Annotated in this window: 210 protein-coding genes and 6 pseudogenes (1 of these 216 running past the window's edge); 91 read left to right on the top strand and 125 right to left on the bottom strand. The window is 65.2% G+C overall.

All coding sequences use genetic code 11. The annotated features are described in order from the left end of the window. The 14 genes from EUB48_RS01095 to EUB48_RS01020 all read right to left on the bottom strand — a co-directional run. Positions 1–254, bottom strand: the start of a protein-coding gene (locus EUB48_RS01095; protein WP_142817139.1) for a benzoate/H(+) symporter BenE family transporter. 934 nt of this gene lie to the left of the window's left edge; only the first 254 of its 1188 coding nucleotides appear in the window; it begins with the start codon at positions 252–254; its stop codon lies beyond the left edge, outside the window. Between the two features lie 236 nt (positions 255–490). Continuing rightward, entirely contained in the window at positions 491–2359 is a 1869-nt protein-coding gene (locus tag EUB48_RS01090; RefSeq protein WP_142817138.1) for a potassium transporter Kup, read from the bottom strand. Between the two features lie 164 nt (positions 2360–2523). Continuing rightward, entirely contained in the window at positions 2524–3816 is a 1293-nt protein-coding gene (gshA, locus tag EUB48_RS01085) for a glutamate--cysteine ligase (protein ID WP_142817137.1), read from the bottom strand. A gap of 114 nt (positions 3817–3930) precedes the next feature. Beyond that, positions 3931–5220, bottom strand: a complete 1290-nt coding sequence (locus EUB48_RS01080) for an MFS transporter (protein ID WP_244618291.1) — start codon at positions 5218–5220, stop codon at positions 3931–3933. Between the two features lie 77 nt (positions 5221–5297). Then, entirely contained in the window at positions 5298–6638 is a 1341-nt protein-coding gene (locus tag EUB48_RS01075) for a glutamate-5-semialdehyde dehydrogenase (RefSeq protein WP_142817136.1), read from the bottom strand. Further along, entirely contained in the window at positions 6635–7732 is a 1098-nt protein-coding gene (gene holA, locus EUB48_RS01070; protein WP_142817135.1) for a DNA polymerase III subunit delta, read from the bottom strand. The genes EUB48_RS01075 and holA overlap by 4 nt, the downstream gene beginning before the upstream one ends. Before the next feature lie 12 nt (positions 7733–7744). Continuing rightward, positions 7745–10054 carry an ornithine--oxo-acid transaminase gene (gene rocD / locus EUB48_RS21800; protein WP_168226680.1) on the bottom strand — a complete coding sequence of 770 codons (2310 nt, stop codon included), beginning with the start codon at positions 10052–10054 and terminating at the stop codon, positions 7745–7747. A 124-nt stretch (positions 10055–10178) separates the two neighbouring features. Then, positions 10179–10655 carry an Lrp/AsnC family transcriptional regulator gene (locus EUB48_RS01050; RefSeq protein ID WP_142817134.1) on the bottom strand — a complete coding sequence of 159 codons (477 nt, stop codon included), beginning with the start codon at positions 10653–10655 and terminating at the stop codon, positions 10179–10181. 74 nt (positions 10656–10729) lie between these two features. Then, positions 10730–11221, bottom strand: coding sequence for an LPS-assembly lipoprotein LptE (locus EUB48_RS01045; RefSeq protein WP_142817133.1), 492 nt, complete (start codon positions 11219–11221; stop codon positions 10730–10732). A 2-nt stretch (positions 11222–11223) separates the two neighbouring features. Continuing rightward, a complete protein-coding gene (gene leuS / locus EUB48_RS01040) occupies positions 11224–13893 on the bottom strand; it encodes a leucine--tRNA ligase (protein ID WP_142817132.1) in 2670 nt (889 codons plus the stop codon). A gap of 98 nt (positions 13894–13991) precedes the next feature. Beyond that, positions 13992–14420: an ExbD/TolR family protein gene (locus EUB48_RS01035; RefSeq protein WP_142817131.1), complete on the bottom strand. Its 429-nt coding sequence runs from the start codon at positions 14418–14420 to the stop codon at positions 13992–13994. A 21-nt stretch (positions 14421–14441) separates the two neighbouring features. Continuing rightward, positions 14442–15104, bottom strand: coding sequence for a MotA/TolQ/ExbB proton channel family protein (locus EUB48_RS01030; RefSeq protein WP_142817130.1), 663 nt, complete (start codon positions 15102–15104; stop codon positions 14442–14444). A gap of 2 nt (positions 15105–15106) precedes the next feature. Continuing rightward, positions 15107–15952: a 4-hydroxy-tetrahydrodipicolinate reductase gene (gene dapB, locus EUB48_RS01025; RefSeq protein WP_142817129.1), complete on the bottom strand. Its 846-nt coding sequence runs from the start codon at positions 15950–15952 to the stop codon at positions 15107–15109. 21 nt (positions 15953–15973) lie between these two features. Further along, positions 15974–16522: an outer membrane protein assembly factor BamE gene (locus EUB48_RS01020; RefSeq protein WP_142817128.1), complete on the bottom strand. Its 549-nt coding sequence runs from the start codon at positions 16520–16522 to the stop codon at positions 15974–15976. Between the two features lie 84 nt (positions 16523–16606). On the opposite strand from EUB48_RS01020, the gene fur reads away from it, so the two are divergent. Then, complete coding sequence (fur, locus tag EUB48_RS01015) at positions 16607–17053, top strand: ferric iron uptake transcriptional regulator (protein WP_142817127.1); 447 nt, start codon at positions 16607–16609, stop codon at positions 17051–17053. A gap of 20 nt (positions 17054–17073) precedes the next feature. On the opposite strand, the gene hprK is transcribed toward fur, so the two are convergent. The 3 genes from hprK to hpf form a co-directional block, all read right to left on the bottom strand. Beyond that, positions 17074–18024: an HPr(Ser) kinase/phosphatase gene (gene hprK / locus EUB48_RS01010; RefSeq protein WP_077561835.1), complete on the bottom strand. Its 951-nt coding sequence runs from the start codon at positions 18022–18024 to the stop codon at positions 17074–17076. Between the two features lie 101 nt (positions 18025–18125). After that, positions 18126–18593 carry a PTS sugar transporter subunit IIA gene (locus tag EUB48_RS01005; protein WP_077561834.1) on the bottom strand — a complete coding sequence of 156 codons (468 nt, stop codon included), beginning with the start codon at positions 18591–18593 and terminating at the stop codon, positions 18126–18128. Between the two features lie 174 nt (positions 18594–18767). Then, a complete protein-coding gene (gene hpf / locus EUB48_RS01000) occupies positions 18768–19103 on the bottom strand; it encodes a ribosome hibernation-promoting factor, HPF/YfiA family (protein ID WP_142817126.1) in 336 nt (111 codons plus the stop codon). A 215-nt stretch (positions 19104–19318) separates the two neighbouring features. Between hpf and EUB48_RS00995 the strand changes: the two genes are divergently transcribed. Beyond that, entirely contained in the window at positions 19319–20536 is a 1218-nt protein-coding gene (locus tag EUB48_RS00995; RefSeq protein ID WP_142817125.1) for a patatin-like phospholipase family protein, read from the top strand. Positions 20537–20577: 41 nt separating this feature from the next. Continuing rightward, entirely contained in the window at positions 20578–21564 is a 987-nt protein-coding gene (gene corA, locus EUB48_RS00990) for a magnesium/cobalt transporter CorA (protein WP_142817124.1), read from the top strand. 162 nt (positions 21565–21726) lie between these two features. On the opposite strand, the gene EUB48_RS00985 is transcribed toward corA, so the two are convergent. The 5 genes from EUB48_RS00985 to EUB48_RS00965 all read right to left on the bottom strand — a co-directional run bounded on the left by EUB48_RS00985 (position 21727) and on the right by EUB48_RS00965 (position 27235). Beyond that, positions 21727–22479 (bottom strand): 5'-methylthioadenosine/adenosylhomocysteine nucleosidase, encoded by a 753-nt coding sequence (locus tag EUB48_RS00985; RefSeq protein WP_142817123.1) that lies wholly within the window; start codon positions 22477–22479, stop codon positions 21727–21729. A 64-nt stretch (positions 22480–22543) separates the two neighbouring features. Continuing rightward, positions 22544–24220: a long-chain-fatty-acid--CoA ligase gene (locus EUB48_RS00980; protein ID WP_142817122.1), complete on the bottom strand. Its 1677-nt coding sequence runs from the start codon at positions 24218–24220 to the stop codon at positions 22544–22546. A 99-nt stretch (positions 24221–24319) separates the two neighbouring features. After that, positions 24320–25747, bottom strand: coding sequence for an NAD(P)(+) transhydrogenase (Re/Si-specific) subunit beta (locus EUB48_RS00975; protein WP_142817121.1), 1428 nt, complete (start codon positions 25745–25747; stop codon positions 24320–24322). Next, on the bottom strand, positions 25744–26085 hold the full coding sequence (locus tag EUB48_RS00970) for an NAD(P) transhydrogenase subunit alpha part 2 (protein ID WP_142817120.1): 342 nt from the start codon (positions 26083–26085) through the stop codon (positions 25744–25746). The genes EUB48_RS00975 and EUB48_RS00970 overlap by 4 nt, the downstream gene beginning before the upstream one ends. A 22-nt stretch (positions 26086–26107) precedes the next feature. Continuing rightward, entirely contained in the window at positions 26108–27235 is a 1128-nt protein-coding gene (locus tag EUB48_RS00965) for a Re/Si-specific NAD(P)(+) transhydrogenase subunit alpha (protein WP_142817119.1), read from the bottom strand. Between the two features lie 164 nt (positions 27236–27399). Between EUB48_RS00965 and EUB48_RS00960 the strand changes: the two genes are divergently transcribed. The 3 genes from EUB48_RS00960 to mnmA all read left to right on the top strand — a co-directional run bounded on the left by EUB48_RS00960 (position 27400) and on the right by mnmA (position 30475). Next, complete coding sequence (locus EUB48_RS00960; RefSeq protein WP_168226679.1) at positions 27400–27876, top strand: DUF2844 domain-containing protein; 477 nt, start codon at positions 27400–27402, stop codon at positions 27874–27876. Continuing rightward, on the top strand, positions 27873–29237 hold the full coding sequence (locus EUB48_RS00955) for a DUF3443 family protein (RefSeq protein ID WP_142817117.1): 1365 nt from the start codon (positions 27873–27875) through the stop codon (positions 29235–29237). Before EUB48_RS00960 ends, EUB48_RS00955 begins: the two co-directional genes overlap by 4 nt. Positions 29238–29323: 86 nt before the next feature. Continuing rightward, entirely contained in the window at positions 29324–30475 is a 1152-nt protein-coding gene (mnmA, locus tag EUB48_RS00950) for a tRNA 2-thiouridine(34) synthase MnmA (RefSeq protein WP_142821038.1), read from the top strand. Positions 30476–30565: 90 nt separating this feature from the next. Here the strand turns inward: mnmA and EUB48_RS00945 are convergent, their stop codons facing one another. Both EUB48_RS00945 and ssb read right to left on the bottom strand, forming a co-directional pair. Next, positions 30566–31957 carry a MipA/OmpV family protein gene (locus EUB48_RS00945; protein ID WP_142817116.1) on the bottom strand — a complete coding sequence of 464 codons (1392 nt, stop codon included), beginning with the start codon at positions 31955–31957 and terminating at the stop codon, positions 30566–30568. After that, on the bottom strand, positions 31938–32429 hold the full coding sequence (ssb, locus tag EUB48_RS00940) for a single-stranded DNA-binding protein (protein WP_142817115.1): 492 nt from the start codon (positions 32427–32429) through the stop codon (positions 31938–31940). Before ssb ends, EUB48_RS00945 begins: the two co-directional genes overlap by 20 nt. 296 nt (positions 32430–32725) lie before the next feature. Here ssb and EUB48_RS00935 point away from each other — a divergent pair, with 296 nt between their 5' ends. The 3 genes from EUB48_RS00935 (at position 32726) to EUB48_RS00925 (ending at position 38061) form a co-directional block, all read left to right on the top strand. Further along, the gene (locus EUB48_RS00935; protein ID WP_244618290.1) at positions 32726–33952 is read left to right on the top strand and encodes an MFS transporter; all 1227 of its coding nucleotides are present in this window, start codon (positions 32726–32728) and stop codon (positions 33950–33952) included. A 111-nt stretch (positions 33953–34063) separates the two neighbouring features. Further along, complete coding sequence (gene uvrA / locus EUB48_RS00930) at positions 34064–37093, top strand: excinuclease ABC subunit UvrA (RefSeq protein ID WP_244618460.1); 3030 nt, start codon at positions 34064–34066, stop codon at positions 37091–37093. Continuing rightward, positions 37090–38061, top strand: a complete 972-nt coding sequence (locus EUB48_RS00925; RefSeq protein ID WP_142817113.1) for an EamA family transporter — start codon at positions 37090–37092, stop codon at positions 38059–38061. The genes uvrA and EUB48_RS00925 overlap by 4 nt, the downstream gene beginning before the upstream one ends. Positions 38062–38071: 10 nt before the next feature. On the opposite strand, the gene pyrF is transcribed toward EUB48_RS00925, so the two are convergent. Beyond that, positions 38072–38896, bottom strand: a complete 825-nt coding sequence (gene pyrF, locus EUB48_RS00920) for an orotidine-5'-phosphate decarboxylase (RefSeq protein WP_142817112.1) — start codon at positions 38894–38896, stop codon at positions 38072–38074. Between the two features lie 37 nt (positions 38897–38933). Between pyrF and EUB48_RS00915 the strand changes: the two genes are divergently transcribed. After that, positions 38934–39821, top strand: a complete 888-nt coding sequence (locus EUB48_RS00915) for a DMT family transporter (RefSeq protein WP_142817111.1) — start codon at positions 38934–38936, stop codon at positions 39819–39821. Between the two features lie 22 nt (positions 39822–39843). On the opposite strand, the gene EUB48_RS00910 is transcribed toward EUB48_RS00915, so the two are convergent. Continuing rightward, positions 39844–41145: a D-amino acid dehydrogenase gene (locus EUB48_RS00910; protein ID WP_142817110.1), complete on the bottom strand. Its 1302-nt coding sequence runs from the start codon at positions 41143–41145 to the stop codon at positions 39844–39846. Between the two features lie 129 nt (positions 41146–41274). On the opposite strand from EUB48_RS00910, the gene EUB48_RS00905 reads away from it, so the two are divergent. Further along, positions 41275–41742, top strand: a complete 468-nt coding sequence (locus EUB48_RS00905; protein ID WP_142817109.1) for a winged helix-turn-helix transcriptional regulator — start codon at positions 41275–41277, stop codon at positions 41740–41742. A gap of 17 nt (positions 41743–41759) precedes the next feature. Here the strand turns inward: EUB48_RS00905 and EUB48_RS00900 are convergent, their stop codons facing one another. From EUB48_RS00900 to tsaB, 4 genes are all read right to left on the bottom strand, one after another. Beyond that, positions 41760–42179, bottom strand: coding sequence for a DUF1810 domain-containing protein (locus EUB48_RS00900; RefSeq protein WP_142817108.1), 420 nt, complete (start codon positions 42177–42179; stop codon positions 41760–41762). A 216-nt stretch (positions 42180–42395) separates the two neighbouring features. After that, positions 42396–43256, bottom strand: a complete 861-nt coding sequence (locus EUB48_RS00895; RefSeq protein WP_244618459.1) for a uracil-DNA glycosylase — start codon at positions 43254–43256, stop codon at positions 42396–42398. Positions 43257–43258: 2 nt separating this feature from the next. Further along, positions 43259–43726, bottom strand: a complete 468-nt coding sequence (gene rimI / locus EUB48_RS00890; protein ID WP_077561813.1) for a ribosomal protein S18-alanine N-acetyltransferase — start codon at positions 43724–43726, stop codon at positions 43259–43261. A 22-nt stretch (positions 43727–43748) separates the two neighbouring features. Next, a complete protein-coding gene (tsaB, locus tag EUB48_RS00885; protein WP_142817107.1) occupies positions 43749–44477 on the bottom strand; it encodes a tRNA (adenosine(37)-N6)-threonylcarbamoyltransferase complex dimerization subunit type 1 TsaB in 729 nt (242 codons plus the stop codon). Between the two features lie 80 nt (positions 44478–44557). On the opposite strand from tsaB, the gene dacB reads away from it, so the two are divergent. After that, positions 44558–45982 (top strand): D-alanyl-D-alanine carboxypeptidase/D-alanyl-D-alanine endopeptidase, encoded by a 1425-nt coding sequence (gene dacB / locus EUB48_RS00880; protein ID WP_142817106.1) that lies wholly within the window; start codon positions 44558–44560, stop codon positions 45980–45982. Positions 45983–46011: 29 nt separating this feature from the next. Here the strand turns inward: dacB and EUB48_RS00875 are convergent, their stop codons facing one another. The 4 genes from EUB48_RS00875 to purE all read right to left on the bottom strand — a co-directional run bounded on the left by EUB48_RS00875 (position 46012) and on the right by purE (position 49966). Continuing rightward, entirely contained in the window at positions 46012–46995 is a 984-nt protein-coding gene (locus tag EUB48_RS00875; protein WP_142817105.1) for an SGNH/GDSL hydrolase family protein, read from the bottom strand. 76 nt (positions 46996–47071) lie between these two features. Then, positions 47072–48097, bottom strand: a complete 1026-nt coding sequence (locus tag EUB48_RS00870) for an L-threonylcarbamoyladenylate synthase (protein ID WP_142817104.1) — start codon at positions 48095–48097, stop codon at positions 47072–47074. Positions 48098–48122: 25 nt separating this feature from the next. Then, positions 48123–49469 carry a 5-(carboxyamino)imidazole ribonucleotide synthase gene (locus tag EUB48_RS00865; protein ID WP_142817103.1) on the bottom strand — a complete coding sequence of 449 codons (1347 nt, stop codon included), beginning with the start codon at positions 49467–49469 and terminating at the stop codon, positions 48123–48125. Next, positions 49466–49966 carry a 5-(carboxyamino)imidazole ribonucleotide mutase gene (gene purE / locus EUB48_RS00860; RefSeq protein ID WP_142817102.1) on the bottom strand — a complete coding sequence of 167 codons (501 nt, stop codon included), beginning with the start codon at positions 49964–49966 and terminating at the stop codon, positions 49466–49468. The genes EUB48_RS00865 and purE overlap by 4 nt, the downstream gene beginning before the upstream one ends. A 36-nt stretch (positions 49967–50002) precedes the next feature. Here purE and EUB48_RS00855 point away from each other — a divergent pair, with 36 nt between their 5' ends. Beyond that, positions 50003–50923 carry a tetratricopeptide repeat protein gene (locus tag EUB48_RS00855; RefSeq protein ID WP_142817101.1) on the top strand — a complete coding sequence of 307 codons (921 nt, stop codon included), beginning with the start codon at positions 50003–50005 and terminating at the stop codon, positions 50921–50923. Between the two features lie 117 nt (positions 50924–51040). Here EUB48_RS00855 and EUB48_RS00850 read toward each other — a convergent pair whose 3' ends face one another. From EUB48_RS00850 to def, 9 genes are all read right to left on the bottom strand, one after another. After that, positions 51041–51958, bottom strand: a complete 918-nt coding sequence (locus tag EUB48_RS00850; RefSeq protein ID WP_142817100.1) for a phosphoribosylaminoimidazolesuccinocarboxamide synthase — start codon at positions 51956–51958, stop codon at positions 51041–51043. Between the two features lie 130 nt (positions 51959–52088). Beyond that, complete coding sequence (gene fba, locus EUB48_RS00845) at positions 52089–53153, bottom strand: class II fructose-bisphosphate aldolase (protein ID WP_142817099.1); 1065 nt, start codon at positions 53151–53153, stop codon at positions 52089–52091. Between the two features lie 134 nt (positions 53154–53287). Then, the gene (gene pyk / locus EUB48_RS00840) at positions 53288–54721 is read right to left on the bottom strand and encodes a pyruvate kinase (protein WP_142817098.1); all 1434 of its coding nucleotides are present in this window, start codon (positions 54719–54721) and stop codon (positions 53288–53290) included. Between the two features lie 135 nt (positions 54722–54856). Further along, positions 54857–56065 (bottom strand): phosphoglycerate kinase, encoded by a 1209-nt coding sequence (locus EUB48_RS00835; protein ID WP_142817097.1) that lies wholly within the window; start codon positions 56063–56065, stop codon positions 54857–54859. An 85-nt stretch (positions 56066–56150) separates the two neighbouring features. Further along, positions 56151–56486 (bottom strand): AzlD domain-containing protein, encoded by a 336-nt coding sequence (locus tag EUB48_RS00830; RefSeq protein WP_142817096.1) that lies wholly within the window; start codon positions 56484–56486, stop codon positions 56151–56153. Positions 56487–56571: 85 nt separating this feature from the next. Beyond that, the gene (locus EUB48_RS00825; protein ID WP_420821423.1) at positions 56572–57318 is read right to left on the bottom strand and encodes an AzlC family ABC transporter permease; all 747 of its coding nucleotides are present in this window, start codon (positions 57316–57318) and stop codon (positions 56572–56574) included. Continuing rightward, positions 57318–58289 carry a methionyl-tRNA formyltransferase gene (gene fmt, locus EUB48_RS00820; RefSeq protein WP_142817095.1) on the bottom strand — a complete coding sequence of 324 codons (972 nt, stop codon included), beginning with the start codon at positions 58287–58289 and terminating at the stop codon, positions 57318–57320. Before fmt ends, EUB48_RS00825 begins: the two co-directional genes overlap by 1 nt. A gap of 49 nt (positions 58290–58338) precedes the next feature. Beyond that, on the bottom strand, positions 58339–58821 hold the full coding sequence (locus EUB48_RS00815) for an outer membrane protein assembly factor BamE (protein ID WP_142817094.1): 483 nt from the start codon (positions 58819–58821) through the stop codon (positions 58339–58341). Between the two features lie 34 nt (positions 58822–58855). Next, positions 58856–59368: a peptide deformylase gene (gene def / locus EUB48_RS00810; protein WP_142817093.1), complete on the bottom strand. Its 513-nt coding sequence runs from the start codon at positions 59366–59368 to the stop codon at positions 58856–58858. A gap of 202 nt (positions 59369–59570) precedes the next feature. On the opposite strand from def, the gene EUB48_RS00805 reads away from it, so the two are divergent. Genes EUB48_RS00805 through EUB48_RS00795 form a run of 3 tightly spaced genes read left to right on the top strand, consistent with a single transcriptional unit; the run spans position 59571 to position 62586 of the window. Continuing rightward, the gene (locus EUB48_RS00805; RefSeq protein WP_420821465.1) at positions 59571–60803 is read left to right on the top strand and encodes a LysM peptidoglycan-binding domain-containing protein; all 1233 of its coding nucleotides are present in this window, start codon (positions 59571–59573) and stop codon (positions 60801–60803) included. Positions 60804–60860: 57 nt separating this feature from the next. Then, on the top strand, positions 60861–62063 hold the full coding sequence (gene dprA, locus EUB48_RS00800) for a DNA-processing protein DprA (RefSeq protein WP_142817091.1): 1203 nt from the start codon (positions 60861–60863) through the stop codon (positions 62061–62063). Positions 62064–62106: 43 nt separating this feature from the next. Beyond that, positions 62107–62586, top strand: a complete 480-nt coding sequence (locus tag EUB48_RS00795) for a Smg family protein (RefSeq protein WP_142817090.1) — start codon at positions 62107–62109, stop codon at positions 62584–62586. Between the two features lie 13 nt (positions 62587–62599). On the opposite strand, the gene EUB48_RS00790 is transcribed toward EUB48_RS00795, so the two are convergent. From EUB48_RS00790 to yajC, 4 genes are all read right to left on the bottom strand, one after another. Beyond that, a complete protein-coding gene (locus EUB48_RS00790; protein ID WP_142817089.1) occupies positions 62600–64960 on the bottom strand; it encodes a DUF1631 domain-containing protein in 2361 nt (786 codons plus the stop codon). 6 nt (positions 64961–64966) lie between these two features. Further along, positions 64967–65923 (bottom strand): protein translocase subunit SecF, encoded by a 957-nt coding sequence (gene secF, locus EUB48_RS00785; RefSeq protein ID WP_142817088.1) that lies wholly within the window; start codon positions 65921–65923, stop codon positions 64967–64969. A gap of 11 nt (positions 65924–65934) precedes the next feature. After that, a complete protein-coding gene (secD, locus tag EUB48_RS00780) occupies positions 65935–67818 on the bottom strand; it encodes a protein translocase subunit SecD (RefSeq protein WP_142817087.1) in 1884 nt (627 codons plus the stop codon). A gap of 63 nt (positions 67819–67881) precedes the next feature. Beyond that, positions 67882–68208 carry a preprotein translocase subunit YajC gene (gene yajC / locus EUB48_RS00775; protein WP_142817086.1) on the bottom strand — a complete coding sequence of 109 codons (327 nt, stop codon included), beginning with the start codon at positions 68206–68208 and terminating at the stop codon, positions 67882–67884. 127 nt (positions 68209–68335) lie between these two features. Here yajC and nthA point away from each other — a divergent pair, with 127 nt between their 5' ends. The 3 genes from nthA to EUB48_RS00760 are packed head-to-tail and all read left to right on the top strand — an operon-like array spanning position 68336 to position 70052. Next, entirely contained in the window at positions 68336–68974 is a 639-nt protein-coding gene (nthA, locus tag EUB48_RS00770; protein WP_210411679.1) for a nitrile hydratase subunit alpha, read from the top strand. After that, positions 68971–69645, top strand: coding sequence for a nitrile hydratase subunit beta (nthB, locus tag EUB48_RS00765; protein ID WP_142817084.1), 675 nt, complete (start codon positions 68971–68973; stop codon positions 69643–69645). Before nthA ends, nthB begins: the two co-directional genes overlap by 4 nt. Further along, positions 69642–70052, top strand: coding sequence for a nitrile hydratase accessory protein (locus tag EUB48_RS00760; RefSeq protein ID WP_244618288.1), 411 nt, complete (start codon positions 69642–69644; stop codon positions 70050–70052). The genes nthB and EUB48_RS00760 overlap by 4 nt, the downstream gene beginning before the upstream one ends. Positions 70053–70160: 108 nt before the next feature. Here the strand turns inward: EUB48_RS00760 and EUB48_RS00755 are convergent. Continuing rightward, positions 70161–73738, bottom strand: a pseudogene (locus EUB48_RS00755) (indolepyruvate ferredoxin oxidoreductase family protein). A 182-nt stretch (positions 73739–73920) separates the two neighbouring features. Between EUB48_RS00755 and EUB48_RS00750 the strand changes: the two are divergent. The 6 genes from EUB48_RS00750 to EUB48_RS00725 all read left to right on the top strand — a co-directional run bounded on the left by EUB48_RS00750 (position 73921) and on the right by EUB48_RS00725 (position 79932). Continuing rightward, complete coding sequence (locus EUB48_RS00750) at positions 73921–74418, top strand: Lrp/AsnC family transcriptional regulator (protein ID WP_142817083.1); 498 nt, start codon at positions 73921–73923, stop codon at positions 74416–74418. Between the two features lie 253 nt (positions 74419–74671). Then, positions 74672–75202 (top strand): Csu type fimbrial protein, encoded by a 531-nt coding sequence (locus EUB48_RS00745; protein ID WP_142817082.1) that lies wholly within the window; start codon positions 74672–74674, stop codon positions 75200–75202. A gap of 105 nt (positions 75203–75307) precedes the next feature. Next, entirely contained in the window at positions 75308–75823 is a 516-nt protein-coding gene (locus EUB48_RS00740) for a Csu type fimbrial protein (protein ID WP_142817081.1), read from the top strand. Positions 75824–75849: 26 nt separating this feature from the next. Continuing rightward, the gene (locus EUB48_RS00735) at positions 75850–76590 is read left to right on the top strand and encodes a fimbrial biogenesis chaperone (RefSeq protein WP_142817080.1); all 741 of its coding nucleotides are present in this window, start codon (positions 75850–75852) and stop codon (positions 76588–76590) included. A 7-nt stretch (positions 76591–76597) separates the two neighbouring features. Further along, positions 76598–78940 carry a fimbria/pilus outer membrane usher protein gene (locus EUB48_RS00730; protein ID WP_244618287.1) on the top strand — a complete coding sequence of 781 codons (2343 nt, stop codon included), beginning with the start codon at positions 76598–76600 and terminating at the stop codon, positions 78938–78940. Next, entirely contained in the window at positions 78937–79932 is a 996-nt protein-coding gene (locus tag EUB48_RS00725; protein WP_142817078.1) for a Csu type fimbrial protein, read from the top strand. The genes EUB48_RS00730 and EUB48_RS00725 overlap by 4 nt, the downstream gene beginning before the upstream one ends. 206 nt (positions 79933–80138) lie before the next feature. Here EUB48_RS00725 and EUB48_RS00720 read toward each other — a convergent pair whose 3' ends face one another. The 3 genes from EUB48_RS00720 to mltA all read right to left on the bottom strand — a co-directional run bounded on the left by EUB48_RS00720 (position 80139) and on the right by mltA (position 82051). Then, positions 80139–80525, bottom strand: a complete 387-nt coding sequence (locus EUB48_RS00720) for a type II toxin-antitoxin system VapC family toxin (protein ID WP_210411678.1) — start codon at positions 80523–80525, stop codon at positions 80139–80141. Continuing rightward, positions 80525–80737 (bottom strand): AbrB/MazE/SpoVT family DNA-binding domain-containing protein, encoded by a 213-nt coding sequence (locus tag EUB48_RS00715; RefSeq protein WP_142817077.1) that lies wholly within the window; start codon positions 80735–80737, stop codon positions 80525–80527. The genes EUB48_RS00720 and EUB48_RS00715 overlap by 1 nt, the downstream gene beginning before the upstream one ends. Positions 80738–80809: 72 nt before the next feature. Then, positions 80810–82051: a murein transglycosylase A gene (gene mltA / locus EUB48_RS00710; RefSeq protein ID WP_142817076.1), complete on the bottom strand. Its 1242-nt coding sequence runs from the start codon at positions 82049–82051 to the stop codon at positions 80810–80812. On the opposite strand from mltA, the gene EUB48_RS21245 reads away from it, so the two are divergent. Continuing rightward, on the top strand, positions 81984–82145 hold the full coding sequence (locus EUB48_RS21245; RefSeq protein ID WP_168226678.1) for a hypothetical protein: 162 nt from the start codon (positions 81984–81986) through the stop codon (positions 82143–82145). The genes mltA and EUB48_RS21245 overlap by 68 nt on opposite strands. A 25-nt stretch (positions 82146–82170) precedes the next feature. Here EUB48_RS21245 and EUB48_RS00705 read toward each other — a convergent pair whose 3' ends face one another. The 4 genes from EUB48_RS00705 to EUB48_RS00690 all read right to left on the bottom strand — a co-directional run bounded on the left by EUB48_RS00705 (position 82171) and on the right by EUB48_RS00690 (position 89866). Continuing rightward, positions 82171–82797 (bottom strand): response regulator transcription factor, encoded by a 627-nt coding sequence (locus EUB48_RS00705; RefSeq protein WP_142817075.1) that lies wholly within the window; start codon positions 82795–82797, stop codon positions 82171–82173. A 102-nt stretch (positions 82798–82899) separates the two neighbouring features. After that, positions 82900–84948 carry a two-component system sensor histidine kinase NtrB gene (locus tag EUB48_RS00700; protein WP_142817074.1) on the bottom strand — a complete coding sequence of 683 codons (2049 nt, stop codon included), beginning with the start codon at positions 84946–84948 and terminating at the stop codon, positions 82900–82902. Continuing rightward, positions 84945–85766, bottom strand: coding sequence for a carbon-nitrogen hydrolase family protein (locus tag EUB48_RS00695; RefSeq protein ID WP_142817073.1), 822 nt, complete (start codon positions 85764–85766; stop codon positions 84945–84947). The genes EUB48_RS00700 and EUB48_RS00695 overlap by 4 nt, the downstream gene beginning before the upstream one ends. Then, positions 85763–89866: a YhdP family protein gene (locus EUB48_RS00690; RefSeq protein ID WP_142817072.1), complete on the bottom strand. Its 4104-nt coding sequence runs from the start codon at positions 89864–89866 to the stop codon at positions 85763–85765. The genes EUB48_RS00695 and EUB48_RS00690 overlap by 4 nt, the downstream gene beginning before the upstream one ends. A gap of 109 nt (positions 89867–89975) precedes the next feature. Here EUB48_RS00690 and glnE point away from each other — a divergent pair, with 109 nt between their 5' ends. Further along, a complete protein-coding gene (gene glnE / locus EUB48_RS00685; RefSeq protein ID WP_244618286.1) occupies positions 89976–92651 on the top strand; it encodes a bifunctional [glutamate--ammonia ligase]-adenylyl-L-tyrosine phosphorylase/[glutamate--ammonia-ligase] adenylyltransferase in 2676 nt (891 codons plus the stop codon). Between the two features lie 282 nt (positions 92652–92933). Here glnE and EUB48_RS00680 read toward each other — a convergent pair whose 3' ends face one another. Beyond that, entirely contained in the window at positions 92934–93548 is a 615-nt protein-coding gene (locus tag EUB48_RS00680; protein ID WP_142817070.1) for a glutathione S-transferase C-terminal domain-containing protein, read from the bottom strand. A gap of 143 nt (positions 93549–93691) precedes the next feature. On the opposite strand from EUB48_RS00680, the gene purB reads away from it, so the two are divergent. Together purB and EUB48_RS00670 are read left to right on the top strand one after the other, a co-directional pair. Next, complete coding sequence (gene purB, locus EUB48_RS00675; protein ID WP_142817069.1) at positions 93692–95071, top strand: adenylosuccinate lyase; 1380 nt, start codon at positions 93692–93694, stop codon at positions 95069–95071. Positions 95072–95078: 7 nt separating this feature from the next. After that, positions 95079–95639, top strand: coding sequence for a YaeQ family protein (locus tag EUB48_RS00670; RefSeq protein ID WP_142817068.1), 561 nt, complete (start codon positions 95079–95081; stop codon positions 95637–95639). 7 nt (positions 95640–95646) lie between these two features. Here EUB48_RS00670 and EUB48_RS00665 read toward each other — a convergent pair whose 3' ends face one another. Together EUB48_RS00665 and EUB48_RS00660 are read right to left on the bottom strand one after the other, a co-directional pair. Further along, positions 95647–95949, bottom strand: coding sequence for a hypothetical protein (locus tag EUB48_RS00665; RefSeq protein ID WP_077561774.1), 303 nt, complete (start codon positions 95947–95949; stop codon positions 95647–95649). A gap of 20 nt (positions 95950–95969) precedes the next feature. After that, positions 95970–96419 (bottom strand): DUF3717 domain-containing protein, encoded by a 450-nt coding sequence (locus EUB48_RS00660; protein ID WP_142817067.1) that lies wholly within the window; start codon positions 96417–96419, stop codon positions 95970–95972. Between the two features lie 347 nt (positions 96420–96766). Between EUB48_RS00660 and EUB48_RS00655 the strand changes: the two genes are divergently transcribed. Both EUB48_RS00655 and EUB48_RS00650 read left to right on the top strand, forming a co-directional pair. Then, the gene (locus EUB48_RS00655) at positions 96767–97444 is read left to right on the top strand and encodes a TerC family protein (RefSeq protein ID WP_142817066.1); all 678 of its coding nucleotides are present in this window, start codon (positions 96767–96769) and stop codon (positions 97442–97444) included. Between the two features lie 116 nt (positions 97445–97560). Further along, a complete protein-coding gene (locus EUB48_RS00650) occupies positions 97561–97914 on the top strand; it encodes a phage holin family protein (protein WP_077561771.1) in 354 nt (117 codons plus the stop codon). Here the strand turns inward: EUB48_RS00650 and EUB48_RS00645 are convergent. Continuing rightward, positions 97882–99402: a M48 family metalloprotease gene (locus EUB48_RS00645; protein ID WP_142817065.1), complete on the bottom strand. Its 1521-nt coding sequence runs from the start codon at positions 99400–99402 to the stop codon at positions 97882–97884. The two genes, EUB48_RS00650 and EUB48_RS00645, sit on opposite strands and share 33 nt — an antisense overlap. Before the next feature lie 66 nt (positions 99403–99468). Here EUB48_RS00645 and moaC point away from each other — a divergent pair, with 66 nt between their 5' ends. From moaC to EUB48_RS00620, 5 genes are all read left to right on the top strand, one after another. Beyond that, complete coding sequence (gene moaC, locus EUB48_RS00640; RefSeq protein WP_142817064.1) at positions 99469–99981, top strand: cyclic pyranopterin monophosphate synthase MoaC; 513 nt, start codon at positions 99469–99471, stop codon at positions 99979–99981. A 146-nt stretch (positions 99982–100127) separates the two neighbouring features. Continuing rightward, positions 100128–101111, top strand: a complete 984-nt coding sequence (locus tag EUB48_RS00635; RefSeq protein WP_142817063.1) for a site-specific integrase — start codon at positions 100128–100130, stop codon at positions 101109–101111. An 88-nt stretch (positions 101112–101199) separates the two neighbouring features. Then, on the top strand, positions 101200–101505 hold the full coding sequence (locus EUB48_RS00630; protein ID WP_142817062.1) for a hypothetical protein: 306 nt from the start codon (positions 101200–101202) through the stop codon (positions 101503–101505). 1403 nt (positions 101506–102908) lie between these two features. Then, positions 102909–103583 carry an HNH endonuclease gene (locus tag EUB48_RS00625; protein WP_142817061.1) on the top strand — a complete coding sequence of 225 codons (675 nt, stop codon included), beginning with the start codon at positions 102909–102911 and terminating at the stop codon, positions 103581–103583. A gap of 259 nt (positions 103584–103842) precedes the next feature. Continuing rightward, on the top strand, positions 103843–104901 hold the full coding sequence (locus EUB48_RS00620; protein ID WP_142817060.1) for a hypothetical protein: 1059 nt from the start codon (positions 103843–103845) through the stop codon (positions 104899–104901). Positions 104902–104931: 30 nt separating this feature from the next. Here EUB48_RS00620 and EUB48_RS00615 read toward each other — a convergent pair whose 3' ends face one another. The 4 genes from EUB48_RS00615 to EUB48_RS00600 form a co-directional block, all read right to left on the bottom strand. Continuing rightward, positions 104932–105150, bottom strand: a complete 219-nt coding sequence (locus EUB48_RS00615; protein ID WP_142817059.1) for a hypothetical protein — start codon at positions 105148–105150, stop codon at positions 104932–104934. Positions 105151–105362: 212 nt separating this feature from the next. After that, complete coding sequence (locus EUB48_RS00610; protein ID WP_142817058.1) at positions 105363–105893, bottom strand: GIY-YIG nuclease family protein; 531 nt, start codon at positions 105891–105893, stop codon at positions 105363–105365. Further along, positions 105894–106292, bottom strand: a complete 399-nt coding sequence (locus EUB48_RS00605; protein WP_142817057.1) for a hypothetical protein — start codon at positions 106290–106292, stop codon at positions 105894–105896. Positions 106293–106891: 599 nt separating this feature from the next. Next, positions 106892–108340, bottom strand: coding sequence for a hypothetical protein (locus EUB48_RS00600; RefSeq protein ID WP_142817056.1), 1449 nt, complete (start codon positions 108338–108340; stop codon positions 106892–106894). A 338-nt stretch (positions 108341–108678) separates the two neighbouring features. Here EUB48_RS00600 and hsdR point away from each other — a divergent pair, with 338 nt between their 5' ends. The 11 genes from hsdR to EUB48_RS00545 all read left to right on the top strand — a co-directional run bounded on the left by hsdR (position 108679) and on the right by EUB48_RS00545 (position 125770). Continuing rightward, positions 108679–112218 carry a type I restriction-modification system endonuclease gene (gene hsdR, locus EUB48_RS00595; RefSeq protein ID WP_168226677.1) on the top strand — a complete coding sequence of 1180 codons (3540 nt, stop codon included), beginning with the start codon at positions 108679–108681 and terminating at the stop codon, positions 112216–112218. Positions 112219–112245: 27 nt separating this feature from the next. After that, positions 112246–112866 (top strand): hypothetical protein, encoded by a 621-nt coding sequence (locus EUB48_RS00590; protein WP_142817054.1) that lies wholly within the window; start codon positions 112246–112248, stop codon positions 112864–112866. A gap of 32 nt (positions 112867–112898) precedes the next feature. After that, positions 112899–114350 (top strand): class I SAM-dependent DNA methyltransferase, encoded by a 1452-nt coding sequence (locus EUB48_RS00585; protein WP_142817053.1) that lies wholly within the window; start codon positions 112899–112901, stop codon positions 114348–114350. Continuing rightward, positions 114347–115723 carry a restriction endonuclease subunit S gene (locus EUB48_RS00580; protein ID WP_142817052.1) on the top strand — a complete coding sequence of 459 codons (1377 nt, stop codon included), beginning with the start codon at positions 114347–114349 and terminating at the stop codon, positions 115721–115723. Before EUB48_RS00585 ends, EUB48_RS00580 begins: the two co-directional genes overlap by 4 nt. 30 nt (positions 115724–115753) lie before the next feature. Then, positions 115754–117745, top strand: a complete 1992-nt coding sequence (gene zorA, locus EUB48_RS00575) for an anti-phage ZorAB system protein ZorA (RefSeq protein ID WP_142817051.1) — start codon at positions 115754–115756, stop codon at positions 117743–117745. Positions 117746–117779: 34 nt separating this feature from the next. Further along, positions 117780–118523: a flagellar motor protein MotB gene (locus EUB48_RS00570; protein WP_244618285.1), complete on the top strand. Its 744-nt coding sequence runs from the start codon at positions 117780–117782 to the stop codon at positions 118521–118523. A gap of 5 nt (positions 118524–118528) precedes the next feature. Beyond that, the gene (locus EUB48_RS00565; RefSeq protein ID WP_168226676.1) at positions 118529–120220 is read left to right on the top strand and encodes an EH signature domain-containing protein; all 1692 of its coding nucleotides are present in this window, start codon (positions 118529–118531) and stop codon (positions 120218–120220) included. Positions 120221–120223: 3 nt separating this feature from the next. After that, positions 120224–123508 (top strand): DEAD/DEAH box helicase, encoded by a 3285-nt coding sequence (locus EUB48_RS00560; RefSeq protein ID WP_142817048.1) that lies wholly within the window; start codon positions 120224–120226, stop codon positions 123506–123508. A gap of 110 nt (positions 123509–123618) precedes the next feature. Continuing rightward, positions 123619–124932 carry a DUF2130 domain-containing protein gene (locus EUB48_RS00555; RefSeq protein WP_142817047.1) on the top strand — a complete coding sequence of 438 codons (1314 nt, stop codon included), beginning with the start codon at positions 123619–123621 and terminating at the stop codon, positions 124930–124932. 19 nt (positions 124933–124951) lie between these two features. Continuing rightward, positions 124952–125335, top strand: a complete 384-nt coding sequence (locus tag EUB48_RS00550) for an ASCH domain-containing protein (protein WP_142817046.1) — start codon at positions 124952–124954, stop codon at positions 125333–125335. Positions 125336–125569: 234 nt separating this feature from the next. Beyond that, positions 125570–125770 (top strand): cyclic pyranopterin monophosphate synthase MoaC, encoded by a 201-nt coding sequence (locus EUB48_RS00545; protein WP_420821464.1) that lies wholly within the window; start codon positions 125570–125572, stop codon positions 125768–125770. A gap of 1 nt (position 125771) precedes the next feature. On the opposite strand, the gene EUB48_RS00540 is transcribed toward EUB48_RS00545, so the two are convergent. Further along, positions 125772–127298: a PglL family O-oligosaccharyltransferase gene (locus tag EUB48_RS00540; RefSeq protein WP_142817045.1), complete on the bottom strand. Its 1527-nt coding sequence runs from the start codon at positions 127296–127298 to the stop codon at positions 125772–125774. Positions 127299–127362: 64 nt separating this feature from the next. On the opposite strand from EUB48_RS00540, the gene EUB48_RS00535 reads away from it, so the two are divergent. From EUB48_RS00535 to galE, 3 genes are read left to right on the top strand one after another with little or no spacing between them, the layout of a single operon-like run. After that, entirely contained in the window at positions 127363–127602 is a 240-nt protein-coding gene (locus EUB48_RS00535; protein ID WP_142817044.1) for a CopG family transcriptional regulator, read from the top strand. Then, entirely contained in the window at positions 127599–128024 is a 426-nt protein-coding gene (locus tag EUB48_RS00530) for a putative toxin-antitoxin system toxin component, PIN family (protein ID WP_210411677.1), read from the top strand. The genes EUB48_RS00535 and EUB48_RS00530 overlap by 4 nt, the downstream gene beginning before the upstream one ends. Positions 128025–128057: 33 nt before the next feature. Further along, positions 128058–129077: a UDP-glucose 4-epimerase GalE gene (gene galE / locus EUB48_RS00525; protein WP_142817042.1), complete on the top strand. Its 1020-nt coding sequence runs from the start codon at positions 128058–128060 to the stop codon at positions 129075–129077. 44 nt (positions 129078–129121) lie between these two features. Here galE and EUB48_RS00520 read toward each other — a convergent pair whose 3' ends face one another. Continuing rightward, entirely contained in the window at positions 129122–129415 is a 294-nt protein-coding gene (locus EUB48_RS00520; protein ID WP_142817041.1) for an addiction module antidote protein, read from the bottom strand. Position 129416: 1 nt separating this feature from the next. Beyond that, positions 129417–129713: a type II toxin-antitoxin system RelE/ParE family toxin gene (locus EUB48_RS00515; protein WP_142817040.1), complete on the bottom strand. Its 297-nt coding sequence runs from the start codon at positions 129711–129713 to the stop codon at positions 129417–129419. 79 nt (positions 129714–129792) lie between these two features. Here EUB48_RS00515 and EUB48_RS00510 point away from each other — a divergent pair. Further along, positions 129793–130362 (top strand): annotated as a pseudogene (locus EUB48_RS00510) (NAD-dependent epimerase/dehydratase family protein); the annotation flags it as partial. Positions 130363–130464: 102 nt separating this feature from the next. Here the strand turns inward: EUB48_RS00510 and EUB48_RS00505 are convergent. The 12 genes from EUB48_RS00505 to sucC all read right to left on the bottom strand — a co-directional run bounded on the left by EUB48_RS00505 (position 130465) and on the right by sucC (position 141479). Beyond that, positions 130465–130884 carry a type II toxin-antitoxin system VapC family toxin gene (locus tag EUB48_RS00505; protein WP_210411729.1) on the bottom strand — a complete coding sequence of 140 codons (420 nt, stop codon included), beginning with the start codon at positions 130882–130884 and terminating at the stop codon, positions 130465–130467. After that, positions 130881–131135, bottom strand: coding sequence for a type II toxin-antitoxin system Phd/YefM family antitoxin (locus EUB48_RS00500; protein WP_142817037.1), 255 nt, complete (start codon positions 131133–131135; stop codon positions 130881–130883). Before EUB48_RS00500 ends, EUB48_RS00505 begins: the two co-directional genes overlap by 4 nt. 232 nt (positions 131136–131367) lie before the next feature. Continuing rightward, the gene (locus EUB48_RS00495; RefSeq protein ID WP_142817036.1) at positions 131368–131676 is read right to left on the bottom strand and encodes a hypothetical protein; all 309 of its coding nucleotides are present in this window, start codon (positions 131674–131676) and stop codon (positions 131368–131370) included. Positions 131677–131746: 70 nt separating this feature from the next. Continuing rightward, entirely contained in the window at positions 131747–132511 is a 765-nt protein-coding gene (gene tfpZ / locus EUB48_RS00490) for a TfpX/TfpZ family type IV pilin accessory protein (protein WP_142817035.1), read from the bottom strand. 310 nt (positions 132512–132821) lie between these two features. Beyond that, the gene (locus tag EUB48_RS00485) at positions 132822–133343 is read right to left on the bottom strand and encodes a pilin (RefSeq protein WP_142817034.1); all 522 of its coding nucleotides are present in this window, start codon (positions 133341–133343) and stop codon (positions 132822–132824) included. A gap of 153 nt (positions 133344–133496) precedes the next feature. Beyond that, on the bottom strand, positions 133497–135917 hold the full coding sequence (locus tag EUB48_RS00480) for a GspE/PulE family protein (RefSeq protein WP_142817033.1): 2421 nt from the start codon (positions 135915–135917) through the stop codon (positions 133497–133499). After that, positions 135914–136705, bottom strand: a complete 792-nt coding sequence (locus EUB48_RS00475; protein WP_142817032.1) for a 3',5'-cyclic-nucleotide phosphodiesterase — start codon at positions 136703–136705, stop codon at positions 135914–135916. Before EUB48_RS00475 ends, EUB48_RS00480 begins: the two co-directional genes overlap by 4 nt. Before the next feature lie 204 nt (positions 136706–136909). After that, positions 136910–137575: an FHA domain-containing protein gene (locus EUB48_RS00470; protein ID WP_142817031.1), complete on the bottom strand. Its 666-nt coding sequence runs from the start codon at positions 137573–137575 to the stop codon at positions 136910–136912. Between the two features lie 49 nt (positions 137576–137624). After that, positions 137625–138410, bottom strand: coding sequence for a Stp1/IreP family PP2C-type Ser/Thr phosphatase (locus tag EUB48_RS00465; RefSeq protein ID WP_142817030.1), 786 nt, complete (start codon positions 138408–138410; stop codon positions 137625–137627). Positions 138411–138579: 169 nt separating this feature from the next. Then, positions 138580–139269, bottom strand: coding sequence for a TerC family protein (locus EUB48_RS00460; protein ID WP_142817029.1), 690 nt, complete (start codon positions 139267–139269; stop codon positions 138580–138582). A gap of 135 nt (positions 139270–139404) precedes the next feature. After that, positions 139405–140298 (bottom strand): succinate--CoA ligase subunit alpha, encoded by an 894-nt coding sequence (gene sucD / locus EUB48_RS00455; RefSeq protein ID WP_142817028.1) that lies wholly within the window; start codon positions 140296–140298, stop codon positions 139405–139407. Positions 140299–140309: 11 nt separating this feature from the next. Continuing rightward, entirely contained in the window at positions 140310–141479 is a 1170-nt protein-coding gene (gene sucC, locus EUB48_RS00450; RefSeq protein WP_142817027.1) for an ADP-forming succinate--CoA ligase subunit beta, read from the bottom strand. Between the two features lie 160 nt (positions 141480–141639). Here sucC and argC point away from each other — a divergent pair, with 160 nt between their 5' ends. Next, positions 141640–142584, top strand: coding sequence for an N-acetyl-gamma-glutamyl-phosphate reductase (gene argC / locus EUB48_RS00445; protein WP_142817026.1), 945 nt, complete (start codon positions 141640–141642; stop codon positions 142582–142584). 127 nt (positions 142585–142711) lie between these two features. Here the strand turns inward: argC and recX are convergent, their stop codons facing one another. Further along, positions 142712–143161 (bottom strand): recombination regulator RecX, encoded by a 450-nt coding sequence (gene recX / locus EUB48_RS00440; protein WP_142817025.1) that lies wholly within the window; start codon positions 143159–143161, stop codon positions 142712–142714. Positions 143162–143226: 65 nt separating this feature from the next. Further along, a complete protein-coding gene (gene recA, locus EUB48_RS00435) occupies positions 143227–144294 on the bottom strand; it encodes a recombinase RecA (RefSeq protein WP_142817024.1) in 1068 nt (355 codons plus the stop codon). Between the two features lie 164 nt (positions 144295–144458). Between recA and EUB48_RS00430 the strand changes: the two genes are divergently transcribed. The 3 genes from EUB48_RS00430 to EUB48_RS00420 all read left to right on the top strand — a co-directional run bounded on the left by EUB48_RS00430 (position 144459) and on the right by EUB48_RS00420 (position 147199). Then, positions 144459–144962 (top strand): MarR family winged helix-turn-helix transcriptional regulator, encoded by a 504-nt coding sequence (locus EUB48_RS00430; protein WP_142817023.1) that lies wholly within the window; start codon positions 144459–144461, stop codon positions 144960–144962. A 52-nt stretch (positions 144963–145014) separates the two neighbouring features. Next, a complete protein-coding gene (locus tag EUB48_RS00425; RefSeq protein ID WP_142817022.1) occupies positions 145015–145686 on the top strand; it encodes a response regulator in 672 nt (223 codons plus the stop codon). 85 nt (positions 145687–145771) lie between these two features. Further along, the gene (locus EUB48_RS00420) at positions 145772–147199 is read left to right on the top strand and encodes a sensor histidine kinase (RefSeq protein WP_142817021.1); all 1428 of its coding nucleotides are present in this window, start codon (positions 145772–145774) and stop codon (positions 147197–147199) included. An 86-nt stretch (positions 147200–147285) separates the two neighbouring features. Here the strand turns inward: EUB48_RS00420 and EUB48_RS00415 are convergent, their stop codons facing one another. From EUB48_RS00415 to EUB48_RS00400, 4 genes are all read right to left on the bottom strand, one after another. Further along, positions 147286–147945, bottom strand: coding sequence for a glutathione S-transferase family protein (locus EUB48_RS00415; RefSeq protein ID WP_142817020.1), 660 nt, complete (start codon positions 147943–147945; stop codon positions 147286–147288). Positions 147946–148008: 63 nt separating this feature from the next. Beyond that, the gene (locus EUB48_RS00410) at positions 148009–148230 is read right to left on the bottom strand and encodes a hypothetical protein (RefSeq protein WP_142817019.1); all 222 of its coding nucleotides are present in this window, start codon (positions 148228–148230) and stop codon (positions 148009–148011) included. A 25-nt stretch (positions 148231–148255) separates the two neighbouring features. Beyond that, positions 148256–149044, bottom strand: coding sequence for a biotin--[acetyl-CoA-carboxylase] ligase (locus tag EUB48_RS00405; RefSeq protein WP_142817018.1), 789 nt, complete (start codon positions 149042–149044; stop codon positions 148256–148258). Between the two features lie 4 nt (positions 149045–149048). Beyond that, positions 149049–149528 (bottom strand): SET domain-containing protein, encoded by a 480-nt coding sequence (locus EUB48_RS00400; RefSeq protein WP_142817017.1) that lies wholly within the window; start codon positions 149526–149528, stop codon positions 149049–149051. A 100-nt stretch (positions 149529–149628) separates the two neighbouring features. Here EUB48_RS00400 and EUB48_RS00395 point away from each other — a divergent pair, with 100 nt between their 5' ends. Continuing rightward, entirely contained in the window at positions 149629–152673 is a 3045-nt protein-coding gene (locus EUB48_RS00395; protein WP_142817016.1) for a DNA topoisomerase III, read from the top strand. 47 nt (positions 152674–152720) lie between these two features. Next, complete coding sequence (locus EUB48_RS00390) at positions 152721–153308, top strand: YbhB/YbcL family Raf kinase inhibitor-like protein (RefSeq protein WP_142817015.1); 588 nt, start codon at positions 152721–152723, stop codon at positions 153306–153308. Between the two features lie 7 nt (positions 153309–153315). Here EUB48_RS00390 and EUB48_RS00385 read toward each other — a convergent pair whose 3' ends face one another. Then, on the bottom strand, positions 153316–156906 hold the full coding sequence (locus EUB48_RS00385; protein ID WP_142817014.1) for an indolepyruvate ferredoxin oxidoreductase family protein: 3591 nt from the start codon (positions 156904–156906) through the stop codon (positions 153316–153318). Positions 156907–156998: 92 nt separating this feature from the next. On the opposite strand from EUB48_RS00385, the gene EUB48_RS00380 reads away from it, so the two are divergent. Beyond that, positions 156999–157520, top strand: a complete 522-nt coding sequence (locus EUB48_RS00380) for an Lrp/AsnC family transcriptional regulator (protein WP_142817013.1) — start codon at positions 156999–157001, stop codon at positions 157518–157520. Positions 157521–157555: 35 nt separating this feature from the next. Here the strand turns inward: EUB48_RS00380 and EUB48_RS00375 are convergent, their stop codons facing one another. The 6 genes from EUB48_RS00375 to EUB48_RS21550 all read right to left on the bottom strand — a co-directional run bounded on the left by EUB48_RS00375 (position 157556) and on the right by EUB48_RS21550 (position 164357). Further along, positions 157556–158824, bottom strand: a complete 1269-nt coding sequence (locus EUB48_RS00375; protein WP_142817012.1) for a putative Na+/H+ antiporter — start codon at positions 158822–158824, stop codon at positions 157556–157558. A gap of 22 nt (positions 158825–158846) precedes the next feature. Continuing rightward, a complete protein-coding gene (gap, locus tag EUB48_RS00370) occupies positions 158847–159845 on the bottom strand; it encodes a type I glyceraldehyde-3-phosphate dehydrogenase (RefSeq protein WP_142817011.1) in 999 nt (332 codons plus the stop codon). A gap of 49 nt (positions 159846–159894) precedes the next feature. After that, positions 159895–161979 (bottom strand): transketolase, encoded by a 2085-nt coding sequence (gene tkt / locus EUB48_RS00365; protein WP_142817010.1) that lies wholly within the window; start codon positions 161977–161979, stop codon positions 159895–159897. A gap of 215 nt (positions 161980–162194) precedes the next feature. Continuing rightward, on the bottom strand, positions 162195–162854 hold the full coding sequence (locus tag EUB48_RS00360) for a DUF4145 domain-containing protein (RefSeq protein WP_142817009.1): 660 nt from the start codon (positions 162852–162854) through the stop codon (positions 162195–162197). A 91-nt stretch (positions 162855–162945) separates the two neighbouring features. After that, a complete protein-coding gene (locus EUB48_RS00355; RefSeq protein WP_142817008.1) occupies positions 162946–163713 on the bottom strand; it encodes a hypothetical protein in 768 nt (255 codons plus the stop codon). A gap of 443 nt (positions 163714–164156) precedes the next feature. After that, a complete protein-coding gene (locus EUB48_RS21550; RefSeq protein WP_274595961.1) occupies positions 164157–164357 on the bottom strand; it encodes a helix-turn-helix transcriptional regulator in 201 nt (66 codons plus the stop codon). Positions 164358–164772: 415 nt separating this feature from the next. On the opposite strand from EUB48_RS21550, the gene EUB48_RS00345 reads away from it, so the two are divergent. After that, entirely contained in the window at positions 164773–164988 is a 216-nt protein-coding gene (locus EUB48_RS00345; protein ID WP_142817006.1) for a hypothetical protein, read from the top strand. After that, a pseudogene (locus EUB48_RS22090) lies at positions 164978–165316 on the top strand (DUF2238 domain-containing protein); the annotation flags it as partial. The gene EUB48_RS00345 and the pseudogene EUB48_RS22090, both read left to right, overlap by 11 nt. Positions 165317–165345: 29 nt before the next feature. Here the strand turns inward: EUB48_RS22090 and EUB48_RS00335 are convergent. The 5 genes from EUB48_RS00335 to hpaR form a co-directional block, all read right to left on the bottom strand. Continuing rightward, a complete protein-coding gene (locus EUB48_RS00335) occupies positions 165346–166803 on the bottom strand; it encodes a potassium/proton antiporter (protein WP_142817005.1) in 1458 nt (485 codons plus the stop codon). A gap of 188 nt (positions 166804–166991) precedes the next feature. Continuing rightward, positions 166992–167723 (bottom strand): gamma-glutamylcyclotransferase, encoded by a 732-nt coding sequence (locus EUB48_RS00330; RefSeq protein WP_142817004.1) that lies wholly within the window; start codon positions 167721–167723, stop codon positions 166992–166994. Between the two features lie 27 nt (positions 167724–167750). Then, on the bottom strand, positions 167751–168374 hold the full coding sequence (locus tag EUB48_RS00325; RefSeq protein ID WP_142817003.1) for a LysE family translocator: 624 nt from the start codon (positions 168372–168374) through the stop codon (positions 167751–167753). 96 nt (positions 168375–168470) lie between these two features. After that, positions 168471–169208 (bottom strand): GTP cyclohydrolase I, encoded by a 738-nt coding sequence (gene folE / locus EUB48_RS00320; protein WP_142817002.1) that lies wholly within the window; start codon positions 169206–169208, stop codon positions 168471–168473. 83 nt (positions 169209–169291) lie between these two features. Beyond that, entirely contained in the window at positions 169292–169747 is a 456-nt protein-coding gene (hpaR, locus tag EUB48_RS00315; RefSeq protein ID WP_142817001.1) for a homoprotocatechuate degradation operon regulator HpaR, read from the bottom strand. A 105-nt stretch (positions 169748–169852) separates the two neighbouring features. Between hpaR and EUB48_RS00310 the strand changes: the two genes are divergently transcribed. From EUB48_RS00310 to EUB48_RS00290, 5 genes are all read left to right on the top strand, one after another. Next, complete coding sequence (locus EUB48_RS00310; RefSeq protein WP_210411675.1) at positions 169853–170632, top strand: class II aldolase/adducin family protein; 780 nt, start codon at positions 169853–169855, stop codon at positions 170630–170632. Between the two features lie 15 nt (positions 170633–170647). Next, entirely contained in the window at positions 170648–171688 is a 1041-nt protein-coding gene (locus EUB48_RS00305; RefSeq protein ID WP_142817000.1) for a branched-chain amino acid ABC transporter permease, read from the top strand. Next, on the top strand, positions 171685–173445 hold the full coding sequence (locus tag EUB48_RS00300; RefSeq protein WP_142816999.1) for a branched-chain amino acid ABC transporter ATP-binding protein/permease: 1761 nt from the start codon (positions 171685–171687) through the stop codon (positions 173443–173445). Before EUB48_RS00305 ends, EUB48_RS00300 begins: the two co-directional genes overlap by 4 nt. Before the next feature lie 8 nt (positions 173446–173453). Continuing rightward, entirely contained in the window at positions 173454–174215 is a 762-nt protein-coding gene (locus EUB48_RS00295; RefSeq protein WP_244618284.1) for an ABC transporter ATP-binding protein, read from the top strand. 119 nt (positions 174216–174334) lie between these two features. After that, on the top strand, positions 174335–175483 hold the full coding sequence (locus tag EUB48_RS00290) for an ABC transporter substrate-binding protein (protein WP_142816997.1): 1149 nt from the start codon (positions 174335–174337) through the stop codon (positions 175481–175483). Between the two features lie 12 nt (positions 175484–175495). Here the strand turns inward: EUB48_RS00290 and EUB48_RS00285 are convergent, their stop codons facing one another. After that, a complete protein-coding gene (locus EUB48_RS00285) occupies positions 175496–176386 on the bottom strand; it encodes a LysR family transcriptional regulator (RefSeq protein ID WP_142816996.1) in 891 nt (296 codons plus the stop codon). A 174-nt stretch (positions 176387–176560) separates the two neighbouring features. Here EUB48_RS00285 and EUB48_RS00280 point away from each other — a divergent pair, with 174 nt between their 5' ends. The 7 genes from EUB48_RS00280 to EUB48_RS00250 all read left to right on the top strand — a co-directional run bounded on the left by EUB48_RS00280 (position 176561) and on the right by EUB48_RS00250 (position 183499). Continuing rightward, positions 176561–177649, top strand: a complete 1089-nt coding sequence (locus tag EUB48_RS00280) for an aromatic ring-hydroxylating oxygenase subunit alpha (protein ID WP_142816995.1) — start codon at positions 176561–176563, stop codon at positions 177647–177649. Between the two features lie 37 nt (positions 177650–177686). Then, on the top strand, positions 177687–178652 hold the full coding sequence (locus tag EUB48_RS00275) for a PDR/VanB family oxidoreductase (protein WP_210411674.1): 966 nt from the start codon (positions 177687–177689) through the stop codon (positions 178650–178652). A gap of 79 nt (positions 178653–178731) precedes the next feature. Further along, positions 178732–179442 carry a nucleotidyltransferase family protein gene (locus tag EUB48_RS00270; RefSeq protein WP_142821031.1) on the top strand — a complete coding sequence of 237 codons (711 nt, stop codon included), beginning with the start codon at positions 178732–178734 and terminating at the stop codon, positions 179440–179442. A 7-nt stretch (positions 179443–179449) separates the two neighbouring features. Beyond that, positions 179450–180835, top strand: coding sequence for an aminopeptidase P N-terminal domain-containing protein (locus EUB48_RS00265; RefSeq protein ID WP_142816993.1), 1386 nt, complete (start codon positions 179450–179452; stop codon positions 180833–180835). Positions 180836–180973: 138 nt separating this feature from the next. Continuing rightward, positions 180974–181546 carry a ferritin-like domain-containing protein gene (locus EUB48_RS00260; protein ID WP_142816992.1) on the top strand — a complete coding sequence of 191 codons (573 nt, stop codon included), beginning with the start codon at positions 180974–180976 and terminating at the stop codon, positions 181544–181546. Continuing rightward, a complete protein-coding gene (locus tag EUB48_RS00255) occupies positions 181543–181941 on the top strand; it encodes a c-type cytochrome (RefSeq protein WP_210411673.1) in 399 nt (132 codons plus the stop codon). The genes EUB48_RS00260 and EUB48_RS00255 overlap by 4 nt, the downstream gene beginning before the upstream one ends. 241 nt (positions 181942–182182) lie before the next feature. Beyond that, the gene (locus EUB48_RS00250) at positions 182183–183499 is read left to right on the top strand and encodes a c-type cytochrome (RefSeq protein WP_142816991.1); all 1317 of its coding nucleotides are present in this window, start codon (positions 182183–182185) and stop codon (positions 183497–183499) included. 38 nt (positions 183500–183537) lie between these two features. Here EUB48_RS00250 and EUB48_RS00245 read toward each other — a convergent pair whose 3' ends face one another. Further along, positions 183538–183795 carry a hypothetical protein gene (locus EUB48_RS00245; protein ID WP_142816990.1) on the bottom strand — a complete coding sequence of 86 codons (258 nt, stop codon included), beginning with the start codon at positions 183793–183795 and terminating at the stop codon, positions 183538–183540. A 153-nt stretch (positions 183796–183948) separates the two neighbouring features. Then, a complete protein-coding gene (locus EUB48_RS21240) occupies positions 183949–184119 on the bottom strand; it encodes a hypothetical protein (protein WP_168226675.1) in 171 nt (56 codons plus the stop codon). Positions 184120–184285: 166 nt separating this feature from the next. Between EUB48_RS21240 and EUB48_RS00235 the strand changes: the two genes are divergently transcribed. Both EUB48_RS00235 and EUB48_RS00230 read left to right on the top strand, forming a co-directional pair. Then, a complete protein-coding gene (locus tag EUB48_RS00235) occupies positions 184286–184462 on the top strand; it encodes a rubredoxin (RefSeq protein ID WP_142816989.1) in 177 nt (58 codons plus the stop codon). An 8-nt stretch (positions 184463–184470) separates the two neighbouring features. After that, complete coding sequence (locus tag EUB48_RS00230) at positions 184471–185640, top strand: FAD-dependent oxidoreductase (protein ID WP_142816988.1); 1170 nt, start codon at positions 184471–184473, stop codon at positions 185638–185640. Here EUB48_RS00230 and EUB48_RS00225 read toward each other — a convergent pair. From EUB48_RS00225 to EUB48_RS00205, 5 genes and pseudogenes are all read right to left on the bottom strand, one after another. Beyond that, positions 185637–186604: pseudogene (locus EUB48_RS00225) on the bottom strand (sugar kinase). The gene EUB48_RS00230 and the pseudogene EUB48_RS00225 sit on opposite strands and share 4 nt — an antisense overlap. Next, positions 186594–187379 carry an amino acid ABC transporter ATP-binding protein gene (locus tag EUB48_RS00220; RefSeq protein WP_077561724.1) on the bottom strand — a complete coding sequence of 262 codons (786 nt, stop codon included), beginning with the start codon at positions 187377–187379 and terminating at the stop codon, positions 186594–186596. The pseudogene EUB48_RS00225 and the gene EUB48_RS00220 overlap by 11 nt, the downstream one beginning before the upstream one ends. Positions 187380–187395: 16 nt before the next feature. Continuing rightward, positions 187396–188208, bottom strand: a complete 813-nt coding sequence (locus EUB48_RS00215; RefSeq protein ID WP_142816987.1) for a transporter substrate-binding domain-containing protein — start codon at positions 188206–188208, stop codon at positions 187396–187398. A 63-nt stretch (positions 188209–188271) separates the two neighbouring features. After that, positions 188272–188925: an amino acid ABC transporter permease gene (locus tag EUB48_RS00210; protein ID WP_142816986.1), complete on the bottom strand. Its 654-nt coding sequence runs from the start codon at positions 188923–188925 to the stop codon at positions 188272–188274. Positions 188926–188935: 10 nt separating this feature from the next. Further along, positions 188936–189607 carry an amino acid ABC transporter permease gene (locus tag EUB48_RS00205; protein WP_142816985.1) on the bottom strand — a complete coding sequence of 224 codons (672 nt, stop codon included), beginning with the start codon at positions 189605–189607 and terminating at the stop codon, positions 188936–188938. Between the two features lie 132 nt (positions 189608–189739). Between EUB48_RS00205 and EUB48_RS00200 the strand changes: the two genes are divergently transcribed. From EUB48_RS00200 to EUB48_RS00185, 4 genes are all read left to right on the top strand, one after another. Beyond that, on the top strand, positions 189740–192049 hold the full coding sequence (locus EUB48_RS00200; RefSeq protein WP_142816984.1) for an NADP-dependent malic enzyme: 2310 nt from the start codon (positions 189740–189742) through the stop codon (positions 192047–192049). Positions 192050–192204: 155 nt separating this feature from the next. After that, positions 192205–192609 carry a guanyl-specific ribonuclease gene (locus EUB48_RS00195; RefSeq protein WP_142816983.1) on the top strand — a complete coding sequence of 135 codons (405 nt, stop codon included), beginning with the start codon at positions 192205–192207 and terminating at the stop codon, positions 192607–192609. Positions 192610–192673: 64 nt separating this feature from the next. After that, positions 192674–193099, top strand: coding sequence for a barstar family protein (locus tag EUB48_RS00190; protein ID WP_077561718.1), 426 nt, complete (start codon positions 192674–192676; stop codon positions 193097–193099). Next, the gene (locus tag EUB48_RS00185; RefSeq protein ID WP_142816982.1) at positions 193078–193299 is read left to right on the top strand and encodes a hypothetical protein; all 222 of its coding nucleotides are present in this window, start codon (positions 193078–193080) and stop codon (positions 193297–193299) included. Before EUB48_RS00190 ends, EUB48_RS00185 begins: the two co-directional genes overlap by 22 nt. Before the next feature lie 92 nt (positions 193300–193391). On the opposite strand, the gene rsmA is transcribed toward EUB48_RS00185, so the two are convergent. The 3 genes from rsmA to EUB48_RS00165 form a co-directional block, all read right to left on the bottom strand. Continuing rightward, positions 193392–194177, bottom strand: coding sequence for a 16S rRNA (adenine(1518)-N(6)/adenine(1519)-N(6))-dimethyltransferase RsmA (gene rsmA / locus EUB48_RS00180; RefSeq protein ID WP_142816981.1), 786 nt, complete (start codon positions 194175–194177; stop codon positions 193392–193394). Between the two features lie 124 nt (positions 194178–194301). Beyond that, a complete protein-coding gene (locus tag EUB48_RS00170) occupies positions 194302–195678 on the bottom strand; it encodes a peptidylprolyl isomerase (RefSeq protein WP_142816980.1) in 1377 nt (458 codons plus the stop codon). 32 nt (positions 195679–195710) lie between these two features. Beyond that, positions 195711–198095, bottom strand: coding sequence for an LPS-assembly protein LptD (locus tag EUB48_RS00165; RefSeq protein ID WP_142816979.1), 2385 nt, complete (start codon positions 198093–198095; stop codon positions 195711–195713). A gap of 106 nt (positions 198096–198201) precedes the next feature. Here EUB48_RS00165 and EUB48_RS00160 point away from each other — a divergent pair, with 106 nt between their 5' ends. Together EUB48_RS00160 and EUB48_RS00155 are read left to right on the top strand one after the other, a co-directional pair. Next, on the top strand, positions 198202–199332 hold the full coding sequence (locus tag EUB48_RS00160) for an aminoglycoside phosphotransferase family protein (protein ID WP_142816978.1): 1131 nt from the start codon (positions 198202–198204) through the stop codon (positions 199330–199332). Between the two features lie 69 nt (positions 199333–199401). Further along, positions 199402–200142 (top strand): 16S rRNA (uracil(1498)-N(3))-methyltransferase, encoded by a 741-nt coding sequence (locus tag EUB48_RS00155; protein ID WP_142816977.1) that lies wholly within the window; start codon positions 199402–199404, stop codon positions 200140–200142. Positions 200143–200347: 205 nt separating this feature from the next. Here EUB48_RS00155 and EUB48_RS00150 read toward each other — a convergent pair whose 3' ends face one another. Then, on the bottom strand, positions 200348–202627 hold the full coding sequence (locus tag EUB48_RS00150; protein ID WP_142816976.1) for a nitric-oxide reductase large subunit: 2280 nt from the start codon (positions 202625–202627) through the stop codon (positions 200348–200350). A 261-nt stretch (positions 202628–202888) separates the two neighbouring features. Here EUB48_RS00150 and EUB48_RS00145 point away from each other — a divergent pair, with 261 nt between their 5' ends. Further along, positions 202889–203353, top strand: a complete 465-nt coding sequence (locus EUB48_RS00145; protein WP_142816975.1) for a YidB family protein — start codon at positions 202889–202891, stop codon at positions 203351–203353. 61 nt (positions 203354–203414) lie between these two features. Here the strand turns inward: EUB48_RS00145 and EUB48_RS00140 are convergent, their stop codons facing one another. Genes EUB48_RS00140 through EUB48_RS00130 form a run of 3 tightly spaced genes read right to left on the bottom strand, consistent with a single transcriptional unit; the run spans position 203415 to position 206382 of the window. Continuing rightward, positions 203415–204290 (bottom strand): alpha/beta hydrolase, encoded by an 876-nt coding sequence (locus EUB48_RS00140; RefSeq protein ID WP_142821029.1) that lies wholly within the window; start codon positions 204288–204290, stop codon positions 203415–203417. An 11-nt stretch (positions 204291–204301) separates the two neighbouring features. Beyond that, on the bottom strand, positions 204302–205762 hold the full coding sequence (locus EUB48_RS00135) for a M20 family metallopeptidase (RefSeq protein WP_142816974.1): 1461 nt from the start codon (positions 205760–205762) through the stop codon (positions 204302–204304). Between the two features lie 32 nt (positions 205763–205794). After that, positions 205795–206382: a YceB family lipoprotein gene (locus EUB48_RS00130; protein WP_142816973.1), complete on the bottom strand. Its 588-nt coding sequence runs from the start codon at positions 206380–206382 to the stop codon at positions 205795–205797. A gap of 159 nt (positions 206383–206541) precedes the next feature. On the opposite strand from EUB48_RS00130, the gene EUB48_RS00125 reads away from it, so the two are divergent. Together EUB48_RS00125 and EUB48_RS00120 are read left to right on the top strand one after the other, a co-directional pair. Further along, entirely contained in the window at positions 206542–207381 is an 840-nt protein-coding gene (locus tag EUB48_RS00125; RefSeq protein ID WP_338052410.1) for a DUF72 domain-containing protein, read from the top strand. 138 nt (positions 207382–207519) lie between these two features. Then, positions 207520–208185 carry an outer membrane beta-barrel protein gene (locus EUB48_RS00120; protein WP_142816972.1) on the top strand — a complete coding sequence of 222 codons (666 nt, stop codon included), beginning with the start codon at positions 207520–207522 and terminating at the stop codon, positions 208183–208185. A gap of 48 nt (positions 208186–208233) precedes the next feature. Here the strand turns inward: EUB48_RS00120 and metW are convergent, their stop codons facing one another. From metW to EUB48_RS21545, 3 genes and pseudogenes are all read right to left on the bottom strand, one after another. Continuing rightward, positions 208234–208818, bottom strand: coding sequence for a methionine biosynthesis protein MetW (gene metW / locus EUB48_RS00115; protein WP_142816971.1), 585 nt, complete (start codon positions 208816–208818; stop codon positions 208234–208236). Continuing rightward, on the bottom strand, positions 208815–210041 hold the full coding sequence (gene metX, locus EUB48_RS00110) for a homoserine O-acetyltransferase MetX (RefSeq protein WP_210411672.1): 1227 nt from the start codon (positions 210039–210041) through the stop codon (positions 208815–208817). The genes metW and metX overlap by 4 nt, the downstream gene beginning before the upstream one ends. A gap of 186 nt (positions 210042–210227) precedes the next feature. After that, positions 210228–210380 (bottom strand): annotated as a pseudogene (locus EUB48_RS21545) (TMEM165/GDT1 family protein); the annotation flags it as partial. A 121-nt stretch (positions 210381–210501) separates the two neighbouring features. Here EUB48_RS21545 and EUB48_RS00100 point away from each other — a divergent pair. After that, complete coding sequence (locus tag EUB48_RS00100) at positions 210502–211704, top strand: ammonium transporter (RefSeq protein ID WP_142816968.1); 1203 nt, start codon at positions 210502–210504, stop codon at positions 211702–211704. On the opposite strand, the gene EUB48_RS00095 is transcribed toward EUB48_RS00100, so the two are convergent. Beyond that, positions 211598–212515 carry a C40 family peptidase gene (locus tag EUB48_RS00095; protein WP_142816967.1) on the bottom strand — a complete coding sequence of 306 codons (918 nt, stop codon included), beginning with the start codon at positions 212513–212515 and terminating at the stop codon, positions 211598–211600. The genes EUB48_RS00100 and EUB48_RS00095 overlap by 107 nt on opposite strands. 181 nt (positions 212516–212696) lie before the next feature. On the opposite strand from EUB48_RS00095, the gene EUB48_RS00090 reads away from it, so the two are divergent. The 4 genes from EUB48_RS00090 to EUB48_RS00075 all read left to right on the top strand — a co-directional run bounded on the left by EUB48_RS00090 (position 212697) and on the right by EUB48_RS00075 (position 214823). Next, the gene (locus EUB48_RS00090; RefSeq protein ID WP_142816966.1) at positions 212697–213275 is read left to right on the top strand and encodes a sigma-70 family RNA polymerase sigma factor; all 579 of its coding nucleotides are present in this window, start codon (positions 212697–212699) and stop codon (positions 213273–213275) included. Then, positions 213272–213463: a zf-HC2 domain-containing protein gene (locus tag EUB48_RS00085; protein WP_142816965.1), complete on the top strand. Its 192-nt coding sequence runs from the start codon at positions 213272–213274 to the stop codon at positions 213461–213463. Before EUB48_RS00090 ends, EUB48_RS00085 begins: the two co-directional genes overlap by 4 nt. Before the next feature lie 204 nt (positions 213464–213667). Continuing rightward, complete coding sequence (locus tag EUB48_RS21795) at positions 213668–214078, top strand: RNA recognition motif domain-containing protein (RefSeq protein ID WP_142816964.1); 411 nt, start codon at positions 213668–213670, stop codon at positions 214076–214078. 271 nt (positions 214079–214349) lie between these two features. Beyond that, a complete protein-coding gene (locus EUB48_RS00075) occupies positions 214350–214823 on the top strand; it encodes an RNA recognition motif domain-containing protein (RefSeq protein ID WP_142816963.1) in 474 nt (157 codons plus the stop codon). 93 nt (positions 214824–214916) lie between these two features. Here EUB48_RS00075 and EUB48_RS00070 read toward each other — a convergent pair whose 3' ends face one another. The 4 genes from EUB48_RS00070 to EUB48_RS00055 are packed head-to-tail and all read right to left on the bottom strand — an operon-like array spanning position 214917 to position 217965. Next, the gene (locus EUB48_RS00070; RefSeq protein ID WP_142816962.1) at positions 214917–215693 is read right to left on the bottom strand and encodes an SDR family oxidoreductase; all 777 of its coding nucleotides are present in this window, start codon (positions 215691–215693) and stop codon (positions 214917–214919) included. A gap of 3 nt (positions 215694–215696) precedes the next feature. Beyond that, positions 215697–216338, bottom strand: a complete 642-nt coding sequence (gene lptC / locus EUB48_RS00065) for an LPS export ABC transporter periplasmic protein LptC (RefSeq protein WP_274595960.1) — start codon at positions 216336–216338, stop codon at positions 215697–215699. Further along, positions 216335–216991 (bottom strand): KdsC family phosphatase, encoded by a 657-nt coding sequence (locus tag EUB48_RS00060; protein ID WP_142816961.1) that lies wholly within the window; start codon positions 216989–216991, stop codon positions 216335–216337. Before EUB48_RS00060 ends, lptC begins: the two co-directional genes overlap by 4 nt. Further along, positions 216988–217965: a KpsF/GutQ family sugar-phosphate isomerase gene (locus EUB48_RS00055; protein WP_142816960.1), complete on the bottom strand. Its 978-nt coding sequence runs from the start codon at positions 217963–217965 to the stop codon at positions 216988–216990. Before EUB48_RS00055 ends, EUB48_RS00060 begins: the two co-directional genes overlap by 4 nt. 44 nt (positions 217966–218009) lie before the next feature. Here EUB48_RS00055 and EUB48_RS00050 point away from each other — a divergent pair, with 44 nt between their 5' ends. After that, positions 218010–219995, top strand: a complete 1986-nt coding sequence (locus EUB48_RS00050) for a monovalent cation:proton antiporter family protein (RefSeq protein WP_142816959.1) — start codon at positions 218010–218012, stop codon at positions 219993–219995. Between the two features lie 5 nt (positions 219996–220000). After that, positions 220001–220549: an adenine phosphoribosyltransferase gene (locus tag EUB48_RS00045; RefSeq protein ID WP_142816958.1), complete on the top strand. Its 549-nt coding sequence runs from the start codon at positions 220001–220003 to the stop codon at positions 220547–220549. Between the two features lie 12 nt (positions 220550–220561). Here the strand turns inward: EUB48_RS00045 and EUB48_RS00040 are convergent, their stop codons facing one another. The 6 genes and pseudogenes from EUB48_RS00040 to rpmH all read right to left on the bottom strand — a co-directional run bounded on the left by EUB48_RS00040 (position 220562) and on the right by rpmH (position 225369). Further along, positions 220562–221053, bottom strand: a complete 492-nt coding sequence (locus EUB48_RS00040) for a Crp/Fnr family transcriptional regulator (RefSeq protein ID WP_142816957.1) — start codon at positions 221051–221053, stop codon at positions 220562–220564. Positions 221054–221143: 90 nt separating this feature from the next. After that, a complete protein-coding gene (mnmE, locus tag EUB48_RS00035; protein ID WP_142816956.1) occupies positions 221144–222604 on the bottom strand; it encodes a tRNA uridine-5-carboxymethylaminomethyl(34) synthesis GTPase MnmE in 1461 nt (486 codons plus the stop codon). A 103-nt stretch (positions 222605–222707) separates the two neighbouring features. After that, a complete protein-coding gene (gene yidC, locus EUB48_RS00025) occupies positions 222708–224429 on the bottom strand; it encodes a membrane protein insertase YidC (RefSeq protein WP_142816955.1) in 1722 nt (573 codons plus the stop codon). After that, on the bottom strand, positions 224426–224731 hold the full coding sequence (gene yidD / locus EUB48_RS00020) for a membrane protein insertion efficiency factor YidD (RefSeq protein ID WP_142816954.1): 306 nt from the start codon (positions 224729–224731) through the stop codon (positions 224426–224428). The genes yidC and yidD overlap by 4 nt, the downstream gene beginning before the upstream one ends. Further along, positions 224728–225170, bottom strand: a pseudogene (locus tag EUB48_RS00015) (ribonuclease P protein component). The gene yidD and the pseudogene EUB48_RS00015 overlap by 4 nt, the downstream one beginning before the upstream one ends. A 64-nt stretch (positions 225171–225234) precedes the next feature. Beyond that, a complete protein-coding gene (gene rpmH / locus EUB48_RS00010) occupies positions 225235–225369 on the bottom strand; it encodes a 50S ribosomal protein L34 (protein ID WP_027101598.1) in 135 nt (44 codons plus the stop codon). 254 nt (positions 225370–225623) lie between these two features. Between rpmH and dnaA the strand changes: the two genes are divergently transcribed. Continuing rightward, positions 225624–227036, top strand: a complete 1413-nt coding sequence (gene dnaA, locus EUB48_RS00005) for a chromosomal replication initiator protein DnaA (protein ID WP_142816953.1) — start codon at positions 225624–225626, stop codon at positions 227034–227036. Positions 227037–227135: the final 99 nt, after the last annotated feature.

The following is a 227135-nucleotide window of genomic DNA, read 5'->3' as shown; positions in this document are numbered from 1 at the left end:
GCGGTGGCCAGTACGGCCGCGCCGGGCGTGCTCCAGGCCACCATCACCGGCATGCGCAGCAGCAGTGAGGGCAGCAGTGAGCACAGCCCCATGCCCAGGCCGAGCGCCCACATCCAGGAGCTGATCTGGGCCGGCGTGGCGTGAAAGGCCTGCGCCGCCTGGAACACGATGGCCACCGAACTGGTGAAACCGACCAGCACGGCGACGAAGCCGGCGATGAAGGCGGAAAGGCTCAGGTCTTTGAAGAAATGCATGGGGTGGGATTCTGACAGCGCCCTTGGCGTCGGCGTCATGCCGGGTCGGCTCGGCACGCCGGCGGGTCGAGTCACGGCTGGCGTGGTGGGCGGGTATAGGCTGTATTTCTTTGCAGAGGAGCCGCTGGCCGGGTTGCGCCCCGGCGGGCGCCTCACTTTTCTTTGGGCACTCAAAGAAAAGTTACTGCGCCGTCGGGCGCACACCCCGACATCCCCGCCCGTCGTACAGAAACCCCTCAAATCTCGATTTTCGACCCCAGCTCCACCACCGAATTGTTCGGCAGGTTCAGGAAGTCGGCGGCCCCGCTGGCGGCGTGGTGCATCTGCGCAAACAGCTTTTCGCGCCAGGGCGCCATGCCGCTGCCAATGGTGGGGATCACGATATCGCGCGACAGGAAATAGCTGGTCGTCATCGGCTCGACGTCGCAGCCCCGGCCGCGGGTCTGCTGCAGCGCGCGCGGCAGATCGGGGTCGTTCTTGAAGCCGTAATGGATGATCACCTGCCAGCAGTGGTGCCCGAGCGCCTCGACCTCCAGCCGCTTCTCCATGCCGATCCACGGCACCTCGTGGTTGCGCACCGTGACGAACAGGTTCTGCTCATGCAGCACCTTGTTGTGCTTGAGGTTGTGCAGCAGGGCATTGGGCACCATGCCGGGTTCGGCGGTCAGGAACACGGCGGTGCCGGCCACACGCGCCGGCGGGCTCACGAACACCGCCTCGAGAAAGCTCGGCAGGTCGATGGCATCGGTGCGCAGCTTGGCATTGAGCAGGTGGCGGCCCTCTTTCCAGGTGATCATCAGCGTGAAGACGCCCCCGGCAATCACGATCGGGAACCAGCCGCCCTCAAGGATCTTGAGCATGTTCGAGGACAGGAATGCCAAGTCCACCACGAAGAAGCAGCCGGTGGCGGCGATGCACAGCGGCAGCGGATAGCTCCAGGCGTAGCGGACCACGTAGAACGTCAGGATCGTGGTAATCAGCATCGTGCCGCAGACGGCGATGCCGTAGGCCGCAGCCAGCGCCTCCGACGACCTGAACAGCACCACCGCCAGCACGATCGCCACGAACAGCGTCCAGTTCACAAACGGCAGGTAAATCTGCCCCGTTTCCTTGACGCTGGTATGCAGGATCTGGATGCGTGGCAGATAGCCGAGCAGGATGATCTGCTTGGTGGCGCTGAAAGCGCCCGAGATCAGGGCCTGGGAGGCGATCACGGTGGCCATGGTCGCCAGCGCCACCAGGGGCAGCAACGCCCAGTCGGGCGCCATCAGATAGAACGGATTCTTCACGGCCTGCGCGTTCTTGAGCACCAGCGCGCCCTGGCCGAAGTAGTTCAGCACGAGGGCCGGCATGACGACGCTGAACCAGGCCACGCGGATCGGCTTTTTGCCGAAGTGGCCCATGTCCGCATACAGCGCCTCGGCCCCCGTGACGCACAGGATGATGGCGCCCAGGATCACGAAGGTCACGCCCGGGCTGGTGATCATGAAGCGCACGGCGTAATACGGGCTCAGCGCCTTCAGGACCGCCGGGTGGCCGACGATCTGCATGAGACCGAGCAAACCAATCGCGGCCAGCCAGACGAGCATGATCGGCCCGAAAAACTTGCCGATGTCGGTGGTGCCCCGCTTTTGCACGACGAACAGCAAAAACAGGATGATCAGCGTGAGCGGGATCACGTATTGCTTGAATGCCGGCGACACCACCTCCAGCCCCTCGACGGCAGACAACACCGAGATCGCGGGCGTGATGACGCCATCGCCGTAGAACAGGGCGGCCCCGAACATGCCGATCACGAGCAGGCGCCCGCGCAGTTTGGGCCGGTTGGCGACCGCATTGGAGGCCAGTGCCAGCATGGAGGCCGTGCCGCCTTCGCCGTTGTTGTCGGCACGCAGCACCAGCGCCACGTATTTGATGGACACAATGATCGTCAATGTCCAGAAGAACATCGACAGGATGCCGTAGATGTTGTCGTGCGTGAGGGCCACGTGGCCGGTCGTGAAGACCGTCTGGAACGCGTACAGGACACTGGTGCCAATGTCACCGTAGACAACACCGATGGCACCGAGCGTGAGCGCCGCGAAGGATGATTTGGATGCTGCCACTAATTGATGCACCCGGTCTTGATGCCGGACCGGCTTGCGTTGTCTTGAAGGGGGCTATTCTGCACTTGGAAGGCGCCATATCCCGTGAGTAAAAACGTCTACACGCCGCAAATCACGCAATTGTTGCAACGCAACAACTGACGCGCCGGGCATGCCGGAGCGCCTCAGTCGTAGATCTCGGCGTCGGGATCGGTGGCTTCGAGCTCATAGCTGGCGGCCAGCATGGCGAGCCGGCCGATCACGCCATACATGTAGAAGCGGTTGGGGGCGCTGGCGCCGGGCTTCATGCCCGGCTGAGGTAAGCGCGTACTCTCGGCAAACGCCAGCGGTACGAACCGCGAACCCGGAGCATTCAGGCTCTCGTCCACGCCGCGTTCTGCATGCACGCGGTAAAAGCCACCCACCACGTAGCGGTCCATCATGTAGACGACCGGCTCGGCCACCGCGTCGTTCATGCGCTCGTTGGTCAGCACGCCTTCCTGGATGATGAGATCGCTGACCTCCTGGCCGGCCTTGCCGAAGTCCGTCCTGCTTTTGCGGCCGAGCGCCTCGAGGTCCTTGGCGTCGCGCACCGTCATGATGCCCTTGCCGGAGGTACCGTTGTCGGCCTTGACCACCACGAACGGTTTTTCGTTGATGCCGTATTCCTTGTATTTGCGCCGGATCTTGGTCAGCAGCGCATCGACGTTGCTGCTCAGGCAGTCCATGCCCGGCCCTTCCGCAAAATTCACCTCGCCGCACTTGCCGAACATCGGGTTGATGAGCCAGGGGTCGATGCCCAGCAGCTTGCCAAAGCGCTTGGACACCTCTTCGTAGCTGTGGAAATGGTTGCTCTTGCGCCGCACCGACCAGCCCGCGTGCAGCGGCGGCAGCAGGTACTGCTCATGAATGTCTTCCAGAATGCCGGGAATGCCGGCGGCCAGGTCGTTATTGAGCAGGATGGTGCAGGGGTCGAAATCCTTCAGGCCGAGACGGCGCCGGCCGCGAATCACCGGCTCCAGCGTCACGTGCTCGCCGTGCGGCAACTCGACCGTAGTGGTTTTCTTGATGGCGGGATCGATCGAGCCGACGCGCACGTTCAGCCCGGCCATGTGGAAGATGCGCTGCAGCTGCGCCACGCTGCTCAGGTAGAACGTGTTGCGTGTGGTGTGGTTTTCCGGGATCACCAGCAGGTTTCTGGCCTCGGGGCAGATTTTTTCAATCGCCGCCTGCGCCGCCTGCACCGCCAGCGGCAGCATTTCGGGCGTCAGGTAGTTCCAGCCGCCCGGGTACAGGTTGGTGTCCACCGGCGCCAGCTTGAAGCCGGCATTGCGGATGTCGACCGCGCTGTAGAACGGCGGCGTGTGCTCCATCCACTCGAGCCGGAACCAGCGCTCGATGGCGGGCATGGAGTCGAGAACGCGCTGCTCGAGTTCGTTGATGGGGCCCGTGAGCGCCGTGATGAGATGGGGAACCATGCGGCCCTTTTTGGTTGTCGTCCGGTGGAGTACTGCACCGGATTCTAGAACCTGAGGGCGCCGCGGCGACTTGCAAGGGGTGCGGCGCGCGTGCCGCACCCGCCCCGCCCCCGCCTAAATCGGCTTACCGGCGGTTTCCTTCAGCCAGAGGAAGGGCAGCGACGAGAGCAGCGTCGCGACGATCATGTACCAGGCCGGCGCAAGTTCGCTGCCGGTGAGTTTGATCAGCCAGGTTGCGATCACCTGAGCCGTGCCACCAAAGATCGCGACGCCCAGGCTGTAGACGACCGACAGCGACGTGGCGCGGATCGGCCGCGGATAGAGTTCGGTGATGAAGGTGATGCCCGGCGAGGCCTGCAGCGCAAGCAGCACCGACAGCACCGCGACCACCCCGAGCAGTACTGCCGGAGTGCGGTAGTGCACCAGCAGCATGAAGCCCGGCACCACCAGCAGCACCAGGGCCAGCCGCGACCACCAGGTGACCGGGATCCGGCCCACCCGGTCCGACAGCCGGCCGGCAAAGATCGATACCGGGATCAGGATCGCCGACGCGGTGACGCCGGCCCACAGGCTCACCGACAGCGGCATGCCGAGATACTGCTTTGCATAGGTGGGGAAGTAGAAGACGATGAGGTAGGTCGCCACCGTGCCGCCCCAGATCAGGAGCACGCCGGACCAGATCAGCTTCGCATGGGTGCTGAACGCCTCCTTGAGCTTGGCCTTCGCGCTCTCGTCAGCGTGCGCCCGATGGCCCAGCGTCTCGTCGAGATGGCGCCGGATGTAGACGCCGACCGGCACCATCAGCACACCGATGAAGAACGGGATGCGCCAGCCCCAGCTGTAGAGCGCGTCGTGCGACAGCGTGTTGGTCAGCAGCGCGGCAACGCCCGCACCGAGCAGCGAACTGAAACCCTGGCTGACGAACTGCCAGCTACCGAAATAGCCGCGGCTGTGGTCGTCGGCGTATTCGAGCAACAGCGAGGTCGATGCACCGACCTCGCCGCCCAGCGCGAAGCCCTGCACCAGTCGTGCCACGGTCAGCCAGACCGGCGCCCAAAGGCCAATCTGCGCGTAGGTCGGCGCGACCGCGACGCCGAGCGCACCCAGCGCCATCAGGATCAGCGTCAGTGTCATCGCCGGCTTGCGCCCCACCTTGTCGGCGAACAGCCCGAGCACCAGGCCGCCGATCGGCCGCGCGACGAACGCGATGCCGAAGGTGCCGAGCGCCAGCATCAGCTCGTAGGCCTTGTCCTTGACCGGGAAGAACAGCTGGCCGATCACGATGGCGAAATAGCCGTAGACGGTGAAATCGAAGAACTCCAGGCCATTGCCGATCGTGATCGCGGCAATCACTTTTGGCGTGGCCTTGGGCCGCGGCGCGGCGCTGGTCATGGATGCACTCATGAAGTTTCTTTCTTTTGTGTCCGGCGGGATATCGACACTACCCGACAAATGCGCCGCGAGCAACAAATACAAATGCACTAGCTGCGCACTTCGCCCTGACCCAATACAACGTACTTCAGCGACGTCAGCCCCTCGATCCCGACCGGCCCGCGCGCATGGAACTTGTCGGTGCTGATGCCGATTTCGGCGCCCAGGCCAAACTCGAAGCCGTCGGCAAAGCGCGTGCTGGCATTCACCATCACGCTGGCCGAATCGACCTCGCGCAGGAAGCGCTGCGCGTGCATGTGGTCGCGCGTCAGGATCGCGTCGGTATGGTGGCTGGAGTACTGGTTGATGTGCGCAATGGCTTCGTTCAGCCCCGCCACCACCTTCACGCTGATGATGGGCGCGAGATATTCCTCGTACCAGTCCTGCTCGGTGGCGGCCTCGATCATCGGCGCACGCCGGCCCTCAACAGAGCCGGGTTGAACGGCCGCTCGCAGGATCTGTGCGGCTTCCAGGTCGCAGCGCATCTCCACGCCCTTGGCCGCGTAGATGGCGCCGATCTTCGGCAGGAATTCCTGCGCCACGCCGCGCGCCACCAGCAGCCCTTCGCTGGCGTTGCAGGGGCTGTACTTGCTGGTCTTGGCGTTGTCGGCCACCTTCACGGCCATGTCGATGTCGCAGGGGTCGTCGACGTAGACATGGCAGTTGCCGTCCAGGTGCTTGATGACCGGCACCCTGGCATCGCGCGAGATGCGCTCGATCAGCCCCTTGCCGCCGCGCGGAATGATCACGTCGACAAACTGCGGCATCGTGATGAGCTGGCCGACCACCTCGCGGTCGGTGGTCTGCACCAGCTGCACGGCGTGGGCCGGCAGGCCGCTCTCGACCAGCGCCTGCTGCACCAGTTTCGCGAGCGCCTTGTTGGATTCGATCGCTTCCGAGCCGCCGCGCAGGATGCAGGCGTTGCCGCTCTTGATCGACAGGCTGGCGGCCTCGATGGTCACGTTGGGGCGGCTTTCGAAAATCATGCCGAACACGCCGATCGGCACACGCATCTGCCCGACGCGGATGCCGCTGGGCTGCTGGCGCAGCGCCGTGATCTCGCCAATGATGTCGGGCATGGCGGCCAGCTGCTCGCAGCCCTGGGCGCAGGTCTCCAGCACCTTGGGGCTGAGCCCCAGCCGGTCCACCAGCGGCGCGGCCAGGCCGGCCGCGACGGCGCGCTCGATGTCCTTCGCGTTCTCCACCTGCAGCGCCGGGCCGCTGCTGCGCAGCAGGCTCGCGAGTTTGCGCAGTGCTGCATTTTTGATAGCTGTATCCGCACGCGCCATCAGGGCTGAAGCCGCTTTCGCCTGCAAACCCAGGGTCCGCGTGTAGTCGGCGATGTCGAGGCCCGAAGCGGCAAGCGTGGGGCTATCACTGGGTGCGTTCATACCCCTATTTTGGCACGCAGCGGCGTGCCGGCGCCTCTGGCAGGCAGCACCGCGCACTCGCGGCACAGCGTGGTCGCGAGCCGGTGCAGCGCCTGCCAGCCATCCTCCGGCCAGTCGGGTTGCTTGAGGCCCTTGACGATGCCGTCGACCTGGTGCGCCGCGTACAGCAAATTGGCCAGCGCGGTGTCGGTCAGGCGCGGCAGCGCGCGCTCGAACAGGCGCTCCTTCAGGCCCCAGATGCGCTGCTCGCGCAGCGCCATGGGCAGCGGGCGCCCTGCGCCAATCGCGTCCTTCACGCGCTTGAGCGCGCGGATGTCCTCGGCCAGCGTGTAGTGCACCAGCACCTCGGCCTCGCCCTCGGCCTGCAGCCCGTCGAGCATGCGCGTCATGCGCCCGATCTGGCCGCCGAGCACCGCCTCGGACAGCTTGAACACATCGTAGCGCGCGACGTTGAGCACGGCGCGCTCGATCTGCTCGAACGTCAACTCGCCCTGCGGGTACAGCAGCGCCAGCTTCTGGATTTCCTGGTGCGCCGCCAGCAGGTTGCCCTCCACCCGGTCGGCAAAAAACTGCAGCGTGCGCTGCCCGGCCTCGCCCGAGCTGACGCGCTGGCCCTGGGCCTGCAGGCGCTGGGCGATCCAGGGCGGCAGCGCGCCGCGCTCCACCGGCTCGACCTGCAGCGTGACGCCAAAGCTCTCCAGCGCCGCGAACCAGGCCCCGGATTTGGTCGCCTTGTCGAGCCGCGGCAGCAGCACCAGGGTCAGCGTGCTGTCATTGCCCTGCGCCTGCGCGGCCAGTTGCTGCAGCGCCTCGCTGCCCTCCTTGCCGGGCTTGCCCGAGGGAATGCGGACCTCGACGATCTGCTTGTCGGCAAACAGGCTCAGCGAGCCGCCCGCCGCCAGCACCTCGCTCCAGTCGAAGTTGGCACCGGCCACCGTGTGCACCGTGCGCTCGGTGTAGCCCTGGACCCTGGCGGCGGCGCGCAACGCGTCGGCCGCCTCCTGGATCAGCAGCGGCTCGTCGCCGTGCAGGGTGTACAGGGGTTTGAGTCCGCGCTGGAGGTGTTGCGGGAGTTGGGCCGGAGCGAGCTGCATGAGTGCGCCAGTTTACGCGGCCTTGGGCCAGGGTTGAGGCTCGTTCGCCCCCACGCTGGCCACTGCGTGTGCTGCGCTGCCCCCCGAGGGGGCCGAACTTGCTCGGGGCGGCCCGTCGCGGCGTTCATCCGCCCCCACGCGCCCCTGATAGATATTGTTCAGCTTCAGGGTCAGGCAGTAGGCCGCGCCGCCGGAACGGTTGAACGAGCCCAGCGGCACCACGTGAACGCGATAGCCGCGCGCCGTCAACCGCTCGCGCAGCGGCGCGCTGCAGTGGCACATCACGACATCGCGGCCGATGCACACCGAATTCACGCCCAAGTGCAGCGCGTCGTCGGCGCCGGCCTCGATCAGGTGTTCGCCCGCCACGGCCCGGATCTGCGCGCGGCCGGCCTCGGTGAAGGCCTCGGGGTAGTACAGCACTTCGCCGCCCGAGAGCAGGCAAAAGCAGGTGTCGAGGTGGTAGAAGCGCGGGTCGATCAGCTCCAGCGCGAGCGTCGGGATACCGAACACCTGCGCTATCGTGTGGCGCGCCTGCATGCTGGAGCGCTGGCCGTAGCCCATCCACATGATGCCGCGCCCAGCATCGAAAATGGCGTCACCCGCGCCCTCGAAAAACACACTCTCGGGTGTGCGATGCAGCGAATCGACCTCGCCGCGCGCGAGCAACTGCTCGAACAGGCGCTGGCCGTGTTCTTCCTCGCCCTGGCGCTCGGCATTCAGGTAGCGCGCGAGCACCACCTTGCCGTCCAGCACCACGGCGCAATTGGCCGTGAACACCAGGTCGGGCTGGCCATGGGCGGCGGGCTTGACCACCACCCGGGCGCCCAGCGCTTCGTAGCGCTGCTTCAAGGCCACCCAGCCGGTGTGCGCGTCCTGCGACAGGCGCCGCGCGTCGAGCGACCAGCGCGTCGGGTCCATCCAGGGGTTGATGGCGTAGCTGACTTCAAAGTAGTCGGGCGGGCTCATTAGCAGATGCGGCGCCGGCGCTGCATTGGCCTCGGACGCGGACGGCGAATCGGTCATGGCGGTGGTCTCCTGCAGGGGACGTGGCGATGGCGCATTTGCTCCCGAATGTATAGCAGGCTTCGGCCGCATGGCAAGGACAATTTGCGCAAACACATCCACGGCCCGGTCGATCTGGTCGCGCGTGATGGTCAGCGGCGGGGCGAAGCGGATCACGGTCTCGTGGGTTTCCTTGGACAGCACGCCGTGCGCCGCCATGCGCTCGACCACCTCGCGCGCATTGGCCAGTGCCGGGTCCATCTCCACGCCCACCCACAGTCCGCGGCCGCGCACGGCGCGGATCAGCGGCGCGGCCGCGGGCTGCACCGCCTGCAGCCGCGCCAGCAAGTGCCGGCCCAGCGCCGCGCTGCGCGCCACCAGGTTCTCGTCTTCCATCACCTGCAGGGCCTCCAGAGCGACTGCGGCGGCGAGCGCGTTGCCGCCGAAGGTGGAGCCGTGGCTGCCGGGGGTGAACACGTCCATCACGGCGTGGTCGGCCAGGAACGCGCTGACCGGCAGCAACCCGCCGCCCAGCGCCTTGCCCAGGATCAGCGCGTCGGGCCGGATGCCCTCGTGCTCGAACGCGAACCAGCGCCCGGTGCGCCCCAGGCCCGACTGCACCTCGTCGAGAATCAGCAGGATGTTGTGTTCATTGCACCAGTCGCGCAGCTCGGTGAAGAAGCCGGGCGGCGGCAGCACGATGCCGGCCTCGCCCTGGATCGGCTCCACCAGCACGGCGCAGGTGCGGGGCGAGGCGGCCGCGCGCACGCTGGCCATATCGCCGAAATCAAAGAACCTGAAGCCGGGCGTGAGGGGCCCGAAGCCGGCCTTGTAGTCAGGCTCGCTCGACGCGCTGATCACGGTGGTAGTGCGGCCGTGGAAGTTGCTGCGCGCCACCAGGATTTCGGCCGTGCCGTCGGCGATTCCCTTGACACGGTGGCCCCAGCGGCGCGCCGCCTTGATGGCGGTTTCCACCGCCTCGGCGCCGGTGTTCATCGGCAGGGCCTGCTCGAAGCCGGCGAGCCGGCAGAGCTTTTCCAGGAACGGCCCCAGCACCGTGCTGTGAAACGCGCGCGAGGTGACCGCCACCTGCTGCAGCTGGCGCGTCGCCGCCGCGACCAGCCGCGGGTGCAGATGGCCGTGACTGACGGCGGAATACGCACTCATCATGTCGAGGTATTCGCGGCCCTCCACGTCCCACACCAGGCAGTCGCGCGCACGCTCCACCACGACCGGCACCGGATGGTAGTTGTGCGCACAGAATTGCGCCTCAGCCTTGATAAATTCTTGCGTTGCCGCTCTTTTTTCGATAGTCATGATGATCTCCTTGATGGAAATCAGTGTAGGTCGCAAGAGGCTGCGGCAGTGGTGAAGATGGGCGCGCCGGCCCGGTCGGGCCGGCCGCGGCATGGACCTTGAACTTCCGATTCGGAAGATGGCCTCAGGGCTTGACCAGCGGTAACGGGAAGCCGGCAAATTCCTTGACAGTTTGCAGCTCGGTGTTGGTCATGATTTTTTCGATGCCCAGCGTCACATCGTCCAGCCAGACGCTGGTCAGGTCGCGGTAATGGGCCAGGTCGCGGCAGGCCACGCGCACCAGGTAGTCATAGCGGCCGCTGATCAAATAACAGGCCACCACCTCGGGGCAGGCCAGCATGTGTCGCTCGAAACGCTGCGCCGTGGCCCGGCGCTGGTCCTTCAGCGCGATCTCGGCAAACACGGAGACATGCTCGCCCAGGCTGGCGCGCGCCAGTACGGCGCGGTAGCCCTCGATGTGGCCATCGGCCTCCAGCTTGCGCACCCGGTTCAGGGTGGCGCGCGCCGACAGGTGCACCAGCTGCGACAGCGCCTCCATGCTGGCGCGGCCATCGCGCTGCAGCGCGGCCAGCAGTTTGCGGTCGGTGGGGTCGAGCGGCATGACTCAGTCCGGCCCTCTAGTCAGTTGGGGACAGAGCTCCGCGCCGCTGGCGCTACGGTCTGTCCCGCAAAGCTTCATATTTCCTTCACGGCCGCGAGGCGGCGCATGAGCTGCTGCACGACGTCGGTCTGCATGTCGCGGTACAGCAGGGCTTCCTCGGCCTCCTTGGCCAGCACCACGGAGGAGTTGTAGCTGACGTTGCGCCGCTGCAGCAGCTCGGTCTCGGGAATCAGCTCCTTGCCATCCTTGCTGCGCAGCCTGAACCGCACGCGCAGGCGCAGCTCCAGCTCGCGCACCTGGCCCGCGGAGTTCAGCGCCACCACCACGCGCTCGCGCTGGTCCCCCAGAATATCCAGAATGACCTGGGCGCTGTCGATCTGCTTGGCGTCGCTGATCACCTGCAATTTGCCACCGGCCACCAGGTCGCGCTTGAGCTCGTTGCCCAGCGGGGTGGCGGCCGCGCTGTACAGCGAGGTGAACGCAAAGTGGGGCGCCTGGCGCAGCTGGAAGCCGCAGGCCGTGAGCAGGCCCGCGCCCGCGGTCACCAGGATCAAACGGCGCTGCACGGTCAAATCACCACGTTGACGAGACGGCCCGGCACCACGATGATCTTTTTCGGCTTCGCACCGTCGGCCACCTTGATGAAGGCCTCGCTGCGCGTCGCGATGCGTTCGATCGCCTCGCGGCTGGCGCCTGCGGGCACGCGGATGGCGCCGCGCAGCTTGCCATTGACCTGCAGCACGAGCTCCAGCTCGTCCTGTTCCAGCGCCTGCGGATCGACTTGGGGCCAGGGCGCATCGAGCAGCTCGCCATGCTGTGCGGCCAGCCCGAGTTCCTGCCACAGGGCATGGGTGATGTGCGGCGCGACCGGGTACAGGCAGCGCAGCAGGATGCCAAAGCCCTCGGCCAGCGCGGCGTGGCTGCTCGCCGAGCCGTCGTTCTTGAAGCTCTCCAGCGCGTTGAGCATCTTCATCGCGCCCGAGACGACGGTGTTGTACTGCATGCGCTGGTAGTCGTAGTCCACCTGCTTGAGCAGGCTGTGGATTTCCAGTCGCAGTGCCTTGGCTTTTGAGTCAAATTCGACCCTGGCCCTTGTCCCACCTGCATAGACAGCTACGTTTTTCGCAGCAAACCCCCAGACCCGCCTGAGGAAGCGGTACGAGCCCTCGACCGCCAGGTCGTTCCACTCCAGCGTGGCCTCGGGCGGCGCGGTGAACATGGTGTACAGGCGCGCGGTGTCGGCGCCGTATTTCTCGATCAGGTCCTGCGGATCGACGCCGTTGTTCTTCGACTTGGACATGGTGCCCACGCCTTCATAGTCGATCAGCAGGCCGGCCGGCAGGTCGCCGACGGCGTTCTTGAGTCGGGCGCCCACCTGCTTGCCGTCCGGGTCGATCACGGGCTCGACGTCGTGCGGCCAGAAGTACTCGATGCCGCCCTTTTCGTTCTTGCGCGAGTAGATGTGGTTCAGCACCATGCCCTGGGTCAGCAGCCTGGTGAAGGGCTCGTCGACCCTGACCAGGCCGAGGTCGCGCATCACCTTGGTCCAGAAGCGCGCATACAGCAGGTGCAGGATGGCGTGCTCGATGCCGCCGATGTACTGGTCCATCGGCATCCAGTAGGCCGCGCCCTCGGCCACCATGGCCTGCTCGTTCTTCGGATCGCAGTAGCGCATGAAGTACCAGGACGAATCGACAAAGGTGTCCATGGTGTCGGTTTCGCGCCGCGCCGCCTGGCCGCAGATCGGGCAGGTCACGCCGGCGTGGAAGCCTTCGTGTTTGAGCAGCGGGTTGCCCGAGCCGTCGGGCACACAGTCCTGCGGCAGCACTACGGGCAAATCTTTTTCCGGCACCGGCACCGCGCCGTGTTCGGGGCAGTGGATGATGGGGATCGGCGTGCCCCAGTAGCGCTGGCGGCTCACACCCCAGTCGCGCAGGCGCCACGTCGTGCGCAACTCGCCCAGGCCCTTGCGCTTGAGTGCGTGCGCCACGGCCAGCACGGCCTCCTGCAAGCCCATGCCGCTGAAGCTGTCGGAGTTGATGGTGACGCCCGCCGCCTTGTCGGCATACCAGTCCTGCCAGTGGTGGAAGTCGTAGTGCTCGCCGTCCACCAGTACCACCTGCTTGATCTGCAGGCCATATTTCTTCGCGAAGGCGAAATCGCGTTCGTCGTGCGCGGGCACACCCATCACGGCGCCGTCGCCATAGCCCATCAGCACGTAGTTGCCGACCCACAGCGGAATCGGATCGCCCTCCAGCGGGTGCGTCACGTACAGGCCGGTGAACATGCCTTCTTTTTCGCGTGCGGCAAGCTCGGCCTCGGTGGTACCACCCTTCTTGCACGCTTCGATGAAGGCCGCGAGCTTCGGGTTGGATCTGGCGGCCTGCGTGGCCAGTGGATGCTCGGGCGCCACGGCGCAAAAAGTCACACCCATGATGGTGTCGGCGCGCGTGGTGAACACGTACATGCGGCCGTCCTGGATCAGCGCACCGTCGTCGCCCCGGATGTCGTGCTTGAAGGCGAAGCGCACGCCCTCGCTCTTGCCGATCCAGTTTTCCTGCATCAGCTTGACGCGCTCGGGCCAGCCCGGCAGCCCGGTCTGCACCTGCTCCAGCAGCTCCTCCGCGTAGTCGGTGATCTTGAGGTAGTAGCCCGGGATTTCGCGCTTTTCCACCGGCGCGCCGGTGCGCCAGCCCTTGCCGTCGATCACCTGCTCGTTGGCCAGCACGGTCTGGTCGACCGGGTCCCAGTTGACGACCTGCGTCTTGCGGTAGGCAATGCCTTTTTCCAGCATCTTCAGGAACAGCCACTGGTTCCATTTGTAGTACGTGGGGTCGCAGGTCGCCACCTCGCGGCTCCAGTCGATCGCCAGACCCATCGCCTGCATCTGCTGCTTCATGTAGGCGATGTTGTCGTAGGTCCACTTGGCGGGCGGCACGCCATTTTTCATGGCGGCGTTTTCCGCGGGCAGACCGAACGCGTCCCAGCCCATGGGCATCAGCACGTTGTAGCCGTTCATGCGCAGGTAGCGCGTGAGCATGTCGTTGATGGTGTAGTTGCGCACATGACCCATGTGCAGCTTGCCGCTGGGGTAGGGCAGCATGGAGCAGGCGTAGAACTTCTTTCGGAGCTCGCCGCGCGCGTCCCGCGCGCTCTCGGTGACGCGGTAGGCATCCACCGCTGTCCAGTGGGCGTGCGCCGCTTGTTCTACGTCGAGATGGCTGTATTTTTCTTGCATGGAAGAGGGAACCTGTCGCAGCGATGAGGTTGCAGGCACGGAGCGGTCCTGCACGAATGCTGGATTTTAGGCGCTGCAGCCGCGCGCGTGGGGCGCGCTTACTTTGGCGCCGGCCTGGGCGGATCGGCAACGAAGCCAATCCGGTTCAGCCCCGCCTGTTGCGCCGCGCCCATGACCTGCACCACGCGCCCGTACGGCACCGCCTGGTCGGCACGCAGCTGCACCTCGGTGTCGGGGTTGCGGGCGGCCGTCTCAACCAGGCTGGCGGCGAGTTCGGCCTGGGTCACGGGCTTGTCGTTCAGGAACGCCTGGCCCGTCTTGTCAACCACCAGGGTGACGAACTTGGGCGCATCACTGGGGCCGGCCGCACCGGTTTGGGGCAAATCCAGACGGATCGAGCTGGCCAGCAGCGGCGCGGTGAGGATGAAAATCACCACCAGCACCATCATGACGTCGACCAGCGGCGTCATGTTGATGTCGCTCATCGGCGTCGGGCGCTCGCTGCGCTCTAAACGGCCAAAACCCATGGTGCAGCCCGTGGCATCGAATCAGGGATGAGGCGAGCGCTCGCCCGGATGGCTTGCCATCAATTCGCGAATGTCGCGGGCAAAGCCTTCGAGGTCGGCCTCGATGCTGCCGACAAAGCGCCCGAGCACGTTGTAGGCCAGCACCGCCGGAATCGCCACTGCCAGACCGGCCGCGGTCATGATCAGCGCCTCGCCCACCGGGCCGGCGACCTTGTCGATGGTGATCTGGCCGGCCCCGGAGATGCCGATGAGCGCGTGGTAGATGCCCCAGACCGTGCCCAGCAAGCCGACAAACGGCGCCGTAGAGCCCACCGTGGCCAGCAACACCTGGCCGAACTGCAGCTTGCGCAGCACGCCATGCAGCGCGTCGCGCAGCACCCGGGTCAGTTGCTGGGAGCGGTCGCCGGCGCTGGCCAGCGTTTGCGGCGCTTGCGTTTTGATGGCCGCAATCAAAGGCAGCACAAGGACTTCGCGGTCAAAGGCTGCTACACGCTGGCGCGCCTCGTCGACCGTCGCGGATTGCCAGAAAGCCGCCGTACTGCGGCCCACGTCGCCGCCGGCGCGGCGCAGCAGCCAGGTCTTCCACAGGATCACGACCCAGCTGGCGACCGACATGAGGAGCAGCAGCGCCGTGACCAGTTTGGTGATGAGGTCTCCCTGCGCGAACAGCGCCCACACGCCCATGTTTACTTCAGGCCCAGCACGTCGAACATGTCGAACAGGCCGGCGCGGCGCCCGGCCAGGTAGCGCACCGCGCGCAGGCTGCCCTGCGCGTAGGTGGCGCGGCTGGACGATTTGTGGGTGATTTCGATGCGCTCGCCGATGCCGGCGAACAGCACGGTGTGGTCGCCCACGATGTCGCCACCGCGGATGCTGGCAAAGCCGATGGTGGACGGGTCGCGTTCGCCGGTGATGCCCTCGCGCGCATACACGGCGCAGTCCTTCAGGTCGCGCCCCAGCGCGCCAGCGACGACCTCGCCCATCTTCAGCGCCGTGCCCGAGGGCGCGTCGACCTTGTGGCGATGATGGGCCTCGATGATTTCGATGTCGTAGCCGGTGGCCAGCCCCCGGGCCGCCATCTCCAGCAGCTTGAGCGTGACGTTGACGCCCACGCTCATGTTGGGCGCCATCATGATGGCGATGTCTTTCGCGGCGGCGGCGATCTCCAGCTTTTGCGCATCGCTGAAGCCGGTGGTGCCGATCACCGCGTTCACGCCCAGCTCACGGCACACCCGCAGGTGCGCCAGCGTGCCCTCGGGGCGCGTGAAGTCGATGAGGACCTGCGCGTTTTGCAGGCCGGCGCGCACGTCGAAGGTAATGGGAACGCCGCTGGCGTGCCCCAGGAAGGCCGCCGCATCGAGGCCGATCGCCGGACTCTGGCCCATGTCCAGTGCGCCGGCCAGCTGGCAGTCGTCCGCGGCCCGGATGGCCTCGATCAGCATATGGCCCATGCGGCCGCTGGCGCCGGCCACGGCAATTCGGTGCGGGGCGGCAGCGGTGCCGTGCACCGGTTGGGAGGGGGTCTGTGTCATGAGGTCAATGGCCAGCGGGTTTCAGCGCCCAGGCGCTTCAAGCGGCGGGTAACTGGCGGGCAGCGGGGCGCTGGACGACGGCGTCGCATCGGCGGGAGGCGGCGCTGCGGGGAATTTCTTCAGGCTTTCTTCGGAGGCTTCCAGCACCGGCACCTTGCCCGGCTTGCGGCCGGACGACAGCGCGGCCACGAATTCGGCCTCGCTGGGCATCTCGTCGCCCTCAAAGCGCTCGAGCACGTCGTTCTTGAAAAACACCGTCAGCCTGCGCGACTGGGGTTCCACGCCCTGGCGCTTGAGGGTGAACACATAGTCCCAGCGGTCCGCATGGAACATGTCGGTCAGCAGGGGCGTGCCCAGCAAATCCTTGACCTGCTGGCGGCTCATGCCAGGCTGTAGCGCCTGGACCTGCTCCTTGGACACAAAGTTGCCCTGCACGATCTCCACCTTGTAGGGTGTGATGATGCCGGCCACGCTGGTACTGGCGCTGTTGAAAGTGCTGCAGGCGGCCAGGCCAGCGCCGGCCAGCAGGCTCAGGGCCAGTCGGGCGCCTCGAAGGAACATGGAACGCATGGGCAAATGTATAGCGATATGATCAAGCCATTGTAGCGGCTGGGCCTGTCAGGGCAGCCTGCCCACCCGCACCGAAAGACGCACATGGACAACATCGACGAACTCAAGAGCACCGGGTTGAAAGCGACGCTGCCACGTCTGAAAATCCTCGAGATTTTCCAGAAAGGTGCGCAGCGCCACATGACGGCCGAAGACGTGTTCCGCGTCCTGCTGGAAGAGCGCTCCGATATCGGGCTGGCGACGGTGTACCGCGTGTTGACCCAGTTCGAGCAGGCCGGCATTTTGAGCCGCAGCCATTTCGAGAGCGGCAAGTCCGTGTACGAGATCAACGAAGGCCAGCACCACGACCATCTGGTGTGTTTGGACTGCGGGCGGGTGGAGGAGTTTTACGACCCTGAAATCGAAGAGCGCCAGCATGCGGTGGCCAAGGCCAAGGGGTTCGCGATCGCCGACCACGCGCTGAGCCTGTATGCGAACTGCACCAAACAGGACTGCCCCAACCGGCCGGCGGTGTCGCACCACCGCGGCTAGTGCTTGCACGCGGCGCTGCTTCAGCTTTTCCGGTCCATCGCGCGGCGGTGCCGCGCCACAAACTCCTGGTAGGTGTCGATACCGCGCAGTTGCAAAATGGTGCTGCGCACCGCTGCCTCGACCAGCACGGCAATATTGCGCCCCGCCACCACCTGAATCACCACCTTGCGCACCGGCACGCCGAGCACGTCCTGCGTTAGCGGCTCGAAGGGCATGCGTTCGTAGTCGCGCTCCAGGGTTTCGCTACGCACCAGGTGGACGATGAGCTTGAGCCGCATCTTGCGTCGCACGGCGGTCTCGCCAAAGATGGCGCGGATGTCGAGCAAGCCGATGCCGCGCACTTCGAGCAGGTTTTGCAGCAGTTCGGGGCAGCGGCCTTCGATCGTGGTCTGGTTGATGCGGTCCAGTTCCACCGCGTCGTCAGCCACCAGGCCGTTGCCGCGCGAGATCAGCTCCAGCCCGAGTTCGCTCTTGCCCAGGCCGGACTCGCCGGTGATCATCACGCCCAGGCCCAGGATGTCCATGAACACGCCGTGCATCGAGGTGCGGTCGGCAAAGTGCCGGGACAGATAGGCGCGCAGCACGTCGATCACAAAGGCCGACGGCTCCGGCGTGGCGAACATCGGGATCTGGGCCCGCTCGCACATCGCCAGCAGGGCGTCGGGCGCGGCCTGCCCGTCGGCCAGCACGAGTACGGGAGGCTCCAGCGTCACGATGCGGGAAATGCGGCGCGCGCAGTCTTCGGTCGTGCCCCGGAGCAAATAGGCCACCTCGCGCGGCCCGAGCACCTGCAGGCGGTAAGGGTGGATGTAATTGAGGTAGCCCACCAGGTCGGCGCCGGAGCGCGCCGCCTGCACCGCGTCCTCATCAAAGCGGCGCTCGGAGGCGCCCAAGCCCGCCACCCACTCCCATTTGAGGGCGGCACGGAACACTTCGAACAGGACGTCGGCGCTGACGACCGTCGGTTTCATCGAAAAGTAGAATGCTTGAGCGACGCCGGGCCGCCCCAGGACGCGAAGGCCCCCTTGGAGGGCAGCGCATGACACGCAGTGACCAGCGTGGGGGTCATCGCTTAGGCCAGTTGAGCCGACTGCCAGGTCGAGATCAGGGAGTGCAACAGCGTCGCATCCGTGCTGGCCTTGATTTTTTCCCGCAGCGCCGCATCGCTCAGCAATTCGGCAATCTCCGAGAGGATTTCCAGGTGCTTCTGGGTCGCGGCCTCGGGCACCAGCAGGAAGATCAGCAAGCCCACGGGCTGCTCGTCGGGCGCATCGAATCCGATCGGCTGCGCCAGCTGGAACACGGCCGCCATGGGCGCCTTCAGGCCCTTGATGCGTCCGTGCGGAATGGCCACGCCATGGCCCAGGCCAGTGGAGCCCAGCCGCTCGCGGGCGAACAGACTGTCGGTGACAAGCGCGCGCGACAGGCCGTGGAGGTTTTCAAACAGCAAGCCGGCTTCCTCGAAAGCACGCTTCTTGCTGGTGGCATCGACGCTCACGAGAACTTGAGCGGCAGGAAGGATGGACGCGAGACGATTCATAGGGGTAATCAAAACGGATTATGCACCTGCGCCGCGCGGGGGTCATGCGCCCGTCACAAAACGCCATCATTGTCGGGCTGAAGTGCCAACTAAGTCACGGCAGTCAACAAAAAGAAAAGCCGCCCGAAGGTCGGGCGGCTTGGCGTGTTCGGCGCGGGAGGACCCACGCGGCGTTTACATCACCGTCACGCGCTTGGCCCCTACATGGTTGTGCTGCTGCAGCCGGTCTTTGTGGCGCACCACCTGGCGATCCAGCTTGTCGACCAGTTCATCCACGGCGGCATACAAATCCTCGTGCGAGCTTTCTGCAAACATGTCATTCCCCTTGACATGGATATTGCACTCGGCGCGTTGCCTTCTTTCCTTTTCCTTCTGTTTCTCAACGGTAAGCAGCACCTTGACATCGACAACCTGGTCAAAGTGGCGGCTGATTCGATCCAGCTTGGTCGTCACGTAACTGCGCAGGGCAGGGGTGACTTCAAGGTGGTGACCGCTGATCGTCAAATTCATAAAAACCTCCTGGGCTCTGGGTTGAAATTGCCACCCGCGTGACTGCAAGTGGCAGGCGAAGCGTGAATTTCCGAAGGCAAGTTCACTATGCCCCGGTTGCCTGTTAAAAGCAATCCCCGGCCCGCAGAAGTCTTGACAGCCCTCCCTATCGGCCCTATGAAGCAGGGGCCTTCCATCCCGGCCGCACCTCCGGCCCTTGCCCTACCCTTTCATCCATGAGTCTGGACACCGTTATTCATGCAGGGTTTACCCTGGCACCCCATCCCCGCAACGCGCTGGTCCTCATGGGCGGTGGCGCCCGCACCGCCTACCAGGTCGGCGTGCTGCAGGCGCTCTCGGCCATGCTGCGGCTGCGGCCGCAGGCAACGCAGACCTTCCCGTTCCAGATCCTGGTGGGCACCTCCGCCGGCGCCTTGAACACGACGTTTCTGGCGGGCTGCGCCACAGCGGGGCTGCAAGCCTTCGACCGGCTGGCGCAGTTCTGGGAGCAGCTGCGCTCGGACCACGTGTATGCGCTCAACGTCTCGTCGCGGATTCCCTGGTCGGGCGGCATCGGCCGGTTTCTGGCGGCGCTGAGCCTGTCGCGCCAGGCGCTGGCGCAGGGCGCCATCCTGGACAACATGCCACTGGTGGACACCCTGCACCGCGCCATCTCGCTGCCGGCCATCGAAGAAGCACTGCGCAGCGGAACCATCGAGGTACTGGCCGTCACCGCGTCCAGCTATACCAGCGGCGTGCACTGGACGTTTTGCCATACGGCGCATGACGCAGCGCCCCAGGCATGGATCCGGCCGGGGCGCCGTGCGGAGTTCCAGCCCATCACCATCGAGCACCTGATCGCCTCAAGCGCCATTCCGTTTCTCTTTCCGGCTACGCCGCTGTGGGTCGACGGGCGGCGCGAGTTCTTTGGCGACGGCTCGATGCGCCAGGTCTCGCCGCTGTCGCCGGCCATGCACCTGGGCGCGCAAAAGGTGCTGGTGGTGGGCGTCGGGCAACCGCAGCGTTCGAGCCTGGTCGGCACCACCGTGCAAGAGGGCGCGCACGGCCCGACACTGGGCAGCATTGCCGGCCACGCCATGGCCAGCGTGTTCCACGACACGCTGCAGGCGGACGTCGAGCAGGCCCAGCGCGTGACCAAAACCATGAAGCAGTTGCCGCGCGAACTGGTGGCCGGCCTGTCCTATCGCAGCGTGGACGTGCTGGCGATCCAGCCCAGCCAGTCGCTCGATGCGCTGGCGCAAGTACACGCCCACGAACTGCCCGCCGGGGTGCGCCGCGCGCTCGGCGGCCTGGGTGCGTCCAATGGCGGCGGCGCCGCGCTGGCCAGCTACCTGCTGTTCGAGCCCGGTTTTGTGCAGACCCTGATGACGCTGGGCAGGCAGGACGCCTATGCCCGAAAGGGCGAGTTGCTGGCCTTCTTTGCGGGCTCCTGAGGCGGGGCGCGATGCGATAATCCCGGCTCACCCCGCCCGCCATGCTCAACATCTTCTCGCTCGCCAACGGCCGCCTGTTCCAGGAGGAGATCGAGTCGCTGGAGGAGTTATCGCGGTTCCAGCCGATCTGGGTCGACCTGGAGTCCCCCACGGTCGAAGAAAAGCGCTGGATCCAGCAGTACTACGGCCTGTCCATTCCGCAAGACGCGATGGATGAGGACATCGAGGAGTCGGCGCGCTTTTACGAGGAAGACAACGGCGAGCTGCACATCCGCAGCGACTTCCTGATTGCCGACGAGACCGAGCCGCGTACGGTGCGCGTGGCCTTCATCCTGAACCAGCACAACACCGATCTGAAGAGCCGCGGCGTGCTGTTTTCCATCCATGACGAAGACGTGCCGGTGTTCCGGTTGCTGCGCATGCGCGCGCGCCGAGCGCCGGGCCTGATCGAGGACGCCAAGGACGTGCTGCTCAAGCTGTTCGACGCCGACGCCGAATACTCGGCCGACACGTTAGAGGGCATCTACGTGGAGCTGGAGAAAGTCAGCACCCAGGTGCTGTCCGGCCACGTGACCGACGCACTGGCCGGCGAGGTGCTGGGCGCGATTGCGCGCCACGAGGATTTGAACGGCCGCATCCGGCGCAACATGATGGACACGCGCCGCGCGCTCAGCTTCATGATGCGCAGCAAGATGCTGGGCGCCGAGCAGTTCGAGGACGCGCGGCAGATTTTGCGCGACATCGACTCGCTCGACTCGCACACGGCCTTCCTGTTCGACAAGATCAACTTTTTGATGGACGCCACGGTCGGCTTCATCAACATCAACCAGAACAAGATCATCAAGATCTTCTCGGTGGCCAGCGTGGCGCTGCTGCCGCCCACGCTGATCGCCAGCATCTACGGCATGAACTTCAAGGCCATGCCCGAGCTCGACTGGGCGCTCGGCTACCACTACGCGCTGGCGCTGATGGTGGCCAGCGCGCTGGGGCCGATGTGGTACTTTCGCAAGCGCGGCTGGCTGAAGTGAATCCCCCTTGAGGCGCTGCGCGCCTTCCCTCCGAGGGGGACGACGCCAGCGGCCGGGCGAAGCCCGCTCCGCGGCATCTACTGGCTTGGATTGCGCCAGGTTGCATGCATCAGTCAAATTGACCTCCAACCCTTATCCACCAAGCGCAAACAGCTATCAAATTTATAGCTTGTCGAGAAACCCGTGCACGATGTGGTCGGTATAGCGGCCGGCCACGGTCTGCACGAACAGCGCGAAGTCGCCATGCGCCTGGTCATCCGCGCGGTCCGAGATGGTGCGCACGGCGGCAAACGGCACGCCGTAGTCGAGGCAGACCTGGGCCACCGCCGCGCCCTCCATCTCGACCGCCAGCGCCTCGTGGCCTGCCGACTGCAAGGCACTGCGCAGCGCGGCGGACTCGCCGGCCGCAGACACGAAGCGGTCGCCGCTGACAATCAGGCCGTGATGCACCCGCTGTACCGGCACGCTAGATGAGACATTAAAACCTACGCCAGTCCTTGCCAGATAAGCCTCAGCCGCTTCAAAAAGCAGAGCAGTCAAGGCCGCATCGCAAGCGATCAGTGAGCGCCCATACAACGGCAGCTCGTAGCGCGGAAAGATCGGCGAGGCGTCCATGTCGTGCTGCACAAAGCCGCTGGCCACCACCACGTCGCCCACCTGCACGCCCGGTGCCAGCCCGCCGGCGACACCGGTGAACACGATGCGCGCCACGCCAAATTGCTCGATCAGGGCGGCTGCGGTGGTCGCCGCCGCCACCTTGCCGATGCGCGACAGCGCCAGCACCACGGGCTTGCCGAGCAGCTCGCCGAGCCAGAAGTCGCGGCCCGCATGGCTGATTTTTTGCGGCCGCTGGAGCAGCGCCAGCAGCCCGTGCTGCTCCTCGGTGAGGGCGCTGAGGATGGCGGTACGGCTCATGAAACGGGAGGCTCCCGGCGGCCTGGCGGGCGCGTGCCACGCACCCACCAGGCGCTGACAAGTCTTACTTCTTGTCGCGCAATTCGCGCCGCAGGATCTTGCCGACCGGCGTCTTCGGCAGATCGGTGCGGAACTCGATCACCTTGGGCTGCTTGTAGCCGGTCAGGTTGGCCTTGCAAAAGGCGCGCACCTGCTCCTCGGTCAGGGCAGGATCCTTCTTGACAATGACCAGCTTGACCGCCTCGCCTGTCTTGGCGTCGGGCACCCCGACCACGGCGCATTCCAGCACGCCGGGCATCTGCCCCACCACGTCTTCCACCTCGTTGGGGTAGACATTGAAGCCGCTGACCAGCACCATGTCCTTCTTGCGGTCCACGATCTTGAAGAAGCCGCGCTCGTCCATCGTGCCGATGTCGCCCGAGCGGAAAAAGCCGTCCGCCGTCATGGCCTTGGCGGTCTCGTCGGGCCGCTGCCAGTAGCCCGCCATCACCTGCGGGCCGCGGATGGCGATCTCACCGGGCTGGCCCGGGGGCACCTCGTTGCCGTCGTCGTCCAGCAGTTTGAGTTCGGTGTTGGGCATGGGCAGGCCGATGTTGCCGCTGTAGGCCGTGCTGTCCACCGGGTTGCAGGTGACCGAGGGGCTGGTCTCCGACAGGCCATAGCCTTCCACGATCGGGCAGCCGGTCTTCTCCAGCCACTGCTGGGCCACGGCGCTTTGCACCGCCATGCCGCCGCCGACGGAAATGCTCAGATGGCGCCAGTCGACCTTGCCGAAGTCCGGGTGGTTCAGCAAGCCGTTGAACAGCGTGTTGACGGCCGGAAAGCTGTGGAACTTGTGCTGCGACAGCTCCTTGAGCGTGGCGCCGAGGTCGCGCGGATTGGCGATCAGGATGTTGGCGCCGCCCATGTGCAGCGACAGCATCATATTGGTGTTGAAGCCGAAGATGTGATAGAGCGGCAGCGCGCAGACGGTGACGATCTGCTCGCCCGCCGGGATCTTCTTGAGGGCGGGCTGGTACCAGGCCTCGGACTGCAGGATGTTGGCGACCAGATTGCGGTGCAACAGCGTGGCGCCCTTGCTCACGCCGGTGGTGCCGCCGGTGTATTGCAGCACCGCCACGTCGTCCGCCTTGATCGACGGCTTCTTCAGGCTGCCGCGCCTGCCCTGGGCGATCGCGTCGTTGTACCGCACCGCGCCCGGCAGGTTGAACGCCGGCACCATTTTTCTCTTGTTGCGCACCACGTAGTTGACGAGGGCGCCCTTGATCAGGCCCAGCGAGTCGCCCATGGCGCACAGAACGATGTGCTTGACGGGCGTTTGCGCCACGCACTGCTCCAGCGTGGTGGCGAAGTTCTCGATGATCACGATGGCCTTGGCCCCGCTGTCCTTCAACTGGTGTTCGAGCTCGCGCGGGGTGTACAGCGGATTCACGTTGACGACCACGTAGCCCGCGCGCAGGATGCCGGCCACCGCCACCGGATACTGCGGCACATTGGGCATCATGATGGCAACGCGGTCGCCCTGCTGCAGGCCCAGGCTTTGCAGGTAGGCGGCAAAGGCCCGGGACAGGCTGTCGGTCTGCGCGTAGCTGATCGCCTTGCCCATGAAGCTGTAGGCCAGCTTGTCCGCGTTCTTCTGGAATGCGCTGTCGATCAGCTCCACCAGCGATGTGTACTGGTTCACGTCGATGTCGGCCGGGACACCGGCAGGGTAGGCGTTGAGCCAGGGGCGAGCAGTCATGAGGCGGTCTCCAAACTTTCAGCACAATGAAACACCTGCATTGTCCCTGCCGCCTCGACCTGCAGCGAGTGTGTTTTCCCTAGGGATTTCAAGGGCGCATCACTCGATGGCCTTGCCCATCTCTTCCACGATTTTCTTCGCGTCGCCAAAGACCATCATGGTCTTGTCCATGTAGAACAGCTCATTGTCCAGGCCCGCATAGCCGGCCGCCATCGAGCGCTTGTTCACGATCACGGTCTTGGCCTTGTAGGCTTCCAGAATGGGCATGCCGTAGATCGGACTGCCCTTGACCAGCGCGGCGGGGTTCACCACGTCATTGGCGCCCAGGATGATGGCCACGTCGACCTGGCCGAATTCGCCGTTGATCTCGTCCATCTCGAACACCTGGTCGTACGGCACCTCGGCCTCGGCCAGCAGCACGTTCATGTGGCCCGGCATGCGCCCCGCCACCGGGTGGATGGCGTACTTGACCGAGATGCCCTTATCGGTCAATTTCTGGGCCAACTCCTTCACCGCGTGCTGGGCGCGCGCCACGGCCAGGCCGTAGCCGGGCACGATCACCACGGTCTCGGCATTGCTGAGCACGAAGGCGGCATCATCGGCGCTGCCGCTCTTGACCGGGCGCTGCACCGCGCCGGCGGCCGCGGCGGTTGCCGTCTCGCCGCCGAAGCCCCCCAGGATCACGTTGAAGAACGAGCGGTTCATGGCCTTGCACATGATGTAGGAGAGGATCGCCCCCGAGGATCCCACCAGCGAGCCGGCAATGATCAGCATCGAGTTGTTGAGCGAGAAGCCGATACCGGCCGCGGCCCAACCCGAGTAGCTGTTGAGCATCGAGATCACGACCGGCATGTCGGCCCCGCCGATCGGGATGATGATCAGCACGCCCAGCACGAACGCCAGCACCAGCATCGCGAAGAACGCGCTCCAGCTCTCGGTCGCCATGAACGCGATGCCCAGGCCGATGGTCAGCAGGGCCAGCACCAGGTTCAGCATGTGCTGACCCGGAAACTGCACCGGCGCGCCCTGGAACAGGCGGAATTTGTACTTGCCGCTGAGCTTGCCAAAGGCAATCACCGAGCCGCTGAAAGTAATGGCGCCGATGGCCGCACCCAGGAACAGCTCCAGCCGGTTGCCGGTCGGGATCGCGGCGCCCTGCTCGAGCCCGTGCAGGAGCGCCGAGGGCTCGGCCACGGCGGCCACGGCGATGAACACCGCGGCCAGGCCGATCATGCTGTGAAAGAACGCGATCAGTTCGGGCATCTGCGTCATCTCGACGGTCTTCGCGCGCCACGCGCCGTAGCCGCCGCCAACGACCGCGCCGAGCAGCACCCAGGCCATGCCCAGCGCCTGGCCACCGGACTGTTCGACGATCAGCGCGGCCGTGGTCACAATGGCCACGGCCATGCCAAGCATGCCGAAAAAGTTGCCCCGAATCGAGGTGGTGGGGTGCGACAGACCCTTGAGGGCCTGGATGAAGCAGATCGAGGCAAACAGATACAGCAGGGTAACGACGTTCATGCTCATTTGGCGGCCCCTTTGTCAGCCGCCGAAGGCGCCGCCGGCACGGCCTTCTTCTCTTTCTTCCTGAACATCTCCAGCATGCGGCGCGTCACCAGAAAGCCGCCGAAGATGTTCACCGAGGCCAGCGCCACCGCCAGCACGCCCATGGTCTTGCCCAGGCCGGTGACGGTCAGGGCGGCGGCCAGCATGGCACCGACGATGACGATGGCCGAGATCGCGTTGGTCACCGCCATCAGCGGCGTGTGCAGGGCCGGCGTGACGGTCCAGACCACGTGGTAGCCGACGTAAATCGCCAGCACGAAAATGATCAGATTGAGAATGGTGGGTGAGACGGCGTCCATGATGTCGCTCCTGGTTGGGTCGTTATTTGCGGCGCACTTCGCCGTTCTGGGTCATCAGGCAGGCCGCCACGATGTCGTCTTCCAGGTCGATCTTGAGCGCACCTTCCTTGGTGAGGATCAGCTTGAGGAAGTCGAGCACGTTGCGCGCATAGAGCGACGATGCATCGGCCGCCACCAGTGCGGGCAGATTGGTCTCGCCGACCAGCGTCACGCCGTATTTCACGACGGTGCGGTCGGTCTCGGTCAGCGGGCAGTTGCCGCCGCCATCGGGGCCCTTGCCGGCCGCAAGGTCCACGATCACCGAGCCCGGCTTCATGGACTTGACCATCTCCTCGGTGATCAGCACCGGGGCCAGACGGCCCGGAATCAGCGCCGTGCTGATCACGATGTCAGCCTGCGCCACACGCTTGGCCACCTCGACCTGCTGGCGCGCGAGCCAGCTCGGCGGCATCGGCTTGGCGTAGCCGCCGACGCCGGCCGCCGCTTCGCGCTCCTCGTCGGTTTCATAGGGCACATCGATGAACTTGCCCCCTAACGACTCGATCTGCTCCTTCACGCTGGGGCGCACGTCGGAGGCCTCGATCACGGCGCCCAGCCGCTTGGCCGTGGCAATGGCCTGCAGCCCGGCCACGCCGACTCCCAGGATCACGACGCGGGCGGCCTTGACCGTGCCGGCCGCCGTCATCAGCATCGGGAAAAAGCGCTGGTAGCCGTCGGCCGCCATGATGACGGCCTTGTAGCCCGCGATGTTGGCCTGGCTGGAGAGCACGTCCATGCTCTGCGCGCGGGTGGTGCGCGGTGCGGCCTCGAGCGCAAAGCCGGTGAGTTGGGCGCCGGCCAGGCTTTGGAGGCCCGCCGCATCGAACGGGTTGAGCATGCCCACGACCGTGGTGCCGGGCTTCATCAGTGCCAGTTCACCGCCGAACGGGGTTCGCACCTTGAGCACCAGCTCGCAGCCAAAAGCCCCCGGCGCATCGGTGATCTGCACGCCGACCGCGGCATAGGCTTCGTCGGTGACGCTGGCGGCCACGCCGGCGCCCGACTGGACATGCAGCGTGTGGCCCTGGGCGATGAGTTTTTTGGCCGTCTCGGGGGTGACGGCAACGCGGGTCTCGCCCACCGTGGTTTCGGCAGGTACGCCTATCTGCATGGAGCGTCTCCTCTCGTTGTTGAATCTGGGTTTACCTCAAGCTTACATTACTTCGCACAGCGTTCGAACCGCGTTGCCCTATGGCTACGGCCAGCAGGCCGGAGACATTCCCGTTGCCGGCACAATGTATCAACCGACAGGAATCACCTTCACGAAAGCAAGCCATGCACCTTCCGCGATCTGCCGCAACGCTGGCGCTTGTGCTGGCCACCGGTGCCGCCCGGGCCGCCCTGGGCGGCCATGCCACCGACGTTCCCGCCGATGCCACGCGGCTGCAGGCGCGCGCCTTCTCGGCCCAGACCCGGGCCGGTACGGCCACCGGTGCGGCCTTCACACGCCATCAGATGACGCTGCCGGCCGGCGGCAGTGCCGTGGAGTTTGTGGATGCCAGCGGCAATGCCTTCGCGGTGTCCTGGGCGGCGCCCATCATGCCCGACCTCTCGGTGCTGCTGGGCAGCTACAAGGCCAGCCTCGACGCCGCCCAGCAAGCCCCACACACCTTGCGTTCACCGCGCCTGCTGCAGGCGGACGACGGGGACTGGGTACTGGTCTCCACCGGCCACCTGCGGGCCTACAGTGGCTATTCCTATCTGCGCTCCAGACTGCCCGCCGGATTCGACCTGCAGGAGCTTGCGCAATGACCACTACCCCGAAACGCGTTCCCGCGGCTTGCGGCGCCGACGCCTGGACCCGGTTGCCGCAATGGAGCTTCGCTTTTCTGCTGGCCTGCGCCGTGGCCGCCTGTGGAGGGGGTGGAGGCACCTCTGCCGTCCCCACCGCGTCGACCAGCTCTACTGCGCCATCCGCCAGTGCCGGCGATGCCAACGCCGTGCCCATCTATGTCGATGGCGGTGCGTCGGCATCGACCAGCGCCATCCCCAACGCGATCTTCACGGACATCGAGATCTGCGCACCAGGGAGCAGCAGCAACTGCGCCATCATCCATCACGTGCTGGTGGACACCGGCTCGGTGGGCCTGCGTTTGCTGGCTTCGGCCGTCAACACGGCCAACGCCGCGTTGCTCGGGGCGCTGCCCCAGGCGTCCACCGCTGCGGGTTCGGTGGTTGGCGAATGCCTGCCCTTCGTCTCCGGGGTGGCGTGGGGTGGCGTGCGCCTGGTGGACATGCATTGGGGCAGCTCCGGCTACAACGGCAACGCGGCACTCAACATCCCGATCCAGCTCATTGGCGACACCGACCCGCGCGTCGCCGCGACGCCGTCGAGCTGCACGGGTCAGGGCACGCCGCTGCAGAGCGCCAGCGCCCTGGGCGGCAACGGCGTTGTCGGCATCGGCCTGTTCGCACAGGATTGCGGCGCAACCTGTGCGCAGGTCGCGGCACCGATCTACTACCAATGCGCAGGTGCAGGCGCCGGTTCGTGCAGTGCCATTGCCATGCCCGTGGCCCGGCAAATCCCGAACCCGGTGTCTGCCGCGACCAGTGACAACAATGGCAGCCTGATCAGCCTGCCGGCCGGCGCCGCGCCGCAGGCCAGCGGCCTGCTGGTGCTGGGCATCGGCACACGGGCGAACAACGCCTTGCCGTCTGCCAGCGCGGTTCTGCAAGCCGACGCGGGCGGCTATTTCACGGCCAGTTTCAACGGCAACACGCTGCCCCGCAGCTTCATCGACAGCGGTTCCTCCGCCAACTTCATGCCCACGACCGGCACGGTCAGCCTGCCCGCCTGCGCCTCGGGCTCGCTGGCAGGCACGGGCTATCTGTGCCCCGCGTCGTCGGTCACCCTGATCGCCACCAACACCGGGCAATCGGCCACTTCGGCAACGGCCAATGTGCTCGTCGTCAATGCCAACAGCGCGGCGGCCGCCAACCCCGGCTACAACGTCATTCCCGGCCTGGCAGCAGACGGTGGCAGGCTCGGCAGCAACCCCACGCTGGATCTGGGTGCCAGCTTCTTCTTCGGGCGCACCATCGCCACCCTGATCGAGAACCAGTCGGCGCCCGGTTTTTTGGTGACCGGCCCGGCGTTTGGCTATACACCGTAACAAGGGGTTTCGCTACCGGATGTGACCCATCCGCCGGGCGGCCCCGCGGCGGCGATCCCGTCATACCCGGGGATAATCCCATGCCTATGGACAAGCGCAACAGCGGGCAGCGGGTAGTCGTCGGTTTGAGCGGAGGCGTGGACTCTGCGGTCAGCGCGCACCTGCTCCAGCGGCAGGGCTACGAAGTGATCGGCATCTTCATGAAGAACTGGGAAGATGACGACGACAGCGAGTACTGCTCCTCCAACATCGACTTCGTGGACGCCGCCGCCGTGGCCGACGTGCTGGGTATCGAGATCGAGCACGTCAACTTTGCCGCCGAGTACAAGGACCGGGTATTTGCCGAGTTCCTGCGCGAGTACCGGGCCGGGCGCACGCCCAACCCCGACGTGTTGTGCAACGCCGAGATCAAGTTCAAGGCCTTCCTGGACCACGCGCTGCGGCTCGGCGCCGACAGGATTGCCACCGGGCATTACGCCAGGGTCCGCTACAACGAAGTCAGCGCCGGCTACGAACTGCTCAAGGGGCTCGATCCGTCCAAGGACCAGAGCTACTTTTTGCACCGGTTGAACCAGGCGCAACTGGCCAGAACGCTGTTCCCGGTGGGCGAGCTGCACAAGACCGAGGTGCGCCGCATCGCGGCCGAGATCGGGCTGCCGAATGCGAAAAAAAAGGACTCCACCGGCATCTGTTTCATCGGCGAGCGGCCGTTCCGCGACTTCCTGAACCGCTACATCGCGAAGGAACCCGGCCCGATCAAGGACGAGCGCGGCCGCGTGCTGGGCCAGCACCAGGGCCTGAGTTTTTATACCCTGGGCCAGCGCCAGGGACTCGGCATTGGCGGCGTGAAGGCGCGCGGCGCGCCGCGCGGGGGCGGCGAGCACGCGCCGTGGTTCGTGGCGCGCAAGGACATCGCCCACAACACGCTGTGGGTGGTGCAGGGCCACGAGCATCCGTGGCTGCTGTCGCACACGCTGGCCTTTGAGGATGCGAGCTGGGTCGCGGGCGCGGCGCCCACCGCAGCGCCCGATGCCGGGAGCGCCCCCGCCTCCCTCGCGCTGGCCGCCAAGACCCGCTACCGCCAGCTGGACGCCGCCTGCACGCTGGCCTGTGGCGCCGATGGCGCGCTGCACCTGAGCTTTGGCGCGCCGCAGTGGGCGGTGACGCCCGGGCAGTCGGCCGTGCTGTACGACGGCGAGGTCTGCCTGGGCGGCGGCGTGATCACGGCCAGCGCCTGAAACAGGCATGAAATCGGCCTCAAATCCTTATTCAGTTTCCACTTTTAGCTACTATTTCGATAGTACGCAATAGGCTGCAAAAAAGGCAATCTACAGCACCATTTCGAGGTAGGTGTAGAGGTAGTTCGAGCCGCCGTTCACATTGCCCAGCAGGCTCGATGAGCCAAAAATCCCGGAGCGGTGCGACACGCCAAACCCAAGGTAGGTGTCTTTCAGTGCGCGCGAGCCGATCAGGTCGCCCACGCTGACGTCGATCGTCGGCTCCAGGTAGTTGAGCACGCGCGAGGTGGCGGCCAGGCTGCTGGCCTCGGCATACGGCACATGCTGCGCCACCGAAACACCAGCGCCAAACCCGAGCCGCGTGCGCACCCGCGCGCTCCACGGGAAGCCGTAGTAATAGGCCTTCATGAAGACATCGGCCTGCCAGCCATTCGGCTGCAGGCCGCTGTCGTTGTGGCGCAAGAGCCCGACGTAGCCGACGAAATCGAGCGGCCAGCCACCCAGCTTTTCAATGAAAGGCTTGCCGACCTGCACGCCCGTTTCGCTGGTCGGGTGGACATTGTCGATGCTGGCGCACTGCAGCGTCATGATGCGGATCAGGTGACAGCCGTCGGCCGCCGCCGCGCCATGCAGCACCTTCACATACGTGGGCGAACGGGTCCCCTCCCAGGCTTTCTCGCGGCTGCCGAAGTCGTAGGCGGCGCCGACGAACACGGCCGGGTAAACGCCTTGCCGCACGATCGGGCTGGCGCGTACCGCGCGGGACAGCCGGGTGACCGAAACACCGCCGAGCAGTCGCCAGCGCTCGGACAGGTCGTACGAGCCATACAGCGCCATCGAGGTGTCGATGCCGGCGCCGGGCGCGTAGGCCGGCCGCCCCGGCATGGCTTCGGCCGGCGCCACGCCGTAGTAATAGTTGTTGAGCTTGGCGTCGCGCGCCGACAGCGTCACGCTCGGGCGCAGCGCCAGCCGGCCCGAGCGCCAATCGAAGGCGTAGGCCAGGCGCAGCTCGCTGCCGCTGGAGGCGTCCTCGACGTCGTGCAGCAACTCGGCCTGCACGGTGCCCCACGGCTGGCGATAGCGCCACGACATGCCGAGGTCCACGCTGGGTACGCGCGGCGCCATGCCGGCCAGGCTGGGCGGGATCCGGTCGGCGGGAAAACCGTCGAAGCGGCGATCCAGAAAAATGTCGACGCGCTGGGTCTCGTTCTTGAAAACCTTGAACCCGCCGCGACTGGCGTGCAAAAACAGCCGATCGCCTTCGTACAGGTACAGCGGCAGCAGGTCATAGCGCGTGCCGCCACCCACATAGGGTGAGCGCTCCATGCGCGTCATGGCGCCCAGCCCGGCACTGCCGGGGATGGTCAGGAGGTCGCTCAGGGGGTCGGTGTTGGCGCATGCCGCTGTCGCCAGCAGCAGACCCAAGGCCCCGGCGACGGCGCGCCGGACGCCGCGCCACCGATCAGAACGGGATATCGTCATCCATGTCGTCGAAGCCGCTGGCCGACTTGGCCGGGGCCGCAGCGCGCGGCGCGGGAGCGCCGGCGCGCGCAGCGGGCGCCGGCGCCCGCGCATAGCCACCACCGCCCGCATCATCCGCGCCGGGGCCGCCCATGCCCTGGCGGCTGCCCAGCATCTGCATCTGGTCGGCGCGGATTTCCGTGCTGTATTTTTCGATGCCGTCCTTGTCGGTCCACTTGCGTGTGCGCAGGCTGCCTTCGACGTAGACCTGCGCGCCCTTGCGCAGGTACTGCTCGACGATTTCGGCCAGCCGGCCGTTGAAGACGACGCGGTGCCATTCGGTCGCCTCCTTCATCTCGCCGGACTGCTTGTCTTTCCACTTGTCGGTGGTGGCAATGGTGACATTGGCGACCCGGTCGCCGCTGGGGAAGGTGCGCACTTCCGGATCGCGGCCCAGGTTGCCGACGATGATGACTTTGTTGACGGATGCCATGATGCCCTGCCTTGTAAGAAGCTACAGAAATACGCACAACCCGGCGCATAAAACCCGATTGTGCCGCAAGCGGCCGCCGCGCCGACCAGGCGCAGGGACCGCCCGTGAGAGAATACAGGGCTGGCACAAGTGTCCCCCCGCCCGACGTCCGGCAAACCCCCGGAACCCGTTGTTAAACGGGCTGCAGGGCTGGCCGAGGCCCGGCGGACCTGGCACAACCTGTGGGCCGCCATGGGGCGTCGTCTGGCGCGCCGAGTGCCGCTCACGCCAGACCGACCAACCGAACCATCGACCTCATGGCTATCACAGCTTCGCCAGAAACCTTCCAGAAGATTCCCCGAATCAGCATGAACGCGCAGGAGCGCCGATCCAGCATCACGCTGGCATCGATCTACGGCCTGCGCATGCTCGGGCTCTTCCTCGTCCTTCCGGTTTTTGCCATCTACACCAGCACCCTGCCCGGCGGCGGCAATCAGTTTCTGGTGGGCCTGGCACTGGGCATCTATGGCCTGACCCAGGCGGCCCTGCAAATTCCCCTTGGGCTCGCGAGCGATCGATTTGGACGCAAACCGGTCATGATGTTCGGCCTGGTCATTTTTGCGGTCGGCTCCTTCATGGCCGGCACCTCGCACACGCTGGGCGGCATTATTGTGGGCCGGGCGGTACAGGGAGCCGGGGCCATCTCGGCCGCCATTTCCGCCATGATCGCCGACTCCACCCGGGACGAGAACCGCACCAAGGCCATGGCCATTGTCGGCATGACCATTGGCATGAGCTTCATCGTGTCCCTGATTGCCGCGCCGCTCCTGTATCACTTGATTGGCGTGCCCGGCATGTTCATCCTGACCGGGGTTCTGGCGGTCCTTGCAATTGCGGTGATCAAGTGGGTAGTGCCCGACATGCCCATGACCACGCACGCCAAAGAGCGGCACGCGTCCGCGCCGCGCGACTCCGTCTTCACCGCCGCCCTGCTGCGCCTGCACTTCAGTATTTTTGTTGTCAATTTCACGCAGGTGGCAATGTTCGTGGTGGTGCCCGTGGCCCTGGTGCAGAACGCGGGCATCGCCGTGCAACAGCATTGGATGGTTTACCTGCCCGTGACGCTGGGGTCGTTCCTCGTGGCCGTTCCGGGGATCATCTGGGCGGAGAGTCGCGGTCACATGCGCCCCGTATTTATTGGTGCGGTGGCGCTCATGACATTGACGATGCTCGGGTTTGCTTTCGATTACACCCGGCCGGTGCCGCTGATTGCTGCCCTGTTTTCGTTCTTCGTCGCATTCAACCTCATGGAGGCGCTGATTCCGTCGCTGGTGTCGCGCACGGCCCCGCCGGCACGCAAGGGCCTGGCGCTCGGCATTTACAACACCGCCCAATCGCTCGGGCTGTTTGCCGGCGGCGCGTTGGGCGGGTGGATTGCAAAAGCCTGGTCCGGCGAGGGCGTTTTCCTGGCCTGCGCGGCCCTATCGCTGGTCTGGCTGTTTGTGGCCTGGTCCATTCAACCGCCCCCGAAGTCTGCCCATTGACCTTGCCGGTTCGCCGGCCGGCCGGGCGCCACACCGCCTGGTGCGAGCGACTATCATGGTGGGTTTCCCCGAACGCGCACGATTTTGAACTCTCCCTTCGACGGCCCGCCCATCGATCCCGCTGAAAACGGCCAATACCTGGCCCGGGCGCTGCAGCAGCAGCGCATCAGCATTCGCGGCGCGCGCACGCACAACCTCAAGAACATCGACCTCGACATTCCGCGCAACCAGCTGGTGGTGATCACGGGGCTGTCCGGCTCGGGCAAGTCGAGCCTGGCCTTCGACACGCTGTATGCCGAGGGCCAGCGCCGCTACGTCGAGAGCCTGTCCACTTACGCGCGCCAGTTTTTGCAGCTGATGGACAAGCCCGACGTGGACCTGATCGAGGGCCTGTCGCCGGCGATCTCCATCGAGCAGAAGGCCACCAGCCACAACCCGCGCTCCACCGTCGGCACGGTGACCGAGATTCACGACTACCTGCGCCTGCTGTTCGCGCGCGCCGGCACGCCCTACTGCCCGGACCACGACCTGCCGCTGCAGCAACAGTCCGTGAGCCAGATGGTCGATGCGGTGCAGGCGCTGCCCGAAGACACGCGGCTGATGATCCTCGCGCCCATCGCGCGCGACCGCAAGGGCGAATTCCTGGACGTATTTGCCGACCTGCAGGCGCAGGGCTACGTGCGTTTTCGGGTCGACGGCGCGGCGTATGAATACGACGACCTGCCCAAGCTCAAGAAGGCCGAGAAGCACAACATCGACGTGGTGATCGACCGCGTTAGGGTACGGCCCGATCTGCAGCAGCGGCTGGCCGAGAGCTTCGAGGCGGCGCTGCGGCTGGCCGATGGCCGGGCCATCGCGCTGGAGATGGACAGCGGCCGTGAACACCTGTTCAACGCCAAGTTCTCCTGCCCCGTGTGCGGCTACTCCATCAGCGAGCTGGAGCCGCGGCTGTTTTCCTTCAACTCGCCGGTCGGCGCCTGCCCGGCCTGCGACGGCCTGGGCTCGCAGGAGTTTTTCGACCCCGCCCGCGTCGTCGCCTTTCCCTCGCTGAGCCTGGCCAGCGGCGCCATCAAGGGCTGGGACCGGCGCAACGGCTACTACTTCGCGCTGCTGGAGAGCCTGGCCAAACACTACAAGTTCGACCTGGAAGCGCCGTTCGAGACGCTCGAGCCGCACATCCGCCAGGCCATCCTGCACGGCTCGGGCGAGGAGGAGATCCGCTTCAGCTATGTGATGGATTCCGGTGCCTCGCAAGGCAAGAAGGTCAGCAAGAAGCACCCGTTCGAGGGCGTGATCCCGAACATGGCGCGGCGCTGGCGCGAGACCGACTCGGTGCTGGTGCGCGAAGACCTGGCACGCTACCGCAGCACCCAGCCCTGCGGGGAATGCGGCGGCACGCGGCTCAAACGCGAGGCACGGCACGTCAAGGTGGGCGAGGGCGCGCAGGCGCGCGCCATTTTCGAGATCAGCCGCGCCACGCTGCGCGACAGCTTTGCGTATTTCAGCACCCTCAAGATGCACGGCGCCAAGGGCGAGATTGCCGACAAGGTGGTGCGCGAGATCGGCCTGCGGCTGAAATTTCTCAACGACGTGGGGCTGAACTACCTGAGCCTGGACCGCAGCGCCGAAACCCTCAGCGGCGGCGAGTCGCAGCGCATTCGCCTGGCCTCGCAGATCGGCTCGGGCCTGACCGGCGTGATGTACGTGCTGGACGAGCCCAGCATCGGCCTGCACCAGCGCGACAACGACCGTCTGATCGGCACCCTAAAACACCTGCGCGACATCGGCAACAGCGTGCTGGTAGTCGAGCACGACGAGGACATGATGCGCGCGGCCGACCACGTGATCGACATGGGACTGGGCGCCGGCGTGCACGGCGGGCGCGTGATCGCGCAGGGCACCTTCGAGCAGGTCAAGGCCAACCCCGACTCACTGACCGGCCAGTACCTGGCGGGCGTGCAGAAGATCGCCGTGCCCACGCGGCGCACCCCATGGCTGCCAACCGTGGCCCCGGCCACCGTGGAGAAGAAAGGCCCGTCCCGGTTTCCCCCGAGCGCCGCCGGGGTCGCGCGCGCCGAACGTCAGGCGGCGCACCTGTCGACCCAGGGCGAGCTGCAGTCGCTGCGCGTGGTGAACGCCACCGGCAACAACCTGCGCGGCGTCACAGTGGCATTCCCGGTCGGGCTGCTGACCTGCGTGACCGGCGTCTCGGGCTCGGGCAAGTCCACCCTGGTCAACGACACGCTGTACACCGCGGTGGCACGCACGCTGTACCGCGCCCACGACGAGCCGGCGCCGCACGAGGAGATCCTCGGCATCGAGCATTTCGACAAGGTCATCAACGTGGATCAGTCGCCGATCGGGCGCACGCCGCGCAGCAACCCGGCCACCTACACCGGGCTGTTCACGCCGATGCGCGAACTGATGGCCGAGATGCCGATGGCGCGCGAGCGCGGCTACGGCCCGGGGCGCTTTTCGTTCAACGTGGCGGGCGGGCGCTGCGAGGCCTGTCAGGGCGACGGCGTGGTCAAGGTCGAGATGCACTTCCTGCCCGACGTCTACGTGCCCTGCGACGTCTGCCACGGCCAGCGTTACAACCGCGAAACGCTGGAGGTGCTCTACAAGGGCAGGAACATCGCGCAAATCCTCGACCTCACGGTCGAGGCGGCGCACGAATTCCTCAAGGCCGTGCCCAACATCGCGCGCAAGCTGCAGACCCTGCTCGACGTCGGCCTGTCCTACATCAAGCTCGGCCAGGCCGCCACCACGCTGTCGGGCGGCGAGGCGCAGCGCGTCAAGCTCGCGCTCGAGCTGTCCAAGCGCGACACGGGCCGCACGCTGTACATCCTGGACGAGCCGACCACCGGCCTGCACTTCGCCGACATCGCCCTTTTGCTCAAGGTGCTGCAGCACCTGCGCGACGCGGGCAACACCATCGTCGTAATCGAGCACAACCTGGACGTGATCAAGACCGCCGACTGGATCATCGACATGGGCCCCGAAGGCGGCGCCGGCGGCGGCCTGGTGGTGGGCGTGGGCACGCCTGAGGCGATCGCGGCCAATCCGGACAGCCATACGGGACGCTACCTGCAGCGGCTGCTGTCCCACGAGACGCCCGAGGCGGCGCGGGCCGCGGCATGACGCACCGTCGCTTCAGCCCCGGCGATCTGCTGGCCGCGCTGGCCGTGGTGGTGATCTGGGGGTTGAATTTTGTCGCCATGAAGTTCGCGCTGCACGACTTCACGCCGTTCCAGCTGGGCGCGGCGCGCTTCGCGGCGGCGGTGCTGCCCCTGGTTTTTTTCATCCGCCCACCGCGGCTGCACTGGAAGTGGGTCGTGCTGTTCGGCCTGTTCCAGGGCTTGGGGCAATTCGGCTTTTTGTTCATGGCGCTCAAGGTCGGCATGACGGCGGCGCTGGCCTCCGTGCTGATGCAGACCCAGCTCTTTTTCACCGCGATATTCAGCTTCGTGCTGCTGCGTGAACGCGCCACCCGCGCCCTGCAGGCCGGGCTGCTGCTCGCGGCCCTGGGGCTGGTTTGCTTCGCTATGAACTACATAGCGCCTCATCTCGACACCGCGCGGGCTACCACCGCTTTGGGCTTTGTACTCAACCTGGGTGCCGCGGCCATGTGGGCGGGCTCCAACATCGTCGCGCGCAAGGCGCAGCAGGCCACCCCGCAGTTCGACGCGCTGGCGTTCGTGGTCTGGAGCAGCCTGGTGCCGATCGTGCCCTTCATCGCGCTGTCCATGGTGTTCGACGACGGCGCCACACGCTGGCTGCACCTGGCCAGCTGGCGCGCGGTACAGCCAAGCACCTGGTTCGCCATTGCCTACCTCGGCTGGGCCGCCACCACCGGGGCCTATGGGTTGTGGACCGCCCTGCTGAAACGCCACGCCGCCAACCGCGTGGCGCCCTTCGGACTGGGTGTGCCGGTGGTGGGATTGGCGGCCGGCATGCTGGTGCTCGGCGAGAGCGTTACCGCCTGGCAATGGGCCGGCATTGCGCTGGTGGTTGCGGCGCTGGCTTGCGTCCTGTTTGGCGACCGGTATCTGAACAAAAGGAGCTTCCAGCCCTTGCCGGAGCAGCCCATCAAGCTACTGGATCAATAGCAACCAGGATTCAGCCCCGAGCCGCCTGCAGCACGTCGCGCGTCTTGCGCGCCGCGCGCCGCGCGGCCTCGGCAAAGCCTTCGCCCGACGACGCGTACAGGATGGCGCGCGACGAGTTCACCACGATCGGCGCGTCGGCGCGCCAGCCGGCCCTGACCGTGGCCGCCGCATCGCCGCCCTGCGCGCCGACGCCGGGAATCAAGAGCGGCACGGTGGGTGCGAGCGCGCGCACGCGCTCGATCTCGGCGGGATAGGTCGCGCCCACCACCAGGCCAAGCTGGCCATTCAGGTTCCACGGCCCCTGCGCGAGCCGCGCCACGTGCTCGTACAAGAGCGGCTCGCCGGGCACGCTGGACAGGCGCTGGTTTTGCAGATCGTCGCCGCCCGGGTTGGAGGTGCGGCACAGCAAAAAGGCGCCCTTGCCCTCGTATTTGAGGTAGGGCTGGATCGAATCGAAGCCCATGAAGGGCGACAGCGTCACCGCATCGGCGCCGTAGCGCTCGAACGCCTCCCTGGCGTACTGCTCGGCCGTGCTGCCGATGTCGCCGCGCTTGGCGTCCAGGATGACGGGCACCTGCGGCGCATTGCGGCGCAGATGTTCCATGAGCCGCTCGAGCTGGTCTTCGGCGCGGTGCGCGGCGAAGTAGGCAATCTGCGGCTTGAAGGCAATCACCAGGTCGGCCGTGGCATCGACGATGGCGGCGCAGAAGTCGTAAATCCGGCTGGCGTCGCCCTTGAGGTGGTCCGGGAACTTGGCCGGTTCGGGATCCAGCCCCACGCACAGCAGGGAGCCGTTGCGGCGCTCGGCGCTGTGCAGCATGTCGAGGAAGGTCATGCCCGCAATTTTACGGTTACCGGCACAATCGGCCCCCATGCACGCACTTTCCCGGCGCCAGCTCGTCACCCTGGCCTTGCTGACCCTGATCTGGGGCCTGAACTGGCCGATCATGAAACTGGGCGTCACCGACTTCCCGCCGCTGACCTTTCGCATGCTGTCGATGTGGCTGAGCCTGCCGGTGCTGTGGCTGGTCTTGCGCGGGATGAGGGTGCCGCTGGGCATCGCGCGCGAACACTGGCGCGAGCTGTTCTGGCTGGCCTTCGCCAACATGTTTATCTGGCAGGGCCTGATCATCCTGGCCGTGAAGTCGCTGTCCAGCGGGCGCGCGGCGATCCTGGGCTACACCATGCCGATCTTCTCGGCCGTGCTGGGCGCCCTGTTCTTTGGCAACAAGATGCTGCCGCGCGCCTGGGCCGGCGTGGTGGCGGCGGGCGCCGGCGTGGTGCTGCTGCTGTGGTACGAATTCACGCACCTCACGGGCAGCCCGCTGGGCGTGATGGAGGCCCTGGTTGCAGCCGCCGCCTGGGCGGTCGGCACGCAGATGCTGCGCCGCACGACCCTGCCGGTGGCCACGCTCACGCTGTCGTTCTGGATGACGGCGCTGTCCACCATCGTCATGACGTTGCTGGCCCTGCTGTTCGAGGCATCGCAGTGGAAGACGCCGTCCGGCGCGACCTGGGCCGCGATCCTGTTCAATGCCGTGCTGGTCTTCGGCTTGGCCCAGGCCGCGTGGTTCTCCCTGGCGCGCGGCCTGCCGCCGGTGGCCTCCACGCTGAGCGTGATGCTCATCCCCATCCTGGGCGTGTTCAGCGGCGCCGTATGGCTGCACGAGGTGCTGCACTGGCAGGACTGGACGGCCGTGGTGCTGATGGTGGCGGCGATCGGCTCGGTGCTGGCGCCGGCGCCGGCGCGCAGGGCCTGAGCCTGCGCGGCTTCAGGGCGGCTTATGCCGGCGCGTTGGCCGGCTTCGCGCTGGCAGGCCGTGTGCGCGAGGGTGGCAGGTAGCGGTCGAGCGCGAGACCGTCGGTACGAATCTCGGGCGTTTGGCCCGTCACCAGGTCGGACACCAGTTTTCCGGAGCCGCAGGCCATGGTCCAGCCCAGGGTGCCGTGGCCGGTGTTGAGGAACAGGTTGGCATAAGGCGTCGCGCCAACGATGGGCGTGCTGTCGGGCGTCATGGGACGCAGGCCGGTCCAGAATTCGGCCTTAGGCAGGTTGCCGCCCGGAAACAGGTCGCTCACGACGAGTTCCAGCGTCGCGCGCCGGCGCGGGTTCAGGCGCAGGTCAAAGCCCGCCAGTTCGGCCATGCCGCCGACCCGGATGCGCTTGTCGAAGCGGGTGACCGCCACCTTGTAGGTCTCGTCCAGCACGGTCGATTGCGGCGCCAGCTCGGGGTTGAGCAGCGGCACGGTCAGCGAGTAGCCCTTGACCGGATAGACCGGAATGTCGAGCCCCAGCGGCGCCATAAAGTTGCGCGAATAGCTGCCGAAGGCCAGCACGTAGCGATCGGCCGTCAAGACCTGGCCGCCCGCGCGCACGCCAGTGATGCGACCAGCGTCAAGGACCAGGCCATCGACCGTCTGGTCGAAACGGAAATCCACGCCCAGCCCCCGCGCGAGCGCGGCCAGGCCCTGAGTAAACATGTGGCAATCACCGGTTTCATCGTTCGGCAGGCGCAGGCCGCCCGCCAGCCGCTCACGTGCCTGGGCCAGGGCCGGCTCGGCAATGGCGAGCTGGTCGCGATCGAGCAGCTCGTAGGGCACGCCGCACTCCTGCAGCACGGCCACATCGCGCTGCACCGCATCGAGCTGCGCCTGCGTGCGAAACAGCTGCAGCGTGCCGCCGGTGCGCTGCTCGTACTCGATACCGGTATCCAGACGCAACTGGCGCAGGCAGCCGCGGCTGTATTCGGCCACGCGCATCATGCGTTCCTTGTTGACGGCGTAGCGGTCGGCCGAACTGTTTTTCAGCATGGCCGCCATCCAGCGCAGCTGGAACAGGCTGCCGTCGGGCCGAATCGACAGTGGCGCATGCTTCTGGAACATCCACTTCAGTGCCTTGAGCGGAATGCCGGGTGCGGCCCAGGGCGTGGAATAGCCGGGCGAGACCTGGCCGGCATTGGCAAAGCTGGTCTCCTGCGCCGGGCCGCTCTGGCGATCGAGCACGGTGACCTCAGCGCCCGAACGGGCCAGGTAATAAGCCGTCGTGGTGCCGATGACACCGCCGCCCAAAACGATCACTTTCATGGCATACCCCACAGTTAACAAGATATGTGGCTAGTTTATTAATTTGATTGCCACAAGATTCACTGAAATAATCAAACAATTGAGATATTTCAGCTGAGCTTCTTTCGTTCCAGCCATTGGAGAAGTGAAATGACCGACCTCGACCGCACCGACCGCAAAATCCTCGACATCCTGCAGCGCCAGGGGCGTATTTCCATGACCGATCTGGCCGAACAGATCGGGCTATCGACCTCGCCGTGTTCCGAGCGCGTGCGGCGCATGGAGCGCGAAAAGGTCATCACCGGCTACCACGCCCGGGTGGACCCCGCGGCGCTCGGCAAGACCTTGCTGGTGTTCGTGGAGATCACGCTCTCGTCCAAGTCGGGTGACGTGTTCGACAAAGTGCGCCAGGAGCTGCTGCATGTGCCCGAGGTTATGGAGTGCCATTTGGTGTCGGGCAGCTTCGACTACCTGGTGAAAGCACGGCTGGGCGGCATGAGCGAGTACCGCCATTTGCTCGGCGACATCCTCAAGAAACTGCCCGTGACGGCCGAATCGCACAGCTACGTGGTGATGGAAGAGGTCAAGGAAAGCCTGTATCTGCCGGTGGATCGCTGACGCGACCGCGGCCGCTCTCACAGGCGCTCAAACGTCCCCGCATCGCCTTCCCCGCCGAAATATTGGTTCAGCGCCCGCTGGAACACCGGCTCGTCCGGCGCCACCTGCGCAAACAGCGTCATCGACGAGTGGAACTTGAGATCGTCCGGCGAGCCGAAGATCTGCAGCGCCGTGCGGCCTTCGACGGCCAGCACGAGTTGGGTGCACTCCTTCAGCCGCGCCCCGAGCAGCGCGTGGCGCCAATAAGCCTCGGCCTCGGCCCTCGAGGCGATGCCGAAGTGCTGCGCGATGGCACTGCGGCCCAGTCCCTTGAGCTGCGGAAACACGAACCACATCCAGTGACTGCTCTTGCGGCCGGCCGCCAGCTCGATGCAGACCTGTGGGTAAACCGGGTTTTGCGCTTGCACGAAGCGCTCCAGGTTATACGGGTCGGCCATGTTCACTCCTTGAGGGTGCCAGCGCCGAAGAACTTTCTCGCACAACGTGGGCTGGAGCACAGACGAGAACACACCTCAAGGCGCCCAATCAAGGCACTGGCGTGTGCTCCAGCATCCCTGTCGGGGGCGGGCAGCGCCGCAGGAGCTTGTATGTATATCGGTATTGGCACTCTTCTTGTCATTATTCTTCTATTTGTCCTGCTACGCTAAAGCGCTTCAGGCCCGGCGCTGGAGCACCTCAAGCGCCAGGCACAGGTCGGCCCAGGCCTTGGCCTTGTCGGGCAGGTTGCGCAGCAGGTAGGCCGGGTGGTAGGTCGCGATCACCGGCACGCCGCGGTACTGGTGCGGCTGCCCGCGCAGCTTGCCCAGCGGCAGCTTGTGCACCTCGGGTACCGTGGCCTGCAGCAGCGCGTTCACGGCGAAGCGGCCCATGGCCAGAATGATTTTGGGCTCAAGCAGTTCGATCTGCCGGCGCAGGTAGGGCTCGCACTGCGCCACCTCCCCCGGCTCAGGGTTGCGGTTGCCGGGCGGGCGGCATTTGATGACGTTGGCGATGAAGACGTTGGCGTGGCGGTCCAGTCCGATGGCCTTGAGCATATTGTCGAGCAGCTTGCCGGCCGGGCCGACGAAGGGCTCGCCCGCCAGGTCTTCCTTTTCGCCGGGCGCCTCGCCCACGATCAGCCAGTCGACCTGCGGCGCCCGGCCGGGCGCAGGCGCGGCCGGGCCGACGCCGAACACCGTGTTGTGGCGGCCCTCGCACAGCCTGCAGGCGCGGCAGCCGGCAACCGCGGCCTGTAGCGCCGGCCAGTCCATGGTGGCGATGCCGGCGGGTAGTGGCTGCAGCGCCGGCGCCGCCCGATCTTCTGAAGGTTTCAGGTCTGCAGCCCTTGCTGGTCGTTTGCTGGCAGCTATTGATTCAGGAGCGACCGGTGGAATGGCCGCACGCGGCACGGCGGCGGATACGGCCGGCGCGACCATGGCAATGCCTTCCACCTCGGCTTCGGCGGCCGCTGGCGGCCACCAGACCGGGATATTCATCTCCGCCAGCATGGCGCGCTGGCGTTCGTCGAGGTCCAGCCTCACAGCTTCAGGCTCATGACGATGGCATCCTCGCGCTTGCCCTGCACGGCGGGATAGTAATTCTTGCGCTGGCCGACGCGCCGGTAGCCGTAACGCTCGTAAATCTGCTGCGCGCGGTAGTTGCTGATGCGCACCTCCAGCCACAGCCACTGGGCGCCTTGCGCGCGCGACCACAGGGTGAGCGCGTCCAGCATCACGCGCGCCCAGCCCTGGCCCTGGTGCACCGGCGCGACCGTGATGTTGAGCAGATGCACCTCATCGACGCCGCGCATCGCCACGAAGTAGCCCAGCAGGTTCTCGCCCGCCGTGAGCAACTGGGCCTGGTAGCCGGCCGCCAGCGAGTCGGCGAAGTGGTGGCGCGCCCACGGATGCGCATAGGCGATCTGCTCGATGGCCACGACCTCGTCGATGCGCGCCGCGGTCAGAGGCTCGAACTGGGCTTCCAGGGTTTTCAGGACGGCACTCATGGCACAGGAGAGGTGGAAAGGGTCAAATCGTTGGCGACAGTGCGGCCCGCTCGGCCGCACGCTCGTCGGTGGTTTTTGCCACTTTATCGCGAATATAGAGCGGCAGGGCCTGGTCGGCACGAACCGCCCGGCCCGCCGCGATCAGGCCTGGGGCCAGCCGCAGCATCGCCGTGGCCGTGGGCAGCGCCTGCCGCCGCGGCATGCCTTGCGGCAGACGCGCGCCGTACGCGGCAAATACATTGCCGGCCAGCGCCCAGCCCGCCCTGGCCCGCAGGGTTTCAGGTCGAATCAGGCTGAAGTCCCCGTCAGGTCTCCACAAGTTGCTCTCAAATTCATAGTCGGCAAGGTACATCTCGTCCATGCGGGCGTCCAGCAGGGCGCGCACGCGCGTGGCGCCGTGCAGGTAGCGAGCTTCTTCGGCGAGGGCCAGCAGGGTGTCGATGGGCAGCACCTTCACTTCGGACAAGGCGCCGCTGCGGGACATCAATTTGGCGCTGGCGCCAAAGGCCAACCCCTGCGCCACCGAGCAGGCCGTGCGCAGCCCGGTGAACGAGCCCGGGCCGCGGCCAAAGGCGATCGCATCGAGCTGCTCCAGCCGCAGGCCGGCCTGCGCCATCAGCGACTGGATCGCCGGAATCAGCGTGCTGGAGGCCTGTGCGCCGCCGGCGCCGGTATGCTGCCAGACCTCACCGTCATGCGCCACGGCAATGGACATGACCTCGGTGCTGGTATCGAAGGCGAGCAGCTTCATGCGGGGCAATCGCGGCACGGACGAAACAACTGGGCGGGAGAACACATGGCCCGATTATCGGGGGACCGGATAATCCGCGCATGTCATTCCTGTCCCGCTGCGCGCTGGCGCTATTCACCCTGGTGCTGGGCACGGCCTGCGGCGCCCAGACCCTCCCTCCAGAAGTCGCCGGCGCGCTGGCCCGCGCCAGGGTCCCGCCGGACGCCGTGAGCCTGCTGGTGCTGCCGCTGGACGGCGCGCCCGCGCGCCTGAGCCACCGCGCGCAGGCCCCCATGAACCCGGCCTCGGTGATGAAGCTGGTGACCACCTTCGCGGCGCTGGACCAGCTCGGGCCAGACTTCACCTGGAAGACGCGCTTTTACATCGACGGCACGCTGGACGACGGCGTCGTGAACGGCAACCTGGTGATCCGCGGCGGCGGCGACCCGAAATGGGTGATCGAGCGCATCACGGCGGACTTTCAGGCCCTGCGCGAGCGCGGCGTACGCGAGGTGCGCGGCGACATCGTGCTCGATGCCAGCATCTTCGACGTGCCCGCGCACGACCCCGGCGCTTTCGACGGCGAGCCGATGCGCCCCTACAACAGCGCGCCCAGCGGCCTGCTGGTCAACTTCAAGTCCGTGCTGCTGGGCTTTGTGCCCGACCCGGCGAGCCACACGGCCCGCGTCACCAGCGAGCCGCCGCTGGCCGGCCTGACGGTGGACGCCAGCGTGCCTTTGAGCAGCGACGACTGCGCCGGCTGGCGCGGTGCGCTGCAGGCCGATTTCTCCAGCCCGGACCGCATCCGCTTTGGCGGCAGCTACAGCGTGCGCTGCGGCGAGCAGATCTGGCCACTGGCCTATGCCGACCCCGCCAGCTACGCACGCCGCGTGATGGCGGCCGTGTTCGCGGCCTCGGGCGGCGTGCTGGACGGCCAGGTGCGCCTGGGGGCCACACCGCCCACGGCCCGGCTGATCCTGGAGGCGCCGTCGCTGCCGCTGTCCAGCATCATTGCCGACGTCAACAAGTTCAGCAACAACGTGATGGCGCAGCAGGTGTTTTTGACGCTGAGTGCGCAGCAGCGCGGCCAGGGCAGCTTTGCCGCCTCGCGCGAGGTGGTGATGCACTGGTGGCGCCAAACCTTTGGCGTTCGCGGGCCCAGGGCACCCGTGCTCGACAACGGCTCGGGCCTGAGCCGCGAGGGGCGCATTTCGGCGCTGGCGCTGGCGCAGTTGCTGCGCACGGCGGCGCAGCGGCCCACGGCCGATGTCTTCGAGCAGTCTCTCTCGCTCGCGGGCGTGGACGGCACGGTGGCCAGCATGCGCGAGCGCGGCATCGCGCCCGATGCGCTGGGCAATGCGCGGCTCAAGACCGGCACGCTGCGTGACGTCGCGGCCGTGGCCGGCTACGCCACGGGGCGCAGCGGGCGGCGCTATGCGCTGGTCGGCCTGATCAACCACCCGAACGCCCCGGCGGCCCGGCCCGCGCTGGACGCGCTGGTGGAGTGGACGGTGAAGGACCAGTAGCGGGCTGGGTCTGCGGTGAGGGCGAAGCCTTACCAGCGCTGGCTCACCTTGGTGAACGCACTCGTGCCGAACAGGCGCTGTGCGCTTGGCGCGAAATACAGCGGGTCGGCAAACAGGTAGGTGGTGTAGTCGACCCCGGGAAGAAGGGTGGAGGTCGTGCACAGAGAGGAGTTGACCTGGTTTGCGCCGATACCGATGCCCGGGCCGGGATCGACCGAGGTGCAGACCGGGGCCGGGGTGGGGGAGTTTCCGGTCGTGCCCAGCGGCGCATAACCCGCCGGCGCTGCCGTCACGATATTGAAGTAAAAAGCCGCATCGACGTACAGGACGTTGGCACCAAGGTTGACGACGCTGAGCAGCAGCGCGTTATTGAAATTCACCGTTGTCTTGCTCAGCAGGGAGTTCAGGCGCGGCTGGCCAATGGCCGCGGCCCAGGGCGAGACGCTCAGATCGTAGGTGCCGACCAGCACCACGTGCTGCGCGCCCGCGTTCACCAGGCGCTGGACCTGGGCCCCGAGATCCTTGGCGGCCTGTGTGACATTGGCGGTCATCTGGGCCTGGGTTTCGGTCCCCGCCGTCATGGCTTCCCACTCCGCCACGATGTCGCTGATGCCGCCATTGATCAGCACCACGTCGTTCGGCTGCAGTGTGTTGGACGCCAAAAAGGCGTCGATCTGCTGCGTCACCGTCTTGGTCGCGGTGCTGCCGGCGGCGTCCGGCGTAATGGTGATGCGCGCGTTGCCCTGCGCATAACCCAGGCCGCCGCTGCGGGAGGGCGCGATGCTCAGGCCGTAGCTGGCCGCCAGTTGCTGCGTCCAGTTGTTGACGCTGCCGTCATTCACCGTGTACTTGTTGTTGACGCCGAGATTGCCGACATCGCTGAAGGCGTCGCCGAACGAGATGAAGCGCGAAGGCGCGAGGGCCGACTCGACCGAGCTGCCGCAGCCCGCCAGCAGCGCCACCGACGCGCAGGCAGCCAGCATGATGATGCGGCGCAACCAATTTCCTGTCATTGCAATCTCCAAAGTCTGGAGGGGTAGTTTAACGAGGCCCGGTGTCGGCCCGGTAAAGCGCGACCGGCGCCGCCGCTTAGGCGGCCGCGGCGCGCTGCAGCCGGTCGCGCACGCCGTCCCAGTCGGGAGTGTCGGGCACGGTCTCGATCCAGATCAGGGTCGCGCCCTGCGCATCGAACTCGCGCAGCACCGCAAACAGCTGCTGCGCCGTAGCGCCGGCGTCATCGGGCATGCGCCGGCGTATCACGCGCGCCGCGCGGCTGCGCACCATGGCGCGAGAGTAGATGGCAATGCGGGCGCTCGACTGGTCCAGATCGGCCCCCAGCAGGTCGAGCGCGGTCTGCAGCGCACGTGCATCCATCAGGCGCACCTTGGCGTTGGGCGCGTAGTGCGCCGCCAGCGTGCCCGAGGCCCGCGGCGTCGGTGCGGCGCCCGCATCCTGCAGTTCTTCTTTGGTGCGCAGCTTGTGGCCGCAGGCCGCCTCGATCTGCACGCGCGTGAGCACCCCCGGGCGCAGCAGCACGGGCGCGCCGCGGGTGCAGTCGACGATGGTGGACTCGATGCCGACAGCGCAGGCGCCGCCATCCAGAATCAGCAGCGTGTCGCCAAACTCCTGCTGCACATGCGCGGCCGTGGTCGGACTGACGCGCCCGAACCGGTTCGCGCTGGGACCGGCCACGCCGTACACGCCCAGCGCGCTGCAGGCCCGCAGCAGCGCCAGCGCCACCGGGTGCGACGGGCAGCGCAGGCCGATCGAATCCTGCCCGCCGGCCGCGGCGGCCCCGACCTTGGGGCGGCGCGGCAGGATCAGCGTCAACGGGCCGGGCCAGAAGGCGCGCATCAACTGCTTCGCAAAGTCCGGCACGCTGGCCGCAAAGTGCGCCACGCCCGCGCCGTTCGGGTCCGGGTCGGCCACATGCACGATCAGCGGATGCTCGCGTGGACGGCCCTTGGCGGCAAAGATCTTTGCCACGGCCGCGTCCACGCCGGCATCGGCGCCGAGGCCGTACACCGTCTCGGTCGGGAAGCCCACCAGATCGCCCGCCGCCAGGGCGCGCGCGGCGATGGCGATCGAATCTGCAGCGTCTGCCGGCAGGATCATGCGCAGGCGCTCCGGCGTGGCGCGCTCAAAATGCGTCCAGCCCCAGCTGCCGCGCCGCCTGCTGCGCCGTGGCCCGGGCCTGCGCCACGCTGGCGCCGGTGATGGTCAGGTGCCCCATCTTGCGGCCGCGGCGCGCCTGCTGCTTGCCGTACAGGTGCAGGTGCGCCCCCGGCAGCGCGAGCAGCTCGCGCCAGGGCGGCGCCACCGCCTCATCACCCGAGGGGAACCACAGGTCGCCGAGCAGATTCAGCATGATGGCCGGGCTGTGCTGGCGCGGCGCCACCAGCGGCAGGCCGGTGAGGGTACGCAGCTGCAGGTCGAACTGCGAGAGATCGCAGGCGTCGATCGTGTAGTGGCCGCTGTTGTGCGGGCGCGGCGCCATCTCGTTGACGACCAGCGAATCGTCCTGCAGCACAAAGAACTCGACGCACATCACGCCCACGTACTGCAAGCCGTTTGCTATTGATTCGGTAGCTTCTACCGCAGACCGGGCAAGGGCTGGCGACACATTTTCTTCATAAACCTCGGTCACGGCCAGGATGCCGCCCTGGTGCAGATTGCGCTGCACCGGGAAATGCACCATGGCGCCATCCAGGCCGCGCGCCACGATCACCGAGCATTCCGCCTTCAGGGCCAGCATTTTTTCCAGCACGCAGGGCGCGTTGCCGAGTTCGGCCCAGGCCGCGGCCAGCTCGGCGCGGGTCGTGACGCGGATCTGCCCCTTGCCGTCGTAACCCAGGCGCGCGGTCTTGAGGATGCCGGGCAGCAGCGCCTCGGAGACGGCGGCCAGCTGCGCCGCGGTTTCGATCACGGCATGCGGCGCACAGGGCACGCCGCAGGCCACGAAATGCGCCTTCTCGCGCGCGCGGTCCTGCGCAATGGCGACCGCGTCGGCATCAGGCGACACCCGGCGCTGCGCGGCGAGCTGGCGCAGCGCCGGCGCGGGCACGTTCTCGAACTCGGTGGTGATGGCATCGCAGCGCTGCGCCAGCTGCGCCAGCGCCGCCGCGTCCAGGTAATCGGCCAGGAGGTGGTAGTGGCTGACCAGCCCCGCCGGACTGCTGGCATCGGGGTCGAGCACCACCGTGAAGTAGCCCATGCTTTGGGCCGCCTGCACGAACATGCGCCCGAGCTGGCCGCCGCCCATGACGCCCAGGGTCGCGCCTGGAAGAATGGGAGCCCCCACGCTTGTCACTGGCTTGGCATCGACGACAGCCGATGCGGCTCGTGCCGCGCTGGACGTGCCGCTGCCGGAGGCAGCAGCTCTTCGTCCCGTCCCGATGTGCGCAGGCACATCGGGAGCCGCGGGGCTCAGCCCCGAGGGGGCTGAACTGGCACGGGGCGGCCCTTCGCGGCGTTCGCCGGCGCTCATGATGCGACGCCCGCCGGTGGCAGCGTCATGGCACACGCGGCCTCGGTCTGCTCGGCGCGGAAGGCTTCGAGCCGCGCACGCAGCGCCGCGTCCTCGCCCGCCAGCAGGGCCACGGCGAACAGCGCCGCGTTGGCCGCGCCCGCCGCGCCGATGGCGAAGGTGGCGACCGGCACGCCCTTGGGCATTTGCACGATGCTGTAGAGCGAATCCACGCCCTGCAGGTGGCGGCTGGCGACCGGCACCCCCAGCACCGGCACCACGGTTTTGGCCGCCAGCATGCCCGGCAGATGCGCGGCGCCGCCGGCGCCCGCGATAATGGCGCGCAGCCCGCGCGGCACGGCCGATTCGGCATAGGCAAAGAGCTCGTCCGGCATGCGGTGGGCCGAAACCACCCGCGCTTCGTAGGCGATGCCGAACTGTTGGAGAATCTGCACTGCGTGCTGCATCGTGTCCCAGTCGCTGGCCGAGCCCATCACCACGCCGATTTGAATAGTCATCTTTGAATTTTACGTTTTCACCCCGAACTACCCACAATGATCGACATCACCCTTGAAAATATTCAGTCCGACCTGATCGATGCGTCGAACGTCCAGCCCGTGCTGCTCGACATCTGGGCCGAATGGTGCGGCCCGTGCAAGCAGCTCGGCCCGGTGCTGGAAAAGCTCGAGGCGGACTATGGCGGGCGCTTCGCGCTGGCCAAGCTGGACGCCGACAAGGTGCCGCAAATCTCGCAGCAGCTGAGCCAGATGTTCGGCGTGCGCAGCATCCCGTTTTGCGTGCTCTTCAACGCCGGGCAGCCGGTGGACGGCTTCGTGGGCGCCATCCCGGAAGCCGAAATACGCCAGTTCCTCGACAAGCACGTGGCCAGCGCCGAACAGGCCGAGGCCGAGGAAGCAGACGAACAGGCGAAGGACGCGCTGCAGGAGGGCGACACCGGCAGCGCACTGGAAAAGCTGCAGTACGCCGTGGCCACCGACCCGGCCAACGATGACGCACGCTTCGACTACGTCAAGCTGCTGCTGCAGCAGGGCCACACGGGCGATGCCAGGGTGGCGTTCGCGCCCGTGCTTGACAAAGCCGCCACGGTGCGCCGCTTCGATTCGCTGCAGCGCTGGATGGATGCTATCGATTTTGCAGCTGGCCACGCAGACGGGGAGGCGGCTGAGGCCGCATTTGATGCGAAAATCGCGCTCAACAAACGCGACTTCGAGGCGCGCTTTCACAAGGCCCGGTGGCTGATGGCGCAGCAGCGCTGGACCGACGCGCTCGACGAGCTTTTGGAGATCCTGATGCGCGACAAGACCTGGAGCGGGGAGCTCGCGCGCAAGACCTATATCGCCATCCTGGACATCATCGAGCCGCCCCGCCCGAAGGTGGCCGACGGCCAGATCCCGCCTGACGATCCGACGGTGGCGAGCTACCGCCGGCGCCTGAGCAGCGTGATCCTGAGCTGACGCGCCCCAAGCAGGTCCAGCGCCGCCCGCGCGACCTCTGTCATTCCCGCGCAGGCGGGAATCCACCTCCCGCAGACCACTACCGTGGATTCCCGGTCAAGCCTGGAATGACAGCCATCAGGCGGTGAGCCGCTGCAGCGCTTCCTGGTACTTGGCGGCGGTTTTGGCAACCACGTCCGGCGGCAGGTGCGGCGCCGGCGGCGTCTTGTCCCAGGGCTTGCCATTGATGCGCACGGCTTCCAGCCAGTCGCGCAGGAACTGCTTGTCGTAGCTCGGCGGGTTCTGCCCGGCGGCAAAGGCTGCTTCATAGCCCTCCACTGGCCAATAGCGCGACGAGTCGGGCGTCAGCACCTCGTCCATCAGCGTCAACGTGCCCTGCTCGTCCAGGCCGAACTCGAACTTGGTGTCGGCAATGATGATGCCCTTGCCCAGCGCAAAGGCCGCGGCGGTCCGGTAAATCTCGATGCTGATCTTTTTGATCTGCGCGGCCAGTGCGGGGCCGACCACCTTGACCATGTGTTCGTAGCTGATGTTCTCGTCGTGTGCGCCAGCCTCGGCCTTGGCAGCCGGCGTGAAGATGGGCTCGGGCAGCTGGCTGGCATTTTTCAGGCCGGCGGGCAGCGGCACGCCGCAGACCGACTGGCCCTGCTGGTACTCCTTCCAGCCGCTGCCGGCCAGGTAGCCGCGCACCACGGCTTCGACCGGGATGGGTTTCAGGCGCTTGACCAGCATGGAGCGGTCCTTGACCTGCGCCGCCTCAATGGGCGTCACGACGCTCTCGGGCGCCTCGCCGGTCAGGTGGTTCGGGCACAGGTGCCCCAGCCTGTCGAACCAGAACAGCGCCATTTGCGTGAGCAGCACGCCCTTGCCCGGAATCGGCTCGCCCATGATCACGTCGAACGCGCTGATGCGGTCGCTCGCCACCATCAGGATGCGGTCGGTGCCGACGGCATAGTTGTCGCGCACCTTGCCGCGCGCGAGCAGCGGCAGGGATTTGAGGGAGGAGGTGTGCAGGGACGGGGCAGGGCTGGTCATGTCAGTGGGTGTCCGGGTTCGATGACGGCGGCGTTCGAGGGCGAGCGCCAATATTCAAGTCTATTCTCACTCAAGGCAAAAAAGCCACCGGGCGGTGGCTTTTGCGGGCGGGGCGCGGCTTGGGCGGCACTCAGTGCACCACCTGCGCCAGCTCGCCCCGGGCGTACTGGCCCGCCACCACCTGCAGGCTGTGGCCCTTGATTTTGGCGCCCTGGCCTTCGCAGCCGAACTGGAGGTAGCGTTGCCTGCAGATCTGTTTGGCGGCTTCGCGCGCCGGCTTGAGGTAGTCGCGCGGGTCGAACTTGTCGGGGTTTTCGAACAGGTACTGGCGGATCGCCGCGGTCATCGCGAGCCGGATGTCGGTGTCGATATTGATCTTGCGCACGCCGTGCTTGATGGCTTCCTGGATTTCCTCGACCGGCACGCCATAGGTCTCCTTCATGGCGCCGCCGTGCGCGCGGATGATGGCCAGCAAATCCTGCGGCACGCTGGAGCTGCCGTGCATCACCAGGTGGGTGTTGGGGATGCGGCGGTGGATTTCCTTGATGCGGCCGATCGCCAGGATGTCGCCGGTGGGCTTGCGCGTGAACTTGTAGGCGCCGTGGCTGGTGCCGATGGCGATGGCCAGCGCGTCGAGCTGGGTGCGCTGGACAAAATCGGCGGCCTGCTCGGGGTCGGTCAGCAATTGGTCCAGGGTCATGGTGGCCTCGGTGCCGTGGCCGTCTTCCTTGTCGCCCTTCATGGTCTCCAGCGAGCCCAGGCAGCCGAGCTCGCCTTCGACCGTCACGCCGGTGGCGTGCGCCATGTCAACCACCTGGCGCGTGACGTCCACGTTGTAGTCGTAGTCGGCAATGGTCTTGCCATCGGCCTTGAGGGATCCGTCCATCATGACCGAGGAGAAACCGAGGTTGATCGCGCCCTGGCAGACGTCGGGGCTCTGGCCGTGGTCCTGGTGCATCACCAGCGGGATCTTCGGATACGCTTCGAGCGCCGCCTGGATCAGGTGCTTGATGAACGGCTCCCCCGCATACTTGCGTGCGCCGGCGCTGGCCTGCAGGATCACCGGCGCGCCGACCTCGTCGGCGGCCGACATGACGGCCTGGACCTGCTCCAGGTTGTTGACGTTGAAAGCCGGAATGCCGTAGCCGTGAGCGGCGGCATGGTCCAGCAGCTCGCGCATCGAAACGAGTGCCATGATGAATGATCCCTGAGAGTTGAAAACCAGCACCTGACCGGCGCCAAAGCGGGTTGGTAACCGTCTGGTAACCAGTCCCGATTTTAACGTGGCGCCGGGTATCGCACGAATCGTGCGCTCTTTGGCGGGCGCTATCAGCTGACCTGGCAGATCTTGAGCATGTTGGTGCCGCCCGGCGCGCCCATGGGTTCGCCACAGGTGATCGCGTACACATCGCCTCGCTGCACGATGTTGCGGCTCTTCAGATGGCCTTCGGCCTCGGCCAGCGCGGTATCACGGTCCACGCTGGTATCCATCAAAAGCGGGCGCACGTTGCGATACAAGGCCATCTTGCGCTGCGTGGCGACCTTGGGCGTGAGCGCGTAGATCGGCACGTGAATGCGGTGCCGGCTCATCCACAGGGCGGTCGAGCCGCTGTCGGTCATCGCCACGATTGCCTTGGCGCCCAGGTGGTGCGCGGTGAACAGCGCGCCCATGGCAATCGACTGGTCGATGCGCCCGAACGTCTTGCCCGAGAAATCGGCCTCCAGCTCGGCGTACTCGGCCTTCTCGGCTTCGGCGCAAATCTTGGCCATTTCCTGCACCGTCTCGAGCGGGTACTTGCCCGCGGCCGTCTCGGCCGACAGCATCACGGCATCGGTGCCGTCCAGCACGGCGTTGGCGACGTCGCTGACCTCGGCGCGCGTCGGCACCGGGTTGCTGATCATGCTCTCCATCATCTGCGTGGCGGTAATCACCAGCTTGTCCATCTCGCGCGCCATGCGGATCATGCGTTTTTGCAGGGCCGGCACCACGGCGTTGCCGACCTCGACCGCCAGATCGCCGCGCGCGACCATGATGCCGTCGCTGGCCTTGAGGATCTCTTCCAGCCGCGGAATGGCTTCGGCGCGCTCGATCTTGGCGATCAGCCCCGGCTTGTGCTGGTACGGCGCCGCCGCCACATTGGCGAGCTGGCGCGCCATTTCCATGTCGGTCGAATTCTTCGGGAAGCTCACCGCCAGGTAGTCGGCCTGAAAACTCATCGCCGTCTTGATGTCTTCCATGTCCTTGGCCGTGAGCGCCGGCGCGGTCAGCCCGCCGCCCTGCTTGTTGATGCCCTTGTTGTTGGACAGCTCGCCGCCGAGCTTGACGGTGGTGTGCACCTGCTCGCCGCGCACGACATCGACCGTCAGCACGATCAGCCCGTCGTTGAGCAGCAGCAAATCGCCCGGCTTGACGTCGCGCGGCAGCTCCTTGTAGTCGAGCCCGACGCCGTCCTGGTCGCCCGGCTCGGTGCGCGACGCGTCGAGCACAAACTTCTGCGCCGGCGCGAGCAGCACCTTGCCGTCGGCAAACACGCCCACGCGGATCTTCGGACCCTGCAAGTCGGCCATGATGGCCACTTCGCGGCCAACGCGCTTCGCCGCCTTGCGCACCAGGGCGGCCCGGTCGATATGGTCCTGCGCCTTGCCGTGGCTGAAGTTGAGCCGCACCACGTTGACGCCGGCCCGGATCATCTGCTCCAGCAACGCCGGGTCACTGGAGGCGGGGCCCAGGGTGGCAACAATTTTGGTGGCGCGACGCGGCATGGGGTGAGTCTCCGATGTAATTAAGTTTCGGATTCTCGCCGCAATCGGGGAACATGTCAGTTACAAAATCCCCGGCATTGCAGTCGATTCGGGTGAAAGTCTTTCACCCGGATCGCAGTCGCCCGCGCCGCGAACTCAACCGTTGGCGCGCTTTTGCAGAATTTCGAACGCCGGCAAGGTCTTGCCCTCCAGAACTTCGAGAAAGGCGCCGCCTCCGGTCGAGATGTAATCCACCTGCTTCTCGATGCCGTATCTGGCAATGGCCGCCAGCGTGTCGCCGCCACCCGCGATGGAAAACGCCGCGCTTTGGGCAATCGCACGCGCGATGCCCTCGGTGCCGTGGGCAAACGCATCGAACTCGAACACGCCGACCGGGCCGTTCCAGACAATGGTGCCGGCCGCCATCAGCTGCGCCGCAAGCCGGGCCGTGGTCTGCGGGCCGATGTCGAGAATCAGGTCGTCGTCGGCCACCGCGGTGACGGCCTTGACGGTGGCCGGCGCGTCGGCGGCAAAGGTTTTGGCCGTCACCACGTCGGTGGGGATTGGCACCTCGGCGCCGCGCGCCTTCATGAGATCCATCACGGCGCGGGCCTCGTCCAACAGCTCGCGCTCGGCCAGGCTCTTGCCGATAGCCAGGCCGCTGGCCAGCATGAAGGTGTTGGCGATGCCGCCGCCCACGATCAACTGATCGACCTTGGCAGCCAGGGCTTTCAGGATGGTGAGCTTGGTCGACACCTTGGAGCCCGCCACGATCGCCACCAGCGGGCGTTTCGGGTTGCTCAGCGCACGCGCGATGGCATCCATCTCGGTCGCTAGCAGCGGGCCGGCGCAGGCGATCGGCGCGTACTGGGCGATACCGTAAGTGCTGGCTTCGGCGCGGTGCGCCGTGCCAAAGGCATCGTGCACGTAGATGTCGCACAGCGAGGCCATTTTCCTGGCCAACACTTCGTTGTTCTTTTTTTCGCCGCGGTTCAGGCGGCAATTCTCCAGCAGAACCAGCTGGCCGGGGGACAGATCCTTGCCATCGACCTGGAAGCCATCGACCCAATTGGCGATCAGCGGCACCTCGCGGTCCAGCAGTTCGCCCAGGCGCGCCGCCACCGGCGCCAGCGAATCCCGCGGCTGGAATTCACCCTCGGTCGGGCGTCCGAGATGCGAAGTCACCATCACGGCCGCACCGGCGTCCAGCGCCATGCGGATGCAGGCGATGGAGGCGCGAATGCGCGTGTCTTCGGTGATATGCCCGGCCTCGTCCAGCGGCACGTTGAGGTCGGCGCGGATAAAGACGCGCTGGCCACGGACTTTGCCCTGGGCGCACAGATCGGAGAAACGGATGAAATTCATGGCAGGACGGGCTCGCAAGGACGAAGGGGCGGGGCAAGCGCCGATTTTAGTGGCAGCGCTGGTGCATTTGACCCAGGCGGGACCGCTACCAGCCCAGCCCCACATGCAGCGGCAAGTACACCGCCATACCCGCCAGCAGGGTGCCCAGCATGCTGCTGCGCCAGAAAAACCAGAGCGCGCCCGCGACGGCCGAATACACGCGCGCGTCCTGCCAGGTGTTGACCAGATGGCCCTGCGTCATCACGATTTCGGGCACGATCACGGCCGCCAGCGCGGCAATCGGCGCGTAGTGCAGCCCGCGCTGGACCCAGCGTGGCAGGCTCCAGGGTTTGGCCGAGATCAGGAAGAAGGATCGCGCCAGCACCGTGACACAGGCCAGGCCGACGATGGTGGTCAGCATCCACAAGTTGGAACTCGTCATGTGGAATCGCCCCCACCCTCGCCCACTGCGTGTGGCTCCCCGCCCCCCAGGGGGGCCTTCGCGCCTTCGGGCGGCCGGGCATCGCTCACGCAGCCTCCCCCGACGCGCCCTGGGTGTCGGCCGGCGGGGGCGGCTCGAGCAGCAGGCACACGGCCACTGCGGCCGCGATGGCCACCAAAATATTGAGCTTGAGCGGCAACGCGTAGGCTGCCACCGCCGCGGCGCCGGCGACCCCGGCGGCGACCCGGCGCAAGCGCGTGTTGGTCATCGAGCAGGTGATGCCGATCAGCGCGAGGATGCCCGCAAAGTCCAGCCCCCAGGCGCTAGGAATCACGTTGGACAGCACCACGCCGAGCAGGCTGGCGCCGACCCAGCTGACCCAGTTCATGCAACAGTTGCCTGCCAGATACGCCTCCTGCGCCTTCAGCCGCGCGGCATCGCCGCCGGGCTCGGGAAAGCGCTGCACGAACATCACATAGCTCAGGTCCGCCGTCAGGTAGCCGGTGAGCATGCGGCGCCACCGCGGCAGGTGCATCAGGTACGGGCGCAGGTGCAGGCTGAACACCACGAAGCGCAGGTTCACGCACAGGCCGGTGGCCAGGATCACCCACATCGGCGCACCAGCGCTGATCAGGGGAATGGCGGCCAGCTGCGAGCTGCCCGCAAACACGATCAGGCTCATCAGGCAGGCCTGGAAGTCGCTCATGCCCGACGTGACCATGGCCACGCCGGTCATCAGGCCCCAGGCGGCGATGCCCGGCGCGATCGGCAGCATCTCGCGCAGGCCCTGGCGGAATTCGGGGTGGGTGAAGTTGGCGCGCAGGAAAAACACTAAGGCGTCAACGGGTCAAAGGCCATGCCGGGCTCCAGCGCAAAACCGCGCAGGAAATCGGCGGCGGCGAGGTGCTTGCCGCCGGGGCGCTGCAGCTCGGTCACGCGCAGCACGCCGGCGCCGCAGGCGATGCGCACGCCGTCCGCATTTGCAGACAAAATCGTGCCGCAGTCTTTATCGGGTATGCGTAGTTCACTATCAATTTCAGAGCGCCACAGTTTCAGGATTTCACCACCGAGCTGGCTGAATGCGCCCGGAAACGGGTCGAACGCGCGGATGCGCCGGGCGATGACGGACGCCGGCTGCGTCCAGTCAATCGCCGCTTCATGCTTGTCGATCTTGTGTGCGTAGGTCACGCCGGCGGCCGGTTGCGGGATCGGTCGAAGGCCAGCGCCGGCCGCCAGCGCCAGCGTCTCGACCATCAGCCGCCCGCCGAGCAGCGCCAGCGTATCGTGCAAACTGCCGGTGGTGTCCTGCGGCGTGATCGGCACGCGCGCCACACGCAGCATGTCGCCGGTGTCGAGCCCCGCGTCCATCTGCATGATGGTGACGCCGGTCTCGGTGTCGCCGGCCTCGATGGCGCGGTGGATCGGCGCCGCGCCGCGCCAGCGCGGCAGCAACGAGGCGTGGATGTTGAAGCACCCCAAACGCGGTATACCAAGCACCCACTGCGGCAGGATCAGCCCATAGGCGGCAACGACCATCGCATCGGCCTGCGCCGCTTCGATGGCCGTGCGCGCGGCCGCCGCGTCCTCGGGATACTTGCCACCCAGGCGCAGGCTGCGCGGCTGCGCTACCGCGATCCCGTTATCCAATGCGAACTGCTTGACGGGCGAGGCGTGCAGCTTCAGTCCGCGCCCGGCCGGACGGTCGGGCTGCGTCAGCACCAGCGCGATCTGGTGGCCGGCAGCGTGCAGCTGCTGCAGGGCATTACGGGCAAATTCGGGCGTACCGGCAAAGATCAGGCGCATCGGTCAGAACGTCGGGTGGGTTGGGCCGCCGCGCACGGCGGGCTCCAGGCTATTGTTTGTTGTCGTTGGGCGCGTTGAGGAACTCCATGCCCTGCTGGGTGCGCGCGACCTGGCCGGCGGGGTCAAAGTAGACCCAGTAGAACATGTCGCCGTCGGCGCGCCAGCGATAGGTCCAGACATCGCCATCCCAGCTGTACACGCGATCGATCCTTGCCGGGTGGCCAAATTCGCGCAGCACGTCGGCACGGCTCCAGCCGGGCTGGATCCTGGCGAACTCGGCCGCCGTCAGGACCTGGCGCTCCCGCAGCACATGGCCCGAGGCATCGAGGTCCACCATGGTGGCGGTCTGGCCAAACGGCTGGCTCGAGTACTGCAGGCGCTCGCCGGCCGGCAGCGCCACCACCGCCGTCGGCGTCCCCAGGCGCGACAACACCTCGGCCCGGCTCATGCCGGGCTGCACGGGTGAAAAGACGGCGCAACCCGCCAGCAGCAGCCCGGCCGCCACCGACAGCACTGGTTTGCACACTGGCATGAGCGTCTCCTGTGAAACGGATGCGCGCCGCAGATCAGACCTTTTCCGCTTCGCGTCTGGCTTTGAGCATCTTGGTCTTGATCCGGTTCCGCTTGAGCGGCGACAGATATTCGACAAACACCTTGCCCACCAGGTGGTCCATCTCGTGCTGGATGCACACAGCCAGCATGCCCTCGGCCTCGAGGGTGCGCAACTCACCCGCATCGTCGAGCGCCGTCACCGTCACGGCGGCCGCGCGCTCCACGCCGTCGTAGATGCCGGGCACCGACAGGCAGCCCTCGTCGCTGACATGGCGCTCGGCGCTGGCCCAGATGATTTCGGGGTTGATCAGCACCAGCGGCTGGTCGCGCTCGTCCGACACATCCATCACGATCAGGCGCTCGTGCACGTCCACCTGCGTGGCGGCCAGGCCGACGCCCTGCGCCTCGTACATGGTCTGCAGCATGTCGGCGATCAGGGTCTTGATGCGCGCATCGACCGCGCGCACCGGCTTGGCCACCGTGTGCAGCCGGGCGTCGGGGTAACAGAGAATGGGAAGTAAAGCCATGGAATCTCAAAATAGGTGTCGCTATTTTCGCTACTTTTGCCGCCGCCGGCCGTCGCAAAAGCCAATAAACGTTGCCCAATCAAGGGCTTGAGTGCAGAATCAACCGCGATTTATCAAGATTTTCGCCGGGTTTTCTGCCACGCGCAGACGGCCCGATTCAGTCTCCTTTGCGGCGTCCGTGATGCAGAAAAATATGAAACACATGATGGCGGGAACGAACACGGCAACCACCACACTCACAGTCCGGACCCCTCTGCTGGCCCTCACCGCCCTCGCAAGCCTGTGGCTCGCAGCGCCCGCGCAGGCCCAGACCCAGAATTACCCGGTCACCCCCGCGCAGCGCGCCACGGCCCAGCAGGTCGCGCAAGCCGGCGTGCCGATTGGCGAGCTCGCACCCAATGCGCCCGACAGCTACACCGTGAAACGCGGCGACACCTTGTGGGCCATCTCGGGCCTGTACCTCAAGCGCCCGTGGCGCTGGCCCGAGCTGTGGGGCATGAACCTGCAGGAAATCCGCAACCCGAACCTCATCTATCCCGGCCAGAACCTGTATCTGGACAAGTCCAATGGCCGGGCCCGGCTGCGCACAGGCCCGGCCGGCCGCGGCTCCGCCATGGATACGGTGCGCCTGTCACCGCACACCCGCTACGAGACGCTGGCCGGCAACGCGCTGCCCACGCTGCGCTCGGACCTGATCGAGCCATTCCTGGCAGAGCCCATCATCGTGGATGAAAACGGCCTGGCGCACGCGCCCCGCATCGTCGCGACCCAGGAAAACCGCGTGCTGCTGACGCGCGGCGACCGCGCCTATGCGCGCGGCGATGCCAGCGCCCCCTTGAAGGACGACCCGGGCAAGGCGTCCGAATTCCGGGTGTTTCGCAACGCCACGCCTTTGAAGGATCCGGACACCGGCACGGTGCTCGGCTACGAGGCGCAATACCTGGGCAAGGCGCGTCTCGTGCGCGGCGAATCGACCTCCACCGACGATGGCGTCGACGGCAAGTCGCAGGCCGAGATCGTGCCGGCCACCATCGACATCGTCTCCGCCAAGGAAGAAATTCGCGTCGGCGACCGCCTGCTGCCCGAGCCGCCGCGCCAATTCCTCAGCTACACGCCGCATGCCCCGCAGGGCGAGGTCAAAGGGCGCATTGTGTCGGTGTACGGCAGTGCCGTGGTGAATGCGGCGCAAAACCAGGTGGTGGTGATCAACCGCGGCACCAGTGACGGCATCGAGAGCGGCGACGTGCTGGCCATCGTGAAAGACGGCCAGCGCCTGGTGGACCCGACCGACCCGGCCAGGGCGCACATCAAACTGCCCGATGAACGCAACGGCCTGCTGATGGTGTTCCGCCCGTTCGAGAAGCTGTCCTACGCGCTGATCCTGGAGATCACCGACGGCGTGAAGGTCGGCGACCGCGTCGTGAATCCGCGCTAGGGCATGCCTGCGCTCGCCCGCGCCACCACGCCTGCGGCCTGATCGGCCGCCACGCCCATGGAGCGCGACGAACTCGCCGCCTGGCTCAGGCTCACACTGACCCCCGGCGTGGGCAACGCCAGCGCGCGCAAGCTGCTGGCCGCCTTCGGGTTGCCGCAGGCCGTGTTCGGCCAGTCCGCCACGGCGCTGCGCCAGATCGTCAGCGCCACCCAGGCCAGTGCGCTGCTGGCCGAGCCGCCCGAGCTGGCCGCCCAACTCGACGCCACCTGGCAATGGCTGCACGAGGCGGCGCCGGGCACGCAGCGCCGGGTGCTGGCGCTGGGCGACGCGGACTATCCGGACTCGCTGCTGACCATCGAAGATCCGCCGCTGATGCTGTACCTGCTCGGCGCCGGAAGTTTTAAGGAGAATCAGGGTGCAGCCCCTACAGGGCCTGAACAGGCAGCTCCTCATTTAATAGCAAATGATTTGCGGCGCAGCCTGGCCATCGTCGGCAGCCGCAACCCGACGCCGCAGGGGGCCGTCCACGCGCGCCAGTTTGCCCGGGCCTTCAGCGAAGCGGGCCTGACGGTGATCTCGGGGCTGGCGCTGGGAGTCGACGGCCAGGCGCACCTGGGCGCGCTGGAGGGCGCTGCAGTGGGAGGCCAGCGGCTGGCCACCGTGGCGGTGGTCGGCACCGGACTGGACCGCGTCTATCCCAAAAGGCATCTGGAACTGGCGCACCGGATTGCGCGCCACGGCTTGATCATCAGCGAGTTCCCGATCGGCACGCCGCCGCTGGCGGCCAACTTCCCCAGGCGCAACCGCATTCTGGCCGGGCTGGCGCAGGGCACCCTGGTGGTGGAAGCGGCGCTGCAATCGGGCTCGCTGATCACCGCCCGGCTCGCCGCCGAGCAGGGCAAGGAGGTGTTTGCCATCCCCGGCTCGATTGCCTCCACCCAGTCGCGCGGCTGCCACGCACTGATCCGGCAGGGTGCCAAGCTGGTCGAGACGGCGCAGGACGTGCTTGAAGAACTCCGGCTCCCGGATGCTGTCAACAACATGGCGCCCGTCACAGACGATACGGGGGCTGAGAGCCAAGATCCCTCGCAACAAAGCCTGCTCAAACAGATGGGTTACGACCCGGTCAGCCTGGACGCCCTGCAAGCCCGCACCGGGCTGGCGACGGCACAGTTGCAGGCTCAACTGCTCGAGCTGGAGCTCGATGGCCAAGTGGCGCGGCTGCCCGGCGGCCTGTTCCAGCGCATGGGCCGGGCTTGAAAGGCCCCCCACGCCCGCCAGGCTTCTGCGCTATATTGGGGCCATGTTTGAAGTGCTCGTGTTCGTCTACGAAAACTACTGGCGAGGCGATGCGTGCCCCGAGCTGCAGCAGCTCGGGCGCAAGCTGAGCATCGTCGGCTTCGAGGAAGACGAGATCGCCCAGGCCTTGGTCTGGCTCGATGGACTGAATCTGGCCGCCCAGGACACGCAGATGGCCCCGGTGGCCGAGCCCGCCGCCCCGCGCCAGTCGCCCATCAGCATGCGCGTGTACTCGGTGGCCGAGCAGGACCATCTGGGCGCGCAATGCCTGGGATTCATCAGTTTTCTCGAATCGTCGGGGGTGCTGCCCGCGCCCATGCGCGAAATCGTGCTGGATCGCGCGATGGCCGCGCCCGGCGACCCGGTCTCGCTTGACGATCTCAAGATCATCGTGCTGATGGTGTATTGGCGTTTTGGCGAGGAGCCCGACTCGCTGGTGCTCGACGAACTGTGCGACGACGCGTCGGGCCGGTTGGCGCACTAGAGCAGTCGCTTTTTCAGTTCAGCAGCCGCTCGGGATTGGCATCGAGCTTGGCCAGCGCCTCGCGCGTGGCGCGCACCGTCAGCGCCTCTTCCTCGGTCGGCACCAGCAGGCCGGCCTGCAGATAGGCCGCGAGCCGGCGCGCCTGGATCAGGTAGCTGCGCCCGTCGGTCGAGGCAAACAGGTGCAGCTGCTTGCGCTCGCTGCGCCAGACATACTGGGCCTGGCTGAGCTTGTTGTTGTGGTCGAGCGTGAACCAGCTTCCCAGCTCGAGTTCCTGCGCCCAGCCCAGCATTGCATCGGTGGGCCGCGAGCCGCCGTCGGACACCACGTCGATGCTGGATGCGTCGATGCCCAGCATCATCTCGAGACTTTCGGCATCGAACGGCAGGTCGCCGGTGCCGTCGTCGGTGACAAAGTCTTCCAGATTCGCCAGCCGCTGCGCCATGTCGTCGATCTGCGCCTGCGGGATGGCGGCGGTCTTGGACAGGAAGGCGTCGGCCAGCGTATCGCCAATCACCTTGAGGTGAACTTCCTGCACGGGCTTGCCCATATTGAGCTGGGTCATGCCCTGGCGCAGCTGCTGCAGCAGCTTGGGCAAGTCCTGGATCACCCGGGCCCGGTCGCTGCGGTTGGGCTTGGCGCTGGCGGCCCACACCAGATCCACCGCCGCACGCTTGAGCAGCAGGGTGTCGTCATGCTGCGGGCCGTTCTTGACGGCGGCCAGTGCCAGCACCTCGGCCCAGACCTTGAACAGGAAATCGCGAATCTCGTCGCGCACCGGCATGGTGCTGAGCATGTTGCGCATCTCGATGGTGTACTGGATCGCCAGCGTTTCCTTTTGCTCGACCTGCTGCACCACCGTGGTGACGCGCTGTGTGACGTCTTTTTCGGTCAGGAACTTGGCCAGGAATTTCTGGAATTCATCGTGCACCAGCTGGAACACCCGGCGTCCGGTCTCGGGGTATTGCTCGATGACCTGCACCACCCGCTTGATCTCGGCCTCCAGCGTGCTGCCGCCGATGGCGCGCGCATCGAAGCCCATGACGCACGAGCCCATGCGGTCGATCAGCTGGCGCGCCGGATGCTGCAGCGTGCCGAAGAACTCGGGCTCGGCGAGTGCCACGCGCAGCACCGGCATTTGCAGCCGGGCAAACCAGACGCGCACGCTGGCCGGAATGCGCTCCTCGGCCAGGATGCTCTGGAACATCAGCGCCACGATTTCAATGGTCGCCTTCTCGTTGGCGTTGGTTGCGCGGCTTTTGAGGCTGGCGGTGCGCTCGCGAATCTGGTGCACCGCCTGCTCGACGCCCGGTGCGTCGTAACTGACCTCGACGCCCTCATACGCAGCCAGCTGCGTGGCCTCGATGTCCGAGATCGCCTGCGCCAGCGCCGGCGAGGCCTGCATCGGGCGCGTCATGTCGTAGCCCGAGACCCGGTCGCTCAGCAGGCGCTTGAGCTGCCCGATCACGCCCTGGGCACGCATACGCACCCGCGCCAGCGGCGTGCTGCCCGTCAACATGCGGGTTTCGTCGGCCAGACGGCTCACGCCGGTGCGGCCTGCGACCGGCGGCACGCCGCTGCCCCCGGAAACACCGCCGCTGCCCCCCGCACCCCCGCCTCCGGTGAAGCCGGACCCCTCGGAGTGACCGCCAGTGGTGTCGGCTGGCGTGTCCCCGCCCGTGTTCGCAGCGTCGGCGCTCCGGCGCGCCCCCAGCCGGCCGCCCGCATTGCGCTTGACCAGCGGCTTGAGATCGATCTCGGGCATGACGCCGCGCTGGATCAGGAACTCGTTGGCATGGTGATAGGCCTCGATCAGGCGGTCCACCAGGTGGTGCCGGATCACGTCATCGACCAGCGCCCACGCCACCCGATCCAGCCCGCAGGCGCTCCATTCCTGCACCACCAGGGCGGCCAGCACTTCGGGGCGAAAGGCATCATGGCTGTCCATTTCCTGCATGGCGTCCAGCCGCTGGATGCGCAGACGCAAGTCGTTCAGCTCCCAGCTGGTCTTGTCCAGGATGGCTTGAACCAGACGCGACGCCAGGATGGTGTTTTCGACCTCTTCGTTGCCGACCAGCGACAGCAATTGGGTTGCCTGCATGTCGCGCGCCACAGCGACGGCCGGCGTCAGGGTCTTGCGCCAGCCCTGCTGCACACCATCCTGCCAGCGCGGACGCAGCTCCTGAAACGCCAGCATCGCATCGCGCCGCTCCTGCATGTTGCGGGGGTTGCCGACCTGATCGGCCAGCGTTTCCAGCCGCGCCTGAATCGCGCTGGCCATCTCGGCGAAAACGTCCCCCACCTCGGCGACAAACTGCTGGCGCGCCTGGCGCGCCAGCAGTGAATCAGGGGTGGACGGGCGCGCAACAGCCATACTGGTCTAGACCCGGGCTCCCGCATTCGGGTCGTTCGGATCTTCTCCCTCTTTGCGGACCGGCGTCTTGATCATGTCTTCCCGTTTGATGCCGAGCTCCATCGCAATCGCCGCGGCCACGAATACCGATGAGTAAATACCGAACAGGATACCCACAGTCAGCGCCAATGCAAAGTAGTGCAGCGTCTGGCCACCGAACAGCAGCATCGACAGCACCATCATCTGGGTCGAGCCGTGGGTGATGATGGTGCGGCTGATGTTGGCGGTAATGGCGTGGTTGATGATCTGCGTCGAATTCATCTTTCGAAAGCGCCGGAAGGCCTCGCGCACCCGGTCGAAAATCACCACCGACTCATTCACCGAGTAGCCCAGCACGGCCAGCACCGCCGCCAGCACCGAGAGCGAAAACTCCCAGCGGAAGAAGGCGAAGAAGCCCAGGATGATGACCACGTCGTGCAGGTTGGCGATGATCGCCGACACCGCGAACTTCCACTCGAAGCGCATGGCAAGGTAAATCATGATGCCAATCACCACCGTGCCCAGCGCCTTGAGACCGTCGGTCACCAGTTCTTCGCCGACCTGCGGTCCGACGAACTCGGTGCGGCGCATCACCACGGCAGGATCGTCCGCCCTCAAGGCTTTGATGACCTGCTCGCTCTGTTGCGCCGAGGTCACACCTTTTTCAACCGACAGGCGAATGATGACATCGCGCGAGTTGCCGAAGTTCTGCACCTGCACGTCGGAGTAGCCCAGCTTCGCGGTGCTACTGCGGATCTTTGCCAGATCGGCCGGCTGCGCATAGCTGACCTCCATCACGGTGCCGCCGGTGAACTCCACCGACAGGTTCAGGCCGCGCGAGATCAGGAAAAACACTGCCAGCGCAAAAACCAGCGCCGAGACCACGTTGAATAACAGGGCATACCGCATGAACGGGATGTCCTTGTGGATTTTGAAAAATTCCATGGTGCCGCCCCTTATTTCGCCTTGGCGACGGCGGTCTCTGCCGCCGGGCGCCAGACCGTACCAATCGACACGCTCTTGAGTTTTTTCTTGCGCCCGTACCAGAGATTCACCAGGCCGCGCGAGAAGAACACCGATGAGAACAGGCTGGTCAGGATGCCGATGCAGTGCACCACGGCAAAACCGCGCACCGGACCGGAGCCAAACGCCAGCAGCGCCAGCCCGGCAATCAGGGTGGTGACGTTGGAGTCCAGAATCGTCGCCCAGGCCCGGTCGTAGCCGGTGTGAATCGCAGCCTGCGGCGAGGCACCCGCGCGCAACTCCTCGCGCACCCGCTCGTTGATCAGCACATTGGAGTCAATCGCCATACCCATGGTAAATGCCATGGCCGCGATACCGGGCAGCGTCAGCGTGGCCTGCAGCATCGACAGCACCGCGATGATCAGCAGCAGGTTGAAGGTCAGCGCCAGGCTGGAGAACACGCCGAACAGCATGTAGTACACGCACATGAACGCGACGATCACCACAAAGCCCCAGGTCACGCTATGAAAGCCCTTTGTGATGTTGTCGGCGCCCAGACTCGGGCCAATGGTGCGCTCCTCGATGATTTCCATGGGTGCGGCGAGCGAGCCGGCGCGCAGCAGGAGCGCGGTGTCGTTGGCCTCCACGGCGGTCATGCGGCCGGAGATCTGCACGCGCCCGCCGCCAATTTCACTGCGGATCACCGGCGCCGTCACCACCTCGCCCTTGCCTTTTTCAAACAGGATGATGGCCATGCGCTTGCCCACGTTCTCGCGCGTCACGTCCTTGAAGATGCGCGAGCCCTTGGAGTCCAGCGTGAGGTTGACGGTGGGCTCCTGTGTCTGGCTGTCGAAGCCGGCCTGCGCATCGGTCAGGTTCTCGCCGGTCAGGATCACCTGCTTCTTCACGATGACGGGCTGGCCGTTGGAATCCAGGTAGCGTTCGTCGCCAAACGGCACCGCGCCGGCGCCGGTCTCGGCCGCGCGCGCCTCGGAGCCCTCGTCCACCATGCGCACCTCCAGCGTGGCGGTGCGCCCGAGGATGTCCTTGGCCTTGGCGGTATCCTGCACGCCGGGCAGCTGCACCACGATGCGGTCCAGCCCCTGCTGCTGGATCACCGGCTCGGCCACGCCGAGTTCGTTGATGCGGTTGTGCAGCGTCACCATGTTCTGCTTGAGCGCCTGCTCCTGGATGCGCCGCACCGCCTCGGGCTTGATGGAGGCCGTGAGCTTGTACTCGATGCCGTCAGGGGCGTCCGCCATCTGCAGATCGGCAAACTGGTCGGCAATCAGGTTCTTCGCATCCTGCAGCGTCTGGTTGTCACGGAACTTGATCTCGATCACGACTCCGTTGCGGTTAATGCCGCTGTAGCGCACGTTCTTCTCGCGCAGCAGGGTGCGGATATCCCCGCTCATGGACTCGGTTTTCTGGGTCAGCGCCGCCTGCATGTCCACCTGCAGCATGAAGTGCACGCCGCCGCGCAGATCCAGCCCCAGGTACATCGGCTCCGCATGCAAGGCCGTCAGCCAGGCCGGCGAGCGCGACAGCAGGTTCAGCGCAACCACATAGCCCGGATCCGACGGATCGGGAATCAGGGCCTTCTGGATCGCGTCCTTGGCCGCTAGCTGGATGTCGGTGCTGTCGAAACGGGCCTTGATGGAGTTGCTATCAACGGTGATGGCGTCAGCCGTGATGTTCGCCGCCTTGAGCGCGTCTTCGATGCGGGCTTGCGTGGTGGCGTCCACCTTGACAACCGCCTTCGCCGACGACACCTGCACGGCCGGAGCCTCACCAAAGAAATTGGGCAGGGTGTAGATCACCCCCACCAGGAGTGCGATCACGATGATCGCGTACTTCCAGACCGGATAACGGTTCATGTTCGCACTTTGCTCTACTTAACTACTTGAAACGATTGACCTGAAAGCCATCGGCCGGATGGATTACTTGATGGTGCCCTTGGGCAGCACCTGCACCACCGCGCTGCGCTGCAGCTGCACTTCCACACCGCTGGCAATCTCGACGCTGAGCAGGCTATCGCCCAGCTTGGTGACCTTGCCCAGCACGCCGCCCGCGGTGGCAATCTCGTCGCCCTTGGCCAGCGCCGACAGCATGGTGCGGTGCTCCTTTTGTTTTTTCATCTGGGGGCGGATCATCACGAAGTAGAGCACCACAAACATCAGCACGAGAGGCGCCATGCTGGTGAGCGACGACATCATGTCGCCACCGGCGGCGGGAGCGGTTTGGGCAAAGGCAGAAGAAATAAACACGGGGAAAACTCCACAACGATTGAATCAATGGAAACCCCCGGGCGCAGGAATGCGCCCGAAAGCAGGCAATGCGGGATTGTATGCCGCGCTATCATGTCCAACCGCCCATTCCCGGGAGTTTGCATCCATGAGCACCCCGCACGCCCACGCTGGCGACCCGCCGCGCGATCACCCCTCCCATCTGGGCGACATGGATATCCGCGTGCGCGCGCTGGAAACCCTGCTCACGCAAAAGGGCTACATCGACCCGGCGGCGCTGGACCGCATCATCGAAACCTACGAAACGCAGGTTGGCCCGCACAACGGCGCACGCGTGGTCGCCCGCGCCTGGAGCGACCCCGCTTACCATGACTGGCTTTTGAAAGACGCCACCGCGGCCATCGCCTCGCTCGGCTTCTCGGGACGACAGGGCGAGCACATGGTCGCGCTGGAAAACACGCCCGAGCTGCACAACATGGTGGTCTGCACCCTGTGCAGCTGCTACCCATGGCCGGTGCTCGGCCTGCCGCCGGTCTGGTACAAGAGTGCGCCCTACCGCGCCAAGGCCGTGCTGGACCCGCGCGGTGTGCTGCGCGATTTTGGCGTGACGCTGCCCGAGGCGACCCGCCTGCGGGTCTGGGATTCCACCGCCGAGGTCCGCTATCTGGTGCTGCCCATGAGGCCTGCTGGTACGTCTGGCCTGAGTGAAGACCAACTTGCAACGCTCGTCACGCGCGATTCGATGATCGGCACCGGCTTGGCGCGGCAACCGGAAGTCACACCATGAACGGCGTGCATGACATGGGCGGTCTGCAAGGCTTCGGTCCGGTGCAGCCCGAGGCGAACGAGCCGCTGTTCCACTTTGAATGGGAAAGGCGCGCGCTGGCCATCACCCTGGCGATGGGCGCCACCGGCCAGTGGAACATCGACCTGGGCCGCTCGGCGCGCGAGTCGCTGCCGCCCGCGGTGTATTTGGCCAGCAGCTATTACGAAATCTGGATCCGCGCGCTCGAGGTGCTGATGCTGCAGCGCGGCTTGGTGAGCCCGCGGGAACTGCGCAGCGGCCAGCTCTTGGTGCCACCCGCGCCCGTAGCTTACGTGCTGCAGGCCGGCAACGTCGCCGCCGCGCTGGCCAGTGGCTCGCCGGCCGACCGCCGGGCCAGTGCGCCGGCCCGCTTCGCACCCGGAGACCGGGTGCGCGCCAAAAACATGCACCCTGTCGGCCACACGCGGCTGCCGCGCTATGTGCGGGGGCATCTGGGCACGGTGCAGGCCGTGCGCGGCTGCCACCTGTTCGCCGATCGGCACGCCAGCCAGCCCCTGCCGCCGTTCGACACCACGGCCGACTGGCTCTACACCGTGGTGTTCGACGGCCGCGAACTCTGGGGCCCGCAAGCCGACGCCGCTGTGCAGGTCAGCGTGGATGCGTGGGAACCGTATCTGGAGGCAGCGACATGAGCATGTCACGCGACACGCCCGCCAGCCTGGACGAGCTGGCCGCGGCCTGCGGCGAATCCCTGCCATTGCCGGTCCTGAATGACAACGGCACCGTGTTTGCCGAGCCGTGGCAGGCCCATGCGTTCGCGATGGCGGTGCAATTGCATCAGCGCGGCCTGTTCACCTGGCCCGAATGGGCCACGGCGCTCACGGTGGAAATCAGGGCTGCGCAGGCGGCCGGCGATCGCGACGACGGCAGCACTTACTATCAGCACTGGCTGGGCGCCCTCGAAAAACTGGTGATTGCCAAACAGGTTGGCACGCCGGCGCAGATCCACCAGCTCGAACACGCCTGGGAAGCCGCCGCCGAACGCACGCCGCATGGCCAGCCGATCGAGCTGCGGCCCGGGGATTTACTACTGAATTAGTAGTGACTTGTCGATATTGCACAAGGGCTGGCGGCCATTTTCCTTGTCTATCATTCCCCGTTTTGACTGTCATTCCCGCCTGCGCGGGAATGACAAGTCCGTGGCGGCTCAGGCCGCCCGCTTTGCGCCCTGAGGGTCGCGCCAGCTAGCCAGCAGCGCATTCCATTGCACGCGCGCGGCCTTGAGGTGGCGCTCCTTCACATGGCCGTAGCCACGGATCTGCTCGGGGATACGCGCGATCTCGACCGCGGTGGCGTGGTTGGCGGCCGTCAAGGACTTCAGCACCTCCTCAATACTGGCCCGGTACTCGCCAATCAGCGCGCGCTCGGTGCGGCGCTCCCCGGTCTTGCCGAAGATGTCGAGTGCAGTGCCGCGCAGGCCCTTGAGTTTGGCCAGCAGCTTGAAGGCGGTCAGCATGTAGGGGCCGAAGGGCCGCTTTTGCAACTCGCCCTTGTCGTTGCGTTTGGCGAGCAGCGGCGGGGCCAGGTGGTAGTTGAGCTTGAAGTCGCCCTCGAACATGCCGTTGATCTTGCCGAGGAAAGCCGGGTCGGTATGCAGCCGCGCCACCTCGTACTCGTCCTTGTAGGCCATGAGCTTGAACAGATAGCGCGCCACCGACTCGGCCAGCAGCGTCTTGCCCAGCGCCGACTCGGCCTGGCGCACCTTGTCGACAAAGGCCCGGTACTGGGCCGCGTACGCGGCGTTCTGGTAGCCGGTCAGGAATTCAACCCGCGTGGCGACCATGTCGTCCAGCGAGGTCCGCTTCTTGAACTCGATCACCTGCCCCGGCGAGGCCAGCGCGGCCACGCCCTGCGGATCGTGCGCGGCGCGCCGACCCCACTCGAACGCGGCCTTGTTGTTGTCCACTGCCACGGCGTTGAGTTCGATGGCGCGCAGCAGCGACTCGCGACCCAGCGGGATCCAGCCCTTTTGCCAGGCGTAGCCCAGCAGCATGGGGTTGGTGTAGATGCTGTCGCCCATCAGCCTGGTGGCGGCCGTGTCGGCATCGAACGAACCGACCGCTGCTATGCCCACCGCCCTGGCGATCTCGCCGGCGCAGTCGTCGCCCGGGTTCTTCCAGTCGGCGTTGTGCACGAACGCCGCGGTCGGCGCACTGTGCATGTTCAGCGCCACTTGGGTACGACCCTCGCGCATGCGCAGCATGGTTTCCTTGCCGGCCGCGACGATCGGATCGCAACCGATGATGAGGTCGGCCGCCGCCATGCTCACGCGCGTGGTGCGGATGTCGTCCTGCCGGTTGGCGATCAGCACATGGCTCCAGGTCGCGCCGCCCTTTTGCGCCAGCCCGCCCGCGTCCTGCGTGACGATGCCCTTGCCTTCAAGGTGCGCGGCCACGCCCAGCAGCTGGCCGATGGTGATGACGCCGGTGCCACCTACGCCCGCGACCACGATGCCCCAGACCCCGCCCGGCACATCGCGCGCCTCGGGGATCACCGGCTCGGGCAGCGCGCCGAGCTCGAACGGCGACGCGGCCTTGTCCTTGGCTTTTTTGCGAAGCTGGCCGCCCTCGACCGTAACGAAGCTTGGGCAAAAGCCCTTGACGCAGGAATAGTCCTTGTTGCAACTGCTCTGGTTGATCTGGCGCTTGCGCCCGAATTCGGTCTCCAGCGGCTCCACGGAGAGGCAGTTGCTCTGCTCGCCACAGTCGCCGCAGCCCTCGCACACCAGCTCGTTGATGACCACCCGCTTGGCCGGGTCCACCAGCGTGCCGCGCTTGCGCCGGCGCCGCTTCTCGGTGGCGCAGGTCTGGTCGTAGATGATGACCGTGGTGCCTTTGATCTCACGAAACTCGCGCTGGATGCGGTCGAGCCCGTCGCGGTGCTCGATGGCAATGCCCTCGGGCAGGCCCTTGACCGTGTCGTACTTCTCGGGCTCGTCCGTGACGATGGTGATCTTGATGGCTCCCTCGGCCCGCATGGACTGGGCAATCTGCACCACCGAGTGCCCTTCGGGGCGCTCGCCGACGGGCTGGCCGCCGGTCATGGCGACCGCGTCGTTGTACAGGATCTTGTAAGTGATGTTGACGCCCGCCGCGATGGCCTGGCGCACCGCCAGCAGGCCGCTGTGGAAGTAGGTGCCGTCGCCCAGGTTGGCGAAGATGTGCTGGTCGGTGGTGAACGGCTGCTGACCGACCCAGGGCACGCCCTCGCCGCCCATTTGCGTGAAGCCGACCGTGCTGCGGTCCATCCAGGTCGCCATGAAGTGGCAGCCGATGCCGGCCATGGCGCGCGAGCCCTCGGGCACCACCGTGCTGGTGTTGTGCGGGCAACCCGAGCAGAACCACGGCAGCCGGTCGGCCTTGACTTCCAGCACCTGCATGGAACGCTCCTTGGCCTGCAGGATTGCCAGCTGCGCGTCGATGCGCGCGGCCATATCGCCATCGACCCCGATTTTTTTCAGCCGCTGCGCGATGGCGCTGGCAATCAGCGCGGGCGACAGGTCGGCATTGGCGCGCAACAGCGTGTTGGCGGTCGGATTCGCCATGGACCATTCACCGCCGCTGAAGTCGCCCTCGCTCTGCTCGCTGAACTTGCCCACCACATTGGGGCGTACATCGGCGCGCCAGTTGTAAAGCTCTTCCTTGACCTGGTATTCGATGACCTGGCGCTTTTCCTCGACCACCAGGATTTCCTGCAGCCCGGTGGCGAACTCGCGCGTCAGTTGCGCCTCCAGCGGCCAGACCACGCCGACCTTGTGCAGCCGGATGCCGAGCTGCTGGCAGGCGGCGTCGTCCAGCCCCAGGTCGATCAGCGCCTGGCGCGTGTCGCTGTAGGCCTTGCCCGAGGCCATCAGGCCGAAGCGGTCGTGCGGGCCGGAGGTGACGTTGTAGTTGAGCCGGTTCGCGCGGATGTAGGCCAGCGCGGCGTACCACTTGTAATGGAACAGGCGCGCCTCCTGCTCGAGCGCATGGTCGGGCCAGCGGATGTGCAGCCCCCCGGGGGCATTTCAAAGTCGGTCGGGATCTTGATCTGCACGCGCTCGGGGTCGATCATGGCCGTGGCGCTGGATTCGACGATCTCCTGGATCGTCTTCATGCCGGCCCAGACACCCGAGAAGCGGCTCATGGCAAAGGCGTGAATGCCCAGATCCAGAATCTCCTGCACCGTGGCCGGGAAGAACACCGGGAAGCCGCAGGCCTTGAAGATGTGGTCGCTCTGGTGCGCGGCGGTCGAGCTCTTGCTGATGTGGTCGTCGCCGGCCACCGCGATCACGCCGCCAAATTCGGTGGTCCCCGCCATGTTGGCATGCTTGAACACGTCGGAGCAGCGGTCCACGCCCGGCCCCTTGCCGTACCAGATGCCGAACACGCCATCAAACTTGTTCGTGCCCGCCGGTGAAAAGCCGAGCTGTTGCGTGCCCCACAGCGCGGTGGCCGCCAGCTCCTCGTTGACGCCGGGCTGGAACACAATGTTCTGCGCCTTCAGGTACTCGGCGGCCTTCCACAGCGCCTGGTCATAGCCACCCAGCGGCGAGCCGCGGTAGCCGCTGATGAAGCCCGCCGTGTTCTTGCCCGCCAGCTGGTCGCGCAGGCGCTGCAGCATCGGCAGCTTGACCAGCGCCTGCACTCCGCTCATGAATGCCGGACCGTAGTCCAGCGAGTACTTGTCATCGAGCGTGACTGTCTCTAAGGCTTTGCGGATGTGTTCGGGCAGCGGGGCGTTCATTTTTTCAGTCTCCAGGTTTTTGCCATTCCGGGCACTCTTCTGTCGGTCCCGGGAATTCCTCTGTCATTCCCGCGCAGGCGGGAATCCATCGCAAAGTGTATGTCGCAGCGCCGGATAAGTGTTTGCTTTCTTTGCCTGTCAATGACCTTCATAAGAAAGAATCTTGCTTAAAATTTCCCGATATGGAAACACTCGACAAGTTTGACATCGCCATCCTGCACGAACTGCAAACCGATGGCCGCCTCACCAACGCAGAGCTTGCGCACCGCGTGGGCCTGTCGGCCGCGCCATGCTGGCGCCGCGTGCGTGCGCTGGAGGAGCGCGGCTACATCACCGGCTACCAGGCAGTGATCGACCGCCACAAGATCGGCCTGGGCGTGCTGGCCTTTGTGCGGCTCGACGCGGACCGCAACTCGGGCGACGCCACGCGCCAGCTGGAAGCCGCCATCAAGAAGCTGCCCGAGGTGATTGCCTGCCACTACATCAGCGGCACCGGCACCTTCGAACTGCAGGTGGTGGCGCAGGACCTGGACAGCTTTTCGCGCTTTGCGCTGCAAAGCCTGATCAACCTGCCGAACGTCAAGGACATGCACACCAGCTTCTCGCTGGGCGAGGTCAAGGCGCGCAGTGCCCTGCCGCTGGGGCATTTGAGTGCGGTTACACGTGTAATCACAAAGTAGTTAACACTTTTAGACCAAAAAACCGGATCGCGCCGCCGTGACATATGTCACAAAATTCTGAGTGCTTTTTCAAGTATCCATTCCAAGTCATTGAAAACGTGTTGTTTTTCTCGTTTTAAAGAGCTTTGAACGTTGACGCTGACTCAATGTCGCAACTACCATTCGTCACGTTTCGAGTAGTACCAAGGTTTTTAAGTACTAACTCTTATAAGCGGTTCTACAACGCGGCTCGCCGCAGGAAAGGAAAGTCAATATGAATAAGCAACTTTTTGCCAAGCTCGCCCTGATCGCCTTCGGCGCCGGCGCCGGCGCCGGCGCCGCGCACGCCGGCCTCGCCACCTCGACCTTCCAGGTCCAGATGACGATCACCGCGTCCTGCGCGGTGACCACCGCGCCGACCAACATCAACCTCGGCAGCGTGGCGGCCCAGACCACTGCGGTGACCCAGACCGGCAGCAACACCTTCAAGGTCAACTGCTCGAAGAGCACGCCGTTCTACATCGGCCTGGCGCCGTCGAATGCCAACACCGCCGGCGCCGGCGTGATGTCGGGCACCGGCTCCAACGGCGACAAGGTGCCGTATACGCTGTACCAGGACGCCGGTTTCGGCACCGTCTGGGGCAACACCGCGACCAGCTTGGCCGTCGGCAACGGCAAATCAGGCACCGGCGCCGGCATGGCCAGCGGCAACGCGGTCTCGTTTACCGCCTACGCCAAGGCCACGAGCGCAGACTTTACGCCCGACACCTACACCGACACCGTGACGGTCAACGTCAACTACTGATCCGCACTGCGCGACCGCGCCGGCACGGTCGCCCAACTCGTTTGCACACCCCCGGTGTCCGCGCAACTTGATGCGGACGTCGCGAACCCTTATAGGAGCCTGCGCATGAACACGCGACCGATCGCCGGGCTCGCGATGACAGCCCTGCTGGCCGGTGTCGCCCACGCCGGGCCGGCGGTCGCAACCTTCCGGGTACAGATGACCGTCGCCTCGTCCTGTGCAGTGACCCTCGCGCCCACAGCCATCGATCTCGGCACCGTTACGACCCAGTCCAGCGCCGTGAACTACAACGGCAGCACGACGCTCAAGGTCAATTGCTCGAAGAAGACGCCGTTCTATATCGGTCTCGCGCCCTCCGACGGCAATCGCAACGGCAAGGGCGCGATGCTCGGCGCGCGAGCGGGGAACGGCGCCCAGGTGCCCTACACCCTCTACTCCAACGCAGCGCTGACGAGGGTCTGGGGCAACACCGCCACCAGCACGCGCCGAGGCAATGGCGTCGCCGGCACCGGCATGGCTGCGGCAGACGCCGTCTCGTTCCCCGTGTACGCGAAGGTGACCAACGTCAACTTCATGCCGGACCGCTATGCCGACACGGTGACGGTCAGCATACATTACTGAGCAGCCCGAACTGCCAACCCCAAGACATGCGCCGACTCTTCTCCCTCCTGCTGCCCCCTCTCGCCGCCTGCGTTGCAGCGCTTGGCTGTGCCGCCACGTTCGCCAGCGGCCTGCAGGTCGCGCCGGTCTCGCTGACGCTGGTCAGCTCGCAAAACGCCGACGGCCTGTGGCTCAGCAACACCGGCGACAACGTGGTGCATGCGCAGGTGCGGGTCTACCGCTGGACGCAGGAGGACGATGCCGACACGCTCGCGACGACGCGTGGCCTGGTCGCGAGCCCGCCGATGGTGGAACTGGCGGCGGGTGACCGCCAGCTGATCCGCGCGATCCGGCTCGGGGCGCCGCCTGCCGGCGGCACCGAGGAAGCGTACCGCCTGATCATCGACGAACTGCCGGTGCATGACCCGAGCCAGAAGGGCCTGCAGTACGTGCTGCGCTACTCGGTGCCGGTGTTCGTCGAGCCGGCCGGCGCGCCGGCCAGCGCGCCGCAACTGCAATGGGCGCTCAGGCGCGAAGGCGACAAGATACTGCTCGAAGTCAGCAACAGCGGTGGCACGCACGCTCAGATCGCCGACGTCGGCTACACCGACGCAGCCGGCAAGCACGGCGACATCGCGCGCGGCCTGCTCGGCTATGTGTTAGCGGGTGCGCGCATGCGCTGGGCGGTGCGCGTGCCGGCCGCCGCGCTTGCGGACGGCGGCCGCTGGGAGGCAATGATCAATGGCAAGACGGACCAAAGCATCACGCTGGCCGAGCGTCCTCGCTGAGGTCCTGTTGCTGCCTCTGGCCTTGCTGGCCGGTGGGGCGCAAGTCGCAGATGCCGGCCCGGACCCGGCGACGCAGATCGCTGGCGCGTCCGACGACAGCCTGGCCAGCGCGAACGGGCAGGACGTGTACCTTGACATGACGCTGAACGGCAGCGCGCGCGGCATCGTGCACTTCGGCGATCGTGGCGGCCAGCTCTGGGCCCCGGCCGCCAGCCTGCGCGCGCTCGGCTTCGTGCTGCCGGCCGGCGGCCCGGACCCGGTCCGCCTGCAAAGCCTGGCCGGTCTGCAGGTGCAGTACGACGCGCAGCAGCAGCGCGTGCTGCTCACCGCGCCGCTGTCGCTGCTGAAGCTCCCCGAAACGGCGCTGACCGTGCCGGGCATCACGCCGCACAGGGTCACCACGTCGCCGGGCCTGCTGCTGAACTACGACCTGTACGGCACCCAGGGCGAGGGCTCGGCCGCGTCCTTGAGCGCATTCACCGAACTGCGCGCATTCGGCGCCTGGGGCGTGGCGAGCAGCACCGCGCTGTCGCAGCAGACGCGCGCCGACGGCGGCGCGTGGCAGCGCCAGTCAGTGCGGCTGGACACCGCCTGGAGCCACTCCTGGCCGGACAAGCTGCTGACGCTTCGCGTCGGCGACACATTGACCGACGCGCTGACCTGGACCCGCGCCACGCGCATCGGCGGCCTGCAGATCGGCAGCAACTTCGCGCTGCAGCCGTACCAGATCACGACCCCGGTGCCGGCGCTGCTGGGCTCGGCCACGCTGCCGTCGCAGCTCGACCTGTACGTGAACGGCATGCGCCAGTTCAACGGCCAGGTGCCGGCCGGCCCGTTCCAGCTGAACACGCTGCCGAACATCAGCGGCGCCGGCAACGCGCAGGTCGTGCTGACCGACGCGTTCGGCCGCAGCACGACGCTGAACTTCTCGCTGTACGGCACGCAGCAGTTGCTGAAACAGGGACTCTCCAGCTGGTCGATCGAGCTCGGCCGCGTGCGCCAGAACTACGGCCTGGTGTCGAACGACTACGGACGGGACCTGGTGGCCAGCGGCACCTGGCGCTACGGCCTAAGCAACAGCTTCACCGTCGAGACGCACGGCGAGGCGACCGCCGGCTTGGGCGAAGCCGGCGCCGGTGGCGCCTGGCTGCTGGGACGGTCCGGCGTGCTGACCGGCTCGCTCGCGCATTCCGGCGGCTCGGGGCAGAGCGGCTCACAGCTCGGCCTGGGCTACAACTGGACCGACAGCCGCTTCAATGTAGCTTTCAGCGGCACCCGCACCGAAGGCGCCTACCAGGACGTGGCCGCGCTGTACGGGAGTCTTCCGGCGCGCGCCAGCGGCAGCGCCACGGTCGGCTACAACACCGACCATATCGGCAGCTTCTCGCTCAGCTACCTGTCCCAGCAGTACCTGGGTCAGACCGCGTCGCGCTATGCCAGCGCCGGCTGGTTCAAGTCGCTGAGCCGCGCGACCACGCTGTCAGTCACCGCAAACCAGGACCTGGTGAATCGCAATCTGCGCAGCGTGTTCGTGAACCTGACCTTGGCGCTCGACGCGCGCACCAGTGTCAGCACCGGGCTGCAGCACGACAACAGCAGCAACTTCGTGACGGCCAGCACCAGCCGCGCGACGCCGACCGAAGGCGGCTGGGGCTGGAACGCCGCGCTGCGCCAGGGCGACGATCAGAACGGTGGGCAGGGCGAGCTCGACTACTTGGGCCGCTATGGGCGCTACGCCGCCGGCGTGAGCGCGTTCAACGGCACCCGCTATGCATACGGCGATGCGAATGGGGCACTGGTGTTCATGGGCGGGCACCCGTTCGCCGCGCGCCAGATCAATGACGCGTTCGCGCTGGTGTCGACCGACGGCGTGCCCGGCGTGCCGGTGCTGCTGGAAAACCGCCCGGTCGGCCGCACCGACCGCAACGGCCAACTGCTGGTGACGCCGCTCAATGCGTACCAGAACAACCAGCTCGCGATCGACCCGATGCAGCTGCCGGCCGACATGCGGATCGCCCGCGTCAGGGCCATCGCCACGCCCAGCGACCGCGCCGGCACGCTGGTGAACTTCGACATCACGCCGGTGCGCGCGGCCTCCATCGTTCTGGTCGACGCGGCCGGCAAGCCGCTGCCGCTGGGCAGCCTGGTGCGCGTAAACGCCCAGCCGGGCAAACCCACCCTGGTCGGCTACGACGGCGAGGTCTACCTGGACACGCTGGATACGCGCAATGTGCTCACGGTGCAGACGCCCGCCGGCGCCTGCACCGTGCGCTTTGACTACCACAAGGACACCGGCGGCAGCATTCCGCAGATCGGACCGCTGCGCTGCACCAAGGAGGCCTCGCCATGACTCGTTCGCTTCAACGCTGGCTGGGGACGCTGCTGCTGATCAGCTGCGGAATGTTTGGGGCCGTGCCGGCGCACGCCGCGCCGTTCAGTTGCAGCGCGACGATGACCACGCTCGCGTTCGGCACCGTCAACCCGCTGTCGAGCCAGACGGATGCGAGCGCCACGCTCAGCTACACATGCACCACCAACGACAATTCGAACCATTATCTCGCCGCGTGTTTCCGCATTGGCCAAGGCCCGTCCGACGCCGCCAATGCCAACCCGCGCCGGATGCAGGCCGGGGCCGGCCCGTACCTGCAGTTCCAGATCTACCAGGATGCGGCCCGGACCAACCCCTGGGGTAGCAACTCCGGGACCCTCGGCACTGAGTTGTATGTCCAGGTGCTGGTCCCGGCCAAAGGTGCCACCTCCGGCGTAGCGACACTCTATGGCCGGGTGCTGGCGGGGCAGACGGCGACGCTCCCCGGCCCCTACAACGAACAGTTGATCAACAACACGCTGAACGTGGTGGATGGCGGAAGCCAGTTTCCCAAGAACTGCGGCGGAGGTGGCACCAACGATGGCAGCTTCGATTCCTTCCTCGTGAGCGCCAACGTGAGCAACTCCTGCTCGGTCACCGCCACCAACATCGACCTCGGCAGCGTTGCCGCCGCGGTGGTCAATAGCGCGGTCCCGGGCACGGGCACCATCAAGGTGACCTGCCCCAGCAGCACCGTCTACACCGTGGGCCTGCTTCCATCGGCCCTCAACGGTGGCACCGCCAGCGGCACGGGCAACATGTCCGGGGTGATCAGCGGCAACACCGACAAGGTGCCCTACCAGCTCTATTCCGATGCGGGCTACACCAAGGTCTGGGGCAATGTCGGTACCAACACCGTCGCAGGGACCGGCACCGGCCTCGCGCAGCCCTATACGGTCTATCCGAAAGCGCCCAGCGCCAACTACACGCCGGACACCTATTCGGATACGGTAACGGTGAACGTCAACTATTGATAGGGGATAGGGGCGACGGGCTGGCCCGCCGCTGGCGCAACGCAAAACCGCCCCCGCGTGCGGTCGCGTTCCGCGACGCTGTCTCGACCACTATGTTTTTGATAGTAAGCTGTCCATATCTCAACTGGGCCACAACCTGTTTCGACCACAAAACCAGGGCGTCAGGGGCTGCTTGGAGTGGCCCGCAGCGCCGCACTCGTGATGGCTCATTTTTTCGCATGCAACAGCACCGCGAGCAGTCCTTCGAAATGCGCATCGCAGGTGAGTAGATCGGCGCCTTGGTGCCGGGCCGTGGCGTAGACGATGGCATCCGCCGCTGCCAGCTTGTATTCACGGTGCAGTTCAGCCGCCAGCAGCGCGATGCGGGTGTCCAGCGGCACGACGACGCATTTCTGCGTGTACGCAATGACCTGGTCTGCCTGTTCCTCGCCCACCTCCCGTCCCAGCCACTTTGCCAGCTCGAGCTGCACGATCGTCGGCACGATGCAGTGCGCCTGCTCGGGAAAGTCCTGACCCAGCCTGGTGCCGAGCGCGCTGCTGGTCAGCCATTCGATCCAGGCCGAGGTGTCGACCACGCGCATCGGTGCCGCCATCAGTAGCGGTCCTCGCGGTCGCGGTAGCCTTCCTTCGTGGCGCCCCTGGCGATGCCCGCCAATTCGTCCAGTTCCGGCACTGGCATGAGCAGCATGCCCCGGCCCTTGGGGATGAACACGAATTCCTGGCCGGCCTTCCAGCGCTGTTCTTCGCGAACGGCCTTTGGAATCGAGATCTGGAACTTGCTGGAGAGGGTGGCGGTGGCGGGCATTTTCGTACCTCGTGTCAATCGATGATGGATTTGTAAGAATACACCCGTTTTAACTTTATCGGGTACGAACGCCTACGGCTGTTTCGGCCACAAAACCCAAAGCTTGAGCGGCTGCTTGAGCCGCCCCGCCAGCTCCCCCGCCTGCGCCCCCCAGCCGGCAAAATAATCGGCGCGCACCGCGCCCACGATGGCGCTGCCGGTGTCTTGCGCCAGCACCAGTTTTTGCAGATTCACCTGCGCGCCGCTGGAGGCGAGCCAGACCGGCGTGCCGTAGGGAATGCTGGCGGCATCCACCGCGATGGAGCGCCCGGGCGTGAGCGCCACGCCCTGGGCGCCGCGCGGGCCGAAGGCAGCGTCCAATTCAGACAGCGGCTCCTCACGGAAGAACACAACGCGCGGGTTGCTCCAAAGCAGCTCGTTCATGCGCTGCGGGTTCTGCGCAAGCCACGCGCGGATGCCGGGCCAGGTGGCATCGCGGGTGGCGCCCTGGTCCAGCAGCCAGCGTCCCACGCTCTGGTACGGCTGGTCATTGGTGCCGGCAAACGCCAGCCGCACCAGGTGCTGGCTGCCGTCGGGCTCGGCGATGCGCAAGCGCCCCGAGCCCTGGATCTGCAGAATCAGCGCATCGATCGGGTCGGCCACGTACGCAATCTCGTTCCCGCGCAGTGCCGCCCGGGCTTCAGGCAGCGTGTCGATTTGCTGGCGCGTGTACCAGGGCCGGCGCTGGTTCAAACCGGCCGGCGGGCGGTACAGCGGCACCGTGTAGCCGGGGCCGGGCAGGCGCGAGGCGTCCATGAGCGGCTCGTAGTAGCCGGTCAGCAGGCCCTCGGACGCGCCGGGGCTGCCTGCCGCAAGCGGCTCCACGCGGTACGGCTGCAGGTGCTGCATCATCCAGGCGCGCTGCTCCTCGCCCGTGCCGATGCTCAGGCGCCGCACTTCGGCGCACAGCGGCGCAAAGGTGGGGCCGGGGCGCTCGCAGCTCTTGATCCAGGCGTTCCAGGCTTCGAACAGCGGGTCGTCGGCAAAGCCCGGCAGGTCGGCCCAGCGCACCGGCACCCAGCGGCTCTTGCCGCTCTGCAGGGCGGGCGGCAGCGGGCCGTTGTCGCCGGGCAGGGCGCCGGGCGCCAGGGCGGCGATACCGGCCTCTCGCGCAGGGTTGTAGGGCGGCGCGCTGGCGCAGCCCCACAGCGTGCCTACAATCGCCGCACTGGCCACACACCGCGAGAGCCGCCACAGGAGTCGATTCATGATTTTGCTTTTGGTTGAAGCGCTGGCCGCCCTGGCGGCGCTGCTGCTGATTGTCTGGTGGACCATGTTCTCGGGCCGCAAACAGGGCGAGTTGACGCTCCCGGAGCCGGCTTCGAAGGATGCGCCAGACATCACGACTTCAGAGCGAAACAAGCCCTAAGCCCTTGTGCGGCATGCACGATGCGCTATACATTTCGCAGCGCATTGGCCAACTCCACAGCCGACTTGACTTCCATCTTGTCGAACACCCGCGAGCGGTGCACCTCCACCGTGCGCACGCTGATGTTGAGCTGGTCGGCAATCAGCTTGTTGGGCAGGCCTTCCACCACCAGGCGCATCACGTCGTGCTCGCGCTCGGTCAGGCCGGCCAGGCGCGACTGCGCGCTGGTTTGCGCGCTGCGCGCCTGCAGGATCTGCGCCGACTGCTGCAGCGCCTGCTCGACCCGGTCCACGAGCGCATTGTCGGAAAACGGTTTTTCGCAAAAGTCGAAGGCGCCGCGTTTGACGGCGGCTACGGCGGTGGGCACGTCCGCGTGCCCGGTCAAAAAAATCACCGGCATGGCCTGCACCAGGCCGCGCAGGGCAAGCTGGTCGAACAGCGCCAGGCCGCTCATACCCGGCATGCGCACGTCGAGCAGCAGACAGCAGGGCTGGGTCGGCACGAAACCGGTTTGCAGCATTCGCATGAATGCCTCGGCACTGTCGTAGGAGTCGCTGGGCACATGGCGCGAACGCAGCAGCCAGGCCAGCGCTTCGCGCACGCTGGCATCGTCGTCCACCAAAAAAACGGTTGCATTCAACGCGGGTTGCATGGGCGCATCCTAACGCAGCGACGGGCCGCCCCGAGCAAGTGAGCCCCCTCGGGGGGCAGCGCAGCACACGCAGTGGCAAGCGTGGGGGCTCTCGCTAATCAGCTATGCATCTGCGGCGGTGGCGGCCGGTGAATGAACGGGCAGCGTGAATCGGAAAATCATGCCTTGCGGCTGGTTCGGCTGCAGCGTGAGGAAGCCGCCGTGCTGCTCCACCACCGTGCGGCACAGGCTCAGGCCCAGCCCCATGCCTTCGCGCTTGGTGGTGAAAAACGGAGTGAACAGTTGCTGTGCAACCTGCGGCGCAATGCCTGGGCCGAGGTCTGCCACCGAGAACTCCAGCCAGCCGGGGCTGTGCGCCGTGCGCTCGGTGGCTTGCGCGCGCCGCACCGCCAGCACCAGCAGGCGTCGGGTGATGGCCGGCTCGTCCATCGCCTGCATGGCGTTGCGTGCCAGATTCAGCAGCACCTGCTCGACCATGGTGTGGTCGCACAGCACGGAGGGCAGGTCTTTCTCGAACGACAGCTCCACGCGCACGCCGAGCTTGCCCGCCTGCAAACTGACCAGCGGCAGGATGGCGTCGAACAGGTCCTGCGGGCGCACGACCTCGCGCGCCTCGTCGCGCCGACGCACGAAGTCGTGCACGCTCTTGATGATCCTGCCCGCGCGCCCGGCCTGCTCGGCAATGCGGCGCATGGCCAGCGCCAGGGAAGAATGCCCGTCCGGCCCCGGGTCACCCTGGAGCAGGTTCATCGAGCCCGTGGCATAGCTGGAGATGGCGGCCAGCGGCTGGTTCAGTTCGTGGCTCAAGAGCGAGGCCATCTCACCGACCGTGGCCAGCCGCGCGGTAGCCTGCAGCCGTTCCTGCGTGGCGCGCGTGAGCTCCTGCACGCGGCGCTGCTCGCTGATGTCCAGGCAGGCCCCCATCCAGCCGGTCTGCACGCCCTGCGCATCGATCAGCGGCGCCTCGATGATCAGCACCGGAAAGCGCGTGCCGTCCTTGCGCACGAATACCGACTCGAAGCCTTCGCGCGGCGGCACGCTGCCGCCGCTCATGCGGATCGCGTGGCGCTGGCGGTATTCGTCGGCCTGATCGGGCGGCCAGTAGGGCGCGGGCACGCTGTGGCCCATCAGTTCCTCCGGCGCAAAACCCACCATCTGGCAAAACGCCGGATTGACATAGGTGATGCGGCCCTGCAGGTCGCGCGCGCGCAGCCCGGTGACCAGCGAGTCCTCCATGGCCTTGCGAAACGCCAGCGCATCGGCCAGGCCGCGCTCGGCGCGCAGGCGCCGGCGCATGTCCTTGGCCAGCAGCACCAGCACCGAGACCAGCGCGATCGACATGACACTGACCAGCGCGGTCAGCACATCGGGAAACAGATCGGGGGCGGCGCGCCAGCTGTCCATGCGCAGCACCAGCGTGTAGCCCGGCAAATTCAGCAGCTGCTGCGCCGTGAACACGCGCGAGCCGCGCCGGCCCTGGCCGTGCAGCGCCAGACGCGTGCCGTCGGCCTCGGTGAACGACACCTCCTGGCTGCGCGTGAGCTGCTTCTCGACCAGATCGGACAGAATCTCCTGCAGCGAGTAGGTGGCCACCAGATAGCCCGCCGGTTGCCCGCCGCTGGCGAGCGGCAGGCACACATCCATCATCTCCATGCCCAGCCCGTCCGACTGCGGCACGAAATAGCTGTTGGAGTAAGCCGGCCCGCTGAAGCGGTGCGCGTTGGCACAGGCCAGGGCCATGTCGGACTGTGCGATGGAGCGGTCGTAGCGGCTGAACACCGGCACGTGGAACGGCGAGTCCACATGCTCCAGGATCGCCAGTGCGTCATCGCGCCATTCGATGCGCATCAGCTCACGGCGTTCGTGCAGCAGCGCACGGGCGCCCAGCGCCCAGGCCTCGGGCGCCGGACGGCCGGCCTGCAGGGCCTGCAGGCTTTGCACATTGCGCGCCAGGCCGGCGCGGATGTCGCCGATGGTGTTGGCCGTGTCGCGCTCGAGCTTGGCCTGCACCTGGCTGGCCTCGTAGCGCCCGGCCAGGAACACCAGTGTCGCAAGCACGGCCAGCACCAGCCCCGCCAGCAAGGCCCAGAGCGACCAGCGGCGCCAGGCCAGCGCCAGCTTGTCCAGCGCCGGTCGCAGCGATGCCCTCACAGGACGCGGTGCTCCAGTGCGGGCAGCTGCTGGCGCGCCACCTGGAGCCGAGCCGCATCAAGCTCGCCCAGCACCACACCGGCGCCCTCGGCCAGCGTCTGGAGTACCACACCCCAGGGATCCACCAGCATCGAATGGCCCCAGGTGCGGCGCCCGTTCTCGTGCAGGCCGCCCTGCGCCGGGGCCGCCACATAGGCCAGGTTCTCGATGGCGCGCGCGCGCACCAGCACCTCCCAGTGCGCCTGGCCCGTGGTGTGGGTGAAGGCGCTGGGCACCAGCAGCAACTCGGCGCCGCGCGCGGCATAGGCGCGGTACAGCTCGGGAAAGCGCAGGTCGTAGCACACGCTCAAGCCCACGCGCCAGCGATGGCCGTCGCGCGATGGCAGATCGAACATCACGGGCTCGCGGCCCGGCTCGAGTACGCGCGATTCGTCGTAGCGCTCGTGCCCGTTGTCGAAGCGAAACAGGTGGATCTTGTCGTAGCGCGCCACGCACTGCCCGCCGGGCGTGAAGACCAGCGTGCTGTTGCGCACGTGCACCAGCTCCGGCGTGGACAGCGGCAGCGTGCCGCCCACGATCCACAGCCCGAGTTCGCGCGCCGCATCGGCCAGAAACAGCTGGATCGCGCCGCCATTGCCACCGAAAGCCTCCTGCACCGCGAGCTTGTCGGTGTCGCGCCGGCCCAGCAGGCAAAAATACTCGGGCAGCACGGCCAGTTCGGCCCCCGCGTGCGCGGCCCCGGACAGCAGCGCGTGGGCCTGGCGCAGGTTCGCCTCGGCGCTCACACCCGAGACCATCTGGATGGCGGCAACTCTCATTGTGTGACTCCCGTCTTATGCTCCACCCGGGTGATTTTGGGGTCGGTCCAGGTCCCGTCGATGTGGAACTCCTGGGTTGCCGCTTCCATCAGCGGGCGCCGCAGGAAATATTGCGCCAGAAAGCTGCCCAGGCCGATGGCCGGGTTGATGGCCGTGGCGATCAGGGACGCCGTGCCGGCGTTGAGTTCGGGCACCACCACCACGCGGATACTCTGCGTCTCGTGCGCCAGGTCGGCCTGGCCGTCCATCAGCACGGCCGCGTTGACGCCCTTCATCTGCAGGTTGTTGGTGGCGGCGATGCCATGGTTGATCTTGACGTCTCCGCGCACAAAGTCGAACGCGAAACCGTCGCTGAACACGTCGCTGAAATTGAGCGTGAGGCGCCGCGGCAGCGACTGCAGGCTGAGCACGCCGAGCAGCTTGGCCAGGCCGGGGTCGGCCTTGAGGAACTGCCCGCCCTCGATGTTGACGTTGAACTGCCCGCCCATCGTCGGGTAGTCCAGCGTGAACGGGGAACCGGTCCAGGCCACCTGGCCCTGCATCGTGCCTTTGCCCCGGCGGATCACGTCCTTCATGCCGAAGCGCGCCAGCAGCGCGCCCGAGTCGTTGATGTCGAGCTTGAAATTCATCGTCGTGCGCCGCAGCCCACCCGGGGTAGCGGCCTGCGCGTCGGGCGCGGCCCAGTTTCCGGTCGCACTGAAAGTTGCCTCCGGCAGCGTGATGTTGAGCTTGTTGAGCCGCCACTCGCGGATGCCGCCTTCGCGCGCCACGGCCGCCGGGCCGCGATTCACGGCGTCGATCTCGACGCGTCCCAGCCGCTTGCCCTTGAGCTCAAAATCGTCCACCACGATATCCAGCGCCGGCACACTGTCGGTCGGCTTCTCGAGCAGCTCCTCGACCTTGCTGGTGGAACTCGCGGCAATCTTCAGGCGCGCCAGCCGTGCGTACACGCGCCCGGCGCCTGCGCCCGACGAGGGCCGGTACTCGGCGTAGCCATCGAGTTCGTCGGCATCGAGATTGGCGCGCCAGGTGCGTCCATCGCGCGAGCCCCCGACCACGACGTTGTGCAGCGTGCGCCCCTGCACCGTCAACTCGCGTGCGCGCAGCGCCACCACCGTGGGCAGGTAGTCGGATTCGTCGGCGGGCGTGGCGCCCGGCGTAGCCGCCTGGGGCGCAACCGCGCCCGCGCCAGGCGCAGCGGCCCGGGACAGCAGCGCCTGCCACGCATCCAGATCGAGACGCTCCAGATTCACGCTGGCGACCACGCCCGCATCGGGCAGCGAGGGCGCCTCGCCCGCTGTCAGGCCGGCGCCGATGGCACCGCGCACGACCCGCGCCTGTGCGCCGGAGAGATCGCGCACATACGTCGCAAAAGCGATGCGCCCGATGTCCAGGCTCAGCTGATCCTGCGGCTGGCCGGTCGAACCGGGCAGCCGTTTGCTCTCCAGGCGCAGCGGCAAAGCCGCATCCGCGCTCTTGTTCAGGGGCGCGGGCAGGTTGAGCGCGAGCCCCTGCAAGCTGCTCGTCACCAACAAGTCGGGCACCCCCTTGCGAAACCCCAGCACCGCGGCATAGGTGGTGCTGCCCGTGGCGTTTTGCGCGAGCCGCGCGACAGCCCCCAGTTCGCGCGCCTGCTGCAGGGCCAACGCCGTGATGCTGCCCTGGGCCCGGATCACGATGGGCGAGTCGGGCTGTGCGGCGGTGGGCGCGCGCATGCCGCCCTCGATGCGGATGTCGCCGCCCAGCATGCGCGCCTGCCCGCCGGTGATGGCAAACCCGCTCTCGGTGAAGCTGACCACGCCCTGCGCCTTGCCCAGCAGCGGCGTGCCGGGCGACATCTGCAGGTCGTTGCCGGCCAGCGTCACGCTGCCCAGCACTTTGGATTTGGCGATGCTGTGAATCGGCAACTCCAGATGCAGCTTCAGATCGGCCGGGCCGCTGGCGCTGGCCTGGCTCAAGGCTTGCCCCGTCATGGCATCCAGCGGCGAGCCCGCCACAAAGCCCAGCATGTCCTTGAGCGGACCTTTCGTCTGCGCATCCACCACCACAGTGGCGGCGTGCGTCAGATCGGCAATCTGCGCGTCGGCGCGGGTGACCGGCAGGCCGTTCGCGCCCGCAAATTTACCCGTGGCACCCTTGATCTGCAGCGACTGGCGGTCGAACACCAGCGTGGCGGAGAGCTGGGTCAGCGCCGGCCAGGGCGGCTCGCCCGCCGACTGCAGGCTATGCGGCACAAACGCAAACGTGGTGTTTTGCAGATTCGCCGCAACGTGGAATTCACCTTGTTTGGGATCGGCAAACGGGAGGTCGTGCAGATCGCCCTTGACGGCAAACTTGACCGTGCTGGCGCTGCCCGCCAGCACGGCGTCGCGCACATAGTCGCGCACCGATGCCGGCAGCACCAGCGGCAGGTAGCGGTACACCCGCGTGGCCTGCGCCCGCGCCAGGCTGCCCTGCAGGTCCAGCACGCCGGGGAAACGCGCATGGCTGGGCGAGTGCGCGGGGTCGCTGGTTTTCCAGCTGAGCTGCAGATCGCCCTGGGCGTCCGCATTGGAGAATTTCACATTCGTGAGCTGCGTGGCGATCTGCTCGCCGTTGACCTGCCACTGCACATCGGCCCCCAGCTGGTCCAGCGGCACCACCGGGTCCTCGAACACGCCGGGCAGGCTCAAGGCGCCGGCCTGGATGGCGATCCGGGCCTTGCCGCCTGACTGGGTCAGGTCGAAGTCCACCGTTGCGCCGCGAACACCCGGCGTGCCCACCGGCGCACTCACCGGCACGTGGGCCGGCGGGCCGGGTGGCGCCGCAGCGGGCTGCGCGGCAATCTCCAGCTGCACCACGCGCCCGCGCGCGCTGAACTTGACGGGCGCCTCCAGCAGCCCCTGCCAACTGCCCTGCACCTGCTCGACCAGGCCTTTAGGCGCGTAGGCGGCGAGCGCCGCGTGGGCGCCGGGGCTCAGGGGAATGCGGTCGGCGATTTGCGTCAGGGCTGCCAGATCCAGCTTGTCGGCCCGCACCTCGCCTTGCGCCGGCACGCGCCCTTCGGCTTGCGTGTAGGTCACCTGCGCATTGCCGCCGGGCCAGCGCAAACCGTCCGGCGTGCTGAACTGCAGGCCCTGCGTGGAAAAGTTGAACCCGCCCGCCAGCAGCCGGCCCCCGAACCGCCCGACCACCGACTGCAGGACCAGCGGCTGCAGCTGCGGCCCGAGCGTGGCAGCGACCTCGGCCAGCGCCACATCGAAGGTGCCGCCGGTAAACCGCCCATGGCTCACGTCGGCCCACGCCCGCACCGCGCCGTTGCCGCGCTCCACCGTGAGATCCGGCAGATCGGCGTAGCTGTGCAACTGCGCCAGATCGACGCGCGCGAAGTCGGCGTACACCTGCCCGACCCACTGCTGCCATTGCCCGCTGTGGCGGGCCAGGAGCGGCTGGCGCAGCAGCGCTGCCAGGTGAAAGCGTTCGCCCCACTGCGGCGGCGGTGTGGCGTCGATACGCATGGCGTGGCTGCGTGCCTTGTTGCGCAGCACGAAATCGAGCTGCTTGAGCACCAGCGGCGGCGCGCCGCGCTGCTCATCGCTCCAGCGCAGCAGGCCGTCGTGAATCACAAACTCGGTTTGCGAAAAAAACCAGTCGAGCGCACGAGTGTCGTGGCTGGTGGTGCTGGAGAAGTCCAGCCCGCCGACCAGGATTTTCCCGTCCGCGGTGCGGCGGATGTCGAGCTCCGGCCGGTCGATGTACAACTGCTCGAAGCCCAGCTTTAAGAGCGAGCGCGGCGACAGCGCGGCCAGCACGCGCGGCAGCCGCAGCGCCACCCGGCCGGCGCCGTCCAGCAGGGTCACGTCGCGCAGCTCGAACGAGGGGATCATGCCGGTGGATTGCGCGCTGATGGCGCCGATGCGCACCGGTACCCCCAGTGCCTTGCTGGCCTGTATTTCAAGCATCGGGCGAAACTCGCCGATTCGCGGCACAATCCAGCCGTGCAGCCCGCCCCAGGCCAGCCCCAGCAACAGCCATGCACCCAGCAACAACCACAACACCCATTGCACTGCAACAGAGAAGGCTCGGAGCCGCCGCGAGGGGGAGGGTGTCAGTTCATTCATCAGGCATCAGGACGTGGCAGGAATTATGACCCGCAGCAGCTCTGTGGGTTCAGCACCGGGGGGTGAAGTTTTGTTAAACGCCGCAGCCGGCGCCCCCGCACTGCTCTCAATGCATTCGCGCTTCCTGCAGCGCCTGCACCGGCGCTACGAGAGCCAGTTGCCCTTGCTGCCCGCGGGCGCGCCGGAACGCGCCGGCATGCGCCAGGCACTGGCGGCCTTGCAGGCCCAAGGCCTGGCGTGCGGTGCCGCGCTGCGCGTGCTGCGCCAACTGGTGCTGGAGCGCCTGATCACGCTCGACTGCGACCAGCAGGCGCCCCTGGCCGTGGTCACGCGTGCCGTCACCGAACTGGCGGAGCTGGCGCTCGATGCGGCCTGCACGCAGGCCTTCGCCGAGCTCGATGCGCGCCACGGCGCGCCGCTGGCGCCGAATGGCGGGCGCGCACAAATGTGGGTCGTGGGCATGGGCAAGCTCGGCGCGCGCGAACTCAATGTGTCGAGCGACATCGACCTGATCTACGTCTATGACCACGATGGCGAGAGCGCCGGCATCGAACAAGGCCGCAACCGCCTGTCGAATCACGAGTATTTCGCCAAGGCGGTGAAGATCATCTACGGGCTGATCGGCGAAACCACCGAGCACGGCCTGGTATTTCGCGTGGACCTGGCGCTGCGCCCGCACGGCAATTCGGGCCCCTCGGCCGTCTCGCTCGGCGCGCTGGAGGACTACCTGCAGGCGCAGGGGCGCGAGTGGGAGCGCTTTGCCTGGCTGAAAAGCCGCGTGGTGGCGCCCCGCGCCGCGATTGAAAACCGCTCGGCGCAGGCGCTGCGCGGCGTGGTACTGCCCTTTGTGTTCCGGCGCTACCTGGACTACAACGTGTTCGATGCGCTGCGCATCCTGCACCGCCAGATTCGCGAGCACGCGGCCAAGCGCAGCGCCGGCCATCCCGAGCGCGCCAACGATGTGAAGCTCTCACGCGGCGGCATTCGCGAGATCGAGTTCACCGTGCAACTGCTGCAGGTGGTGCGCGGCGGCCAGTTTCCCGAGCTGCGCACGCGCCCCACGCAGGACGCTCTGCAGCGCGTGGCGCAGGCCGGACTGATGCCGCAGGCCACCGCTGACGCGCTCTCCGGCGCCTACGAATTCCTGCGCCGCGTGGAGCACCGCATCCAGTACCTGGAAGATCAGCAGACGCATGTGCTGCCGACCCGCGACGACGACCTGGCCTGGATCGCCCACACCCTGGGCTATGCCAGCGTATGCCCGTTCCTGAGCGATCTCGACATGCACCGCGAGCTGGTGGCGCAGGAGTTCGACACGCTCCTGGGCGGCGCCGGCGAAAGGACCTGCCGCGGCTGCCACGGCGGCGCCAGGGCGGCCACGCCCGAACTGGAGGACCTGCTGGCGCAAATGCCCGAGCGTTTTCGCGAGCGCATCCGGCAGTGGCAGGAACACCCGCGCGTGCTGGCGCTGCGCGACGAGGCCAGGTCCCGCCTGCTGCGGCTGCTTGAGCGCACCGCGCAGTGGCTGGCGCAGGGCACCGTCGTTGAGGACGGCGCCGTGCGGCTGGCCGACTGGATCGAGCCGCTGCTGCGCCGCGAGAGCTACCTGGCCTTGCTGCTGGAACGCCCTCAGGTGCACGAGCGGCTGCTGCGCCTGCTGGGCGCCGCGCGCTGGCCCGCGCGCTACCTGGTGCAGCATCCCGGCGTGATCGACGAGCTGGCCAACGACAGCATGCTGGCCGAGCGCTTCGCGCCCGCCGAGTTCGAGCAGGAACTCGAGCAGCGCCGCAGCGCACTGGCGCGCACCAAAGAGGACGACGACGAGACCCTGCTGAATCTGCTGCGCCGCGCCCACCACGCCGAAGTGTTCCGCACCCTGGCGCGCGACGTGGAGGGCCGCATCACGGTCGAGCAGGTGGCCGACGACCTGAGCGCGCTGGCCGACAGCGTGCTGCGCGTCACCGTGCGCTGGTGCTGGCAGCGCCTGAAAAACCGGCACCGCGAGGAGCCGCTGTTTGCCATCATCGGCTACGGCAAGCTGGGCGGCAAGGAACTCGGCTACGGCAGCGACCTGGACATCGTGTTCGTTTACGAGGACGCGGACGAACGCGCCCCCGAGGCCTACGCCGCGCTGGTGCGCAAGCTGATCAACTGGCTCAGCGTCAAGACCGGCGAGGGCGACCTGTTCGAGATCGACACCGCGCTGCGCCCGAACGGCAACTCGGGCCTGCTCGTCACCAGCTTCGAGGCCTACGCGAACTACCAGCAGCAGCGCGGCAGCAACACCGCCTGGACCTGGGAGCACCAGGCCATGACGCGCGCGCGCTTCGTGCTCGGCGAAGATACGCTGCGCGCGCGCTTCGACGCGGTGCGCGAGGCCGTCGTCACGGCGCCGCGCGATGCTGGCGCCCTGCGCGGCGAGATCGTGGCGATGCGCGACAAGGTGCGCGCGGCCAGGCCGGTGAAGGGCGACCGCTTCGACGTCAAGCACAGTGCGGGCGGCATGGTGGATGCCGAATTCGCGGTGCAGTTCCTGGTGCTGTCGCAATCCAGGCAGCACCCTGAGCTGCGTCCCAACGTCGGCAATATCGCGCTGCTGCAGCGCGCCGAGGCCTGCGGCCTGCTGGCGCGCGGCATCGGCGAGGCGGCCGCGCGCGCCTACCGCGAACTGCGCCGCGTGCAGCACCGCGCGCGCCTGAACGAAGAGCCCACCCAGGTCAGCCCGCCCGCGCTGCAGGCCGAGCGGGACGCGGTGCTGGCGCTGTGGGCCGCGGTGTTCGGCTGACCGGGCGCCGGCGCACAACACGTTTCGATTCTTTACACTTTGGCGGCCCCCGGCGGGCGGAACTCTTTGACGCCTGCGGGTGTCCATAGACACAATCAGCCACGTTTTTGATTTTGGGGTGTACCGGTTTTCTGCTGCGAAGCCTTCCGGATTTTTACAGTCCGGTTGTCCCCCCGAGGCGCTTCTCCTCCTCCCTCACTCTCTGCTTCGCTTCGGGACGTTTCGCAGCATTTTTAATTTGGGCGGGCCGCCGCTTGGGGCTGCCCGCCAGCGCCGATCGGCTCAAGCAGGCCGTGTGTCGATGAAGCTCTGGCGCTGCGTCAGCTTGTCGTGCAGCCTGGCCAGATTCGGGTGATCGGTGCGCCAGCCGATCTGCGGGAAACGGAACTCCATATAGCCAAGGGCGCAGCCCACCGCGATGTCAGACAGGCTCAGGTGAATGCCGCTGCAAAAAGGCTTGTCGCCCAGCCCCTGACTGATCGCCTTGAGGCAGGCCTGCACCTTGCCCAGTTGGCGGTCGATCCAGGCCTGGCTGCGCTGCCCGTCCGTGCGCCCGGGCCAGGTGGACTCCAGCCGCGCGAGGATGGCGGCGTCGAGCAGGCCGTCGGCCAGCGCTTCCCAGGTCTTGACTTCCGCGCGCTCGCGCCCGGGCGGCGGGATCATCTTGCCCACCGGCGACAGCGTGTCCAGGTATTCCACGATCACACGCGAATCGAATACCGCCTCGCCGCCTTCGAGCACGAGGCACGGCACCTTGCCCAGCGGATTGGAAGCCCCGATCGCCGTGCCCGCCGCCCAGACGTCTTCCGTGACGAACTGGTAGTCGAGTTTCTTTTCAACCATCACGATGCGCACCTTGCGCACGTAAGGGCTGCTGTCGGATCCGATCAATTTCATGGGCATGTTGACTTTGGGCGCTGGTTTGCCGGGGGAAATCCGCCGGAAAACCCGATTCTATAGATTCACCCCGACGCAATTTGGCACGGTTACTTTGTCAAGCATAGACCGTGGCGCGCAACCGACACAACTACAATGACAGGATGTCTTTTTCCCCCCTCACGGCGCTGTCGCCGCTCGACGGCCGCTACGCGGCCAAGCTCTCCGTGCTGCGCCCCCTGATGAGCGAGCAGGGCTATATGCACCGCCGCGTGCAGGTCGAAGTTGCCTGGCTGATCACCTTGAGCGATGCCGGCTTTGCCGAATTCAAGCCCCTCAGCCCCGGAGCACGCACTTACTTGCTCGGTCTGGTGAAAAATTTCTCCGAAACGGATGCCAGTGCCATCAAGGAGATCGAGAAGACCACCAACCACGACGTCAAGGCCGTCGAGTACTGGATCAAGTCCAAATTCGAGGCCCGGCCCGAGCTGGTTGCCATCAGTGAATTCGTGCACTTTGCCTGCACCAGCGAAGACATCAACAACACCAGCCACGCGCTGCAGCTCAAGGCCGCGCGCGAGCAGGTCATCTTGCCCACGCTGGACGCCCTGATCACGCGGCTGCGCGAGATGGCGCACGCCTACGCCGACGTGGCCATGCTCAGCCGCACGCATGGCCAGACCGCGAGCCCCACGACCGTGGGCAAGGAAGTGGCCAACGTGGTGGTGCGCCTGGCGGCCGCACGCGAGCGAATTGTGGCCGTCAAGCTGATGGGCAAGATGAACGGCGCGGTCGGCAACTACAACGCGCACCTGTCGGCGTGGCCCGGCTTCGACTGGGAGGCCTTCGCGCGCAAGGTGGTGGAGACGCCGACGCCGCTCGGGCTCGGGCTGACGTTCCAGCCCTACAGCATCCAGATCGAGCCGCACGACTACATGGCCGAGCTGTTCGACGCCGTGGCGCGCGCCAACACCATCCTGATCGACTGGTCGCGCGACGTCTGGGGCTATGTCAGCGTGGGCTATTTCAAACAGCGCCTCAAGGAGGGCGAAATCGGCTCCTCGACCATGCCGCACAAGGTCAACCCCATCGATTTCGAAAATGCCGAGGGCAACCTGGGCCTGGCCAACGCGCTGCTTCGGCACCTGTCCGAGAAACTGCCGATCAGCCGCTGGCAGCGCGACCTGACCGACTCCACGGTGCTGCGCAACATGGGCGTGGCGCTCGGCTACGCGGTGCTGGCCTGGAACTCGTTGCTGACCGGGCTGGGCAAGCTGGAGATCAACCAGGAGGCGCTGGCGGCCGACCTGGAGCGCTCGTGGGAAGTGCTGGCCGAGCCGATCCAGACCGTGATGCGGCGCTACGGCGTGCAGGGCGCGTATGAGCAGCTCAAGGAAGTCACGCGCGGCAAGAGCGTGGGCGCCGAGGCGCTGCACGGACTGATCCGCTCGCTGGCCATCCCCGAGGCCGAGAAGGAGCGCCTGCTGGCCCTGACGCCGGCCAGCTACACCGGCAAGGCCGCCGAGCTGGCGCGACGCGTTTGAGCGGCGCATGGCCCTCAAATCCACCATCTTCAAGGCGAGCCTGCAAATCGCCGACATCGATCACGGCTACTACGCGGACCACACGCTGACGCTGGCGCGCCATCCGAGCGAGACCGACGAACGCATGATGATCCGCCTGGTGGCGCTGGCGCTGCAGGCGCACAAGCTGCAGAGCGTGTGCGGCGGCGACGGCACGCTGGCGTTCGGCGCAGGCCTGTCCAGCCCCGACGCGCCCGACGTCGCCCTGACCGACTTCACGGGCCAGACGCGGCTGTGGATCGAGGTTGGCCAGCCCGAGGACAAGCCGCTGATCAAGGCCTGCGGCAAGGCCGATGAGGTGGTGCTGTACTGCTTCTCGCATGCGGCGGAGATCTGGTGGCGCACGATGGAGGGCAAACTGTCGCGCCCGCAGAACCTGAGCGTGTACCGGGTGCCGACCGCGGCCTCGCAGTTGCTCGCCCGGCTGGCGCAGCGCAGCATGCAGTTGCAGGCCACGATCCAGGAAGGTGCCTTGACGCTGGGCGACGACGCGAACGGCATCGACATCGAGTGCGTGCGCTGGAAATAACGACGCTTCAGGCCGGTCGCGGCACGCCGCAGCGCCAGCACTGCTCGAAGCCGCCTTCCACCAGTTCGCCGCACACGCAGTGCCAGCGCCGCTGCGGCAGGTTCTGGAACGCGTGCAGCAGGCTGCGCGCCTCGGCTTCCTGCGCCTTGTCCATCAGCCAGACTTCGGGCAGGCACTGGTCGGGCGGCAAGTCACCCGCGGCCCCGCCCAGGAAGTAGCGCTGCATCGAGGCGTCGAAGCCGGCCTGGCGCAGCACGTCAACCCATAGCGTGGCAATCGCGATGTTCGGGGCCTGGGCCAGGCGCAGCATGGCGGCGGACGCTGGCGGCCTCAGGCCGGTGCGTCGGCGGGCGCCGGTGTCGCCGGGCGGACCCAGCCTTCGGCAGCGCGTTCGGCATAGCGGTTGAAGCGCCAGGCCGTGTTGTCCTGCGTGATGCGGCGCCAGGTGTGGCGCTTTTCGGCCGGGCTCATGTCGGTCCAGTGCTGCACTTCGCCGAAGGTGCGCCCGCACCCCTTGCACACCGCGTCGCCCTGGCTGGTCGAGCAGATCGCGATGCAGGGCGTGTCGGGCGTGGTGTCGTACCACATGCGCCAGGCGGCCAGCGCGCGGGCCGGAAAGGACGCCTCGTCGGCCTCGTCCTCGCGGTAGAAGACCATCAGCGCGTACACCTCCGCCAGCGCGCGGATTTCGGCACTCAGCGTGACGCCATCGGGCGACGGCGCCTTCTCGCGCCAATAGTTGATGGCGGCTTCGATATCGGTGATGTGGATTCCGGCCATGAGGTGCAGTAGAGCGCAAACGGATGATAGCGCCGCGCCTGCGGCCCTTGCGCCATTGGGGTATCGGCGATGCCCCAACAAAGCCTTTTAGTTTGCGGGGTCTCCGCGGTCGATGGTCCAATTCAACCCAAGAAGGGGAGTAGCTCCCTGTTGGTGAATCGTCAACACGAAGAACTGTCCGCCAGTTCATCCGGTTCCCCAGATCCAGGCCGCACATGCGGCCCCGATCGAGCAAGACCTTCGCCATGCACTTGGGTTAGTGCAGCGCGAAGGCCGCCCCTCTCTGGCGCGCCACATGTTGCCTCCCGGGTGTGTTGTTAGAACCGACAATACGACAAAGTTTTGCCATGGAATTTTTCTCCTCCGCCTGGTGGTCCGCTCTCCTCGCCATCATCCTCATCGACCTGGTGCTCGCGGGCGACAACGCCATCGTCATCGCGCTGGCCGCGCGCAGCCTGCCCAAATCGCTGCAGCGCCGCGCGATTGTCTGGGGCACGGTCGGCGCCATCGTGGTGCGCTCCCTCATGACCGTGGGCGTGGTCTGGCTGCTCAAGGTGCCGGGCCTGATGCTGCTCGGCGGCCTGGCGCTGCTCTGGATTGCCTACCAGCTGCTGACCGGCAGCGGCAGCGACGCGCACGACAAGCCCGCCGCCAACACCTTCTGGGGCGCCATGAAAACCATCGTGATCGCCGATGCGCTGATGGGCGTGGACAACGTGCTGGGCGTGGCCGGTGCGGCGCACGGCTCGTTCGCGCTGGTGGTCATCGGCCTGGTGATCAGCGTGCCGATCGTGGTTTTGGGCAGCACGCTGGTGCTCAAACTGGTGGATCGCTTTCCGCTCATCATCCAGGCCGGCGCGGCGGTGCTGGCGTTTACCGCCGCCAGCATGATCGTGAGCGAGCCCGTGCTGCGCGGCGTGTTCGCCGACCCCGGGGCCATTCACACGGCGGCGCGCTGGGGCACCTATGTGCTGGCCGTGGCCGGCGTGCTGGGCGCGGGCTGGTGGCGCCGACGCAGGGTGTAGCCCCCACGCTTGTCACTGCGTGTACTGCGCTGCCCCCGAGGGGGGGCTGGCCTTGCTTGGGGCGGCCCTGCGCGGCGGCCGACGGCCCCTACGCTTGCGGTGCTATGCTGCGCGCCATGAAACTCATCTTTAAATGGCTGCTTCACGCGGTGGCGCTGCTGGCGGTGGCAGGCCTGTACAGCGGCGTGCAAGTCAAGAGCTTCACGGCCGCGCTGATTGCCGCGTTTGTCATCGGTCTGCTCAACACCATCGTGCGCCCGGTGCTGGTGGTGCTGACGCTGCCGGTGACGCTGATCACGCTGGGGCTGTTTCTGTTCGTCATCAACGCGCTCATGTTCTGGGCCGCCTCGGGCCTGCTGGCGGGTTTTCACGTGACCGGCTTCGGCGCCGCGCTGATCGGCTCGCTGATCTACTCGCTGCTGGGCGTGCTGATCGATTCAGTGCTCCAGAGCCTGTTCCTTAAGAAGTAGCTGTACCTGGCGCAGCCGGGTGTCGATGATCGAGGCCTCGATGTGCCCGTCCGGCTCGCGGCCCGTGCCCTCCTTGCGCACCAGGTCCTGCGCCGCCTTGAAGCGGTCCACGGCGGCCGCGTAGTCGAGATGCGCCACCTGCGCCTCGGCTTCGGCGCGGATGGCGCGCAAGGTCTCGTCCTGGGCGCTGTAGGCGCTGGCCAGCAGTTGCCAGGCGCTGGCGTCGCGCGGCATCGAAGCCACCCAGGTCTGCAACCGCTGCGCCGCATCCAGCGCCCTGCCGGTGCGGATGCGCGCCTCGCTGGTGAGCACCAGCTCCGGGCGCCCGGGCGCGGCCGGATCCACCAGCGCCAGCACGCGCGGTGCATCACCCGCGGCCCACGCCACTTCGGCGGCCAGCAAATTGGCCAGCCGTGCGGCGGTCGCGTCACCGGCCACCAGCGGCGTGAGCCGGGCCACCAGCTGGCGCGCCTGGGTGAAGTTGCGCTGCTTCATGCTGGCCAGCGCCCCCGCGTACAGCGCGCCCGCCTGGCGCGCGGGTGTCATGGCGGCGGTGGCCGCCGGGGAAGCGCCGGCCACCGCGGCGCGCAGCGCATCCACGCCGGGGTTGGACAGCACCTGCGCGCGCGCCGTGATCATGGCCTGCTGCAGGCTCAGCGCGGGCAGCGGCGGTGTGGCGTTCAGTTGCGCGCGGGCCTGCATGTCGGCAATGCGCTCGGTGGTCAGCGGGTGCGTGCGCAGGTACGGAAACGAGCCGTTGTCGTTCAGGCGCGAGGCCTGCTGCAGCTTCTCGAACATGGTGGCAAAGGCCTGCGGCGCATAGCCCGCCTGCGTCATCACGCCGTAGCCGATGCGATCGGCCTCGCGCTCCATGTCGCGCGAAAAATTGAGCTGCCCCTGCATGGCCGCGGCCTGCCCGCTGGTGATCATGGCGCCGCCCAGATCAGGGCTCTTGCTGGCGGCCAGCGCGCCCAGGATCATCGCGCCGATCATCAGCGGCGTCATGCGGCTCTGCTGCGCCATCAGGCGCGAGATGTGGCGCTGCGTGACGTGGCTGAGCTCGTGCCCCAGCACCGACGCCAGCTCGTCCGGGCTGTCGACGATGGCGATCAGCCCGAGCTGCAGGCCCAGGTAGCCGCCGGGCAGGGCGAAGGCATTGATCTCGCGGTCCCGCCCGAGGATGACCTGCCAGGCGTAGCGGTCGTCCATCTCGGGTGTGAGTTCGCCGCGCACGCGCGCCGCGGCCAGCAGCCGCGTCCAGATGCCCTGCACGTATTCGGCCAGCACCGGATCGTCGATGTAGTCGGGGTCGCGGTAGAGTTCGCGCGCAATGCGCTCGCCCAGGCGGCGCTCGGCGCCGGTGCTCATGTCGCCGCCATCGCCCAGCGAGGGCAGTTGCGCGTACGACCACGTCGGTGAAAACAGCAGGGGCACGGCCAGCACGGCAGCGGCCAGCGCCCGCACGAACGCGTTGATGCGGTAAGTCATGGCCGTATGATGCTCGAAAGAAAAATCCGTTCTGTAAATGGTTTTTACCAACCGCCTTTGTTACCTATGAGCACCCGCAATGTCCCCTCCGGCACGGCCCTGACCCACTTCGACGCGCAGGGCCAGGCCCACATGGTCGATGTGGCGGCCAAGGCCGCCACGCACCGCATTGCCGTGGCCGGCGGGCGCATCACCATGCGGCCCGAGACGCTGGCCCTGATCGAGGCCGGCAACGCCAAAAAAGGCGATGTGCTGGGCGTGGCACGCATCGCCGGGATCATGGCCGCGAAGAAAACCAGCGAGCTGATTCCGCTGTGCCACCCGCTCGCGCTGACCCGGGTTGCTATTGATTTTGAAGCTAACAGCCTAGACGCAGCGGGAACTCCAGCCATATTTTGTACCGCAACCGTGGAAACCGTGGGCCCCACCGGCGTGGAGATGGAAGCCTTGACCGCCGTGCAGGTCGCGCTGCTGACCATCTACGACATGGTGAAGGCGGTGGATCGCGGCATGACCATGACCGATGTGCGCGTGCTGGAGAAGCACGGCGGCAAGTCGGGCAGTTTCGTCAATCCGTAGGTTAAGTCGTTGATTTTAAATGGAAAAATCAACGACTCCATCGGAGCTGTCGGGACTGCACCCGGGCGTGATGTCTGGCCGCGTGACCACTGAGATCGAAGCAAAAATCGCATCTTGTCCAACGCCTGTCCAAGTGAGAGGCGCAAATGGCATCAATCAGGCAACGTGCGGGCATGTGGCAAGCCCGGGTCACCCGCAAAGGCTTTCCAGCCGAAACCCGGTCGTTCGAGACCCGATCCGAAGCTCAAAAGTGGGCTCGCGAGATCGAATCCAACATGGATCATGGCGATCACCGTCGGCGGCTCGAAGCCGATCATTTGCTGCTTTCGGACATTCTCCAGCGCTATATGGAGGAAGTCTCGCCCACCAGAAAGGGCGGATCGGAAGAGGCGATCCGGATTCGGGCCCTGCAGCGCACCAAGATGGCCGCGCACAGCATGGTCAAGCTGACTCCAGCGCTCATCGCCAGTTTTCGTGATGCGCGACTGAAGAACGTCGGAAATGGCGCCGTCATTCGTGATTTGTCCATTCTGTCCAGCGCGATCAATCACGCACGTCGGGAGTGGGGTGTCTCTGTCGAAAATCCCTGCCTCCTGGTTCGCAAGCCTACGATCCCTCCCGGAAGAGCGCGGCTGCTGAAACCTGACGAGGAGGTTCGGCTGATGCGTGAGCTTCAACCGATCGGACGACGCAGTCGCTGGATGGCGCCCTTGGTGAGGCTCGCACTGGAAACCGCCATGCGCCGCGGAGAGATGTTGGGGCTGAAGTGGGAGCACGTCGATCTGACAGCACAAACCGTCTTCCTGCCGGACACCAAGAACGGGACGCCGCGGACCGTGCCGCTATCGACCACGGCGGTGGCCGTCCTGGCGGAGCTGCCTCGAAGCGAGGATGGAAGGGTTTTTCAAATTTCTGCCATGACGATGGAGGCTGCGTTTCGCAGAGCATGCGCGCGTTCCGGTATTGCGAACCTGCACTTCCATGACCTGCGCCATACCGCGACCAGCAAGATGGCCGAGAAGCTGCCCAACGTCATCGAACTGGCCGCGGTGACGGGGCATCGAACTATTCAAATGCTGAAGCGCTACTATCACCCCAACGCTGCGGCCTTGGCCAAAAAGTTGGGATAGCGTCTCGTCCAAGATGCTGTGGCATTACGGGTTATCTGGGTCGCGCATACTAGACCCAGGTCTTTAGCAGCCAGTGGTGAATCGGGTCATGGAGATCCACTCCCGACATCAATTGATACGGACCGGGGGGGCTGAGCATTCGCCGCTCCGCCTCCCGAAACCGGGGCTGGACATGCACGTATTCAGATCAATGATTGCCGCGCGGGCCAAGAACTCCACGCCTCAGGCGAAAGTGACCCCCGCCAGGGGACATGCAGACGGCCCGACGGCAGAAGTGCGGCGCTGCGAGGGTGAAATGGATCTGCTGAACAAGCAATTTCTGCTTGAGGCCATCGACTTCAAGATTAACCTCTTACCTACCGCGTCGGTGAGCTCCACTACAACAGACGCCTAGAGTTTCGTTGAATGCGATTGTTCAGTCTTACGCAAAGCGGTCTGGCCGCAAGAGAAAGGCATGCGCGGAAAGCTGCCGTCGCCCCAACCCTGCGACACATCGCCGCCCAAGCCCTCCACTCGTCCAGCCGCCCTTGCCTTAGCTTCGGGCCCGCACAGGAAAAACACGTTGCTTTTAACATCAGCAACGGCTTGAAAAGCGCTTCGCGCTTATAGGGCGACCAAATGCCCGCATCACAGCTCCGATGAACAAGTCACCACCACGCTCATGGAGTCCTTTCGGGCGCCGGACTCCTTTAGTGAGCACGCGATCCGGGAACGACCTCAGTGCAGGTTAACCCCACTCCCGATCTGCGTGGTCTGACGCGCAGTGTGTCTACCTGTATTTTCCCGACGGGAGTGCGCCGAGGGTTTGAAACGGTGCGTTTAGCCCCCAATGAGTTGCGAGGACTCACTAACGCGCGCGTCGTAAGGCGAAGCCGCTTGGGCATTCACCAGCGTAGGCAGTGTTGGAATCCGACCGACAACAGCATCTTGGCGGCGCCACTTTGCACCTGCTTTGCGCATTTTTTTCGGGATTTCCGGATTTCCGTAAGATACCTGCGGGAGACAGCACTGATTTTGATTATCTAACTGCTAAGTGGTTGATCTAGAAGGCTAAAAGGTAATCGACTGGCTCTATAAGAAGTCTCACCAATTCGGCTGGAAAAACGCCTGACCAAGGGCCTGATGCTCCTTTAACCCAGATAGGGGGTGCAAGGTCTGTAGCGATCGGCGATGCACAAAAGTCATCTTTAGCGAAGGTGAATCCGGCACGAGTGGGGACTGGTGGACGGCGAGTCTGAACTTACCGTCACGCCAACTTGTGGCTGAGTTGCTGGAACGGGTCGCGCCCTTGCTCATCACGCTGAAGGGCAAACAAATACAGGCCGTGCCCGCAGCAAAACTGCTGCCCCTGACGCCCCACCTTCTTCAACTTAAAAAATAATCCCATCAGCGACGTTTCTCAACCCAGCGCTGCGATGTCGGCCCCCTCTCTCAAATATGATATTTCACTACACATCACGATTTTTTCTCCCGATGATTGTCGAGACCGGCGCGTTGTCGGCGAGCAATGGTAAATACGTCGATGAGGGAAAGTTGCTATGATTTTCGAGGCACAAGGTGTGAGAGCCATTCGGCCCATAACCAGATGGCTCAGGGTTTGATCACGGCCATCGTGGCTATCATGTTCACCGCATACCCAGCCGGATTGGAGGCTCATTCCAAATTCAAGGGCGCAGAACTGCCCAAAGAACAAGAATGCTCAGCCACGGCAGCAGCGCCATGAACGCATAGACGCCGCATCTTAGCCACGCATTCTTCGACCCTCTTGACCTGCACCGCCAATTCGAACCAATCGCCATGCCCACAGCCAAAATCCTTGCCAAACACGTCCGAGAAGCCGCCAAAATTTGGGACAGAGACCCCGGTTTCAGAGGATTCCGCAACGGGACGACCTACGAGGTGAGGATCGGTCGCAAAAGCTACCCTCCGAAGGCTATCGCTTCATACGCAAACGAATTGGCTGGAAACGGAATCCTCTCTCCAAGAGACTTTGCCGGCGCATGGGAAGGCAAGTGGCACAAGCAGTTGGAAAACGCGGGGTTCAGACCAGAGAAGAAGCCCGACCGCACAGCGTCCATGACATCAAAGCGCGCAGAGCTGCCAATGGAATTGGCTGGACTTGACGAAGGAGCGGAATTTGCCGAAGGGGCTCAACACTACGCCCAGCACATCACGCAAGAGCGCAATCCAAAGGTCGTGAAACTGGCGAAAGCGCAGCGATGGCGGGACAAGAAGGTTTTCGAGTGCGATGTATGCAAATTCGATTTCGCGAAGACTTACGGCGAACGCGGCGCAGGTTACATCGAAGCCCACCACACGATCCCGGTTCACTTGATGAAGCCAGACCACAAAACAAAGATCGCCGACATCGCCTTGGTCTGCTCAAATTGCCACCGCATGCTGCACACAATGAGACCGCTCGTCGATATCCCTAAACTCATTGCCATGCGCGCCAGGGCTGCCAAGAGCTAGCAGGACTATGGCGCTCATTGACCTCAGCAGTCTGGAGTTTTCGTTGGGGGCGGCAATGGGCAGGCACTGGCGCACCAAGGGGAGTGGACAATCACCGTCTGCGACAACGCCACTAAGACCACCCACTTCCTGCCCTGTCAACTGCATACTCATGCCTGCACATTCGACCACACCGGAAAGGACCTCTCGACGGCCAACATCGGGCAAGCCCAAGCGGTTGAGCATGTCGGGCTTCATATTGCTCAGTCCAGAGTCAATGATGAAGATGGACGGCGCGTCCTTGCGCGCAGCCTATATTGAGGCGGGTCAAGTGTCGCTTTTCAGGGGGCTTGAGCGCTTCTTGGCGACGCGGCCAGAGCAGATACCACCCAAGCTGGCAAAGAACTTTAAAGCTCTGCTTGAGGAGATGCCGGCGTCAGAGATCAGAGCGCTTCTTCTAGACGGCCTGGGCGGCAATTCCGATGCGCTTGCCAGCATCGACCAGATTGGCGTGTGGGGCGCGTATCGACAGGCCCGCACGGGTTCGTTCGCGGGCAACTCACGTGTGTGGGTGGACCATTGTGTCGAGGTGGAGAGCGCCAGCAAGGGGATCGATACCTTGCTTAGAGAATCTGCGTATGCAGCTGCGGCCGATGCCGTGAAGACCAGCCCGATGCTCACGCTCTACGTCTCGGAAGCCGCCTTGCAGCAACTTGCAAAGGCAACCACCGAGGCCGAGGCGCTATTGCCTCGCACTGCTGGCCTTTGCGAGCTCCTCTTGGCCCAAGTCGCCCGCGTGGATGTAATTTTACGGAATCAGACAAGCTCGCATGACAACCATATTGGATTTGAGACCCTGCTTGCAGCGCGCATAAAGCAAGTCTGCAACCCCGGTCGTGAGTTGTTTCGCCGGATGAAGGCCACCTTGGGAGCGCAGTCGATCAGCAACCTGCTTGATTGGGCGCAAGCCGTGAAGACCGGGATGGATGTCGTTGACGAATCGACACTCAAGCGGTGGAGCAGCGGGCGAGAGTTTCCCAGGGAAGAAAAGCTACAGCTCTTTGTCGAGACGACACTGAAAAATCGGGGGCTCGACAAGGACGATAGGGCATTCCAACATATCGGAACGCAATACTGGGCCGCCAGGCGGCTGCACAAGTTGCTGGAGATCGTCAGGCGCTTCCTGACCGCAGAACAGTCTTCACCTCGTGACGTTGGCCTGTGGTCGTCGTTGCTGGGCGGTCCCTGCGCAGAGCAATGGGTTCAGCAACGATATACCTTCTGGCTGTCCCATTGGCAAGCCTCAAACATCGGCGCAGGCAACACAGGGACAGGCTGAGCCAGGCGTCAATCTGGCCCAGCCTGTCGCTTACTTACCTCCAGGGGGGTTGTTGTCGCGGCCACCGCCAGACACCTTGCCGGCGTGACGGCTGGGCCAACCGGCGGAGTTGGCAAACATGCCGTAGGGGAAATTTGAGGAGATCATATTTTTCCTTTCATATTGCATTTCTGAAGAGGACGATTCCGTCTTCAAAAATGTATTGAATCGATCCTGCGCCGCCACCGCAGTGGCAAAGTTAGGAAACATCAGACCCTGTCATGGGGAACGAAAGCCAATGCAGGTAGCGGCGTCGGTGCGCATGCGCCCGATGTTCGGTCTTAGCCGGAACCCAACCACCCTTTGACGCGAGGCCCTCTGGGCGGACAGTGAGCTCACACCGCTGTGGAAATGGCGCAGGGCCGCGCGCTAGTGAACGATGGCATGCTCCGAGGCATGCCTGGCAACCAGATGACTCAGGCCTACTGCACCCAGGTCTTCAGCAGCAGGTGGTGAATCGGATCATGGAGATCCACCCCCGGCAGCAGTTGATACGGACCGAAGGTGCCGAGCTTGCGTCGCTCCGCCTCCCGGAATCGCGCAGCCGGTGTGCGGATGTGACCTGCCTCCGAGTTGTAGCCACAGCGCTCGTCATGGGCCGCCAGCTGGATCGTCCACCACAGCTCATGTTGTTCCAGTTGATATTTCCATAAGCCCTCATCGCTGTGCGGGTGCGCCTGCAGGACAAAGAAGAAGAACGCATCGACGCCGTAGACCGCCACATGTTTGCGCATCAACTTGTTCGACGGCTTGCCGGAGCGCAGCCCCGCGCGGTGACTCCGCGCCCTCGCCTGCATATCCTCAACCGCGCAGCCCACGTAGCGGTGGCCCGACACCCGGTTGAGAATGCAATACACGCCGGGCACTTCCGGGATTTGATCGACACCGTCCTGCGGCGGGGCATCGAAGGTTTGGTGCCGCTCAAGCACATATTTGTTTTGCCTCCAGCTCATTCAAACCACCACCAGGGCGATGACACCCTTTCCTTCAAGGACGATGGGCGCCGCCGCTCGGTCCCCTGCCAGGCTGCGCAAATGCCGGATCAGGTTCATCTCACTGGTCGTTACCTGCGCGGAGTTGAACACCTGCTCGATGACCTGCATCAGGTCCGGCGACGATTCCTGCAGGGCCTGTCGAAGCAGGTCGACGGCATTGAGCGACAGTGCCGCGGCCAGCGCCGGCACCTTGTTCAGCGGGAATTTCATGGTGCCCTGCTTGATCAGCATGAGCACAATTTCGCGCTCGAACCCGAGGGCGGTGCAAAGCTGCTGGTCGGTCAGGCCCAACTCTGCCTGACGAGCCTCAATCAGGGCGGCCAGGGAAACTTGGGTGGTTAGTGTGGACGGTGTCATTGATATCTCTCGGTTGGGTTGGTCTGCAACGTGCAAACATCGAACCTTCTTTATAGAGATGGCATCGGGGCGAAACGACAGGCAAATTGCCCGGCTTGGGTGGCAGTCGCGATTGTCAGCGAGGAGCTCGACCAGGCGCCATCGTCAGGCCGGACCACACCACAAACTTTCAAAGGCGGCCGGGCCGGCCGCTATCCGACGAGGCAGCGCGTATGAGGTCTGGGGACTGTGCCGCAATCGGGCAGCGAGCAACCACGATCAGTCGTGGGTCTGGCACCGCTGGGAGCGCTATATTTGACCTGTTCGACAATACCGGGAGCATTTACCTGCACAAGCACATACCGGGTTCATGTCGGCGGATTCCTCTGCCGGGATGCGCCGGCCCACCAGGCGCCCGGAATCAACGCACGCATTGAATCCTGACAAGGAGGCTCGACTACTTGTAGCACGTCGGCCCATATGGCGACGGTATCCATTGATGAAGGGGGGAACGATGGAAGCCTGATGCTCCAACAGCATACCGAAATGGTGTATCGACCGTTGCCCTCGAAGTCGGCCCCACCTTTCCCTTTAATGAAAAAACATGGGCTATGTATCCATTAATCAGCACTGACTGAGTCGAAACCTATATCTGGCGCCGCTTCCAAGGCCATTTCACTTTCTATTCTGTCCAATAGCTGACGGACATCGGGATCACATTTAAGCTCCCGCTCTTCCAGCTTGAGCATGTAGCCCACCTGATCAAACACCGCTCGCTCCAGGGCCTTGGAATCGAGCCTCTCGCGTGCGGCGAAGCCATCATGCTGCAGGAGCACGATCTTCTCGGCGTGCGTGTTCACGATTGCCATGAGAGCCCTCGCCTCAACACCTTGCACCAGATGTGCGAATTGCGCTGCGCGGGGCTCGCTGCCCCCAATCGCCTTGCCGCAATCGTTGGTCAGGCTGCCATTCCGAGTGCGGGGCCACCCATCAAGGATGACGCTCCGCACCCGCTCGATTTCCTGTCTGAGCGAAACGAACGCAGGTTGCACGTAGAGCAGTTTGGCGGCGTCAACACCGATCATGGCGGGGAAGGCGTCCGTAGCGCGCCCCGACGGCCGGGCTCCATAAAGGAGCGCCAACAGGCAGTGCTTCGCCTTGTCCTGCTCGATACCGGCACCCTTAGCGACCTCCTGCCGAATCAAGGATTTGTTGGCTAGGTAATGCTCGATACTCGGGCAGGCGAGGCGGAACTTGTTCGCCATCTGGGACACGATAGAAAAGTGACAGTTCGCGAAGTCATATTCCCACATGCCGTGCAACGCGGCTTCCTTGACTTGCCGGGGCGCGTTCTGCAGATTAAGACCGCGGGCATATAGCCTGCCTGCCGGCGCAATCGCGTAAACCTGTGGGATGTGCCGAGGGCCCGCGAGATCCATGCGCGCCATCCTGAGGATCTTATCCGACGTGTCCATGATCCTGCCGATGGTTCGGCGTGCATCGCGATCCAGGGGGGTGCCATCCTCAAGAGCCGTGCGGTCCCTCAGGATCGATCGTGCCGAGTCACGCAGACGCCCCAGCATCTCGACGTTGACAGGAATCCTGTTCAGGCCCTTGGCCCGTTTCCATTTGTCCGTCTTGGTGGCCCGCCCGTTGGTGCCTGTGGACGAGATCGCCGCAGGGAGGCTCCTGACCACCTTGATTTTATTGCCGGACAGGCTCATCACCCGGGTGGAATTTGATTCAGTCCGAGACTTATAAGCCCGTATTGCCGGATAGATATGGGGCCCGAGAAAGTAAGCTCGCGTGATTTTGTGCTCATGGGACCATCGCGGCAGCCGAAAGAAGAACCCCGTTCGGTGGCGCAGAGATTCAAACTTCCCACGACCGAAGGCCCGATCCAATTCCGCTTGGCTAAAGCTCATTGCGCCAGGCTCGCTACGATGCTGGCGGCGCTTTTGTGAGCCCTGCCAGGCCATCCATGCCAAGTGCCACTGGTGCCGCTCAGTCTCTGCGCTGAAACCTTTAACGTGATCCCGCAGATACGCAATGAAATCTTCAGGGAGCAACTCATCTCGACTAGCCAACTGCCTTTTCCCCCAAATTACTCACTACAACGCCCGGTGCAGCACAAAGGCGCAGCACCATAAGTCCAAAGAATACCCTAGTGCGCAAGCAAGGAGCCTACGCGACAAGACGGGGGTGCTCATGGCCTCCAATTGCTTATGGCAAGGGTCGGTGGCCTGCAGACTTCAGCATAACCATCACAGGGAATACCCAAAGTTTGACCCTAAACTTCATGAACCCTGCCTCAGCGTGTCATTGCTGATGCAAAATGTTACGGTCAATAAAAAAATGGAGGCCAGGGCTAGGGCGGTAGCGGCTGCCCCCCTTGAAGATTCACTCAGTGTCTGCACCTGCGCCGGCGGCGTCAGCCAACTTTCAGTTCCTGCAACAGCACGATCCGCTGCTGGTTCAACTGTGCGCCGCTGCCGAACGCAACTTTGCTGCGGGCGACCCCAATACCTGTCTGCTAAAGCTGCGTCAATTTGGCGAAGCCCTGGCGCAGCACCTCGCCGCTGTCTTTGGGGTCGAATCACCACCGGACGCCAAGCAGGCCGACCTGCTGGTCACGCTGCAGCGGAAGGGGCACGTGGATCGGTCCGTGGCGGATATGCTGCATCTGCTGCGGCAGCAGGGAAACACCGCCAACCACAGCTTCACCGATACCCCGATATCCCTTGGGCAGGCTAAGACAGCGCTCAAGGTCGCGCGCGAGCTGGCCGTCTGGTTTCATCGCGCCTTTGGCCGAGGCACAGCGTCATTCAAGCCCGGTCCCTTCATTGACCCAGTCGCAACCGACTACGCCACCATCACCGCCCGCCTCGAAGCCCAGGTGGCGCAGAAAATGGCCGAAGCTGACCGCGCCAACGCGCTGGTCGCCGCCGAACAGAAAAAGAGCCGTCACCTTGAAGGACAAGCCGCGCTCCTGGCCAGTGAGCGCTCCACTTGGGAGCAACTCGCGCAAGATGAGGAGCGCGAGCGCCTCCGCCTTCAATCCGAATTCGAAGCCAGACTCGCTGTCATGCGGGCGGCCGCAATCAGTCCCGCAGCGGCGCCGCAAACCGACGAGTCCTCTTCCGCCCCGTCCAAGGTCAGCCGGGCCATGGCATTGGCCACCAGCCACATTGAGCTCGACGAGGACGAAACCCGCGCCATCATCGACACTCAACTACGTGCTGCCGGCTGGGAAGCCGATACCACCACCCTGCGTTACAGCCACGGCGCTCGACCCATTGCCGGCAAGAACCAGGCGATTGCGGAATGGCCCACGCAAAGCGGTCCGGCCGACTATGTGTTGTTTGTTGGACTCACGCCGCTAGCCGTCATTGAAGCCAAGAAATTCAGCATTGACGTGTCCTCCGTTATCCAGCAGGCTGAGCGTTACAGCGTCGGCTACACAGAAGACGGCAGCGAGCAAATGCCCGGCAACTCTGTCCAGGCGCAGTCTTTGGGCTGGCCGACGCTGCACACAACCGTCACGGGTGGCACGCACTACCGCATCCCCTTCGTATTTGCTTCCAACGGCCGTGGCTACCACCGCCAGTTTCTGGGCAAGAGCGGGGTCTGGTTCCGGGATCTTCGCCGCCCCCAGAACCATGCCTTGGCCCTCGCGGGCTGGCACACGCCCGAGGGCTTGAGTGCGCTGCTCGCGCTGGACACCGACGGTGCTGAACAGCAACTCAAGGTTGAACCCTTCGGTTACCTGAACCTGCGCGACTATCAGGTCGTCGCGGTGCAGGCGATTGAAGCCGCCATTGCCACGGGCAAGCGCGAGTGCCTGGTCGCCATGGCCACCGGGACGGGCAAGACCCGGACCACGATTGGCCTGATCTACCGCCTGCTCAAGGCCAAGCGTTTCAACCGCATCCTGTTTCTGGTGGACCGCAACACCCTGGGCGAGCAGGCCCAGAACGCCTTCAAGGACGCACGGCTGGAACAGAACCGCCTGTTCACCGACATCTACGACCTCAAGGAACTCGACGATGCGGTGCCCGACAGCGCCACCAAGGTGCATGTGGCCACCGTGCAAGGCATGGTCAACCGCCTGTTCGGCGCCGACGGCCGGGACATCCCGATCGACCGCTACGACTGCGTGGTCGTGGACGAAGCCCACCGCGGCTACACCCTGGACCGCGAAATGGGCGAAGGCGAGCTCGAGTTTCGCTCCGAGGCCGACTACGTCTCGTCCTACCGTCGAGTGCTCGACCAGTTCGACGCCGTCAAGATCGCACTGACGGCCACACCTGCCCAGCACACCACCCAGATCTTCGGACTGCCGGTCTACACCTACACCTACCGTGAGGCCGTGATCGACGGCTGGTTGATCGACCATGACCCGCCGGTGCGCTTCATCACCCAGCTCGCCAAAAACGGCATTCATTTTGCGCAGGGCGACGTGGTCAACGTTTTCGTCCCGTCCGGCAAGGTGCAGCAGCAGACTCTGCCCGATGAGCTGGACTTTGAGGTGGATCACTTCAACCGCCTGGTGATCACCGAAAAGTTCAACCAGGTGGTGTGCGACGAGCTGGCCAAGTGCCTCGACGTGTTTGGCGGCGAGAAGACCCTGATCTTCTGCGCCAATGACGCCCACGCCGACCTGGTGGTCACGCTGCTCAAGCAGGCCATCGAGCGCGAACAAGGCCAGATCAATGACAAGACCGTGATGAAGATCACCGGTCGCGCCGACAAGCCGTCCGAACTGGTGCGCTTGTATAAGAATGAGCAACTGCCCAAAATAGCGGTCACGGTGGATCTGTTGACCACTGGCATCGACGTGCCGGAAATCTGCAACCTGGTGTTCCTGCGTCGGGTGCGCAGCCGTATCCTCTACGAGCAAATGCTGGGCCGTGCCACGCGCCTGTGCCCCGAGATCGACAAGGAGATTTTCAAGATCTACGACGCGGTTGATCTCTACCAGGCTCTCGACGCCGTCAGCACCATGAAGCCGGTCGTGCGGGACGTTACGGTGCCGCTCGACCAGCTGTTCCACGAACTCGCCGACGACAAGGCCCACAGCACTGTCACCGGCACTCGCGACGACGACGACACCCTGCTGACCCATGCGGACGATGTCGCCGCCCAGATCGTGGTGCGTGTGCGCAACCTGGTTCGGCGTGCCCAGCGCTATGCAGGCAACAATCCGCCGGTTGCGGATGCCCTGAATACCCTGAAACTGCTCACGGCCCGCGAACCTGGCGAACTCGCCACCCACATAAATGGCCTGTCAGCGCAGGCGCTGCGCGCCTTCATCGCCCAGCACGGTGCCTTGCTCTCGACGTTGAAGCAGCTTCAGCTGGGACGGCTTGGCACCGAGCAGGTCATTTCCGACCACCCCGACGAGTTGATTGCAGTGGAAACCGGCTACGGGTCATACAGCCGCCCCGAGGACTACCTCGATGCGTTCAAGGCTTTCATCACCGAGAACCGCAACAAGATCGCCGCGCTCGAAATTGTGGTGACCCGTCCGCGCGACCTGACCCGGGAGCACCTTCGTGAACTGCAAGTCGCCCTCGCTGAGAAAACCTTCACTGAACGCCTGATCGGCACGGCCTGGAAGCAGGCAAAGAATGAAGACATCGCCGCCACGCTTATAGGCTACATCCGCCAGCTCGCCCTTGGGTCACCGTTGGTGCCATTCGAGCAGCGGGTAGGCCGCGCGCTCAAGAAGGTGCTGGCATCCCAAGCCTGGGCCACGCCGCAGCAGAAGTGGCTGGAGCGCATTGCGAAAAGCGTCAAGGAAAACACCGTGATCGATGAGACCACGTTCGCCAAGGGCGCCTACGCCAACCATGGCGGCTTCAAGGCCGTTAATGCAGCGTTCCGGGGCAACGCGCTTGAAGTCATCCATCAATTCGAAGACGCTGTGTGGCAAGACGCCGCATAGCAACCAGTTCAGTCTCCAGCAACTCAAATGCAGAAACCACCGCGAGTCAATCCAGCCGGCGAACTGATCACCACCTCGGCCCGGGGCACATTGATGGGCAACAGGGGCTGCCTGCATGACGCCGACGGCAATATCGTTCGCAAACCGACCACTCGCGCCTGGGTCAGCTGCCTCCTTGAATACAAGGGGATCAAAAGGCAGCCCCTGCTGCGCCCCGGCTACTACACCGAGCTGTTCTTTCTGGACGAGGCGACCGCCCTCGCTGCAGGGCACCGTCCCTGCTACACCTGTAGAGGGAAAGATGCGCGCCTCTTCGCAACGCTCTGGGCCACCAGCAACCTACAGTGTGAGACTGCCCGAGCCCCTGAAATTGATGCGGTCCTGGACCACGAACGATCGGAAGAGACCCGCATGCAAGTTGAATCGCCCTCGGATTTCCCGGACGGCACCATCGTCCGGCACGAGTCGTCAGGAATCTTCCACTTGCTGCGCCGGGGAGAATCGCTGCGATGGTCATTTGACGGCTATGGGCCTCCGATGCCCGTTTCTTCCCTTGCTGGCAAACTGCGGGTCATGACGCCCGCAAGTGTGGTCCGCGCGCTCCGGGCTGGCTATATACCCGGCATCCATTCGTCAGCTGGCCAATAGGCCGAGCGACTTCGCCCCTTCATTGTTAACCCATGTCCACACACAACATCGTCCAAAAACTCTGGTCGCTCTGCAACATCCTCAAGGATGATGGCATCACCTACCACCAATACGTCACCGAGCTGACGCTGCTGCTGTTCCTGAAAATGGCGAAGGAAACCGAGACGGAGCACCGTCTGCCCAAGGGTTCGCGCTGGTCTAATCTTGAAACGCTCAACGGCATCCAGCAGCACAACTATTACCGCAAGATGCTGCTAGCACTGGGCGAAGCCAGCGACCCACTGGTGGCGTCAATCTACGCCAACGCCAGCACCAACATCAAGGAGCCGCGTCACTTGTCCCAGCTGGTGGCCGACATCGACGCGCTCGACTGGTATTCCGCCCGCCAGGACGGTCTGGGTGACCTCTATGAGGGCCTGCTGGAGAAGAACTCCAGCGAAACCAAGAGCGGGGCCGGCCAATACTTCACGCCGCGCCCGTTGATCCATGCAATGGTGCAGGTGATGAAGCCGCAGGCCGGCGAGATCATCCAGGACCCGGCGGCGGGAACGGCGGGCTTCCTGATCGAGGCCGACAGCTACATCAAGCAACACACCGACGAGCTGTTTGCGCTAACCGAGGCCGAGCAGGAGTTCCAGCGCAAGCAGGCCCTCGTAGGCATGGAATTGGTGCCCGACACCCAGCGCCTGGCCCTGATGAACTGCATGCTGCACAACATCGAGGGCGGCAGCGCGGGCCCTGTCTGGCTGGGCAACACCCTGTCGAGCGAAGGCCAGCGCCTGCCCCGAGCCGACCTGATTCTGACCAATCCGCCCTTCGGCACCAAGAAGGGCGGCGGCCTGCCCACCCGCGACGACTTCAGCTACCCCACCAGCAACAAACAGTTCGCGTTTTTGCAGCATATCTACCGCAGCCTCAAGCCCGGCGGGCGCGCCGCGGTGGTGTTGCCCGACAACGTGCTGTTCGAGGGCAACGTCGGCAAGCAAATTCGCGCGGATCTGATGGCCAAGTGCAACCTGCACACCATCCTCCGCCTGCCCACGGGCATCTTCTACGCCCAGGGCGTGAAAACTAACGTGCTGTTCTTCACCCGCGGCAAGACCGATGAGGGTAACACCAAGGAAGTGTGGGTGTATGACTTGCGCGCCAACATGCCGCAGTTTGGCAAGCGCACAGTGTTGACCCGTGAGCACTTTGTCGAGTTCGAAGCAGCGTTTGGGAAAGATCCGGACGGCGGCCCCAAAGCGCTGGCGAAGCGCAAGGACACCGGCGAGCAGGGACGCTTCCGTCGATTCACGCGCGACTGGATCGCCGAGCGCGTCGACAGTCTTGACATTGCATGGCTGAAGGACGATGACGCGGAAGATGCCGCCGATCTGCCCGAACCAGCCGCGCTGGCTCAGGAAGCATTAGGTGAGCTGGAGGCGGCGATGGCCGAGCTGGAGGCCATTCTGGCGGAGTTGGGTGAAGAGGTCGCCGCGTGAACAGTGACATTCCAGAGACCTGGCTGTCATTGAAGCTCGGTGACGTGGTCACCTATGGAAAGACCGAGAAAGCCGAGCCTGACACGATTCCAAAAGACGCATGGATTCTTGAACTTGAAGATATCGAGAAGGGCACGTCGCGATTGCACCAACGCTTGACGTTAGGGCAGCGTCAGTCGAGAAGCACCAAGAATCGGTTTGAGCGGGGCGATGTCTTGTATGGAAAATTGCGGCCATACCTCAACAAGGTAATCGTTGCGGATCAGCCTGGCTTCTGCACTACCGAGATCGTTCCCATCAAGGCCAACCATGCCGCTCACGGCCGGTATCTTTTCTATTGGTTGAAGCATCCGAGCTTTCTCGAATATGTCGGGGCCGTCAGCCATGGCATCAACATGCCGCGCCTGGGCACCGAAGCCGGCAATGACGCACCATTTATCCTGGCACCCAGCGCCGAACAGAAACGCATCGCCGACAAGCTCGACACCCTGCTCACGAGGGTTGACGCTTGCCGAGCCCGACTCGATCGCGTGTCGGCACTCCTGAAACGCTTTCGGCTGTCGGTGTTGGCGGCTGCGACTTCGGGTGAGTTGACTGCGGAGTGGCGAGCAAATCGAGCAGAAACCATGAGTTATCGTCGCAAGTTTCTTGGTTTCCCGAGCATCGAATTGGATGACCTTTTGGCCGAGCCGCTACGAAATGGTAAATCTGTGCGCGATGGAACGGGGGTTCCGGTATTACGGTTGACGGCACTCAAGGCGGGGCGGATCGACCTTTCCCAGAATAAGCGGGGGGACTGGCATGGGCTCGAAGTCTCACGCTTTCTGGTTAAAGCCGGCGACTTCTTAGTCTCTCGTGGAAACGGGTCACTCAGCTTGGTTGGGCGCGGCGGCTTGATCCAAAGCTCCCCAACGCAAGTTGCGTTCCCGGACACCATGATCCGTATTCGACCTAAGGTGGATAAGCTTCTGCCCACGTTTCTGCTACGTATCTGGGAAGGCCAAAGAATCCGAGACCAGATCGAACGAGTCGCCCGGACGACGGCGGGCATTTGGAAAATCGCTCAAAGCGATCTTGGGAAAATATTGCTTCCTGTTCCAGACATCGCCGAGCAGATTGAGATCGTTCGACGCATTGATGTGTTGTTTCATGCCGCGGATCGCCTCGACGCCCAACTTCAGCGCGCTCAATCCGAGACGGTTCGACTCACGCCCGCCCTGTTGGCCAAGGCATTCCGCGGCGAGCTCGTCCGCCAGGACTCAACCGACGAGCCCGCTCAAGCCCTGCTTGCCCGGCTGAACGCCCGACCGGCGACTGCCGCAAAAAGCAGCGCACAGCGCAGCCGCCGAAAGGCCCTTGCTATCACCACCTAACCCGTTTTCCCCGCCTATTCCCGCCATGCCATGACCCCCGAGACCTTTGCCCTTGCCTCCACCGTCCTTCACTGGACCCTTGGCGGTCTTCTGATCCTCGCCGTTGCCGCCTTCATCTGGCAGTTCATCCGCCCAGGTGTTCGCGCCGGACGGGATCTCAATCAGGCGTTGAAGCGGCTGGCTGCCCTCAAGGCTGCCGGCCCGGTGTTGGACCTGGATCGCGTGCGCAGCGAGGTGATGGTCAATGACACACTGCGCCATTGCTGGGACGAATATCGCGACACGCTGCACCCGCAGAAGCAGGCCGATGCGGACGGCATGATGCAGGTCAGCCGTTGGCGCGCCACGGCAACGGCCAATGGATTTTTCACCGACCAGGCGCTGGTAGAGGCGCCGCTGCGCACCGAGTTCTACAAGCACTTGCCGGGGATCTTGACCGGGCTGGGGATCATTGGCACCTTCTCCGGGTTGATCATCGGGCTGCAGGGCTTCAAGGTGTCGGACAACGCGGCGGTGGTGCGCAGCAGCCTGGAGACGCTGATTGTTAGTGTGGGCGGCGCCTTTGTCATCTCTGGCATTGCGATTGCGCTAGCCATGGTGGTGACGACGATCGAGAAGTTCATCGTCAACGGCCGCTACACCCAGCTGGAGGCGTTCTGCGGGTTGATTGACAGCCTGTATGACACGGGCGTCGGGGAGGAGTATCTGCAGCGCCTGGTGGAGGCGTCTGAAACCTCGGCCACACAAGCGATGCAGATGAAAGAGTCACTGGTCACCGATCTTAAACAGGTGCTGACCGAGCTGACGCAGCAGCAGATCGCGACGATGACGGCCACGAGCACCCAGCTCGGGCAATCCATTGCAACCAGCCTGACCGAGGGCTTGACGGAGCCGCTCGCGCGGATATCACATGCGGTGCAGGCGGTGGGCAGCAACCAGGGTGAGGCCGTCAATAAGCTGCTCACCGACGTGCTCGGCGGCTTCACCGCGCAAATGGAAAGCATGTTTGGCTCACAGATGCGTGGCATGAACGAGATGCTGATGCAAACGGCCAACACCATCCAGACCGCGTCTCAGAGCTTTGAGCGGCTGGCCGGGCAAATCCAGCAAGCAGGCTCGGGCGCGGCGGATGCCATGGCCAAGCGCATGGACGAAGCCCTGCAGCAGATGCAAACGCGCCAAGCAGAGGCCAACGACCAAATGCGCTTTTTCATTGACCAACTCAAGGACAACGTGGCGAAAGGCCAAAGCGAATCGGCCGAGTTGACGATGGGCATGCTGAAGGAGCTCAGCGAGACGACCGGTGCGTTGGTCAATGGTCTGCAGCAGCAGGCCCACAATGCGCAGGAGGCACACGCGGCACGTCAGACGGCGATAGCAGGGCAAACCAGTGAACTGTTGGGTAAACAGGGCGCGCAGGTGGCCGGACTGACCGAGGTGGTGCAACAAGCCAGCGCTGCCATGCGCGAGTCTATCGAGCGGTTGCAGACGGCGACGAACTCCAATGTGGAGCGCATGGGGCTGGGAGCAGAGCGGCTGCAGGGGGCATCCATCCGCCTGAGCGAAAACCTTGACACCATGAAGTCGGCCAGCGACGGGTTGGGCAGCACCACAGACAAGCTGAATGCCTCCGCTGTCATGCTGAACAGCGCACTGGCGGCCACGCAACAGGCGCTGGGCGAGCAAAAGGCGGTGCGCGACGCGCTGGCCACGATGGTGACCGACCTGCGCGATACCGTGGAGATTGCCAAGCGCGAGGCTTCCATGACCTCGGAACTGGTCAACAGTTTGCAGGTCGCGAGCCAGCGCCTGGGTGAGGCGCAAACGTCTGCCGGCACCTATCTCGAAAGTGTCACCGACGTAATGGCTGAGGCGCACGGGGCGTTCGCCAAGCAGATGGAGATCACCATGCGCGAGGGCAACAAGGTATTCCACGAAGAGTTGGCGCAAGCGACTGGCTTGCTTAAGGGCGCGATCCAGGAGCTGGGCGACGTGTTCGACGCGCTACCCGCGGCCGCCTGATGTGTGGGGTCGCTAAATCATGATGGGCGTTCGAATGGGAGCGACCCGGCGTGGTCGCGAAGAGGGTGAAAAGCCCTTCTGGATTTCATTTTCCGACTTGATGTCGGCCTTGATGGTCCTGTTTCTGGTGGCGCTGAGCGTGGCGCTGCTGGCCGTCACCAAGAAAACCTCCGACGATGAGCGTGAGGAGAAGGATCGCGGGGCGCAGATCAGCGCACTCATGACCGAGGTGAAGCGCGTCGCCGACCAGTTTGACGGCGTCAGGGTCATCGACAAAACCATCGATTTTGGGCCGCGTGGGCGATTTGAGAGGGAGGGCCAAAATACACTGTCGCCACCTCAACGGAATCTGGTGCGCGAGTTCACGCCCAAACTGCTCGAACAACTGCGCACCACGGAGGCCGGTCGCAACTGGTTCAAGCGAGCCGTGGTCGAGGGCTATGCAAGCCAGACCGGCAAATACCTTTTCAACCTCAACCTCAGCTTGGAACGCAGCGAGCGTGTGCTGTGTGAGTTGCTGCGCGAGCCCCCGACCGGCGAAGCCGCGCTGTCGGAAGCCGACCGCAAGCTGATTGCTACCCGCTTTTTCGTGGGCGGCGCGTCATTCAACTCCCTGCGCTCGACGGCGGACGACAGCCGTCGCATCGAATTCAAGCTCGAATTCAAGACTCGGCAGGAGCGCAGTGAGGAATTAACCCATCCCGCGCCCGCGGTGGATGAAGCCGCACTGGCACAGGCCTTGGACCCCAAAGAGCGATGCCCGATCTTCGACCGCTAGACGCCTTGCGTGCCCGCCTGCTCGCGGCGGCGGAGCCGAAGCAGACCTTCCATGCGCAGGTCTGGGGTAACCCACGGGTGATGACGGAGGCGTTGCGTGACCTAAAACGTGAGCTGGGTGCCGGCGATGCGGGACCACCGAGCGAAGATTTGCTGCAATCGTCGCTGCGGCGCTTTGGATCGACCCAGCAGGTAAGTAGCTTCACTGAGCTTAAGTATGTCTGTTACGGCGTGACCGTCCCTGTCGGCGAGGGTCAATGGCGTGTCATCGACCGCAAACCACTGTTCAACAAGCTAATAGGGTTGGTGGTGCAACGCGAAGCGCAACCCAAGCAGTTCCGGCGCTGTTATCAAGGCTTGCTGGGCGGCTATTTTGGGTATGACCGTCATGCAGATACGCCTGGCTCTGGCGGCGCCAACTGGAAATCGCTGCGAAGCTTCCTCGATGACAAGCTGGCCCCCATGAAGCGTGCAGCCGCCAGGCGTAGCTCAATACCCGACTGGCTGACAACACTAGTTGCACATCGCAATTTGCTCACGGATGATCCCTGCAGTCGCTACGCTACCGGACTCGTGAAGGGCAGATCCACCGAGCTGAAGGAGATGTGTGCCGGGCTTGGCATCGCAAGCAGCTCGTGGGTCTGGGACGACGCCCTGATGGCGTATGTGCGCATGGTTTGTAAAGACGAGGATCGGCAATTCCAAAAGGGCTTTCCTGGCGTGCTCGATCTTGTGAATGGCCGGTCAGACCTGAAATTGGCGCAAGCCTTGTCCACTCGGGCGACGGCATTGACGGTGGCGCGATATGCACGCTGCGCCGACAAGTCGGAACATCAAGACCTGCGCGACAGCAGCCTGCACTGGATCGGCAACCCATGGCTCAAACGCACCGCATGGGATGCCGAGGTGAAATATGAACCTGCGCGGCAGATGGTCGAAGGCTGGCTCAAGCGCCGATTGATCAAGGACTTCTTCGAGTTGCTGGCTCAAGACGGCGGCGCAGACTTGAGGCGCCTTAACTATTGGCTGAAGTGGGAGCCACAGATCACGGACATGTGGTTTGTGCTCGGGACTGACGCTCAACGAAACCGAAGTGAACCCTTCATTGAACTCCGCAAGCGCATGACGGGTCGTGGCCGAGTGCTCGTTGACAACAATAGTCAGAACAACGCTTTCGTGATGCGAATCGGCCCGTTGCTGGTAATCGAGTTCGGCGTGACCGGGAATGCTTGTTACGTGTTCGCGGCTTCGGATTTCCGCACAAACCTGGAAGCCGAGTCGTTCAGCATCCACGCGCTCAAGCAAAGGGCCCATGCGACGCGCCTTCCCCACATGTCTCAGTGGGAGAGCCGGTTCGACTATGAATTGAAGCGCATGCTGCAATCCGTGCCCGCGTCGAAGGGCGTCTTACAGCCGGCCGAATCCAATCCAGCCACCCGACACTTAGTGTCAGGTGTGCTATTAAAAGAAACGCTCGCGCGGCAGGCGGGCGGCTCATTCACGCAATCGCACCTCGATCTGGTCCAACAGATGTGTTCCCAACATGGGATTGACTTGGAAGACCACCGCCCAAGGGGAGGTGCGCTGTGGGTTGTGATCCCCGATCGTAAGAAGCGACTCGCCTTCTCCGCGCTACTTGACCGATATGGTTTTCGATATACCGAGGGCAAGGGGTTCTGGATAAAGACCCAAGACTAATACATGCTTGAAACACTATTCCGCAAATCATCTCCCCGGTCGTCGGCATCAGTAATCGAAGTGACGGTGGCATTTGATGCTGCCGGTATCCACTACCGATCACCGGCTCCGACAACAGCCGAGTGGCTGGCGATGCCGTATGCATTTGGAGAGGCTGCCGATCTCGGCGCGCGGCTTGCACAAATTTTCCTGGACGGTTTCGGCGAGCGGCGTGAGGCCGATTTCCTGTTGCCGTGGCCAGATGTGTATGCGGTGTTGCGCCATCAGGAGCTTGGTGCCTACCGGGATGCGCTTCTTATCCCGCCAGAGTCTACGGCGCGGCCTAAACTGACGAGCAAGGGCGCGCTGATGGACCCCGATTTCTCGGTCCTTCTTGATGCATGGGTCGATCGGCAAGGGCGCCCGTTACAGCCTACGCCCAAACTTATGGGCCGGGTGCTGGAATCTGGGGCCTCCGCTGCGTTGCTGCCCGAGCCGCTGCACCATCTGCTCGATGAACTGTCGCACTTCCACGCGACGCCGGCGAGTGCGCGCACCCTGGCCTTCAAGGAGCAGTCATTCGGCCGGATGCGCAAGCTGGCGACGGCGACGGGTTGCCCGGTGTCGGATTACGTGGCCCGCACCATTGTGCTCACACCGGAGCGTCTGCGCCTCTCCATGGAGCGACGCGGCGAAGGCGGCACCAAAGTGCTGGAGGTCATACCGGGCTTCGACGAGGCACCGACCCAGTGGCTGACTCAGTTCGACCGTCTGCCGCTGCAAGACAGCTACGACGTGCCTGACGGTCCGTCACTGGTGCGTGTGGTCCTGACACCGGAGGTGAAGTCGGTGCTGGCAGAAATCAAGCGCATGCCGGGCCGCAGAGCCTCCGGCCCGCGAGCCGAGGCGTTCGTGCGAAACCCGTTCGCGGCGCTGGGCGAGGATGCGCATGCGGTCATCGACCCCGTGCAGTTTGAGGGAGCCCGCGATGCAGCTGGCATACGTTTTGAGCGCTTTACCCCTCATGTCGATCGAGGTGAGCGCGGCGAGGTCACCCGCGTCGCCTTGTTGGTGGAGGCACTGAGTGATGCTTCGGTCGAGCCCGTCACGACGTGGATCGATACGGCGGAGGATCTCGGGCGATTCACCAGCAAGCTGGGGCGCTGTATTGACGACGGGTCGCAGTGCATCACATGGCGACAGCATGAGCTGGAAATCGTCGGCGACACACCCGCCCACCTTGCGCAACTCGAAACCTGGCTACGCGAGTGGAACAGTCCGGCACTCTGGACGGCGGCCGAAGTCCTGGACCTGAGCAACTACTCGGGTCGTATCGAGGCAATCGGTGTCGAAAGACCATTCATCACACCAGTTATTGTCAAAAACGACGACAACGGTGGCTGGTTTGAGGGCAACGCCAGCTTCGGGATTCGGGTGGAGGGGCAGCCAGGCGCCGTGCCCACGATTGTGCCCGTAGCGTTCGGTGAAATCCAGTCGTTGCAACAGGCCGTCAGCGGCGCGGAATCGTCGGGGCATCCCGAGGTGCAGTTGCCCGGACTCAAGACGCCGGTGCCGCTGGCCGATGCCCGGCGCGCAGTGGATGCCTTGGCGCGTGCACAGGCGGAGCTGGATCGCAAGGAATTCGTGCCCCCGATTGGCCGACTCGCCCCCGAGCCGCGGAAGCGGCTCCTTATCCGACGTAACCTCGAAGAAATCGACTATAGCGAGGAGCGCGCCGACGCTTTGCAGATGCCTGAGGACCGCGAACCGGTAATGCCCCAGGCCCTGCGCCCAGAGGTGACGCTCAAGGCCCACCAGCTCGTCGGCGTCGCGTGGCTGCAGCACTTATGGGAGGCATCCCCCGACAACTGTCGAGGCACAGTGCTGGCGGACGACATGGGGCTGGGCAAGACGCTGCAGTTGCTGACGTTCATCACTTCTTGCTTCGAGGCCGATCCGTCGCTGCCGCCCGCGCTGGTAGTGGCGCCGGTCGCTTTGCTGGAGAACTGGCGCAATGAGCTGGACCGCTTCTTTCAGTCGGGAACCTTACCTCTATTGACGCTTTACGGCGACGCTTTGAAATCTTTGCGCGTTGGCAGGCACGAACTGGACGCCGATCTCAAAGCACAGGGTGTGACCAAGTTGTTGAAAAGGAACTGGGTGGGTGACGCCCGACTGGTGCTGACGACTTACGAGACTATGCGTGACCTGGAGTTTGCGATGGCGAGCCAGCAATGGTCGATCATGGTCTGCGACGAGGCACAGAAGATCAAGAATCCGGCGGCACTGGTGACTCGTTCGGCAAAAAAGCAGAAAGTCCGATTTCGGATTGCCTGCACCGGCACGCCAGTGGAGAACACACTGGCCGACTTGTGGTGCTTGTTCGACTTTGTGCAGCCAGGCATGCTGGGCGCGCTGAGCCACTTCTCGCGCACCTACCGGCAGCCGATCGAGGCCAAGACCGAGGAACAGAAGGCCAAGGTTGAAGAACTCAGAGCGGTAATCCAGCCCCAAATCCTGCATCGCAAAAAAAGCGAGGTGGCGAAGGATTTGCCGACACCGGTCGAGGATGCCGCGTGCAAACAGCTACCGATGTCGGCCTATCAGCACGGACTTTACGAAGGCGCGCTCAACTCACTGCGGGAACAACGGGCATCCGACCCGTCAGCCCAACTCCAAGCCCTGCTGGCGATTCGAAAGATCTGTTCGGACCCGCATGGATTTGCCGAACCGGATACCCGTCGTCTCGCCATTGAGCGACTGGTCAATGAGTCACCGAAGATGGGCTGGATGATTGATCGGCTCAAGACCCTAGCGGCCGACCAGGCCGGCGATCACAAGGTAATCGTGTTCTGCGAGTTCCGGGAGTTACAGCTGACGCTACAACGGGTGATCGCGGCATTTTTTGGCCTGGCACCGAGTATCGTGAATGGAGATACGTCAGCTGACCCGCGCGCAGCCGAGAACCGACAGCGGCTGATCGACACCTTCCAGCACCAGCCCGGCTTTAACGTGATCATCCTATCGCCACTGGCGGTCGGCTTTGGCGTCAATATTCAGGCGGCGAACCACGTGATCCATTTCACCCGCACCTGGAACCCGGCCAAGGAAGATCAGGCTACCGCACGCGCCCACCGTATCGGGCAGACGCGCACCGTGACGGTTTACTACCCCGGCGTCGTCAGCGATCAGTTTCCCAGCTTTGACGTGCGGCTGGACGCGCTGCTCGGCCGCAAGCGGGCGCTGGCATCCGACATGCTGATCGGGTGCAGCGACCTGAAGGCATCCGACTTTGCGGACTTCGGCTGATGGCCACGGTTCCTACGCGGCTACAACTGGAGCTAGAGAGCCACCGCGGGCTCACGCCATGAGCCTTTGACCTGTAATCATTCGTCCACCAGCTACGGAGTTGCCTACATATGCAAGACAAGATCATTCTTGATGCCAACGAGTCCATCATCTGCCCGAAATGCGCACACGAATTCACACTCGGGGATGGCATCACTCGACAGACCATTGATCGTCATGCCGAGGAATTCGAGGCGCTGCTGAAGGCCGGTCGGGACGAACTAGAAAAGCACCTGACACGGGATGCCCAGCGCAAGGCGACGCAGGCCGCCGCCGCGGAGATCGCGAAACTGCAGGAGCAGGTGTCGAATGCCAAACGCGCCGAGCGGGACGCCCAAGCATCAATTGAACAAGCGCGGAAGGATGCGCGCGAGAAGGCCGCTGCCGACGCCGAGCAGGAGCGCAAAGCACTACAGGAGGATCTGGCCCGCAAGGACGCGGCAATCAAGGGATTTCGCGAGCAGGAAATTGAACTGCGCCGCCAGAAGCAGGCCGTCGAAGAGCAGCAGCGCAATATGGAACTCGAACTGCAGCGCAAGCTCGACGAAGAACGCGGGAAAATCACTGTCGCCATTGCACAGCGTGAGGCGGATCGTTTTGTGATGATGGAGGCCGAATGGAGGAAGAAATTTGACGACGCTCAGAAAAGCAACGATGACCTGCGCCGCAAGCTGGAGCAGGGTTCGCAGCAACTGCAGGGCGAAGTCCTTGAGCTTGAAGTCGAGCAGTCGCTGACCACGACCTTTTTCCACGACCTGATTGAAGAGGTCAAAAAAGGCGTGCGTGGCGCCGATGTGATGCAAACCGTGCGCACGGCCGCCGGCATCCCCGCGGGAAAAATCATCTGGGAAGCGAAGCGGGCCGAGAACTGGTCGGACAAGTGGCTCCACAAGCTGAAGGACGACCAGCAAGATGCCAAAGCGGACCTTGCTGTCCTGGTGACGACAGTAATGCCCAAAGGCGTCACCGATCCCTTCACCCGCATTGGCGATGTTTGGGTGATTTCACCCCAGGTGCTTCGCCCGATGGCAGAGACTTTGCGCGTGATCCTGCTGGAGACGCACAAACTTCGGCAGGCCAACGTGGGTAAATCGGAGAAAGTGGAGCAGTTGTATGCCTATCTTTCAAGCCCCACATTCTCCCAACGCATCCGCACGGTCCTCGACACGTTTTCAGGGATGCAGACCGATCTGGATTCAGAGCGTCGGGCGCTGACCAAGATTTGGGCTAAGCGTCAGACTCAGATCGACCGGGTAACCAAGAGCATGGTGACCGTTGTGGGTGAACTGCAGGGCATTGCCCAGGAGTCGCTACCCGATCTGCAACAGATTGACACCTTGGAGGCGATCGCCCTGCCCGAACCGGAACAAACTGCCAACCACTGAGCATCCCGAAAGCAACCACATGGAAATCACAAAAGCATTGATCATAGATACACCTCACATCGACCGCATCCTCGCCGGGCAGAAGTCCTGGGAGCTTCGCAGCACGGCAACGAAGGTCCGAGGTCCGATTGCGCTCATCCGCAAGGGGTCTGGCACGGTCGTCGGCGTGGTCGAAATTGCCGACAGCCTGGGTCCATTGACAGAACCTCAAATGCTGGAGAACACGACCCGGCACATGGTCACCGCCGAGCGAATCAAGAATGGCGAGGTCGCCAAATACAAGCACGCGTGGGTCCTGAAAAACCCCAGACCACTAACAACGCCGATTCCCTATGAGCATCCGAATGGCGCCGTGATCTGGGTAAATCTGCAGCCCGCCGTGGTGGCGCAATTGGCGATATAGCTCCGGCGGGCCTCTTGGCCAGAGTGACGTGCGGGCACGCGACGCGTTCAAGTCGATCCGGCCGGGTGATAGGTGCGGGAGCACGTTGGCCAACGCTAAGAGCGCATATATGTGCCACGCCGGCTCCGACCTGAGCGCGCCTTGAGCGACTACAATAAAAACCAGGTCAGAAGCATTCGGTTTCTGTCCAAATTCTGTCCAACTGCGTTGGACAAGATTGAAGTTTTTGATTCGATTCGGTGGGACGCTCAAAATCGTGAGAAGGCCGCAAACCCGCGCCAGTCAACGGTTTCCATGGAAGCCTTGACCGCCGTGCAGGTCGCGCTGCTGACCATCTACGACATGGTCAAGGCGGTGGATCGCGGCATGACCATGACCGACGTGCGTGTGCTGGAAAAGCACGGCGGCAAGTCGGGCAGTTTCGTCAATCCGTAGCTCACGGTACCAAAGCCCGCAGCTTTTGCGGCAGGCGGGCATCGTCCGCCGTCCACTGCGCATAGTCTTTGGGAAACGCCGCCCGAAAACGCGCCAGATGGAACTGCGCGTCCTCATCGCGGCCGAGCAGCACGTCGGCCGCTATCAGTTTTTCGATCACGCGCGGCTCGGGTGAGTAGTGCAGCAAGCGGCCGGCCAGCGCGCGCATCTGCGCCGCATTGCCCGGTGTCAGCTCGGTGATGGTGAGTTCGGCAAAACGCGCGGGGTTCCTGAACAGCATTGAGTCGCGCACCTTGGCCAGCGTGTCGCCGCGGTAGGGGGCGTCGCGCTGCTCGGGGGCGAGGTAGATCTGGCTCACGCGGTGATAGTCCCAGGCCGCGTACAGCACCCCCGCCAATGCCGTGATCGCTACTGAAACAATAGCTACTTGTGCTGATACACCAAGGGCTACAGGCCGATTTGACGCCACATTCCGGCGCGCCCCCGTCAGCCACAGCCACGCCAGGCACAGGCCGAACGCGATCTGGAACGGCCCGTACCACAGCGGGTATTCGAGCAGGCTGTGCAGCCCGATCACCGCCAGAATCGCCCACGCCATGCGACGCGTCGGGTCGGCCTCAGCCCAGGGCCGCTGCCGCCACGCCCACCACACAAAGCCACCGCAGACGAGCAGCGCCGCCGGGATGCCGAGCGTCACCGCCAGTTGCAGCGGCAGGTTGTGCGCGTTGTCCAGGATGGCGCAAAAACGCGGGCCGTCGAACAAAGTGATGTAGTGCGCGTAGGCGAGCTGGCCCCAGCCCCAGCCGAGCCACGGGTGCTGCGCGATCAGCTGCAGCACGTTGGACCAGAGCGTGAGGCGGCTGGCGCAAAGCTCGTCGCCGGCGCGCAGGCGCGCAAGCGCGTCGTGTCCGAACAGCCCGAAGCCGGCCAGCCATGGCAGGAGCACCGCGGCCAACGCATAGGCCAGCACGGCCGCCAACAGGACGCGGCGCAGGGCCGGCTGGCGCCAGCCGCCCCACAGCCAGGCCAGCGCGCACAGCAACACCAGTTGCAGCAGCCCGGTGCGCGACGATGACGCCGCGTTGCCCGCCATCAGCAGCGCCGCCGCGATCCACGCCCCCCACGCCAGCCCCGCGCGGCGCGCACCGAAACGCCCCGTTGCCACCAGCCAAAGCAGCGCGGCCAGCGCCATGTTGGTCAATGTCGCAAACTGGTTGCGCTGGCGCAGGTTGGCAAAGGCCTCGCCCAGCTCGGTCTGGTTCACCCACGGCAGCAGGCTGGCGCCCGCGCCGAAGTATTGGCACAGCCCCATGACGCTGCTGACCAGGCCGGCCGCCACCCAGGCCCAGGCGGCGGTAGTGACCAGGCGCCCGCAAAAGTCCCGGCTCGAGAGGCGGCTGCACAGCACCAGCAAACCCGCGGCACAGGCCCACGAGAACAGCAACGGCACCGCGGCCGGCGACGGGCCGGGCGCAAACGGATTGAGCCAGGGCAGGGCGATCAGGAAAAAAATCGGGATGGATTGCATCGAGCATTGTGGTCAGGTTGCATGCTATCATATTGGTGCTTTAACACCAATGCGAGAATTGTACATGAGCCGCCTCACCATCACACTCTCGGAATCCCGCTATCGGGCATTGAAGGAAGCCGCCGCCCAGCGCGACAAAACCATCGGCCAGTTGATCGACGAAAGTCTCGACTTCTATGGCATCAAGTCGCGCGAACAGGCACTCGATCTGGTGCGCCGTGCTCGTACGCACAGCCAGTTGAGCGAAGAGCAGGCGCTCACCCTCGCACAAGATGAAGTGCGCGCGTCGCGCCGCGCATCGTGAGCGAATTTGCCATCATCGACACGAATGTGGTCGTTGCCGGCCTGCTCACCGCGCGCGCCGATTCGCCCGTGGCCCGCATCCTCGACGGCATGCTGGCTGCGACGTTCGCCTTCGTGGTCTCCGAAGCGCTGCTGGCGGAGTACCGTGCGGTGCTGCTGCGGCCCAAGCTGTGCCGGCTCCATGGACTGTCGGAAGCGGAGGTCGACACCATCCTGGCCGACCTGGCCCGGCACGCCATCGTGCTGCCCCCCGCCGGCACCGCGCCCCAGGCCCCGGACCCGGGCGACCAGTTTCTCTGGGACCTGCTCGCCAGCCGGGCCGACCTGGTGCTGGTGACCGGCGACAAACTGCTGCTGCAAGACAAGGCTGGGCCGCAACGGGTGATCTCGCCAGAGACCTTTGCCGCCCGGCTGCAGCATTGATCCGGATTTATGGAATTGATGAAAACAACGCCCATGACACCTCCCATCCTCATCACCGGCGGCGCCGGCTACATCGGCTCGCACACCGCCGTCACGCTCATGGAGGCGGGGCACAAGGTCGTCATCGTCGACAACCTGAGCAACAGCAGCGTGCGCGTGCTGGAGCGGCTGCGCCAGTTGTGCGGCGATGCCTTCGAGTTCGTGCAGGCCGACGTGCGCGACGGCGCCGCGCTGGACGGCGTCTTCGTGCGGCATTCCGTGGCCAGCGTGATCCACTTTGCCGGCCTCAAGGCCGTGGGCGAGTCGGTGGCGCAGCCGCTGCGCTACTTCGACAACAACGTCGGGGGCACCGTCAGCCTGCTGCAGGCGATGGAGCGCGCTAATCTGCGCCGTCTGGTGTTCAGCTCATCGGCCACCGTGTACGGCGAGCCGCAGCAGGTGCCGATTCCCGAGACCGCGCCGCTGAGCGCCACCAACCCTTACGGCCGCACCAAGCTCGTCTGCGAGGACATGCTGCGCGACCTGCTCGCGGCCGACCCGCGCTGGCAGGTCGCGATCCTGCGCTACTTCAACCCCGTCGGCGCGCACGCCAGCGGCCTGATCGGCGAGGCGCCCAGCGGCGCGCCCAACAACCTCATGCCCTACATCACCCAGGTCGCCGTGGGCCAGCGCGAGTTCCTGAGCGTCTTCGGCAATGACTACCCCACGCCGGATGGCACCGGCGTGCGCGACTACATCCACGTGATGGATCTGGCGCGCGGGCACCTGGCGGCGCTGGAGTATCTGGCGCGCGGGCAGCGGTCCATCACGGTGAACCTGGGCACCGGCTCCGGCGTCAGCGTGCAGCAACTGGTCGACACCTTTGCGCGCGTGACGGGACGCCCCATTGCGCACCGCTATGTGGCGCGCCGCCCCGGCGACGTGGCCGCCTGCTGGGCCGACACCACGCTGGCGCGCACGCTCTTGGGCTGGCAGGCCGAGCACGACCTGGTGCGCATGTGCGAAGACGCCTGGCGCTGGCAGGCGATGAATCCTGCGGGGTATGGAAGTTAATTGGAGTCTGACCCCAATTACTGCCAATTACTGGGCGAGCTGATCTATGCGGCAGCCGGAACTTTGGCAGTCAGCTCGATGCCCAGGGCCTTCATGACCGCCAAGGTTGTCTTCAGGGTTGGATTGCCGTTCTCGCTGAAGGAGCGGTAAAGCTGCTCGCGGGAAAGCCCGGTTTGCCCCGCAATTTGCGTCATTCCTTTGGCCCGGGCGACGACCCCCAACGCATGCGCGATGTAGCCGGCGTCATTCGTCTGGAACGCCTCGGCCATGAAGAGCGCCATCGCTTCGTCAGAGGTCAAATCCTCGGCGGGATCATAGGTGGTCAGTTTTTCAGTCATTTCATTCGCTCCATTCATCCGCCAGACGCTTCGCAATTTTGATGTCCTTCGCCTGCGTGCTTTTGTCACCGCCGCACAGCAGGACAATGATCGTGCTTCCCCGTTTCTGGAAGTAGATGCGGTATCCGGGGCCATGGTGGATACGCAATTCGCTGACTCCCTGCCCCACGGGTTCCGCATCGCCCGCAAGACCAAAGGCGAGGCGGTCCAGACGGGATGCAATCAAGATGCGCGCCCGTTCGTCCTTGAGTCGGGTTCGCCACTTCCTGAATATTTCCGTTTGTTTTATCTCGATCATCGAGGCATATCGTAGTTTATAGACTACTCAATGTCAATCACACCAAGATGAAACAATTGGAATCTGACCCCAATTACTGTACGGCCGCACCAAACTCGTCTGCGAAGACATGCTGCGCGACCTGCAGCGCGCTGATCCGCACTGGCAGGTCGCGATCCTGCGCTACTTCAACCCGGTCGGCGCGCACGTGAGCGGCCTCATCGGCGAGGCGCCCAGCGGCGTGCCCAACAACCTCATGCCCTACGTCACCCAGGTCGCCGTGGGCCAGCGCGAAACCTTAAGCATCTTCGGCAACGACTACCCGACGCCGGACGGCACCGGCGTGCGCGACTATATCCACGTGATGGACCTGGCGCGCGGCCATCTGGCGGCGCTCGACCACCTGGCAAAGCAGCAGTCCTCCATCACCGTGAACCTGGGCACCGGCTCCGGCGTCAGCGTGCAGCAACTGGTCGACACCTTTGCGCGCGTGGCCGGACGCCCCATCGCGCATCGCCACGTGGCGCGCCGCGCCGGCGACGTAGCCGCCTGCTGGGCCGACACCACGCTGGCGCGCACGCTCTTGGGCTGGCAGGCCGAGCACGACCTGGTGCGCATGTGCGAGGACGCCTGGCGCTGGCAGGCGATGAATCCTGCGGGGTATTCCTGATACCCCAAACGATCCGTTGCCGGAACCCGTTCGCCAGCTGCGGCTCATCCAGCGAGCCACCCGCAAGCCGTCCAGCCCGCCCCATCGCCTCAAGTTATTCCGTTACTCCCAAGGATTGAGCAGCAGCACACCGCACGGCTCAAAATCGGCAACGTTGCGGGTGACGACGGTCATGCCATGCACAAGCGCGGTTGCAGCGATCAGGCAATCCCGGACAGGGCGCGGATCAGGTACATGAAGCTTCGCGCTGCGCTGTGCCACGGCCGTATCAACGGGCAGGATACGGCCGGCGAACGCGGGCAAAACATGGCTGTCGAGCCATGCCCGAAACACCGCGCCCTGCGCCGGGTCGCGGCGCTCTGCCAGCAGCACGCCGATTTCCAGCTCCTGCACCGTGATGACGGACAAGTACAGGTCCACAGACTCCACGCTGTCGGCCCACTTCGCCACGTTCGCATCGGCGCGTCCCGAGCGAATTTTGCGCAGCTCGGACACGACGTTGGTGTCGAGAACAAACATCAGGAAAGGTCCGCAGGCTGTGCGAGGTCACGCAAACGGGGAATCTCAAGTTCAACATCCTCAATGCCCGGCATGGCCAACAAGTCGGCAATCTTCTGGCGGCTGCCGGTCAGGCGCTGATAAAGCGCCATGCTCATCAGCACATGGGCTGGCCGGCCCCGGTCTGTGATGAACACAGGCCCCTTGTTGGCTGCCTTTTTTGCCTCGCTTGCGGCCTGGTTGAACTCCCGGCTTGATAAGGTTGTGATGGTCATGACAGCACCTCATTAATGAATACTTTATGTAGTCATGTTACTACATTATTCCGGGAAAGACAAGCCGGCTCGGGCACCATAGTTGCCGCGGGATCGCGCGGCTTTCTGGCTCGTAGCAGGTAAATAAAACGGGTCAAGCCCTTATGCGGTCTTCACGATAAGCTATCAAAACAAGAGCGTGCAGATTGTGGCCGCTCGAACTGTCGTACCCGCGCCTCCCTCTTGCCCCCATTTATTCCGGCGCAGCCACCCCCGCCAATTGTGGATAGCGAACCTGCAGCGCCGCCCAGCCCTCACGCGCCTCCACACAGCGCTTGGGCTCGTGAATGCGGCAAATACGTGCCAGCGTGTCGCGCGCGACCTCGGGCTGGCCATTCAGGCCGGCCGCCAGCGCATAGCGGAAGAGCACCGGCGTCACGATGCGGTCCACGCCAATGCGCGCCGACTCCATGCACAGGGTACGGTAGTTGTCCTCGGCCTTGAGGTAATCCGTGGCCACGCCCACAAACACCACGCCGAGCAGCGCAGTGAACGACAGCATGGCCCAACGCGGCACGCGCAACAACCGCCCGCCTGCCGGCGAAAGCCCCCTCGACGGCCCCCATCGCCCCTCAAAAAAACCCGTCATAAGGCGCGAAACCCGCCACCTCGCCATTCGGGCGCAACAGCGCGACCCAGTCGCCGCGCGCGATCACCGGCAGGAACCGAGCCTGCTGCGGGTCGAGCTTGAATGCGCGCAAGCGCGTGGCAAGGTCGGCGCTGTGGGCCGGGTCGTGCGCCAGCAGCACGGCCACCGGCCTGGACCGGGCCAGCACCCGGTCCCGCGCCTCGCTGTACGGCTGCCAGAACAGCGGCCGCTGTCCCGTGTCGGCACCACCCAATGCCATGAACAAGGCCTGGTTGCGCTCCTCACCGGGGCGCGCCGCCCGCGCGGCGAGCAGCCACGGCCCGGTGAGTGGCAGGCTGCGATATTGCGGCAGCGCCTGGGGCAGTTCGGGCGTGTACACGGCGTCCGCCGCGACGACGCGCAGGCGATCCACCTCGAACACCAGTGCGACGGGGCGCGCGATGTACACCGTATGCAAGCCGTAGAGCAGGGCGCCGAGTTGCAGCAGGCCGATCACCGCGAGGTCGCGCCTGAGGTGCGGCCAGCCCTTGGCCGGATTGAAAACGGCGAAGGTCAGCAGCGGCCCCAGCACCACGTCCACCGACACGACCAGAAGGAACAGATCGCGCCCGCCCGCCAGCAGGCGGTAGGCGTCGGGGTACCACAGGTCGAAGACGAGAGTCGCGGCCAGGGTCGCGAATGCAGCGGAGACCAGCAGATGCAGGCCCGCGGCGCGCAGGCGGGAGCGGAGGTTCAAACGTGCCAGCATGGTGGAGGGGTGTATTTTCTCAGGGTGGGCGCCTCGCGCCTGGTAATCGGCTTTACGTGCATGCTTCTGCCGGCGAAATGATTGGCGCCTGGGCTCCTATTTCCCCGAATCACTACGTTTTTAATAGCGGCTATTGTTTGACAGTCATGGGCTAGAGTCAGCTTTGATTGAGTAGATCAGGGCTATTTAGAATCTGGCTCAAATTTTCTTGCCAAGCATGCGTAGCCCAAAAATTGGCGGATAGTGGCGAGGTACATAGAGACGAAAAAGCCTCCGCGAGGAGGCTTCTTGCAAATGTGGCGTAGAAGAATTACTTGCAGGAGCCAGGCAGGTATTTATTGATCAGCGCCGTAGAACCCAGACACTTCCAGCCTGCGATTTGCGAACCTTGGTCTTTGTTCGCAGCGCTCACATCAATTGCGGTGGTCAAAGCCACGTCTTTGAAGGGCGAGAGTGTGAGGAAGTCGGTGGCCGGCGCAAGTGTTACGCCCAAAGCGGTGGCATCCGGTTTTACGGTAATCACGCCACTCGCACTGGTCCTGACGGATTGCACCATTTTCGTGGGGCCTGCACCAGCTGTGTCTGCGATGTTTGCTTCGCAACCCCAGCCGTCTGCAGTGCCTACAGAACTGACGCTCATCGTTTGCACGGCCTCACTGATGGATGTGCGGCACTGCGACGCAGCCAAAACCACTTCTGACATACGCGCCTTTACCGTGTAATCCTTGTACGCCGGCAACGCCACGGCCGCCAAAATACCGATGATCGCCACGACGATCATCAACTCGATCAGGGTGAAACCCTTTTGAACCTTTTGCATGGAACGCTTCATGAAAAACTCCTTGGTTGAAACTGAAATGCGAAGAAGTTACAGCAGGTTGCATGCCAGGGCGTTCATCCCGCTTTTTTGTGAACCTTTTCACGCATTGGCCGCTGCGGGCCGACGCTTTTTGACCCACTCAGACCAGGGGGCTGACAATTTTCGTCACTTAATGCAGACCGAGCGCACCTGTTTCAGGTCGGTCATGCCCAGCATGATCTTTTCCATGCCGTCCATCTTGAGGGTGCGCATGCCGCTCTCGACCGCGGCGGCGAAGATCTCGGACACGCGGGCGCGCTCCTGCACCAGCTTCTTCAGGATGTCGTCGGCAATCAGCAGTTCGTGCAGGCCGACGCGGCCCTTGTAGCCGGTTTTATTGCATTTGTCGCAGCCCACGGCGCGATAAAAGGTGAGCTTGCCGTCCTGGCCGTACTGCCCGGTCCAGGCCTCCAGCAGCTTTTGCGCCTCGCCGCCGGCATCTAGCTTCCACGCCACGGTGTGGCGCAGTTCGTCGGCGTATTCCTTGATGAAGTCGTTGATTTCCGCGGAAGTGGGCTCGTAGGCCTGCTTGCAGTCGCACAGCTTGCGCGCGAGCCGCTGCGCCAGGATGCCGAGCAGCGCATCGGAAAAGTTAAACGGGTCCATGCCCATGTCGAGCAGCCGCGTGATGGACTCGGGCGCGGAGTTGGTGTGCAGCGTGGAGAACACCAGGTGGCCGGTGAGCGAGGCCTCCACGCCCATGGACACCGTTTCCTTGTCGCGCGACTCGCCGACCATGATGACGTCGGGGTCGGCGCGCAAGAAGGCGCGCATGATGAGCGCGAAGTCGATGCCGGCCTTCTTGTTGATCTGGACCTGGCGCAGGCCTTTTTGCGTGATTTCAACCGGGTCCTCGGCGGTCCAGATCTTGGTCTCGGGCGTGTTCAGGTGCTTGAGGATGGAGTGCAGCGTGGTGGTCTTGCCCGAGCCGGTGGGGCCGCAGACATAGAACAGGCCATAGGGTTTTTCGATGGTCTTGACCAGGCGTGCCCGGTTGTGCGGTGTCAGGCCCAGCTTGTCGAGCGCAATGGGCTCGCCGCCGGCCAGGATCCGCATGACCACGTCTTCAACGCCGCCGGCGGAGGGAATGGTGGCGACGCGCAGCTCGATGTCGAGCGGGCCGTATTTCTTGAACTTGATCTTGCCGTCCTGCGGCTTGCGGCGCTCGGAGATGTCGAGGTCGCACATGATCTTCAGGCGCGTGACCATGGCCTGGCGAAAGTGCGCCGGCACTTCGATGTAGGGCGCCAGGATGCCGTCAATGCGAAAGCGGATGCCGGTCTTGGCCTTGCCCGGCATGGGCTCAATGTGGATGTCGGACACCTTCTGGTTGTAGGCGTCGATGATGACCTTGTTGACGAACTTGACAAGCTCGTTGTCGGCGGCGGCGGACTCCAGCGAGTCTTCGGTGCCGTCGTCGTCAATGGGCGCCGTGAGGTCGGCCAGCAACTGGTCGATGGAGCCGCCCTCGTCGCTGGCGCTGCCGAACAGCTGGGCCAGCGTCTCGTCGAACTCGGTCTGGGTGGTGACGCGCCAGGCCAGTTTGCGCGCACGCGGAAACACCTGCGGCACCACGCGCGAACCGCGCACGGCCTCGGGGTCCAGGCACATCACGACCAGGCCGTCGGGCGATTCTTCAAGCGGAATCCAGCCCTGCTGCTCCAGGAACTCGCGCTTGAGCGAGCCGTGCAGCATCTCGGAGCGGATGCGCCCGGGGCTGAGCGGCTCGTAGGGCACGCCGAAAAACCGGGCCAGCGAGGCGCCGATCCGGGCCGGCTGGAGGTGGTACGCCGCCACCAGCACATGCTCCACCGGGCGCCCTTGTTCGCGGGCTTTTTGCATGCATTGCGCGAGCTCGGCGTCACTGAGCACGCCATCGGCCACCAGGCCGTCGTACGGCGTGGTCTTGTTGCTGCGGCGCGCGTCCTGTGCCTTTTGCCGGCGCTGGCGGATGGCGGTGGCCAGCGTCCTGCATAGCTGCTTGGCGCCTTCGAGTTCGAGCGCGCCGAACGGCGCGTCGCTGTGGTTATTGATGACCTGCAGCACGCCATACAGCGTGGCGCCATCGAGGATGGGCTCCACCAGCATCTGCTTGGTGCGGTAGCCCGAGCGTTTGTCGACTTCCTTGAGGAAGCTCAATTGCGGGTCGATGCGTTTGAGCGCGGCGGCGTCGTACACGTCGGCAATGTTGAGCCGCTGCTGGCTGAAGGCCACATAGCCCGCGATGCTTTGCGCACTGATGGGCAGCTTGAGCGCGCCGGTGGTGTTCAGGCCGGTCTTGAAGCGCGAGACGATGGCGCTGCGGTCTTCGTTGACGGCATACAGCGTGAGGCGGTCGGCGTTGAACAGCTTGCAGATGTCGTCACTGACCTCGAGCATGATCTGGTCGAGGTTCTCGGTTTCATGAATGCGTGTGGTGACCTGCTGGAGCTGGCGGAAAAACAGCACCTCGAAGGTGACGCCGCGCTTTTCGGGCGGCAGCCGCTGCGAGTCGAAAAACGCCTGCTCGGCGTCCTTGTCAACGGCCGGGGGCAAGACTGCGCTCACAGTTCGAACTCCTGGCCTGCAGCGAGCCAGCGGATGTCGTGGCTGACCCCGGGGCCGAACGGCTGGGTCTGGTCGAAGCGTTTCACCTCGGACATGATCAGTTCGGTTTCGGCGGGTTTGGTGTGAGTGATGTAGATGGGGTAGCACTTGCCTTTGGCGATGCCGCGCAACTCGTCGGCCAGCACCTCCGGCGACAGGTGCAGGCTGCGCAGCGCCACCTCTTTTTCGCGATTGCTGAACGCGGTCTCGATGATCAGCAGGGCCACGTCGAGCTGGTTCAGCCGCTGCCAGAACGGCGGGTTGCGCTCGGTGTCGCCCGAGAAAACCCAGGCGCGGCCGCCGGCGCTGGCGGCGTAGCCGACGGCCGGCACGGTGTGGGCGGCTGGCAGCGCTTCGATCTGCTTGTCGTTGATCGACAGGATCTGGCCCATGGCCAGTTCATGAAAGCTGACGAGCGGGGCCTTCCGCGAGGGAATGCGCGTGAAGTCGGGCCAGATGACGTCGTTGAACACGTGGGTCTTGAGCGCCTTGATGGTGCCGGCCAGTGCATGAATCTGCAGCGGCGTGCTGCGGCGCGAGGCCACCGTATCGACCATCAGCGGCAGCGCCGCGATGTGGTCCAGGTGTGAATGCGTCAGGAACACGTGATCGATGCGGTACATCTCGGCCAGCGTGAGGTCGCCCACGCCGGTGCCCGCGTCGATCAGCACGTCGTTATCGATCAGAAAAGACGTGGTTCGGCAGTCTTTGGCGATGGCGCCGGAGCAGCCCAATACGCGCACCTTCATGCAAGCCCTTGCTGTGTGGTTACCTGGTTTTGAAACGGGTTGCGCCAGCCCCTGCGGGATCGAATGGCGGCAAGATGTTCAAGGCTACTCGCTCTGAATGGCGCCGGTAAAGGTATTTGTTGGCATTAATGCGCTTTAAATCGGGCCGCCCGTACGGGGCAAAGCCCCCGGCCGGCGCGCCTGACCGCCCTGGGCAGTTCCGCCTCAGGGCTGCATGAACTGCATGCGCGTGCCGGCCAGCTCCAGCAGGTCGCCGTTTTTGAGCGCGACGGGCGTGCCGCTGACGGGAATGCCGTTGAGGGTCGGCACGCTGGCGCCTTCGACGTGCGCAACGACAAAACCGATCGGGCGTCGGGTGATGGCCGCGACCGCGACGCCGGGCTTGCCGATGGTGGTGACGACCTTGACCAGTTGCACCTCGCGCCCGGCCGCTGCGCCCGACAGCACCTTGATGGCAGCACCCGGGCGCAGGTCCAAATCGGCGGGAGCCTCCGCAACAGGTGCCGGAGCCGAGGCTGGCGGCATCACGGCGGCGGTCGCTGCCGGCTGCATCGCCGCGGCCTTGTCGAGCGCCGCACCCGCGGTTTCGTTCACGAACCGGATCTTGTACTTGCCCACTTCGACCGTATCGTTGTTTTGCAACAACTGCTTTTTGATCGACTTGCCGTTGACGTAGCTGCCGTTGGTGCTGTTGAGGTCTTCGAGGTAAACCTCGCCGCCCACCATCTGCAGGGCAGCGTGCTCGCCGCTGACGGCCAGGTTGTCGATCACGATGTCGTTATACGGCCGCCGGCCCAGCGTCGTGCGGTCCTTGGTCAGCTGAAATTCCTTGATGACGACACCGTCGATCGACACGATCATTTTCGGCATGGCCGGCTCCTGTTTCTGTAATGGCTGTGTGGCCCGCTGAGATCAATGGCTAGTTTCCCAGCATTCTGGAAATCAAGCCCCGTTTTGTAAAGTTTTCGTTGCGCTGGGCGAGCAGCACTGAAATATTATCGCGCCCCCCGTTGGCGTTGGCGTTGTCGATCAACCGTGTCGCCATTTGCGGCAGCGCCGCGTCCGTGCGCAGGATGGCCGCAATGTCTTCTTCGTCCATCATGTCCGACAGCCCGTCCGAACACAAGAGGTAAAGGTCGCCTGGCGCCGTGCGAAGCTCTTTGACCTCGAGCAGGACGGTGTCCTCGACCCCCAGCGCCCGGGTGATGAGGTTCTTGTGCAGCGAGCCGGCCGCCTCCTCGAGCGTGATCAGGCCGGCATCGAGCTGCTCCTGCAAGAGCGAGTGGTCTCGGGTGATGCGCTCAAGCAGCCCCTCGCGCAGGCGGTAGCAGCGCGAGTCGCCGATGTGCCCCAGCATGAGGCGCTCGCCCTGGAACACAGCCACCACCAGCGTGGTGCCCATGCCCGCGTACTGCGGGTTGGCGTTGGCTGCGTTGAAGATGGCGCGGTTGGCGTGGTCTGCACAAATCTCCATGGCGCGGCGCACATCACGGGCAGCGGCCTGTTGGCCAGCCTCGATCAGCCAGCGCCCCAGTTCGGAGCGGATGAACGTGGTCGCCATGGCGCTGGCGACTTCGCCCGCGTTGTAGCCGCCCATGCCGTCGGCCAGCACGGCCAGCCCCGATGACGCGTCGAACGTGACGGAGTCCTCGTTGTTACCCCGGACGAGACCCGGGTCGGTATGTGCGCAAAACTGGTAAATCAACGGGCCGCCTTTTGTCACAGCATCCGGCTGGTCCCATGGCGGCGACCATGCAGACAGCAAATACTTGTTTCAGCACGTTACCAGAGGCGCTTGCGGCAAACAAGAAACTTCACAGGGTGGCCCCGCGACTTGTTGCAAAAGTGCCGCCACCGGCCGAAGCGGCGAGCGTTCAGCTGGCGGCGGGCGCGGCATGGCTACGCGCCGACAGCGCCTTGCCAACCCCCACCACAAACAATGCGCCCACCGCGCAGGCGGCGTAATGCAGCCATGGGGCGGCCGCCAACACGCCCGTCAGGACCGCATCGCCGACGATGGTCTCGCCGGCCACCCAGCCGATCAAGGCCGCACCCACGGTAATGATGAAGGGGAAGCGCGCCATCAGCTTGACCATCAGGGACGCACCGAACACCACCAGCGGAATGCTGATGGCCAACCCGAGGATCAACAGGATCATGCTGCCCTGCGCGGCAGCAGCCACCGCAATGACGTTGTCCAGGCTCATCACGAGGTCGGCAATCAGGATGGTGCGCACGGCCGCCAGCAGGCTGCCATAGGTCTTGCTCTCGCCTTCGCCCTCTTCCTCGTCGCCCAGCAACTGCACGCCGATCCACAGCAGCAGGCAGCCGCCGACGATTTGCAGATAGGGCAGCGCGAGCAGCTTGGCGGCCACCACGGTCAGCGCGATGCGCAGCACGACCGCTGCGCCCGAGCCGAACAGGATGGCCTTTTGCTGCTGCTTTGGCGGCAGCGAGCGCGCCGCCAGCGCAATGACCACGGCGTTATCGCCGGACAGGATGATGTTGATCCAGATGATCTCGATCAAACCAATCCAGAAATCGGCGCTTTGCAGTAACTCCATGGGGTGCTCCAGTGCTTGTCAATGCAAGAAGCGCCCGTCACTTGCGGTTCGGGCGCTTCCTGGTCCTGTCTGGAGTCTAGCGGCCGGATCACCGCCTGCCGGTTCGTAATATTGCTTACAACACGGCCTGCCGGCTTACAGCAGCGCCTTGAGCAGCTTGGCCATCTCGGACGGATTGCGCGTGACCTTGAAGCCGCACTCCTCCATGACCGCGAGTTTGGCCTCGGCCGTGTCGGCGCCACCCGAGATCAGCGCACCGGCATGGCCCATGCGCTTGCCCGCGGGAGCGGTGACGCCGGCGATGAAGCCGACGATGGGTTTTTTCATGTGGGCCTTGCACCAGCGCGCGGCTTCGGCTTCGTCCGGGCCGCCGATTTCGCCGATCATGATGACGGCGTCGGTGTCCGGGTCGTCATTGAAGAGACGCATGATGTCGATGTGCTTGAGGCCATTGATCGGGTCGCCGCCAATGCCCACCGCGCTGGACTGGCCCAGGCCGATTTCGGTCAGCTGCGCCACCGCCTCATAGGTCAGCGTGCCGGAGCGCGAGACCACACCGATGCGGCCCTTGCGGTGGATGTGGCCGGGCATGATGCCGATCTTGATTTCGTCCGGCGTGATCAGGCCCGGGCAGTTGGGGCCGAGCAGCAGGGTTTCCTTGCCGCCAGCGGCCACCTTGGCGCGCATCTTGTTGCGCACCAGCAGCATGTCGCGCACCGGGATGCCCTCGGTGATGCAGATCGCCAGATCCAGATCGGCCTCGACGGCCTCCCAGATCGCGGCGGCCGCGCCCGCCGGCGGCACGTAAATCACCGACACCGTCGCGCCCGTCTTGTCCGCGGCTTCCTTGACCGAACCGTAGATCGGGATGTTGAAGATCGACTCGCCCGCCTTCTTCGGGTTCACGCCCGCGACGAAGCAGTTCTTGCCGTTGGCATATTCCTGGCACTTGCCGGTGTGGAACTGGCCGGTCTTGCCGGTGATGCCCTGGGTGATGACTTTGGTGTCTTTGTTGATGAGGATCGACATGTTCGTACCTTTCAGGCGTGAGCTTTAACCGCAGCCACCACTTTTTGCGCCGCTTCGGCCATGGTGTCGGCGCTGATGATGGGCAGGCCGGACTCGGCCAGCATCTTCTTGCCCAGCTCTTCGTTGGTGCCCTTCATGCGCACCACCAGCGGCACGCCGAGGTTGGTGGCCTTGCAGGCCGTGATCACGCCGGTGGCGATGGTGTCGCACTTCATGATGCCGCCGAAGATGTTGACCAGAATGGCCTTGACCTTGGGATTTTTCAGCATGATCTTGAAGGCTTCGGTGACCTTCTCGGGGGTAGCGCCGCCGCCCACGTCCAGGAAGTTGGCCGGCTCTGCGCCGAACAGCTTGATGGTGTCCATCGTCGCCATCGCCAGGCCGGCGCCGTTCACCAGGCAGCCGATGTTGCCGTCCAGGCTGATGTAGGCCAGGTCGAACTTGCTGGCCTCGATTTCGGCCGGGTCTTCTTCGTCGAGGTCGCGATAGGCCACGATTTCGGGATGGCGAAACAGCGCGTTGGCGTCGAAGTTGAACTTGGCGTCCAGCGCCTTGATGTTGCCGTTGCCTTCCAGGATCAGCGGATTCACCTCGACCAGCGAGGCGTCCGTCTCCATGTAGCACTTGTAGAGTTTTTGCAGCACATCGACGGCCTTCGCGGTCGAGCCGGCCGGCACGCCAATGCCGTTCGCCAGTTCGGTCGCCTGGGCGTCGGTCAGGCCCGTGCTTGGGTCGACAAACACCTTGATGATTTTCTCGGGCGTGGCATGCGCCACTTCCTCGATGTCCATGCCACCCTCGGACGAGGCCATCATGGCCACGCGCTGCGAAGCGCGGTCGGTCACGGCCGACACGTAATATTCCTTCTTGATGTCGGCGCCATCCTCAATCAACAGGCGGCGCACCTTCTGGCCCTCGGGGCTGGTCTGGTGCGTGACCAGCTGCATGCCGAGGATTTCGCCGGCCAGTTTCTTCACCTCGTCGATGGAGCGCGCGAGCTTGACGCCGCCGCCCTTGCCGCGCCCACCGGCGTGGATCTGGGCCTTCACTACCCACACCGGGCCGCCCAGTTTTTGCGCGGCTTCCACCGCCTCCTGCACCGTGAACGCCGGAATGCCGCGCGGCGTCGGCACACCAAATTGACGCAAGATTTCCTTGCCTTGGTATTCGTGAATCTTCATGAGGTCTCTCTCAGGAATGGATGGATTTGGTCCTGGATACGGCGGCGATGGCCGCGCAGCGGACGATGGACTTGGCAGCTGTGAACTGTATCATGTTGCAATGCACCAAACCCGGCGCGGGCATACAGTGTATTCATGAACACGTTGGCAGGAGCACCCAATGCCCAGAATCTTTATTGACGGCGAGGCCGGCACCACCGGCCTGCAAATCCGCGAGCGGCTGCAGCAGATGCCGCAGATCGAGCTGGTCAGCATCGCCCCCGAATTGCGCAAAGACCCGGCCGCGAAGCGCGCGCTGATGGGCACGGTGGACCTGGTGGTGCTGTGCCTGCACGACGGTGCCGCTATTGAATCCGTAGCGATGATCGATGACCTGGCAAGGGCCACGGGCCGAAAAGGCCCCAAGATCATTGACGCCTCGACGGCGCACCGCACGGCCCCGGGATGGGTCTTCGGTTTTCCGGAACTGGTGGCGGGGCAGCGCGAGGCCGTGATGCACGCCGAGCGCGTAGCCAACCCCGGCTGCTACGCCACGGGCGCAATCGCGCTGATTCGCCCGCTGGTCGATGCGGGCCTGATCCCCAGGGATTTCCCGCTGACGCTGCCCTCCGTGAGCGGCTACTCGGGCGGCGGGCGCAGCATGATCGAGGCCTATGAGAGCGGCCAGGCGCCGCTGTTCGAGACCTATGCGCTGAACCTCCAGCACAAGCACCTGCCCGAGATCATGAAGTACACCGGCCTCACGCGCCGGCCGATTTTCGTGCCCTCGGTGGGCAACTTCAAGCAGGGCATGCTGGTCGAGTTGCCGCTGCATCTGGACCAGCTACCGGGCCAACCGAAGGCGGCCGACCTGTACGACGCGCTGGCGCGGCATTACGCGGCCAGCGAGCCGGCGGCAAATGGCGAACACTGGGTCACGGTCGAGCCGGTGGGCGAGGCGACCAAACTCGAAGCGATGGCGCTCAACGACACCAACAAGATGGAGCTGCGCGTGTTCGGAAACGAAGCGTTGCGCCAGGCCGTGCTGGTGGCGCGGCTGGACAACCTGGGCAAGGGCGCGAGCGGCGCCGCGGTGCAGAACCTCAAGCTGATGCTCGGGTTGTAGGAACACCCCCAGGCCTGCTCGCTTCGCGTAGGCTCCTTCCCCCTTGCAGGAGGCAACACCAGCGGCCCGGCAAAGCCGGTTCCGCGGTGTTCCACGAAGGGGCCGGGGACTGCACCGACCGTGGGATTCATTCGTCCAGGTCGTGGCGCAGCACTTTGGCCACGACGGCGCCCGCGAATCCGCGCGCCAGCAGGAAGCGCGCCTGTTTCGCGCGCCCGCCAGCGTCCTGCGCCGGCGCGGCGAAGCGGCGCCGCCAGACTTCGTGCGCGCGCTCAAGCTCCGTGGTCTGCAGGGCAGCGACGGCCTGGGCAATCGCCTCGGGCGCGATGCCCTTTTGCACCAGCTCCTGGCGCACGCGCATCGCGCCCAGGCGCGGCGCGCGCTGGTGCAGGACCGACTCGACCACGCGCGCCTCGCTGATGAAGTCCTTCGCCGCGAGCTCGTCGAGTGCGCGCGCCAGCGTGCCGGGTTCTTCCTCGTATTTGGCCAGCTTGCGCTCCAACTCGGCGCGCGAATGCTCGCGCTGGCCGAGCAGGCGCAGCGCGCGGCCTTTGAGAGACGGGGCAGCAAAAGCCATTCAAGCCCTTAATACTATTAAATCAGGAGCGCCCTGCGCAGGTGGGACATGGGCCAAAGGCTGATTTAAGCCTTGATTTTTTCGGGCACGGCAGCATCGACCGCTTCGGCCAGCAGCGGAATGCCCAGCGACTCGCGCACCCTGTTCTCGATCTCGGCCGAGAGCGCGGCGTTCTCGCGCAGGAATTCGCGCGCATTGTCGCGGCCCTGGCCGATCTTCTCGCCGTTGTAGGCGTACCAGGCGCCGGATTTTTCGATGATGCGCGCCTCCACCCCCATGTCGATGATCTCGCCGTGGCGACTGATGCCTTCGCCGAACAGGATGTCGAACTCGGCGGTCTTGAACGGCGGCGCCACCTTGTTCTTCACGACCTTGACGCGGGTTTCGTTGCCGATGGCCTCGTCGCCCTTCTTGATCGTGCCGATGCGCCGGATGTCGAGCCGCACCGAGGCGTAGAACTTGAGCGCGTTGCCGCCGGTGGTGGTCTCGGGGCTGCCGAACATGACGCCGATCTTCATGCGGATCTGGTTGATGAAGATCACCATGCAGTTGGTTTTCTTGATGTGGGCGGTGAGCTTGCGCAGCGCCTGGCTCATCAGGCGCGCCTGCAGGCCGGGCAGGCTGTCGCCCATTTCGCCTTCCAGTTCGGCCTTGGGCGTGAGCGCAGCGACCGAGTCGACCACGATCAGGTCGACCGCGCCGGAGCGCACCAGGCTGTCCACGATCTCGAGCGCCTGCTCGCCGGTGTCGGGCTGGCTGATCAGCAGGTCCTGCAGATTCACGCCGAGCTTTTGCGCGTACTGGATGTCGAGCGCGTGCTCGGCATCGACAAAGGCGCAGGTGCCGGCCTGCTTTTGCATCTCGGCGATGACCTGCAGGGTCAGCGTGGTCTTGCCCGACGACTCCGGACCGTAGATTTCCACCACCCGGCCGCGCGGCAGGCCGCCGACGCCCAGCGCAATGTCGAGCCCGAGCGAGCCGGTGGAGACCACCTGGATGTCCTCGATCACCTCGCCTTCGCCCAGCCGCATGATGGTGCCCTTGCCGAACTGCTTCTCGATCTGGGCCAGGGCGACCTGCAGGGCCTTGGCTTTTTCGCTGGTGGGGGCGAGGCCCTTGACGGGTGCATCCATGGGAAACTCCTTGAAAATCAACGGTTAATGAGCAATTGGGCTCGGGGCGTCCAGTGCCGTGATTTCTGTCGTTAACGACAGGCTGGATGCTTGAACAGTAGTTTAACGTGACGGGTTGAATAAAGTAAACGCGATTTTTAGTCAGTTTGATTTACCATTGGCTGATGACTGAAAATCCACCGCATCCCCCGGCGGAAGACGGCTGGCGGCAAACCCATCTGGGCCGATTGCTGGGCCACGCGATGCGCCGTTTCGACGAGCGCGTGCTGCAGCTGATGGCGCAAAACATCGAGGTGCCGCTGGCCCTGTCGAATCTGGCGGCGCGCGGCCAGGTCAGCGCGGCCCACATCCACATCACGCGCCATCTATCGCTGCAGGGCTCGCGCCTGACCGAGCTGGCCGAGCGCGCGGGCATGAGCAAACAGGCCATGGGCCAGCTGGTGGATCAGTGCGAGGCTTGGGGGCTGGTCACGCGCGCGCCCGATTCGCGCGATGCGCGCGCGCGGCTGGTGCGGTTCACGCCCACCGGGCTGGACTGGCTGCAGGCCTTCAAGGATGCCGTGGTGCAGGCGGAGGCCGAATTCCGCGCCGACGTAGGCCTTGATGTGGCCACCGTGGCGATGATCGGGCTGGAGATCTATGCAGCCTGGAAGCCGGCGCGGGCCTAGAATTTGCGCTATTGCACGGTGACCACACCAAAGCGCCTAACCGGAGACATGCATGCGGATTCTGATTGCCGAAGACGATCAGGTGCTGGCAGACGGCCTGCTGCGCACGCTGCGCGCCTCGGGCGCCGCCGTGGACCATGTGGCCAGCGGCACCGAAGCGGACGCGGCGTTGCTGACCAACAACGAGTTCGACCTGCTGATCCTGGACCTGGGACTGCCCAGGATGCATGGCCTCGAGGTGCTGAAGAAACTGCGTGGGCGCGGCTCGGCGCTGCCGGTGCTGATCCTGACCGCGGCCGACAGCGTGGAAGAACGCGTCAAGGGGCTGGACTATGGCGCCGACGACTACATGGCCAAGCCCTTTTCGCTGCAGGAGCTCGAAGCGCGCGTGCGCGCACTGGTGCGCCGCGGCATGGGCGGCGCCAGCAGCACCATCAAACACGGACCGCTGGTGTACGACCAGGCGGGCCGCGTGGCCACGATCGACGGCAAGATGGTGGAGCTGTCGGCGCGCGAGCTGGGCCTGCTGGAGGTGCTGCTGCAGCGCGCCGGGCGTCTCGTCAGCAAGGACCAGCTGGTCGAGCGCCTGTGCGAGTGGGGCGAGGAGGTGAGCAACAACGCCATCGAGGTCTACATCCATCGCCTGCGCAAGAAAATCGAGAAGGGTCCGATCCGCATTGCCACCGTGCGCGGCCTCGGCTACTGCCTTGAAAAAATCCCGTGAAGATGGCCCCCACGCTCCCTCACTACGTGTGGTCGCTGCCCCCCGAGGGGGCCTTCGCGCCTTGGGGCGGCCCGGCGTCGCTCACGTGAAACTGTTCCAGCGTGAGCAGCGCTCGCTGTTCGGAGAAATCCTCGACTGGATGCTCACGCCGCTGCTGCTGCTGTGGCCGGTCAGCCTGGCACTGACCTGGCTGGTGGCGCAGGGCATTGCCAACCGGCCGTTCGACCGCGCGCTGGAATACAACGTGCAGGCGCTGGCGCAGCTGGTCTCGGTGCAGAACCAGCAGGCGCAGTTCAGCCTGCCGCAGCCCGCGCGCGAGTTGCTGCGCGCCGACGACGACGTGCAGGTGTACTACCAGGTGCTCGGCGCGCGCAACGAACTGCTGAGCGGCGAGCGCGACCTGCCGATGCCGCCCGACGATGAAAGACCGGCGGTGGGTGATGTGCGTCTGCGCGACGGCGAGATGCGCGGACAGGACGTGCGCATTGCCTACGTCCAGGTCGGGCTGGGTCTGCCCGGCGCCCAACCCGCGCTGGTGCAGGTGGCCGAGACACGCGAGAAGCGCTCGGTGCTGGCCGCCGAAATCATCAAGGGCGTGATGCTGCCGCAGTTCGCCATCCTGCCGCTGGCGGTGCTGCTGGTGTGGCTGGCGCTGGTGCGTGGCATCAAGCCGCTGAGCCAGCTCGAAGAGCGCATTCGCGCGCGCCGTCCGGACGACCTGAGCCCGCTCGACGACAAGGCCGTGCCGCTGGAGGTGGCGCCGCTGGTGTCGTCCGTGAACGACCTGCTGACGCGCCTGAAGGACTCGATGGCCACCCAAAGGCGCTTTCTGGCTGATGCCGCGCACCAGCTCAAGACGCCGCTGGCGGGCCTGCGCATGCAGGCCGACATGGCCTTGCGCGAGGGCTCCACGGACGATCTCAAGCAGTCGCTGCGCCAGATCGGGCGCTCCAGCATCCGCGCCACGCACACCGTGAACCAGTTGCTGGCGCTGGCGCGGGCCGAGAGCAGCGGCGCCAGCCTTGCACGCCAGCCCTGCGACCTGGTGCGCCTGACCATGGACGCGGTGCAGGACTGCCTGCCGCGTGCGCTGGAAAAGCGCATCGACCTGGGCTACGAGGGCGAGCAGCCCGCCGCGCCGGGCGTGCTGCTCGAGGGCAATGCCACGCTGCTCACGGAGTTGATCCGCAACCTGCTGGACAACGCCATCAACTACACGCCGTCCAGCGCCGAGCACCCCGGCGTGATCACCGCCCGGGTGCTGGCCGACACCTTCGGCAAGGTGCTGCTGCTGCAGGTGGAGGATTCGGGTCCGGGCATTCCGCTAGCGGAGCAGGGCCTGGTGTTCCAGCCCTTTTACCGCGTGCTGGGCAGCGAGGCCGACGGCTCCGGCCTGGGCCTGCCCATCGTGCTCGAGATCGCGCGCCAGCACGGCGCGGCGGTCAGCCTGGAAGATGCGCATCCCGGACAGATGCCGCCCGGCGCGCGCTTCAGCGTGCGCTTTATGACATGAACGCCGCGAAGGGCCGCCCCGAGCAAGTTCAGCGCACCCTCGGGGGGCAGCGCAGTACGCGCAGCGACAAGCGTGGGGGCTCTCTTCTACCCTGGTCGATACAGGTTGAGCTGCAGTCGCTCGCGCTCGATCACGCGCGCCACGTGCGGCAAGGCGGCGGTGCGCTGCACGGCGGCCCACAGCACGGGGAAACCGGCCGGATCGATGCCCGCGATGCTGCCCCAGCGCAGCAGGGTCAGCGCATAGGCGTCGAGCGGGCCGAAGCGCTCACCGCCCAGCCAGGCCCAGCCGCGCGCCTGGGCCGCCGCCGCCAGCGCCTGCAGTTCGCCCAGCATGCCGCGGTACAACTGCGTGTTGTAGCGCTTCAAGTCGCCATGCACGGCCGGGTTGTCGGCGAACTTCTGCGGCATGAAGATATGGGTAAAGGTGGGATGCACGGTGTTGTTCATCCACGCCAGCGTCTCCAGCACCCGCGCCTTGGCCAGCGGCTCGGCGGGTAAAAAGCCCATGCGCGGAAAGCGCTCGGCCAGGTAATTCACGATGGCCACGATCTGCGTGATGACTTCGCCCTCATCGACCAGCGTCGGCACCTGGCTGCGCGGGTTGACGCTCTTGTAGGGCGGCTCGTAGTGCTCGCCCTTGTGGATTTTGACCATCAAGGGCTCATAGGGCTCGCCCGTGGCTTCCAGCAGGGTGTGGGGCACGAAAGAGCAGGCGCCGGGGGCGTAGTAGAGCTTCAGTGGCATGGCGGATTCCGTTTCGAGTAGGTCAGGGACAGGCTTGCAGCACTCTGCCGGCCGGTGCCATTTTCAGGGTATCGAGCCCTGCGCACCAGCGGGTGCAGACGCCGTGGCGGGCGGGGCTGCGCCGTCCTTCAACAAAAGCAGGTCCCGCGGCCTGATTTGCTGCACCACGCGCTGCGGCTCGGACTGCTGCACGGGCCCCATGCCATACAGGCGCAGCCAGTCATGCGACCAGGCAAAGTAAGCGCCATTGGCCAGCAACAGCAGCAGGGCAAGCAGTCTCAGCACGGCAGCAGGCGGACGGATCTGCGCGCTAGTGCAGGGGGCGCACGCTGACTTCGGAACTGATGATTGGCTGCATGCCGGCCTTTGTGTGCACCAGCAGCGCACCGGTCTCGCTCACGCCGTGGGCACTGCCGCGGGTCTCGCCGCCCTGGCCGTCACTGACACTGACCTCGCGGTCGCGCAGCACGTCGCGGGCGTTGAAGCGAGCCTGAAACGGGGCAAAACCCAGCGCCTCAAAAGCCTGCACTGCCTGCACCAGCGGCGCTGCCACGCGCGCCAAGGCCTGCGGCGCGTCCACGCCGGGCAACAGCTCCTGTAGCGCGCCAGGAGGCGTGGCCAGGCCGGCGCCGTCGCGAGACGCGATGTTCAGGCCCACGCCGATCACGGCATAACGCTGGTCGCCAAAGCTGGCGGTCTCGATCAGGATGCCGGCCAGCTTGCGCTCGCCGCGCGCATCGCTGAGCCACAGGTCGTTGGGCCACTTCAGGCGGATGTCCGGGTGCAGGCTCTCCGCCACGCTGATCCCCACCGCCAGCGACAGCCCCGACCAGTCCGCCGGCGCCAGCGGCAGGCCCAGCGAGAACGTCAGCGATTCGCCCCGCTGGCTCTGCCAGTCCCGCCCCAGCCGCCCGCGCCCCGCGGTTTGCTGCTCGGCCAGCAGCAGCACCGGCGCCATCTGCCCGGCGCGGGCGCGGCGCATCAGCTCGGTGTTGGTGGAGTCGATCTCGGGCAGCACCTCGACCGCAAAACCCGGCAGCGACGGCGCCACGGCTGCCTGAATGGCCTGCGCGGGCCAGGCAATGGCCTGAGTGTTCATGGCTTCAACTCCTTCGTCGCTTGGGCGCCAGCAGCGTGCCGCGGCAATTCTTCGCGCCGCACCAGCACGGGTATTCGGCCTTGAGCTTGGGCGTGTAGCGCTCGTCGATGATCAGGCCGTAATCGTAATTCAGCTCTTCGCCCGCCGCGATATTGCGCAGCGCCTTGATGAAGACGCGCCCGCCCTCTTCGCCGGCTTCGCAGTTCGGGTCGCACGAGTGGTTGATCCAGCGCGAGGAGTTGCCGCCGAACTTGGCATCGATCACGTGCTTTTCATCGATGTGAAAGTAAAACGTGTGGTTCGGATCCTTGGGATCGTGTGGATGGCGCGCCTGCGCGGCCTTCCACGTCACCACCTCGCCCACATACTCGATGATGGTCTCACCCTCGGCAATGTCCTGCACGGCGAACACGCCCTTGCCGTGCACCCCCGAGCGGCGGGTTTGAATGCGGCGGCCTGATGCAAACGACGGGTTTTTGGGCACGGCTGAAAATTTGGTATGGTGAATTCATGTGTGGGCGCGTGCGCCCACGTGTGCATGTGCGGGCGCCTGCGCGCCCGCGAGAGAACTGGATTGTAGTCAGATGAAAAGCGAAGCTTTCAATAAAACATTGGTCATTGCAGAAAAGCCGTCGGTCGCGCAGGACATCGTGCGCGCGCTCACGCCCACGGCCGGCAAGTTCGACAAGCACGACGAGTATTTCGAGAGCGACAGCTACATCGTCTCCAGCGCCGTCGGCCATCTGCTGGAGATCCAGGCGCCCGAGGAATTCGACGTCAAGCGCGGCAAGTGGAGCTTTGCCCACCTGCCGGTGATCCCGCCGCACTTCGACCTCAAGCCGGTGGAGAAAACCAAAACCCGCCTGAATGCCGTGGTCCGGCTCGCCAAACGCAAGGACGTGACCGAACTGATCAACGCCTGCGACGCGGGCCGCGAGGGCGAGCTGATCTTCCGGCTGATCGAGCAGTACGCCGGTGGCGCCAAGCCGCTGGGCAAGCCGGTGCGCCGCCTGTGGCTGCAGTCGATGACGCCGCAGGCGATCCGCGACGGCTTCGCGCAGCTGCGCAGCGAAAAACAGATGCAGGGGCTGGCCGACGCGGCGCGCTCGCGCTCCGAGGCCGACTGGCTGGTCGGCATCAACGGCACGCGCGCCATGACCGCCTTCAACTCGCGCGACGGCGGCTTCTTCCTGACCACGGTCGGGCGCGTGCAGACGCCCACGCTGTCGGTGGTGGTGGAGCGCGAAGAGCAGATCCGCAAGTTCATCAGCCGCGACTACTGGGAAGTGCACGCCAGCTTTCTGGCCGAGGCCGGCGAGTACCCGGCCAAATGGTTCAACCCCGCGCACAAGCGCGATGCCATTGATGCCGAGAAAAAGGCGGACCGCGTCTGGTCGCAGCGCGAGGCCCAGGCCATTGCCGATGCCGTGCGCGGCAAGGCCGCCAGCGTCACCGAGGAGAGCAAGCCCACGACGCAGGCCTCGCCGCCGCTGTTCGACCTGACCTCGCTGCAGCGTGAGGCCAACGGCAAGTTCGGCTTTTCGGCCAAGACCACGCTGTCGATCGCGCAAAGCCTGTACGAGCGGCACAAGGCGCTGACCTACCCGCGGACCGACTCGCGCGCGCTGCCCGAGGACTATGTGCCGGTGGTCAAGCAGACCTTCGAGATGCTGGCCGACAGCGGCATGAAACACCTGGCGCCCCATGCGGCCACGGCGCTCAAGGGCAACTACGTCAAGCCCAGCAAGCGCATCTTCGATAACACCAAGGTGAGCGATCACTTCGCCATCATCCCCACGCTGCTGGCGCCGCACGGCTTGAGCGAGGCCGAGCAGAAGCTGTACGACCTGGTGGTGCGCCGCTTCATGGCGGTGTTTTTCCCGAGTGCCGAATACCTGGTGACGACGCGTGTCACAACCGTTGCCCCCACGCTTGTCGCTACGCGTACTGCGCTGCCCCCCGAGGGGGCCGCACCTGGCTTGGGGCGGCCCGGCGTTGCGGCGGCCGCCGGCCACAACTTCAAGACCGAGGGCAAGGTGCTGGTCAAGCCGGGCTGGCTCGCCATCTATGGCAAGGAAGCGGCCGAAGAGGTCGCTGACGCCAAGGACGGCGACAAGGGCCAGAGCCTGGTGCCGGTCAAGCCGGGCGAGATGGTGCGCGCCGAGACGGTGGAGCCCAAGGGCCTGAAAACCCGCCCGCCGGCGCGCTACTCCGAGGCCACGCTGCTGGGCGCGATGGAAGGCGCCGGCAAGCTGGTGGACGACGACGAGCTGCGCGAGGCCATGCAGGAAAAGGGCCTGGGCACGCCGGCCACGCGCGCGGCCATCATCGAAGGCCTGATCAACGAGAAATACATGCTGCGCGAGGGCCGCGAGATGATCCCGACGGCCAAGGCGTTCCAGCTCATGACGCTGTTGCGCGGGCTGGGCGTGGAAGAGCTGTCCAAGGCCGAGCTGACGGGCGAATGGGAATACAAGCTGGCGCAGATGGAGCACGGCAAGCTGAGCCGCGAATCCTTCATGGCCGAGATCGCCGCCATGACCGAGCGCATGGTCAAAAAGGCCAAGGAATACGACCGCGACACCATTCCGGGCGACTACGCGACCTTGCAGGCACCCTGCCCCAACTGCGGCGGCGTGGTGAAGGAAAACTACCGCCGCTACACCTGCACCGGCAAAAGCGGCACGGGCACAGACGCCTGCGGCTTCTCGTTCGGCAAGACGCCGGCCGGGCGGACCTTCGAGGTGGCCGAGGTCGAGCAGTTTCTGCGCGACAAGAAAATCGGCCCGCTGGAGGGTTTCCGCTCCAAGGCGGGCTGGCCGTTCACGGCCGAGATGGTGCTCAAGTTCGACGAAGAAACCAAGAACTTCAAGCTGGAGTTCGACTTCGGCGACGACAAGAACGCCGAGACCGGCGAGCTGGTCGATTTCTCGGGCCAGACCTCGCTCGGCCCGTGCCCCAAGTGCGGCAGCGCCGTGTTCGAGCATGGCAAGAGCTATGTCTGTGAAAAGTCAGTGCCCACTGCTGCGCAAGCGACGCCCACCTGCGACTTCAAGAGCGGCCAGATCATCTTGCAGCAGCCCGTGGTGCGCGAGCAGATGAGCAAGCTGCTGGAAAGCGGCAAGACCGACCTGCTCGACAAGTTTGTCTCCATGCGCACGCGCCGCGCCTTCAAGGCGTACCTCGCGTGGGACAAGGAGGCCGGCAAGGTCAACTTCGAGTTCGCCCCGTCCAAGTTCCCCCCGCGCAAGACGGCCGCCAAAACGGCCGCGCCCGAGGCGGCAGCCGCCAAGGCCGCGCCGGCCAAGACGGCGCGCAAGGTGGCGGCCAAGGCCCCCGCCAAGAAAGTCGCCAGCAAAACCGCTGCGGTCAAAACGCCGCGCAAGTCGGCCGGCAAGCCCGGCGCCGGCCTGACCCCGAGCGCGGCGCTGGCCGCCGTCATCGGCGCGGAGCCGGTGGCGCGCACCCAGGTGATCAAGAAGCTGTGGGACTACATCAAGGCCAATGGTCTGCAGGACGCGCAGAACAAGCGGGCCATCAATGCCGACGCCAGGCTTCAGCCCGTGTTCGGCAAGGACCAGGTGACCATGTTCGAGCTGGCCGGCATCGTGGGCAAGCATTTGAGCTGAGGCGAAAAACGCGGGATGATGCAGGGCTCAACCCTTCAGGAGGCCCCATGCAACACCTTCCCCGCTCATCGCTCGCCGCCACCGTGCTCGGCGTCGTCACCCTGGCCTCGCCGCTGGCCGTGCCGTCGGCGCAGGCAGCCGGCTTCACGCTGTCCAGCCCGGACATCAAGGCCGGTGGCACCATCCCCAAGAGCTTCGAGTACAACGGCTTTGGTTGCAGTGGCGAGAACAAGTCGCCGGCGCTGCACTGGAGCGGCGCGCCCAAGGGCACCAAGAGCTTTGCCATCACGGTGCACGACCCGGACGCGCCAACCGGCTCGGGCTGGTGGCACTGGATGGTGATCAACATCCCGGCCAGCGTGACCGAACTGGCGGGTAACGCCGGCGCCGCCAACAGCACCACGCTGCCCGCCGGCGCGGTTCAAGGCCGCAATGACTACGGCGCGAATGCCTGGGGCGGCGTGTGCCCGCCGCCGGGCGACAAGCCGCACCGCTACGTGTTTACCGTGTATGCGCTGGGGACCGACAAGCTCGACGTGCCGGCCGATGCCACGGCAGCCCTGACCGGCTTCATGATCAACGGCAACACGATCGCCAAGGCCAGTTTCACCGCCCACTACGGCCGTCCCAAATAAGGGCGGCTCAGCGCGCCACGACCGCGATACCGCGCAACTGCCCGGCGCCCGTTTGTGCGGGCGGCTTCGGGTAGCGCTTCGGATCCAAGCGATGCAGCAGTTCGGCCTCGCGCGCGCGCGCCAGCGCCAGATTCGCGATTTTGATGTGACCGTAGCCGCGAATGCTCAGGGGCAGCGCCGCGATCTGCGCGGCCAGCGCCTGGTTGGCGGGCGTGAGACCGGCCAGCAATTCGTCCAGGCGCGTCTCGAACTGCGCAATGAGCGCGCGCTCCAGACGCCGCTCTGCGGTATGGCCGAACACATCGAACACGGTGCCGCGCAGCGCCTTGCCGCGTGCCAGCCACTTCATGGCGGGCAGCATCCAGCCGCCCAGACGAATCTTGGCCGGGGGCTGGCCGTTCTTCGGGCGTGACAGCAGCGGCGGCGCCATGTGGAACTCGAGCTTCACGTCGCCCTCGAACTGTGCTGATAGCTGGCGCGTGAAGCTGCCATCCGTGTACAGGCGCGCCACCTCGTATTCGTCCTTGTAGCTCATCAGCTTGAGCAGGCTGCGCGCGGCGTTGCAGGCCAGCGGCAGCGCGGGATCGCCGCCGGCCAGAGCGGCCTCGCGCTGGCGCACGCTGCGCACGCGCGCCTCGAAGCGCCGGGCCCAAGCGGCGTTCTGGTAGCCGCCCAGATGCGCCACGCCCCGCGCGATCAGCGCGTCCAGCGATTCGTCATGCGGCTCGTGCGCCGGCGCGCTGCGCATGCGCCCAAGCGCTGCCGGGTCGCCCGCGGCCATGCGGCCCAGCGAGAAGGCCATCTGGTTGGCCGGCACCGCGACACCGTTGAGCTCGATCGCGCGCGTCAGCGCCTCCAGGCTCAGCGGCACCAGGCCGCGCTGCCACGCATAGCCCATGGCGAGAATGTTGGACGCCAAGGTGTCGCCGAGGAATTCCTCCGCCAGGGTCTGCGCGTCGAAGGTTTCGACCTGTCCGGCGCCCGCCACGAAGCGCATCTTCTCCAGCAGCAGTGCGACCTGGAGTTCGGCGTCGGGGTTGCGCAGCGATTCGGCCACGGGGATCTCGTGCACGTTCGCCAGGATTCGGGTGCGGCCATGCCGCACCGTTTGCAGCGCGTCCGGCGAGGCGCCGACCACGACGTCGCAGGCCAGGATCGCGTCGGCCTGCTGGGTGTCGATGCGGACCTGGTTCAGCCGCTCGGGCGTGTCGGCCAGCCGCACGAAGCTCAGCACCGCGCCGCCCTTTTGCGCAAAGCCCATGAAGTCGAGCACGCTGGCGGACTTGCCCTCCAGGTGCGCGGCCATCGCGATCACGGCACCCACCGTCACCACGCCGGTGCCGCCGACGCCGGTGACGAGCAGGTCATATGGCGCATCCCACGTATGGGCCAAGGGCCGCGGCAGCGTGGCCACGCGCTGCAAAAATGCCTCCTTGCCGGCCGCCAGCGCGCCACTCTTCTTGCGCAGCGCGCCGCCGGTGACGCTGACGAAGCTCGGGCAAAAGCCCCTGGCGCAGGAGTAGTCCTTGTTGCAGCTGGTCTGGTCGATCTTGCGCTTGCGCCCGAGGGGCGTCTCGGTCGGCAGCACCGCCACGCAGTTGCTCTGCACCGTGCAGTCGCCGCAGCCCTCGCACACCGCCTCGTTGATGAACAGGCGCCGCGGCGGGTCGAGCAGTTCGCCCTTCTTGCGGCGCCGGCGCTTCTCGGCGGCGCAGGTCTGTTCGTAGATCAGCACGGTCACGCCCGGCACCTCGCGCAGGCGCCGCTGCACCGCATCGAGTTCGCTGCGATCGTGGAATTCGGTGCCGGCCGGAAACCGATCCTTGACGGCGTCGTACTTGTCGATTGCATCGCTGACCACGACCACCTGCCGCACGCCCTCGGATTCGACCTGGCGCGCGATCCGGTCGACGCTGATCACGCCGTCCACCGGCTGACCGCCGGTCATCGCGACCGCGTCGTTGTACAGGATCTTGTAGGTGAGAGTGGCCTTCGCTGCCACCGCCTGGCGGATCGCGAGGTAGCCCGAGTGGTAGTAGGTGCCGTCGCCCAGGTTCTGGAACACGTGGGGCGTTTTGGTGAACATCGAATGCGAGACCCAGTCGACGCCCTCGCCGCCCATCTGGATCAGGCCCGCGGTGCTGCGGTCCATCCAGTTGGCCATGAAGTGGCAGCCGATGCCGGCGCGCGCGGTGGAACCTTCGGGCACGCGGGTAGAGGTGTTGTGCGGGCAGCCGGCGCAGAAATAGGGCAGCCGCTTGACCGAGTCGCTGGCGTTGCTGAGCAGCTCCGGCGGCGTGAAGTCGCGCACATGCTGCAGATGGTCCCCGAGGTCGCTGTTGTTTGGAAAATGCTCGGCCAGCCAGTGCGCGACCAGCTCGATCAGGCGTGACGGGCGCAGTTCGCCCAGCGCCGACACCAGCGGCCGGCCGTCGCGGTCCTGCTTGCCCACCAGCGCGGGGCGCGCATCCGGCGGCGCGTTGTAGAACAGGTCACGCAACTGCGTCTCGACGATCGCGCCCTTCTCCTCGATGATCAGGATCTCGCGCAGGCCCTGCGCGAAGGTCTGGATCCGCGTGGGCTCGACGGGAAAGCTGAGCCCGACCTTGTACAGGCGCACGCCGACCCGCGCCAGGCTGGCCGGCGTGATCTCGAGCCGGCGCAGCACTTCCAGCAGGTCGTAGTGCGCCTTGCCGCAGGTGATGATGCCGACCGTGGCGTGCGGGCTCTCGATCACGTGGCGGTCGATGCTGTTGACGCGCGCGAACGCGGCCACCGCCTGCAGCTTGTCGGCCAGGCGCGACTCGATGCGCAGGGAGGGCAGATCCGGCCAGCGGTAGTGCAGGCCGTCGGCGGGCGCGCGGTGGCCGGTGGCGGCGCGCACCGCGTCGGCATCGACCCAGGCGGCGACGCGCGCGTTGACCAGGTCGAGGTCCACGGTGCTGGCGCTCTCGACGATCTCCGACAGCGCCGCCATGCCGACCCAGGCGCCGCAGTAGCGCGACAGCGCGTAGCCGTACAGGCCGAACTCCAGGTACTCGGCGACGCAGGCCGGCTGCAGCACCGGCATGCTCCAGGCCATGAGGGCGTGGTCGCTCTGGTGCGGCATCGAGGAGGAGACGCAGCCGTGGTCATCGCCCGCAACCACCAGCACGCCGCCGTGCGGTGACGAGCCGTAGGCGTTGCCGTGCTTGAGTGCGTCGCCCGCGCGGTCCAGCCCCGGGCCCTTGCCGTACCACAGCGCGAACACGCCGCAGGCCGTGCGCTCGGGGTCGGACTCGACCCGCTGCGTGCCCAGCACCTGGGTGGCCGCCAGTTCCTCGTTGATGGCCGGCACGAAGCGGATGCCGGCGTCCTTGAAGCGATCGCCGGCCTTCCAGATCGCCAGGTCCACCATGCCCAGCGGCGAGCCGCGGTAGCCGCTGACGAAGCCCTGCGTGTTCAGGCCGCGGGCCGCGTCGCGCTGGCGCTGCATCAATAGCAGGCGCACCAGCGACTGGGTGCCGGTCAGGAAGATGGCGCCCGAGGAGGCCCACAGGCTGTCCGACAGCTGATAGTGCGGGCGCTGGACGGCTGGGTTGGCAACAAGGGTATTCATCCAGGAAATTATTGTTCTGCTTCCCAGGTAAATCTTTCTTCAATACACTGGTCAAATCGCTTGTTTCGAGAATGTCATTCTCAAATTTCGCCATGAATGTTGACGCTGTTCTTCTTGACGCGCACAGTCTGAAAATCCTGTTCGAACTGCAGCGCGATGCGCGCCAGACCGTGCAGCAGATCTCGGAGGCGGTCGGGTTGTCGGCCACGCCGTGCTGGAAGCGCATCAAGGAGATGGAGGCGGCCGGCGTGATCCGCGGCTATACGGCGGTGGTCGACCGCGAGAAGGTCGGGTTGATGGTGGCCGCGGTCACCGAGGTCAATCTGGAGCGCCACAGCGAATCGCAGGTACAGCGCTTCGAGGAGGCCGTGGCGGCGAGCCCGCAGATCGTGCGCTGCGTGTCGGCCACCGGGCCGGCGGACTACATCCTCACGGTGCTGGTGCCCGACATGAAGCATTACGAACAGTTCCTGCACGAGACGCTGTTCAAGCTGCCCGGCGTGACGCATGTGCGCTCGAGCATCGTGCTGCGCGATGTCAAGTCCGAGGTGGCGTTGCCGATCGAGCAGGTGCCGCTGCCATCGGCATCGCCCGGGCGAAACCGGCGGCGCTGACCGGTTGCCGGATCAGCGCAGGTGCAAGCAGGCCATCACACCAGGAACATCACGGCCGCCACGGCGGTCGGCAGCGCCGCGCCGAGCAGCAGGCCGCCGGCGCCAATGGATTCATCGTTGAAGCCGCGCCGCAGCAGCGCAATGCCGGCCGGATTCGGGGCGTTCGCAATCACCGTCAGGCCGCCGCCGGCGACGGCGCCCGCCACCAGCATGTACTTGGCCGGGTCGCTGATGCCGGCGATCAGCGAGCCCAGGTAGGTCAGCGCCGCGTTGTCGGTGATGGCGGTCAGCCCCAGCGCGCCAAAAAACAGCGCGGTCGGCTCCAGGCTGGACACGATGGGCTGCAGCCACCACTGCTGCAGGCCGCCGAGCACCACCAGGCCAGCCAGGAAAAAGCCCACCAGCAGCGCCTCTTTGAGGATCAGCGGCGCCTGGTAGCGCGCGTACGCCTGCGTGAAACCCAGAAACAGCAGGAACAGGCCCAGAAAAATCACCGGATGGTGCGCAAACGCCACCACGCCCGCCAGAAAAGCCAGATGGATGAGGCTGACGATGCGCGGCCCTCGCGCGGCACCAGAACCGGCTTGCGCGAGCGCCGGCGCTGTAGCAACGGGAGCATCCAGCAGGTGCCGGCGCAGCACCAGCGTCATCACCGTGGCGTTGATGAGCACGGCGATGACGGCCCGCCAGCCGAAGTGGGCCAGCATGAAGGCGCTGTCCCAGTTCCAGGTGGAGGCCACCATCAGCACGGGCGGCGCCGCAAACGAGGTCAGGGTCCCGCCCACAGAGATGTTCACGAACAGCACGCCAAGCGCGCCGTATTTCAGGCGCTCGGGCACGCCGGGCCGAAACACCAGGGCGCCCAGCATCAGCGCGGCCAGCGTCATCGCGGCCGGCTCGGTAATCAGCGAGCCGATCAGCGGCACCAGCGCCAGGCACAGCCAGACCTGCGCGACCACCGTGCGCACCGGGGCCGCCCCGGCAATGGCGGCCACCAGCGCCTGGATGAAGTCCACCACGGGCTTTGACGCGGCGACCACCATGATGACGAACACGAACAGGGGCTCGGCGTATTGCCGGGACTCGGCATAGGCGATGGCCTGCGCGCCGCCCCCGATGGCGGCCATGGCCAGCACCAGCACCGCAGCCCAGAAGCCGAACACGACCTCGACCTCGCCCAGCAGGTGCAGCAGCCCCGCGTGGCGCGGGTGCCGGTGCGCAAGCCGCTCGAAGTACTTGGTCGAGAAGGTGTGAACCAGCGCCAGCGCAAAGAGAGCCGCGGCAACGACTTCGATGGTGTGCATGGCGGCCTGGCCGGGCAGGATGCTAGCCCGCGATCACGCGCACCATTTCCAGGCACTTGTTCGAATAGCCCCATTCGTTGTCGTACCAGCTCACCAGCTTGACGAAGGTACTGTCCAGCGCGATGCCGGCGTCGGCATCGAAGATCGAGGTGCGGGTGTCGCCGCGGAAGTCGGTGGCGACTACCTTGTCCTCGGTATAGCCCAGGATGCCCTTGAGCGCGCCCTCGCTCTGCGCCTTCATCTCGGCGCAGATTTCCTTGTAGGTCGCGGGCCGATCGAGTTCCACCGTGAGGTCGACCACCGACACGTCGGAGGTCGGCACGCGGAACGACATGCCGGTGAGCTTCTTGTTCAGCTCGGGGATCACCACGCCGACCGCCTTGGCCGCGCCGGTGCTGCTCGGGATGATGTTTTCCAGGATGCCGCGGCCGCCGCGCCAGTCCTTGTTGGACGGGCCGTCCACGGTCTTTTGCGTGGCGGTGGCGGCGTGCACGGTGGTCATCAGGCCGCGCTTGATGCCCCACTTGTCGTTCAGCACCTTGGCCACGGGTGCCAGGCAGTTGGTGGTGCAACTCGCGTTGGAGACGATGGCCTCGCCGGCGTACTTCTGGTGGTTCACGCCGAACACGAACATCGGCGTGTCATCCTTCGACGGCGCCGACATCATGACCTTCCTGGCCCCCGCGGTGATGTGCTTTTGCGCGGTTTCCTTGGTCAGGAACAGGCCGGTGGATTCCAGCACGATGTCGGCGCCGACTTCGTTCCACTTGAGGTTGGCGGGATCGCGCTCCTGCGTCAGGCGGATCTTCTTGCCGTTCACGGTGAGCGTATTGCCCTCCACCGACACTTTCGCGTCGAAGCGGCCGTGCACCGAGTCGTACTGCAGCATGTAGGCCAGGTAGTCCGGCTCGAGCAGGTCGTTGATGCCCACGACCTCGATGTCGGGGAAGTTCTGCACCGCCGAGCGCAGCACATTGCGCCCGATGCGCCCGAAGCCGTTGATGCCAATTTTGATCGTCATGGTTGCTCTCCAGAATTAAAAACCCAAATCCGCTCAGCCTGAGCGGCGCTTATCTCTTCGCCAGCGCAGCCTGCACTGTCTCGGCCACATTCTCGGGCGTGAAGCCGAAGTGCTTGAACAGCGCTGGCGCGGGCGCCGATTCGCCATAGGTGTCGATGCCGACGACGGCGGCGCAGCCGTATTTCCACCAGCCGCCGGTCGCGCCCATTTCCACCGCGATGCGCGGCACGCCGGCCGGCAGCACGGCGCTCTTGTAGGCCGTGCTTTGTTGGTCAAATGTGGTCGTACTCGGCATGGAGACTACGCGTACAGCTATCTTCTTGGTAGCAAGCAGCTCTTGTGCCTTGAGCGCCAGTTGCACCTCGGAGCCGGTCGCGATGATCACGGCCTGGACCTTTTTCTTCAGGCCCACTTCGGTCGGCTCGGCCAGCACGTAGGCGCCGCGGCTGATGCTCTCCAACCCGCAGGCCTCGGGCGCGGCCTCCGAGCGGCCCTTGGGCGCGTAGGCGATGTTCTGGCGCGACAGCAGCAGCGCCGTCGGCTTGTGTTTGTTCTGCAGCGCGACGGCCCAGGCGATCGCCGTCTCGGCCGTGTCGCCGGGGCGCCAGACGTCCAGGTTGGGGATCAGCCGCAGGCTGGCGGCGTGCTCGATAGCCTGGTGCGTCGGGCCGTCTTCGCCCAGGCCGATCGAGTCGTGCGTGAACACATGCACCACGCGCAGCTTCATGATCGCGGCCATGCGGATGGCGTTGCGCGAGTAGTCGCTGAAGGTGAGAAAAGTGCCGCCGTAGGGGATGTAGCCGCCGTGCAGCGCAATGCCGTTCATGACGGCGGCCATGCCGAACTCGCGCACGCCGTAGTTGATGTGGCGCCCGCCCACCATCACGCCATTCGCATCGGGCGTTTGCACCACGTCGCCGGCCAGATCAAAACGCAGCGCCGGCGTGCTCCTGGTGTTGGTCAGGTTCGAGCCGGTCAGGTCGGCGGAACCGCCCAGCAGCTCGGGCAGCGCGGCGGTGAAGGCTTCCAGCGCCAGTTGCGAGGCCTTGCGCGAGGCCACGGTCTGGGCTGCGGTGTGCGCGGCCACGGCCGTGTCCACCGCGACCTGGTGGAAGCTCTTCGGCAGCTCGCCCTTCATGCGGCGTACGAACTCCTTGGCCAGCTCGGGGTGCGCGGCCTTGTAGGCGGTGAATTTCAGGTCCCAGGCCGTTTCAAGAGCGAGGCCCGCGGCCTTGGCATCCCAGTCGGCGTAGGCCTCTTTGGGGATTTCGAACGGCTTGTAGTGCCAGCCCAGCGCCTCGCGCGTGAGCTTGATTTCTTCCGCGCCGAGCGCCTCGCCGTGCGCCTTGGCGGTGTCCTGGCGGTTCGGGCTGCCTTTGCCGATGTGCGTCTTGCAGATGATGAACGAGGGCTTGTCGGCGCTGTTCTTCGCGTCCGCAATCGCGCGGTCCACCGCGTCCACGTCGTGCCCATCGACCGGGCCGATCACGTTCCAGCCATAGGCGGCAAAGCGCTGCGCCGTGTTGTCGATGAACCAGGGCGTGACCCGGCCGTCGATCGAGATGCCATTGTCGTCGTACAGCGCGATCAGCTTGTTCAGCTTCCAGGCGCCGGCCAGCGCGCTGGCCTCGTGGCTGATGCCCTCCATCAGGCAGCCGTCGCCGAGGAACACATAGGTGTGGTGGTCCACGATGGTGTGGTCAACGTCACCATCTTTGCGATTGAACTCGCTGGCCAGCAGCTTCTCGGCCAGCGCCATGCCGACCGCATTGGTCAGGCCCTGGCCGAGCGGGCCGGTGGTGGTTTCCACGCCGGCCGTGTAGCCGAACTCGGGGTGGCCCGGCGTCTGGCTGTGCAGCTGGCGGAAGTTCTTGAGCTCGCCCATCGCCAGCTTGTAGCCGGTCAGGTGCAAGAGCGAATAGATCAGCATCGAGCCGTGGCCGTTGGACAGCACGAAGCGGTCGCGATCCGCCCACTGCGGGTTGCGCGGGTTGTGCCGCAGGTGCCGGCCCCACAGGGCCACGGCGATGTCGGCCATACCCATCGGGGCGCCGGGATGTCCGGAATTGGCTTGTTGTACAGCGTCCATGGCCAGCGCACGAATTGCGTTGGCCATCAGTTGGGTGTTTGCCATTTAGGGCGGCTCCGGAGGGGGGAAAGTCGGGGGAAACCTTGGATTTTAGCGGGTGGGGCGGTGGGCCCTGGCCCAGTGCCCTGCGGGCGTCGGGTGTGCAGCTGCGGGCGATTCACCAAAAGCCAAACTATTGCTCAGTTGCTGGCCGTTGAGGGGGTCCATATACGACCAGTTAGGCGGGTAGGAGGTGCTAGACCTTGTATAGGTTTACTGCCTCAAGCTAGCCAGCCGGAGACCAGCCGTTCGACTTCGTCGATCATAGATTTCACATCTGCTTGGTCGAACTCGCCTTCGTTGCCATGTGCTGCGCTGTTTCTTATAGCTGCCAACGCTGTAACTCGCTTTTGTACGAGCGTGTTGTACTCGCCAGCCTTAACGAGGTCAGCGTTCATTTTTTCGAGCTTTCCTGTCTCGATGCCATGCGTTTTGCACAAATTGCGAAGGGCGGTTTCAAGGACCACACCACTAACAACTCCCGCGGGTACACGGTAACCGGCAGCCAATAGTTCGCGCGCCTGATCTAACTCTGACGAGAACACCTCTGCCTCAACTAGGCGCCTCATAGAGGTAAGGTACCCGCCTTCGAAGTCCTCTCTCGCGGCAAGAAAGACGGCGCGAAGGCGAGTAAGCCTAGCTGGGTTTTCCTCGAAGGGCCGAGGCTCCTCCGCTTCAACGAATGACTTGAAGTGCTCAGAGTCTCTTCCGCAAGCATTAGCCAGCAGGTTTCTTACCTTTACGCACCAGCCAAGAAGCATGTCTGGATCAACCACTTCATAGTTGCCTGCGTAGGAGCTGTGCTTGGTTTGCTTTGTCTTCGCGATAGCGTCACCTTGATCAGCTAGCTCTTGGAACCGTTTTCGAAGATGTTCGACCATTGCTCAACTTCCTCTCTAAAATAAAGCCTAACGTAGAAGTAACCGGCCTGCACAGCTTTTCGCGCAGGTCCGGTTGACTGCCGGGTTTGGGCTATGCACTACTAAACTCACGCTCGAAAAGCGTGCCAACCAACCACACCAAAGCAGCAGGCAGTATCCAAAGCAGGATGATTCCAACGTACAGAAGGACATGCGTGTCCTTTGTTGCCGCGACGGTTGCTCCAATAGTTACGTCGAAATTGCCAGCCGCGAAAAGGATGATGGCGAGAACAATTTCGAGGACAACGATGGAGAACGAATTGCCGTGTTCTCGCAGATGTTTATAGGAATCAACCAATCCACCTTCAGCTGTACCGCGCTTACCTGCCAACTTTTCATAGAACTGGAGAAGCTCCTTCGTGCGAAACAGCGTTAAGAAAATAGTCAAGTACTGCGGCCACAATACAAAGGCGGCGAACGCAAACACGGAAGAGAGAAAGTAGAGCATTGGGCCCGTAGATGTGCGGCTGAAGAAGAACGCAGCCGTTCCGACAAGCGGAGGAAGGAAGATAAGCAGCACGCGCCAAATGGATGTTTTTTTGCTTTGTCCAACGTCCAGTAGGAATCGCCCCGCGTGAAATACCAGAATAGGCGCACTTGCAATGTAGCAGTAGGCCAATCCGTAGCCTGCCAACAATGTCAGCAATGGGCCGTCTATCTTCCCTGCCTCGGCGCCAAAGAGCATCGGCTTCAGTGCGGGGTTGGTGTTGCAGAGGAAGAAAAATACAACACCGCCCACAACGGTGCCCATACCGTAGCGGACAGCGTAAAACTCCCACCAACGGGACGAACTGGAATTGTCTTGGTCAGACTGCGCCATAGTTTCTCCGAAAGCCCCAACGTGATTTCGTGATCAATTCCGGAAATTAACCGGCCAACGGAACACGGCAGATTGCCGCACACTTTGGGTAAAGAGTCTTGAGTTCAAAAGACTTTTCACGTTATCCGGCTTGTAAATCCAGTGTAACTGGCGAAGCATCCATGGAGCCAGCTCGATTGTTGTGCTGCCGCCCGGCCCGGTTGACGTGATTCAGCCGTTGCTCGCCACATTGCCCGGCAGGATGCCCCACTTGCTGCGGTCGCTGGGGGTTGCGGCTTTGGCCGTCTGGTGGTCGGCACGGCCTGGTTGAACAAGGGGATTTCCGGTCGTTTGGCCTATAGACCATACTGGATGGGCGCGATATGCTATCAATTTCATACTTGCGCGCGAGCCACAAAGAAGAAGCGCCCTTCCCATGCGAGCGTCATGCTTTTCTGCTTTGCTCAGTAGGATTCCGTAGCTTTGTGAGGCACCAAGCACACTAGCAACTCGCACCCAACCGCTATCGCGTAGCGCTTGAGGGTGGCCAACGACGGCGCTTGCTTGCCTGCGGACTCAAGCCGGAAGATGGCCCTCCTGGTTGTGCCCATACGCTCGGCCACGGCGTCCTGGGTCAAGCCGGCACGGAAGCGCGCCTTGAGCATATGTAGCCCGCACCTGGCATTCGAAGGCCAGCGCATCGCAGGCTCCAATGAAGCCCGCGCAATACGCCTACACCCCAGTGCGACATGGCCGCGCTCCGCTGCACCCATCTGCCGACGCCGATAAGATGCCTCTCATGTCCCGCATCCCCTTCTCCACTGCACCGCGCCAACTGACCGCCAGGGTCGCCGGCTGCGCGCGCTGGCCCGCCCTGTGGGCCGGGATGGGGATCCGCACCCGGATGCGGGCCGCACTGGCCTGAGCCCGGCGGTCGCTTCCACAGCCCTTCTGCGCAAACCTCAGACCGCCGGGCCAACAACGGCTCCATAGGGCGGGCGTCTGCCTGTTGCGGCGACGCAAGGTTTGCAATCTTCGAAGTTACCTCTGCCGCCACAGGCAGACCCACAGGAGAAACCAATGACACACCACCTGCACAACCAATGGGCCGCAATGATGCTGATGCCGATGTGGATCCACCACCAGACCACCGAAGTGGTGGCGAAGTGCATCGATCCTGAATTGTTGCGCGATCCACGCGCTCTGAACGACTTTTGGCGGCCTCCAGCCGGGGAGCGTTTGAATCCGCTGGAGTTCCACGGCAAGCGGGCACAGCGCCGGCAAGATGCGTGTTGATGACGCTCAGTGCGACGTAGCCCGACGTGTCCGGATGCGGGTCCTGCTCGTGCTGCAGGGCATCCTCGGTTTCCTGCTGGTTTATGTGCTCAATGAGAGCCGGCGCATCGGCACCCACCTGCGCGCAGGATTCGTCGCCCTGTTCGCATTCACCTTCGCGGTGACGGTGGGGACGCTTTGGGAGATCTTCGAGTTCGCGGCCGATCAGATTTTCGGCAGCAATATGCAAAAGCCGATGCTGCACGATCCTTCGGGGCTGACCGACACGATGTGGGACCTGATCGTGGACGCCGCGGGTGCGGCGGTCATCAGTGGTTTTGGCTGGTGGCACATGAAGCGCGCTGCGCGGCGATCACCTCAATCCTTCAGCCCGAGACCGAGGCTTGAGATCTTTCCGCCCGCGACCTCACGCACCACCAGCGCCGCCGCGCCCATACGCACGGAGTCACCGGCCACCGGCGCGCGACGCAACTGCGCAACCATCCAGTCGCCCAGGGGCATCGACGCATCGGCCGGCATGGGCAAGCCATAGAACTCACAGATCGACCCGACTGGTGTCTTGGGGTCGAACTGGAAGTCCAGAAAGACGGCGCGCAGCTGCCGCTCGTCGGCGGGATCGGGCATGGCCACGCCCAGCTTGCGCGCCATCAGCGCAATCGTGCTGCCCTGCGTGAGCAGCGAGGTCAGCACGACCATGAACGCGATGTTGAACAGCAGCCCGGCTTGCGGCGTGCCGGCGAGCAGCGGAAACAGCGCCAGCACGATCGGCACCGCGCCGCGCAGACCGACCCACGAGATGTACCAGGTCTCGCGCGCCGTGTAGTGAAACGGGCGCAGGCAGAGCCAGACGGCCACCGGCCGGGCCACGAAGATCAGCGTCAGGACCACGGCCAGCGCCGGCACCACCGAGTCCAGCATCCTGCTTGGCGTCACCAGCAGTCCCAGCAGCAGAAACATGCCGGCCTGCGCGAGCCAGGCGTAACCATCCATCGCAGCGAGGGTCGGGCCTACCACCTTGGCCGCCCGATTGGCAACGATCAGGCCAAACAGATAGACGGCCAGGAAGCTCGATCCCCCGGCCATTCCGGTGGCGGCGAAGACCGACAGCCCGCTGGCGCCGATCAGCAGCGCCAGGATGCCGCTTTCAACCTGCCGCGTTGCGACACGGCGCAGCAAGGCGGCCATCGCAAAGCCGCCGCCCACGCCGATCAGCCCACCCCAGCCGAACTGTTGCAGGAACGACAGCGCGACCGCCGACCAGGCCGAGCCGCTCGAGGCGCCGGGCGCGAGCAGCGCAATGAAGGTCAATGTCAGATAAACCGCCATCGGGTCGTTCATGCCGGACTCAATCTCCAGCGTCGCCGCGACGCGCTCGTTCAGCACCACGCCCGAGCGTGTCAGCAGCGCGAACACCGCGGCCGCATCGGTCGAGCCGACGATGGAACCCAGCAGCAACGCGGTGCGCCAGTCCAGGCCGACGAACAGCACGCCCGCCAGCGCCGTGATGGCCGCGCAAATCAGCACGCCGACGGTGGCCAGCACCGAAGCCGGCCGCAGCCCGGTGCGGAACCGCGCGTAGTTGGTGCGCATCCCGCCGTCGAGCAGGATGACCGCCAGCGCCAGGTTGCCGACCCAGAAACTCAGCCGGTAGTCGTCAAACCGATACCCGCCCAGGCCGTCCTCGCCAGCGAGGATGCCCGCGCCCAGAAAAACGAGCAGGAACGAGAAACCGATGCGCACCGAAAACAGGCCCGCCAATACGCTGATGAAGACCAGCGCCGAGGCCGCGAGCAAAGGCAGGTTGACAAAATCCATGCATCGATTGTCGGGGAAGATTGTGGCAGCGCGCCATTACCTGCGGATGCGAGTCGCGCGCACCTGTTTTCAGATCATTTCGACCTGTAGCCCATATCTGATCTACGCGGTGCGCTATAAATTTGATACTTCCATGGCAGCAGTAACCTTGCTTGCGCGATGGCAGGCATCGCGCGCTGCTTCGCGAATCAGGCCGCGCTGCACGCCTGCACCTGCACCAGCAGCCGCCTGAGGTAATCCTCCTCGATCCTGAATTCCTCGAAATGCGCGACGAGGTTTTCCAGGTACTGGCGGTTCGTGCCCAGGTCGCCTTCGCCTGTGGCGATGATCGCTGCGGCCTGCCCGATCGGCAGGTCGCCAACGTACTGTGCGTGCGCCGTGTTGGTGCCGAACACCAGAGCGTTGATCGGGCCTTGCGGCGTCGCGACCGGCGCGCGGAACGGGCGATAGTGACCCTGCAGCATCTCGCGGCGCCAGACGATGTCGCTCTCGCATTCGGCGCACGCGCCGGCAATGCGGAAGGCAACGCCCTGGCAGTGGCCGGCGCCGCGTTCCAGTCCGAGCATCAACGCCGGTCGCTGCGGTGAGCCGCGGCCGATCTCGAGCCTGATGCAAAAGCGGCGCTGCCAGCCTTCGATGTCAGCCAGCCGAACTTCCTCGAAGTGAAAGCCGGGGTCCCACATGAGGGAGCCGTAGCCGAAGACCCAGATGTCTTGTGCGGTGCTGCAGTCACCCAGCATGGCGCGCCGGGAGGCGTCCAGCTCATGATCGGACAGGCGCCAGTGCGGACCCAGACCATTCAAACGCGCCCGCTCATCCCAAGTGGCGATGAGTTCAGGGGTGACGCGCAGCTCGGACTGGTCGGGCGGAACCACCTTGCCCTGCAATTGCGGGACATGCCTGAAAGGCGAGGAATTCAAAGGCTCATCCTTCGCGGGCCGGCCGTGTCACAGGCCTCGCGGGATGAGCAGGCGAACGCCAAACCAGATGAACAGGCTACCGGCCGCGCGATTCGCCCAGGCGACCAGCCGGGAGTTGGCGGAAACCCGCCGGCGAGCATGGGACACCAGCACGGCCAGGATCAGGTACCACGTCGTGCAGACAAACAGGTAGGTGAGCCCCAGCAGCAAGAACGCCAGCGACTTGTGCGGCGCATCGTGGCTGACAAATTGGGGCAGCAGGGCGACGAACACCAGCAGCACTTTGGGGTTGAGCGCGTTGGTGAGAAAGCCCTGGAAGTACACCCGGCGCGAGGCATCCATCGGGGGCTGCGCATGCACCTCGCGCCGGCGTAGCGACGAGCGTATCTGCGCCGCGCCCATGTACACCAGGTAGCCGGCGCCGAGCCACTTGACGACGGCGAACATCGCCGGCGTGGACGCGATCAGGGCCGACAGGCCGATGGTTGCCGCGAACACGTGGACCGAGCAGCCCGTGCCGATGCCAAGCGCCGCGAGCATGCCGCTGCGCCAGCCGCCCGCCGCCGCGCGGCGCACCAGGTACAGGGTGTCCGGGCCGGGCGCCAAGCTCACGATCAGCGCGGTCAGTACAAAAAGCTGGAGGTTTTGCATGGCGGTCAGGAGTGTTCAAGCCCCTTGGGTTATACGGCATGCAAATGAAAATGCCAATGCGGCCCCACCACGACCGGTAAAGCGCCATGGCGCGGCTCAGGCGCTCTTTTTGCTCAGCAGGGACAGGAACTCGCGGCGCAGCGTGGCGTCCTTCAGGAAGGCGCCGCGCATCACGCTGTTGGTCATGCTTGCATCGCTGTCTTTCACGCCGCGCCACTGCATGCAGAAGTGATCGGACTCCATCACCAACGCCAGGCCGTCGGGCTTCACGCGCCGCTCCAGCTCGTCGGCGAGCATCATTACCGCCTCCTCCTGGATCTGCGGACGACCCATGATCCAGTCGCAGATGCGAGCGTACTTCGATAGCCCGATCAGGTTCGAATGCTCGTTGGGCAGGATGCCGATCCACACCTTGCCCATGATCGGGCACAGGTGGTGCGAGCAGGCGCTGCGTACGGTGATGGGGCCGACGATCATCAACTGGTCCAGATGCGAGGCATTGGGGAATTCGGTGACCGCCGGCATCGGGACATAGCGCCCGCGAAAGACCTCGGTCAGGAACATGCGGGCCACGCGCTCGGCCGTGCCGTTCGTGTTGTGGTCGTTCTGCGTGTCGATCACCAGCGCATGCAACACCTCCTGCATCTTGCTCTGCACCTCGGCCTTCAGCTCGTCGAGCTCGCCCTCCTTGATGAAATCCGAGATGTTGTCGTTGGCGTGGTAGCGGCAGCCGGCGCCTATCAGCCGGTAGCGGATGCGGTCGGACGCGCTCAGCGGCGCGGGCAGCGCACTGCCCTTGAGGATCGGAGGCGATGTTTCCAGGGTTCTAAGCATGAGGTTTCCTGACGGTTGTGCATACGCATTCATACGTTAGATGGAATGGCGCGGCCGTCCGTTCCCGCGCGGGTCATCTGCGGCTACGCGCTGTCGTCGTCCGCAGGAATCGCCAGCAGCAGCTCGTCGAGCACCGCATAGCAGCGCTCGATGCATTCCGCGCCCAATTCGCCCTCGATCCGCTCATAGGCGGCTTCGATGTGCGGGGCAATGCGTGCCACCAGGGCACGGCTCTTCGGTGTCAGCGACACCAGGCGGCGGCGCTGGTCACCATCGACGCGCTTGCGCGAGACCAGCCCCAGGTCGTCCATGCGCGCCAGCATGCCTGCGAGACTGGGACTCGAGATGTGGCAGACCTCGCCGATCTGGCGCGGCTCCATCGGGCCGATATTGAGCAGCGCGCGCACGATGCGCCATTGCTGCTCGGTGATGCCGTACTTGTTCAATATCTTTCGGAAACGCCCCATCAACCGTTCGCGCACCTGCAACAGCAGCAGCGGAAGGCTGCGATGGACCAGCTTCGATGTCTTCGGCGCCATGGTAGTTCCCCCTATATCGGATGGCTTCGGTGTCCTTGACTCACTCGCATCTTAGTAATTACACTGCTAATATGTTAGCAAGTTATCGGATGTGAGCGTTTTCCAATGCAGATCGATGTCGTCAGTGAAGCCGAAAAACTGTGCCCCGAGGGTATGCCGCTTGCCGAATGGCAATTGCGCGTGCAGCTCGCGGCGTGCTACCGCGTGTTCGACCAACTCGGCTGGACCGAACTGGTCTTTAACCACATCACGGTGCGCGTGCCCGGTGCGCAGCCGGCGTTCCTGATCAATCCGTTCGGACTGAACTACGACGAAGTCACGGCGCGCAACCTGGTCAAGATCGGCCACGATGGCGTGCCGCTCGAGCCGACACCGCACCACGTCAACCGCGCAGGCTTCGTGATTCACAGCGCCGTGCACGGCGCGCGCCCCGACGCGCATTGCGTGATGCACACGCACACCACCGCCGGCATGGCGGTCGCCTGCAAGCAGGGCGGGCTGGGCCACGACGACTTCTACGGCGCCGAGCTGTTCGGCGATGTGGCCTATCACGACTTCGAGGGCGTCACCGTGCACGACGAGGAGGGCCCGCGCCTGGTCGCGAGCCTGGCCGACAAGCGGGTCATGGTGCTGCGCAACCATGGCATGCTGGTTACCGGCAGCAACGTCTTCAACGCCTTTCGCTGGATGTGGACGCTGCAGCGCGCCTGCGAAGTGCAGGTTGCCGCCGACAGCCTGGGCGGGCCCAACCTGCCGCTGTCGGACGAGGTGCGGCGCGCCAGCGCGAGGGACGCCAAGGCGTTCGAGCCCAGGGAGGTGCTGGAGCGCATGCTGTTCGTCAGCGTGCTGCGGCGCGGCCACGTCAGCGCGGCCGCGCTGGTCTAGCGCGCGGCGGCGAGTATGGACCTTTCAATCGCCGGCATCCTGCTGCTCGACGGCAGCAGCAATGGCGCTGTCTATGCGCTGCTGGCACTGGCCATCGTGCTGGTCTTCGCGGTCACGCGCGTGATCCTCGTCCCACAAGGCGAATTCGCCGCTTACGGTGCGTTGACACTCGCCATGCTGCAGGCCGGCCGCGTTCCCGGCACGGTCTATCTGCTGGCGCTGCTGGCGCTTTTGGTGGCGGTCCTCGACGCGGTGGAGGCGCTGCGTCAGGGGCGGGGCGCGGGCCGGGCGGTGGCCGCTTTCTTCAAGCCGCTGATCTGGCCCGCACCGCTCGTGTTGCTGAGCCTGTGGGCCGCGCCGCGCCAGATGCCGCTGATGCTGCAAAGCCTGTTGGCGCTTGCCATCGTCACGCCGCTCGGTCCCCTGCTGTACCGCGTGGCGTTCCAGAAGCTGGCGGATGCGAGCGTGCTGGTGCTGCTGATCGTGGCGGTCGGCGTGCACTTCGTCATGACCGGCCTGGGGCTGGCCTTCTTCGGTGCCGAAGGCTTTCGCAGCCCGAGCTTCTGGGATACCACCTTCAGCGCCGGCGGCGTCATGCTATCGGGCCAGGCCATCATCATTTTCATGGTGTCGATCGCGCTCATGCTGGGGCTGTGGCTTTTCTTCGAGCGCACGCTGCGCGGCAAGGCACTGCGCGCGACGGCGGTGAACCGGCTCGGCGCGCGGCTGATGGGTATCTCGACGGTCGACGCGGGGCGTCTGAGCTTCCTGCTTGCCGCCTTCATCGGCGCGCTGGCCGGCCTGTTGATCGCGCCGACCACGACGATGGCGTACGACTCGGGCTTCCTCATCGGACTGAAAGGCTTCGTCGCCGCCATCTTCGGCGGCCTCGCGAGCTATCCGGGCGCTGCACTGGGCGCGCTCTTTGTCGGATTGCTTGAGTCGTTCGGATCGTTCTGGGCGAGCGCTTTCAAGGAGGTGATCGTGTTCACCATGATTCTGCCCGTGCTGCTGTGGCTCAGCTTGAAGCACGGCTCCGACGAGGGTGACGAATGATCCTGCGCCGCGCTTTCCTGTTCGCGTTCGTGCTGGTGCTGGCGCTGCTTCCGCTCTTGCCGGTGTCCGAATTCTGGATCACGCAGGCCAATTACATCGGCCTGTACAGCCTGGTCGTGATCGGCCTCGTGCTATTGACTGGCGTGGCGGGCCTGATCTCGTTCGGCCAGTCGGCTTTTGTCGGCATCGGCGCCTACACCACGGCATACCTCGCCATCAAGTTCGGCGTGTCGCCTTGGCTCACGCTGCTGGCGGGGCTTGCCATTACCGCGGTAGCAGCGCTGGTGCTGGGCTGGGTCACGCTGCGCATGTCGGGCCATTACCTGGCGCTTGCCACCATTGCCTGGTGCCTCGCCCTGTACTACCTGCTGGGCAACCTGGAGCCGCTGGGCAAGTTCGACGGACTCACCGGCGTGCCCTCGCTGCGGTTGTTCGGCTTTTCTCTGGACAACCGGAGGCACTTCTTCTATCTGGTGTGGCTGCTGGTGATTGCCGCCGCGCTGATGGCCAGCTACCTGCTCGATTCACGCATGGGCCGCGCGCTGCGCGCGGTGCGCAGCGGCACGGTCATGGCCGAAGCCATGGGCGTCAACACCTTTCGCATCAAGGTGATCGCCTTCATCCTGGCGGCGCTGCTGGCGAGCGTCTCGGGCTGGCTGTACGCACACTTCCAGAGCACGGTAAACCCGTCACCGTTCGGACTCAACATGGGCATCGAGTACCTGTTCATGGCCGTGATCGGCGGCGCCGGATACATTTGGGGCGCATTGGTCGGCGCCGGCGTGATGCCCGTGCTCCACGACCAGTTGCAGACATGGATGCCACGGTTGCTCGGTGTGACGGGCAACTACGAGATCGTGGTCTTCGGCGTCGTGCTGGTGCTGGTGCTGCGCTACGCACGCGACGGCCTGTGGGCGACGGTCGAGGCGCGCCTGCCGCGCGTGCGCCGGCGCACCGACTGGGCCGATGCCAGGCCGCTGGCCGAACGCGCGCGCCCCGCACACGGTGAAGTGGTGCTGGACGCACGCGCGCTGCGCAAGACTTTTGGCGGGCTGGTCGCCGTCAACGACGTAGACCTGCAAGTGCGGGCGGGCGAGATCCTCGGCCTGATCGGTCCCAACGGGGCGGGTAAATCCACCACCTTCAACCTGCTGACGGGCGTGCTGGGCGTGACGAGTGGCGAAATCACCCTGCGCGGCGAATCGATCCGCGGCATGCGCTCGCGCGAGATCGCCCGCCGCGGCGTGGCCCGCACCTTCCAGCACGTCAAGATGCTGGCGGACATGACGGTGCTGGAAAACGTGGCGCTCGGCGCGCACTTGCGCGGCAGCGCCGGCACGATGCGTGCCTTGCTGCGGCTGGACCGCGCCGAGGAACGCCGCCTGTTCCGCGAAGCCGAATCGCAACTCAGGCGGATCGGTATTGCCGACCTCATGCACGAGCAGGCCGGCAACCTGTCGATGGGTACCCAGCGCTTGATGGAAATCGCGCGCGCCCTGTGCGCGGACCCCACGCTGCTGCTGCTCGACGAGCCCGCGGCCGGGCTGCGGCACAAGGAAAAACAGGCCCTGGCGGGCGTGCTTCGCCAGTTGCGCAGCGAGGGCTTGAGCATCCTGCTGGTCGAGCACGACATGGACCTGGTGATGGACGTCACCGACCGCATCGTGGTGATGGAGTTCGGCACCAAGCTGACAGAAGGTACCCCTGCCGAAGTGCAGGCAAATTCGGCCGTTCGCACGGCCTATCTGGGCAACTGAAGATGAGCGTGACCACCCCCGCAGCCACCACCGCGGCCTCGCGCCCCGACGTGCTCCGCGTCACCGGCCTGCACTGCGGCTACGGCCACGCCGAGGTGCTGCATGGCCTGAGTCTGCATGTCGAAGCGGGGCGTGTCGTTACCGTCATCGGCCCCAATGGCGCGGGCAAGTCCACCCTGCTGAACGCGCTGATGGGGGTGCTGCCGATACGCGGCGAGATCGTCCACCGCGGCGAGTCGATCAGCACCCTGACGCTCGAAGAGCGCGTGTTGCGCGGCATTGCGCTCGTGCCCGAGACACGCGCCCTCTTCGGCACCATGTCGGTGCAAGACAATCTGCGGCTCGGCGCCTACCGTCATCGCGGCCGCGGGCGCGGCACTGCGGACGACGCGCTCGAAGAAGTCTATGCGCTCTTCCCGCGCCTGAAGGAGCGCCAGGCGCAACTCGCGGGCACCCTTTCGGGCGGCGAGCGCCAGATGCTCGCATTGGGCCGCGCACTGATGTCCAAACCCGAATTGCTGATGCTCGATGAACCCAGCCTCGGCCTGGCGCCGCTGGTGGTGCAGGAAATGTTCCGCACCATCGACAGCCTTCGCGCCACCGGCGTGTCCCTGCTGCTGGTGGAACAGAACGCCCGTGCGGCGCTCGCGGTGGCCGATTACGGCTACGTGCTCGAGATGGGCGAGATCGTGCTCGAAGGGCCGGCCGCCGGGCTGGCCGGCGATCCGCGCGTGATCGAAACCTACCTTGGCTCGGCGGCGGCGCGATGACCGCCGCGCCAGGCACTTATTGCCAATTCTGGCAACACCTGCGCGACCAGGGTGGCGGGCAGGCGGACAAGGGCATTGGCCCACAACCACCCAACGTGTTTTATTCCAAAGGAGCCTTCATGAAATCGATCCACAAGCTCGCCGCCGTTGCGGTGGCCATGGCCTTTACCCTGAACGCGCAGGCGGACATCAACATCGGGGTGATGGTCTCGACCACCGGCCCGGGCGCGACGCTCGGCATCCCGGAGCAGAACACGGTCAAGCTATGGCCGACCGAAATCGCCGGCCAGAAGTTGAATGTGACCGTGCTGAACGACGCGTCGGACACAACGACGGCGGCCAAGAACGCGACCAAGCTGATATCGGAAGACAACGTTGACGTGATCGTCGGCCCCTCGCTCACGCCAACCTCGCTGGCCGCGCTCGACGTTGCAGCCAAGGCCAAGACGCCGATGATCTCGCTGGCGGGTGGCGATTCGATCATCTACCCGCAGGACGGTCCGCGCCACTGGGCTTTCCGCATGGCGGCGCCCGCTGCGGTCGCCGTCAACTTTGCGCTCGACGACATGCTCTCGAAGGGTGTGAAGAAGGTGGGCGTGATCGCGCTCGCCACCAGCTTCGGCGAGGACTACACCAAGGCACTCGAAAAGGCCGCACCTGCCAAGGGCATCCATGTGGTCGCCGTCGAGCGCTACAACCAGACCGACACTTCGGTGACGTCACAGACACTGCGGCTGCTGGCGGCACAGCCCGATGCTGTGTACGTCATGAGTTCCGGCACCCCCGGCGCACTACCGCCGATCGAGCTCTCCAAGCGCGGCTTCAAGGGTCCGGTGTACCAGACCCAGGGCGTGGCCAATGCCGACTACCTGCGCGTGGGTGGCAAGGGGGTCGAGGGCAACTACATGACGGTCGGCCCGGTCCTGGTGGCCGAGCAGATGCCTGACTCCTCGATACTGAAAAAGCCGGCCCTCGAGTACGTCAAGCGCTACGAGACCGTCTACGGCCCCGGCTCACGCTCCCTCTTCGGCGCCTCGGCCTGGACCGCGGTGGAGTGGCTCGAAGCGGCAGTGCCGCAGGCCCTCAAGAAAGCCAAACCCGGAACGCCGGAGTTCCGCGCCGCGCTGCGCGATGCACTGGAGTCGATGAAAGACATCGTCACGCCCGAGGCCGTCTTCACGATGAGCCCCACCAACCACAATGGTGCCGACCAGCGTTCGCAGGTGCTTGTGCGCGTCGTGGACGGCGCCTGGAAACTGCAGAAGTAAAGTCGCCGCCAGTCAGGTCGCCACGCCGGCCTGCTGGCCGAGCGCATCGAGAAACATGCGGACCTTGGCCGGCATGAGCCGCTTGCCCGGGAGCAGCGCATAGACACGCAGCGGCGCACAGGTGTAGTCGGGCAGGAGGCGGCGCAATCGCCCTTCGCGCACAGCTTGTGCGCAGAAGGTGGCGGTGATGCGCGCCACCCCGAGCCCGGCCGCTGCCGCCTGCAGACGCACGTCGGCATTGCCGCTGTTCAGGCGCGGTAGCGGCATCGGCACGATGCTCGTCGCTCCGTCTGCTGCGGTAAAGGTCCATTTGGTGTCGGCTGAACCACACAGCAGCGGCAACACGGCCAGCTCCTGCGGCGTCGCAGGTTCGCCATGTCGCGCGAGCAATTCTGGCGACGCAAATACACCGCGCTCGAGCGAGAACATGCGGCGCTGGACCATGCTGGATGCCGGCAGCCCGGCGTCCAGCATGGCAAAGGCGATGTCGTAGCGGCGCTCCAGCGGATTGATCGCCTCGTGTTCCACATCGATGCGCACTTTCAGTTGCGGGTAGCGCGCCATCAGGCTGCACGCTACCGGCCCCAGGTGGTGGGCACCGAATTCGTAAGGCGATGCGATGCGCAGCGTGCCGGCCACCACCTCGCCCTGCGCCAGCGCATCGGTGCGCGCCTCGCGCAGCCCGGCGAACAGCGGGCCGATGCCGTGATACAGCGTTTCCCCGGCCTCGGTCAGCCGCACCTGGCGCGTGGTGCGCTCGAGCAGCCGGGCGCCCAGCTCCGCTTCGAGCCGCGCGATGGAGGCACTCACCGTGGATTTGGGCCGGTCCATGGCGCGCGCCGCGGCGGAAAATCCGCCATGTTCGATGACGTGGCAGAACACGTCGTAGTCGTCCCAGTTCATCCGGCTTATTGTCCAGGAATCCGAACAGTGTGTTCGGCCCAAGGTGATTTATCGCGAGCCACCACAGGACTAAGCTCAGCCTTGCCCCTTTCACGACATCGCCGGCACGCTGCCAAGACCTGCGAGCAAGGGCGTTTTTAACTGGAGCGCTGCGGCGCGCAATGGAGACATGAAATGCAGACAGACACCTCTGAAGTTTTCCTGAAGAACTGCTGGTACATGGCAGCGTGGGCTCACGAGCTGGTCGATCACAAACTTTTGGGGCGCACCTACCTCAACGAGCCGGTCCTGATCTTCCGCGGCCAGAGCGGCCAGGTGGTGGCGATGGAAGATCGCTGCTGTCACCGCGGCGCGGCGTTGTCGCACGGACGCATGGAAGGCGACTGCATCCGCTGCATGTACCACGGGCTGAAGTTCGACCCGACCGGCAAGTGTGTCGAAATCCCGGGGCAGGAACGGATACCACCCGATATGGCCGTAAAAACCTATCCGGTCGTTGCCGATGGCGCCATGATCTGGATCTGGATGGGCGACCCGAGCCTCGCCGATCGATCGAAAATTCCACAGCTCTGGTACATGCACGATCCCAAGTGGCGCGGGATCCCCGGGTATCTGCATTACGATGCGAATTACCTGCTGATTGCCGACAACCTGTGCGACATCACCCACATGGCGTGGGTACATACCAACACCCTTTGTGGATCGGAAGCCTACGCGTTCGAGTCGTCCGAAGGCGGGTCGTTCGAGCGCCTGGACAACGGCTTCCGCCACACGCGGTGGGACATGAACCGCAAGCCGCCGCCATTCGTCATCAAGGTGTCCAACGACAAGCCGGTCGATCGCTGGAATGCTGTCGAAATGCTGGTTCCGGGTATCTTCTCGATGGAGAGCGGCTTCGCACCACAGGGTCAAGGCGCGGAAAAGGGCAACAAGGAAGGTGCGGTGGTGTTCCAGGACTGCCAGTTCATGACGCCGGAAACTCATCGAACGACCCATTTCTTCTTCGACTACCTCGGCTCCCACGACAGCGCAAACAACGACGTGACGCTGTCGTTGTACAACAGCCTGATGGAAGGGTTTGACGAAGACAAAGGCATCATCGAACACCAACAGGTCGTGCTCGACGCTGATCCGAACTTCAAGCTTCGTGCGATTGCACGCGACAAAGGGCTGGCCCACTTCCGGTGGGTCCTCGAGCAACGCATCAAAGAGGAGCAGGCAGCAGCAGCACCGCGACCACGCGCGGCCGTGGCTGCGGTGTAAACGCATGACAGCACAGGGGAGCCTCGGGCCGGGAACCTTGAAGGTTGTCGTCAGCAATTACCGCGCCGAAGCCAAGGACGTTGTCGTACTGGACTTGCGGCGCCCCGACGGGGCGCCGCTGCCGCCGTTCGAGCCCGGCGCACATATTGTTGTGACGCTTCCAAACCGCTTGGAGCGGCAGTACTCGCTGGTCAACAACTGCCGTGAGCGCGATCGTTACGTGATCGGCGTGTTGCGTGAGGCGCCGGGCCACGGCAGCGGCGGCTCCGAGTACGTCCACCAGGCACTCGCGACGGGTTCCGAGCTGACCATTTCCGAGCCGCAAAACAACTTTCGCCTCGAACCTGATGCGACGGCCTACCGGTTCATCGCGGGTGGCATCGGTGTGACGCCGATCGTGTCGATGGTGCAATGGTGTATCGAGAATCAACGCGCCTGGCGGCTGATCTATGCCGTTCGCAACCGTTGCCGCACAGCGTTCTACGAGTACCTCACCCAGATTGGGGGCGACCACGTCGTCTGGCACTTTGACGACGAGGCGGGAACGCATCTTGATGTGCAGCGCGCCCTGGATGGGCTGACGCCCGGGGAGCTGGTGTACTGTTGCGGGCCGCGACCGTTGATGAGCAGCGTGCGCGAGCAGCTCGGCGCGCGCTCAGACAGCGGGCGTTTCGAGTCGTTCGTGAAGCGTCAGAGAGAGCCCGCCGAGCCTGCTGCGGTCGCCGCGGCGCAGGACCAGGCGTTTACGGTCACCCTGCGACAGACTGGCGTGTCCTTGCCCGTACCACCGGACAGGAGCATCCTGGAGGTCCTCGAGGCAAATGGAGTCAGCGTCCCGTTTTCGTGCCGGGAAGGCGAGTGCGGTACCTGTATCACGAGGGTGTGCGGGGGCGTTCCGGAGCATCGTGACTATGTTCTCACGGATGCCGAGCGGGCTTGCAGCAAGATGATGTGCGTGTGTGTGTCACGGTCGTTGACTCCGGACCTGGTGCTGGATCTGTAGCCACGAATCGACCCGAATCCGCAGGCAGGTGCGCGGCGACCGCTACACTGCCGCGATGACTTCGTCCCCTGCTTGCGCCATGATCCTCGCCGCCGGTCGCGGCGAGCGCATGCGGCCGCTGACCGACACGTGCCCGAAACCACTCTTGAGGGTGCGCGGCAAGCCGCTGATGCAGTGGCCGATGGAAGCGCTGGGGCGCGGCGGCTTTGACCGGCTGGTGGTCAACACGGCCTGGCTGGGCGAGCAGATTGAGCATGAATTCGGCCTGCAGCCCTTACTGAATCTACGCAGTGCGCTATCAATTTCATACTCACACGAAGGCCGCGACTTTGGCGGTGCACTCGAGACGGCGGGCGGCATCGTGCGCGCGTTGCCGCTGCTCGCCGATGTGTTCTGGGTACTGGCCGGCGATGTTTTCGCGCCCGGTTTCGCGTTCACGCAGGCCGCGTTCGAGCGCTTTGGCGCCAGCGGCAAGCTGGCCCACCTGTGGCTGGTGCCGAATCCGGCGCACAACCTCAAGGGCGATTTCGGGCTCTCGCCGCAGGGGCTGGCGTTGAACCATGCCGATGTGAAATACACCTTCAGCACCATCGCCCTGTACCGCCGGGCGCTGTTCGAGCCGCCATATTGCGACGTGCCCAACGGCAACCCGCACGGCGTCAAGACCCCGCTGGCACCCCTGTTGCGCGCCGCGATGGACAATGGACACGTCAGCGCCGAGCTGTACCTGGGGGCCTGGACCGATGTCGGCACGCCCGCACGCCTGGCGCAACTCAACACCACCGACTAAAAGCACCATGACCACTTCGATCTACGCCCAGCGCCGCGCCCGCGTCGCCCAGCAACTCGGTGCCGGCGGCATTGCCATCGTGCCGACCGCGCCCGAGCGCCAGCGCAACCGCGACAACGATTTCCTGTACCGCTTCGACAGCTATTTCCACTACCTGAGCGGCTTCACCGAGCCGAGCGCCTGGCTGGTGATCACGGGCGACGGCCGCAGCACGCTGTTTTGCGCGCCAAAAGACCTGGAGCGCGAAATCTGGGACGGCTACCGGCTCGGGCCGGCTGCGGCCCCCGAAGTGCTTGGCGTGGATGCTGCGTTTTCCGTAGCGGAGCTGGATGCGCAATTGCCCAGGCTGCTGGAAAACCGCAGCACCGTGTGGTACCCGTTCGCCACGCATCCCGGGCTGGAGTCGCGCATCGACGGCTGGCTCAATAGCGTGCGGGCACGCGTGCGCTACGGTGCGCTATGCCCCAGTGAGCAGCGCGACCTGTGCGGCATCGTGGACGAGATGCGGCTGGTGAAAGACGCGCACGAGCTGGCCACCATGCGCCGCGCCGGGGAGATCAGCGCGGGCGCGCACGTCCGCGCGATGCAGCTCTGCGCCCGCATGCTGCGCGAGGGCCAGCAGGTGCGCGAGTTCCACCTCGATGCCGAGCTGCTGCACGAGTTCCGGCGCCACGGCTCGCAAAGCGTGGCCTACGGCTCGATCGTGGCGGCCGGCGCGAATGCCTGCGTGCTGCACTACCGCGCCGACGCCGCGCCGGTACGTGCGGGCGACCTGGTGCTGATCGACGCCGGCTGCGAGCTCGACGGCTATGCCAGCGACATCACGCGCACCTTTCCGGCCAACGGCACCTTCACCGGGCCGCAGCGCGCGCTGTACGAGCTGGTGACGGCGAGCCAGGAGGCCGGCGCGGCTGCGACCAAGCCGGGCGCGCGCTTCAACGACCCGCACGAGGCCGCCGTGAAGGTGCTGGCGCAGGGCATGCTGGACGTGGGCCTGCTCGATGCGAACAAGGTCGGCGGCGTTCAGGATGTGATCGAAAAGCGCGCCTACTTCCCGTTCTACATGCACCGCACCAGCCACTGGCTGGGCATGGACGTGCACGACTGCGGCAGCTACGTGGAGCCCGGCGAGGTGGGACAGACCAGCGAGCGCCGCGACCCGCTGTCGGGCGAGGTGATCGTGAACCGCCCGAGCCGCATCCTGCATCCCGGCATGGTGCTGACGCTGGAGCCCGGCATCTACGTGCGCCCGGGCGAGGGCGTGCCCGAAAAATTTCACAACATCGGCATCCGCATCGAGGACGACGCGGTCGTAACCGCCAGCGGCTGCGAGCTGATCAGCCGCGGTGTGCCGGTGAAGGCCGACGAGATCGAGGCGCTGATGCGGGCCTGATTCGGCGTTGTGCAGGCGTGACGCGCGCGCACGGACCCATCGCGGGAACGTGGCGGCGCGCAGCTCCATCTAATGGGTCAGGAACAGCCCCGAGCGCGCGGGGACCCTTGAAAAATCCAACCCACTGAGGAGTTTGTCATGTCATTTTTCCTGATGCCCACCCCCGTCGCTGCGCGGCGTTTGTTTTTGGGTCGCTCCGGCGGCCTGGTTCTGTCTGGTGCTGCGATTGCCCTGCTCGCGGGCAACGACGCGCTCGCGGCCAAGCACGGCAGCGGCAAGGCCGGCGACATCCAGATTCTCAACACCGCGCTCGGCGCCGAGCTCGAAGCCATTGCCGCCTACCAGGTGGGCGCCGAGAGCAAGCTGCTGGAAAAACCCGTGCTGGACCTCGCGGTGACCTTCCAGGGCCAGCACAAGGAGCACGCGGACCTGCTCTCCAAGACCATCCAGAAACTTGGCGGCAAGGCGGCAGTTGCGAAGGACAAATACAACTTCCCGGTGGACCAGCTCAAGACGCAGGCCGACGTGCTCAAGTTCGCGGCCCAGCTGGAACAGGGTGCCGTGAGCGCCTACCTCGGCGCGGTGCCGCTGTTCGGCAACCGTGACCTCGCCAAGGCCGCGGCCAGCATCCTGGGCGACGAAGCCATGCACTGGGCGATCTTGCGCCAGGCACTGGGCCTGCCTCCAGTTCCTTCCGCCTTCATGTCATGAAGATGCGCGGGCTGGTGCTCGCCAGCCTGCTCGCGTTGGGCACGACTGCCTGCGTGGCAGCAGCGCCGGATGCGGTGCGCGGCGAGCAACTCTACACACGTTGCCTGGCCTGCCACGCGCTGGCCTATGACCGGGTCGGGCCGCGCCACTGCGGCCTGTTCGGCCGGCTCGCGGGCAGCGTGCCCGGCTTTGCCTATTCGCCGGCCATGAAGAACTCGAAAATCGTCTGGAACGAGAAGACGCTCGACCAGTTTCTGAAGAGCCCGCTCAAGATGGTGCCCGGCACCGCCATGACCTACGACGGCGTGCCTGATCCGAAGGACCGGGCGGACCTGATCGCCTATCTGAAACAGGCCACGAGCCCGGGCTCGCCGCAGTGCCCTAAAGCCAAGTAATCTTCGGGGAGGTCACTCGTGACCTTTCCTGCTTGACGCGTCCGCCCGCGTCGAACTCCTCGCGGCATCGTCGCCGCAACCCCCGCCCCGTCATCGCCTCAGCGCCTGCAACACATGCGCGCAGCAGCGGAATATTTTGCGCGCAGCATTCATCCAATGCCAGGTGAGGCCATCAATGAGCGCCATTGCGGATGCATCCCATCCCCCGTTCATTGACGCGACCCATCAGGAGATTTTCACCATGACATCCGACTGCCCCACCCACCGTGCCGGAGCCGAGACAGCAAGCGCTGTGGTGCCACATCGACCTCATCCGTCATCATCGCCTCGTCACTGGCGCCAATGGTTCGCGCTGTGCGCGGCCGCTGCCGTCACCGCACTGGTCGCAGGCTGCGGCGGCGGAGGGTCCGCACCCGTGGCGCAGGCGCCGCTGGACCCGGCGCTGGTCGCCCAGGGGCAACAGATCTTCCGCTACGACACATTCGGCGACGAGACGCAGTGGACCGACACCCTGAAGATGGACCAGGTGATCAGCGCTGCCGTCGACCCGATGACGGCCCTGTCCGTCGGCCTGAAGGTGGATTCACAGGCCTTGCCGGCGGCAGTCGTGCAGGGGATCCAGAACGGAACGGTCGATCTGAAGAGCCCGGCCACCACCATCGCACTGCTCAAGCTGAACGCGGTCGTGGGGGTGCAAGGCCAGGTCCAGACCATCAATGGCAAGGACGTGCTGACGCGCGTCGGCATTACCTGTGCCCTGTGCCATTCGACGGTCGACAATTCGTTCGCGCACGGCATCGGCAAGCGGCTCGATGGCTGGCCGAACCGCGACCTCAACCCGGGCGCCATCATTGCCCTGTCGCCAGCGCTGACGGCGCTGCAAAAGGCGGTCTACAACTCCTGGGGCCCGGGCAAGTACGACCCGCGCTACAACCAGGATGGCCAGAATGGGCCGCAGGTGATTCCGCCCGCGTTCGGGCTGGCCGGCGTGCACAGCATCACCACCACCGGCGACGGCAGCGACATCGCGTACTGGAACCGCTATGTGGGCGTCACGCAGATGGGCGGGCACGGCACCTTTGTCGATCCGCGCATCGGCACCAGGGGTGTGAGCGTGACCAACGGCACGGACGACTTGATCACGGCCAAGCTGCCGGCCTTGCAGGCATACCAGCTCAGCCTGGCCGCGCCGCCGCCGCCCGCGGGCAGCTTTGATCCGGCCGCGGCGCAGCGTGGCAAGCTGGTCTTCAACGGCGGCGGAAAATGCGCCACCTGCCACAGCGGCGCCCTGTTCACGGATGCGAATTTCCAGCTGCACCTGGTCGGAGAGGTGGTGAGCGAGCCCGAAGCCCCCGGTGTTCCGAGCTGGGCCTCGCGCAGCGCGACGAAGATGTACCGCACGGCACCGCTGGCCGGCGTCTGGCAGCACGCACCGTATTTCCACAATGGCAGCGCGCCGACGCTGGAAGCAGTGGTGCAGACCTACAACACCAGAAAGGCGCTCGGGCTGACCAGCGCCGAGGTGGCGGACCTGACCGAATACCTCAAGTCCCTGTAGCGTTGAATGACGACCGCGCGGCGGGCGAGGCTGGCCGTTCAGCCGCGGTCGTAGAACAGGCCCGCGCACAGGGCCATTCCCACCACGTACAGCAGCCAGGTCTGCGAGATTGCGTAGGGGTAGAACATCAGCGCCACGCCAAGCCATTGGGTGGCCGGGCGCTGCGTCTTTTTGCCGTAGCGCCACGCCACCAGGCCGACGAGTCCGAAAACAATGGCGCCGAAGAGGTAGGCCGGGCTGGGTAGCGTGAAGCCGAGCGACTGCATGGCGGACAGGTTGTTCGACAAGTTGTTCATGCGGTCACATTCTCGCGGCTTGTTTGAAGCGCCGCAGTTGTCGCGCAATCTCGGTAGTTCCTCTCAATGTATTGGGCAAAGGCAATCTGCCTTATCAATAAAAAACCTCTGCCATGACTCATGTGTTGATTGATTCACTCCATCGGCAACCCGTCAACCGCACAGGAGTTCAGCGTGACCGACACCAAGCGCCCCGAAATCAAGACCTTTGCCAAACTGGCTCGCGCGATGGGTGATGAAGACACCGCCCGCACCTTCGAAGTAACCGCCGAACTCGAGGGCAACACTGGAGAAAGCCCAAAGGCGCTTTGCCGCGCTGGTCAAGGTGGAAGAGCGCCACGCCAACCACTACAAGGCCCAGCAGGCCAGCGTGCTGGCCGCGCAACCGGCCACCGTGTAAACACCGCGCCACGTACAGCCTTAAAGAACCTGGGCACATTGTGTGCCGCGAGTTCATCCAATACCTGGACACGCCTGATTTGGAGAATCCATGAGCAACCCCACCAAAACCTATCTCTGCATTGTTTGCGGCTTTGTCTATGACGAAGCCACCGGCCGCCCCGAAGACGGCATCGTCGCCGGCACGCGCTGGGCCGACGTGCCCGACAGCTGGGCCTGCCCGGACTGCGGCGTGGCCAAGGCCGACTTCGAAATCGTCGAGATCTGAAGGAAGCGATGCAGCCGCTCATCATCATCGGCGCGGGTCTGGCGGGCTGGACCACCGTGCGCGAATTCCGCAAACTCGATGCCGCCACGCCAGTGATGCTGATCACGGCCGACAGCGGCGACTTCTACGCCAAGCCCTCGCTGTCCAACGCGTTCGCGCAGGGCCGCTCGCCCGCGCAACTGGTGAGCACGCCGGCCGCCAAACTGGTCGAGACGCAGAACGTGACGCTGCGGGCGCACACACGCGTACGGGCCATCGATCCGGTGCGGCGCGTCGTGACGACCTCGCACGGCAAGTTTGCCTACCGCGATCTGGTGCTGGCCACCGGCGCGCAGGCGATGCGCGTGCCACTGGCGGGCGATGCGGCCGGCAGCGTGCTGTCGGTCAACTCCTTGCAAGACTTTTCGGCGTTCCACGCCCGAGTGGTGGGCACTGATAGCTCCCAAAACCATAGTAAACACATCGTCATCTTGGGCGCCGGGCTGATTGGCTGCGAATTCGCCAATGACCTGGCGGGCGCCGGCTATCGGGTCAGCGTGGTGGACCCGGCCGAGCGGCCGCTGGCGGCGCTGCTGCCCGCGCAAGCCGGCGAGCAGTTGCAGGGTGCCCTGGCTGAGCTTGGTGTGACATGGCACTTCGGCTGCACCGTCCGGGCGGTGGACCAGAACCCCGACAAGAGCGACCCGGCGCTTCGGGTTTCATTGTCAAATGAGGTGCAAGTCCTCACCGACACAGTGCTAAGCGCTATTGGTTTGAGAGCAGACACGGCGCTGGCGCAAACCACGGGCCTGGCTTGCGAGCGCGGCATCGTGGTCGACACCGCGCTGCAGACTAGTGATCCCCACATCTACGCGCTGGGCGATGGCGCGCAGTACGCCTCGGCCGGCGGCCGAACGCTGCCCTTCGTCATGCCCATCATGAGCGCGGCCCGGGCGCTGGCTGCCACGCTGGCCGGACAGCGCACCGAGCTCGTATTCCCGCTCATGCCGGTGACCATCAAGACACCCGCGTTGCCGATCGTGGTCGCGGCCCCCGCGCCCGGCCTTGCAGGCCAATGGACCAGCAACGATCCCGGCCTGTGGCAGTTCATGGGCGCAGAGAACCGGCAGCACGGCTTTGTGCTGACCGGCCAGCACACCGCGCGGCGCGGCGAGCAGGCCCGGCTGGTTCAGGTTTAAGGCAGCGCAGCCGCGTCCAGTTCGGCGCGGGTCGGAAGGCCTTCGCTGTCGCCCAGCACCTGTACGGCGCGCGCGCCGATCCAGGCCCCGCGCCGACGGCCTGGGGCACGCTCAAGCCCTCGAGCAGCGCACTGATGACGCCGACCGCGAAACCGTCGCCGGCGCCCACGGTGTCCACCACCTTGGCCACCGCAAAGGCCGGCACATGGCCGCTGCCGGCCTCGCCGTCGAAGTAGGCGCCCGCACTGCCGAGCTTGACCACCACCAGGCTGGCGCCGCGCCGGCGGTAAAAGCGGGCAATGCCTTCGGCCGTGTCTTCGCCAGTTAAGAAACGGCCCTCCTCCAGGCCGGGCAACACCCAGTGCGCGCATGCAGCCAGGTCGTTGATGGCCTCGCGCATGCGCCCGGGCGTGGCCCACAGGGTGGGGCGCAGGTTGGGATCGAACGACACACTGCGGCCGGCGCCGCGCATCAGCTCCATGCTCTTGCGCACGAGCGGCAGCGTCTTGGCCGAAACGGCGGCAAACACGCCAGTGGCGTGCAGGTGCCGCGCCGACAGCAGCCAGGCCTCATCGATGTCATTCACGCCCATGTGGCTGGCCGCCGAGCCCTGGCGGTGATATTCCGTGGGCGGATCGCTGCCGTCCGTGACTCGGCCCTTGAGCTGAAGGCCGGTCCGCTGCGTGGCATCGCACACCACGCGCGAGCAGTCGATGCCTTCGTGCGTCATGGCCTTGATCAGGTAGCGCCCCATCATGTCCGCGCCCAGCCGGCTCGCCCAGCCGACCCGCAGGCCCAGCCGCGCCAGGCCGATGGCGACATTGGTTTCGGCGCCGGCCGTGCGCTTGTGAAACGCTCCGGCATCTTCCAGCGGCCCGGGCGTGTCGGCCACCAGCAGCAGCATGGCTTCGCCAAACGTCACGACATCCAGCGCACTTGTCCCTTGCAGGCTTTCAGTGCGCATGCTGATGCGAGCTCAGGATCTGGCCCAGGAAGTTGCGCGTGATTTCGTGCTGCGGATGGCTGAAGAACTGCTGCGGCGGCGCCTGCTCCACGATTCGGCCGTCGGCCATGAAGATCACGCGATCGGCCACGCTGCGGGCAAAGCCCATCTCGTGCGTCACGCACAGCATGGTCATGCCGTCGTCGGCCAGGCCGATCATGGTGTCCAGCACCTCCTTGACCATCTCGGGGTCGAGCGCCGAGGTGGGCTCGTCGAACAGCATGATCTTGGGCGTCATGCACAGCGCGCGCGCAATCGCCACGCGCTGCTGCTGGCCGCCCGAGAGCTGGCTCGGGTATTTTTGCGCCTGCTCGGGAATGCGCACGCGCGTGAGGTATTTCATTGCGATGGCCTCGGCATCTTGCCGGCTCAAACGGCGCGAGCGCATCGGCGCCAGCATGCAGTTCTGCAAAATGGTCAGGTGCGGAAACAGGTTGAACTGCTGGAACACCATGCCCACTTCCTGGCGCACCGAATCGACGTTGCGCCCGCCGGCGGTCAGATCGATGCCATCGACCACGATGCGGCCCTTTTGCACCGTCTCGAGCCGGTTGATGCAGCGGATCAAGGTGGATTTGCCCGAGCCCGACGGCCCGCACACCACGATGCGCTCGCCGGCCCGCACCTGCAGGTTGATGTCAGTCAGGACCTGGAAATGGCCGAACCACTTGTCCACCGCTTCGATGCGGATGATGGGCTCGGCGCCGGCCTGCGCGCCGTCGGTAATGTCGGTCATGGCATCCTCGCGCGTTTCAGGAGCCCTTCATCACCGGGAAGTCGGTGCCGAGCCACTTCTGGTACAGCTTGTTCAACTCGCCATTGGCCTTGTTGCGCTCGACAAAGTCGTTCACCGCCTTGAGCAGCTCCGTCTGCCCGGGGCGCAGCGCCACGGCCATCTCCTGCTGGCGCAGCACGAATTTTTCTTCATAGGTGTTGGCGGGCGCGCGCTTGGCGATTTGCGCAGCGACGGTGGTCGAGCAGCCGATGGCATCGACCTGCCCCGACATCAGCGCCTGCATGGCCGATGCGTCGTCATCGAAGCGGCGGATCTCGGTGCCTTCGGGCGCCACGGCCGTCAGGGCGATGTCCTGCGTGCTGGCACGCGCCACGCCCACGCGCAGGGCCTTGAGGTCGGCCGGGCTCTTGATCGGGAGCTTCTTGAGGCCATACAGCACGATGGTTGCAGCCGCGTAAGGCTTGGAAAACTGCACCTGTTTGGCACGCTCGGGCGTGATCGCGAGCGAGGCCACCAGCAGATCGACCTTGTTCGTGATCAGGAACGGAATGCGGTTCGGCCCGGTGACCGGCACCAGCTTGAGCTTGACGCCCAGGTCCTTGGCCAGCAGCCGCGCCACATCGGCGTCGTAGCCATCGGGCTGGTTGCTGCTGTTGAGCGTGCCATAGGGGGGGAAATCAACCAGCAGCCCCACCGTGAGTTCGCCCTTTTTCTTGATGTCTTCGACGGTCTGTGCGTTGGCGCAGGACAGCCACGCGGGCAGCACGGCCGTGAGGCCCAGGGCGGCTGCAGTAGTGCCGAAGTGGCGGCGGTTTTGAGCATGAATCATGGTGAAGTCTCCGTAGTTAACGTCAGTAGGATGGAAATCAGGGGATGCCAAAAAAGCGGACACTCAACGTGCAAGCGCCGCCTTGTGGCGGCGTTCCATTCGCGCAGCAAGCAGCGATAGCGGCCAGCACAGCACGAAGTAAATGGCCGCCACGACGCTGAACACGACGAGCGGCTGAAAGGTGGCATTGTTGATGATCTGGCCGGCGCGCGTGACTTCGGTGAAACCGATGATCGCGGCCAGCGACGTGCCCTTGATGATCTGCACCATGTAGCCGACGGTAGGGGCCACCGCGATGCGCAGGGCCTGCGGCAGAACCACGTCGCGCATGCGCGAGCGGTACGACAGGCTGAGTGCCTCGGCCGCTTCCCACTGACCGCGCGGAACGGCTTCGATGCAGCCGCGCCAGATCTGCCCGAGGAAGGCGCTGCTGTTGAGCACCAGCGCGGTACCCGCGGCAATCCATGGATTGATATCGAAGCCGAGCACCGGCGCGCCAAAGAAGATCAGGAACAGCTGCAGCAGCAGCGGCGTGCCCTGGAACAGCTGAATGAAGCCGGCCGACATGGCGCGCAGCAGCGCCACATCGGACGTGCGGCTGAGCGCGATGGCCAGGCCGCCGATGGCGCCGCCAATGAACGCGATGACCGACAGCGCCAGCGTCCAGCGGGCGGCTTCGAGGATGAACAGGAATTCGGGGGTGCCGAAGGTGCGCATGGTGTGAGGGTTACCGGCGGTCGGGGTAGCTCAGCCCCCACTGGTAGACCAGCTTGAACAGGGCGGAAAAGGACAGCGCCAGCACCAGGTAGATGACGGTTACCACGATGTAGATCTCGAAGCTGCGGAAGGTCTGCGACTGCAGGTTGGCCGCCACCGATGTCAGGTCGTCGGCGGAGATCACCGAGACCACGGCCGAGCTCAACATCAGCAGGATGAACTGGCTGGTCAGCGCCGGGAAAATGGCCTTCAGCGCGGGCTTGAGGATGACGAAGCGGAAGATCTCGTGGCGCTTGAGGTTGAGCGCCAGCGCGGCTTCGATCTGGCCCTTTGGGATCGATTCGATGCCGGCGCGGATGATCTCGGTGGCGTAAGCGCCCAGATTGACCACCATCGCCGTCAGCGCCGCCGTGTGCGCCGACCAGCGCAAGCCGATGGCCGGCAACGCAAAGAAGAAGAAAAACAACTGCACCAGGAAGGGCGTGTTGCGGATCACCTCGATGTAGGTGTTGATGACCCAGCGCAGCGCGCGCGGCCCCGCCGTCTTGCCCCAGGCACAAGCGATCGCGACCGCCAGGCCGCCCAGCATCGCCAGGACGGACAACTGGATCGTGATCCACGTGCCCTTGAGCAGTAGCGGCCAGGCGGCAAAGACCGCGCCGAATTGAAATGTGTAGTTCACGATTGAAACGGGTTTTGGCAATGGTAGCGCCTGTGGCGCCGGCGTCCCGTTTTGCGGCGGATTTCCGTGCCGGGGCGCTGCATAGCGCGGTCTACAATGAACCTCCCTTACAGAAGCCGACGGAGACACCGTATGCCCAGCACCCCGGTCAACACCGACGAACACCGCGCCGAAATGCGCAGCGCTGCGCTCGAATACCACGAGTTTCCAACCCCCGGCAAGATCGCCATTGCCGCCACCAAGCAGTTGTTGAACCAGCACGACCTGGGGCTGGCCTATACGCCCGGCGTGGCCGCACCCTGCGAGGAAATTGTCAAGGACCCGAACACGGCTTTCAAGTACACCAGCCGCGGCAACCTGGTCGCGGTCGTGACCAACGGCACGGCGGTGCTGGGTCTGGGCGACATCGGCCCGCTGGCGGCCAAACCCGTGATGGAGGGCAAGGCGGTCCTGTTCAAGAAGTTTGCCGGCATCGACGTGTTCGACATCGAGATCAACGAAAAGCACGACCTGGACAAGCTGGTCGACATCATTGCCTCGCTGGAGCCGACCTTCGGCGGCATCAATCTGGAAGACATCAAGGCGCCCGACTGCTTTTATGTGGAGCGCAAGCTGCGCGCTCGCATGAAGATCCCGGTGTTCCACGACGACCAGCACGGCACGGCGATCTGCGTCGGCGCCGCGATCCTCAACGGTCTCAAGGTGGCAGGCAAGGACCCGAAAAAGATCAAGCTGGTGACCTCGGGCGCAGGCGCGGCGGCGCTGGCCTGCCTGGGCCTGTTGCTCAAACTGGGCATTCCGCGCGAGAACATCTACGTGACCGATCTGGCGGGCGTGGTCTACGAGGGCCGCACCGAGCTGATGGACGAAGACAAGATCCAGTTTGCGCAGAAAACCACGGCACGCACGCTGGGCGAGATCATCGAAGGCGCCGATGTATTCCTGGGCCTGTCGGCGGGCGGGGTGCTCAAGCCCGAGATGGTGAAAAAAATGGCTGCGCGTCCGCTGATCCTCGCGCTGGCGAATCCGACCCCGGAAATCTCGCCCGAAGAGGCCCATGCCGCGCGCGACGACGTGATCATGGCCACGGGGCGCAGCGACTACCCGAACCAGGTCAACAACGTGCTGTGCTTCCCGTACATCTTCCGCGGCGCGCTGGACGCGGGCGCGTCGACCATTAGCGTCGAGATGGAAATTGCCGCAGTGCACGCGATTGCCGAACTGGCGCAGGCCGAGCAGAGCGAAGTGGTGGCCGCCGCTTATGCCGGCCAGCAACTGGCCTTCGGGCCGGAGTACCTGATCCCGAAGCCCTTCGACCCGCGCCTGATGATGATCATTGCGCCGGCGGTGGCGCAGGCAGCCGCCGACAGCGGCGTGGCCTTGCGCCCGATCCAGGACATGACGGCCTACCGCGACAGGCTGCAAAGCTTTGTCTACGCGTCGGGCACCACGATGAAGCCGATCTTCGCGGTCGCCAAGGCGGCCCCCAAGAAGCGCGTGGCCTACGCGGAGGGCGAGGAAGAGCGCGTACTGCGCGCGGCGCAAATCGTGGTGGACGAAGGCCTGGCGCGCCCCACGCTGATCGGCCGCCCGGCCATCATTGCCCTGCGCATCGAGAAGTTCGGCCTGCGGCTCAGGCAGGATCTGGACTACGACGTGGTCAACGTGGAACAGGACCATCGCTACCGCGACTTCTGGCAGACCTACCACCGCATGACCGAGCGCAAGGGTGTCACGGTACAGATGGCCAAGATCGAGATGCGCCGGCGCCTCACGCTGATCGGCGCCATGCTGCTCGAAAAGGGCGAGGTGGACGGCCTGATCTGCGGCACCTGGGGCACCACGCCACTGCACCTGCAGTACCTGGACCAGGTGATTGGAAAACGCGCCGGGGTCTGCACCTACGCCTGCATGAACGGGCTGCTGCTGCCCGATCGCCAGGTGTTTCTGGTGGACACCCACGTCAACTACGACCCGACGGCCGAGCAGTTGGCCGAGATCACCATGATGGCGGCCGAGGAAATGATGCGTTTTGGCATCCGTCCGAAAGCCGCCCTGCTGAGCCACTCCAACTATGGATCGAGCAATCAGCCCAGCGCGCTGAAGATGCGCCACACGCTGGACCTGCTGCGCGTGAAGGCACCCTGGCTGGAGGTGGACGGCGAAATGCATGGCGACGTTGCGCTGGACGGCAAGGCCCGCCACGCCATCATGCCCAACAGCACCCTGACCGGCAACGCCAACCTGCTGGTGCTGCCCAACATCGATGCCGCGAATATTTCCTACAACCTGCTCAAAACGGCGGCGGGCGGCAACATCGCCATCGGCCCGGTATTGCTGGGCGCCGCCAAACCTGTGCACATCCTCACGGCCAGCACCACCGTGCGGCGCATTGTCAACATGACGGCCCTGACCGTAGCGGACGCCAATGCTTCGCGATAAACTGTTTTTAGACAGCAAGCACTAACTTTTTAGCCCTAAAACGCTCTCTGCGGCTGCCCAAAATTTGGGCAGCCGCTTGCATTTCCGAAACACTTGCGGCACACTAGCGGCTTGAAATTCCGGGTTAACCCGGAGTTTCCGAAAGGCGTATTTCAATGTTGCGAGCCGCAACCATCAGAACAAGTAAATCAGGACTCGCTTGTATTTTTCTGGCAGCGACACTGTGTGGCACCACTTTGGTGCATGCCAGACAGCCACTGCAAGTGGATAAGCTGCCGACTGTTTCAGTTGCCGAGTTGCCACGACAAGGGCGCGAAACCTACCAGCTGATCCGTCAGGGCGGGCCGTTTCCGTATGACAAGGACGGTGGGGTGTTTGGCAATCGCGAGCGGCAGCTGCCGGCGCAAAGGCGCGGCTACTACCACGAGTACACGGTGAAAACGCCCTATGCGCGTGACCGCGGTGCCCGGCGCATCGTGTGTGGCGGCCGTGTGCAGGCGCCCGACACCTGTTATTACACGGGCGACCATTACGCCAGTTTTCGCCGGATCGTCGAATGACGATCCGGCATTTTGAACCAGCCTGAAAAACTGGGGTGCCGGCCCACAAGGCCGGATTGGATTTATGACTATAGAAAGAGAAGCGGAGATGGATACACCACTTCGTACCGTAAGAACCAACATCGTGCAGTCGATCCGCGCCTTCCGGGTGCAGGAACTGCAGGACGCTGCCCAGCACCTGGGTCAGCACTTCTTGTACGCCAACCTCGCCAGCGCCCAGAGCAAACAGGACGTGCTGGACTTGATCGCCCAGCAATTCACGTTTCCGGCCCACTTCGGCAAAAACTTTGATGCGCTCTACGACTGCATGACCGACCCGCTGCACAAGTCGGGGCCGCAGCCCGGCTTCGTCATTGTGCTCGAGCACATCCCGGCCAACGGCAAGTTTGACAAGGAGGCGCGCGAGCAGCTGCTGGACATCTTCCGCGACGCTGCAGATTACTGGGGGGATCGAAAAATACCCTTCAGATGCTTCTATTCTTTTCTGTAGCCCGTTCTGCACACACCAGCCAAGCAGAACGGGCGAAAGAGGCAAACAGCGACGGCAAGGGCGGCGACGCGCCGGCCGGCATCGATTTGACAACCGAGTCGGGCGAGAAAATGCCGACCGACCTGCTGGTGGACATCTCTCCGCTGGCGCTGCGCATGAGCAGCCCGTTCAATTCGGGCTACTGGCTAGCCGCGGCCTGAGCCGTCAGGGGACCGGCACAAATCCGGGGCGGGATCAGCCCCGCCATGTAAAAAGCCCGTCCGATGACGGGCTTTTTACATGACCGCACGGGTCACATCAGCGCTAGCGCCAGGTCCAGATACTCGTCTACCGGCACTTCCTCGGCCCGGCGCTGCACGTCGAACTGACCGGCAAAGCCCTGCTCTTGCAGCCATCGGCCCAGCGTATGGCGCAGCAACTTGCGGCGCTGGCTGAACGCCACCTGGACGATTTCACCAAGGCGCCCGACATCCACCGGTGCGGGGTTTTGCCGCGGCACCATGCGCACCACGGCGCTGTCCACGCGCGGCGGCGGCTCGAACGATTGCGGCGGCACGAACAGCACGTTTTCCATCGCGTAGCGCCATTGCAGCATGACCGACAGGCGGCCGTAGTCGCTGCTCGCCGGCCGCGCCACCATGCGCTCGACCACTTCCTTTTGCAGCATGAAGTGCTGGTCTTCGATCACGTCCACAAAGCCAAGCAGGTGGAACAGGATCGGGGTTGAAATGTTGTAGGGCAGGTTACCGACGACGCGCAGCCGGGGTTTGCCATTTGCTATTGCTTCGATAGCTGTCTGCGCTTGTGCGACAAGGGCAAAGTCCACTTTCAGCACATCGGCTTCGATCACCGTGAGCTGGCCGTGCGCACGCAGGCGCTGCGCCAGATCGCGGTCTAGTTCGATCACCGTGAGCTGGCCGAGGCGCTCCACCAGCGGCTGCGTCAGGGCTGCCAGACCGGGGCCAATTTCCACCATGGCCTGGCCAAGCTTTGGCCCGATCTCGCGCACGATGGCCTCAATGACGGCCGCGTCGGTCAGGAAATGCTGGCCGAAGCGCTTGCGCGGAATGTGCTTCATCCTTGTACCGCCGAGCCCGGTCGTAGCGTGGGAGCTATCGGCCGCCGCGCAGGGCCGCCCCAAGCAAGGCCAGCCCCCTCGGGGGGCAGCGCAGCACACGCAGTGGCAAGCGTGGGGGCCACATTCATTGGGGCGGATCGCGGTACTCGACGTAGGCGCGCCCGCGCAGATCCTGCGCCCAGGTGGCGTAGGCTTCCTCGAGTTTTTTCTCACGCAGGATATTGCGCGCGACCTCGCGCTTTTGCGCATCGGTGAGCTTGACATCGCGCCGTTCAAGCAACTGGATCAGGTGCACGCCAAAGCGCGAGGTCACCGGCTCGCTGATCTCGCCCGGCGCCAGGCTGTTCATGGCGCTTTCAAACTCCGGCACATACTGGCCCGGGTTGGACCAGCCCAGATCGCCGCCCTCGCGCGCGCTGCCATCCTGCGAATACTCGCGCGCCAGCGTGGCGAAGTCGGCCTGCTTGGCCAGGATGCGCTTCCTGAAATCGGCCAGCCGCTCGCGCGCCTGTGCCTCACTCATCTGCGCTCCGGTACGCAGCAGGATGTGGCGCGCATGGCTTTGCGTGACGGTCGCGGGCATGTCCGCGCGCTGCTTGTCGATCACCTTGAGGATATGAAAACCGGCGCCCGAGCGCACCGGCCCGACGACGCCGCCGATCGGCGCATTGCGCGTCGCCTCGACAAACAGCGCCGGGTAGCGTGCAGCGTCGCGCAGCCCCATCTGCCCGCCGTTGCCGCGGCTGGCGCCGGAGTATTCATTGACCAGGGCGGCAAAATCATCGCCCGCACGCGCACGGTCAGCCACCTGCTGGGCGCGCGCCTGCAGTGCCTTGACCTGCGCGTCGCTGGCGCCCTCAGGCACCACCACCAGCACCTGCGCCAGGTTGATCTCCAGCCCGCTTCCATCGGTACTGCCCTGCTGCTCGTGGAGAAATTGATCGACGTCGAGGTCTGTCACCTTGACCTGGGGATCGACTTCGCGCTCGCGCAATCTGGACAGCAGGATCTGGTTGCGCAACTCGTCGCGGAACCGCTTGAGCTCGATGCCCTGGCCTGCCAGCTTGGTGCGCAGCGTGGCCACATCCACCTGATTTTGCCGCGCCACATTCTGCTCGGCCTGGTCGACACTGGCCTCGTCCACCTTCAGACCCAGTTCCTTGGCCTGCTGCAGCTGGGCCTTTTCAGTGATCAGGCGCTCCAGCACCTGGCGCACCAGCACATTGTGCGGCGCAATGGGCCCGCCCTGCTGCGCCAGTTGCGGCTCGATGCGCTTCAGGCGCGCCTGCACCTCATTGTTGGTGATGGGCTCGGAATTGACCACGGCCACGATGTAGTCGGCCTGGCGCGGTGCGCTGGACGCCGGCCTCGGCGTCGGCACGCGCAGCAGGCCCGAGCCAGCACCCAATTGGGGTGACGGGCGCAAACCCTGAGCCAGGGCGGGCGGGGCCATCCAGGTCATCAGGCCGGCCAGGATGAGGGCGAGGACGCGTTGGAGCATGGTGGAGGCGTTGGAGTAAAAGGAATGGTGCATCAGTTGTAATTGCCAAAGCGGCTGGGCGTGGTGGTTTGCTGGCGCAGGTAATCGTAGCCCGGGATGTTTGTGCGCAGCGTCTGTGTCGGATTCGAGCCCAGGCGCGAAAATCCCACGAACTCGAGCTGGAACTGGACGCTCTTGTTGGTGGTCAGGGTGCTGGTTCTCAACTGCTCGACCAGGATGCGCCCAATCCAGCAGCCCGCATCGTACTCAAGGCCCATGACGGTATTCACCAGCTTGTGGTCCAGCATACTGTAGTTCAGGCGGCCCACGCTGTACCAGCGACCTTCGCCCTGCCCGAGCCCCGGCCCCAGGTTCTTGCCTTTGTCGCCCCACAGGTCGTTGATCGGCCATTGCCAGCTGAGGTCCCATTGGGTGCTGGAGTTGGCCGGCGTCACGGGGTCGATGTATTTCGTATAGGAGGCGTTGACGACCCGGTAGCTGCCGGGGCTGTAATGGCCACCGATCGAGGAGCTGAGCGACTCGTGGGTCTTGAGGTTGATCTGGCCCGAGGCGTCGAGCGACCACCGAGGCGTCCAGTTGATCGAGGTGCCCAGCAGCAGGTCGCTCACACCGGCCGGGTCCGGCGTGCCGCCAGGCAGCGTGACCTGCTGCTGTTTGAAGCGCAGGCGCTGCGCCACCCCGAAGCGGGCCGCCTCCGCCCCGGTATCGGGATCGAGCAGCCGCGTGGTGACGCCCAGCGTGAGCAGGTTGGCGTCAGAAATACGGTCGTTGCCGCTGAATGCGTTTTCGGTATAGACGGTGGCGAAATTGAAGTCGTTCAACGCCGAGTCGTAATTGGGCAGCAGGCCCTGGTTGCGATACGGCGTGTACACGTAGAACGCGCGCGGTTCCAGCGTCTGGCGAAAGCTGCGGCCAAAGTAGCTGGCGTCGCGCTCGAACACCAGACCGTTGTCCAGGCTGAAAGTGGGCAGCACGCGCGAGGCCGTGCTGGCGCCATTGGTCAGCGGGGTGTCGAACTCATAGCTGGTGGCGTTGAGCTGCAGCTTGGGCGTCACGAACCAGCCCGGCGCCTGCCACGGGTGGCTGATCTGCGCCAGCGCATACGAGCGCTTGGCGTTGGGCTGCAGGGTCAGCCTGGAGTCGGCGCTGAATTGCGTGTAGTCGCCCGTGAGGGAAAAGTCGAAGCCGCCCGCATCCAGCCGCGTGTACGCGCCGGTCAACTGCGGCAGCCGGTCATACGGCGGTGTGATGGGCGAGCCCACCTCCTGCAGCGTCTGCCATTTCAGGGTGCGTGCGGTGGCGGAAAAATGGCCCTGGGCCCACGACAGCGACGCATCGTTGGGCAGCACCTGCTGGATCAGCGAGGGCAGCGCATGCGGGAAGTCGATCGCATAGTTGTCATCGCTGACCCGGTTCAGGTTCACGTTGAAACCCAGGTTGCCGATGCTGGAAATGCCGGTGTTGATGGTGCCCGAGTCAGTGGTGGCATAAGACCAGCGGTCACGATCGCGCAGCATGTCGGTAGGCATGTAGTTGGCACTGATCTGTCCCCGGTACGGCGCTTCGAGGTAGCGGAACTCGCCGCCGAGATTGAGGCCGCGCCGGCTCATCAGCTCCGGCGACAGCGTCGCATCCCGGTTCGGTGCGATGTCCCAGTAGTACGGCTGCACGAGATCGATGCCGTTCACGCTGTTCACGCCGAGGGTGGGCGGCAACAGGCCCGACTTGCGCTTGTCGCTGAGCGGAAAGCTCATATCCGGAAACGGCAGGATCGGCACGTCCATGAAGCGCAGCTGCGCGCCCTCGGCCCGGCCCACATCTTCATCCGTGTCGAACTGCAAGGTGGTGGCCTTGAAAATCCAGTCAGGCATCCAGCTCGGACCCGGCTTGCGCTGGCAGGTGGTATAGGTCGCGTTGTGCGCGACCGAGTGCTTGTCGTCGATGAAGTCGATCCGCTCGGCATGACCGTAGGCGTTGTTGAGAAAGCGGTAGTCGGGTTGGGTAAAGAAGCCTTCGAACGCGTCGAGCTTGAGCTCCAGCACCGGCCCCTCATAGACGTTGCCGGCGCGGTTGACATGAACATCACCATGCGCGCGGGCCAGATCCTCGGGCTGGTTGTAGTCGATCCGGTCGGCCCGGATCATCGTGTCGCCGCGGCGCAGCTCGGCGTTGCCTTGCACCTCGGTGTCCAGATCCGTCTGACCCGACAGGTGCTCGCCCGACACGAACGTCGGCAGCTGCTGGCGCGTCGCCTCGGGAATCTTCTCCTGCAGCAGCGTACTGCGCTTGAGGATCAGTGGCGCGTCGTCCACCGCCTGGGCCCGCGCCGGCAAGCCGTGCAGCAGCGCGCACGCGACCCAGGCCACCGGCGTGAGGACGAAACGGCAGCGCAGTGCCCGGCGTTTGGGGTCGTCCATCAAATCAAGGGGTCCATCAGGCGAGTCTGTCGGGTCAGCAGTAGGTGAAACAAAACCGGCAAACCGGTCGGTCGGCAGCGGGCCGGGTTTGTAGAATGGATTATCCATGAGCCCACTTAACTCCCCGCCCGCGCCGTCACCCTTTGTTGCACCTGGCTCAAGTGGTCCTGGCGCCGTGGCCTGGCCCGACCCACAGCGCGAGGCAGCCTTTCACGACTGGCTGGCCGGCCTGGCGGCGCCGTATCAGCTGCAAGGCGCCACACTGCGCGCGGCGTCGGCCGATGCCAGCTTTCGGCGCTACCTGCGCATCGACTCGGCCACTGGCACCCCCTTCATCATCATGGATGCGCCGCCCGGGCAGGAAGACTGCCGCCCGTTCGTCAAGGTTGCCGCCCTGATGCTGGACGCCGGCCTGAACGTGCCGCATATCCTGGCCTGGGACGAAGCCCGCGGCTTCTTGCTCTTGAGCGACCTGGGCACGCAGACCCTGATGGACATGATCGACCGCGAGCGGCCGCAGGCCAACCAGGGCCTGTACCTGCAGGCGGTGGATGCGCTGCTGGCGTGGCAACGCGCTTCGCGCCCCGGCGTGCTGCCACCGTATGACGCAGCGCTGCTGCAGCGCGAGCTGGCGCTGTTCCCGGACTGGTACCTGGCGCGGCACCGCGGCGTGCCGGTGGAAGGCACGCTGCGCGAGACGCTGGACAAGACCTTTGCCACCATCGTCGAACGCAACCTGGCCGCGCCCAGCGTCTATGTGCATCGCGACTTCATGCCCAGGAACTTGATGGCCCCCACGCCGGCCGCCGATACGCAAATCGGCGTGCTCGATTTCCAGGACGCCGTCTACGGCCCCGTCACCTACGACATTGCGAGCCTGATGCGCGACGCGTTCCTGAGCTGGGAAGAAGACTTCGTGCTCGACATCACCATCCGCTACTGGGAAAAGGCACGCCAGGCCGGCCTCATGGACTTCGAGGACTGGCACAGCGACTTCGGCGCGTTCTACCGCAGCGTGGAATGGATGGGCCTGCAGCGTCATTTGAAAGTGGCCGGCATCTTTGCCCGCCTCACGCTGCGCGACGGCAAACCCAAGTACCTGGCCGATGCGCCGCGCTTCATCGGCTACATCCGCGCCACGGCGGGCCGCTACCGCGAGCTCACGCCGCTCTTGCGGCTGATCGACAAGGTCGAGGGCACCCAGGCCGCCACGGGTTACGCGTATGGCCGGGTTTAAAGAAAAAGCGGCTGCGGTCCATACCCTGCCTTCGTAGCCTGCTCTTCTTTTGATAGCTCACCCCATTTGATGCCGCGCTTTTACTGCCCCGTGCCGCTCGCCACCGGCACCCCGCTGGACCTGCCCCCGGATGCCGCGCGCCATGTGCAGGTGCTGCGCCTGCAGCCGGGCCACGCCATCACCCTGTTTAACGGCACGGGCGGCGAATGGGACGCCTGCGTGACCCGCATGGGCCGCAGCGATGTGCAGGTGGCCGTCGGCGCGCACCACGCTGTCGAGCGCGAAGCGGTGCGCACCGTACACCTGCTGGCCGCCATCAGCGCCAACGAGCGCATGGACTGGCTGGTGGAGAAGGCTGCCGAGCTCGGGGCGGCCAGCATCACGCCGCTGCTGGCCGAACGCAGCGTGCTCAAGCTCAAGGGCGAGCGCGCCGGAAAAAAACTGGCGCACTGGCGCGCCGTGGCCAGCGCCGCCTGCGAGCAGTGCGGGCGCAACCGCGTACCTCAGATTCACGATGCACAAAGCCTGGCCGAGTGGCTGGCCAGCGAGGCCGGCCGCGCCGCGCCTCCCGACGCGCCGGTGCGCGGCACGCGCCTGCTGCTGTCGCTGCGCCCCGACGCGCAGCGGCTAGCCGAGGCCGCGAATGGTGGCGCCGGCCCCGTCACCCTGCTGTCCGGCCCGGAAGGCGGGCTGACATCGACCGAAGAGGCCTCCGCGCTGGCCGCCGGCTTCCTGCCGGTGACGCTGGGCCCGCGTGTGCTGCGTGCGGAGACCGCGCCGCTGGCGGTGCTGGCCGCCCTCACGCTCTAGGGTTGCTTCTCTTTTAATAGCTGTCTGCGCAGAGTCTGTAGGGGCTGGCGCCCGATTCAATGCTGAATACGCGCGGGCGCACGCGCTCAGCGGATGCGCGGCGGCGCCAGCAGCTGCTCGGGCGTGGTGAAGTGGGCGGCCGCCCCGCCCCGGCGTGTGCGCGCCGTCATAACGCAGGCGACACCGACGGCGGCGCCTGCGGCGGTCAAACCTTGATGGGGCGCCCTGTCGATATCGCTTGTCCCGGCGCACGCCGGCCAGCGGTGAGCAGCCGCCATGCAAACAGCGCCAGACAGAACACGCCGATGGAGAACACGATGTCGCCGGGCACCCGCAACCACACGAAGGTTTCCATCAGACGTGAATGCACGACTTCGGCCGAGCGCGCGTACCACACACCCTGGGTGATGCTGGCCCAGGCCTGGTAGATGCCGGCCGGCACCAGCGAGATGAACACCATCATGCCCAGTCCGATATTCAGCGACCAGAACATGGGCTGCAGCAGCCGGTCCGACCAGGCAGCAGGGCTCGAGAGCCCGCGCAGGCAGAACAGCAGCAGGCCGATGCCCAGCATGCCGTAGACGCCGAACAGCGCAGCGTGGCCGTGCGCGGCGGTCAGGTTCATGCCCTGCATGTAGTACAGCGCGATCGGGGTGTTCACGGAAAAGCCCAGCACGCCGGCGCCAACCACGTTCCAGAAGCCGACGGCGATAAAGCACAGGATCGGCCACTTGTAGGCCTGCACCCAGGGCGCCGCCTTCGAGCGCTGGTAGTTGCGCCAGGCCTCGATGCCGATCATGGCGAGCGGCACGACCTCGAGCGCCGAGAACATGGAGCCGATCGCGATGACGGAGGTCGGCGTACCCGTGAAGTACAGGTGGTGCAGCGTGCCCAGGATGCCGGCGAACAGGAACACCATGGTTTCCAGCACGATCGCGGCATTCGCGGTGGCCGCGTGGATCAGGCCCAGGCGTGTGAACAGGAGCGCAATGACCGCCGTGGCAAACACCTCGAAGAAGCCTTCGACCCACAGGTGCACCAGCCACCAGCGCCAGTACTCGATGATCGAATAGTGCGTGTGCTGGCCCCAGACCAGCGAAGTGGCATAAAAGCCGCCGATGCACAGCGCCGCGAGAAACACCATGGCGATCAGGCCGCGGCTCTCGGAAGGCTTCTTGAGCGCCGGCAGCAGGCCGCGCCCGAGCAGGGTGACCCAAAACAGCAGCCCGATGAACAGCAGGATTTGCCAGACACGGCCCATGCTGGTGTATTCCAGCCCCTGATTGCCGACCCAGAAACCAAAGTTGCTTCCCAAGTGCTGCAGGGTACCGAGCCAGCCGGTGACCGTGGAGCCGACCACGATGAACAGCAGCGCATAGAACAGCACATTGACGCCCAGCCTCTGGTACTTGGGCTCATGCCCCGAGATGGCCGGCGCAATATACAGGCCGGTGGCCAGCCAGGCGGTGGCGATCCACAGGACCGCAAACTGGGTGTGGATGGTGCGGCTCACGACGTAGGGCAGCACCTCGGCCAGCGGGAACCCGAAGAAACTCTTGCCCTCGACGGCATAGTGCGCGGTGATCACGCCCATGCCGACCTGGGCCAGAATCAGGCCGATCACGACGAAGAAGTATTTCCGGGTCGCACGCATGGAGGGCGTCGGCTTCAGGTCGAACAGCGGATCGGCCTTGGGTGGGGTCGGGTCGCCCTGCTCCTTGCTGGTGGCGTGGAAAAATATCATCGCGGCGATCGCAGCAATCATCAGGAGCACGCTGGCGATGGACCAGATGCCGGTGCCGGCGGTCGGCGTATTGCCCACCAGTGGCTCGTGCGGCCAGTTGCTGGTGTAGCTCAGGTCGGTGTCCCCCGGGCGGTCGGTCGCGGCCGACCAGGCGCTCCAGAAAAAGAAGGCGGCCAGGGCTTGCCGATCGACCGGGTCGGGCAGCGAGTTGGCATTCATGGCGTACTGCTCGCGCAGCTTGTCCAGCGCAGGTGCCTCGCCAAACAGCCCCTTGTAGTGGCGTGCCAGTTGTTGCACCGCCTCGGCCCGCTCGGGCGAGAGCGTGATGACGCCGCTGGCGGCGTCGTAGGTGTTGCGCCGCATCTCGACCTTCAGCAGGGCGTTGAGTCGTCCCTGTTGCCCGGCGTCGAGCTGCCCGAACGACTTGCGGTAGTCGCGCTGCGCCCAGATCTCGCGCAAGGCCAGCGCCTCGCGGTGCAGCCAGTCGGCAGACCAGTCCGGCGCCAGGTAGGCGCCATGCCCCCACACGGTACCCAGTTGCTGGCCGCCCGCGGACAGCCAGGCTTCCTGGCCGCGCTGCACCTGCCCGGCTGAGAACACAACGTTGCCCTGAGTACTGGCGACCTGGTTAGGGATGGGCGGGGCCTTGACATAAATCTCGGATCCGACCCAGCCCAGGACGGCAAAGGAAAGAACACAGATGACGGCTAACCAAGTCCATAGTTTGCGCGTGGCGTGCATGGAAATATCCTGTTTCATTTGAGTTAAAAAATACGGCGGACCTGATCTCTGTCGATCGACCCAATAAGATGCATTTTCTTTGAATCTTTAAGAAGACCCCTTGATCTACATCAATATCAGGGTAATCCCTAGACTTCAGCCGGGGCGCTGGGTGGCTGCATTCCCGCTGATGCGGCGAAAAAACCGGCACGGCTTGCAGCCCGCCAGCGCGGCGTCCAGAATGCGTAGCGGGTCGTTCAATTCATTTTTCAAGGAAACATCATGGGCTTGCTTGATTCGGTAATAGGTGCAATGACAGGCGGACAACAGGCGCAGGGCGGTGCAGGCGGCGGCTTGGGCAGTCTGATCGGCATGGTCACCAGCAATCCCCAGTTGCTGCAGGCCGTGACCGGCATGCTCGGCAACGACGGCGAGCACGGCGGTCTGGGCGGCCTGATCTCCAAGTTCGAACAGGCCGGCCTTGGCAATGTGGTCGGCTCCTGGATCGGCAACGGCCAGAACCAGCCGGTGACGGGCGACCAGCTCACGCAGGTGCTCGGCTCGGGTGCGATCTCCAACATCGCGGCGAAACTGGGCGTCAGCCCCGATGAGGCGGCCGGCCAGTTGTCGAATATTCTGCCCGGGCTGGTGAACCACCTCACGCCCAACGGTCAGGCCCCGGCCGGCGGCCTGGGCAATGCGGGGGACCTGATGGGTATGCTGGGCGGTTTGCTACATAAATCGTAGCTGACGACGCCCAATGGATAAGGGCTGGAAGGCCTTTTGACCCATCATCCCGGGCGGCACGTCAGGCCGCGAAGCGCTGCTCCAGCCAGTGCTTGAGGACGGCATAGACGGGTTCGGGATCCTGCTCGTTGAAGATTTCGTGGTACAGCCCATCAAAACATTTCGCCGTCAGCACCTGCTTCGGCGCGGCAGCGGCAAAGGCAAGGCTGCCCGCGGGATTCACCAATCTGTCCTGACCGGCCCACATCAATAGAGTCGGCACGCGCCAGCGCGGCGCCTCCATCAGCGTGGCGCGCCCCGCCTCGGCGATGAACAGCGCGAGCCGGGCCGCAATGCGGTCGTGCACCCGCGGATCGGCCCGATACGCCGCCACGGTGGCGGGATCGTGCGAAAGGTATTGCACATTCAGCCCGTTGCCGACGCGCAGGTTCGGCGCGATTTTGGGCAGGGTCCCCACCAGGAATTTCTGGAAACCGTTGAGCCCCGCATCCAGCGCGGGTGAGGACAGCACCAGCGCATCCACCGGCCGCAGCTGCAGCGAGACGAAGCGCGCCGCCACCAGCCCGCCCAGGCTATGCCCCAGCAAAATCAGCGGCAGCGCCGGCGCCTTGCGGCGCGCCAGCTGGGCCCGGGCACTGTCCACCACATCGGCCAGGTCGTCGAGCAGGCGCGTGCTGGAGGTCAGGCCACCGCGCGGGCCACCCGACTGGCCGTGGCCGTACTGGTCATAGCCGCGCGCCGCAAAGCCCCAGTCGCGCAGGCGCCGCGCCACTTTCTCGTAGCGGCCCATGTGCTCGCCCAGGCCGTGCACCAGCAGCACCATGCCGCGCGGGCGCGCGTCGCCGCGCAGCGGCCAGTCATACAGGGCCAGGTTCTCGCCATCGGCCGCGGTGAAGGTGGACAGGGTGGCGCTCGTCGTGCCGCGCTTGGCCGCCATGGCGGGTGGACTCACGGCAGGCTGGCCATGACCTGGGCGACCGCCGCGGTCAGCTTTTTGGCATACGGCACGTGCAGGAACTCATTCGGGCCGTGCGCGTTGCTCTTGGGGCCGAGCACGCCACAGACCATCATCTGCGCCTTGGGAAAGCCCCTGGACAGCATGCTCATCAGCGGAATCGTGCCGCCCTGGCCGATGTAGCCGCAGGGCGCGCCGAAGTGGGCCTGCGAAGCCTCGTTCAGCGCCTGCTCGAACCACGGCGCCGTGGCCGGTGCGTTCCAGCCGGTGGCGCCGCCGCCGGACTCGAACGTCACCTTGGCCTGGTAAGGCGCGTTGTCTTCCAGCAGGGTCTTGAGCTGTTGCACCGCCTGCGCCGCATCCACCAGCGGCGGCAGCCGCAGCGAGAGCTTGAAGGCGGTGTAGGGGCGCAGCACGTTGCCGGCGTCTTGCAAGGCCGGGAAACCTTCGGCACCGGTCACGCTCAGCGTGGGCAACCAGGTGCGGTTGAGTAGCGCCTGCACCGGTTCGGTGGTGGTCGGCAGTGCGAAGGCCGTGGCGCCGCCGCAGTCGTAGTGCGCCCACGGGAAGCGCTTGTAAACCTCATCGCCCAGGATGGCGGCCGTGGCCCGCGCCTGCGCCAGCCGATCGGCCGGCACTTCGCAATGAAAGCTTTGCGGCAGCAGGCGCCCGGTCTGGCTGTCTTCGAGCCGGTCCAGCACCTGGCGCATGATGCGAAAGCTCGACGGCACCAGGCCCGAGGCGTCGCCCGAATGCACGCCTTCGGTGAGGATTTCCACCTTGAGCGTGCCGCTGGCCAGGCCGCGCAGGCTGCTGGTGAGCCAGAGCTGGTCGTAGTTGCCGGCGCCCGAGTCCAGGCAGATCACCAGATCGACCTCGCCCAGGCGCGGGCGCAGCGCATCCACATACGGCAACAGGTCATACGAGCCGGACTCCTCGCAGGTCTCGACGAGGCCCACGATGCGCGGATGCGGCACGTTCTGAGCTTTCAGCGCCTGGATCGCGGCGATGCTGGCATACACCGCGTAGCCGTCGTCGGCGCCGCCGCGCCCGAACAGCTTGCCGTCCTCGTACTTGGGCGTCCAGGGCCCGAGGTCGTGGCGCCAGCCGGTGAATTCGGGCTGTTTGTCGAGGTGGCCGTACATCAGCACCGTCTGTTTTGACTCGGGCTTGGTCGCGGCGACCTCAAAGAACAGCACCGGTGTGCGCCCTTCGAGCCGCACGATCTCCAGCCTCAAGCCCTGCACCTTTTGCGCCTGCACCCAGTCGGCGGCGTTGCGCAGCACCGTCTCGAGGTAGCCATGCTGCGCCCAGTCGGCATCGAAGCCGGGCGACTTGGCGGGGATCTGGATGTAATCGGTGAGCTGCCGGACGAGGTCGTTGTCCCACTGGGCGCTGACTTGCGTGAGGGCGTCGGCGGGGTTGAGGGCGGAGGCTGGAATTCGGGCATTCATGGCGCTGGCTCCTGGTTGATACCGGTTGATGATTATTGGACGGAATTGGCGGCGGGCGCCGGCTTGGGGTTGAGCGTGACCTGCAGGCCCTCGCGCGTGACCTTGAACCCGCCGAGTTCATAGCCCCAGTCGCTGGCCCGGGCCATATCCTTGGCGCTGATCCGGTGCAGCGGGAAATCGTCGAACAGCTGCTCGGCCAGGCGCGGCGCATAACGCTGCACCACGCCCTGATAGGGCGCGGGCACGCCGTCCAGGTTCAGGCTGGTGACTTGCACATTGGTCATGCGGATGGTGTTGTCGCGCGGCTCGAAGCGCAGGCCGTAGTCCATGCCGATGGTGCCGCTGTAGGCGTCGCCCATGAGCCGCCCCGACAGAGCCAGGTCCAGCGCCGTGGCGATGCGATTGCGCTCGGGCAGCAGCGACAGACGCGGCGTCTGCACCTGCAGCTCCAGCAGATCGCCCAGACTCTGGCGGTACGGAAAGCGTTTGGCGATCGCCTGCTGCAGCTGGGCCTGCGGGATGGTGTAGCTGAACGGGCCGAGATTGAGCAGCGGCTTCGCGCAGGCGATCAGCGAGGAACTGAACACGACAACGGCAAGCCAGCGCAGGAGACACTTCATGGGGCATTCGTCAACGAAGAAACGCCATTGTGCCTTCACGGGGCGCGCTGCGGCGCATGGCTACGCCTGGTTACGCCCACCCGATCGCACCAGCACGGTGGCGGCACCTGACAATTCGGGGGATGATCACGGGCTGGAGACCTCTTGGTGGAGATGGCCATGTTCCCCACAACCCGCATGCGCGTTGGCGTCGGTGGCTGGACCTATGAGCCTTGGCGCAGCAACTTCTACCCCGAGGGGCTGGCGCACAGCCGCGAGCTGCACTATGCCAGCCGCCAGCTCACGGCCATCGAAGTCAACGGCACCTATTACGGCACGCAAAAGCCCGCGGTGTTTGCGAAGTGGCGCGATGAAACCCCCGCGGACTTTGTATTCTCCCTCAAGGCCTCGCGCCATGCGACGAACCGCAAGGTGCTGGCCGACGCGGGCGAGAGCATTGACAAATTTGTGCACAGCGGCATCAGCGAGCTGGGCACCAAGCTCGGCCCCATCGTCTGGCAGTTTGCGCCTGGCAAACGCTTCGAGCCGCCAGACTTCGAGGCCTTTCTGGCCCTGTTGCCGAAACAGCTGGATGGCCGCCCGCTGCGCCATGTGCTGGATGTGCGCCATGCCAGCTTCATGACGCCTGAGTACCTGCAACTGGCGCGCCGCTACCGGGCGGCCACGGTGTTCGCCGACTCGGACGATTACCCCTCGTTCGCCGACCTGACGGCTGATTTCGTCTATGTACGATTGATGCGCAGCAGCGCGGCGTGGCCAAGCGGTTACGCGCCGGCCACGCTCGACCTGTGGGCCAGGCGGCTGCAGACCTGGGCTCGGGGCGGGGAACCCGCCGACCTGCCGCACGTGGGCGCAGCCAGCCAGAGCCTGACGGGCCAACCGCGCGACGTGTTTGCCTTCTTCATCAGCGGGGCGAAGGAGCGGGCGCCCGCGGCAGCACAGGCGCTGCTGCAGCGGCTCGGCGCTGTATTTCCGGCCCCCAAAGTGGTAGCCTGTTGACCGGCAGGAAACTGCCGGCCTGGATCTTTACGATGCCTTTACGCACTGTTCACCACGTCGACAGCGAAGAGGGCTTTAATAGCAGGATGGGGTCGCCGGGCGTACCCGGCGCATGCGCCCCGGGAGAAAGGAGTGTTTATGAAACTGAACACCATCTGGCCATTCATCGCAATGGTGTCGCTCGCTGGCGGTTTGGCCGCACCCGCAGCCCATGCGGCGGACGGCAACGCGGGCACCGGCCTGTACCTGGGCGGCTCGGTTTCCTTCAACCATGCCAGTGATTTAGGCTCCAAAATAGACTCATCGCTGGCCAGCCAGAGCTACAACAGCAGCAGCTCGGCCGATTCCTGGAACACCAACGGCAGCCTGCGCCTGGGCTACCAGTTCACCCCGAATTTCGCACTGGAAGGGACCTACGACAACGTAGGCAACATGGGCGTGCAGTCCGCCCTCTCGTCGCCGACGGCCGACACGGCCACGGGTAACTGGAAATCGTACGGGCTCGGTCTGCACGCGCTGGGCATTGTGCCGATCGACCCGCAGTGGTCGGTCTACGGCCGCCTCGGCGTCGAGCAATGGCATACCAGCCTGAACCTGGCGTCCAGCGTGAGCGGCCCGACCGGCCTGTCCAACAGCGACAACAGCACATCGCTGGCACTGGGCGCCGGCGTCAGCTATTCGCTGACGCGCAACGTCGATGCCACGGCGGAGCTGATTCACTACACCCACGTGGGTGACCCGGCGAGCACCGGACGCACTGGACTGAACCAGTTCAGCCTGGGCTTGCGATACCACTTCCAGTGAGCCGCATGCCCCAAGAGGCGCCGCCTGCCCGGGGCGGCCTGACGCAAACTAGCCGCGCTGGAACTTGAACACGGCCGTGCCGGCGCGCGCATTGGGCAGAAAGCGCACCTCACGGCCTTCCTGCAAACCGAAGGCGTCGAGGATTTGCAGATGGTTTTTCTGCGCCAGCACCTCGAAGTCGCGATAGGTACCGACGCGGATGTTCGGCGTGTCATACCACTGGTAGGGCAGGCGGCGCGTCACGGGCATGCGGCCCTGCAGGACGCTCAGGCGGTTCGGCCAGTGCGCAAAATTGGGGAAGGCGACGATGCCGATGCGGCCCACGCGCGCCGTCTCGCGCAGCATGATCTCGGCGTTGCGCAGGTGCTGGAGCGTGTCGATCTGCAGCACCACATCGAACGAGGCGTCGTCGAACATGGCCAGGCCCTCGTCCAGGTTGAGCTGGATCACGTTCACGCCGCGCTTGACGCAGGCCTGCACGTTGGCATCGTCGATCTCGATGCCATAGCCGCCGCAGCCGCGTTCGCGCTGCAGCAGGTCCAGCAGCGCGCCGTCGCCGCACCCGAGGTCCAGCACGCGCGCCTTTTCGGGCACGAGACGGGCGATCGACGCCGTGGTGGCCGCGTCACTCATGACGATTGCTCCCCGGCGCGATGCGTCGGACTCGCCACTTTACTATCAAAATAAGAGCGCACAACGCCCATATAACGGGGATCATCGAGCAAAAAAGCGTCGTGCCCATGGGGCGCGTCGATCTCCGCATAGCTCACGTCACGGTTGTTGTCGAGCAGGGCCTTGACAATCTCGCGGCTGCGTTTGGGCGAAAAGCGCCAGTCGGTCGTGAAGCTCACCAGCAGGAACCCGGCGCGCGCGCCGGCCAGTGCCTGGCTCAGGTTGCCGCCATAGCGACGCGCGGGGTCGAAGTAGTCGAGCGCGCGCGTGATCAGCAGGTAGGTGTTGGCATCGAAGTACTCGGCGAACTTGTCACCCTGGTAGCGCAGGTAGCTCTCAATCTGGAACTCGACGTCCTGGGTGCTGTACTGATAGGCCCCCACGCTTGCCACTGCGTGTGCCGCGCTGCCCCCCGAGGGGGCCGTGCCTTGCTTGGGGCGGCCCTGCGCTGCGGCGGTCGCTTTGCTAGCCGGCTCTCGCAATGTGCGACCGAATTTTTCGTTCATCACGTCGTCGCTCAGGTAGGTGATGTGACCGATCATGCGGGCGATGCGCAGGCCGCGCTTGGGAATCACGCCATATTGGTAAAAGTTTCCCCCGTGGAAGTCCGGGTCGGTCACGATGGCGCGGCGCGCCACTTCGTTGAAGGCAATGTTCTCGGCGGTGAGATTGGGCGCGCTGGCCACCACCACGGCATGGCGCACACGCTGCGGGTATTGCAGCGTCCAGGACAGCGCCTGCATGCCGCCCAGGCTGCCGCCCATGACGGCGGCCAGCACTTCGATGCCCAGCCGCTCCAGCAGTCGCGCTTGAGCATCGACCCAGTCTTCGACGGTGACCACCGGAAAGTCGGCACCATAGACCTTGCCGGAGCCCGCCGGTGCATCCGGGTCGGGCTGCATCGGGCCGGTGGAGCCGAAGCACGAGCCGAGGTTGTTGACGCCGATGACGAAGAATTTGTCTGTATCCACCGGCTTGCCCGGGCCGATCATGTTGTCCCACCAGCCCTCGCTCCTGTCCTGCCCGGCATAGGTGCCTGCGACGTGGTGCGAGGCATTGAGCGCATGACAGATCAGCACCGCGTTGGATTTGTCCGCGTTGAGGCGGCCGTACGTCTCGTAGCTCAGGTCGTAGTCGCGAATCGATGCGCCGCTTTGCAAGGGCAGTACATCGTCAAAATGCATCGTCAGGGAAGTGGCAATCAACATAAAAAACCCGGCGCGGCTGAAAAAGCGGGCCGGGTCATCTGATCGGAGGCGCAAGCCGTCTTTAGCAGAATTTCGGAACTCGCTGATTCCGGCGCCCGCAATCTGGAACAAATCGGCGCGTGGGTGAAGAATATTTCAAAGTATATCAATCCCGCCGACCGCCTAGCCCCGCAGGGCAAACAACCCCAACGCGGCAAAGACGGCCGCCGACACCCCGTGCACGAGACGGATCGGCACCAGCCGCGTCATGCGCCCACCAAGCCAGACCACGGGCGCGTCGGCCAGCAGCATGCCTGCAGTGGTGCCGGCCACCACAGCATCGTTTACTTGCACGGTTATGGCGCAAACTGGTCTGATTTTTGCTTGACTTTGGTGCATTCTCCGATATCGCGTCAATAACGCACCAATTTCGGGCATTTCATTCAAAAGAGGGTTTATGGAAGCACTAAAACAGGGCTCGGATACCTTGTTCATTCTGCTGGGCGGCATCATGGTGCTGGCCATGCATGCCGGCTTTGCGTTCCTGGAGCTGGGGACCGTTCGCAAAAAGAACCAGGTCAACGCCCTGGTGAAGATTTTGACGGACTTCTCGGTCTCGACCGTCGCCTACTTTCTGGTGGGCTACGGCGTGGCCTATGGCACGCACTTTTTTGTGGGTGCGGAGGAACTGGCGGCAAAGAATGGTTTCGAGCTGGTGCGGTTCTTCTTCCTGCTCACATTCGCGGCCGCGATTCCGGCCATCATCTCGGGCGGCATTGCCGAGCGTGCGCGCTTTTACCCTCAGTTGCTGGCAACTGCCGTTATCGTCGGCTTTATCTACCCATTTTTTGAAGGCGTCGCCTGGCATCGGAATTTTGGCGTGCAGGCCTGGATCCAATCCGTCACCGGCCAGCCATTTCATGACTTTGCCGGCTCCGTCGTGGTCCATGCGGTGGGCGGCTGGCTCGCGTTGCCGGCTGTGATCCTGCTTGGCGCGCGCAGCAACCGCTATCGCAAAGACGGCGCAATCAGTGCGCATCCGCCGTCAAATATCCCGTTTTTGGCGCTGGGTGCCTGGATCTTGACGGTCGGCTGGTTTGGTTTCAATGTCATGAGCGCGCAGACCATCGACAAGATCTCGGGACTGGTCGCCGTCAACTCGCTGATGGCCATGGTCGGCGGCACGCTGGCGGCGCTGGTCGTGGGCAAAAACGACCCCGGCTTCGTCCACAATGGCCCGCTTGCCGGGCTGGTGGCGGTCTGCGCCGGCTCGGACCTGATGCATCCGCTGGGCGCGCTGGTGGTCGGCGCCATTGCCGGCACGATCTTCGTAACCCTGTTCACGCTCACCCAGAACAAATGGAAGATCGACGACGTGTTGGGCGTCTGGCCCCTGCATGGGCTGTGTGGCAGCTGGGGCGGACTGGCCGCCGGCATTTTTGGCAGCAGGGCGCTCGGCGGGCGGGGCGGCGTGAGTCTGGCGGCGCAGCTGATCGGTACCACCATGGGTATCGCCTGGGCCCTGTTGGGTGGTCTGCTGGTCTACAGCGTGATCAAGGCCACGATGGGTCTGCGCCTGAGTCAGGAAGAGGAGTTTGAAGGGGCCGACCTGTCGATCCACCGCATTGGCGCCACCTCGGAGCGTGAGGCCAGCTGGTAGAGCCGGCGATCGCTGGTAGGGCGAGCGATGCGTCCAGGCTTGGGGCCAGCGCTTCCCACGACAGGGCGTGGTAGTCGAAGCCGGCCGCCAGCGTGGGCTTGATGATCTGAAAGTAGGGCGACACGTCGAAGTCGCGCGGCACGTACAGGCTGTGGTGCCGTACATGCAGAATTTCACGCACGTGATCGGCATGGTCCGGGTCCTGCAGGTGCACGATCTTGATCTGCGGCAGGATCGGATAGCGCACCGACTCGAAACACTGGGCAATCAGGGTCGAGCAGATGGCACGTGTAGGGTCGCCGCTGCCCAGCGCCAGCATGCGCCGGCGCCAGCGGGTCGGGACCGGTGGCGTCGGAAGCAGGTAGCGCGCCAGATCCACCACATTCTTGAGGTCGTATTGCTCGCCCACCCGCTGCACCGCGAAGTCGCATACGCGCCGCACCTCCCCGGGCGTCATGCCCACAGGGCGGCAGATCCGGCAATGCAGGCCGCGAAAATGCGCGAGCCCGACGGCGTGCACGCCCAGTTCCATATCGGCCTCGATCAGGCACAGCGGCAGGCCGTCCGGCCCGCACGCGCCCGCCTGCGCGCCCACAAACAGCGCGGCGTGCGACCAGGTTGACTGTGTCAGGTACTTGATGGCCGTGCTGATGCGCGTGTTGCCCTCTACCAGCAGCACGTCGCCGGGGCGCAGGCAGGCCGCCAGCTTGTCGGGATCGACGGGCCACGCGGCGCCGACGCTGCGGCCCGTGCTCCTGCGCGTCAGGTAGTGGCCGAGCCGCCGGCCGATCCAGCGCGCCACGCTGTTCATGATCCGCTCCTGCACTGGGCGTAGGGTTGCTGGGGAATCGTCATGCTGCGGGCCTCGGTTCATAGATGTAACGCGAACACGATTGGTTCCCTCCCCCACGACACACGGGCCCGCACCGCAGGCCGGGCGCTGCCCGGGGGCGGGCCTGTGCGATGATGTTTTTTTTTGCTTGTGGCCGTTCATGTCCATCGAAAGCCAGCTCGCCGAACACCGCAGTTACCTGCTGCGGTTTGCGCGCCTGCAGCTGCGCAACGATGCCTGGGCCGAAGACGTCGTGTCGGAGACGCTGCTGGCCGCACTGTCCAAACCGCAGTCCTTTGACAACAAGTCGCAGCTCAAAACCTGGCTCGTCGGTATCCTCAAACACAAGGTAGTGGACACGCTGCGCCAGCGCGCGCGCGAGGTCAGTTATGGCGGCGAAGACGACACAGCCGACGGCAGCGAGGAGCTGGACGCGCTCGTGTTCAAAAACGGGGATCACTTTGCGTCCCTGCCGGCCGACTGGGGCAACCCCGAGCAGGACCTGAGTTCGCGCCAGTTCTTCCAGGTGCTGGAGGCGTGCACCGAGAAACTGCCCGCCGCCATGGGCCGGGTGTTCCTGATGCGCGAATGGCTCGAATTGCCGTGTGAAGAGATTTGTAAGGAATTGAAGCTGACCCCGACCAACCTTTACGTGCAATTGCACCGCGCGCGCCTGCGCCTGCGCGAATGCCTTGAACTCAACTGGTTTGGCCACGCCCCGACGACCCTTTCATCATGATCCTGCGACGCACCTGCAAGCAAATTGCTGCACTTTTAATAGCGCGGGAGGACCGCGCCCTGCCGGTTATGGAGCGTATTGCCTTGAGATTGCATCTGGCTGCCTGCACCGCGTGTCCGATCTTCGAGCGGCAGGTGCTGACCCTGCGCAACGCCCTGCGCCAGTGGCGCAATTATTCTGAAAAGTGAGCAGCTGAAAACCACCGGCCCTTTACTACGCAACAAAGTTTTTTGTGCGCCGCCCCGAAATACCGCATAATGCTTGGGTGTTTTTGTTCATCAGGGGCACAGGTTTGCGGTGATTGGTCAGTTTCGCGTCTTTGAAGTCGTTATTGGTTTGTTGATTGCGTTTATCGGACTCCATCGCTTTTTAGTTTTTTTCAGGAGTCCTTTATGGGCAACAAACTTTACGTGGGCAATCTGCCCTATTCCTTCCGCGACGAAGACATGCAACAGGCGTTCAGCCAGTTCGGTTCCGTGTCCAGCGCCAAAGTCATGATGGAACGCGACACCGGCCGCTCCAAGGGTTTCGGCTTCGTCGAAATGGGCAGCGACGCAGAAGCGCAAGCTGCCATCAAGGGCATGAACGGCCAGTCTTTCGGCGGCCGTGACCTCGTGGTCAACGAAGCCCGCCCGATGGAGCCGCGTCCCCCGCGTAGCGGTGGCGGCGGCTTCGGCGGCAGTGGTGGTGGCGGCTACGGTGGTGGCGGCAGCGGCGGTGGCGGTGGTTACGGCGGTGGCGGTGGCGGTGGCCGCAGCGGCGGCGGTGGCGGCGGTTACGGCGGTGGCCGCAGCAGCTACTAAGCTACCCAGTATCCAGCGGGCTTTTGGCCCGCCAGAGACACAAAAAAGGGCCCTTGCGGCCCTTTTTCATGGCCCGCGCCACGGGCCTTTGCGCACCCAACAAACCCTTGACGGCTTTCGCCATATCGCGCTCATAATGCGCGCGTGTGGAATCGGAATAACCACACAGGTTTGCGGTGATCAGTCGGGTTCGCACCTTTGAAGGTCAAGGTCGTTGGCTGCGTGTTCGGGACTCCATCGCTTTATCAATGTGTTTTTGAGGAGTCCCTTTATGGGCAATAAACTGTATGTCGGCAACCTGCCTTACTCGGTGAGCGACAGCGATCTGCAACAGACTTTCGGCCGATTTGGCGCCGTCACCAGCGCCAAAGTCATGATGGACCGCGACACCGGCCGCTCCAAGGGCTTCGGCTTTGTGGAAATGGGCAGCGATGCCGAGGCACAGGCCGCGATCGCCGGCATGAACGGCCAGCCGCTGGGCGGGCGCAACTGCGTGGTCAATGAAGCGCGGCCGATGGAGCCACGCCCACCACGCAGTGGCGGGGGCGGCTATGGGGGTGGCGGCGGCGGGGGTTATGGCGGCGGCGGCCGCAGCGGGGGCGGGGGTTATGGCGGCGGCGCTGGCGGCGGCCGCAGCGGTGGGGGCGGGGGCGATGGCGGTTTCCGCAGCCCTTATGGCGCCGGCCCGCGTGGCGGTGGCCGTAGTGGCGGCGGCGGTTACGGCGGGGGCAGCAGCGGTTACTGAATCCCCCGGGTATCCTGAAAAAGGCTCCAACAGGAGCCTTTTTGCTTTCCAGCCCTCAAGAGGCGGTATTTGTATGCTATCGAAGCCGGAGCATCAAGGTTCGCTTTCGCGCCGCTTTCGAGGCCGCCCGGCCAGCGCCCTGTCGAACAGCGCGTTCGGCAGCAGACGCAGCAGTTTGGCCACCACGCCCATCTGCCATGGAATCACCCGGTAACGGACACCGGCCTCGATGGCCCTGAACGCCTGCTCGGCAAAGTCCTGCGGCTGCATCAGGAACGGCATGGCATAGCGATTTTTCTGCGTCAGCGGTGTGTCGATGTACCCCGGACAAAGCGTGACCACCTTGACGCCGCTGGCGCGCAGTTCGCCGCGCAGGCTCTCGCAGTAGGTGATGACGGCCGCCTTGCTGGCGCAGTACGCGCCGTGTCCCGGCAGGCCGCGGATACCGGCCACGCTGCCGATGCCGACCAGGGCGCCGCTGCCGCGCTGCACCATGGCGTCGATGAAGGGCTGGAACGTGGCGGCCATGCCGATGTTGTTGGTGGCAAAGGTGCGCGCCATCACGTCGATGTCGGCGCGTACGGCCGTGTCGATGCCGATGCTGATACCGGCATTGGCGATCACCACATCGGGCACCCCCTGGGCCGCAATGCAGGCGCGACCTGCGCTCATGATGCTGTCCGGCAGCGCCACGTCGGCACTATAGATTTGATAGCTGCCTGCGCTGATCCCTTGCCGGCCAATCCATGATTCAATCTCTGAGGTACGGCGCGCCACCAGGGCCAGCCGATAGCCCGCCCGGGCAAAGCGCCCCGCCAGTGCCTGACCAATGCCGCTGGAGGCGCCGGTGATGAAGACGAGTCCGGTCATGCCTTATTTCGCGACCGGGGGCCTGGCCGGACTCGGCACCAGCAGCCCCTTGACACGCCCCTTGAGGTCGAGCACGCCTTCGTAGTTGTCGTAGTCCATCGAGTCGGCCGTGAACTGGTCATTGCCCCGCGTCAGGGTGACGGGTTTGTTGGAGGAGACGCGCTCGCTGTTGGTGTAGGCGTTCAGGAATTCGCCGCGGAATTCCAGGCGCGGCAGGACGTGGCCACGAGCATCGGTGGCGGGCTCGCGCACCACGACGGCGTTGCCAAACAGCTGCACCTGCGAGGCGTCGCTGTTGCTCAGCGCGCGATTGCCGGTGGCCACGGTGATGCGCCCCTGCGGACTGATCGAGCGGATGCGTGCATTGCTGATCTCCAGCGTGTCGGTGTCGGGATAGTGGCGCCCCTCGGTGCCGAACACCTCGCTCTTGAGGTGGCCCGCGCCGTCGAAAGTCTTGACCGCAAATTTGCGCATGAAATAGTCGGGCTCGTGGCGCACCGGCGCCGCAGGCTCGGGCGCGCCGAAAATGGGCGTATTGCGCACCAGCCAGTAGGTGCCCAGCGCCAGCACCGTCATCAAGATGATGGGCAGGTAGATGGCCACGCGCTCCCACAGATCGCGCGCAATGGCGAGCGGCCTGTTCACGCGCGTGGCTCCTGCCCTGCCAGCAGCGCCGCATACCGGCCGCTGGCGACCAGCAGCAGGTCACAAAATTCGCGCGCCGCGCCCTCGCCGCCGCGGGCCTGCGTCACATGCTGCGCGGCGGCCCGCACCTCGATATGGGCGTTCGCCGGGGCGCAGGCGAAGGCGCAGCAGCGCATCACCGCGAGGTCCGGCCAGTCGTCGCCGATGGCGGCGGCCTGCTGCCAGTCCAGCCCGAGCGCGCGCAGCGTCGCCTCGGCGGCCGGGCGCTTGTCTTCGGTGCCGTAATACACCTCGGTGATGCCCAGCGCCTGCAGCCGCGCACGCAGCGGCTTCGAATCGCGGCCGGTGATCACCACGGGCGTGATACCGGCCTTTTGCAGCAGCTTGAGGCCGTGCCCGTCCAGTGTGTGGAAGCGCTTGAGGGTCTCGCCCCGATCGGAGAAATACAGCCCACCGTCGGTCAGTACGCCATCCACGTCGAAAAAGGCGACGCGGATGCCCTGCGCCAGCAGCAGCAGCCCGGGTGCGAAGGACAGCGCGGGCTCCCGTGCTGCATGCGTCAAAGCCGGCGTGAGCGCCGCCCGGCCGCCCGAAGGCGCGAGGGCCCCGTCGGGGGGCAGTGCAGCACACGCAGTGGCAAGCGTGGGGGTCATATCACTTTCGCGCGCATCAGGTCGTTGCTATTGAGCGCGCCGCACAGCCGGTCCTGCGCATCCACCACCAGCACGCTGGTGATGCGGTGCTGCTCCATCAGTTCGACCGCGTCGACCGCGAGCGCATCGCCGCGGATGGTGCGCGGCGCGGGATGCATGACATCGCGCGCGGCGGCGGTGCGCAAATCGACACCCTTTTCGATCAGGCGGCGCAAGTCGCCGTCGGTGAAGATGCCCAGCACGCGATCCTCGCCGTCCACCACGGCCGAAGCGCCCAGCCCCTTGGCGCTCATTTCGCGCATCAGGTCGCTAAAAGTTGTGTGCAGGCCCACGCGCGGCACGGCGTCGCCCGTGCGCATCACGTCGCTCACATGGGTCAGCAGCTTGCGCCCGAGCGCGCCGCCGGGGTGCGAACGCGCAAAGTCTTCGGCCCGAAAGCCGCGCGCGTCGAGCAGCGCCACCGCGAGCGCATCGCCGAGCGCCAGCTGCGCCGTGGTGCTGGCCGTGGGTGCCAGATTCAGAGGGCAGGCTTCTTTTTCGACACCACAATCGAGCGTCTCATCGGCGTGCTGCGCCAGCGTTGACTGCAGGCCGCCGGTAATGGCCACCAATGGCACGCCGAGCCGCTTGAGCACCGGCAGGATCGAGATCAGCTCTTCACTCTCGCCGCTGTAGGAGATCGCCAGCACCAGGTCGATGGCCTTGATCATGCCGAGGTCGCCATGCCTGGCTTCGGCCGGGTGCACGAACATCGCCGCGGTGCCGGTGGAGGCCAGCGTGGCGGCGATCTTGCGCCCGACATGGCCGCTCTTGCCCATGCCCATGACGACCACGCGGCCGCGCACCTCCAGCATCCTGTGCACGGCGCGCGCGAACGAGCCGTTCACCCGAGTCTTGAGGCCGAGCACGGCGGCGGCCTCGATGTCGAAGGTTTCGCGGGCCAGCCGGATCACCTGTTCGGTATCAAATGTCATAGCCTTCCATTATCCGCGGGCATCGTGCTTGCTAGTATCGGGACATGTCCGCGCTGCAACTCACGCTGTTATACCTGCTGGCCGCGGTGCTGGGGGTGGTGGCTTGCCGCTCCCTGAAGCTGCCGCCCATGCTCGGCTATCTGGCCGTGGGCGTGATCATCGGCCCGCATGCGCTGGCGCTGGCGCAGGATTCGGAGGGCGTCAAGTACCTGGGCGAGTTCGGCGTGGTGTTCCTGATGTTCGTGATCGGGCTGGAATTCAACCTGCCCAAGCTGCGCGCCATGCGCCGCCATGTCTTCGGCCTGGGTTTGTTCCAGGTGCTGCTCACCATCGTGCTGGCGACGATGGCCTCGCTGATGTTCGCCGCGATGGCGCCCACCCTGTGGCACATGCGCTGGCAGAGCGCGCTGGCGCTGTCCGGCGCCGTGGCGATGAGCAGCACCGCCATCGTGGTCAAGCTGATGGCCGAGCGGCTCGAGCTGGAATCCGAACACGGCCAGCGCGTGATGGGCGTGCTGCTGTTCCAGGACCTGGCCGTGGTGCCGCTGCTGGTGCTCATTCCCGCCCTCGGCTCCACTCCGGAAAAACTGCTGCTGGCCCTTGCCGTTGCTTCACTGAAAGCTATTGTTTTAATAGCAATCGTGCTGACCGGCGGGCAGCGCCTGATGCGCTGGTGGCTGACCCTGGTGGCGCGGCGCAAAAGCCAGGAGCTGTTTGTGCTGAACCTGCTGCTGGTCACGCTGGGGCTGGCCTGGCTGACCGAGCTGGCGGGGCTGAGCCTGGCACTGGGCGCCTTTATCGCGGGCATGCTGATTTCCGAGACGCAGTACAAACACCAGGTCGAGACCGATATCCGCCCGTTCCACGACGTGCTGCTGGGCCTGTTCTTCATCACCATCGGCATGCTGCTCGACTGGCGCCCGGTCGTCGCACAATGGCCGCTGGTGCTCGTGCTGCTGACGCTGCCGGTGCTGTTCAAGCTGGTCATGATCACGGCTCTGGCCAGGGCCCTGGGTGCGACGGCCGGCACGGCCCTGCGTACCGGCCTGTACCTGGCGCAGGCCGGCGAGTTTGGTTTTGTGCTGCTCACGCTGGCCCGGGAAAACGCCCTGGTGCCGCCGGCGCTGCTGGACCCGATTCTGGCCAGCATGGTGCTGTCAATGCTGGCCACGCCGTTGATCATCATGTACAGCAACCGTATCGTGATGAAGCTGGTCAGCGGCGAATGGCTGCAGCAGTCGCTGCAGATGACCACGATTGCGCGCCAGTCGATCAATGCCAACCGGCACGTGATCATTTGCGGCTACGGACGCAGCGGCCAGAACCTGGCGCGCATGCTCGAGCGCGAGAACATTCCCTACATGGCGCTGGACCTGGATCCGGACCGGGTGCGGCAGGCCGCCGCCGCCGGCGACTCGGTGGTGTTTGGCGATGCCGGCCGCCTGCAGGCGCTGATCGCCGCCGGATTGGTGCGCGCCAGCGCTGTAGTGGTCACCTACCTCGATGTGCCGGCGGCCTTGAAAGTACTGGCCAACGCGCGCGCCCACGCGCCGCACGTGCCCGTCATCGTGCGCACCCAGGACGACCAGGCGCTGGACCAACTGCGCCAGGCCGGCGCCACCGAAGTGGTGCCGGAATCGATTGAAGGCTCTCTCATGCTGGCCAGCCATGCGCTGGCACTGGTCGGCGTGCCGATGCGCCGCGTGCTGCGCACGGTGCAGGACCAGCGCGATGCGCGCTACAACCTGCTCAAGGGGTATTTCCACGGCGCCGACGACGACACCGTGAACGAACTGGGGCAGGAGCGGCTGTCCACCCTGACACTGCCGCCGGGCGCGCAGTCCATCGGCAAGGCGCTGGGCCATCTGGCGCTGCAGGCCGTGGGCGTGCGCATCGTCAGCCTGCGCCGCAGCAACGGCAAACCGGTACCGACCGATGACACGCTGGCGCTGCAGGACAGCGACACACTGGTGCTGTCGGGCACGCCCGAGGCGCTGGCCCTGGCCACCGACAAACTTCTGAAAGGCTGAGACGGATGAGCTCCACCACCGATTTTCTGCGCGCCCACATCCGCACCGTGCCGGACTGGCCGGCGCCCGGCGTGCAGTTCCGCGACATCACGCCGCTGTTGCAGGACCCCGCGGTGTTTCGCGTGCTGATCGACGCCTTTGTGCAGCGCTATCGGGAGGCCGCCATGCGTGTCGACGTGGTGGCCGGGCTGGACGCGCGCGGCTTCATCCTGGGCTCGGTGGTGGCGTACCAGCTGGGGGTCGGCTTCGTGCCGATCCGCAAAAAAGGCAAGCTGCCGTTCACCACGGTGGAGGAAACCTACGAGCTGGAATACGGCAGCGCCACGGTGGAGCTGCACACCGATGCGGTCAAGGGCGGGGATCGGGTACTGCTGATGGACGACCTGATCGCCACCGGCGGCACCATGATGGCGGGCAAGAAGCTGCTGGAAAAGCTCGGCGCGCACGTCACGGAAGGCGCCGCCATTGTCGATTTGCCCGAGCTCGGCGGCTCGGCCAGGTTGCGTGCGAGCGGCATGCCGCTCTTTACGCTGCTGGATTTCGCCGGCCAGTGAGGGGGGACGCCCTCAGGTCACCGCAACGCGCCGGGGCTTGCTCGACATGCGCTTGGCGATGACCGCCCCCAGCGCCAGCGCCACCTCAAGCGCCAGCGCCGGCTGGCGGTTGGCCAGTTCGGCGAAGCGGATCGGGGTCAGGCACCACAGCTTGCAGGGGCCGGAGCCCACGGCGCTGGCGTTGCGCGGCTGGCGCGAGAAGAACGCGCCTTCGCCCACCACCGAGCCGGCGCCGACCAGGGCCAGGCTCATGCGGCCTTCTTCATCTTCGTAATGCACGCTGAGCGTGCCGCTTTCGATGAAATACAGCGTGCGGTCCAGCGCACCCTGCTCGATCAGCACCTGGCCCTGCGCGAGCGCAAAGGGCTGCAGGTAGCTGCCCAGCACGTCCCACTGGGCCGTCGTCAGCGTCGGGTTGAACGCGTCATAGACGGAATCCAGGGCGATAACCCGGATTAAATCCTGCACATTGAATTTGACGGAGGCAGACGGGGGGAAACTCATGGTGAGGTGAAGTGGAGCGTGAGTGTTGGGCCCGCAGGAAAACTATCGAATTACAAATAATACGACAGATCGCGCGATTTTTGTGGCTTTCTACTTGCCAATGCAAAACTGCGAAAAGATCACGCCGAGCAGATCGTCCGAAGTGAATTCCCCGGTGATCTCGCCCAGCGCGTTTTGCGCCAGCCGCAGCTCCTCGGCGAGCAGGTCCAGCGCCTGCGCCGCGCTGGCAAGATGGCCCGCCGCCTGTGCCAGATGCTCGTCCACCCGGCGCAGCGCCTGCACATGGCGCTCACGCGCGATGTAAACCCCCTCGGGCGCCGACTGCCAGCCCGCGATGTCCAGCAGGGTGCGGCGCAGCGTATCGAGCCCGGCGCCGGTTTTGGCGGACAGCCGCACGCCGGTGCGCGGCGCAGCGTCACGCGCATTGGCCGGCACGGCGTCGAGCTTGTTCCAGACCTCGACCACCGGAATATGTTTCGAGAGTTTTGTGGCCAATGCCCCTGCTATGCCTGCGTCAGCCGCTCTATATTCTGTAGCATCCGCACGCGTCAGGTCGTGCAGGAACAGCACGGCATCGGCGCCCTCGATCTCGGCCCAAGCGCGCGCGATGCCGATTTTTTCGACCTCGTCCGCGCTCTCGCGCAGCCCCGCCGTATCGATCACATGCAGCGGCACGCCCTCGATCTGGATGGTCTGTGCCACCTTGTCGCGCGTGGTGCCGGGCACCGGCGTGACAATGGCCAGCTCGGCGCCGGCCAGCGCATTCAGCAGCGAGCTTTTCCCCGCATTCGGTTGTCCCGCGATCACCACCTTGATGCCTTCGCGCAGCAGCGCGCCCTGGCGCGTGCGCGCCATCACGCGCACCAGCGTTTGCTGCAGTTTCGCGAGCTGCCCGTGCGCGTCGGCCTGGCGCAGGAAGTCGATGTCCTCCTCGGGAAAATCCAGTGTCGCCTCGACCAGCATGCGCAGGTGAATCAGCGCGTCGCGCAGCGCATGGATCTCGCTGGAGAATTCGCCAGCGAGCGAGCGGCTGGCGCTGCGCGCCGCCGCGGCGGTCGAGGCATCGATCAGGTCGGCGATGGCTTCGGCCTGCGCCAGGTCAATCCTGTCGTTCAGAAAGGCGCGCTCGGTAAACTCGCCCGGCTGCGCCACGCGCAGGTTGGCGAGCCGCGGCTGGCCGGTGGCCGGATCCGGCTCGGCGCCGGCCGCCAGCACGCGTGCCAGCAGCAGCTGCAACACTACCGGTCCGCCGTGCGCCTGCAGCTCCAGCACGTCCTCACCAGTGTAGGAGTGCGGCGCCGGAAAGTGGATCGCCAGGCCGTGGTCGATGGCCGAGCCGTCCTGGTCGCGAAAAGCCAGATACGTGGCCTCACGCGCGCGCAAAGAGCGGCCGCACAGCGCTTCGATCACAGGTGCCAGCGACCTCCCGCTGAGCCGCACGATCCCCACGCCGCCGCGCCCGGGCGCCGTCGCGATGGCGGCAATGGGGTCCGAGTGGCGCGGCAGCGACACGGCCAACTCAGGTGTCGCCGGGCCACTCCGGCACGGCATGCGCCCGGGCCGTCGGCCGCCGCGCCGGGCCGCCCCAAGCAAGGCCAGCCCCCTCGGGGGGCAGCGCAGTACGCGCAGCGACAAGCGTGGGGGCCATGTGATTTCAGAACTTCGGCAGGTGGAACTGCGGCGGCACGCCCATGCGGGTGTTGATGATCCACTGCTGCACGATGGACAGGGCATTGTTGGTGATGTAGTACACCACCAGCCCGGCCGGGAAGAAGAAGAACATCACGGAGAACGCCAGCGGCATGATCCACATCAGCTTGGCCTGCATCGGATCGGGCGGCGCGGGGTTCAGCGCCGTCTGCAGCAGGGAAGTAGCCGCCATCACGAGCGGCAGGATGTAAAACGGGTCGGGCGAGGACAGGTCGTGAATCCACAGGATCCAGGGCGCGCCGCGCATCTCGACGCTGGACAGCAGCACCCAGTACAGCGCGATGAACACCGGGATCTGGATCATGATGGGAAAGCACCCGCCCATGGGGTTGACCTTCTCCTCGCGGTAGATCTTCATCATCTCCTGCTGCATTTCCTGCGGCTTGTCTTTCAGCCGCTCGCGCATGGCCATGATCTTGGGGTTGATGGCCTTCATCTTGGCCATGCTCGCGTAGGCCTTGGCGTTCAGCCAGTAAAACGCGGCCTTGAGCAGCACCACCAGCGCCACGATCGACCAGCCCCAGTTGTCCAGAAAGCGGTGGATGTTGTAGAGCAGCCAGTACAGGGGCTTGGCCAGGATCGTGACCCAGCCGTAGTCCTTCACCAGCTCCATCCCGGGAGCGATCGACTCGAGTTTCTTTTCTTCCTGGGGGCCGGTGAACAGCCGCGCCTGCACCGAGCGGCTGGCGCCCGGCGCGATACTGCCCAGCGGCGTGATCATGCCGACCGCGTACAGATTGGTATCGACCTTGCGCGCGAACAGGTCGCGCTGGATGCCGTCGCCGAGCAGCCAGACGCTGGCAAAGTAGTGCTGCACCATCGCCACATAGCCGTTGTCCGATTCCTTCTCGATGTCGACCTTGTTTTCGTCGATTTTCTTGAAGTCGATCTTCTGGTACTTCTTGGCCTCGGTGTAGACGGCCGGCCCGGTGAAAGTGGAATAGAACTTCGATGACTTTTCGGGCAGGTTGCCGTCGCGTACCAGCTGCAGGTACAGCTGCGGCGAGACGGCGGCCGTGCCGGTATTGACCACATCGAACTTGACCGACATGACGTAGGAGCCGCGGTGCAGGGTATAGGTCTTGACCAGCTTGACGCCGCCCACGTCGGGCGACTCGAACTGGACCACCACGTCACTGGCGCCGTCCTGCAGCGTGCGCGCGCCGGGCACGGCCGTCATCAGGGTCTTGTGGGTCGGGAAGCTGCCACCGCCGGCACCCGCGATCAGTCCGGTCTGGGCCACGTACAAGTGCTGCGGATCGTCCTGCAGCAGCACAAAAGGCTTGCTCTTGTCTTCGTCGCCGGCATCCTTGAGCAGTTCGGCACGAATTACCGAGCCGCCTTCGGTGTCGAAGGTCAGCTTGAGCACATCGGTGGTCACAACGATCTGCTGGCGCGGCGCAGCGGCCGTGGTGGTAGCCGGCAATGCGGCGACAGCCCCCGGTACCTGTGTGACAGGCGCTACAGAATTTGCGGCGCCGCTGCTCGTGGGCAGGCTGTCATGCCCCGCAGGCGGGTTCCCCGACGCCGGCGTCTTGACCGTGACGGCTGCGGGTGACGGGAAGAAGGTGGCCTTGTGGCCGTTGTAAACCTGCCATTGGTCCCACAGCAGGACCATGGAAAAACCAAAAATCACCCACAGGATGGTGCGGCGGATGTCGTTCATGAAGACTTCTTTTGTGAGGAGTGTTGCGTGGAGTGCACGGACAGTTGGGTAAACAACCGGAGTTTTGCTAGAGGCAAGGTCTTCAATGTGTCAGGTACCGGATCGTGGCCCCCGTCGCACCAGGGATGGCAGCGCACCAGCCGCCTGAGCGTGAGGTAGCTGCCGGCCGCGGCGCCGTGCTGCTGCAGCGCCTGCAGCGAATAGGCGGAGCAGCTGGGCTCGAAGCGGCACGACGAGCCCAGCCAGGGGCTGAGCAGCAAGCGGTAGCCCTTGACGAGGGAAATCAGCAAGGTTTTGATCATGCCGGCACCTGTGCCGCGGCGGATGGCGCCAGCGCCTGGCCGAACAACTGCTGCAGTTCGGTGCGAACCGCCAGCTTGAGCTGCCTGGAGCTGGCGCTGATGAACTGCGCGCGGTCAAAGCCGGCGCGCAGCCGCACCACATGGGCGGCCAGGACCAGCCGCGCCTCGAAATCGGCACTCACGCTGTAGATCTGGCGCTTGATGGCGTTGCGGGTCACGGCACGTTTGGCCCAACGCTTGGGCACCAGCGCCCCCATCCACACTTCGCGCCCGGGCACCACTGCCGAAGAGGCTTCGGGCGGTGCGACAGGTGCGAGGAGGGGGGAGTGGGCATCAGGGACTCCAGGGCGCTGCGATGCAGCACAAAATGCGCCGTGCGGGAAACGGTGCCGCCTGCCATCACGGCCTGGAACTGCGCCCGCGTTTTCAGCCGCTGCACTTCGCCGCCAGGGCCTTGTTGCAAACGTGGCGCAAATTCGGGCAGGCGTGTGATTCGCGCCGGCTTAAACCGCCAGACGCTTGCGGCCCTTGGCGCGGCGTGCATTGATCACGGCACGGCCACCGCGGGTCTTCATGCGAACGAGGAAACCGTGGGTGCGCGCGCGGCGGACTTTGGAGGGCTGGTAAGTGCGTTTCATGTCAAATTCCTGTTGGGTTCAATAGAGCCTGCGCGGTGCACGCAGCAAGCCTTGCTTCGGTTATTAGCCCTGAACACAATCAGGGAAACCGATAATTATCGCAAATTTTATGAGTCCCGGCAATGCTTTACAGCTTCTTCACGTCCTGATACTGCAACTGCGCGGTGCATCTCGCGCGTTGTGGATAAGGGTTTGATAAATTACAATGGCGGGTTGCGAAAACCAAATCATATCCACAGAAGCCAACAAGAATAATGACCGAGGGACAAAACTCCAGTCTGGCCGGGCATGCCAGCCCGAACGCCGGCCCCAGCCTGTGGCTGGCCTGCATCGACCAACTGGCTCAGGAGCTGCCGGAACAACAGTTCAATACCTGGATCAAGCCGCTGGTGGCGCAGGTTGCCGACGACCTCTCCAAGGTCACCATCTTCGTTGCCAACCGCTTCAAACTCGACTGGGTCCGGGCCCAATACTCCGGCCGTATTTCAGGTTTACTGGAAAAACTTTACGGCCAGTCCATCCAGGTTGAGTTAGCACTTGCTCCTCGGGAGATATCGAGTAAAAGGTACATTTCGGCTACCACCCCCGAGTTGGGCAGTACGCCCGAGCCCGCCGGGCTGGGCGATGACGCCGCGCCGGGCCTGTTCAAGAACCGCCTCAATTCCGCGCTGACCTTCGACACCCTGGTGGAGGGCACGGCCAACCGCATGGCCCGCGCCGCCGCGATGCACGTGGCGACCACGCCGGGCCAGCTGTACAACCCCCTGTTCATCTATGGCGGCGTCGGTTTGGGCAAGACCCACCTGATGCATGCGGTGGGCAACAAACTGCTGGCCGAGCGGCCCGACGCCAAAGTTCTCTACATCCACGCCGAGCAGTTCGTCTCGGATGTGGTTAAGGCCTATCAACGCAAGACTTTTGACGAATTCAAGGAGCGCTATCACTCGCTCGATTTATTACTGATCGACGATGTGCAGTTCTTCGCCAACAAGGACCGCACCCAGGAAGAGTTCTTCAATGCCTTCGAGGCCTTGCTGGCCAAGAAGTCGCACATCGTGATGACCAGCGACACCTACCCCAAGGGCCTGGCCGATATCCACGAACGGCTGGTCTCGCGCTTCGACGCCGGCCTGACGGTGGCGATCGAGCCGCCCGAGCTCGAGATGCGGGTCGCGATCCTGATCAACAAATCGCGTGCCGAAGGTGCCGAGATGCCCGAAGAAGTCGCCTTCTTCGTGGCCAAGAACGTGCGCTCCAACGTGCGCGAACTGGAAGGCGCGCTGCGCAAGATCCTGGCGTACTCGCGCTTCAACCAGAAAGAGATCTCGATCCAGCTGGCGCGCGATGCCCTGCGCGACCTGCTCTCGATCCAGAACCGGCAGATCTCGGTCGAGAACATCCAGAAAACCGTGGCCGACTACTACAAGATCAAGGTCGCCGACATGTACTCCAAGAAGCGCCCGGCCAGCATTGCGCGGCCGCGCCAGATCGCCATGTACCTGGCCAAGGAACTCACGCAAAAGAGCCTGCCGGAGATCGGCGAGCTGTTTGGCGGGCGCGACCACACCACGGTGCTGCATGCGGTGCGCAAGATTGGCGGCGAGCGCCAGCAAATGACCGAGCTGAACCAGCAACTGCACGTGCTGGAACAAACCTTGAAGGGTTGAAACCGATGACACAACACACTACACAGGCTCCCACGCTTGCCACTGCGTGTGCTGCGCTGCCCCCCGAGGGCGTTGAACTTGCTCGGGAGCGGCCCTTCG

This window comes from Rhodoferax sediminis (genome assembly GCF_006970865.1).
In the GTDB taxonomy this organism is placed as follows: Bacteria; Pseudomonadota; Gammaproteobacteria; order Burkholderiales; family Burkholderiaceae_C; genus Rhodoferax_A; species Rhodoferax_A sediminis.
Note: the sequence above shows the minus strand (reverse complement) of the source record. Positions and strands in the feature narration are given on the sequence as shown.

Bases quoted from the DNA above. Each gene is read 5' to 3' on its own strand.
- gshA (WP_142817137.1), bottom strand. From the start codon at position 3,816: ATGGTTCCCCATCTCATCACGGCGCTCACGGGCCCCATCAACGAACTC.
- EUB48_RS01080 (WP_244618291.1), bottom strand. From the start codon at position 5,220: ATGAGTGCATCCATGACCAGCGCCGCGCCGCGGCCCAAGGCCACGCCA.
- EUB48_RS01075 (WP_142817136.1), bottom strand. From the start codon at position 6,638: ATGAACGCACCCAGTGATAGCCCCACGCTTGCCGCTTCGGGCCTCGAC.
- holA (WP_142817135.1), bottom strand. From the start codon at position 7,732: ATGCAGCTCGCTCCGGCCCAACTCCCGCAACACCTCCAGCGCGGACTC.
- rocD (WP_168226680.1), bottom strand. From the start codon at position 10,054: ATGACTATCGAAAAAAGAGCGGCAACGCAAGAATTTATCAAGGCTGAG.
- EUB48_RS01050 (WP_142817134.1), bottom strand. From the start codon at position 10,655: ATGCCGCTCGACCCCACCGACCGCAAACTGCTGGCCGCGCTGCAGCGC.
- leuS (WP_142817132.1), bottom strand. From the start codon at position 13,893: ATGCAAGAAAAATACAGCCATCTCGACGTAGAACAAGCGGCGCACGCC.
- EUB48_RS01035 (WP_142817131.1), bottom strand. From the start codon at position 14,420: ATGGGTTTTGGCCGTTTAGAGCGCAGCGAGCGCCCGACGCCGATGAGC.
- EUB48_RS01030 (WP_142817130.1), bottom strand. From the start codon at position 15,104: ATGGGCGTGTGGGCGCTGTTCGCGCAGGGAGACCTCATCACCAAACTG.
- dapB (WP_142817129.1), bottom strand. From the start codon at position 15,952: ATGACACAGACCCCCTCCCAACCGGTGCACGGCACCGCTGCCGCCCCG.
- EUB48_RS01020 (WP_142817128.1), bottom strand. From the start codon at position 16,522: ATGCGTTCCATGTTCCTTCGAGGCGCCCGACTGGCCCTGAGCCTGCTG.
- fur (WP_142817127.1), top strand. From the start codon at position 16,607: ATGGACAACATCGACGAACTCAAGAGCACCGGGTTGAAAGCGACGCTG.
- hprK (WP_077561835.1), bottom strand. From the start codon at position 18,024: ATGAAACCGACGGTCGTCAGCGCCGACGTCCTGTTCGAAGTGTTCCGT.
- EUB48_RS01005 (WP_077561834.1), bottom strand. From the start codon at position 18,593: ATGAATCGTCTCGCGTCCATCCTTCCTGCCGCTCAAGTTCTCGTGAGC.
- hpf (WP_142817126.1), bottom strand. From the start codon at position 19,103: ATGAATTTGACGATCAGCGGTCACCACCTTGAAGTCACCCCTGCCCTG.
- EUB48_RS00995 (WP_142817125.1), top strand. From the start codon at position 19,319: ATGAGTCTGGACACCGTTATTCATGCAGGGTTTACCCTGGCACCCCAT.
- corA (WP_142817124.1), top strand. From the start codon at position 20,578: ATGCTCAACATCTTCTCGCTCGCCAACGGCCGCCTGTTCCAGGAGGAG.
- EUB48_RS00985 (WP_142817123.1), bottom strand. From the start codon at position 22,479: ATGAGCCGTACCGCCATCCTCAGCGCCCTCACCGAGGAGCAGCACGGG.
- EUB48_RS00980 (WP_142817122.1), bottom strand. From the start codon at position 24,220: ATGACTGCTCGCCCCTGGCTCAACGCCTACCCTGCCGGTGTCCCGGCC.
- EUB48_RS00975 (WP_142817121.1), bottom strand. From the start codon at position 25,747: ATGAGCATGAACGTCGTTACCCTGCTGTATCTGTTTGCCTCGATCTGC.
- EUB48_RS00970 (WP_142817120.1), bottom strand. From the start codon at position 26,085: ATGGACGCCGTCTCACCCACCATTCTCAATCTGATCATTTTCGTGCTG.
- EUB48_RS00965 (WP_142817119.1), bottom strand. From the start codon at position 27,235: ATGCAGATAGGCGTACCTGCCGAAACCACGGTGGGCGAGACCCGCGTT.
- EUB48_RS00960 (WP_168226679.1), top strand. From the start codon at position 27,400: ATGCACCTTCCGCGATCTGCCGCAACGCTGGCGCTTGTGCTGGCCACC.
- EUB48_RS00955 (WP_142817117.1), top strand. From the start codon at position 27,873: ATGACCACTACCCCGAAACGCGTTCCCGCGGCTTGCGGCGCCGACGCC.
- mnmA (WP_142821038.1), top strand. From the start codon at position 29,324: ATGGACAAGCGCAACAGCGGGCAGCGGGTAGTCGTCGGTTTGAGCGGA.
- EUB48_RS00945 (WP_142817116.1), bottom strand. From the start codon at position 31,957: ATGACGATATCCCGTTCTGATCGGTGGCGCGGCGTCCGGCGCGCCGTC.
- ssb (WP_142817115.1), bottom strand. From the start codon at position 32,429: ATGGCATCCGTCAACAAAGTCATCATCGTCGGCAACCTGGGCCGCGAT.
- EUB48_RS00935 (WP_244618290.1), top strand. From the start codon at position 32,726: ATGGCTATCACAGCTTCGCCAGAAACCTTCCAGAAGATTCCCCGAATC.
- EUB48_RS00925 (WP_142817113.1), top strand. From the start codon at position 37,090: ATGACGCACCGTCGCTTCAGCCCCGGCGATCTGCTGGCCGCGCTGGCC.
- pyrF (WP_142817112.1), bottom strand. From the start codon at position 38,896: ATGACCTTCCTCGACATGCTGCACAGCGCCGAGCGCCGCAACGGCTCC.
- EUB48_RS00915 (WP_142817111.1), top strand. From the start codon at position 38,934: ATGCACGCACTTTCCCGGCGCCAGCTCGTCACCCTGGCCTTGCTGACC.
- EUB48_RS00910 (WP_142817110.1), bottom strand. From the start codon at position 41,145: ATGAAAGTGATCGTTTTGGGCGGCGGTGTCATCGGCACCACGACGGCT.
- EUB48_RS00905 (WP_142817109.1), top strand. From the start codon at position 41,275: ATGACCGACCTCGACCGCACCGACCGCAAAATCCTCGACATCCTGCAG.
- EUB48_RS00900 (WP_142817108.1), bottom strand. From the start codon at position 42,179: ATGGCCGACCCGTATAACCTGGAGCGCTTCGTGCAAGCGCAAAACCCG.
- rimI (WP_077561813.1), bottom strand. From the start codon at position 43,726: ATGAGTGCCGTCCTGAAAACCCTGGAAGCCCAGTTCGAGCCTCTGACC.
- tsaB (WP_142817107.1), bottom strand. From the start codon at position 44,477: ATGAAGCTGCTCGCCTTCGATACCAGCACCGAGGTCATGTCCATTGCC.
- dacB (WP_142817106.1), top strand. From the start codon at position 44,558: ATGTCATTCCTGTCCCGCTGCGCGCTGGCGCTATTCACCCTGGTGCTG.
- EUB48_RS00875 (WP_142817105.1), bottom strand. From the start codon at position 46,995: ATGACAGGAAATTGGTTGCGCCGCATCATCATGCTGGCTGCCTGCGCG.
- EUB48_RS00870 (WP_142817104.1), bottom strand. From the start codon at position 48,097: ATGATCCTGCCGGCAGACGCTGCAGATTCGATCGCCATCGCCGCGCGC.
- EUB48_RS00865 (WP_142817103.1), bottom strand. From the start codon at position 49,469: ATGAGCGCCGGCGAACGCCGCGAAGGGCCGCCCCGTGCCAGTTCAGCC.
- purE (WP_142817102.1), bottom strand. From the start codon at position 49,966: ATGACTATTCAAATCGGCGTGGTGATGGGCTCGGCCAGCGACTGGGAC.
- EUB48_RS00855 (WP_142817101.1), top strand. From the start codon at position 50,003: ATGATCGACATCACCCTTGAAAATATTCAGTCCGACCTGATCGATGCG.
- EUB48_RS00850 (WP_142817100.1), bottom strand. From the start codon at position 51,958: ATGACCAGCCCTGCCCCGTCCCTGCACACCTCCTCCCTCAAATCCCTG.
- fba (WP_142817099.1), bottom strand. From the start codon at position 53,153: ATGGCACTCGTTTCGATGCGCGAGCTGCTGGACCATGCCGCCGCTCAC.
- pyk (WP_142817098.1), bottom strand. From the start codon at position 54,721: ATGCCGCGTCGCGCCACCAAAATTGTTGCCACCCTGGGCCCCGCCTCC.
- EUB48_RS00835 (WP_142817097.1), bottom strand. From the start codon at position 56,065: ATGAATTTCATCCGTTTCTCCGATCTGTGCGCCCAGGGCAAAGTCCGT.
- EUB48_RS00830 (WP_142817096.1), bottom strand. From the start codon at position 56,486: ATGACGAGTTCCAACTTGTGGATGCTGACCACCATCGTCGGCCTGGCC.
- fmt (WP_142817095.1), bottom strand. From the start codon at position 58,289: ATGCGCCTGATCTTTGCCGGTACGCCCGAATTTGCCCGTAATGCCCTG.
- EUB48_RS00815 (WP_142817094.1), bottom strand. From the start codon at position 58,821: ATGCCAGTGTGCAAACCAGTGCTGTCGGTGGCGGCCGGGCTGCTGCTG.
- def (WP_142817093.1), bottom strand. From the start codon at position 59,368: ATGGCTTTACTTCCCATTCTCTGTTACCCCGACGCCCGGCTGCACACG.
- EUB48_RS00805 (WP_420821465.1), top strand. From the start codon at position 59,571: ATGATGGCGGGAACGAACACGGCAACCACCACACTCACAGTCCGGACC.
- dprA (WP_142817091.1), top strand. From the start codon at position 60,861: ATGGAGCGCGACGAACTCGCCGCCTGGCTCAGGCTCACACTGACCCCC.
- EUB48_RS00795 (WP_142817090.1), top strand. From the start codon at position 62,107: ATGTTTGAAGTGCTCGTGTTCGTCTACGAAAACTACTGGCGAGGCGAT.
- EUB48_RS00790 (WP_142817089.1), bottom strand. From the start codon at position 64,960: ATGGCTGTTGCGCGCCCGTCCACCCCTGATTCACTGCTGGCGCGCCAG.
- secF (WP_142817088.1), bottom strand. From the start codon at position 65,923: ATGGAATTTTTCAAAATCCACAAGGACATCCCGTTCATGCGGTATGCC.
- secD (WP_142817087.1), bottom strand. From the start codon at position 67,818: ATGAACCGTTATCCGGTCTGGAAGTACGCGATCATCGTGATCGCACTC.
- nthA (WP_210411679.1), top strand. From the start codon at position 68,336: ATGAGCACCCCGCACGCCCACGCTGGCGACCCGCCGCGCGATCACCCC.
- nthB (WP_142817084.1), top strand. From the start codon at position 68,971: ATGAACGGCGTGCATGACATGGGCGGTCTGCAAGGCTTCGGTCCGGTG.
- EUB48_RS00760 (WP_244618288.1), top strand. From the start codon at position 69,642: ATGAGCATGTCACGCGACACGCCCGCCAGCCTGGACGAGCTGGCCGCG.
- EUB48_RS00750 (WP_142817083.1), top strand. From the start codon at position 73,921: ATGGAAACACTCGACAAGTTTGACATCGCCATCCTGCACGAACTGCAA.
- EUB48_RS00745 (WP_142817082.1), top strand. From the start codon at position 74,672: ATGAATAAGCAACTTTTTGCCAAGCTCGCCCTGATCGCCTTCGGCGCC.
- EUB48_RS00740 (WP_142817081.1), top strand. From the start codon at position 75,308: ATGAACACGCGACCGATCGCCGGGCTCGCGATGACAGCCCTGCTGGCC.
- EUB48_RS00735 (WP_142817080.1), top strand. From the start codon at position 75,850: ATGCGCCGACTCTTCTCCCTCCTGCTGCCCCCTCTCGCCGCCTGCGTT.
- EUB48_RS00725 (WP_142817078.1), top strand. From the start codon at position 78,937: ATGACTCGTTCGCTTCAACGCTGGCTGGGGACGCTGCTGCTGATCAGC.
- EUB48_RS00720 (WP_210411678.1), bottom strand. From the start codon at position 80,525: ATGGCGGCACCGATGCGCGTGGTCGACACCTCGGCCTGGATCGAATGG.
- EUB48_RS00715 (WP_142817077.1), bottom strand. From the start codon at position 80,737: ATGCCCGCCACCGCCACCCTCTCCAGCAAGTTCCAGATCTCGATTCCA.
- EUB48_RS21245 (WP_168226678.1), top strand. From the start codon at position 81,984: ATGATTTTGCTTTTGGTTGAAGCGCTGGCCGCCCTGGCGGCGCTGCTG.
- mltA (WP_142817076.1), bottom strand. From the start codon at position 82,051: ATGGTCCACCAGACAATCAGCAGCAGCGCCGCCAGGGCGGCCAGCGCT.
- EUB48_RS00705 (WP_142817075.1), bottom strand. From the start codon at position 82,797: ATGCAACCCGCGTTGAATGCAACCGTTTTTTTGGTGGACGACGATGCC.
- EUB48_RS00695 (WP_142817073.1), bottom strand. From the start codon at position 85,766: ATGAGAGTTGCCGCCATCCAGATGGTCTCGGGTGTGAGCGCCGAGGCG.
- EUB48_RS00690 (WP_142817072.1), bottom strand. From the start codon at position 89,866: ATGAATGAACTGACACCCTCCCCCTCGCGGCGGCTCCGAGCCTTCTCT.
- glnE (WP_244618286.1), top strand. From the start codon at position 89,976: ATGCATTCGCGCTTCCTGCAGCGCCTGCACCGGCGCTACGAGAGCCAG.
- EUB48_RS00680 (WP_142817070.1), bottom strand. From the start codon at position 93,548: ATGAAATTGATCGGATCCGACAGCAGCCCTTACGTGCGCAAGGTGCGC.
- purB (WP_142817069.1), top strand. From the start codon at position 93,692: ATGTCTTTTTCCCCCCTCACGGCGCTGTCGCCGCTCGACGGCCGCTAC.
- EUB48_RS00670 (WP_142817068.1), top strand. From the start codon at position 95,079: ATGGCCCTCAAATCCACCATCTTCAAGGCGAGCCTGCAAATCGCCGAC.
- EUB48_RS00665 (WP_077561774.1), bottom strand. From the start codon at position 95,949: ATGCTGCGCCTGGCCCAGGCCCCGAACATCGCGATTGCCACGCTATGG.
- EUB48_RS00660 (WP_142817067.1), bottom strand. From the start codon at position 96,419: ATGGCCGGAATCCACATCACCGATATCGAAGCCGCCATCAACTATTGG.
- EUB48_RS00655 (WP_142817066.1), top strand. From the start codon at position 96,767: ATGGAATTTTTCTCCTCCGCCTGGTGGTCCGCTCTCCTCGCCATCATC.
- EUB48_RS00650 (WP_077561771.1), top strand. From the start codon at position 97,561: ATGAAACTCATCTTTAAATGGCTGCTTCACGCGGTGGCGCTGCTGGCG.
- EUB48_RS00645 (WP_142817065.1), bottom strand. From the start codon at position 99,402: ATGACTTACCGCATCAACGCGTTCGTGCGGGCGCTGGCCGCTGCCGTG.
- moaC (WP_142817064.1), top strand. From the start codon at position 99,469: ATGAGCACCCGCAATGTCCCCTCCGGCACGGCCCTGACCCACTTCGAC.
- EUB48_RS00635 (WP_142817063.1), top strand. From the start codon at position 100,128: ATGGCATCAATCAGGCAACGTGCGGGCATGTGGCAAGCCCGGGTCACC.
- EUB48_RS00630 (WP_142817062.1), top strand. From the start codon at position 101,200: ATGGAGATCCACTCCCGACATCAATTGATACGGACCGGGGGGGCTGAG.
- EUB48_RS00625 (WP_142817061.1), top strand. From the start codon at position 102,909: ATGCCCACAGCCAAAATCCTTGCCAAACACGTCCGAGAAGCCGCCAAA.
- EUB48_RS00620 (WP_142817060.1), top strand. From the start codon at position 103,843: ATGAAGATGGACGGCGCGTCCTTGCGCGCAGCCTATATTGAGGCGGGT.
- EUB48_RS00615 (WP_142817059.1), bottom strand. From the start codon at position 105,150: ATGTTTCCTAACTTTGCCACTGCGGTGGCGGCGCAGGATCGATTCAAT.
- EUB48_RS00610 (WP_142817058.1), bottom strand. From the start codon at position 105,893: ATGAGCTGGAGGCAAAACAAATATGTGCTTGAGCGGCACCAAACCTTC.
- EUB48_RS00605 (WP_142817057.1), bottom strand. From the start codon at position 106,292: ATGACACCGTCCACACTAACCACCCAAGTTTCCCTGGCCGCCCTGATT.
- EUB48_RS00590 (WP_142817054.1), top strand. From the start codon at position 112,246: ATGCAGAAACCACCGCGAGTCAATCCAGCCGGCGAACTGATCACCACC.
- EUB48_RS00585 (WP_142817053.1), top strand. From the start codon at position 112,899: ATGTCCACACACAACATCGTCCAAAAACTCTGGTCGCTCTGCAACATC.
- zorA (WP_142817051.1), top strand. From the start codon at position 115,754: ATGACCCCCGAGACCTTTGCCCTTGCCTCCACCGTCCTTCACTGGACC.
- EUB48_RS00570 (WP_244618285.1), top strand. From the start codon at position 117,780: ATGGGAGCGACCCGGCGTGGTCGCGAAGAGGGTGAAAAGCCCTTCTGG.
- EUB48_RS00560 (WP_142817048.1), top strand. From the start codon at position 120,224: ATGCTTGAAACACTATTCCGCAAATCATCTCCCCGGTCGTCGGCATCA.
- EUB48_RS00555 (WP_142817047.1), top strand. From the start codon at position 123,619: ATGCAAGACAAGATCATTCTTGATGCCAACGAGTCCATCATCTGCCCG.
- EUB48_RS00550 (WP_142817046.1), top strand. From the start codon at position 124,952: ATGGAAATCACAAAAGCATTGATCATAGATACACCTCACATCGACCGC.
- EUB48_RS00540 (WP_142817045.1), bottom strand. From the start codon at position 127,298: ATGCAATCCATCCCGATTTTTTTCCTGATCGCCCTGCCCTGGCTCAAT.
- EUB48_RS00535 (WP_142817044.1), top strand. From the start codon at position 127,363: ATGAGCCGCCTCACCATCACACTCTCGGAATCCCGCTATCGGGCATTG.
- galE (WP_142817042.1), top strand. From the start codon at position 128,058: ATGACACCTCCCATCCTCATCACCGGCGGCGCCGGCTACATCGGCTCG.
- EUB48_RS00520 (WP_142817041.1), bottom strand. From the start codon at position 129,415: ATGACTGAAAAACTGACCACCTATGATCCCGCCGAGGATTTGACCTCT.
- EUB48_RS00515 (WP_142817040.1), bottom strand. From the start codon at position 129,713: ATGATCGAGATAAAACAAACGGAAATATTCAGGAAGTGGCGAACCCGA.
- EUB48_RS00500 (WP_142817037.1), bottom strand. From the start codon at position 131,135: ATGACCATCACAACCTTATCAAGCCGGGAGTTCAACCAGGCCGCAAGC.
- EUB48_RS00495 (WP_142817036.1), bottom strand. From the start codon at position 131,676: ATGCTGTCGTTCACTGCGCTGCTCGGCGTGGTGTTTGTGGGCGTGGCC.
- tfpZ (WP_142817035.1), bottom strand. From the start codon at position 132,511: ATGCTGGCACGTTTGAACCTCCGCTCCCGCCTGCGCGCCGCGGGCCTG.
- EUB48_RS00485 (WP_142817034.1), bottom strand. From the start codon at position 133,343: ATGAAGCGTTCCATGCAAAAGGTTCAAAAGGGTTTCACCCTGATCGAG.
- EUB48_RS00475 (WP_142817032.1), bottom strand. From the start codon at position 136,705: ATGAAGGTGCGCGTATTGGGCTGCTCCGGCGCCATCGCCAAAGACTGC.
- EUB48_RS00470 (WP_142817031.1), bottom strand. From the start codon at position 137,575: ATGCCGAAAATGATCGTGTCGATCGACGGTGTCGTCATCAAGGAATTT.
- EUB48_RS00460 (WP_142817029.1), bottom strand. From the start codon at position 139,269: ATGGAGTTACTGCAAAGCGCCGATTTCTGGATTGGTTTGATCGAGATC.
- sucD (WP_142817028.1), bottom strand. From the start codon at position 140,298: ATGTCGATCCTCATCAACAAAGACACCAAAGTCATCACCCAGGGCATC.
- sucC (WP_142817027.1), bottom strand. From the start codon at position 141,479: ATGAAGATTCACGAATACCAAGGCAAGGAAATCTTGCGTCAATTTGGT.
- argC (WP_142817026.1), top strand. From the start codon at position 141,640: ATGCCCAGAATCTTTATTGACGGCGAGGCCGGCACCACCGGCCTGCAA.
- recX (WP_142817025.1), bottom strand. From the start codon at position 143,161: ATGGCTTTTGCTGCCCCGTCTCTCAAAGGCCGCGCGCTGCGCCTGCTC.
- recA (WP_142817024.1), bottom strand. From the start codon at position 144,294: ATGGATGCACCCGTCAAGGGCCTCGCCCCCACCAGCGAAAAAGCCAAG.
- EUB48_RS00430 (WP_142817023.1), top strand. From the start codon at position 144,459: ATGACTGAAAATCCACCGCATCCCCCGGCGGAAGACGGCTGGCGGCAA.
- EUB48_RS00425 (WP_142817022.1), top strand. From the start codon at position 145,015: ATGCGGATTCTGATTGCCGAAGACGATCAGGTGCTGGCAGACGGCCTG.
- EUB48_RS00415 (WP_142817020.1), bottom strand. From the start codon at position 147,945: ATGCCACTGAAGCTCTACTACGCCCCCGGCGCCTGCTCTTTCGTGCCC.
- EUB48_RS00405 (WP_142817018.1), bottom strand. From the start codon at position 149,044: ATGAACACTCAGGCCATTGCCTGGCCCGCGCAGGCCATTCAGGCAGCC.
- EUB48_RS00395 (WP_142817016.1), top strand. From the start codon at position 149,629: ATGAAAAGCGAAGCTTTCAATAAAACATTGGTCATTGCAGAAAAGCCG.
- EUB48_RS00390 (WP_142817015.1), top strand. From the start codon at position 152,721: ATGCAACACCTTCCCCGCTCATCGCTCGCCGCCACCGTGCTCGGCGTC.
- EUB48_RS00385 (WP_142817014.1), bottom strand. From the start codon at position 156,906: ATGAATACCCTTGTTGCCAACCCAGCCGTCCAGCGCCCGCACTATCAG.
- EUB48_RS00380 (WP_142817013.1), top strand. From the start codon at position 156,999: ATGAATGTTGACGCTGTTCTTCTTGACGCGCACAGTCTGAAAATCCTG.
- EUB48_RS00375 (WP_142817012.1), bottom strand. From the start codon at position 158,824: ATGCACACCATCGAAGTCGTTGCCGCGGCTCTCTTTGCGCTGGCGCTG.
- gap (WP_142817011.1), bottom strand. From the start codon at position 159,845: ATGACGATCAAAATTGGCATCAACGGCTTCGGGCGCATCGGGCGCAAT.
- tkt (WP_142817010.1), bottom strand. From the start codon at position 161,979: ATGGCAAACACCCAACTGATGGCCAACGCAATTCGTGCGCTGGCCATG.
- EUB48_RS00360 (WP_142817009.1), bottom strand. From the start codon at position 162,854: ATGGTCGAACATCTTCGAAAACGGTTCCAAGAGCTAGCTGATCAAGGT.
- EUB48_RS00355 (WP_142817008.1), bottom strand. From the start codon at position 163,713: ATGGCGCAGTCTGACCAAGACAATTCCAGTTCGTCCCGTTGGTGGGAG.
- EUB48_RS21550 (WP_274595961.1), bottom strand. From the start codon at position 164,357: ATGCTCAAGGCGCGCTTCCGTGCCGGCTTGACCCAGGACGCCGTGGCC.
- EUB48_RS00345 (WP_142817006.1), top strand. From the start codon at position 164,773: ATGACACACCACCTGCACAACCAATGGGCCGCAATGATGCTGATGCCG.
- EUB48_RS00335 (WP_142817005.1), bottom strand. From the start codon at position 166,803: ATGGATTTTGTCAACCTGCCTTTGCTCGCGGCCTCGGCGCTGGTCTTC.
- EUB48_RS00325 (WP_142817003.1), bottom strand. From the start codon at position 168,374: ATGCAAAACCTCCAGCTTTTTGTACTGACCGCGCTGATCGTGAGCTTG.
- folE (WP_142817002.1), bottom strand. From the start codon at position 169,208: ATGCTTAGAACCCTGGAAACATCGCCTCCGATCCTCAAGGGCAGTGCG.
- hpaR (WP_142817001.1), bottom strand. From the start codon at position 169,747: ATGGCGCCGAAGACATCGAAGCTGGTCCATCGCAGCCTTCCGCTGCTG.
- EUB48_RS00310 (WP_210411675.1), top strand. From the start codon at position 169,853: ATGCAGATCGATGTCGTCAGTGAAGCCGAAAAACTGTGCCCCGAGGGT.
- EUB48_RS00305 (WP_142817000.1), top strand. From the start codon at position 170,648: ATGGACCTTTCAATCGCCGGCATCCTGCTGCTCGACGGCAGCAGCAAT.
- EUB48_RS00300 (WP_142816999.1), top strand. From the start codon at position 171,685: ATGATCCTGCGCCGCGCTTTCCTGTTCGCGTTCGTGCTGGTGCTGGCG.
- EUB48_RS00290 (WP_142816997.1), top strand. From the start codon at position 174,335: ATGAAATCGATCCACAAGCTCGCCGCCGTTGCGGTGGCCATGGCCTTT.
- EUB48_RS00285 (WP_142816996.1), bottom strand. From the start codon at position 176,386: ATGAACTGGGACGACTACGACGTGTTCTGCCACGTCATCGAACATGGC.
- EUB48_RS00280 (WP_142816995.1), top strand. From the start codon at position 176,561: ATGCAGACAGACACCTCTGAAGTTTTCCTGAAGAACTGCTGGTACATG.
- EUB48_RS00270 (WP_142821031.1), top strand. From the start codon at position 178,732: ATGATCCTCGCCGCCGGTCGCGGCGAGCGCATGCGGCCGCTGACCGAC.
- EUB48_RS00265 (WP_142816993.1), top strand. From the start codon at position 179,450: ATGACCACTTCGATCTACGCCCAGCGCCGCGCCCGCGTCGCCCAGCAA.
- EUB48_RS00260 (WP_142816992.1), top strand. From the start codon at position 180,974: ATGTCATTTTTCCTGATGCCCACCCCCGTCGCTGCGCGGCGTTTGTTT.
- EUB48_RS00255 (WP_210411673.1), top strand. From the start codon at position 181,543: ATGAAGATGCGCGGGCTGGTGCTCGCCAGCCTGCTCGCGTTGGGCACG.
- EUB48_RS00250 (WP_142816991.1), top strand. From the start codon at position 182,183: ATGACATCCGACTGCCCCACCCACCGTGCCGGAGCCGAGACAGCAAGC.
- EUB48_RS00245 (WP_142816990.1), bottom strand. From the start codon at position 183,795: ATGAACAACTTGTCGAACAACCTGTCCGCCATGCAGTCGCTCGGCTTC.
- EUB48_RS00235 (WP_142816989.1), top strand. From the start codon at position 184,286: ATGAGCAACCCCACCAAAACCTATCTCTGCATTGTTTGCGGCTTTGTC.
- EUB48_RS00230 (WP_142816988.1), top strand. From the start codon at position 184,471: ATGCAGCCGCTCATCATCATCGGCGCGGGTCTGGCGGGCTGGACCACC.
- EUB48_RS00220 (WP_077561724.1), bottom strand. From the start codon at position 187,379: ATGACCGACATTACCGACGGCGCGCAGGCCGGCGCCGAGCCCATCATC.
- EUB48_RS00215 (WP_142816987.1), bottom strand. From the start codon at position 188,208: ATGATTCATGCTCAAAACCGCCGCCACTTCGGCACTACTGCAGCCGCC.
- EUB48_RS00210 (WP_142816986.1), bottom strand. From the start codon at position 188,925: ATGCGCACCTTCGGCACCCCCGAATTCCTGTTCATCCTCGAAGCCGCC.
- EUB48_RS00200 (WP_142816984.1), top strand. From the start codon at position 189,740: ATGCCCAGCACCCCGGTCAACACCGACGAACACCGCGCCGAAATGCGC.
- EUB48_RS00195 (WP_142816983.1), top strand. From the start codon at position 192,205: ATGTTGCGAGCCGCAACCATCAGAACAAGTAAATCAGGACTCGCTTGT.
- EUB48_RS00190 (WP_077561718.1), top strand. From the start codon at position 192,674: ATGACTATAGAAAGAGAAGCGGAGATGGATACACCACTTCGTACCGTA.
- EUB48_RS00185 (WP_142816982.1), top strand. From the start codon at position 193,078: ATGCTTCTATTCTTTTCTGTAGCCCGTTCTGCACACACCAGCCAAGCA.
- rsmA (WP_142816981.1), bottom strand. From the start codon at position 194,177: ATGAAGCACATTCCGCGCAAGCGCTTCGGCCAGCATTTCCTGACCGAC.
- EUB48_RS00170 (WP_142816980.1), bottom strand. From the start codon at position 195,678: ATGCTCCAACGCGTCCTCGCCCTCATCCTGGCCGGCCTGATGACCTGG.
- EUB48_RS00165 (WP_142816979.1), bottom strand. From the start codon at position 198,095: ATGGACGACCCCAAACGCCGGGCACTGCGCTGCCGTTTCGTCCTCACG.
- EUB48_RS00160 (WP_142816978.1), top strand. From the start codon at position 198,202: ATGAGCCCACTTAACTCCCCGCCCGCGCCGTCACCCTTTGTTGCACCT.
- EUB48_RS00155 (WP_142816977.1), top strand. From the start codon at position 199,402: ATGCCGCGCTTTTACTGCCCCGTGCCGCTCGCCACCGGCACCCCGCTG.
- EUB48_RS00150 (WP_142816976.1), bottom strand. From the start codon at position 202,627: ATGCACGCCACGCGCAAACTATGGACTTGGTTAGCCGTCATCTGTGTT.
- EUB48_RS00145 (WP_142816975.1), top strand. From the start codon at position 202,889: ATGGGCTTGCTTGATTCGGTAATAGGTGCAATGACAGGCGGACAACAG.
- EUB48_RS00140 (WP_142821029.1), bottom strand. From the start codon at position 204,290: ATGGCGGCCAAGCGCGGCACGACGAGCGCCACCCTGTCCACCTTCACC.
- EUB48_RS00135 (WP_142816974.1), bottom strand. From the start codon at position 205,762: ATGAATGCCCGAATTCCAGCCTCCGCCCTCAACCCCGCCGACGCCCTC.
- EUB48_RS00130 (WP_142816973.1), bottom strand. From the start codon at position 206,382: ATGAAGTGTCTCCTGCGCTGGCTTGCCGTTGTCGTGTTCAGTTCCTCG.
- EUB48_RS00125 (WP_338052410.1), top strand. From the start codon at position 206,542: ATGTTCCCCACAACCCGCATGCGCGTTGGCGTCGGTGGCTGGACCTAT.
- EUB48_RS00120 (WP_142816972.1), top strand. From the start codon at position 207,520: ATGAAACTGAACACCATCTGGCCATTCATCGCAATGGTGTCGCTCGCT.
- metW (WP_142816971.1), bottom strand. From the start codon at position 208,818: ATGAGTGACGCGGCCACCACGGCGTCGATCGCCCGTCTCGTGCCCGAA.
- metX (WP_210411672.1), bottom strand. From the start codon at position 210,041: ATGCATTTTGACGATGTACTGCCCTTGCAAAGCGGCGCATCGATTCGC.
- EUB48_RS00100 (WP_142816968.1), top strand. From the start codon at position 210,502: ATGGAAGCACTAAAACAGGGCTCGGATACCTTGTTCATTCTGCTGGGC.
- EUB48_RS00095 (WP_142816967.1), bottom strand. From the start codon at position 212,515: ATGAACAGCGTGGCGCGCTGGATCGGCCGGCGGCTCGGCCACTACCTG.
- EUB48_RS00090 (WP_142816966.1), top strand. From the start codon at position 212,697: ATGTCCATCGAAAGCCAGCTCGCCGAACACCGCAGTTACCTGCTGCGG.
- EUB48_RS00085 (WP_142816965.1), top strand. From the start codon at position 213,272: ATGATCCTGCGACGCACCTGCAAGCAAATTGCTGCACTTTTAATAGCG.
- EUB48_RS21795 (WP_142816964.1), top strand. From the start codon at position 213,668: ATGGGCAACAAACTTTACGTGGGCAATCTGCCCTATTCCTTCCGCGAC.
- EUB48_RS00075 (WP_142816963.1), top strand. From the start codon at position 214,350: ATGGGCAATAAACTGTATGTCGGCAACCTGCCTTACTCGGTGAGCGAC.
- EUB48_RS00070 (WP_142816962.1), bottom strand. From the start codon at position 215,693: ATGACCGGACTCGTCTTCATCACCGGCGCCTCCAGCGGCATTGGTCAG.
- EUB48_RS00060 (WP_142816961.1), bottom strand. From the start codon at position 216,991: ATGACCCCCACGCTTGCCACTGCGTGTGCTGCACTGCCCCCCGACGGG.
- EUB48_RS00055 (WP_142816960.1), bottom strand. From the start codon at position 217,965: ATGACATTTGATACCGAACAGGTGATCCGGCTGGCCCGCGAAACCTTC.
- EUB48_RS00050 (WP_142816959.1), top strand. From the start codon at position 218,010: ATGTCCGCGCTGCAACTCACGCTGTTATACCTGCTGGCCGCGGTGCTG.
- EUB48_RS00045 (WP_142816958.1), top strand. From the start codon at position 220,001: ATGAGCTCCACCACCGATTTTCTGCGCGCCCACATCCGCACCGTGCCG.
- EUB48_RS00040 (WP_142816957.1), bottom strand. From the start codon at position 221,053: ATGAGTTTCCCCCCGTCTGCCTCCGTCAAATTCAATGTGCAGGATTTA.
- mnmE (WP_142816956.1), bottom strand. From the start codon at position 222,604: ATGCCGTGCCGGAGTGGCCCGGCGACACCTGAGTTGGCCGTGTCGCTG.
- yidC (WP_142816955.1), bottom strand. From the start codon at position 224,429: ATGAACGACATCCGCCGCACCATCCTGTGGGTGATTTTTGGTTTTTCC.
- yidD (WP_142816954.1), bottom strand. From the start codon at position 224,731: ATGATCAAAACCTTGCTGATTTCCCTCGTCAAGGGCTACCGCTTGCTG.
- rpmH (WP_027101598.1), bottom strand. From the start codon at position 225,369: ATGAAACGCACTTACCAGCCCTCCAAAGTCCGCCGCGCGCGCACCCAC.
- dnaA (WP_142816953.1), top strand. From the start codon at position 225,624: ATGACCGAGGGACAAAACTCCAGTCTGGCCGGGCATGCCAGCCCGAAC.